Raw genomic sequence first — 230,686 nt, 5'->3', positions numbered from 1 at the left:
ACGTTGCTTACACTCTTTAATAAAAAAACGAATCGCCTTACATCTAAGGCGATCCGCTTTCGAAATATACGTTCGCTATTAACCTTCATCTTCCACGACGACTGAGCGTCCTTTGAGTTTCAGTAACATTGGAACAAGAAGCCATAATGCAGCTACTATGATGAAAACAAGCGATAGCGGCTTTGTGAAGAAAATGCTGAATTCACCGTTCGAAATGGTGAGTGCTCGTCTCATGTTGTTTTCAATCATTGGACCTAATACGAGTGCCAAAACTAATGGAGCTACTGGATAATCATTTTTTGATAGTAAATAACCCGCTACACCACAACCAAGCAACAAGTATAAATCGAAAGTCGTGTACTGTACGGCATAAACTCCGAAAAATGAAATAGCGATAATAATAGGCAATAAGTACTTCTTAGGCGTTTGAATGATTTTTGCAAACACACGAACGAGCGGCATGTTCAGTACTAACAGCATCAAGTTGCCGATAAACATACTTGCAATGAGCCCCCATGCGATATCCGGGTGTTCGTCAAAGAGAAGGGGGCCTGGCTGAATGTTATACATGATAAGTGCACCCATTAATATGGCTGTTGTACCGGAACCAGGGATTCCTAATGTAAGTAAAGGAATCATTGCGCCCCCTGAAGCAGCATTATTGGCAGATTCAGGACCCGCTACTCCGGCGATGTTCCCTTTTCCGAAGCTTTCGGGATTTTTACTGAACTTTTTCTCTGTTATATAGGAGAAGAAAGATGCGAGTGTTGCCCCGGCGCCTGGAAGTACCCCGATGAAAAATCCTAGTAGGGAACCGCGTACAATGGGAACTGCGCTGTCTTTCATATCTTGTTTTGTCGGGAGGATGCGATTGATTTTTGCAATGGCCCCGTCTTCTTCATCGCGTTCCAATACCGTCTTGAATACTTCACCAAGCGCAAACAATCCAACAGCAATTGTTAAAAATTCCAATCCGGAAAAAAGAATAGGCTGGTTGTATGTAAAGCGGGCAATTCCTGAAACTGCGTCAATGCCGATTGTTCCAAGCATAAGTCCGAAAACAGTCATCATCAATGCTTTCGTCATCGACTTTCCAGCAAGTCCACTTACAGCAGCCAAACCCAATAGCATTAAGGAAAAGTATTCTGCAGGGCCGAACTTGATTGCGACATTGGAAAGAGGTTGCGCTAATAAGACCAGACCGATTAGCGAAATGATTCCGGCGCAAAATGAGCCGATTGCCGAGATAGCCAAAGCTGCTCCGGCACGCCCTTGCCTAGCCATTTGATAACCGTCGAGCGTCGTGACGACAGACGAAGATTCACCAGGGGTGTTCAGTAAAATCGATGTTGTAGAACCTCCATACATTGCTCCATAATAGACTCCGGCAAGTAAAATGATTGAACTGGCAGCGGCTGCTTCTGTCGGCATTCCAGAAGTGATGGTTGCAGTAACGGGGATGAGAAGGGCAACACCGCTCATTGGACCGATGCCGGGTAACACGCCGACAGCCGTGCCGATTATGACCCCGCCGAATGCAAATAATAGATTATGCCATTGAAAAGCAACACTGAAACCATCGGCTAAAAACTGTAAAGTGCTCATAGCTTAACTCCCTTCACGCTAAAACACAGGAAATCCTGGCAATGACCCGCCAAGAAGTTTCGCGAACAAATAATAAATTCCAAATGAAAATGCCGCTGCAATGATGAAGGAGGGCAATAATCGGCCACGTTCCATTGTTTGGAAAGAGATGAGTAAAAATAAGAACGTTGAGATGACATATCCGACCATTTCCAATAGAAATGCATACAAAACCGCGCTGCCAATAATAATAAGGAATTTTTTGTATTGAAGCTTCATTCCAGCTGTCGTTTCAGATTTGTATTTAAATGTTTCGAATAGTAATCTCAAACTTAAAAGAATTAAAATAATACCAAGCCACATTGGAAAGATTTTCGGTCCAACTGATGATCCGTAAGCACTGTCCGAAATTTTTTGGCTTTCGATTACAAATAAGAGACCGATTAGTAAAAAGACGATGCTGGCATATCGATCGAACGTTTTACTCATAGTCTTTGACACCTCCCTAAAAGAAAAGGCGGCGCTGAAGCCGCCCGAATAATGTTATTTCTGCATTCCAAGTGCCGTTAACAATTCCACGATCACTTTATCTTGTTCTTCCAAATAGGTAGTGAAGTCGTCAGCATTACGGTACTCGCTTTCCCACCCATTTTTCTCTAATTCTGCGTTCCACTCGTCTGATTCCACCATTCTCTCTAGCTTCTCGGACCAATAGTCATAAGCCGTTTCCGACATTTCCTTTGGACCGAAGATGCCGCGCCAAATGGTGAATTCGGCGTCAATTCCTTCTTCTTTAAATGTAGGGACTTCTGTCAATTCACCGCTAAGCCGTTCTGAAGAACTGACAGCGAGGACACGGACATCACCGGACTTCAGATACGCTCCAATAGTGGAGGCATCTGTAGCGATAACGTCTGCATTTCCACCGAGCAATGCTGCGACTGCCTCTCCGCCGCCATCATACGATACATACTTTACTGTTTTTGGATCAATTCCATATTCAAATGCGGGCAAGACACCGACAAGATGGTCCATCGATCCCGGAGCCGATCCGCCGGCAAGTGTCACCGATTTCGCGTCTTTCTTAATTGCTTCTAGTACATCTTTCAATGAATTAAACTTTGAATCCGCCTTGACGACAATAGCTCCGTAGTCACGCGTCAGCTGAGCCAATGGTGTTGTGTCTTTATAGCCGTAAGCACTGTTTCCTTCCGCTTTGTTATTGTTGATTAAGATTGGCGGAGATTTTACAAGAAGGACATGATCATTTTTTAGTTCCTTTGTTGCAAATTCTGCCATGTAAACAGCACCACCGCCACCGGGTTTGTTTTCAACTACGATTGACTTATCGATTAGCTTTGTTTCACTCATCGTTTTTGCAATAGCTCTGGCAGTTAAATCCCATCCACCGCCTGCGCCGGATGGAGCGACAATTGTTATGTTACTCTCCGGATATTTCGAGGTAGCGCCTTCCACTCTTCCTTCAGATTCATCCGCAGAACATGCTGTGAGGCCGAGTGCCAGGATACTTGCTAGGGCAACCGTCGTAAGTTTCTTCCACATCTTCATGTAATCCCCCTTATAATTAAAAATGATGACAGCGTTTTCATTCGCTGTCATCAATTTATCAGAATATTTATTCAATTAAAAGTTATCGTTTATAAGTTCGATAATGAGAGTAAACATCATTTTGTTCATACTGTTCAGCGTTTTTTTATGAAGTATCTTCTTTCGGGACGCCCGACTGAGCCGTATAGAAGTTCTGTAAATGCACGTTTTTCTGAGACGAGGTATTCTAGATAACGTCTTGCGGTCGAACGGCTAACGCCGATTTCCAAACCAAGAGTTTCTGCAGTAATTCCGCCTTCTATGTTTTTTATATGGCTGACCACTTTCTCTTTCGTCATGGGGTCAATCCCTTTTGGTGGAATGAAATCAGGGTTTGGTGAAGCGGGTAGCGTTTTATTCCAAAGAGATTTGATGGAATCTTCCTGTATGAGTCCTTCACCTGAAAGTGTTTCCCTTTTAACTTTATAAGAAAGGAGGCTTTCCTTAAATCGGTCGAATGTGAGCGGTTTTAGGATGTAGTCGATGACTCCGTGGCGAAATGCCTTTTTTACAACTTCAATCTCTGCCGCAGCAGTGATGAAAATGATGTCTGTTTCAGGGCTGTTTTTGTGGATGAAATCCATCAGCTCTGTACCAAGTACATCGGGTAAATAGACATCGAGTAAAACGAGGTCTGGCAACAATGCTGAAATCCAATCTTTTGCTTCATCACCGGTATGAGCGGAACCTACGACTGTAAAGCCCTCTATTTTCTCGATGAACCGCTGATGGATGTCGGCAATTCGTAAATCATCTTCAATAATTAAGACTTCAATTAGAGTTGTCATCTGAAAACCCTCCTTTCGGTATGGAAATGATAAACAATGCACCGCCTAAATCTCCTTTTTCGAGTGTGATAGAACCACTGAGATTTTTCACATTCTCCGCTACTTTCATAAGTCCGTATCCACGGTGACCCTGTTTTTTTGTCGATACCTTTTCTTGAAAGAGTACATCCAGCACTTCATCAGCTATCCCATGTCCAGAATCTTCAACTTCAATCAAGATCTCTTCCCCGTTATCCAGAATGAAGATGCGGACCATTCGTTTTTCTTCCGGAAAAGAGTCAGTTGCTTCGAAAGCATTTGTAACTAAGTTTCCAATGATTGAAACGAAATGGTTTTTTTCTAAGTGTTTCGGGAGTTTTTTTAAGAGACTATCTTCATCAAGAAGGAAGCGGACCTTCAATTCCTTTGCCCGGTTGAAGAAACCGATAACAATTCCTCCTAGAAAGGGATCCTGCAACCGCTTTGTCACGAATTGGATGAGCGATTGATGTTCAGCTGTTTCCTCGTGAATCAAGCTTAGTGCCTCATCGTATGAATTGAGTTGAATGAGACCCGATATTGTATATAAAAAGTTATTGTATTCATGGGTTTGTGCACGAAGCGCCTCCGTATACCGTTTCACTTGTGATAATTCCATTGCGAGTTGGTCAATGTCTGATTGTAGCCGAAAAGTTGAAACCGCACCGACAATCTGTTCACCAACACGGATGGGGACGCGATTTACAATTACCTTTTTGCCGCGAATTTCCATGGGACGATCGAGATGCCGTTCTCCGGTTTCAAGTACCTTTGGAAGAAGCGTGTTTGGAAGCACTTCCTGAATCGTCCGACCGATTAGTTCCGATTGATTAGGGAGGGAAAGGGTTTCATATGCAGCCACATTCACAGTTGTAATGATACCGTTTGCGTCAACCATAATGATTCCTTCTCGCACAGACTCAATAAGAGCGTTTCGTCCGGTGAATAAGTTCGCTATTTCCGCAGGCTCTAAATTAAAAAGTTCTTTTTTAATATTGCGTGCCAGAATGCTAGAACCAATAATACCTAGAATGATTGCGATAAGTACGATGTAGGAAATGTTGTCGGCATACTGAAAAAAGATAGAGGACATATTCTTCTTTAAAAAACCAACGGAAATAATCCCGATAATCTTGCCATCCTCGTTAAATACTGGTGTTTTCCCGCGTAAGGCGGCCCCGAGTGTCCCAGTCGCCTCGGAAATATAGGATTCGCCTAGGAGAAGCGCACGTTCATTATCATCACCCACCATTTTTTGCCCAATCCGTTCTGGAACAGGATGAGCATACCGGATACCTTTGCTGTTTCCTATAACGACATATTCAGCACCAGTTTTGAGTCGTACCGCTTCAGCGATAGGCTGCAATATTTCCGTTGGATCAGCGTGTCCAAACCCTGCACGGACATCGGGGCGGTCTGCTGTTGTCCTGGCTATACTTAGCGCCTGGTCCCCAATCTGTTGCTCGATACCTTGCGACATTGTAAAGTAGAAGGAAACACCGATAATGATTGCTATTATGGAAACAAAGAGTGCGCCATATGAAAAAATGCGGGATTGTAAAGTAGCGGGTTTCATGGAAATCATCTCTCAATCTTGAAGTAACCGTATCTACTTGCATTAGTCTTGGGCAGGCTTTCTACACAGTTGACCGTCGACCAATTGGTTCACATTATATGCTACACTATTGTTAATTGTTAGAATAGGGGGATTTAAGTGAAGCCAAGAATTTTCATTACAAGAAAGCTGACAGAAGAGGCGGTTGCGCCGCTTCATGAAAAATTTGATGTACGGATGTGGGACGAAGAAAGTGTAGCAGTTCCGCGCACTGTTTTATTGAAAGAAGTGGCAGAAGCGGATGCACTATGGTCGGTTTTGGCGGATAGCATCAATCGCGAGGTTTTTGAAGCGGGTACGAAGCTTAAAATCGTTGCAAATATGGCCGTTGGTTATAATAATATTGACTTGGAATCGGCAAAGGAATATGACGTCATCGTAACAAATACACCGGGTGTGTTGACTGAAACAACTGCAGATCTTGCTTTTGCGCTTCTACTAGCGACGGCACGTAAATTGATCTCTGCAGAAAATGAAATTAGAAAAGGTAATTGGACTTCATGGGCTCCGATGAGATTTACAGGCATGGATGTTGGAGGAGCGACACTTGGCATCATTGGCATGGGACGAATCGGTGAAGCGGTTGCGCGCCGGGCAAAAGGCTTTGATATGCAAGTTCTTTATCATAATCGCAACCGCAAGCCAGACGCAGAAGCTGAGTACGGACTTGAATTCAGGGAGTTGGATACACTGCTGAAAGAGGCGGATTTCGTTATCATTCTAGCTCCCTTTACACCGGAAACCGCCGGGATGATTGGTGCACGGGAACTTGACCTTATGAAAAATACGGGCGTTCTTATTAATGTCGCTCGTGGTGGAATTGTTGATGAGGCTGCTCTTTATGATGCATTGAAAAACGGTACGATTTGGGCGGCGGGGCTCGACGTGTTTGAAAAAGAACCAATTCCACTCGATCATCCGCTTCTTACATTGCCGAACGTAACAGTCCTTCCGCATATCGGAAGTGCCAGCATTAAGACACGCCTTGCGATGATGAACTTGAACGCACAGGCAATTACTGATGTACTTGAAGGCCGCAAGCCAAAAGGTATCGTTCAGTAAAGAACAGCAGACGAATGAATTATGTCTAAATTGACTTGATGACTGTCGTCGAATAGGAGGAGGTAACAATATGAAAGGTACAATCATTCCATATTTAACGTTTTACGGAGAAGGAAAAGAAGCGGCTGAATTCTATGCGAATTTGCTAGGACTTGAGGAAGTCGGAATGCAGAAATATGCGGATGCTAATTTCCCGCATCCACCGGAAGCAGCAGATTATCTCCTCCATTGCCATCTGAAAAAAGGTGAATTTCAAATCATGCTTGCCGATTCTGCGGACAAGCCATCTGAATACAACAAAAACGGCGTTGCCCTTCTTATCGACTGTGAAAGCGTGGAAGAAGCGAACCAGCTCTACGACGGCCTGCGGGAAGAAGGCGAAGTACTGATGGCCCTGCAAGATACGTTCTGGGGAGCTAAGTATGGGAAAGTGAAAGATAAATTTGGCTTTACGTGGGATTTGAACTGCGAGAAAGAAGGATAGAAAAAGGAAGACTCTTCGTCGAAGGAGTCTTCCTTTTTTATTGCCAGTTCAATTTTTACCGATCTGCGAACAAGTTAAACACACCCAGTGCATCAAGGAAAACAATAATGATTGCGATAGGGGTCAGATATTTTAATAGGTAGAACCAAATGTTGAAGAAGGTCTTTCCGACTTTCGAACCTTGCTTCATCTCATTGAACAGATCAGTTTTAGCTATTTTCAAAGGGATGAATATCGAAATCAATAATGCGCCAAGAGGCATCAATACATTGCTTACTGCGAAATCGACTAAATCGAATACCGTTTTATCGAAAAACTTCACATCAGCCATTACTCCGTATGATAAACAAGATGGAATTCCAACAACGAAAATTGCCATTCCAATTATCCAAGTGAATCGTTTTCGTTTTGAAGGATCATTTTTCGTCATTGTTGCAACAATAATTTCAATCATAGAGAAAGCGGAAGTTAAAGCCGCGAATAGGAATAAAACCAAAAATGCAATGAAGAAAAACACCCCAAAGGGCATTTGGTTGAATACAGCTGGCAGTACTGAAAAAATCAATGTCGGTCCTGCATCCGGTGCCATTCCAAATGAAAACACACCCGGAAAAATCGCAAGGCCGGCTAACAGAACGATGACGATATTCATAGCGATAATGGACATCGCCGAGCTCGGCAGGTTTTGCGTTTTAGGAAGATAGGAAGCATACGTAACCATGACAGAAGCACCTAATGTGAGAGTGAAAAAGGCTTGTCCCAAAGCGAATAAAATCGTTTCAGACGTTAATTTAGTGAAATCCGGTACCAGCAGAAATTTTACGCCTTCCATTGCCCCATCCAAGCTAAGAGAACGGGCAACGATAATGATAAATAATATGAAGAGAGCAGGCATCATAATCTTGCTTGCTTTCTCAATCCCTTTTTGAACGCCTTGGGCTACAACAGCAATTGTTAGCACCATAAAGATCAGTTGACCGGCTAACGTAGCGAATGGATTTGCAATAATTTGGTCGAATAATGGTCCGAACTGGTCTTGCGAAAGTCCGGAAATACCACCGGTTAATGCTTTGAATAAGTAGAGGATAATCCATCCTCCGACAACACTATAAAATGATAGCACTAAGAAACTGGTTACGACGCCAATGATCCCTGTTATATGCCAACCTGAATTGGGCGCAAGCTTTTTGTAGGCAGTAATTGCGTCACTTTGACTTTTACGACCGAGAATGAATTCACCGATTAAGAGAGGGAATCCTAATAACAGCGTAAATAATAAAAAGACCAGTAGAAAAGCGCCGCCACCGCCAGTCCCGGCTACGTAAGGGAACTTCCAAATAGCGCCTAACCCGATTGCTGAACCGGCAGCAGCTAGTATAAAACCTATTTTTGATTTCCAGTGTTCTTGTTGAGGCATAAGGTCAGTCCTTTCGATGAAACGAATATGTATGTACTTATAAAACAAGTCGTTTAGTTTAAGGGTAGCGTATTTTAAGGAGGCTGTCATTAAAATAACAAGTTTCAGAACATTATAAGTATACGGCTTAGAGGAGCTATTAATGAATAAAGCCTGTGTATGAGTATCTGAACAAATGAAAAAGCTTCCCTCATTACATGGAAACGTAATGAGGGAAGCTTACTATTATCAATTGAACAGGTTTATCGTCGTTATAATAATTGGCATCGCAAATACATCGATGAGGAAAGCACCAACAATCGGAACAACGAGGTACGCTTTAGTCGAAGGGCCATATCTTTCAGTGACGGCCGCCATATTTGCCATAGCATTAGGGGTAGCGCCGAGACCATGTCCTGTAAAACCAGCTACCATAATGGCTGCATCGTAGTCTTTACCGAGTAGACGGAACAAGACGAAAACCCCAAACAGGACGATGAAGACAACTTGGACGAAGACGATAACAAGTAGTGGAAGGGCCAAATCGGCAACTTCCCACAATTTAATGCTCATTAATGCCATTGACAGGAAAATCCCCAGTGTAACGTCGCTGATTAAGCCGATACTCTTCATATCGATCGCTTTAGGATTAATTTTGTCAACGATATTCCGAACAAGAACAGCAACAAACATGGCTCCTACGTAACCCGGCAGAACGAACCCTGTTGCGGTTGAAAATAGTTCACCCAAATACGTACCAAGGGCCATACAGAGTGTGATGAGTAGAATTTGTGTGAAGAACGAATCTGTTTGAATCGGCTTTTCTTTCTTTTCAATAGGAATACCGAGATCAGTATCCGCTTCAGATGACTTGAGATTGTGTTTTGAAATAAGGTATTTTACGGTGGGACCACCAACGAGACCTCCTGCAACAAGTCCAAATGTAGCTGCTGCAACTCCAATCGATAGGGCTGAATTGATACCCATGTCTTCGAGCGTCTGTCCAAATGCAGTAGCGGCTCCGTGTCCGCCTTCCATTGAAACTGCTCCAGCCATCATTCCAATAAGTGGATGCAGGTCGAACAAATAAGCCATGGATACACCGATTGTATTTTGCGCGAGCGCTAAAAATCCACATGCCAGCCAGTAGATGACAAGAACCTTTCCGCCAAGTTTAATGAGTTTAAAGCTTGCTCCTAAACCGATTGTTGTAAAGAATGTAAGCATGAATAAACTTTGCAATGATGTATCAAGTGTAATTTCTAGCCATCCGAGAGACTTGAAAATGGTCGCAAAAACAGCGAATAATAATCCGCCGACAACGGGAGCAGGTATGCAGAATTTCCGTAAGAAACCAACTTTCTTAACTAAAACCATCCCTAAAGTTAGCAATGCAATGGAAAGGAAGATTGTGGTGACTTGATTAAGAACTAGCGTCATGAATTTCCCCTCCTAAAAAAGTTGTAATTGCTTCATTTGTTAAGTAAGCACCGAGTTTTACTGTACGGTTGTTTTCATCTAAAACGGGGTTCACTTCCGAAATATCGAACGACAGTGTTTTTTTATGTGTTGTAACTGTTCGAATGATTGAACGAACAATGGAAGGATCTAATCCGAATGGTGAAGGAGCACTGACACCGGGTGCGAAAGCAGAGTTCAGTACGTCCGTGCATAATGTTAGAAAAACATAATCATGTTGGTTGATGAATTGTTCGAGATCGGATGTTAGTTTGTCCATATTTCCGATATGCATATTCTCTTCGTATTCATATTTGACACCGAGCCTGTCGGCTGTATCGAACAATTCCTGCGTATTTCCATAGCGCTGGATTCCGACGACGAAATAGCTGCTCATGTTATCATGCTCCAGGATTTGTTTGAACATCGTGCCGGAAGACGGTTGTTCATCATATGAGCGTAAGTCGAAATGGGCATCTATGTTAATAATTCCAAGAGAAGCTTCCTTACCAATTGATTTTCTGACTCCGAGATAGTGACCGTAAGCGGTTTCATGGCCGCCACCAAGAATAATCGGTGTCATTTTTTTCTCTAATGCGTTTGCAATCGTATCGCCTAGCTGTTGTTGGGCTTTTTCCAGGTTGGTATCCATGTATTGAATATTTCCGACATCGACAAGCCTTTTATTTTCCGGGAATTTCCATGGCAATTTGGCAAGTTCACTGCGAAGTGCATCGGGAGCTTTTGCTGCACCCAATTGCCCTTTGTTGCGGCGGACGCCTTCCTCGCTTTCGAAACCGATAATTGCACATGTGTTGGGTGACTGGCAGATGACCTCGAGATTTACTAATTCAACCACTTGGTGATATCGGAAACTTGTTCTATTTTCAGTATGATCCGTACGTCCGGCCCATACATGTTCATTTACCTGATTAAGCAATTGCCTCACCCTTTCTGAACTTTCAGATACAACGTTACTCATTTATTATAAAGTACATGATTTATTAATTCTAATATATAATTACTATATACTTATAGCCCGCATCTATAATTGAGTGGAGGAGTGGTTAGTATGGATCTAAAGCAGTTAAGTTATTTTGTTTCAGTCGTGGATCATATGAGTTTTTCTAAAGCTGCAGAGAAGTTGCATATTTCTCAACCATCATTAAGCAACGCCATAAAAAACTTGGAACGAGACTTGGGGTTTCAAATCATTGAACGCAATACAAGGAATAGTAGATTGACAGAAGCTGGAGAGGTTTTATACGGCAGGGCGATTCATCTTTTATCAGAAATGGCGATTGTAAAAAAGGAAATGGAAGAAGTAAAGCTTATTGGTAAAGGTGAACTCCAAATCGGTATGATTGAATCGGTGAAGTATTGGATTCCAAAAGTGATTTCTCTATACAATAAAAAATTTCCCGAAATGCACATTCGATTGATGGAGGTGTTAAGTGGTGAAGATGTGAAGAATTCGTTGAGGAAATATGAAACGCATGCCATTATCACGAACCAGCAAATTAAAGAAGTGGATATAGAGACGGTCCCTTTGTATAAGGAAAAACTTGTGTTAGTCCTTCACGAAAACCACCCGATGGCTACAAGGGAATCAATTATGCTGAAAGAATTGGAACAGGAGCCGTTCATCATTAGCACCGAAGGGTTTCAGACAAGGGAAGACATATTGCGTGCTTTTGAATTGGAAGATACTGTCCCTACGATTAAATATGAAATTGAGCGTTTTGAAACAGCATTAAGTTTAGTCGGTGAAAATTTAGGTATTGCGCTTATTCCAGAAAATTACTTACAGGGGCCTTATAATCTTACGATTGTAAGTAAGATCATCGATTCCCGGGCACTTGAAAGAACTGTGTATTTGACGTACATGAAAAACAGGTATGTCTCTCCAGCTATACAGGCGTTCATAATGGAAGTGGAGGGTTTTTTCGAATACAAAGTTTCTGATTGATTCGTTGCAAATCAGTCTGTCTGTTATGATTAAGTAAGGAGTAAAACGGTTTTTTGTAACCGAAAGGGGAGAATTAAATGATTGGACGAAACGACCCATGTTCTTGTGGAAGTGGTAAAAAATATAAGAAATGTTGTGGAACGGAAGGAACAAATCTTGTCGATATGATTGTCAACGAAGAGCTTGATCGTGTGCTCGTCGGTTATTTTAATGACTATCCGAAAGATACAGACCGCCAGGAAATGATGCAGACGATGCGGGAGTGGGTAAACCGCCTTACAGGTAGCTGGGAAAAGGAACATATTGAAGAGGCGGCAAGTGAGTTTTATTTATTCATCCACAATAAAAAGATTTGGCATACATATTTAGCACAGCAGCTTGAACAGATGAAACGTGATTCAGTTATTTCAGTATTACAAAAGTGGGACGAACCGTTTATGCTCCTTGCAGAAATTACCGAAGTTGAGTCAGGCAGACTAAAAGTACGGGAGCTGTTTGGTGAGCGAGATTATTTTGTGACGCGCAATGAGGGAATGCCTGCAGATTTGGGGACGTTACTATTTGGTATAGTCCTCCACGATCCGCGAAAAGGGGACTTCGGGGTTGCACCTGTTTCTTCAATGATATTCTTGGCAAAGTGGAGCAAGCAGACGAAAAAGTCGCTCGTTGAATTAAGAGATGCGGTATCGGACAAGTCGACTGAGCAATTTCTAGATGATCACACGCTCGATATTTATGAGTTGTTCATCAAAAGGAGCATGGCTTCCATGAACGAGCTTGTTGAAGAAGTATTGGTACCCACACAATTGAGTGCGCTGACCGCACTTGACATCACACTTCGTGAACTGAATCAAAGTGCGGATGGACGTGAAATCATGCACAAACTGGCCGTCGCTTACTTTCTGAATGAGAATAAAGATGTTCCGATAGAAGGTGATTTTCTTGCTGCTGCAGTGAAAACGGGTATTCAACTTGGAGTGCTACAGGATACAGGGCTTATAGAAGATGACATTTTACGGAAGTACAGTGCATCAAAAGAAGGAATGCACTTGTATGAAATGGAACTTGCCTCCCTTTATGCAGACATGATGGATAGCGGGGATGAACCGGTGGCGGCACGACTTTACGATATTGGAACAGATCCTCGGCCGACAGAAAAAGCACTTTGGGAAACATCGATGACGACGGGCGGGGTTATTCAGCCTGAACGCAAGCCTGGCATTGCAGAAGGTCGTGCGCAACTTCTTGCATATGAGGCGTATCGCGCGGAATCTGAACAAGCACGTCGGAAACTTGCGAAGAGTGCAATGGAAATCGGACCAAATAATCCGGATGTCATCTTACTTCAAGCGGAAGTTGAACAGGATGCTGAGAAAGCGGCTAAATTGTATGAAAAAGCAATCCAGTCTGCAAGCAGGACATTTGAACCGGGGGAGAACCCTTGGCAAAACATACCGAATCGGCCATTCATGCGCTCGGCATTTGCGTATGGTGTTCACTTGTTCAGTCGCGAAGAGTATGGAGAGGCGGCGGAAATGTTCACGGATCTATTGAAGATGAACCGTACGGACAACCTTGGGGCCAGATATGAAGCGGTGGCTTCGCTCATTCACGCCGAACGGTTCACAGAAGCGGCGGAAATCATGGTGCGCTATGAAAAAGGTTCCGAGCATGATGCGGCTTATCTTTATCTTGACTGGAAGCTTGAACACATAGCATCCGAAGGGAAATCGTTAGATGCAGAAGAGATGTTGAATGCTGCAACGAAATTGAATGGCCATGTTAGGCATTTGATGACATTCAAAGCGAAAACGATTCCGTACCCGAGATTTAAAGCGATTGAACCGGGTAGTGAAGATGAAGCCAGGTATATATGGCTGTTGTTGAATGGTGTGAAGTAAACATATGTATTGTTACATTAAGTGAGATTCAATAATAAAAGGGTTAGATCATCGGTCGAAAATAGACCGATGATCTAACCCTTTTTTAGTTTGGAGAGTTTTGGATGAAGATAATGTTAATCCAACGTTATGTCTGATAATTAGTTATTTCCCGCCAAGCATATTGAACAAGCCGCCTGCAATACTTCCTTCATCCCGTGATCCTCCACCAGGTGTTTGCGGTGCAGCTGCAAAGACACGGCTTGCGAGTCTAGAGAATGGGAGTGATTGAATCCAAACAGTTCCAGGTCCCTTCAGTGTCGCGAAAAAGAGTCCTTCGCCGCCAAATAATGCTGTTTTTACGCCTTTTACCATTTCGATGTTGTAATTAACGTTGTGTGTCATTGCCACGAGGCATCCCGTGTCTACACGTAATATTTCGCCCGGTCGCAGCCTTTTCTCGATAATCGTACCTCCAGCGTGGATGAACGTCATACCATCACCTTCGAGTTTTTGCATGATGAACCCTTCACCACCGAAAAAGCCGGTGCCGAGTTTCCGTTGAAATTCAATTCCGACGGACACGCCTTTTGCGGCAGCAAGAAAGGCATCTTTCTGGCAGATAATTTTGCCGTTATGCTCACTTAAATCCATCGGAATTATTTTTCCAGGGTAAGGGGACGCGAAAGATACATGCTTTTTGCCTGCCCCCGTATTCGTGAATGTTGTCATGAATAAACTTTCTCCAGTTAACATTCGTTTTCCAGCGCCCATCAGTTTGCCCATAATTCCGCCGCCTGAAGAGCTGGAACCATCACCGAAGATTGTTTCCATGGCGATCCCGTCTTCCATCATCATTAGAGCCCCTGCTTCTGCCACTACCGTCTCTTTAGGATCAAGCTCGACTTCTACAAACTGCATGTCGTCGCCATGTATTTTATAATCAATTTCGTGATTGTTCATCTTGTTTCATTCCTCCCACAAAATAAGTTTTTTACTACTCAATTATACGAAATAGAGTGGGAAAAGTTTCAAGAAATAAAGGAGGGAAAGTTGAATTACTTTACCGTGTCCATATAGCGCCAAACTTTGTAAGCAAGCTCGTGAGCTTCAGGTTCATGGGAAAAACCTTTGAAAGCTTCTCGGAACGAGCGGACGACAGATTCCAGCACGAATACCCGCGGAGACTCGGCGCGTAGTTCATCCAAAAGAAATTGAACATATTGTTTGCCGGCAGGAAGCGTATCATCTCCAAGAAATTCCAAAAATCCTGTGAGACGTTCGAGTAATTGCTCCTTTGTTTCTGTTTGTTCTACTTCATCCCCGCTTAACTTGAAAAATACATCTTCAGTGAAGAAAGCGTCTTTTGTGCTGATCATACCTAGGATGATGGAATCGATTCTTCGGAGTAAGAATCTCACAAGTTTTGAAGTGTCCATTTCCTCTTTCGAAACAGCTGACCATACATGAAGTATTTGTTGCATCATTCCGAACAGCATCACTGCACAATCGGCTGCATAAGGCACAGCAGCTTTGCCGTACACATCCACCAGTCTTCTTGTTAACCAAGAAAATTCAGCTAAAAGCATGTTCTTGATGTAAGTTCTTAGGTCGCTATCACCAGAATGGAAAACTGCCTCAAAAATTGGCATCAAGTTTTGTTCGCGATTCACGTGCATACGAATTAAAATCTGCTCTACCAGAACGTTCTTATCTGATAAATCTTGTCCAATAAGCAATTCACGTCTTCTTACAGTTGCTTCATCACGTGCGTGTACAAGTATCGCGATGAGGCACTCATTTTTGGATGAAAAATAATTGTAGAATGTCCCTTTTGATATACAAGATTCATCTAAAATATCTTGGACAGACGTGGTGGAAAATCCTTTATCTATAAAAAGTCGCTGCGCTGTTAATAAAACCTGGCGTTTTCGATCATTCATACTAATCACCTTTATCCTAAAGTTAGTTGTCGAACCTATTCGGCTTATCTGACGGGTGTTAATAAACTTATATATGTCGAGTTTCCCTGGAAGTGAATTCAGGTTTATACTATCAGTACATTTATTATGGTATATCCAAAAGGTTGATATATCAACGGAAAAAGTTTTTATTGTGTGAAAGCGTTTTCTAAGGTTGCAAGTTTTGGACTATCGGTATAATATGTTTAACATGATGTACACGGGGTACAAATTTTATACGTTACGTATTAAATAGGAGGAAGTAATAATGGATATAAAAAAAATGCACGAAAAACCGCCTTACGGCATGATAGCAATTTTATTTATAGGTGCTTTTGTCGCTCTACTAAATAATACATTGTTGAACGTTGCATTGCCGACAATTATGGTTGAGTTCGATGTGAAACCGTCTGTTGTCCAATGGCTAACGACAGGATATATGCTTATCAATGGTATTTTAATACCAGCAAGTGCGTTCTTCATTCAGAAGTTCACAAATAGAAGGTTGTTCTTAACAGCAATGGTGCTGTTTACTCTAGGGACGATTTTAGCGATGATTGCACCATCATTTGGTGTACTCGTTGCTGCTCGAATGATTCAAGCGTGTGGATCTGCAATGATGATGCCGCTCCTTATGAACGTTATGCTTACGGCATTTCCGATTGAGCGCCGGGGAACGGCAATGGGGATTTTTGGGCTAGTAATGATTACAGCGCCAGCAATTGGTCCAACTCTGTCGGGATGGGTAATTGAACATTATACATGGCGTACACTTTTTGGTATCGTTTTGCCGTTTTCAATTCTGACACTTGTTTATGCGTTCTTTAAATTGCGCAACATTACACCGAACCGTGACATGAAATTAGATGTATTTTCACTTATTTTGTCAAGTATCGGTTTCGGCGGTCTTCTTTACGGCTTTAGTTCAGCGGGTGATAAGGGATGGGATTCACCGCTTGTCTATGGAACAATCGTTATTGGTGCAATCGCACTTATCGCGTTCATTGTGCGTCAACTACGTATGGATGACCCGATGTTGGATTTCAAGATTTACAAACATCCGATGTTTGCTTTATCATCGGCCATCTCGATTGTACTATCGGTTGCAATGTTTTCGGGCATGATTCTTACGCCGCTCTATGTCCAAACCATACGGGGCATTTCACCGTTCCATTCAGGTTTGCTGATGTTACCAGGGGCAATTGTGATGGGGCTTATGTCGCCGGTTACAGGTCGTTTATTCGATAAGTACGGCGCAAGAATTTTGGCGGTTATTGGTCTTACCATCACTGTCATTTCAACATTCTATTTAAGTAGACTAGGTATGGAGTCTGGTTATTATTACATTATGTGGATTTATACGATTCGGATGTTAGGGATTTCAATGGTAATGATGCCGGTTATGACAAACGGGTTGAATCAATTGCCAATGATCTCGAATCCACATGGTACGGCTATGAACAACACGTTACAGCAAGTGTCCGGTGCTATCGGATCCGCAATTCTGTTAACGATTATGACAAAACGGATGGAATCGACAGGTGCAGGACTATTTGCGGAAGTCCAAGCATCTGGCAATGCTCCATCGACCGCTGAGGGGCTAGCGAAGTTAAAGGAACAACTTGAAGCACAAGCAATGTTGGACGGAATTAGTTTCTCATTTTTCATATCGACAATCGTTGCAATTGTAGCCTTGGCTCTATCGTTCTTCATGAAACGTGTAGCACTACCAACTAATGAAAAATCATTTACTAATTTAGAGGAAAGTAAAAAATAAGCGATGGATTAAAGAGTGCTCCGCATGGGTATATATATATACCACTGCGGAGTTTTTTTGTTTCTGTTACTATTGAATGTGAGGTAAATATTATTAACGTATAATTGTTAGGACGTGGGAAAATGGTTGGACGAAACGATCCGTGTCCATGTGGGAGCGGAAAGAAATATAAAAAGTGTTGTGCGGAGAAAAATGAATCACCTTTAGAGACGCTTATTGATGAGGAACTTGAGCGTATCATCTTTGGTGCTTATGAACAGGCTACAAGCCCAGCTGATATATCAGAGTTCGAAAGCCATAGAAGACACTGGAAAAGTAAACTTGAAAAACTGATGGGACCGGATGATGTTGAGGAGGCTGTTAGTGAATATTTCTTATTCGTTGCACGCCGTGATTTGTGGAAGCGTCACCTCCTAAGAGTGTTGAATAGCCCGATAAGAGAGACAGTTCGATCCGTTCTGGAATTATGGAAAGAGCCTGTTGTACTGTTTGCTAAGGTGAAAGAAGTGAAGGAAGGATATGTTATTGTCCAAGAAATACTTGGCGAGGGCATATTCAATCTTGAAAAGAAAGAAGGAATGCTACTGGAAGAGCATTCATTCATATTCGGCATTGTTTTACCTGATAATCGGGACCAGAACAATGATATCTATGTAATTTCTTCGCTTATGTTCATTAATGATTGGAATGGTGCACTCGAAAAACAGATAGTTGAACTTGCGGAGTCAAGCGGATTCGATAAGAGTCTTGCGTTCTATAAAGAGCATATGACGGATGTCTACGAAATTTTGCTTGCCAGGGATTCACGAACAGTAGATGAACTCATAGAGCATGATTTTACACCGGTTCAGCAGGAAGTAATCGAGAGTCTGGATGAAGTACTTGAGTTAAGAAATACGCCTAAAGAAGCGCGTGAATTACTGAGAAATATTGTGGTAACGTACTTTTTGAAAGAGCGCCCCAATTTCCGTAAACCTGGCGTTATTGCCGCTGCCGTATTTTTTGTAGCAGTTGATTTAGGAATTATGGAGGATGAAGAATTGACGAACGCTGAAATTGCGAAATTGTTCGTTGTATCGACAAGTTCGATGATGAAACATGCAGATAACATCCGTGAATTTGTCATTGAAATGTACGAACGGAGCCGTCAGCAAGAAAAAGAATAATCCGTGGTATTAGCAATAGTGCAGAAATGGATATACACCAAATGGGTATTACATAACCTGAAACCAAAATAACGTACAAATTAAATATTTTTTCATTATGAAAACTCCGCATGGGATCGATATATCCAGTGCGGAGTTTTTCTGCATTTTGTCACATGTGTTGATCACCCAAAAACAACCAGTAAATAACTAAATCCAACACTAGGCGCTTCGTGTACAATTACTTTTGGATTGCTTTGGATTGAACGACCTCTATACGATTACCGAGATGTCTTGATGTGTAGGAATGCGACTTCATCGCATTCCTACACATTTTTTCGGTAATCGTATGGTGCTTATTCATCCGTCGCTCTCCAAATGGATACGTAAACAAAGTGCTAAAACTTTTCGGGACGAAAGAATAGCGACGCTTCTTATCTGGATAATAGCCGCCAAAGATACAATTTTGGCGGCTGATGTTTTCTCCATAGTCTTGTCTTTTTTAGTTAAGGAAGAGTCACTTTCTTATAGTCCATCGCATGATAATATGCAGACTCTATACTAAAAGTAAGCAAGGAACACATTATACAAAGTGCTAGAGTGTCCGAAATTGTATCTTCGGGCACTTACAACCTTTATAAAAGTCATCTATTCTTTTTTGGAAAATAGCTGTATTTTTCACTTGAACGTTGTAGGAATGCGACAGGCAACTATTCGCAACAGGATGATCGAAACAAGTATGGCTAGGAATGACGTAGTCATTTCTAGCCATACTTGCCACTCGGTAAAGATGTCATGAATAGTTCGCCGAAAGCAGACCGGAAATGATTGAGTGAAAATAGAGTTTTTCAAGCCTTTCTTACCTGCTCTTTATGCAAGAAAATGGTTAATCAACGGACGTGGTATTTTGTATATGAACTTTAAACAGGGATGAAGGTGAAGAGAAATTATCTCACGTTCGGTGTGGTGCTGACAAAGAGAAAAATTCGAGGAAATGGGGTTCATAGTATGAATAATAATCTCATCCCTCGAATAGCTTGGTTATTGGGGGTTTTTCATAGCTTATTGTGTTTAAGTAGGAGGGAAGTAAAATTATAGTTGTCGGAAGATTAAAGGAATTGCGTAGGAAATGTCGAAATTAGTTAAATAGATGTGAGCGCTTTCAAAATGCTGTGTTATAGAAAGGGGAATGTTGCAATGCAACTGAACAATTATATCGGAGGTACATGGCAGGAGGCAGGGGGAGCAGATTATACTGCAGTCTTGAATCCAGCAAATGGTAAGGAGTTGGCACAAGTAAGATTATCGACTAAAGAAGATGTGAGTCTTGCAGTAAAGTCGGCGAAAGAGGCTCAGAAAAAATGGGCACTCGTTCCCGCACCGAAACGTGCAGACTTTTTATATGAAATTGGACGACTTATGAAAGAAAAGAAAGAACACTTATCGCAAGTGTTGACGAAAGAAATGGGGAAGGTCATCGAAGAGGCGCGCGGTGAAGTGCAGGAAGGCATTGATATGGCGTTCTACATGGCTGGTGAGGGACGCCGCATGTTCGGGGAAACAGTACCTTCAGAGCTTCAAGACAAGTTCGCAATGAGTGTCCGTGCACCAATCGGTGTTGTCGGACTTATTACACCTTGGAACTTTCCGGTGGCAATTGCGACATGGAAATCGTTCCCAGCAATTGTCGCGGGCAATACTTTCATTTGGAAACCGGCGACGGAAACACCTATGATGGCGTATGAAATGGCGCTTATATTTGAAGAAGCAGGACTCCCGGCAGGCGTTGCGAATATCGTTTTCGGGTCGGGAGCAGAAGTTGGGACGGCAATGATTGAACACCCTGATGTTCGCGTTATATCATTCACAGGGTCGACTGAAACAGGTCGTCATGTTGCGGAAACAGGTGGACGTCATTTGAAAAAAGTATCACTTGAAATGGGTGGTAAAAATGCGGTCATCGTTATGGATGATGCGGATATCGAACTGGCAGTGGAAGGGATTCTTTGGAGTGCATTCGGAACAGCGGGTCAGCGTTGTACGGCATGTAGCCGTGTCATCGTGCATACAGATGTAAAGGAAGAACTCGAGCAAAAACTCGTGGAAGCGATGAAAGTGTTATCGATTGGCGATGGAATGGACGAATCAGTAAAAATTGGCCCAGTAATCAATCAAAAAGCGCTTGATAAAATTCATGGCTACGTCGGAATTGGTAAGGATGAAGGTGCGAAACTTCTTGCAGGTGGACATATATTAACAGATGGAAAGCTTGCAGATGGTCATTATTACGAACCAACTTTATTCACAGATGTGAAATGGGATAGCCGCCTTGCGCAAGAAGAGATTTTCGGACCTGTTGTTTCGCTGATTGAAGTTTCAAGTCTAGATGAAGCCATTGAGGTTAATAACAGTGTGAAATTTGGACTTTCAAGTTCGATTTTCTCACGCGATGTCAATAAAGTATTCCGAGCACAACGTGATCTAGATACAGGTATTGTCTACGTGAATGCGGGAACGACGGGTGCCGAAATCCATCTGCCATTCGGCGGAACAAAGGGGACGGGCAACGGACACCGCGATTCTGGCGTTGCTGCACTTGATGTCTTCACTGAATGGAAGAGTATTTATATAGACTTCAGCGGGAAATTGCAACGGGCGCAGATTGACACGGATTAATACCTAACGTAAGGGGATGGGGAAATGAAGGTTGTCATACTTGGAGCAGGTTTAATGGGGAAAGAGGCGGCACGCGATCTAGTGAAGGGTGATGATGTCGAAAAAGTTTATTTAGCGGATCTGAACGTCAAGCAAGCGGAAGACTTTGCGGAGGAACTCATGTCCGACAAGCTTGATATCCTATTACTGGATGCGAAAAACGATAAGCAATTAAGCGAAGTGATGGCACTAGGAGATGTGGTTATCAATGCGCTATTCTATACGTTTAATGAAAAAGTTGCCCGAATCGCAGTAGATATCGGTGTTCATTCCATTGATCTTGGCGGTCATATCGGTGGCGCTACGGATGCGGTGCTCGGTCTGGCGGATCAGGCGATTGCGAAAGGCGTGACAATCATTCCGGATCTAGGGGTAGCTCCTGGAATGATTAATATTCTTACTGGTTACGGGGCGGGAAAACTCGAAAAGGTTAATTCCATCAAACTATATGTTGGAGGAATTCCGATAAAGCCGGAGCCGCCACTTAATTATAATGTCGTCTTTTCACTGGAAGGCGTGTTTGATCATTACACTGACCCTTCCCACGTTATTCGAAACGGGCAACTGTTGGAAGTTCCATCATTGTCCGAAATCGAAACAATCCATTTTGATAAATACGGCGAGCTTGAAGCATTTCATACATCAGGCGGCACGTCGACTCTAACGAAGTCGTTCCCTGACGTGGAGACACTAGAATACAAAACGATTCGTTACAAAGGGCACGCGGAGAAGTTCCAGCTGCTTGTCGATCTAGGTTTGTTATCTCGGGACAACGAAGTGACTGTTGACGGTCAAAAAGTGAAGGTACGCGACGTCATGAGAGAACATCTGTCGCCGCAACTTCGCCTCGGTAATAAATCAGATGCAGTGTTGCTACGCGTTATTGTGAGCGGTGAAAAAAGTGCTATGCCAGTAACATACGAATATGACCTTATTACGGAGAAAGACACTGCAGTAAACGAGACTGCGATGGCTCGTGCGACGGCAAATACGATTTCCATCGTGGCACAAATGATTGGCAATGGCACTATTTCGAAACGTGGAGTCCATCCGCCAGAGAATATCGTACCCGGTGAATTGTATATTGAAGAGATGAAAAAGCGCGGTGTCGTTATCGAAGAAAGTATTGAGTCGAACAATGTTCCATGTTGAAAACGTATAGTTTCTAATCTCACTAACGACATAGTGGTTTATGAAAGGAGATGAAGAGGTGGACTTCGGATTTACGGAAGAACAGAAGATGCTGAGGAAAACGGCGCGTCAGTTTGTCGACGCAGAAATTATGCCCCATATCCAGAAATGGGATGCACAAGGTGGATTCGATCAGTCGATTTGGAAGAAGCTTGCGGATCTTGGCTTCATGGGCGTGTGTATACCCGAACAATATGGTGGCAGTGGAATGGATTATAATTCGCTCGCAATACTGTGTGAAGAATTGGAGCGTGGAGATACGGCGTTCCGGACAGCGGTATCGGTCCATATTGGCTTGAACTCGATGAGTATACTGCAGTGGGGCGATGAAGAACAGAAGCAGAAATACCTTGTGCCACAAGCGAAGGGTGAAAAAATAGGTGCATTCGGGTTGACAGAACCAGGTGCAGGTTCCGACGTTGCGGCAATGGCAACAACTGCCGTGCGTGACGGAGATGACTATGTATTAAACGGTCAAAAAACATGGATTTCCCTTTGTGATGTTGCGGATCATTTCCTCGTTTTCGCCTATACGGATAAAGCGAAAAAACACCATGGTATTAGCGCGTTCATCGTCGAACGAACGACACCAGGTTTTTCATCGAAAGCGATCAAAGGGAAATACGGTATTCGTGCAGGCAATACAGGCGAACTATTTTTCGAAGATATGCGTATCCCGGCTGCGAATTTATTAGGTGAAGAAGGCGATGGATTTAAAATTGCCATGGCGTCACTTGATAATGGTCGTTTCACTGTCGCTGCGGGAGCGGTTGGCTTAATAATGGGTTGCCTCGAAGAAAGCGTGAAATATTGTCATGCACGGGAAACGTTCGGTAAGGAAATTGGCAGACACCAACTCGTCCAACAAATGATTGCTAACATGGAAGCGGGCTATCAGATGAGCCGACTTCTTGTCTATCGAGCAGGTGACATGAAAAATAACGGCTTGCGCAATACGCGCGAGACGTCGCTGGCGAAATGGCAGGCATGCGATTTTGCCAATAAAGCAGCAGATGATGCATTCCAAATTCATGGGGCTTATGGTTATTCGGATGAATACCCTGTCGCCAGGTTCCTGCGAAACTCAAAGGCGCCTGTTATCTATGAAGGAACGCGTGAGATCCATACGGTTATGCAGGCAGAATATGTGCTTGGGTATCGTGAAGATAAGAAATTGAGTAATCGGCTACCTGAATGGCCGTTTGAGTGAAATTACAGTCCTGAAGGGGAAGACCTCTCAGGATTTTTTCTTGGTACAATGACAGTCGAAGATTAAGTTTCGATAATAAGTAATAGGCATTGTTACGAAAGGGGAGATATAGATGGGGAAATATACGATTAATGAATTCATTAAACAAACAAAGCAGGATGAGCGGGAAAGTGAATACTTTGAATTGGAAACACCGCGAATTCTGGAAGTGAATTTAACCGACTTTGTCTGGGCAAAGATGGGCTCCATGATCTCATATGCGGGTCAGATTAAATTCGAGCGGGAAAAGGTGCTTGAGCATGGTGTAGGCATGATGTTTAAAAAAGCGCTCACGGGTGAAGGTACTTCACTGATGAAAGCAACAGGGAATGGTCGGCTTTACTTAGCGGATCAAGGGAAGAAGATAACCATTTTCGATTTGAATAATGAATCGATTACGGTGAACGGCAATGATCTTCTTGCGTTTGAGCCAACTATTGAATGGGATATTAAGCTTATGAAGAAAGTGGCAGGCATGATGTCTGGTGGACTGTTCAACGTAACGTTGAAAGGGAAGGGGAAGGTTGCGATTACTACCCATTTCGAGCCGCTAACGCTACTTGTCCATCCTGGAGAACCCGTCATTACAGATCCTAATGCAACAGTCGCCTGGTCTGGCCATTTAACACCGGAGTTCCGAACAGATATTAGTATTAAGACCTTCTTTGGTCGCGGTAGTGGAGAATCGATTCAAATGGAGTTTAGCGGTGAAGGTTTCGTTATTATTCAACCGTTTGAAGAAGTTTATATGGCTGGGAATGGATCCTCGTGACTAACAAGCTTGTGCTGTTGAATTCAAAGATATGGAATGCCACGTCTGTTGATTAACCAACCAGTAAATTAATGATCATACACTGGGTGCTACGTGCATAGTTGCAATTGGATTTCTTGGATTGAACGACTACTCTACCATTATCTAGATGTCTGGATGTGTAGGGATGCAACACAGTCGCATCCCTACACAGTTTTTCCGATAATTGTATGGTGGTTCTTCATCCGTCGCACTCCGAATGCATAAGTACACGTAGGAAGGCACTGAAAAAGTACGATTACCTTAATCCCGTTGATTTCCGTTCCGAGCGGACGCTTACACACTATATAGAATGTCATAAATTATTTTCTTCCAAAATAACTGCATTTTTCACTTGAATAGTGTAGCCACACTAGTACCCCTCAGTAAATCTGTCATGAATAGGTAGTCGAAAGCGGGCCGAAAATAGTCCAGTGGAAATGGGGGTTATCAAGCCCTTCTCGCTAGTATTTTATGCGAATAAATGGTTAATCAAATTACCTTTTTACAACCTTATTTACACTAGTTACATGGTTTGTGATAAAATACTCCTTAAAAACAATTTCCCACAAACAAGGAGTGTTTCCCATTGAAGATTGAACCTTCGTTAAAAATGTCCATTTTTGCACCTGCCATTTTCGGCGATTTAAAAGTAGCAGCCGAAGCGAAAAAAGCAACGGGCGCTGAAGTCTTTGATTTAAGTCTTGGGAGTCCGGATCTTCCTCCTGACGAAAAAGTGAGACGTGTGTTATCAGAACAAAGCGCTCTAGCGAATACATATGGCTATACACTTGGCGGCACAAAACGTTTTAACGAAGCCGTCGCGAATTATTATGAACGACGTTCCGGTGTTACGCTCAATCCTGAAACGGAAATCATTCAAACAATGGGTTCTCAAGAAGGACTTGTCCATCTGCCACTCGCTTTTTGCAATGAAGGGGACTTTGTGTTGACAACGAATCCTGCTTACGTAGCTTATGAGGCTGGCATTAAGCTTGCTGGCGCTGTTCCATATGAGATGCCATTACGTGCAGAAAACGGGTTTCTACCTAATTTGGATGAAATTCCTGAAGACATTGCACAAAAAGCTAAATTGCTGATTTTGAATCTACCAGGAAACCCTGTTCCTGCTATGCCGAATTGTGCATTTTTCGAGAAAGTAGTAGCTTTCGCCAAGAAATACAATATTATTGTGCTTCATGACGCTGCTTATTCTGAATACTATTTTACAGGTGATTCTCCAATTAGTTTTCTATCGACTCCCGGTGCAATGGAGGTCGGAATGGAGATTAATTCATTATCTAAAAGCTTTAGCCTTGCCGGTGCACGTATCGCCTATATCGTAGGTAATGCTGAGATAGTACATATTTTAAGACAACTCAAATCAAATTTGGATTATGGAACGTTCGGTCCGATTCAGGAAGCGGCTGTCATGGCGCTCGATAATGCGGAAGAGATTACGGATCGCCTGCGGGCAGAATTTTCTGCGCGCCATAGGGTATTAATGAAAGGCATGGAGGAGATTGGTTGGTCTGCTACTCCTTCAAACGGCGGGATGTTTGTATGGGCAAAATATCCGTTTGAGATGGATGATAAGGAATTTGTATTTAAAGTAATCGACCAATGTGGTGTTGTCATGGTTCCGGGTAGTATCTTCGGTTCTGAAGGCGCTGGATACGTTCGGTTGGCGCTTGTTCAGAAAGTAGATGTGCTGCAGAAAGCGGTTGATCGATTACGGAATTTTAGTATTTAAGCGGTGTAAGGTTAGCGTGGGACGGAGATATCTGTCCCTGCTAACCTTTTTATTGGGAGTTTATTTAAGTACGGGTCAATCTTGTAAAGTGTATTTATAGATTGAATTGGGTTAAGATTTTACTATATACGATAATCAAGCAATCCTAATAGTCTGCACACATTATATGAATAGTGAACGCCCGGATTTGATTCCTGTTAATATAGTTTAAGTAGTCAAGTGAATCCTGTGCAACTTTTCTCGCGTATTCAACGTTATGATGATCCGATTTTATGGGTACATTTGTAATAATATCACGGGAATAATCCGTCCCGAGAACTTGAATGGACTTCTCGGTGATCCAATTTGTAAACCAGGGTATCTTACCAAGTTCCTTTGGATAGATGCATTCAAAATAAGTTGTTGGATTTATTTATTTCGAGTGACAAAATGTAGTTTGTTGATATTGAGTTTACATACATCTACTAAAATGAACTTATTAAAAGATTCAACGGAATGGAGTTAAAAACTATGGACAAGAAAAAAGTCGGCTTGAAGCCGTTTTTCTCTCTGATTTTATCAACAGGAATCCCGAAGCTAGCTTTGGCTGTAGGCTTGACGGCAGGTGTGTTGACAACACTTGCAGGTTTGGTTGTTCCTTTACTAACGAAAAACTTAGTGGATGGCTTTTCAGTTGCCTCGTTAAGCGTCCCGATAATGATTGCTATCGGGGTAGCATTTATTGTTCAAGCAGTAATTGATGGGGTATCCATTTATTTGCTAAGTTATGTAGGACAAAAAGTAGTTGCGAGATTACGTGAAAGAATGTGGACAAAACTGCTTCGTTTGCCTGTCAGTCATTTTGACAAGGAATCTAGCGGTGAAACGGTGAGCCGTGTCGTCAATGATACGGGAATCGTGAAAGAATTGATTACGCAACATTTCCCGCAATTCATTACGGGTATCATTTCGATTATAGGTGCGGTGACGATCCTGCTTATTATGGATTGGAAAATGACACTTATCATGTTGATTTCGGTTCCAATTACAGTGGGAATTATGATTCCATTAGGCACCAAAATGGCGAAAATTTCTCGTGGATTACAAGATGAAACAGCTATATTCACAGGCAATATTCAACAGACACTCGGCGAAATTCGCTTGATGAAAGCTTCTAATGCTGAACAGAACGAAGAGGCGAGTGGAAAAGCTGGAATCGGGAAATTACTCGGTTTTGGCTTGAAAGAAGCTCGAATCACTGCTCTGATTGCTCCCTTTATGTATCTAGTTGTTATGGTGGTCATTGTCATGATTATTGGGTACGGCGGTATGCGTGTTGCAAACGGTACAATGTCGACAGGTGCACTTGTTGCATTCCTATTGTATCTGTTCCAAATTATTTTTCCGATTACATCATTTGCGATGTTCTTCACGCAATTGCAGAAAGCGAAAGGCGCAACAGAGCGTATTATCGACATTTTGGAATTGCCATTGGAAGAAGGACAAGATGGCCTGGTGATGGATATTACGAACAAACCAATTCAAGTTGTAGACGTATCGTTTGCCTATGAAGACGACGAGCCGGTGATTGGAAATGTGTCCTTTGAGGCCCAGCCTGGTGAAATGATTGCGTTCGCCGGACCGAGTGGTGGAGGGAAAACGACGATGTTCGGATTACTTGAGCGTTTTTACGAACCGACATCCGGTGAAATTCAAATTGGCGGTGTGCCGATAAAAGAGTTGTCGATGGCGTCGTGGCGTAGTCAAATCGGTTACGTTTCACAAGAGAGTGCCATGATGGCGGGGACAATTCGTGAAAACTTATGTTACGGTTTAGAAAATGGGGCCAGCATTTCGGATCAAAGGCTTTGGGAAGTCGCTGAAATGGCGTATGCCGACGAATTTGTTAAAACATTTTCGAAAGGATTGGATACAGAAGTCGGCGAACGAGGTGTGAAACTTTCTGGAGGGCAAAGGCAACGTATCGCCATCGCTCGTGCTTTTTTACGGGATCCAAAGATCTTGATGATGGACGAAGCAACTGCGAGCCTGGATAGCCAATCGGAAGGCGTCGTTCAAGATGCACTGACGCGATTGATGGAAGGGCGTACAACATTCGTCATTGCCCACAGGTTATCAACTATTGTCGATGCAGATAAAATCATTTTCATCGAAAATGGGCAAGTGACGGGCAGTGGAACTCATAAAGAATTGATACAATCACATGCGTTGTATCGTGAATTTGCTGAACAACAATTGGCGTAAGAGAGAAAATAGGGAAGAGCTGTTCGATTTGCTTTATATTGTACATGAAAAACAGAGGTCGTCTGGAACTAGACACTGTACCTAGTTGAAAACGTATACTTATCTTTTAAAAAAGGTGTTGCCCACAAGTCGGAAATTTAGCGACTCATAGGGCAACACCTTTTTGTATGTTAACGAGGTTTACTCCTCTTTTTTTCCGACTATCCCATAAAAGAAAAGCGTTATAAGATCTTCAGTCATCGGGAGTACAGTTAAGGAGACATCTTTTTGCTGTAAATAGTCTTTAAACATTTGCATATAAACTAAAATTGCTTCATTCGACATGTTTTGATCAATAAACCCTTGCTCTTTTCCCTCGTCAAACAAAGCAATCATGCGAGGAATTGCTTCTCTTGTATATATTTCTTCAACATAACTTTTTCCGGTTGAATAATCATTCATAAAGTATTGGAAAAATTGGCTGTTAAATTGATTTGCATAGTCACTTTTGCTGAAAGTAATTTGCTTTATTTTATCCAAAAAAGGAAGATCACTATTTAATTGCTTTTTTTGTTCTTCCCATATTTGGTCTACATAGAATTTGAGAACGAGCTGGGTTAAATTTTCTTTACTTTCAAAGTATTTATAAATCGTAACCTGAGATACATTCGCTTTCGCAGCGATTTCAGCAATCGAAACTTTTTGGACACCAGCATCCATAAATAATGTCAATGCGGCTTGTAGAATCGCATTTTCTTTTTGTTCTCTACGTCGTTGAAATCCATCCACCTCTTTCACCTCATTGCTAGTTTAGCGGAAGATATGTAATAAAACAATATAAATAGTGCATAAACTATTGCTAAGGAGTTTGTTTTCTTATATTATGAACTATAAAGACTATAATATTTCAAAACTAATACGTTTTTTATGAATGGGGGATTAATAATGACTGTATTAAAAACGACCAATTTAACGAAAAAGTTCGGTGGTTTTACAGCTTTAGATGGAATAGACCTTGAATTGAACAAAGGAGAAGTTTTTGGTTTCATCGGTCCGAATGGTGCTGGAAAGTCTACCACTATCCGCGTATTACTCGGAATTTTAAAGGCAACAGAGGGAACTGTTGAGATTTTTGGTAAGGATGCGTGGGAAGACGCAGTTGAAATACATAAGCGTATTGCTTATGTGCCTGGAGATGTGAATCTGTGGCCAAATTTAACCGGTGGTGAGGTAATTGATTTATTCGTGAAATTGCGAGGGGCAAATCATGAAAGTCGGCGTGAGGAACTCATTCGCAAATTCGATTTAGATCCAACTAAAAAATGTAGAACGTATTCAAAAGGAAACCGGCAAAAGGTGGCATTGATTGCTGCCTTCTCGTCAGAAGCAGATCTTTATATATTGGATGAACCGACGTCAGGCCTTGATCCGTTAATGGAACAAGTTTTCCAACAGTGTGTGATGGATGTGAAAAGAGCAGGGAAGAGTGTCCTGCTTTCCAGTCATATTTTATCTGAAGTAGAAAAGTTGTGTGACAGGGTTGGTATTATTAGGCAAGGGAAGATTATCGAAACAGGAACTTTACGTGAATTACGACATTTAACACGTACAAATCTTTTGGTAGAGACAAAACAACCGATTACGTTGTTACAAGAAATAACAGGTGTCTATGATATTAAAGAGAAAAATCAAGCACTGTCATTCCAAGTAGAAACTGAAGCATTGGACACTGTTATGAAACATATTAGTCAATTCGGTATTGTGAAATTGGAAAGTGCACCACCAACTTTAGAGGATTTATTTATGGGGTACTATGAAGGAAACTCTGAGGGAACTGAAGAAACGGGAGTGGGAGGTGCGTCTTAATGGCGAAGCATTTGTACAAAAACACTGGAACTTTATCTCGTTTAATCATAAGAAGAGATCGTATCCGACTTCCGATTTGGTTGCTATCTTTAGCGATTCTTACATTTTCTATCGCCCTCTCATTTACAGATCTTTACGCGACGGAGCAAGACAGACAGGCAATTGCTGAAACGATGAAGAACCCTGCCATGACTGCGATGGTCGGTAAAGGATATGGCTTAGAAAATTACACGTCAGGTGCTATGATGGCTCACCAAATGTTGCTCTTCACAGCTGTGGCAGTTGCAATTATGAGTATCTTACTTGTTGTACGTCATACAAGAGCGGATGAAGAGGACGGACGTATTGAAATGATCCGTTCGCTTCCTACTGGACGATTATCAAATTTACATGCAACCATTCTTGTTATATGCGGAGTGAATGTCATCATGGCGCTCATTATCGGTATTGGTTTGTCCGTTCTGAATATAGAAGGTATGGGTATGGAAGGTTCGCTCTTATATGGAGCGGCTTTAGCGGCAACAGGTATTTTTTTCACAGCGCTAACTGCAGTGTTTGCACAGATTTCGGAAAGTTCTCGAGGCACGACCGGATTATCCTTTACAGCGTTGGGTATTGCTTATTTCATCCGTGCAATAGGGGATGTAGGCAATGAGGGACTTTCTTGGTTTTCGCCGTTTGGTTGGGTATTGGGTGCGCAAGTATATGTGAATAATTACTGGTGGCCAATTTTACTGACGATTGGTGCCGCACTTATCTTGGTCATTGTCGCACTCTATCTGAATGCTATCCGTGATCTAGGATCGGGATTTTTATCCTCCAAACCTGGGAAAAAACATGCATCAGCCTTTTTACAAAGCCCGCTTGGGTTGACGTTAAGGCTTCAGCGTACATCGTTAATAGCCTGGGCAATTGGAATGTACGTGCTAGGCGCCTCTTATGGCTCGGTTTTAGGGGACTTGGATTCCTTCTTTGAAGATATCGACATAATGAAGGATCTTATAGCACCTGTTGAAGGGCTTTCATTAACAGAACAATTCATCCCAATGCTTATGTCCATTATGGCGATGATCTGCACAATTCCGGCTCTAATGGCCATGCTCAAGTTGATAGGGGAAGAGAGGAAGGAGCGTACGGAGCATTTACTAAGTCGGGCGGTATCCCGTTTGCGGCTGATGGGCAGCACGTTTAGCGTTGCCATTGCCGTCAGCTTTGTAATGTTGTCTCTTACAGCAATCGGTCTTTGGTCAGCAGGTGTAGTCGTTATAGACGGGGGTATCTCTTTTGGAATGATTTACGGGGCGGCAATGGTTTATCTCCCTGCGATATGGATTATGATTGGGTTTGCGGTACTTCTCATTGGGATTGCACCGAGAGTGACGAGTTTAACTTGGGTATACTTGCTCTATTCATTCATTGTTGTTTACTTAGGTGGGTTGCTTAAATTTCCGGAATGGATGGGTAATCTATCTCCATATGGTCATATTCCTCAACTTCCTGTTGAAGGTATGAATTTTATGATGTTCTTCATACTGACAGTTTTTGCGGGTGTGTTAGTGATTGTCGGCTTTATCGGGTATTCGAAACGGGATATTGAAGGCTGAGCTATATTTGTACTCTGATAAAACCAAAAGTACACCTCAAGAATATCTAAGTGATGTACTCTTGTTAATAATATGTGAAATATTATTAACAAAACATGATTTTAAGTAACCTCGTGTACATTCACTTGTCCTAAATGTTGTATAGAAGTCATCTATACAATTCTTGCCATAAAAACCTATCCGTGTTAAACTATTCTTACTATTAGTGAGCGGGGGTGAGGAATGATGTTAGACACTGTGTATGCACGTGGAAGTCTATTGGAATATTTAGCCACTTCATGTGCGATTACTCATGAAATTGCAGTCGACGGGACGAGTCTGTCCTTTTCTAGACAATTTCAGTAATCACACAGCTGTTTAGCATGCATTCCTTGCGAAAATTTTTAAGGGGAAGATCGCTTACACGCGGTCTTTTTTGTTGTCTAGACTCCAGTGCTTTTTGGGTCTACCAAGGCGCTAGCTCTTTTCGTGAGATGCTTCCAGTTGTGAAAACAGGACGAGGGGAAGCGGAAAATGATGATATGTACAGTTCAACAAATAAGCAAAATGCTCGGTGGGAATATGATTTTTGAGAATCTTTCTTTGGACATTAAAACAGGTGATAAATTAGGTGTTGTCGGACGGAACGGTAGTGGGAAAACAACGTTATTTAAGTTGATTTCGGGAGCGGAGCAACCTGACAGTGGGGCAATTCATTTTAAAAAGGGTACAAAGATAGGCTATTTAGCGCAAATCCCTTTATATGAAAAAGAAACGACCGGTTATGATGTGCTCAACAGTGCATTTGTAGAACTAAAAGAAATGCAGGCAAAAATGTCGGAGTTAGAAGCAGAGCTAGCCAATGCCGGAAACGCGGACATGGATAAGTTGCTTCGGGTATACGGAGATTTACAGGAGGAATTCGCCAATCGTGAGGGCTATGCCGTAGATTCGGAAATTGAGAAAGTCATCAATGGATTGCAATTGAAACCGTTTGTTGGACGTTCTTTTGGGCAATTGAGCGGTGGCGAACAGACGAAGATTATGCTTGGGAAGCTATTATTAACGAAACCTGATTTGTTGTTATTGGATGAACCGACGAATCATTTGGACTTATTTGCAGTTGAATGGTTGGAAGCATATTTAACGGATTACTCAGGAACAGTAGTTATTATTTCACATGACCGTTACTTCTTGGATTGTGTCGTGACGAAGGTTGCTGATCTTGAAGAAGGGGAGATTCATCTTTATTACGGGAATTATTCTGCCTTTATTCTAGAAAAAGAAGCGCGTCTCATGAGGGAATTCCAAAATTACGAAGAGCAACAAAAGAAAATTAAAAAAATGAAAGAGGCCATTAAACGGCTCCACCAATGGGCAAATGAAGCCAATCCTCCAAACCCTGGATTGCACCGACAAGCGCGCAATATGGAACGGGCGCTAGAACGGATGGAAAAGGTAAGAAAGCCACTTATCGACCCGAAGAAAATGACTTTGTCGTTTGAAGCTGCGCCACGGAGTGGTAAGGAAGTCGTTGTAATGGAAGGAATCACGAAATCATTTGGTCAACAGGAGCTATTGAAGGGTGCGGACTTCCATGTGTATTGGAAGGATCGAACAGCGATTGTAGGGCGGAATGGATGCGGGAAATCGACCGTACTGAGAATTCTTTTAGGTGAGCTTCCGATTGACACTGGAATGAGTAAAGTGGGAAGTAATGTGAAAATCGGATTCTTGTCGCAGCACTTTGAAATTTCGGATCCGAAGGCGCGTTTGATAGATGTCTTTCGGGGTGAAGTAACTATTGCCGAAGGGGAAGCCCGACATATATTAGCGAAGTTTATGTTTTACGGTCCAGATGTATTCATGCGAGTTGGCGACCTAAGCGGTGGAGAGCGCATGCGGCTTCGATTGGCACAGCTGATGTACCAGGACGTTAATTTCCTTGTGCTTGACGAGCCAACAAACCATTTGGATATTGAGTCACGTGAAGTGCTTGAAGAGGCACTGGAAGACTTTACGGGTACAATCGTTGCCGTTTCACATGATCGTTATTTCTTGAATAAATTATTCTCTCGCACAGCATGGTTGGAAGATGGACTCATGACGACATTTGAAGGACCCTATAATTGGGCACGTGAAAAGTGGCAAGAGATTCAAAGTCGCATGGTAGTCGGAGTGCCTGAACCCATTGCAGTGAAAAAGCCGAAGATAGATAAAAAGGAAAAAGAAGTAACTATAAACGTGGAACAAGAAATAGCGAGACTTGAACAAAAAATCGATTCATTGGAAAAGGAAGCGGAAGACGAATCTGATTGGATGAAATATGAATCAATCATGGCGGAAGTTACCGTGATTAAACAAGAGCTAGAGTCTTATTATGAAATATGGATGAGAGAAGTAGAATAGGTACGGAGTGTATACAGTCTGGGAGGGAGTAATCCTTTCCCAGACTTTTTCGTTCTTAAAAAAAACTTGCATAATTCTTTCAGGCGGAGTAATATAGTGACTAGATGACTGAAATGGTTTTATGGTCAATAAAATAATCCATTCAAAGTGAGGTGGGAAAATGGACCGCAGGCAAGAAATTCTCGAGGGAGCCGCGAAATCATTTTCGCTGTTCGGCTATAAAGCAACAACGATGGACCAAGTTGCGAAAATTGCGAATGTCGGCAAAGGAACAATCTATACGTTCTTCTCCAATAAAGAAGAACTGTTCAATGCCATTGTATTGAAGATGATTAACGAAATGCGTGCGGAAGCAGATGCTGTTTCTGTTGAAGGTGCACCTTTTGAACAAAATGCCCATGCTAGACTGATGCAAATGCTCAAATTCCGTGGAACGCATCAATTGTATGTGAAGTTAATAGATGAAGAAAAAGAACTGCGTACACCTGCCGTAGGTGAAGTGCTACAGGCAATTGAAAAAGAAATCGTTTTTTATGTAAAAGAGAAGATCGAAAAGGGAATTGCCAAAGGTGAAGTAAAGCCTTGCGATACAGAACTTGTCGCATATATGTTATTTAAAGCATACCTCGCACTTGTCTCAGACTGGGATAAAACCCACGATGAAGAGCTATCGGAAGAGCGTATCGCTGCGTTATTAAATGGGACCATTTTTAAAAGTCTCTTAGTTTGAGACTTTATTTTTTATTCTGAAATGACTACTTGAGGAAAGTGGTCAACCAGTACAGGAGGAAGTAAATAGATGAAAAATTCAATGACATGGGCAGAGTGGAAACTGCTCTTACGTTCAAAAAAAATAATCGTTCCACTGATAGCTATATTGTTTATCCCTGTCCTTTATGCAGGCATGTTTTTATGGGCGTTTTGGAATCCATATGCCAATATGAGTGATTTGCCTGTTGCAATCGTCGACCTTGATAATGGGGCGGAAATGGACGGCAAACAACTGGCCCTTGGGAAGGAACTGACCGATAAATTAATTGACAGTAAGCAGTTTGATTTTAAGAAAGTATCAAAATCAGATGCAGAAAATGGGCTCGAAAATGAAGATTATTACGTCGTAATTGAAATACCGGAAAACTTCTCCGAACATGCAACAACACTTTTGGATGATGAACCGGAAAAACTGACAATTGTCTATAAGCCAAATGAAGGGTTCAACTTCCTATCTGCTCAGATCGGAGAAACGGCAATGGATCGGATCCGTGCAGAAGTGAATGAACAAGTCGCTTCAACGTACGCGGAAAAGCTCTTTGATTCCATTACGGAAATGGGCGATGGATTCGGTGAAGCGGCGGACGGCGCCGGTGAATTACATGATGGTGCCGCAAAACTATCATCAGGTGCAGATGAATTGAAAGGGTATCTTGAAACGTTGGCAAGTAGCACGATTACACTTGCGGATGGTTCACAGAAACTTGCACAAGGAGCGAACGATGCAGCTAAAGGTGCCAATGAGTTGAATAAAGGACTCGGTACTTTATCGCAAGGGTCAAAAGATCTTCTTGCAGGTGCACAAAAGGCGTCAGCAGGAGCTGGAGGACTTAAGGATGGCATCGCTGGCTATACAGAAGGTGTCGGCCAATTGACCGCAAGTTACGGTCAAATGGGTCAGAAGGAACAAGAATTTAACGCAGCTGTTGGGACATTGAAAGAGAAATCAGGGCAATTGAATGGTGCGGCAGGTCAGCTTTCTGGTGCGGCCGGAAATTTAACTGCTGGAATTGAGGGGTTGTCTACACAGCTCGCTCCTGTTCTTGCTGAACTTTCAGAGGAACAACAAACTGCAATCAAAGAAACACTCGGCCAATTGAAACAAGGAAGCGCTGAACTTTCTGGCGGAATGAAAGAATTATCTGCTGGTACAGCTTCAATGGCGGCAGGTACCACAGATTTAAATGGCGCTGCAGGTCAACTTTCCGGCGCACATAGTCAAGGACTTGCTGGGTTAGAGAAGTTGAACGGATCTTCCCCACAACTAATTGAAGGGGCGAACGCTCTTGCGTCAGGCAACGATACACTTGCAGCTGGATTGAAACAATTTTCTGAAGGCGTCACGGCTGCACAGAAAGGGTCATCCGATCTTGCAACAGGCCTCACTTCATTAACAGAAGGAACGGGTACACTACAAACAGGAACAGAAACACTTGCATCTAAATCGCAAGAACTTGCTAAAGGATCAGCGACAATTGCTGATGGTATAGTTGAACTTGATGAAGGAACATTGACGCTGCAAGAAAAACTTGCGGAAGCAAATGGAACTGCTAGTGAAGTGAATCCGACAGACAAAACATATGGAATGGTCGGGGCACCTGTAGATGTTGAGAAAGATGGCATTAACCAAGTACCGAACTATGGTACCGGTTTTGCACCATACTTCTTGTCACTTGGATTATTTGTTGGTGCGCTTCTTCTTTCCATCGTCTTCCCGCTAGTCGAACCGGCTATTAAACCGACAGGGGCATTCGGATGGTTCACAAGTAAAGTTTCTGTGCTGGCGATCGTCGGTCTATTGCAGGCACTTATCGCAGCAGGAGTTGTGAAATTTGCACTCGGCATGGAAACAGTGAATACACCGTTATTCGTCTTGACTGCGATCATCACGAGCTACACATTCATTGCGCTTGTACAGATGTGCGTGTCCATTCTTTCAGACGCGGGACGTTTTGTAGCAATCCTTGTCCTGATCTTGCAATTGACGACAAGCGCAGGGACATTCCCGCTCGAATTAATACCGGCACCACTGCAAATTTTCAACACATTATTGCCGATGACGTATTCCGTACAAGCATTCAAAGCCGCCATCTCAACAGGCAATATGTCATTCCTTTGGATGAATAACGGTATTCTCATCGGATTCATGGTCGCGTTCCTTGCGATTACATTCGGATACTTTGCACTTCTTTACAAAAAGAGGTATTCAAAAGAAACAGTAGAAGCGTAAATTAAGTTAAAGTAGCCCCTCTAGGCGGAAGGAATTCCGTGATAGAGGGGCTTTTTGTTAGTTGCTAAAAGTTCGTAACGTTTTGGCTGAACAAGACACCATTCTGCCAAAAGTAAACAACGCATTGCGTCGACTAGACAACGTTTGCCTAAAACTAAACAACATAATTCGGAGTTCGCAACGTAACCGAAGAACTAAGCAACGTATCGCATCAACTAGACGACGCTTTGCAGAAACTAAACAACGTGCAGTAATATACCTTATAGGAATTTCTACGAATGGTTATACAATCCGTTCAAGATCCTACAAAATCGCCACCATCAACATGTATTGTCTGGCCAGTCATATAACTGGAATCACTTGAAGCGAGAAACACATAAGCCGGCGCATTTTCAGCAGGTTGGCCTCGACGTTTAACCGGTGTGTTTGCTCCATGTTCTTTGACTTTCTTTGCGTCAAACGTGGCCGGAATGAGCGGTGTCCAAATTGGACCAGGCGCAACGGCGTTGACACGTATTCCTTTTTCGGCCAAGTTTAGTGCAATAGAACGTGTAAAGGAAGTAATCGCACCTTTTGTTGCGGAATAATCGAGCAATTCTTTTGACCCATTATACGCCGTAATAGATGAGGTATTGATGATGGTATCGCCGTCAGTCATATGATTCAAAGCCGCCTTCGTCATATAAAATAAACCGAAGAAATTCGTGTCGAACGTTTCCCGAAGCTGATCGGCTGAAATCAACGAGATATCTTTTTGTGGAAACTGTTTACCGGCATTGTTGACAAGAATATTCAAACCACCGAATTCATTAACAACCTCATCCACCAATTGCTCGCAATGCTCTTCCTCACTAATATCGATTCGGATTTTCAGTGCTTTTCCACCATAGCCTTCAATGAGCTTCACCGTTTTATCTGCGTCGATATCCTCCTGTTCACTCAAATATGCAATCGCTACATTCGCACCTTCTTTTGCAAAGGCGACGGCTACTGCCCGACCGATACCGCTATCGCCGCCTGTGATTAAAGCGCTTTTTCCTGTCAATTTGCCTGAACCTTTATAATTCTCATCGTCATAAATCGGCGCCGGATTCATTTCCTCCTCTACACCAGGTTGCTGGTCCTGAGTCTGCCCTGAAACCTGATTATCAATTTTTTCGTATTTATCTTTTGGCATAATAATTCCTCCTCTGCTGATTGTCGTATAGAGGGATTATTCCCTGAATCGATTTCTATAAACACATTGTTTAACTATAAAAGAAGTGTTTCACCGGTTTTTTTACCATTGAAAGAGGGAATAGGAAAATAAGAAAGAAGGTGATTTCATTGAGGAATCAAACAGTTTGGGACCGAATTAAACTGCCGGTTGCCTCAATCAGTTGGCTCTTGTCGATACTAGCCATATTGATCATTACATACAATGCGGTACCGCTTTATTCCTATTTGGCATTCGGTTTTCTAGCATTATTATTCTTCAGTGTGTCGGATAGAGCTGCATTTTTCTTTTATATCACATTAATGCTTGTGACAGTATTCTATATTCTCTTCCTAGCATTTAAAGAAGGTTGGCAACCGGGTGAACAGGCGTTGGCAATCGGTCTGCATTTCATTTTCTTAATTCATTTATTTTCGCTTTATAGCTTATCAAAATATGTCTATCAGATTGGTACGGAAAATAGGTTATTGAAAAGCCGCATTGCTCAGTTAGAAGAATATATTTTGGAAGAGGGTGTTATGACGAAGCATGAATTTGAGAAACAAGCGATACTTTTATTATCTAATATGAGCCGTCGTCAGGAAACGGGCTTCTATTTAAAAGCAGATTTAAATGATATGAATCGGACGGTTCAGAAAAAAGTCATGCATACCCTAGCAAGTATGATGTATGCGGCGTTTCGGAAAAACTATGATATTGTCGGTCAATATGACAATACAACGCTTATAGTTCTAGTTCAGAATACTGATGAAGAGGGCCTTGATATTGTAAGGGGACGGCTTGAAAAACTCATGATAGAACGTCTAGAAGAGGGTACCATCGAGAAGATTAGGTGGACCGTAATAAAAATAGACGGAGATAAGACCTTGCGTGAATCGGCGGTGGTCACATGAAAGGTCGACTTTGGGTTTTAATTCTGAGTTTTTCTCTGTTTCTTACTCTGCTTGTAGTCGCGGTGATATTCAATGTTAGATTATTACTGTTTTTTACTACAGCACTTTTTTTAGTATTGCTCCTTTATTATTCTGTTTTAACGATTGCTGGGTTGTACAGCCGGCTTACAAACAAAAAAATCCCAGTATTGGACTATTATCCGGGTGTAGATATTTTAATCCCAGCTCACAATGAAGGAGTTGTTATTAAGGACACAATAGAAGCGATGGTGGCAATCGATTATCCAGGTATTCTGCAAATTTATATATTGAATGATAACTCATCTGATAATACAGCCGAAATCGCGGAGGCGTTTGCAAATGCCTTTAAAAATGTCCACCATATAAAAGTACCTCCAGGTGAGCCACGTGGGAAATCTAGGGTACTTAATTATGGTCTAAGTATTTCGGATAACAAATATTATTGTGTGTATGATGCGGACAATCAACCGGAACGGCACGCGCTTGTAAAGTTGGTCGCAATTGCAGAGACCCAGGAACGGGTAGGCGGAGCTGTTGGATATGTACGAACGATGAATGAATCAGCAACTTGGCTTACAAGAATGATTTCTATTGAGTTTCAAGTATTTCAACTGCTTATGCAATCGGGAAGGTGGCAATTGTTCAAAACGGGATCACTTACTGGCACGAACATGCTTGTAAAGCGATCGGTCATAGAAGAACTTGGAGGATACGATCCATACGCTATTGCGGAAGATGCAGAATTGACACTGCGTATTACACAAAAAGGGTATTATTTGCCGATTGTCCCAGAGTCAATCACATGGGAGCAAGAGCCTGAAACGCTTGGCGTCTACTTGAAACAACGGACAAGATGGCTGCAAGGGAACTTGTATATTGTAGAAAAAACACTAACAGAACCAGGTTATTTCAAAGGCAAGCTGCTCGTCCATTCCATTCATCAGCTGCTTGTTTACGTCATTTTTTGGTTTTTTCTTGTGTTTTCCTATATATGGTTTGTGCTGGGAATCCTTGATGTCTTTTTTATCGAATACACCTATCCGCTCTTATTCATCTGGTATCTTGCCTATATTGTGTATACAGCGCAGTTATTTGCAGCACAGGCGAGTCAAAGAACCTTTTCACCAGTTAATATTTTTGTCAGTGTCATTATGTACTTTACGTACGCACAGCTATTTTCTTATTTGTTCGTGCGCAGTTTAATCTTTTATATAAAGGCTAAGAAAAACCGCCAAACAATTGGCTGGGACAAAACAGAGAGATTTAAGTCAAAATAAAACGAGTTACTTGGGCAGTCGATGTCCAAGTAACTCGTTTTATATTATAAAAGTCCAATCCATTTCCAATACGTAGCACTAAACAGCAGGATGAGTAAATACCCGATAACCGTTAGCGCTATACCTGATTTCAAGAAATCCTTTACCGTGAATGAACCGGTACCGTAAGCGAGCATGTTTTGCGGTGCGCTGACTGGAAGAAGGAACCCAAAACTGATAACGAATTGTTGGATCAAGACAAATCCGACACTGTTCGCATCCAAGGAAATCGTCGTGGTAAGCGCGATGAAAATCGGGATAAGTGCCGATGATAAGCTCGTCGCACTGGCGAATCCGAGGTGAATGAGAATGTTGAATAACGACAGCAAGGCAATCGTTGCAAGAAGCGGCATATTTTCAAGACCCATTGCACCGAACACTCTATTGGACAGCCACTGAGCGCCTCCTGTATCTAAGAGGACGGTACCAAGTGCAATCCCCACAGCGAAGACGATGATCGTGCCCCATGGAATAAGTTTTTCAACCGTTTTCCAGTCAAATACGCCGATTCTTGGGGCGAGCAGAATCGCAATCGCGACAAGAGTCACTGTCGTCGTATCAAACGGGTGGAGTACTTCTTCTGTTGACCAGAAGAACAGCAGTGCTAGTGCGACAACAATTAATCTTTTTTCTGACGATTTCATCGGACCAAGTTCTTTTAGCTGACCTTGGATCAATTCTTTCCCGCCTTCGACAACCTGTGTTTCCGGCTTAATCAGCTTAATCATTATGAAATACAAAGCAATAGACATAAGGATTGCCCACGGAGCTGCATACAAGAACCAAGCTCCCCAAGAGACGGATACACCCATTTCCTTTTCAATGAAACCGAGCGCAACCATATTTTGTGCGGCTCCGGTTTTGATTCCTATATTCCAGATTGAGACGGATTGAACAGCAGTGATGACCAGAAGTGCACCAAGCCGACTATTATGAGGTAGTCCGAACGCTGCAACCATTCCGAGTAGAATCGGAACAACTGCGCCCGCACGTGCTGTTGCACTTGGTACGAAGAACGCAAGTACAATGGATACAATTATGGCGCCGAAAACGATAGCCCCTGTTTTAACCCCGACTTTTGATAGGATATAGAGCGCCAACCGTTTGTGAAGATTTGTCGCTTGCATTGCTGCGGCTAAAAATAGAGCGGCAGCAACAAGAGCAACTGCCGAATTGGAGAATCCGCCAAGGGCCATTTGAAGAGCGGATTTTGTGCCTAGCATGACATCGGGATTTGCCATATCCGGCGCAAGGCCGAGCGTAACCGCAAGTAGACTGATAATCATTGCTGAACTTACCGGATATGCCACTGCTTCCGTCATCCAAAGAATGACGGCAAATGCCAAAATAGCGAGTGCACGTTGCCCCATTACAGGCAAGTCGCCAGAATTAGGAAGAAGCATGATGACAATCATGACGGTGAATGCAAGGGCAATCCAATACGGTTTTAAATTTCGTTTTGGCTTAGTAATATTTTCTGTGCTTTCCAAATGTATTCGACCCTTTCTTATTTAAATATAGCTACACTTTTAGGTTACCCAACAAACGCAGGCATTGAAACTAATAGACTTAATAATCTAAAGCAATTCGATGGAACTTGTGAACTTAAGCTGTAAAACGTAAATATATGAGTTTTTGTAAGGGTTTTTTCATTTTCGACTTGCATTATTGAATCTCTCTGTGTAATATTTAAAACGTAATCATTACGATTTATGAAAAGAGGACAGTCCATTATGAATGAAATAAAAAAAGTTCCAGTCACGGTGTTGAGTGGTTATTTAGGAGCGGGTAAAACAACCGTTTTAAATCATCTTCTTGCAAATCGCGAAGGACTACGAATTGCAGTTATCGTCAATGACATGAGTGAAATCAATATTGATTCGGCTTTAATACAAAACAACGGTTTTTCACGTACGGAAGAAAAACTTATTGAACTGTCGAATGGCTGTATATGCTGCACATTACGTGAAGATTTAATGATAGAAGTGGAAAAACTTGTGGCTGAAGGTAATATTGACTATATCATCATTGAATCGACGGGTATTTCCGAACCAATTCCCGTGGCACAAACGTTTACGTACATTGATGAGGAAGTTGGAATCGATTTATCCAAAGTATGTCTACTCGACAGTATGGTGACAGTTGTGGATGCGTTCCGTTTTTGGAAGGACTATGAAAGCGGGGAAACGTTGCTCGATCGCAAGCAAACCGATGATGAAAACGATCATCGAGATATAGCAGATCTATTGGTAGATCAACTTGAATTCGCTAATATATTATTGGTAAATAAATTGGATCTTATTAATGAAGATTATAAAGAGCCATTTTTTGCTTTTCTTAAGAAGGTGAACCCAGACGCAGAGATCATACCGATTGAATTCGGTCGTGTGGATCCTGTGAAGATTTTGAACCGTCAGTTGTTTGATTTCGACAAGTCGAGTCAAGGGGCGGGGTGGATAAAGGAATTAAACGAGGAACATGTACCGGAAACCGATGAATACGGCATTACATCTTTTGTGTACAGGAGAAGACGTCCATTCCATCCGGAGAGATGGCATGAATGGCTGACAGGGTTCCCACAAGAAATTGTTCGTTCGAAAGGTTTTTTCTGGTTAGCAACGCGCCCGGATATGGCAGGATTGCTATCGCAGGCTGGTTCTTCAATTATATTCCAAGGGGCAGGTCAGTGGATTGCAGCACTTCCGAAGGCACAACAAAAGTTAGTTTTCGCCAACGACCCGGAATTGTTGGAACGTTGGGATGACAAGCATGGTGATCGTCAGACGGAACTGGTTTTCATCGGACTTGATATGGACAGAGAAGAGATTGAAGAGGATCTAGATGATTGCTTGTTGACAGAAGAGGAAATGGCAATGAATTGGTCAGGATTTGCAGATCCGCTACCGAAGTTCGTGGCGGCTGAATAAGGGGAATAATCCGTTCATGGGGTTATATGATCGGTCGAGCGAAGGTTATGATTGGTCCGTGAGGTTATATGATCGGTCGAGCGAAGGTTATGATCGGTTCGTGAGATTATATGATTGGTCGAGCGAAGGTTATGATCGGTTCGTGGGGTTATATGATCGGTCCGCAAGTTTTTAACGCTAACCAACTAGCTTTTACTACAAAACAAGAAAGAGCTATCCTGTAAGTCGGAAAATATCGACTTACGGGATAGCTCTTTTCAATTAGCTTAGAAGAAAAATAATCCGATACTAATAATGATACCGCTCAATATCAGGACAAATAAACAATAGCCCATAATATCCTTTGCACGAAGTCCAGCGATTGCGAGAGCAGGTAATGCCCAGAACGGCTGGATCATATTTGTCCATGCGTCGCCCCATGCGATAGCCATTGCTGTTTTCGAATAGCTGACGCCGAGAGTTTGTGCTGCATCCAACATGATTGGCGCTTGTACAGCCCACTGTCCTCCGCCCGATGGAACGAAGAAGTTTACAAGTCCCGCCGCGTAAAATGTGAAGAGTGGGAATGTGTGCTCATTTGAAATGCTGACGAACCATTCGGACATAACGCCTGCAAGACCAGAGGCAACCATCATTCCCATGATCCCCGCATAGAATGGGAATTGAATAATGATACCACCCGCAGTCTTGACTGCATTCGCCACTGCTGCAAGGAATCGTCTCGGAGTACCGTGAAAAATGATTCCAAGAGTGAAGAATATCAGGTTGACAATATTCAAATTTAAATCAAAGCCTTTTAAGGCGAAATGCTGGATCAGATAGACGAGGCCGAGCGCACCAATAAGCATAGAAAGTGTAATACTGTTTTCGAGCTTGCTTGCAGGTGTACGATCTGTATCTTCTTTAATTTCAATAGGCTCTTCCAGTAGCTTCGGGTCGACGACAACCGTATCTTCTGGTTTCGGCATCATAAAGCGGTTCAAAATAGGAACTGAGATAATAAGTGCAACAACAATAATTATGTTATAACTTGAAAAGATTGTTTCTGACGTCGGCACAACACCCATAATTCCTGCAAATGGGTGATCTGCTGTTGCAATTGAAAGTGGAATAGATCCACCAAGTCCACCGTGCCAAATGATAAAACCTGAGTAAGCGCTTGCAATTAAGAGCCGGTAGTCGACCGTTGTGACTTTGCGTGCAATCTCTTTTGCAAAAAGTGCACCGATAACGAGACCGAAGCCCCAGTTAATCCAACAAGCAATCAGTGATACAACTGAAACTAGAAGTATTGCAGAACCTGGAGTTTTCGCGAAACCTGCCAGTGTACTCAATAGTTTCTTGAATACTGGACTGCTTGCTAACACATGTCCAGCAACAAGAACAATAACCATTTGCATCGTAAATGCGAGAAGCCCCCAGAAACCATCTCCCCAATGCGTAACCATATCGAGCGGCCCGGAATCAGTTAATCCGAGACCTAGCAAGAACACGACCAACGTCAGAATTGCGACGAAGATATATGGATCCGGTAAATACCGCTCCATTAGTGTGTTCGACCACCTTGTTAATACTTTCACAAAACATCCCCCTTTTCTCTTGTCCGTCATAAGCTTATACTACGCCAGCTATTCAATCGATATGTTTTTAGCATAATGTAACGAAAAACGACAACTAATAAAAATTTTCAGTTTAGTGAAACGAAATCGCCCCTATCAGAGTCTAATGGTATAACAAACCAAAAGGAAAGGGTTGGTCAAATTGAGAAAAAAGGTTAGTTGGCTTTTTATTACGGCATTCATTACAGTAGTTGCAATATCTTTCGCGTTTTTCATCGACAAAGTGACTGTTACGGCATCCAATATTGCGCTTTCCAATCAAGGATGGCACGCAAGCTTCTCCACGCCGTTGAAAAAGGAGGCAATAGGATCAGATGATTTGTATATAACTGATCGAAATGGAAAGCATGTAACTGCCGAAGTTACGCTTGAAAACGCTGGTAAGACCCTATATGTAAAGGGCCTTGCACCAGGGGCATATACACTTCACGTCCAGAAAAATGCGTTTAACGGCAAGGTCTTAAAATCGTTGCCAATCGATGAAATCAAATTTACTATCCACGAAACGATAGAATCCATCGCATCAGTAAAAGAGTTGGAAGCCTATTTTGAACGGGCGAAGTCCATACAACAATCAAATCCTACCGTAACAGAAGAAAGAGAAGATTCAGCAACGTCAAATACTGCAACATTAGAATCTGCTAAAAGTAGTAGTTCAGATCATTCGACAACGAACAATCAAGTAGAAGGAGTCGATGAAGCTGATAGCGTAAAGACAGACGGTAACTATATATATACTGTAATGGGCAACAACAAAGTCACCATTACTGATATCCGTGACCCGAAGAAAATTCGAAAAGCTTCGGAGATTAAAATGGAAGAAGAATTTTATCCGTCCCAGTTATTTCTCCACGGCGATACGCTCATTGTCCTTGGTGAGAAATATGAACCTTACAACAACGATGAGGACACGAACGAGGCAAGGATCAGCAGGCCAATGAATGGAATGACTACGGTTCGAATGTATAATGTGTTGAATCCAAAAACGCCTAAACTTATTCGAGAAATCGGAGCGGAAGGCTATCTAAACGGCGCACGGAAAACAGGAGATATGCTGTATTTTGTAACGAATGTACAGCCGAACTTCTGGATCATGAATGAAATCGACGGAGACACGCTTCGTCCCCGCGTATATGATTCCATAGTAGGCGATGATCCCGAACTGATTGACTACAAGGACATCGCGATTCTACCGGGTGCGATGGAACCGACGTATTCCGTCATTACAGCCATCGACCTTTCATCGCTAGTAGAAGGTAAAGTTGTGACAAAAGGCTATCTCGGTGGAAGTGAGCAGCTTTACATGTCCGAAGACAATTTATATCTCACAGCGACAATTTACGAAACGAACACCTCCACATCGAATAAAATGATCTGGAACCCTGGCACTGCAAACAGTGAGTTATTCAAGTTTACATTGAACAAGACAACTGTCACATTCCAAAATTCAGCCACACTGAAAGGGCATTTACTTAACCAGTTTTCAATGGATGAACATAATGGTTATTTCCGTGCCGTCACGACGGAAGGGAATATGTGGGATGATAAAAAACCATCTAAAAACCATCTCTTCATTTTGGATGAAAACCTTAATGCCACAGGATCCGTCGAGGGTCTTGCGAAAGGCGAACGCATCTACTCTGCACGATTCATGGGGGATAAGGCTTATATGGTAACATTCCGGGAAACGGATCCACTGTTTGTCATTGATGTGGCCGATCCGACTGCCCCAAAAGTGCTTGGCGAGCTGAAGATTCCTGGCTTTAGCAATTACTTGCATCCGCTTGACGAAAACCATCTCATTGGCTTTGGTTATGAAACGGTTGCTGAGAAAAATCCACAAGGGGGAGAGCCACTTATTTTGACGATGGGTATGAAAGTTTCCCTATTTGATGTGACTGATTTCAATAACCCAAAAGAGAAGGACACTGAAATCATTGGTGGTCGTGGAACATACTCGCAAATTCAATATGATCACAAGGCATTGTTCCAACATGAAGGACGAAATTTATACGGTTTCCCGGTATCGATTTACGATGAAATCGGGAAAGACCATAACATTGACTTTCAAAGTTCCGGCGCACTTGTTTACGAAATTACTCCGGAACATGGTATCGTCCTAAAAGGGGATTTACTGAAAGTGAAAAGCCGCGGAGAGCAATATGGGGATTGGGAGAAAGAAATCCAACGTATGCTGTACAGCAAAGACATCTTGTATACAGTTTCAATGAAGGAAATCAATAATTACTCGCTTGATACGTACGCACCAATCAGTAGCTTGCAAATTGACTGAATAGGATTCAAAGTTGAAAGATCCGGACTTCACGCCGGATCTTTTTCTTATGAAGAAAGTTAGGAAATCGCTTTGTTCATTGTCATTTGCCTTCAGCTTCGATAAGATTATTTAATGGAGAGGAATTGGGCTATATTTCTCATATATGTTGAAGTATTGAATACGGTATATTTACTAGCTCAGGCGCCTTACAGGGGTAGCCGAAGCGTTATTCAATGGAATTTATGCCACTTGAGTTAGGAGGATTGAATATGTCAATAGTGGACAAAGAGACAGCAATCGATTGTTGTCTGCTCGCGGGACGTCTTATGATGGAAGCTGGAGCTGAGACGTACCGTGTAGAAGATACAATGGCACGAATGGCTGAAACACAGCAGTTGTCAGCCACTCATAGTTTCGTTACGCCGACAGGTATTATTTTTTCACCAGGTAGTCCGCATCATACGAAGCTGATTCGGATAAAGGACCGGACGACGGACCTTGAAAAAGTTGCACTCGTTAATGACGTTTCACGTAAGCTATCTGCAAATGAATATACACTTGAAGAAGCGTATACTAAGCTCCAAGAAATCGAAAAAACAAATGTCATGTTTCCGCTTTGGCTACAAATTATCGCAGCAGCTGTCGCTAGTGGATCCTTTCTAATCTTGTACGGCGGTCTTTGGACAGATGTCCCCGCCGCTATCTTTGCGGGAGGTGTTGGATACGTCATAGTGACAAAAATACATGAGTTGACAAGGGTGAAGTTTTTTGCGGAATTCGTTGGCTCATTATTTATAGGGCTTATCGGATTTGCAGCGGTGCAAACTGGACTAGGATTGGAACTCGATAAAATTATCGTTGGATCGGTCATGCCGCTCGTTCCAGGCTTACTCATTACGAATGCAGTGCGCGATTTGATGGCGGGTCATTTTATGTCGGGATTGTCAAAAGGGGCGGAAGCATTTCTGACGGCATTTGCAATCGGAGCTGGCGTAGCACTTGTTTTATCTTTCTGAATGGAAAAGGGGTTTGAGTTTTGACGTGGATTGTACAAGCAATTCTTAGTTTCCTTGCTGCAACAGGGTTTGGAATTATATTTAATGCCCCACGTAGAATGTTGTTTTATTGCGGTTTTGTAGGGATGACGGGTTGGCTTATTTATAGCCTGTTTAATGGAATATCGGGAGATCCTATGCAGGCTTCATTCCTGGGCGCGTTCATGGTTGCACTCGTTGCCCATATTTTTGCTAAGCGTTTTCGTACGCCAATGATCATATTCAGTGTCGCTGGAATCATTCCGCTCGTGCCGGGGGGAATGGCTTATAATGCGATGCGGCATATCGTTGAAAAAGATTATTTAACGGCAATCTCATTTGCATCGGGTGCATTTATGGTATCGGGTGCGATTGCCATGGGACTAGTTTTTGCGGAAGTAATTATTCAGCTTATTTTCCGGTCCGGTATCGGAAGGAAAAGAGTGAAAAAAATATGAAAAACGGAGTATTCTCCTTATGAGAGATACTCCGTTATATTATTTTATATCCTTAAATTGGATGTCGTTAGAGGGTATCGGCATGCCGATATAATGACCTTGTACGGCATCTGCGCCCATTTTTTCGAGAAGCTTGTACTGCTCCTTTGTTTCAACGCCTTCTGCAATGATGTATAATCCCATCGATTTGCAGAAACGTATCATCCCTTCGACGAGTTTCTGCGTTTTTGGCTGTGTCGTCAAGGAGTCAATAAATACCTTATCAATTTTTACTTTCGTAATCGGTAGATGCTGCATATACCTGAATGATGCATAACCAGTACCGAAATCATCTAGTGCGAACTCGACCCCGGCGTCTTGAAGTTCTTTCATCTGAAGGACGATTGAGTTTTCCTCTTCAGCTTGAAAAGCGAATTTCTCAGTTATTTCAAATTGAATGCAACTTGGGGGGCACTTCGTCTTATTAAGGATGTCTATCACTTTGTTTTTCATTTGTGCATTACTGAACTCGCGAACGGAAGTGTTTACTGAAATATCTACATGACGGCCTTGTTCATTCCACCGTGCGGCGAGGGTCGCAGCTTCCTCAAGTACGAAAGCTCCAATATCGTGAATGAGACCGTTCTCTTCCGCGATTGGGATAAGCTCGTCAGGCGTAATAGTGCCAAGATCTTCATCCTCCCACCGAACGAGGGCTTCGTAAAGTGTCACTTCTCCAGACGCAAGATCGAATTGTGGTTGGTAGACTACTTTAAAACTTTGGTGATTTAGGGCAGATAACATTTTTTGGTCGATAATTGCCCGCCGATTTAGCACTTTATGTGAAGCTGCTGAAAGTGAAGAAATCTTACCGCCACCATTATTGATAACATCTTTTGTAGCGGCCAATGCGGCTTTCATAAGATGGTTATAGGTTTTTTGGTCTTCAGGATAGCGGACGACGCCACCGCTAATGGATAACGGAATGGCAATATTATTGATATAAATCGGTTGCTGTTCAAGGAATAGTAGAAAGCCTCGCACATACCAATCACCGAAGGCGGTAAGAACGATAAATTCATTTGCACCGACTCTGGCTATTGGATTATCTTGGAAGTATCGCTTAAGTCTATTTGAAAATGATTTAATAAGTTCTATCTTTGACTCGGATGATTGAAGGTCTTTCAATGTATAATAGTGATCAATGGTTATGAAGACAAATGAGAAACTTTTTGCCTCTTCAATAATTTCTGTCACGGTCGTTTCAAGTTTATAACGACTCATTAGCCCGGTCTCGTAGTCAATGAATGCAATTTGTTGTAGCTGGTCCCGTAACTGTACGTCTTCAGTGATATCCAATTCAAGAAAAGTAACGGAAAACGGTTTATCATGTGACGGCATGCTGGGAATAGCAATCATATTCACGAAATATGGCTTACCCAAACGTGTTATTTTTTCAATCATACCGAACCATGTTTTCCCGGCCGTTATACTTTTCCAGATGGCATGTGCCTGACTTTGACCTTCAACAGTTTCCGGGAACATTTGCCACAAAGTTATTCCGAGCACCCGCCTTGGTGTCCATTTACTTGTTTCCAAAAAGTTTTTGTTTGCGTAAATAATTGAACCTTCACTATTTGCTCGGGTTACCATATAAAATTGTTCAAGACTATTCATTATGTCCGGCAGTTCCGGCACGAATTGTCCATAATCTGGCTTCATATAAATGTCCCCTTCCGGATATGGATGATACTACTATTATAGGGAAGTTCTCGTGTCTGTACATCATGAAAGTGATAAATCATTAATTAATTAGCCATATTAGCAGTTTAATAGTCAAATTAGGAGGTGGAAAGACATGGATAGATTAAAAGGCATTGCCCTAATTGTTTCAGGTGCGGTACTTTGGGGGGCAACGGGTCCTATGATGGAATGGATGTTGCTACACAGTGAGATGTCAGTTTCCTTCATGCTGACAGTTCGCCTCCTACTCGCAGGCTCATTTTTACTAGCTATGCTGAAGATGCAGGGGAAGCGCATCACTCTTCCATGGAGACAAAAAGTATGGGCACGCCAACTTCTTCTTTTCGGAGTATTTGGCATGCTCGGGGTCCAATACACATTTGCCGCGTCCATTAATACGAGTAATGCAGTAATTGCGACATTATTTCAGTTCTTGGCACCGATTTTTATTATCATATTTGTAACAGCGTCACAAAAGACCTGGCCACCGATCGTGCAGGTGCTTGGAATGTTCGTGACATTAGTAGGATTACTCCTCCTATTGACTGACGGATCGTTTGCTGGTTTTGCAATGAGTAAAGTTGCTGTTTTTTGGGGACTTGCGCTTGGTTTTGCCTTCTCGTTTTACACGTTATATCCCGTCCGGCTGATGCAGGAATGGGGGGTTTTGCTATCCATTGGCTGGGGGATGATTATAGGGGGGATAACGCTTTTCGTTTTGAATCCATTGACAGTTGTGACCCACTTGGACTATTTAGCAGATTGGACTATAGCGGGCATGCTCCTCCTCGTCATTATCGTAGGAACCGTTGCCTTTATTTTATTCATGAGTAGCATGAAATACATATCACCAGTGGAAGTAAGCATATTGTCGAGCTTTGAACCGCTGACAGCAATGGTTATTTCCGTTATCTGGTTCGGTCAGGTACTTGGCATGTGGCAATTGACAGGGGCGATAATTATGCTTATCGGGGTGACTTGGCTGTCGGTTGCGGGTAGTAGGGCAAAAACATAGAATAGTAGAAGGACCGGTTCCCGTTGGGGGGCCGGTCTATTGTTATTGGTTTCTTAGATATATGCAAAGACCGCGGACTCTTCGTTGTCCGAGTTTGCAATTAGATTTCGAAGGTTGCAATTAGAGCATCCAAGTTGCAATTAGAAAATTGGAGTTGCAGTTAGGGTGTCCAGGTTGCAATTACAGTTATTAAGGAGAATTCCCTGCTTAGATTGAAGCAAGGACCTTTGAAAAACTGTTAATCATACTTATGAGGAGATCAATTTTAAGATAACCTACAATTCAGTCGAATTGGCTATACACAATTGGGTCGCTGTGTCATAATAAGTTCTATCGAGAAGTAATTCGTGAAACGAAAGAGTTTTTGGGGGTCAAAAAGATGAAAACAGTTTTTTCATATGCCTGGCCATATAAATGGCCAATCGTTATTGCGTTATTTCTTATGTTACTGGAATTATCTGTAGAGCTAATTCAGCCGTTGCTCATCGCTAAAATTATCGACGATGGCATTATGGCTGGAAATGAGGCTGTTATTTGGACGTGGGGAAGCGTGATGATGGCGCTGGCGTTTGTGGCTTTTTTTTCGGGGGTCATTAATTCATTCTTTGCTGCACATGCGGCGCAAAGTTTTGGATTTGATCTACGACAGGCATTGTTTCGTCAAGTACAAGCGTTTACCATGGCGACATTTCTTCGGTTCCCGACATCGGGACTCATCACACGGTTGACGAGTGACGTCACGATGGCTCAAAACGTCCTATTTATGGGACTTCGGATTATGATGCGTGCACCATTACTCGTAATTGGAAGTTTAATTATGGCTTTTTTCGTCAATGTGAAACTAGCATTATTTCTTGTAGTTGGGGCTCCGTTTCTGCTGATCTTTCTTTATTTCATGGCGAAAAAAGGGGTCAGTTATTTTTCGCATGTCCAGCACAGGCTTGACCGAGTAAACCGTGTTATCCAAGAAAATTTACAGGCTGTACGACTTATTAAAGCGTTTTTACGTGGGGCTTATGAAGCGAGTCGCTTCTCAAAAGTATCTGATCTGTTAAGAAAAGATACGGTAAAAGCGATGCGGATGATGGAACTAATCTTGCCAATCCTGTTGTTTGTTATGAACGCAAGTTTGATGGCTGTACTATGGTTCGGAGCTATTGAAGTGCGTGATGGCGGCGCGCAGGTGGGGGAACTAGTAGCGATTGTTAACTATGCAATGCGCATGACAGGTGCGTTCTCGATGTTCTCATTCATCATTGTGGCATTCTCGCGTGCAAAAGCATCTTCTGAACGGATGGAAGAAGTTCTGCTTGCGAATGAAGACTTGGAACTCCATAGTTCGGAAAGTACAGGACTGTTACGCAATGAAGGTGATTTGAAATTCGACAACGTGTCGTTCATATATCCAGGTAAGCTGGAACCGATTTTAGATAACGTGTCATTCCATGTTTCACCGGGAGAAAAGCTCGCCATTATGGGGGCAACAGGGTCTGGAAAATCTACATTACTCAATCTTATTCCACGTATTTTTGAAAAAACACAAGGGAAGATCTATGTTAGTGGAACAGAAGTAGAGGATTGGCCGTTGAAAGATTTGAGGGATACGATTGGACTCGTACCGCAGCAATCGATTTTATTTACAGGGTCGATTTTGGATAACTTATCGTGGGGCGATATGGAGGCGGATGTCGACGAACTGGAAGAGGCGGCTAAAAAAGCACAAATCCATGAATCGATTGATCTGTTCCCGTTAAAGTATGGCACAAGGGTCGGACAGAAAGGCGTCAACTTATCGGGTGGTCAGAAACAACGATTATCCATTGCAAGGGCGCTCGTTCGGAAACCATCTATCTTGATTCTCGATGACAGCACAAGTGCACTTGACGTGAAAACGGAAACGGCGCTATGGGATGCGCTTGAAGGGGAAGAAGCGACGATGCTCGTTGTCACACAGAAAATCCGAACCGCACAAGGGGCTGATAAAATCCTCCTTTTAGATGAAGGACAAGTCGTCGGCTATGGAACACATGACGACTTGATGGAGCAGTCCGCACTGTATCAGAAAATTGCGGAATCCCAATCCGATGAGGAGGTGGCAGCCGATGTTACGCGCAATTCGTAAACCGCTCGGCTACGAGCCGATTCTATCGAAGGAAGATATTAATGGTACTGGGAAGAAGAAAAAAGAACGTGCGAGTAACTGGAAATCAGTTCTTTTCCGGATTTGGCAACTTGTCGATGAACAGCGGGGGCTACTCATTGCTGTGCTCACGCTTGTTTTTGTCAGTTCAGTCCTGGCGCTGCTTGGGCCATTGATGATTGGTAAAATTATTGACCATTATATTATTCCGATGAAGTTCGCGGGTTTAGGCGGCAGTATCGGGTGGCTTATCACTATCTATGTAGGCTTATCACTAGCGATGTATTTTCAAAACTATTGGATGGTTGGCGTCGCACAACAAACCGTTTTTCGTTTACGGACGAGTTTGTTTGCTCATCTTCAAAAGCTGCCAGTCACATTTTTTGATAAACGGCAGCACGGTGAACTGATGAGCCGAATTACCAATGATATTGAAAACGTTAGCCAAACACTGAACTCGTCTTTCATCCAAGTATTTTCGAGCATCTTGACACTAACCGGGACGCTTGGGGTCATGCTTTACTTAAGCCCGTTATTGACACTACTCACGATGATCATTGTTCCAGTGATGTTCGTAGCGATTCGGTGGATTACGCGCCGTACGGGACCTTTATTTAAAGAACAGCAGCAAGCAGTGGGCGAGTTAAACGGCATGATTGAAGAAACGATTTCTGGCCAGCGCATTGTCAAAGCATTCTCGCAGGAAGAACGTGTAATGGAAGAGTTTGCGCAGAAGAGTGAGCGACTTCGACGAACGGGTTTTTGGGCGTTGACCTACTCAGGTTTTATCCCCAAAGTAATGAATCTGTTGAACAACGCGAGTTTTGCGGTTATTGCAGGGGTGGGTGGATTGCTTGCGTTAAGAGGGGACGGTGTTATAACGGTGGGGACAATCGTCATTTTCTCTGAATTTGCACGGCAGTTCACACGTCCACTTAATGATCTTGCAAACCAATTTAACACAGTGCTATCGGCAATAGCTGGAGCAGAGCGAGTCTTTAAGATTATGGATGAACCAGTCGAGAAGGATGAAGCGACGGAATATACGGATATGATTCTCAAGGGGGACGTTGAGTTCCGAGATGTTTCCTTTGGTTATGCAGTCGAAACCGATGGCTATACAATTGACAATTTATCATTTCGTGTGAAGGAGGGGGAAACAGCAGCATTTGTCGGGGCAACGGGCGCTGGGAAGACCACGATTATGCAGTTGCTTGCTAGGTTCTATGAAGTTGGTAAAGGAGTAATCTATATCGACGGTATCCCAATTAGCAAGTTGCCACGGAAAACGCTTCGTAGCCAAATGGCATTTGTTTTGCAAGATCCATTTCTTTTCGAAGCAACAGTCCTTGAAAATATTCGTTATGGAAAACTTGATGCGACAGATGAAGAAGTCATGCAGGCGGCAAAACAGGCCAATGCGCATAGTTTCATTAGTCGGCTGGAAGATGGCTATGAGACTATATTGACGGCAGATGGCGGCGAGATCTCACAAGGGCAGAAGCAGTTGCTGTCAATTGCAAGAGCACTCGTTGCAGATCCAGTACTACTCCTTCTTGATGAAGCCACAAGTAGTATCGATACAGTTACAGAGCTAGAAATCCAAGAAGCACTCGATCGCCTTATGGAAGGCAGAACTAGTTTTGTTATTGCGCATAGACTGAATACCGTACGGAAAGCCGATACCGTTTATGTCATGGAGCAAGGGAAACTGATAGAATCCGGAAGCCAAGAAGAATTGATTGAACAACAAGGTGTATTTTACAACATGTTGCTAGAATCGAAAGTATAGAAAAGCGCAAGCGGCCTGCATAAGGCGTGCCGGCGGAGCGGCGTACTTTGCCGCATATCTGGAACGACTTATGACCCGAGCGTTTGGCCGCTGTAGTCTGGACAGTATAGAAAAGCGCAAGCGCCTGTGTAGCTCGTGAAGGAAAAAGGGAAAGACCCGGAAGCCGCCCTTTGTCTTATGGGTCTTTCATCTTTTCCACAGCGAGCTAGGCGCTGTAGTCTGGACAGTCTAGAAAAGCGGAAGCGGCACAATAAAAGGCTACAAGGACATTAAATCCTTGTAGCCTTATTTTTATTATTTTACGTCTTCAATATCGAGCAACGTACCATCGTCAAAATCAACATCAAGGTCAAACTTTGAGTAAGTATCCAAACCATACCATTGGAGAATCTTATCAATCACTTCTTGTTGGGGTGTATCTTTTGTGATACGAATTTCTATAAACATTTTACTAAGCTCATCCATAGCTTTATTATCTTTTAGTTTGATATTCTTCAGTTTATTTTCATAATCTGCATCTGCTTTTTCGGTCACATCGTAATCAGCATCAATTGCATCTTTACCATCGACATCGATTTCAAGATCGAATGACGAAAAACCGAATCCATTACCGGTTTCGATGGATCCGCCAGCTTTCTCATCTTCATTAATAATAATTGCTTCTTCACGGTTTGGCTTATCGGCATTTTTCCCGAAGTTGCCGCATCCGCCCATCAGCAATGCACCTGTAATTACGATTGTACCTACAGCATTCAATTTTCTCAAAATACTCACTGCCTTTCGGATTCATTGTCTTATCTATTATTTTGCCTTAAAATCCACTTTCTAAACAAAATACTTGTACAAATAAGAAAAGCGTAAGCGCTGGAGGGCGTTAAACTAAAGGAAGGTAGTTTAAATTAGTGTTTCCCTGTTGCAGAGAGTGGGGATGTAGTTCAATCCCTACCCACTGCTCCAGGTGAAATACAATTTTACTTTTTTATCGTATAAAAAAACCGGCATTTAAGCCGGCTAGTAAAAGTAATGTATAATGTGCGAATATAATTGTGTTAGTTACCATTTCGCGATATGTTCTTCCGAAGTGCCAAGCATGTTGCGGATTTGTAGGGTGGAGCCGTCATGTAAGCGTACTGTTCCGTTGAAGTAACCGACAACTTGATGGACCTCCGTGCGTACTAACCGGACATTCGTCATGGAAACACGTTCAAAAAAAGGTGTAAATGTTATGTTGACTGTATCTGAAAACTTCGTTCGAATTTTCCAAGGCATCATGAAGTTTTTATTATCATATGTAAATAGAACATCCTCATGAATTTTAGTCATCAAACCATCAACAAACACCGCGTTTTCAGTCATGCCTGTCCCATCCGTCCATTTACCACCGAAATTAAGTCCAATGCGACGACCACCAAGACGCTGAGATGCCATCGCCCAGTTCCATTCTGCTTTTCGCGGCCAGATTCCTCTGCCGTAATCGAGAACAGCAAAACTATAATCTGGATTGAAATCGTACCGTTTGTCCCCGATTTTAACGAACCCGGATGTTGGTAATGAATGATGCTTAGCTGTGAACTGGAAAACGTCCCTGCTCCTAGGTATAACAACATTCAATGATTCATCGTTAATTGGATGACCAATATGGAAATCTGCATGTAGTACTTCATTATCAAAGTCTGGGATTGTCACGGACAGATGGGTTTCGCCTTGAATATGTATGATCTGGACAGTTAGATTATCATTCACGAATTTAACGCCATCCAACACGTTTTCAGGCATCTTCACATTGCGCCCAATTGGAATCGTTATTTGCTTTTCATAAAATCGCTGCGTTTCATAATTTAAAATATAGACAAAGCAGACAGCTGCATAATCAAGATGGCTAATCGTTGCGGAAAATAACAAATCTTCCCCGTACACACACCAATAATTCCACTTCTTCTTCCGCATGAAGTGGTTCTTGAGATTGCTCTGGATGAAAGGCTGACGTGCGAAGCCGATTGCTTCTGGATTCAATAACCCTTTGTTGTCACATAACGCAACGGGTTCGGTAATTTCTCTTTCTGCATGCTGCATATAGACTTCCCCCTGCCTATTGTCTTTTTCAAATCATCTTGCTATACTTCTTATTGTATCAAAGATACGGGGCATTAGCTCAGCTGGGAGAGTGTCACGCTGGCAGTGTGAAGGTCAGGGGTTCGAGCCCCCTATGCTCCATATAGGTTTAGAAGGGTGTCCAGTATAACTGGGCCCTTTTTTTGTTCGAAAATAGTCTTTCGTGCTGCGAGTAGTAAAATGGGAATCCATACATAATTAATCCAACGATAAATACTGTTAGCTCCAAATCTTGTTCTGAGAGAACGAGGTTAGGAGCTAACAGTATTTTTAAAATTCATGATAAAATAAAAATAAACGCACGATTATATCATATTTGCTAACTTTATATATTGAACCACGTCTGTTGATTATCCACTTTCTTACATGAGCTACCTGTAAGAAAAGCATACAGCCTACACTTGTACATTTTCGGCGCGTTTTGGACGAAATAATCACTTTGTTCTTGATTATTGGAACAGAAAAAGTGAAGAGGAGAAAAACGGATGGAATTATTAACGATTATCTTAATGTTGCTAGTCTTATTGCTTGTTACAAACGTTATTGGGAATTACGTGACACTATTACCAACTGCATTAATCCAAATTATTGTGGGGCTTATTTTTGCATTAGCTGTTAAAGATTTTACAATTGAAGTGGAGACAGAATGGTTTCTTCTACTGTTTATAGCACCACTTTTATACAATGAAGGCGCTCATTTTCCGCGAGAGGAATTATGGAAAATGCGTGCGTCAATTTTTGGGAATGCTATTATTTTAGTACTTCTAACTACGATACTTGGTGGAATATTTGTCCATTGGATGATTCCAGCAATTCCTTTAGCAGCTGCATTTGCGCTCGCAGCAATTCTATCACCGACGGATCCAGTTGCTGTAAATGGCATTGCGAAACGTATTCAAATTCCAACTCATATTATGAATTTAGTGCGTGGGGAATCTTTAATCAATGATGCTTCAGGACTTGTTGCATTTAATTATGCTGTTTTAGCGGTGGTAACCGGTTATTTTTCAGTTCAAAAGGCTACAGGAGACTTCTTATATATGTTTATCGTTGGGGCATTGCTTGGTATCGGGCTTGGACTTTCGATTAATTTGCTTCGCTACGTTCTACGTAGAGGGGGATTTGTCGACGTAGTATTCCATTCGCTATTACAAGTTTTAACGCCATTTATTATTTTCTTTATAGCAGAGGAAATGTTCCATGCATCAGGTGTTATAGCGGTTGTAGCAGCGGGGATTATCCATGCGCTTGTAAGAGAGCGTACAGAAAACTTTAGAGCGCAGGAGCAAGTGTTGACGGATAACCTGTGGTCAATTATCGCATTTGTATTAAACGGTTTAATTTTCTTACTGTTAGGTTTAACACTCCCATCTGCAATGCGTTCATTACTGGAAAATGAACAGATGAGTAATTGGCTGTTGTTAGGGTATGTTCTTGCATTAGGTTTCGTCGTACTCGGTATACGATTTTTGTGGTCGCACACCATTAATCATTTCGATTATTACATTTTGAAAAATGTGACAGAAAAACCATCTCTGAAAACAAGTCTAATTACGAGTTTGGTAGGTGTCCGTGGAACGATTACAATGGTCGGTGTGCTATCGATTCCATTTTTTACATCAACGAACGATTTGTTCCCAGAGCGTTCACTTATTATCTTTTTGGCGGCAGGCGTTATTCTATTGACACTTATTATGGCAACAATATTTCTACCTATCCTAAGTAAGGGGGAAGCGAGCACGCATACGACCAGTTCAGATTTAACGAATGAAAAGCAGCGTATGATCATGGGAGCTATTCAGAAAATCAATTCGGAAAAAACAGAAGAGAATGCTTCGATTGTCTATGAATTATTAAACGACTATACACTCATGTTGCATATGTTGCGGTCGAAAAATAAAAACGAAGAAGAGCTACGAGAATATAACGAGCAGCTGAAGATGGAAAGATTGCATTCTTTAATGTTGGAGCGTCAATATACGGAGGAATATATGAGTGTGCACCAAGTGAAGATGGTTACGTTAAAAAGTATCGAAAAGTCGGTTTCGATTCGTGAAAAGGCGGCAACAAGCGGTGCGAATCACTTTATCCGTCAGCGGTTCTATCAAGTACTGAGAGATTGGAAACGCGGGCGCTTAAGTGACCGAGAATTAGAGCAGGTTCAGGAAATGGAAGATGCGGTGCAAATATTTACGTTTGAGAAAGTACTAGCGGGTTTGGAAGAACGAGCTTCTATTAGTGAACAACCAGAAGTTCTACACAATATGATTTATTATTATAAACGCCTTCTGAATAAAAAGGAATTGCCCCATAAAGTAGAGATGGATCAATCCATTTTAGACGAACAAAAGGAGATTCTATGTTTGAATGCTATTGAAGTGCAGAGAAAAGAGATTTCAGAAATGTTCAAGGACGGTGCAATCAGCACGGTAGAAGCAAAAGAGCTTCGACGTTTTGTAAACTATATGGAAAGTGTAGTTTTATACGAATATGTCGAATAATGTTAGCCGAAGAGTGGTCGTTCAGAATATCCGGATATTACTTCAGGGGATTATTGAAGAGCGTTCATAAGCTGAACTTCACGCTATTAGTATGAAGGTCAGGGGTTCATATATCACTACACTTCATAGGATTACGAAAGCGTTCGGTTTATCCGAACGCTTTTTGTTGAATTAAAGGAGTAAATATACATTAATATAAGTATTAATTAATAGAGTAGTGCTATATAACTTAGTCCCTTACAGATAAAGCTTGTAGTCTTGCATATTTTAACAAATACATTAATTTATTGTATATAAATGGTTAGAATAATTTAATTATTCTTGTAGACAGATTAATAGCGTTACTTTATACTTTACATAATTCATCAGAATGGGTGAATGTTATTTACATAATACTAAAGGGGGATGAAAAACAATGAAAAAGTGGTTAACAGCGACATTAATGATTGCAGTTCTACTTGTTGCAGGGTGTAGTAAAGATGCTGGGGGCGTCACTACAGAAAACTCGACTCTGCAAAACGTGGCGAAAAACAAGAAGCTAGTAATTGGGATGTCGCCAGGGTACTTCCCGTTTGACATGAAAGATCCAAATGGTGATTTTGTAGGCTATGACGTTGATACTGCAAATGCTATTGGTGAATGGTTAAAAGTAGATGTGGAGTATAAACAATTCACATTTGACGGGCTTGTTCCGGCACTTCAAACGGGAGAAATCGACATGATTCTTGCAGGTATGACAATCCGAGGAGACCGAGCACTTGTTGTCAGTTTTTCCAACCCATATTATAAAACTGGCCAAGCACTTATGGTTCCTGCCAAAGATACTTCGACGAAGTCTTGGGAAGAACTTGATGTGAAAGGGAAAAAAATTGCAGTTGGTATTGGAACAACTGGGGCACTCTTAGCGAAAGATCTTTTCAAAAATGCTGAAATAATGGATTTTGAAGAATTCCCATCTGCTGCAACAGCAATGGCGCAAGGGCAAGCAGATGCTGTTCTTTATGACGAACCTGCCATCGCTGTATGGAAACTTCGCAATGGCGATCAAGTCAGAGCTGTCGAAGGCCTAATTTCTTCAGAAAATTTAGGAATTGCAGTAAAGAAAAATGACATTGAAACAATTTTGTGGCTTAACTCATTTTTAGCGAACTATATTGATAGCCCAGCTGAATTGGCTTCAAGAAATAAGTGGTTTGAAACAAGCGATTGGTTGAATGAAGTCGTAGAAGAATAACCACTTCTTCAATTTCAGAGGGGGAAATTAAATGGGCGGCTATAATTATGACTGGAGTATTATAACAAACAATATGGATATATTTATTGATGGAGCGTTGAAAACGTTGGAAATTTCAGCGATAGCGCTTCTGATTGCTATACCCATAGGAATCATTTTTGGACTAGGACGTATTTCAAGAAACAAATTCTTTCGACTTATTTCCTCTATCTATGTGGAAGTGATGCGCGGTGTACCATTACTTGTTCTTCTATTTTGGATATTTTTTGTACTTGGTCAATTCGTTAGACTTGGATCTTATTGGTCTGCCATTTTAGGCCTTGCTATTTTTTCGGGGGCGTTTATCGCAGAAATTGTTCGTTCGGGAATTCAAGCAGTACCAAAAGGACAAATGGAGGCTGCGCGTTCATCAGGCATGTCCCACACGAATGCAATGCGATATATCGTTTTACCACAAGCGTTTCGACGAGTGTTACCTCCTTTGGCATCACAGTTTATCATTTTAGTTAAAGACTCTTCTCTTGTGTCTGTTATTGCAGCGACGGATTTAACGTTGAATGCAAAAAATCTTGTCGCAACATCGTTCCGCTCGCTAGAAGTATGGACATTTGTCGCGATAGTTTATTTAATTATGACGTTCAGTATGTCGATGATTATACGATATTTTGAGAAACGACTTTTATCGCGCGAGAACTGAGTGTAAGCTTGTTATGAAGGAGTGTTTTTTATGATTACCATTAAAAATGTTAATAAATCCTTTGGTGCTCATCAAGTACTAACGGATATATCACTTGAAGTACCGAAATCCAATGTAATCGCACTTATTGGACCGAGTGGTGCCGGGAAATCAACGCTCATTCGGACATTGAATGCGCTAGAACCTATTGATAATGGCGAAATCATTGTGGATGGCGTTTCTATTCACGATAAAAAAACGAATATTAACAAAGCGCGCATTAATATCGGATTTGTATTTCAGAATTTCAACTTGTATCCATTTTTGACAGCGCTTCAAAACGTGACAATAGCACTCTTGAAGGTAAAAGGGATGAATAAAGAGGCAGCGGACAAGAAAGGGAAAGAATTGCTTATCTCTTTAGGCCTTGGCGACAAATTCGATGCATATCCTGGTCGGCTTTCTGGTGGACAACAGCAACGTGTAGCTATTGCACGGTCGCTCGCCATGGATCCACAAGTAATGCTATTCGACGAACCGACATCCGCACTCGATCCGGAAATGGTGACAGAAGTGCTTGATGCGATTCGTAAATTGGCACACGATGGCATGACGATGGTCGTCGTTACACATGAAATGGGCTTCGCCAAAGAAATTTGCGACGAAATTGTCTTTATGGCGGAGGGGAAAATTGTAGAAAAGGCTCCACCATCAAAATTCTTTACGAACCCAGACTCCGAACGCGCGAAGAATTTCTTATCCAAAGTACTGAACCACTAATTTTTTTGTGCTTCAACTTTATTGGATAGTTAAAAGGCGTCAAACTCATGCAATTAACTTGCATAAGTTTGGCGCTTTTTTTAATATAAATGAACTTTTTCCATCTTTGTGTGTCTAATGAGTAGGAACGGTGGAAATGGGGTGGCATTGTGAATGAAGTTGACCTTGCTAAACGAGCGATTAAACGCGATGAGCAAGCATTTTTGGAAATCATCCATCTATATAAAGAACCGCTTTATCGAACGGCTATTGCTTTCTTGAAAAATGAGCATGACTCCGTTGAAGCGCTACAGGAAGTGACGGTTCGCGCGTATAAAAAAATTCACACTATGAAAGAACCGAGGTATGTAAAAACGTGGCTAATACGGATTATGATGAACTATTGTCAGGATCAGTTGAGGAAGAAAAAACAAAATGTTCAAAGCGATAAATTAGATGAATTTGGAAGTGAAATGGATTATACATATCTTGAAATTGAGGAGGCAATTGCAACATTATCAGAGGTCGAGCAACGATTAATTCACCTCATGTATTTTCAAGATATCAAGATTAAGGATATTGCCGTAATTGAAAGTATTCCTGAAGGGACCGTCAAGTCTAGGCTTCATAAAACATTGCGGACATTACGAAGTTTTCTTTCTGAAAAAGGGGATGTGGACCATGTTTGAAAACGAAGAAAAGCAATTGCGGGAAGTTAGGTCGAAATTAGAAGAATTTCCAATTCCAAATGAGCAGTTGAATGACGCGATTCAGAGTGGATTCTTAATTGCCAATTCAGAGTGGCGGGCGAAACGCCAAAAACGTCGAAAATCACTTTGGACGGTTGCTATCGCTGCAGTATTTTTACTCGCATTCATAACGTCCATCCGGGTGTCACCGGCCTTTGCGAATGCGATCGCTTCGATTCCTGGAATGGGAAAACTTGTAGAATACATTCAATACGACAAAGGGTTACAGGCGATTATGGACAACGATTATTATCAGACTGTCCATGCCAGTCAGATGAAGGATGGTTTAACGCTTACCATCAACGGCGTCATACTGGATGAAAGTGGAATCGTCATTACTTATACACTTGAAGCGCCTTATTCCATCGAAGTACTCGATTATAAAAAAATCGAACTTTATCATAATGGCAAGGTAGTTCCACCTGGCACAGTATCATACAATAATCCAAATCAACGGCATGAAAATAGAAAAGAAGACATAATAGAAGTATTATTCTTAGCAAAACAATCCTTTGATACGCAGGACTTTGTACTGGAACTTCAATTGGATAATGAAAAGGAAACGGCTTTTTCCCTTCCTTTTACGCTGCCGAAAGAAGTGAAGAAAGGAAAAGTTTTTGCGCTCGACAAAGTGGTCGAAGTTGAAGGTCAAAAAATGACGATTCAAGAGATTACAATCTATCCATTACGTGTGGAAGTGAAAGTGTTTTTTGATGAACCGAACTCCATGAAGATATTGAACTTTATGGATATGCGGATTGAAGATGAAAAAGGGGAAGTGTGGAGTAGCATTCAAAATGGTACGACTGGACTTGGTTTTAGTGACAATGAGCAAACTTTCTATTTGCAGAGCAATTACTTTGAACAACCTAATAAGCTATATTTTAAATTTAATAAGATGCAGGCATTGCCGAAAGACGAGTCCTATCTTCTTGTTGATCTTCAAAAACAGGAGGTCATCATGCAACCTTCTGATGGGAAAATTGAAATGACAAAAATGACTCAGAACACGATAGAAGCAAGATTCCCGCTAGCAGAAGAATTTGGCTACTTCTTGTTTTTTACAGCTGAAAATGGGGATGGGCAAAAGGTTGAGTCTAATAGTTCAAGTAGTTGGAGAGATGAAGAATATCAATATTCATCGATCAATTTCACAAAGAATTATAATGAAAGTCTATTAAAAGTATACTTTCAAGCGTATCCGAACTACATCAATGGAGATATTTCCGTGGAGCTTAAATGAACTTTTTAGATGAAATAAAGGCGCTACAATTTGTCAGAAAGGCATTCCTACTTTGTTCTATTCATACGATGGAATAAGGAGGGGTTTGATCATGTACAACAGGGAAGCGGCTGTTCGCTATGCAAACCAGTGGTGGAATGGCCGCAATCCGGCATTTCCATCATTCGATGTAGATTGTACTAATTTCATTTCACAATGTTTGCTTGCGGGGGGAGCACCAATGCATGGTTACCCGAATCGCGAAAGAGGCTGGTGGCTGCGTGGAGGAACGTGGAGTTTCAGTTGGTCGACGTCGCATTCGTTGCGTTGGTATTTAGCGGGTTCGAAAAAAGGATTAACTGCAACACAAGTTTCATCAGCTGAAGAATTAGGGCTAGGGGATGTCATTGTCTACGATTTTGAAGGTGATGGCAGATTCGATCATTCGACCATCGTCACCGCAAAAGATGGCTCAGCACCACTCGTTAATGCACATACGTTCGACGCACAGCATCGTTTCTGGGCATACAAAGATTCATATATGTTTTCGCCAAATGCAAAGTACATCTTTTTTAAAATTAATGACCAGTTTTCATGATGACTATAGTTGCGAATGTAATCGTAAAAAAGCAGTCCGTCAACTTAAGACGGACTGCTTTTCTTACGATTAGTCAAGTATCTTAGATAACTTATCTCATTTCCTCTGAAGAAATTTTTTCATGAACATTCATGCATTATGAGGATTTTGATTGTTGATCCACACCAAATAAGCCTAATGACTTTTCGTTTTTTCACAAGGCTTGAATATGTTAAAATGATGCTACGGCTATACTAGGGGGCTAACCTGTAGTCGTAGTTTTGATTATGTGTTACAAGAAAGAAAATCGTCTTTAACAACTTGTTCACGCATGCGATGGAGGCAACCTTATGACATTTATTGTAGGGTTGCGCTTTTAATTTATCGTAATACTCCACGATATGATTTCCACCGAATCGTCGCTGTTTAATCATGTTCTGAACGTTTAGATACATGATTTTACGCAAGTGCTTATTCCCACGTTTATTGATTTTATCTCTCGCTAAAAATTTCCCTGATTGGTATCGTCTAATATCGATACCTGCATATGCGTTTAGCTGTCTGTTGTTGTCAAACCTACGAATGTCGCCAATTTCCGCTATGATTCGGACGGCCGTGTTCGCTCCAATAGCAGGGAGACTACGTAAAATTTCATATTCTTTAAGTTCCTCGGCAAGGGACTCCATTTTGTCGATGCATTGATTCTTCTGAAGAAGGAGCTCTTGATATCGTTTTGCATATACACGTACTTGATCACACAGTACATCAGTTGAAGAGGCGGCTGGGTAAGATTGTTTTGCTGCCTTGAGTAGTTCAACTGCCTTTTCCTCCGCTTTTTTAACGGACAATCGTTTATTTGTATTGGCAAGTATCCGATTTTTAATGACCGTCTTTGATTGATTTATGACAAGATCTGGATGCGGATATAATTGTACTACGTTCAGGAATAGCTCGGATTTGGTTGTGAATATCTTCTCGAGCTCAGGAAAGGTTTCCTGAATGACCTTATGCATTCGGCTCCGGGCGACGCTCAATTCATCGTCCAATTCACTGTAATGCCTAGACATTCGTTTCAGTTGTCTGTAAACATCATCCGACACTGTTTCAATCCGTCTTTCGGTCGTAAAGTGTGTGAGTGCCAATTGATGTGCATCACTTCGATCCGTTTTGTGCATACGCAAAGAATCGCATTGGAGTTTTGCTTCCAAGGGATTTAAAAGACAATACCTGTATTTGTTCTCTATCATAAAACGTTCCAGAGGCCTTGAGTAGACACCTGACGCTTCAAATACGATGTGAGGATGCTCTCCATATCCGTCAATTAAGTCATCGATCAAAACTTTGAGTTCGATGAACTCGGGACGATTGTGCTCGATTTCTTTCTCCAACTCACACTTCTTCAGCGCGTTATAAACGACCATATAGCTCTTTCCCATACTGACATCAAATGCGATGACGTGTTTCATATTCACCCTCCTTGTGTGTTTTAAAGACCTCACCTTCACCTTATCGATTCCCATTTCTTATACACGATCTCGATGGATCCAACATACTTAAACCTGATTCAAATAAGGGGAGTGAAGTAGGTCGGTTTTTTATACGGATTCAAGACCCCAAAGCTGCCACGACCTATTCTTCACCTCTACTATATAAAAAAATAGTAGTGCTAACCAATGCCTTGGTCTGCACTACTGATCTTAGTATGTTTTTTACTGTCTAGACTCTAGCGCTTTTGTTTGTTCAGTCAAACCATAGAACAGCGAGCGTTCCCTCGCCGGCATGAACCGCAAGGACGGAGCTAATATCTCCAATATTCACTTCGAGATCAGGTATTTGTTCCGTGATGAGAGTTTTCAAATGCTCTGCCTGTTCTAAGACATTGCCTTGCATTAAATGAATTTTCGTTCGGCCTGGATGGTGGCCAGCGACTACTTTGTCGACCAAGTATTGAAGTGCTTTTTTCTCGGAACGCACTTTGTCTACTGGTTGTAATTCACCTTCGGGCGTAATGTGGACAATTGGTTTTACTTTCAACAAGCTCCCAATGAAAAATTGTGCAGCGCTCATTCTGCCGCCTTTGTACAATTGTTCAAGCTGTCCCATTAGGATATAGTTATGCATTGTGCCAGCCATTTTCTTAAGCTGCGCTTCAATTTCTGGAACAGTTGCACCTTCGTCTTGCATTTCTATGCCCCGTTCGATTAATCCTGTGACCCCATAGGATAAGGAAAGTGAATCGATGAATGTAACAGGGAATCCCGAAATTTCTGAGCCTGCTATAGAAGAAGCAAGTGTCCCACTCATTTTACCGGACACATGAACAGCAATTGCTTGCTCGTACTGTTCCGCAATAACCTTGTAACGTTCAGCAAATGCGCCCGCAGAAGGTTGTGATGATTTTGGGAATTCTTTAGCGTTCTTGATTTTCTCGTAAAGTTGCTGAGGATTCAAGTCTACACCATCAACAAATTGTTTTTCACCGAAATGTATATTTAAAGGTACTGAAAAGAAGTCTGGGTGTTGACGAAGTTCCTCTGAAATGTATGCTGTGCTGTCTACAATCCACGCAATTGGCTTTTTTATCATGATTAAAATCATCCTTTATCACTATAATATACGCTACTATTACTATACCATGAAAAGTAATAAGAACATATTTAGAAAACACTAAATATGTCGAAATTTAGGCAGCTTCGCTAAAAATCAATGGTTAAGGTATAATAGAAGAAGTATGTGTAAAGGGGAAATGAGTTATGAATGAGCAAGCTTTATCTGTCAGAGATGCGATTATTACGCGTCGTTCAATAAAGAACTTTAACGGTCAGCCGGTTGATCCGGAAAATATTGCCGAAATACTTGAAGATGCGGCATGGGCACCAAATCATGGCAATCGAAATCCGTGGCGCTTTGTTGTAGCTGCTGATAAGGGATATGTGAAATTCCTCGATATTTTACGTGAATATGGTGTGCCGAAATGGAAAGAACTTTCGGAAGAAGAGCTTGAGAAACAAATGAAGAAATTCACAGGACCGGGTGCAGTTGCATTTGTTATTGTCCCTGAGGACCCTCGTCAGAAAGAACGTCTAGAAGATTATGCAGCGGCAAGCATGTTTGTTCAGAACACCATGCTGCTCGCATGGGATAAAGGAATCGGAACATGCTGGAAAACACCAGGCTTCCTGGATAACCCGAAATTCAGAGAAGAACTTGGCGTTAAACCAGGTGAACGTATTATCAGTATGCTTCAATTTGGTTATTATGACGAAAGACCAAAGGCTCGACCACGTAAACCGCTTGAAGAATTTGTCACGTATTACGGTGAGGAAATCGAAGAAGCATAATGGTATTGAAGTAATTTTTGCTCGGATTGCATTTGATAATGCGATTCGGGCTTTTTTGCAGTTCTATATCGGTGGTGTTGAGCGACCCGTGCGTTGTGAAGTTGCGTTTAGACGTTGTTAACTTTATTTAAAGTGTTGTCTAGTTCTTCAAAAGCGTTGTTTAGTGACCCGTGCGTTGTTAAGTTAGACAGAAGCGTTGTTAAGTTGCATTTAGGCGTTGTTAACTTAATTGAAAGTGTTGTTAAGTTCTAAAAAACCGGACCCTCACAAGAAGGATCCGGCACACGTATCACTTTTTCAATTCATCTTTCTCAAAGCCTGCAATTTCATAATAATAATCGCCGATGACACGTAGTCCTTGGTCGAAGTTTTCCAAATGGAAGTGTTCGTTCGGTGCGTGGAAGTTTTCTGACGCAAGTCCGAAGCCCATCAAGACGACGGGTAATTCTAGTATTTCATCAAATGCTGCAACGATTGGAATTGATCCGCCACCACGTGTATAGGCAGTTGGTACATTGTAAACCTTTTCGTACGAACGTCCTGCAGCTTGGATTGCAGGATGATCGAACGGTGTGATGAACGGTTTCCCTTTATCGAATTCGGTGACTGTTACAGTTACGCCTACTGGTTTATGTTTTTCGATATGCGCATTCAATTTCTCAATGATTTCGTCTGGATCTTGGTCAGGAACTAAACGGCATGTAATTTTCGCGCCTGCTTCAGCTGGCAGTACGGTTTTAATGCCTTCGCCTGAAAATCCGCCAAATACGCCGTTCACTTCAAGCGTAGGACGAGTCCATGTACGCTCAAGGTGTGAATATCCTCTTTCTCCGAACAGTTCTGTCACGCCAATTTCTTCTTTCAGTTCATCTTCATTGAAGCCAAGTGCTTGGTAGGCTTCGCGCTCTTCATCCAATAGAGGACGGACATTGTCGTAAAACCCTTCAATTGCAATCGTTCCTTCTTTGTCACGGAACGAGGCGAGAACTTCTGCAAGCGCATGAATCGGGTTTTGGACGCCTCCACCATATAAGCCGGAGTGAAGATCGCTTTTCGCACCTTGCACGTCGATTTGTACGCCGCACAGACCTCGAAGTCCGTAGCAAACTGCAGGTTGTCCAGGTCCTTGCATGCCTGTATCAGAAATGACGATGACGTCAGCCGCGAGCTTGTCTTTGTTGGCCTCAATGTATTTTTCGAGATTTGGACTGCCAATCTCTTCTTCACCTTCAATGATGAACTTCACATTGACTGGTAAACCGCCTGTCTTTTGCATAAGTGCTTCAACGGCTTTCACATGCATGAATACTTGTCCTTTATCATCACTGGCGCCGCGCGCATATAATTTGTTATCACGAACTTCGGGTTCGAATGGTCCAGTTTCCCATAAATTCAGCGGGTCAACCGGCTGGACGTCGTAATGACCATAGACTAGAATTGTCGGTTTTCCTTCTGCGTGGAGCCAATCGCCGTAAACAACAGGCTGTCCGTCTGTTTCGTCGATTGAAAGGTTTTCAAGTCCTGCTTCTTTGAATGAATTCAGCAACCACTCAGCAGCCTGTTGCATATCGTTTTTATGTTCGGATAAAGCACTAATACTTGGAATACGGAGGAAGTCTTTTAATTGTCCAAGATGTTCGTCCCGTTGTTCTTTAAAATACTCGTCAAGCGTCTCTAAATGATTCAACACAATCCCTCATTTCAAATAATTTCGTGAATAGAAATAGTATAGCAGATGATGTAGATAGTGAGTAAGAAAGACGAACGCAAATATGAATAATATGGTATGCTGTTTGAAAGTTATTAATTGGCTGAATATATAAATATGAAATTATTTCCGGGAGGAATCGCTTTTGTTTATCGCACTTGGATTATCTTTATTCCTGTCTTTTTACTTGTCAGGAAGTGAAACAGCACTTACAGCAGTAAACAGGAGAAAGGTCCAGTTTCGAGCAGATCAGGGAGACAGGCATGCGATTAAGCTGCAGAAACTGATTTCGAAACCGGACCGTATGATTACAGCAATACTTATCGGGAATAATACTGCGAATATTCTAATGCCAACTTTAGTTACAATGATAGCAATCGACAAGGGGCTAAGCGTCGGAATCTGGACCGGAATTCTGACAGTTATTATCATTGTCTTCGGCGAAGTATTGCCAAAAACGATTGCAGCGACTTTTTCCGAGCGAGTCGCTTATATGGTTACACCGTCAATTACACTGCTTGTGAAGTTACTAACACCTTTGACGGCTTTACTTGGTCTTTTCACAAATATATTCATCCGCATCATCTCGAAAGGGGCTGTAACGAAAGCTACGCTCACAAAAGATGACCTCCGTTCGATGGTTGACATTGCTTCTATAGAAGGAACGTTTGAGATGGACGAATCGAATCGGTTGAAGGAAGTACTCGACTTTGCGGAAAAAGATGTGTCCGACGTCCTTGAAACTCATCGTATGGATATCATCGGATTACCGATTGAAGCGACGTATGAAGAAGTTCGCGACACAATTTTGGAGCATTCTTACACGCGTTATCCTGTCTACGAAGAAAGTATGGATACGATTTTAGGTGTATTTTATTCGAAAATGTTAATCAAATGGTCGATTGATCCTGAACAGACTCTTGGTGATTTAATTGACCGCAATACGTTTTACGTAGTGCAGTCTGCTAGCGTTGAAAAAGTATTCAAAATGATGCTGTCGAAAAAGAAACATATGGCAATCGTTCTGGATGAATACGGTGGAACGCTAGGTATGATAACGCATGAAGATATTATCGAAGAAATGATTGGCCAGGACATTGAGGATGAGACAGATGATGACGAAGAAGAACTTGTCTATGAAAAGACGGATACTAGGTTAATCTGTCATGGCAGGCTTGAAATCGTGGATGCGATGGAGTTACTCGATATTGAATTGCCAATGGATCATGAGACGCTTGGAGGATTTGTACTGCAAGAGCTTGGTCACGTTCCAGAAGAAGGCGAACGCTTTACATACGATCATCTGCGTTTTGAAATCGAGGAGATGGAACGCAACCGGATTATCCGTATGACAATTACAATCAGTGAAGGTATAAACTGATTAACATGCATATCCCTGTAATCGAGTAAAACGGTTACGTTACGGGGATATTTTTTGTCTAGTGTCCGGCGTTCGATACATGGTGGTTCACAGGATGCATTCCTTCGAAAGATGCCTTGCGCTTTTCAATGTCTAGCTCCAGGCGCCAGCCGCTTGAGTCATAAGCAACCCAGCTGTGTGGCAAAGAGCGCCACGTCGCTGGGTCGACTTATGCCTGTCGCGTCTAGAAGGCGCCTTTCGCTTTTCAAGCTTACACGTTTGTAAGTATACTGAAAGAGAATACGATGGTTTGAAAGGTCCCGATTGCCGATAATGAGAACAACAGGTAGAAGACGGGGGCGTTATGTTATGAACAAAAATCTAAATGGGTTGTATGAAGAATATGGCCGTTACATATATCATTTATGTCTTAAATTAACACGTAATAAAGAGGAAGCAGAAGATCTTATGCAAGATGTATGGGTGAAAGTCGTTCGCTACAACGATCGGATGGATAGTGTCGACCATATGAAAGCATGGCTTACAACAATCTGTATGAACACATTCCGAGATCGTTACCGCAAAGACGTCAGAAGAAGCAAGCATGTGATGAACCAGCCGGAAACGCTCGATGTGCCGATTCTTGATCTTGTTCCGAGTGATAGTTTGACACCTGCGGAATTGCTAGAGCAAAATGACATTCAATCAATTGTTCAGCAAAAAATTGGTGAACTTGATGTTATTTACAGAAAAACAATTGAGTATTTCTATGTACATCAATATTCTTTGATTGAGATTGCAGAAGTAATGAAGGTCTCAATTGGTACGGTTAAATCACGGCTATTCCGCGCGAAAAAGTATTTGAAAGAACTGATGATTGCAGATACAGCAGTGCACGAATACGTCACTGCATAAGAGCGCAGCCAAAGGAGGCTGTGTTTTTTGTTTGTAAAAAAGTAATAGAGGGAAATTAGATAAATAGATTGGCATGTTTGAATGGGGATGGTTGTGTGTTGAAAAAGAACAAAAAGAAAGGCTGGAGCAAACGTAAGCGAATTATAGTGATAGTGCTGTCAGTGTATGCTCTTTTTTATATAGGTGTTGTTTTACTGAATACATTTAAAAAACTCCCCGAAGGAATTTCATACGAAGGTGATTTGCACTGGACTGACGAAGTTGATATGTTTACGGACTTGACCTATGCACAAAACAAAGACGGGGACAACATGGTGCATGAGTTGGAGATTTTCGATGAAGTCTACGCGATGATCGACCGGGCTGAGCAATTTATCGTGCTCGATTATTTCCTATTCGATCATTATTACGATGAAGACATAGAATTCCCGAAAATCGCACAAACAATGACAAAGAAACTGGTGGAGAAAAAACAGCAACATCCTGATATGCCGATTATTTTTATTACAGATCCGTTGAATACAGGATACGGTTCTTATGAAACAAAATGGTTCACAAAGATGGAAGATGCGGGAATCGAAGTCATCTACACTGATTTGGATCCGCTCCGCGATTCAATTCCAGTTTATTCTGGTTTATACAGGACGATATTCCGCTGGTTGGATATTGAGAAAACGAGCTGGATTGCAAACGCTATGTCAAGCGAAGCACCTAAAATGACGTTGGCTTCTTACATTACGTTACTGAATGTCAAGGCGAACCACCGCAAGACCGTTGTAACAGATAAAGAAGCACTGGTATCATCAGGAAATCCGCATAACGCTAGCGGTTTTCACGGTAATGTGGCATTGAAGGTGAAAGGCAGTGTACTGAACGATATTTTAGAGGCGGAAGAAGCGGTCGTCAACTATACGAATGGTGGAAAATTACCACGCGTAGAAGTGCCGGAACAAAACGGGGGAAACTATGCCGTCCAATATTTGACGGAGAAGAAAATCTTGGATGGGCTTCTTGGAGATATTGCGAAAGCGCAAGAAGGGGAAACAATTCGAATTGGGATGTTCTTCATTGCAAAACGTGATCTTGTCAATGCACTTATCGATGCTGCGAACCGCGGCGTCGATGTGAAAATGATTTTAGACCCGAATGAAAACTCCTTCGGTAAAGAAAAGTCTGGATTGCCGAACAGGCCGGTTGTACAGGAGATGCTGGAAGAAACGGATGGGAAAATTGATGTTCGCTGGTACAATACGGTTATTGGTCAATACCATACAAAACTCGTGGTTGTTCAGACAGCTAAAGAAACCTACATTGCGAACGGCTCTGCTAATTTAACTGAGCGCACGCTCGATAATTATAATCTAGAAGCCAATCTGCGGATCATTGCTCCGAATGACAGCGAGTTAACTAAAGAGATAGATACATACTTTAGTAGACTATGGAACAATGAGGATGCGCTGTACACGCTTGACGTGGAAGAATTTCAAGATGGATTCACTTTCTTCCAACGAGGTATTTATGGTTTACAGAAATTGTTGAAAATGACGACTTATTGAAGTGGGCAATAATTTTATGGCTGGTTTTTGAGTTGATATAGTTGGTTAGATAGGATATATAGTCGGTTTGCCAGCAGTTATAGTCGAATGGAAAAATGCCACACTTGTTGAATACCAAAAAGTAACCAGTGAATAACATGAACACTAACTGGTCGCTACGTGTATAGTCGATTTTGGATTGCTTTGGATTGGATGACTTCTATACGATTACCGAGATGTCTGGATATGTAGGGATGCGACTTTGTCGCATCCCTACATATTTTTGTCGTTAATCGTAGGGTGTTCCTTCATCCGTTGCGCACCAAATGGATCAGTACACGAAGTGCTAAAGCTTTTTGGGACGAAAGAATAGAGGGGCATCTACCTGGATAAAAGCCGCCAAAGATGCAATTTTGGCGGCTGAAATATTCTTTAGGGTTTGCTCATTTTTACTAGTAAAGAAGTGTTACTTTCTATAAAATAACACATGATTACATGCATACTCTTTGCTAATAGTAAGCAAGGAACGCATTGTTAACGTGCAAGAGTGCCCGAAATTGTATCTTCGGGCATTTACAATCCCTATAGAAAGTTATCTATTCGCTTCTTTCAAACATAACTGCATTTTTCACTTGAACATTGTAGGTACACGACAGGCAACTATTCGCAACAGGGTTACCGAAAAAAGTGTGGCTAGAAATGACTGAGTCACTTCTAGCCACACATGACTCACGGTAAATATGTCGTGATTAGTTCGCCGAAAGCGAACCGGAAATGATCCAGTGAAAATGGATTCTTCCAAGCCCTACTCACCAGTATTTTATGCAAATAGATGGTTAATCAACAGACGTGGAAAAATGCATAACAAAAAGGCTATCCTTTGTCCCGGATAGCCTTTTTGTTCATTCAAATTCAGCAAGTTGCTTGTTCAGTTCCGCGAGGCTTTCTTCCAACGTTGCAAGACGCAGTTCCGCTTTCTTGACGAAGCTGTCATTACCGGTCGATTCTAGCTTCTCGATATCACCTTGCAAACTGATATAGTCCATTTTGAGTTCCATGATTGCTGTTTCTACTTGACGTTTGTTCATCAGAAAAACACCTCAGCTTTTTTAAAAGTTAGAAAGTATAAGTTTTTTAACCTAGTGTCTAGACTCCAGCGCCTAGCCCCTGGGCCCACAGGACGTGGGTCATGCAGCTTTTGCGACAGGATGTCGCGATTCTAAGCTGCCTTCCTCTGTCGCTTCAGTCCTTAAGTTAAAGGCAAAGAGCGCCTTTATCTTAAGGCCCTCCAGCGCTTTTCGGGTCTACCAAGGCGCTTGCGCTTTTCCTTAGTGTAGCATATCGGACGTTTTTTTTCCTGCGCCGCCACTAGTATTGCGCTTCGGATACTCGAGGTAATAGCGTATCGCTTCGCATACAGCATCTTTTCCGTCCCCGAGCCCGAGTGCGGTTTGTCGTGCAATCGCTTTTTTGCGTAGCGGTTCGTGCAAGAGGGGTTCCATGATGGCGTTCAACAAACTCGATTGTTTTACTTTTCGACCGAGACCAAGATGAATGAAACCGTGCTGTTCTTTCGGAAAAGCAAGCCCCACTTCGAAATCATTCTGTGCGAGCACGACGCAAGGGATACCCATTACAGCGACTTCATAAGGCATGTAGCCAGAAGCGCATAAAATAATATCTGCTGCGGCGTAAATTTCGGCGTAGTTATACGGAGGCACCAATACGGTTGTATTCCGCCTTTCGAGTGCCATCATACGGATTGTACTTGTATCATGGGCATACTGTTCACCGATGAGAACGGTCACTTTGAGTGGGATTTGAAGTTGCATAATATGACGCAACGCCCGGTAGGTCAAGTTACCTTCATCCTCTTCGCCAAATGAAATCACTAAATGGGGAAGAGGTCCCAGTTGGGCTTTGCGAAGTCCAATGTGCTTAACTGAAGCCATTTGTTCGTCAGCAATGAAACTCTCTCGTCCAAGTACGTAATGATCTGGCGCACTATCATTCGATTCGACATACAATGTCTGGAATACGAGGTCAGCACATTTACCACCGTCGCCGAAATCATCGAAATGGATGATGGAGGGGACGAGTTCAGTTATTTTTTCAATCTCCTCTTGAATAGTAGAGCCGCTATCGCGGAGAAGTAGATCAGGTTTAATCGACGCGAGTGCCTGTAAAAATAGCGCATTGCTTGGGGTTGAAATTGCTTTAAATCCCTCGGGCACTGGCGGAGAATCCACTCCGCATAAGTATACGATATCTATTTCGTCAGCCAAGGCGTTTGTAATCATGGCTGCTCTGCGTGCGGGGTATGTCCCTTTTCCGTCCGACCTGGAAATATGGATGGCGACTGTTTTCTTTTGTTGTCCGTCTATTGGAATCACCCTTTCTTGCTAGATTGTTCAATTCATCCCTATAACCTTATGTATTGACCGATTGGGATATGTCTATTTCTAGTGGACTGAAACTGCCAGTATGGTAAACTAACATTATTTCCATTTGGGGAACGGAGTGATTCCATTGTTCGATTCACTATTATTCGAGTTAATGCTTGTTGTCTTAATCGGGATTTTATCGCAATGGACTGCTTGGAAATTTCGGATGCCAGCAATTGTTGTCATGTCTGTTGCAGGACTTCTCGTTGGCCCCATTTTCGGTCTTATTAACCCTAAGGAGAGTATGGGAGATCTATTCGGTCCAATTATTACGTTTGCCGTGGCAATTATTTTGTTTGAAGGCAGTTTGAATCTTGATTTTAAAGAAATTAAAGGCTTTAGTAAGCCGATAGCTCGTATTGTAACCGTTGGGGCATTCATTGCATGGATTGCTGGGGCGCTTGCAGCACACTATTTGGCGGGACTTTCTTGGGCAGTTGCCTTTGTTATCGGTGGTCTGTTCATTGTTACGGGACCTACCGTTATCTTACCGCTATTGAGGCAGGCGAAGCTGAAACCGCGCCCAGCCGCAATCTTGAAATGGGAATCGATTGTTGTTGATCCGTTTGGTGCATTGCTTGCGGTATTCGCTTTTGAGTTCATCAAATTTTTGAATAGCCAAGTGACATTGAATGCGTTGCTGTTGTTCTTTGCAGCATCTATTTTTGCGGTACTCCTAGGCTGGGGGGCTGCCCGGGTCATTGGAAGTGCTTTCGAGCGCGGCGGTATTCCAGAATTTCTGAAAGCGCCGGTACTCTTTGCGGTCGTCTTATTCACATTTGTTTTCGCGGATGAAATCATGCATGAGACAGGGTTGCTTGCGGTAACTGCAATGGGGATGACGATGGCGAATATGCGCATGACGTCGATGCATGACATACGGCAATTCAAAGAGAATATTTCCGTCCTTCTTATTTCGGGTATATTTGTCATGTTGACGGCGTCACTTAATCCGCAAATTCTCATCGAAATTTTTAATTTGAATATTATCTTGTATGTCTTGGCGATGCTAGTTATCGTCAGGCCGTTATCGATTTGGCTTGCAACAATCAATACGGAGTTAAACATCCGTGAAAAGATTCTAATAGGATGGATTGCACCAAGGGGAATTGTGGCTCTAACTGTTTCAGGCTATTTCGCGACGATTCTACTCGACAATGGCTACAAGGACGCAGAACTATTGACGGCGCTGACATTCGCACTGGTATTCTCCACAGTGGTCTTACATGGATTTTCGATTGGCTTCTTGGCTAAGAAGCTGAATCTAACAACAACGGACGAATCAGGTGTACTTCTCGTTGGGGGCAACCGATTCGCCGCAGAGCTTGCCCAATCGGTGAAAGAAACCGGCAATGATGTGCTGCTCATCGATCAGTCTTGGGCGGGTCTATCACATGCCCGAAAGCTTGGACTCAATAGTTACGTTGGGGATATCCTATCGGAGCAAATCGACTATCATCTCGACTTGACGCCATATCGGTATATCCTCGCAATGACGAAGACCGATACGTACAATGCACATATTTGTTCAGACTTTGCACCACATCTCGGAAGTAATAACTTGTATCAGACGGTATTCCACGTCGGGAACGAAGCTAATGAATTCACGATAACGGGAGGACAGTCGTTGTTCTCACCTGCCATTTCAATCTATGATTTGGAAGAGCGGATGAACGCTGGGCATGGTATTCGTAAAACGGTAATTACAAAACAATATAGTTACACACAATATTTACGTGAGCGGGATGACAAATTGATTTTGCTTTACATTTTACGTGCTGACGGCACAATTGAATTCTTCACACCAAGAATTGAACCACAGGCCTTCGCGGGTGATGCAATTATCGCGCTCACATCACCTGTGAAAACAATTGAACGGGTGAAAGAGCGTCTGGATGGAGTGAACGGTGAAACGTCGATATCCTATGAAAAAGTAGAAGATTTATTTACGAGGGAAGAAAAGCAGGTAAAGCCGGTTATTCCGGGAGATGCACCACTTTCTGCGAAATGAATGGAGTACCAAGTGGCTGACTAAGATCTGTAACAGGCAGATGGCCATTGCTTTTGATACATTGAACACCAATCGTAAAATATGAAATTGATGCAATTCCCTTAATCGGATTTTCCGGTTAGGGGGATTTTTTACGCCAAGGGCTGTATTCATTCGCCCGACATGCATCCAATCGCGTTCTCCCGTATAATCGATGTATGAAGAAGGGGGATTTACCTATGTCTAAATCACTTGTATTAGCTGAAAAGCCATCCGTAGCTCGCGATATCGCGCGGGTACTCGGCTGCAATAAAAAAGGAAATGGATTTCTTGAAGGAACCAATTATATCGTGACGTGGGCGCTGGGCCATCTAGTGACACATGCGGATCCAGAAGGCTATGGCAATGAATTCAAGGAATGGAAACTTGAACATTTACCGATTATTCCTGCACCGTTCAAACTGGTACCCATCCGCCAGACGATGAAACAGTTTAATGCAGTTAAAGCACAGCTTCTGCGCAACGATGTAAAAGATATTATCATCGCGACGGATGCGGGGCGCGAAGGAGAACTTGTTGCACGCTGGATTCTAGAACAGGCAAAAGTTCGCAAGCCCGTTAAACGGTTGTGGATTTCATCGGTCACCGATAAAGCAATCAAAGATGGTTTCAACAACTTAAAAGACGGCCGCGCTTATGAAAACTTATATCAGGCAGCAGTAGCCCGTGCGGAAGCAGACTGGGTTGTCGGCATTAATGCAACGCGTGCGCTGACCGTTAAATACAATGCCCAACTTTCAACGGGACGTGTTCAAACTCCGACACTTGCTATGATTGCAGAACGTGAGCATCAAATCCGTGATTTTAAGCCGAGATCATTCTACGGTATGCAAGCATTGACGGAAACCGCGAAGTTTACATGGCACGATAAAGCGGGTCAAACGCAGTCGTTCGATAAAGAACAGGTTGAAAAGTTACTCGAGAAAATTGACGGGGTTCATGCTGGAAAAGTGATAGAAGTAAAAACGACACCGAAGTCACAGCCAGCACCGCATTTATTTGATTTAACAGAGCTCCAGAAAGAAGCGCACCGTCGTTGGTCGTGGTCAGCGAAAGAGACGCTGTCGACATTGCAAAATTTATATGAGCGCCATAAAGCGGTGACGTACCCGCGTACCGATTCGAAACATCTGACATCAGATATGGAAAGCACGTTGAAAGAGCGCATTAAAGCTGTGGATATTGGTCCATATCGTAAAGCGACCAACTCACTTCTGCGTGCTGGCACTGTTAAACCGCAGAAAGGCGTCATTGATGACAAACGTGTATCAGATCATCATGCCATCATTCCTACCGAGGAAACGCCAATTCTTCAAAACTTATCTGATAAGGAACAACGTTTATATGATTTAATCGTCAAACGTTTTTTAGCTGTCTTCTTCGGTCCGTTCCGTTATGACCAAGTAACCGCTGAACTCGCAGTTGGCGGGGAGACATTCAAAGCAAAAGGGCGTACTGTTACGGATGAAGGCTGGAAAAAAGTTTATTCGACAGAGGAAGAAGAGCTAGACACGGATACACTTCCACCATTTACAAAAGGTGAAGAAGTGAAAATTCAAGCCATCGTTATGACGAACGGTCAAACAAAACCGCCTGCTCGATTCAATGAAGGAACTTTGCTTGCAGCGATGGAAAATCCTTCGCAGTTCATGCAGGGGGAATCAAAAGAACTTATCAAAACGATTGGTGAAACAGGCGGACTCGGAACAGTTGCAACACGTGCAGATGTCATTGAGCGGCTATTCAACTCGTTTGTTATGGAGAAAAAAGGTAACGATATTTACACGACATCTAAAGGACGCCAGTTGCTTGAGCTCGTTCCAGAAGATTTGAAATCACCAGCACTAACAGCGGAATGGGAACAAGGTCTAACAAAAATCGCGAATGGCCAGATGAAAAAAGAAGAATTTATGAAAAATATGATTGGCTTTTCGAAGCAAACCGTTACTGAAATTAAAACAGATGATAAAAAATATAAACATGATAATGTCACGGGGAAAGCGTGTCCAGATTGCGGTAAACTACTGTTAGAAGTGAACGGCAAACGTGGAAAAATGCTAGTTTGTCAGGACCGTGAGTGCGGTCATCGTAAAAACGTCTCAATGCTGACGAATGCTAGATGCCCAGTTTGTAAAAAGAAATTGGAGATGCGCGGAGAAGGCGACGGGCGAATTTTCGTTTGTAAATGTGGTCACCGTGAGAAGTTATCGGCATTTGAGAAGCGGAAAGAAAACTCGGGTGGTAAGAAAGCTGATAAACGCGATGTTCAGAAGTACATGAAAAAACAAGGAGCACCGGAAGAGTTGGAGAATACGGCGATGGCAGATGCGCTAAAGAAACTATTTGATAAGTGATTCCTTTATAGCGCTTTCGTAGGGTTTATTCTTCAAAATGAATTGGGTATACTTGAGTTAATAGATTTATGCAAATACGACAGTGTGGAGGTGAAGTAAGATGAATGCCGTTATGACCCAGGCTATAGCAAGCGATCCTATACAACGATATGATGCAAGCAGGCGCAGGAATGCTGAAAGTGCTTATAATCGTAATGTGCAATACAATGGGCAGAATCAGAAAACGGTTGAAAATCTAGAGGCTTTGTTGATAGGTAAGAAAGAACCTGAAATCGATCAATCGAAGAGGCCTGAACCTCGGCAGCTTGGCGCAGGACAAATGAAGCAGATTGCGCTGCCGATTGGAACGACGCTTGAAGAGACGATTGCTAGTTGGAAAGATGTGCGGGCTGAAGCAATATCAGAACCGGAACCGACAACGGCGGATTATAATCTTGCAGCAACTGCATCAGCAAAAATTATGCGGACAGAAGCGCAGATCATATTGCACAACAGGGCTCAATCCGAAATTGACATTACCTCAGCACGTGAAGAAGCCGATACTGCAAAAATGGCATCCAAAGAACTTCCCTCCGATCTCGAGCGCGAAATACTCATTACGCAAAGACGGTACGAAAAGGCGATTTCATCTTATTCTTTTCAAGTTTTAATGAAACAGAAGGGATTTGAAATCGATCGGCCGAGCTTTTATAAAATTGCATGAATGGATACGGAAGGTCGCCTAGTAAATGGCGACCTTTTGTTGTTGGAAAGGTGAGATGAACGAATGGCAAAGCAAGGTAAGCAAGTAAAAACGAATGCAGTGCGGATTTTGGATGGGGAAAATGTAATCTACGAACTAATGGAATACGACGTAAATGACGGTCTGGTGGATGGGATTTCCGTCGCAGAAAAAACAGGGCAAGCAGTGGACGTCGTTTATAAGACGCTTGTCACGATTGCGGGACCACGTGAACTATTCATTTTTTTAGTACCAGTAGCTGCCGAACTTGATTTGAAAAAAGCGGCAAAGGCTGCCGAAGTGAAAAAACTTGATATGCTACCGTTGAAAGAGCTGACGAAAGAAACGGGCTATGTGCGCGGAGGCTGTTCAGCTGTCGGGATGAAAAAGAAATACCCGACATTCATTGACAAATCAGCCGAAAGTCTCGACTCGATGATTGTTAGTGCGGGTAAACCAGGATTACAAATGAAACTGATTCCCGGAGAGTTGGCTAGGGTGACTGAGGCACTTTTTATCGACATAGTGAAAAGTTGACGGTCTGTATATAGGATAGAAGCCATGTTACAATGAATAGATTACAAGTAAGACATTCACGTTAGCTACGTGGGTGTCTTTTATTATTGCTAGCTACTTACACTATCATTAGGGAGAAGGACTTATATGAGAAAGATATTAATATGGAGATGGACATTCTTTTTGGTGGGTATGATGGTTCTGTCGCTAGGCATTTCAATGACGATTAAAGGTCAAAAACTTGGAATCGCTCCGTGGGATGTATTGCATGTCGGATTGTACAAAAACTTCGGCTTGACGATTGGAACATGGGGGATTATTTCAGGATTCATTATTATCATTTCAACTGCTGCTGTTTTGAAAGAATGGCCGCAGATTGGCACATGGCTGAATATGATTTTAATTGGACTCTTTATCGATTTATTCAACTGGCTGCTACCAGATATCACTTCGATGGGTGCGCAAATACTGATGTTCTCAGTGGGTGTAATTGTTATGGGGTATGGCGTTGGAATCTATATTTCACCAAATATCGGAGCGGGTCCGCGGGATAGTCTTATGCTCGTCTTTGTTAAAAAAACGGGAGCCAGCGTAAAAAAAGTTCGTACTACACTTGAAGTCATTGTCGCACTTATAGGCTGGTTATTCGGCGGTCCAATTGGAATTGGGACTGTGTTAATTGCTTTATTCTTGGGGCAAATTGCTCATTATACATTGCCACAATGCCGCAAGTTCTTGTTGAAAGTTATCGGCGAAGAGGAAGAAGACGCTTTATTTTAAATCGAAACTCATTAATTATTTTTAAGCATGTGCCTCGAAGCCGTGCTTTTTTTTATTGTCTGAGCATACGTTAATCGTATGTACAGAAAGGATGATCGGTATGTATGGAACGATAACCCAATATATGGGGACAGCCTATACAGGTGCTGGTATCTCCCATAAATATGACAAACTAATTGCATCGGCTTCACAAACGTTTTTTCTAAAATGTCCACCGACAAACGCCATCTCAAACGTGTTGAATGAAGCTACTACGCATTACTTAAAGCGTGGCTATGACGTCGATCGATTCATGGATCCTGTGCAACCCGACAAAACGGATGCAATTTATGTTAAAGGACCGAACTTGCTTATTCTACAAGCGTCACATCCAGTTGCACTCGAACCAGCGGATATCGGCGGTAAGCATAAAGTGATCAGCTTTTACGATGTCTATGATGAAGTCAAGTTGGTAGGGCAAAATGGAATAATTGTTGAAAAATTAGCTGAGTCTGGAATTGCACTCGGCAAAGCATTGCAATCGCTAGCGGAAGCAAAAGATATTCATGACGATTGGGAAAAAGTGAATATCAGAAGGATGATGTGGGAGGTTCATGAAAACAAAATAGCATCATTAAAAGAAGAATTATTTGGAACAATCAAGCTGAATAAGGAAGCGGCTGTCTCGCACAGGCTAATCGGTTCATTGACATCTGGAGGGGCGCAAGATTTCATCCCATCCATTACGAAGCGTTTGGAACGGAGAATTCTTATTAAAGGCCTTCCGGGAACCGGGAAATCGACACTTATGAAAGCGCTAGGCTCCGAAGCGGAAAAGCGTGGATTTGACGTTCAATATGGCTGGTGTGGGCTGGATCCAGCGGGAGTCGATTTAGTTATTTTCCCTGAACTGTCGGTATGTCTTCTTGACGCAACGAATCCACATGTTTACGATGTGGAATATCCGGGGGATGAATTGCTGGACCTCGTGCATATGTGTGAGGAAGATGCAGAGGCGGAAAAGGAAATCAGTGTAATTCACGAAGCCTACACGGAGAAAATGCTTGACGCGGCTGGCTATATGCAGGCCTATGCACAAGCGGAAAATAGCATGAAAGCTACGATGGATACTGCGATTATGCCATCCGTTTTTGAAAAAAAATCGAAAATTCTTTCGGAACTAACTTAACAAGTATGCGCTTTATACTACGATTGGGCCGGTCGTATGCTAAAATGGGGGTATCATTTGTTTGAAAGGAAGATTACATTGTCAAAAAAACTCACTGCATTTTTACAGGAGAATCTAAAAGAACTTCGCGATCAAGGACTTTACAACGAAATTGACCCTATTGAAGGACCAAACGGCCCAATCATTAAAATTAAAGGAAAAGATCTTATTAACTTGTCTTCAAATAACTATCTGGGACTTGCAACAGACGAAGATTTGAAAAAATTGGCGATTGCCGCAACTGAAAAATACGGTGTCGGTGCAGGTGCAGTCCGTACAATCAATGGTACGCTCGATATCCACGTTCAGTTGGAAAAGAAGCTTGCTGAGTTCAAAGGAACGGAAGCTGCAATTTCTTATCAATCGGGCTTCAACTGTAATATGGCGGCAATTTCCGCTGTCATGACTAAAAAAGACGCGATTCTTTCGGATGAATTAAATCACGCATCTATTATCGACGGCTGCCGCCTTTCCGGTGCGAAAGTCATTCGTGTTAATCACCAAGATATGGACGACCTCCGTGCAAAAGCAAAAGAAGCAACGGAATCCGGCCTGTATGAAAAAGTGATGTACATTACGGATGGCGTGTTCTCGATGGACGGCAATATCGCCAACCTTCCTGAAGTTGTGAAAATCGCGAAGGAATTCGACTTGATCACTTATGTCGATGACGCGCACGGTTCAGGCGTTACTGGTAAAGGAAAAGGGACCGTCAAACATTTCGGTCTTGAAAAAGAGATTGACCTCCAAATGGGTACCCTATCGAAAGCAATCGGTGTTGTCGGCGGCTATGTTGCAGGAACGCAGGAATTGATTGACTGGCTGAAAGTTCGTTCACGTCCATTCTTATTCTCGACGGCACTTCCTGCAGGGGATGTCGCTGCGATTATGGGCGCATTGGACAAGATATCGGAATCCACAGAGCTGCATGATAAACTTTGGGAAAACGGTAATTACTTAAAAGCGGGACTTAAGAAATTAGGTTTCAATATCGGTGCTTCTGAAACACCAATCACACCATGCATCATCGGCGAAGAGAAGCTGACACAACAATTTTCTAAACGTCTTGCGGAAGAAGGCGTCTATGCTAAATCAATCGTCTTCCCAACAGTCGCTAAAGGAAAAGGTCGCGTCCGCAACATGCCAACTGCAGCGCATACCAAAGAAATGATTGACGAAGCACTCGTCATTTACGAAAAAGTTGGTAAAGAACTGAATGTAATTTCATAATAAATGAGGAATCCCGGATGGCTTGTATGCTGTCCGGGATTTTTTAGGGGTTAGAAGGATCGCTGTGGAGTCATGGCAAGCAATCACTTAATCAATCGACTGGACCTAAACTTGCATCCTTCAAGACAAATAGGAGAAAATGAAAAGAAAAAGGGGGAACCCTGATGACGTTTGAAGAAGTGATGAAGCAGTTTGAAGAATTCGGCAATGAACAAACGAAGACAACATTCTTGAATCATGGAGCATCCGAACCGTTTTTCGGTGTTCGTGTAGGCGATTTGAAGAAAATCTTAAAGTATATTAAGAAAGATCATGAGCTAGCGCTTCGACTTTATGACACTGGAAATTCGGATGCGATGTATCTCGCAGCGCTTGCAGTGGATCCAAAACTGATGACAGAGGATGATCTTCAGCGGTGGGTAGACGCGGCGAATTGGTATATGAATGCAGAATATGCAGTGGGATGGGTTGCAGCGGAGAGTCCAAATGCGCTTAAACTAGCAAGGGAATGGATTAGGTCTGACCGTGAAATGACGGCGGTTGCCGGTTGGAGCACTTATTCGAATTATATTACGTACGCAGGAGCGGATGAGCTGGACTTGAAAGAAATAAGTTCATTTTTACAAGAAATCTGTAACACCATTCATGAAGCGCCTAACCGAGTGCGCTATAATATGAATCAGTTCATCATTTGTGTAGGAGCCTATGTGCCTGAAATCCGTGATGAAGCAAAAAAAGTTGCAGAAGCAGTTGGGAAAGTACATGTCGATGTCGGAAATACTGCGTGTAAAGTTCCGCTTGCAACAGATTATATTGAGAAAGTACTAACACGCGGTGAACCGAAGAAAAAGAAAACGGTTCGCTGTTAATGAAAATTTGAGTAATATCAACGAACAAGCACATACTTATACAAACAAAAAGCCCTTAACTAGGGGCTTTTTTCATTCGTTAAATTTAAAAATCACCTAATTATGAAGTAACACATATCGTTGCATGTTGAATTTATTTATCTCACCACCGTGAATCTTACATTTTTCTTTAATTATACTGGAGAAGTTTGGTAGTAATTTGTAGAGGTTTAAAACAATGTTGTCTTTTCTAGGAGAACGTTTTATAATGAATTAAAGCTATAGAATCAGTGAAGTTATAAAAATATAATTTTCGTGTACTCTCCATAAATACAAACGTTTGAAAGCGGGGAATAATTTATAATGAAAAAAATCATGGTTACGGGTGCTTTAGGTCAAATCGGTTCAGAATTAATTACAAAGTTACGTTCAGAATATGGTACAGAGAATGTCTTGGCGACAGATATACGTCGCATGGATTCGGCAACAGATGGCCCATTTGAAATACTTGACGTTACAGATGCGAACAATATGCATGCGCTTGCAAAGGATTTCGGTGCAGATACGATGATGCACATGGCTGCATTATTATCTGCTAAAGCGGAAGATGAGCCATTATTTGCATGGAATCTCAATATGGGCGGTCTTATGAACGCACTTGAAGTATCACGCGAACTGGAAATGCAGTTTTTCACACCAAGTTCAATCGGTGCATTCGGTCCTTCAACACCGAAAAAAGATACACCGCAAGACACATTGCAACGACCGACGACAATGTACGGTGTCAATAAAGTTGCAGGTGAATTACTATGCGATTACTATTTCCACAAATTCGGAATGGATACGCGCGGCGTTCGTTTCCCAGGGCTCATCTCATATGTAGCTCAACCGGGCGGCGGAACGACGGATTACGCGGTCGATATTTACTACAAAGCACTTGAAGAAGGGAAATACACTTCTTATATTGCAGAAGGAACACGCATGGATATGATGTATATGCCGGATGCGTTACAGGCGATTGTTGATTTAATGGAAGCAGATCCAACGAAACTGATTCACCGCAATGCATTTAATGTAACGGCTATGAGTTTTGAACCGTCTGAAATCGCAGCTTCTATAAAAAAACAAAATCCCACTTTTGAAATGGCATACGATGTAGATCCAGTACGCCAGGCGATTGCTGATAGCTGGCCAGATTCGATTGATCCAACAGCTGCTATAAATGAATGGGGCTTCAAAGCGAACTATGATTTGGATAAAATGACAGTGGACATGTTGTCGAAACTGAAAATTAAATTGAATGTGTAAAATAAAAGCCGCGGAAAATTTTCCGCGGCTTTTATTTTGGAATGAAAGATGGCACTTCCTTATCGAGCCGATCATAAGCTAAGTCAACCGATCACATCCCACACGACCCGATCATATCTCACGTCGCCCGATCATAAGCTACGCGACCCGATCATATCCCACGTCGCCCGATCATAAGCTACGCGACCCGATCATATCCCACGTCGACCGATCATAAGCTACGCGAACCGATCATATCTCACGTCGACCGATCATAAGCTACGCGACCCGATCATATCTCACGTCGACCGATCATAAGCTACGCGAACCGATCATATCCACGTCGACCGATCATAAGCTACGCGAACCGATCATATCCCACGTCGACCGATCATAAGCTACGCGAACCGATCATATCCCATGCTAACCGATCACATCCCACGTAGAACCAATCATAACCACCCACAAAAAAGACCTTGCACTAATCTGCAAGGTCTTCATGTTTCATTAAAATAAAAGATGTGCCACTCCTGCGATAATCGGTAATGAAATGATTGTGCGCAAAAGGAAAATGGCAACAAGTTCGAAAAAGTTTACCGGAATTTTTGAGCCTAGCAGAAGTCCCCCAACTTCCGCCATGAAAATGAGTTGTGTTACTGAAACAGTGGCAACAACAAACAATGTCAACTCAGATGTAATCAGCCCATTCGCAAGAATTACAGGCAGGAACATGTCCGTGAATCCGACGACCATAAGTTGCGCCGCCTCTGCCGCCTCAGGGATACCTAGTATGGACAGAATCGGTTCGAACGGTTTCCCTAAAATCGTGAAGACACTTGTATACTCTGCAAGAATTAATGCAATTGTTCCGAAAGCCATAACGACTGGAATAACACCAATCCACATATCGAGGACGTTTTTTAGGCCCTCTGAAAAAGTTTTAACCATTGAACGACTGTTATTCGCTTTTGTTAATGCGTTTTCAAGTCCATGTGAAAAAGCACTGTATCCTTCTGGTAATTTTTCTTCATCGCCAGTAAATGGTCTACCGTCTATGTATTCTTCTTTCTTTTTTGAAAGAGGATAAATCCGCGGCATAATAAATGCAAGGATCAGACCAGTTAAAACGACCGTACCGTAAAATGGTAAGAAGTAAGCGCCAAGTCCAACTTCTTCAATGATAACGATAGAAAATGTAATCGATACAACAGAGAAAGTCGTTCCAATAATGGCTGCTTCTTTCTTCGTATAAAAACCTTCTTCATATTGTTTACTTGTTAGCAAAACACCAATTGTTCCATCCCCAATCCATGATGTCAGTGCATCGATGGAAGAACGACCCGGTATTTTGAAAAGAGGGCGCATGACTTTTACCATCATTGTTCCAAAAAACTCAAGTAAACCGAAATTTAGAAGAAGTGGTAAGAGAATTCCTGCGAATAAAAAGATTGTAAACAGGAATGTAACGAGACCGGTTTCACTTAGCAGAAGTCCCCCAGTATTTTCATTCCAAATAGCTTCTGGGCCAACTTGAAGCAAGGTAAGTACCGCTAAAGTAGCACCTATAATTCGGACGATTGTCCAAAAGAGCGATACTTTGAATAAATTTGTTATAAAGGATGGCTTGGCTTTGTCCCCTCGAATAGCCAAAAATACAACCGAACCAAGTGCCGCGATAATTAGAGTAATTGTAGCGACCCATGGCATAACCGGAGCAATCGCCCCTGATAGTAAATCGGCAAATATGGCAATTGGTATTTTCCAGTCCCCGGCATACTTCATCGGGATCATGAACAAAAGAATACCGAGAATTGATGGAACTAGAAAATAGAACCATGTGGATAAAGCAAATTTTTTCATTTTATATTCCCCTTTTTGTAACAGTATAACATGTATATGGTGAATAATTATACACATTATATTGTTTTATATCTTAATGAATAAAGTATATACTATTATAACTTTTCAGTCTATTGATTTCGGAAAACCTTGTAGCTATCATATAGTAACGAATTTTGTTCTACGGTATAAATAGTTTGATTAGTTAATAAAAATACATGAAAAAAGAGACTATAAAATCAAGGTGATTTCGTAGTCTCTTTCTATATGAATATTCCTGAAGAGAAGCATTTATAATCCTCTTATTCGAAGTCTTTATCCCACTGATAGGTATAAAAACGCTCAAAGTTAAGCCATTTAAGTGCATCTGGGTCCTGCGCTTTCCATTTTATCTCCATGTCTTTCATCATCCAAACGGTTTGGGATGCATGAGCTTTGAGTGTTGCGATTTTTTTATCTGCATTTGCTGAAATATCGTGAATGACATCGGGCTCGCCGAGGACTTCAACGGTATTATTCGCAAAGGCGAGTGTATGAAGTGTAGGACGTTCTGTTTCTGGCATTCTTCGGACTGCACGCACAACTGCACGCGCAGTAGCGTCGTGATCGGGATGAACGGCAAGTCCGGGATAGAATGTGATGACGAGTGAAGGATTCGTTTCTTCGATTAAATCTGCAATTAGTTTAACCATTTTTTCATCATCTTCGAATTCAATTGTTTTATCACGGAATCCCATCATACGTAAATCATCGAGTCCCATTGCTTCACACGCTTTTTTCAATTCTTCTTTGCGAATTTGAGGCAATGTTTCGCGATTTGCAAATGGTGGATTGCCAAGGTTACGTCCCATTTCACCTAATGTTAAGCAAGCGTAGGTAACAGGCACGCCGATATCTCTGTAAGAAGAAATGGTACCGGATACACCGAATGCTTCATCGTCTGGGTGGGGGAATACGACAAGTACATGACGTTCTTTTTTAATCATTAAAAAATTGCCTCCTTAATTAATAAGTGAATGGTGTTTCGCTGATTTCAAGTGCGACTGCAAGTTTTCCTTCTGCATCGAGTCCCGCCATAAGCAAACGCCCGTGTTCGTCGAGTTTATAATGAGTGATGCCTTGCGCATAAATCCAGCCAGATGGCAGTTTTAATCCGATGCGGTGAGGCGAATCGCCAGCCACTTTACCGAGTTCGAATTTGATAACGATATTGCGAATGAATGCTCCAGCGTTGAAAACACTTTCATTGAAGTGGGTAGCATATGAGCCGTTCGTTGTTTCAAGATGAATGTACACATCTTTATTAACAAAAGAAGTTATGAGTTCCTGTAAATGATCTGGTTTTACTAATTCCATGAATAGCCCTCCTTAAAACTGTAAACGTTCTTCTCTTTAGTATATAGAAAGGGGCTGTTGAATGCGATTCATGGGTCTTGACGTAGAGAGTGTTCGACGAATCGAGGAGTTTCCGACGAAATTGAAGAAGTGTCCAACCATTCTCGTAAAGAGTCCAACAAACCGTAAAGCTTCCAACGAAGTTCGTGAAGTGTCTAACAAACTCCTCAAGATGTCCAACAGATTTGTAGAAGTGTCCAACCATTCACGGGAAGTGTCCAACAAATCGTAAAGCTTCCAACGAAATTCGTGAAGTGTCTAACAAACTCCTCGAGGTGTCCAACAGATTTGTAGAAGTGTTCAACCATTCGTGGAAAGAGTCCAACAAACCGTAAAGCTTCCAACGAAATTGGTGAAGCGTCCAACGAACAGAACAAAAAAAGGCCAAGAGACAACAGCTCTTGGCCTTTTAATTGAAATAATGTTATTAAATTTCAGTTGTTGTGATTTCAGGTGCGCCGAAACGGTTTTTCGCTCCGTGCATAACAGGTCCGACGTATTCGTTCAGTTTCCAGCCGTTTGCAATGGCTGCTGTGACGAATTTTTTTGCCTCAAATACAGATTCCTTTACATCTAGACCATTTGCTAGGTTTGCTGTGATTGCTGCGGCAAACGTACAGCCTGCGCCGTGATTGTAAGTTGTCGCTGTTTTTTCCGCTTCAAGAAGAGTGAACGTTTGGCCGTCAAAGAACAGATCCACGGCTTTATCGTGGTCAAGCTGTTTGCCGCCTTTGATGACAACATTGCGAGCGCCTAGTGAATGGATTTTTTCTGCAACTGCTTTCATATCTTCAATCGTTTTCGGTGTTTTTGTGCCAGCAAGTTGTCCTGCTTCGAACAAGTTCGGTGTTACAATTTCTGCTTTTGGAAGAAGGAACTCAACCATTGCGTCTACTGTTCCAGGATTCAATACTTCGTCTTCACCCTTACAAACCATAACTGGGTCGATGACTACATGACTGAGGCCTGATTCTGAAATCGCGTTTCCTGCAATTTTGATGATTTCTTCTGTGCTAAGCATGCCAGTTTTAATTGCATCGATTCCTGTTGAAAGTGCAGTTTTGATTTGCGATTTCAAAACGTTGACTGGCAATGAGTAAACGCCGTGTGACCAATTATTGTCTGGATCCATTGTCACGATGACCGTAATTGCCGTCATTCCATATGTACCGTGCTCTTGGAATGTTTTTAAGTCCGCAGCAATCCCTGCGCCGCCTGATGTATCGGATCCTGCGATTGTTAAAGTCTTTTTAAGCGTCATAATTGGTCTGTCTCCTTTTTTGGATAAATTCTAACTTAATCTTATCAAAAAAATCGGAAATTACAATTGTCCGATGTTATCAGCTTTCATCATTTTGAAAACGGAGTATGTGAGCAGTGCCGCAATACTACAAATCACAGCAGCACCGATAAAGTGTTTGCTTATCATAAGCCCGATTGCAAGAGCAAACATGACGATAATTCCACACCCTATAAAAATAAGGAAAACGACGAGTCCAGCGTTTTTAGAACGTTCTGGCACGCGATTACCATGTTTCGCGGCTTCAGAAACTTTTTTCATTTTGTCGCGTAATTGCATATCAGCCATGTCGCATCCCTCCCATACAATCGTACCATGTCTTTCTAGTTGTTTGAAAGGGAACTTTCCTATAATGTTAACGTATATGATAGTGTCGGAAAAAGAGGAAAAGAGGGATGAAGTGGCGGATGACAAGAAAATCGAACAACTAATGAAAGAATTAAAAGCTTCCAAAGAACAAACTGCAGTGACGGTAGAAGAAGTAGAAGACCGTCCGCACGGATTTTGGCGTGTCGGGAAAGTGTTTTTTTCGGTATGGAAAAAGTCGTTCATCGCAATTGCCCTTCTAATTTTACTGTTGATTGTCGCTTTGCCGTTTGCAACATTCTTCATTTTAAAACAAGGGAGCACATTTACAGAACAAAAAGGCGCATTCCTTGAACAAATCCAAGACTTGAACGAACTCGCAACTGCTGAAGCTTATACCAAGGTTATCATTGAACGACAAGATAATACATTGTTTGGACAAAGCATCGGACTCAATTTACCAGGAACGAAACGGCAGTTGTTGGTTGTTATTCCGGGATCAGTGAAAGCTGGTGTCGACATGTCCGGCCTTACGGAAAAAGATGTCGTTGTCGATGAAAAGAAAAAAACAGCAAAACTTACTTTGCCGCCTGCTACCTTTTTAGGAGGAGCAGAAATTTATTTTGATAAGGTTGAAGTGTATTCCTACGAAGGAGTCTTCCGAGAAAAAGCAAATATTGAAGAGGCCTATGAACTTGCCGCTGAAGCAAAAGTGCTTATATTGGAAGATGCCACGGGACAAGGTGTCTTGCTAACGGCGCAGCAGAATGCCGAGAAAACACTAAAAGAAATGTTTTCATTTGCGGGCTACGATGTGACGATTGAATTCAAGGAGCAGTGATGGGTTGTGCATAAGGAACTTTTCGGTAACGATTGGGATGAAGTCTTGGATGATGAATTCGAGAAACCCTACTATAGTAAGCTGCGTGAATTCCTAAAGAAGGAATATGAGGAAGAAATGATTCATCCACAGATGGATGATTTGTGGACTGCATTTAAGTTGACTCCTTTTAATGAGGTAAAGGTCGTTATATTGGGACAAGATCCGTATCATGGACCTGGGCAAGCACATGGATTAAGCTTTTCCGTAAAGCCCGGCGTCAAAATACCGCCTAGTCTTCGCAATATGTTCAAGGAACTCGCAACTGATATCAATTGTCTAATTCCAGAGGGCGGGACATTGACGGGATGGGCGCAACAAGGCGTACTCATGTTAAATACGGTACTTACTGTAAGGGATGGACAAGCGCATTCGCATCGCAAACAAGGGTGGGAGACGTTTACGGATGAAGTAATCCGGCGTTTGTCGGAGCGAGAAAATCCAATCGTCTTCGTCTTATGGGGCCGTCCTGCGCAAGAAAAGAAGAAACTCATTGATGTATCGCGACACGCAATCATCGAATCGGTTCATCCAAGCCCGTTAAGCGCGAGTCGCGGTTTCATCGGTAGCCGTCCGTATTCGAAGACCAATCAGTTGCTTGAATCGTGGAATGAGACGCCGATTGACTGGTGCCGAATAGGCGGCGTGCTGTAAGTAGAACGGTGATAGTACTAAAGTTGAGAGAGAAAAGAGGTGGAGCATTGTGGCAGTGAATTGTTTTCAATGCCAACATTTCTTCATAACATGGGATCAGCGAAATCCACGTGGCTGCAAAGCATATGGTTTTAAAACGCGAGAAATGCCATCGGTCGTCGTGAGGAGATCGTCTGGCATGGACTGTTTGCAATTTGAACATAAGAAAGGGGACACTAAACAGTGATACCATACGACCGGATTATCTCTGAAATGGAGCGGCAACTAAGTGTTGCGAGGCGCGCCAATGATGAAAGTACGATGCGGGAAGCGTTTTCCGCCGTCAGATCACTTTGCGAAGTTGCACTCGGTGGGCAAAGTAAGCGTGAAGAGAAAATTGTTCCTAAAATGCTTACAACCACTAGCGCTGTGCAGTCAACCACATCATTGGAAGGTAAACTGCTTGAAGAAGAGGATGCAAACGGCGGCTCGCTATTTGATTTTTGATAGACGATTCGCAAATGCTGATATATTGAAATCATAATAAGAAAGTAGGAGCTTATATGCCATTTTTCATTATTGCAGGGGCTGTTAACGCAGCCATCGCCGTCGCCTTTGGTGCATTCGGCGCTCACGCTTTAAAAGAGAAACTATCCGAACATTATTTAGCAATTTGGGAAACCGCTGTACAGTATCAAATGTTTCACGCACTCGCTTTGCTTGCAATCGGAATTCTTATGAGTCCATCGCTTTTTGGACCAGTCACACAGCTAAGCTGGGCAGGTTATTTGATCCTCGCGGGTATCATCATTTTCTCTGGTAGTCTGTATGTACTGAGCCTCACGGGAATCGGCATACTCGGTGCTATCACACCAATCGGTGGCGTTGCATTCATCGCAGGCTGGATCATGCTGATTGTTGCAGCTATTAAATTTTCAAACTAAAAAAATCTTCCGCGAGGCCCTATACGAGGCTCGCGGAAGATTTTTTAAATTCAGGGCTGTTGTGGAAAATACTTCACTTCATTATCAAATTCAGCATAATCAAAATAAATCATTGGAAATAGAAAACGATGTCCTGTTGTCGAATCACTTAAGATAACATGGTCACGTCCAGCAGCCTCTACGGTACCACGTACGGTTTTCGTATTTTTACCAGAGTCCAGTGCATGTTCGAATGAAAAATGGAAAGTTCCAGGTTCGCCTCTGTTTAATCGTAAAATATTTTCGATGTATGACTGTTCACGTCCGGGTGGTCCGGGTGGCCTACCTCCAGCTGGAAGCGTTACTTGCGGCGGTGTGACATGCTGATTTTGATAGGGCGGATTCCAATAGTATTGGACCATTTCTTCATCCTTTCTTCTTTTGAGTTACAGGTTAGGGCAGTCTTGAACCGTTGGGGAAAAGAAACAGTGTGACTTGAATCTACCTGTGTTCCATTGGTTATACCACTGTGCCGGGCAATCTCCTGTTGGCATGAAAAACCATAATGATCGTTCTCCCGGAGTGAAACGTTCGCCGTTGACAACGCGCCTTGCTAGATTTCGATCCAGTTCGCGAGCACGCTGATAAAAATACGGTTTCGTCGTAGCCTCGAAGCCTCCTGGACTTTGGAAAACCATATCTTGCAAACTTCGTATATCATTGAAATCGAGACATCCGGAACGTACGCGATTCACTCCGACATTACCGACTAAAAGCATGCCTAATTGGCCATCGCCTTCTGCTTCAGCGCGCATTAACCGTGCAAGTAGATCCAGTTCAGCATCCGTGTACTTTATTACTGCCACGGCACAACCCCCTTGGGGAATCATATGCGCAGCTGGAATGAAACATGCCTACCAAATACAAAAAAGCCTAACTGCAAAGTCACAGTCAGGCGATATAACTTACGATTTAGATGTTGAAAAATGCTGCTTTTTTGTCGCCTTCTAAAATCGTACCCACAAAGAATGAGCCGAATTCAGCGTAGCGTGCGCTTACTTCGTCAAAACGCATTTCATAAATCAACTTTTTGAACTGAAGAACGTCGTCCGCGAACAGTGTAACGCCCCATTCGTAGTCGTCGAAACCGACAGAACCGGAAATGATTTGTTTCACTTTTCCAGCGTAGCTGCGGCCAATCAAACCGTGTGCGCGCATCAATTCTTTGCGTTTATCCATATCGAGCATGTACCAGTTGACATCGCCATCGCGCTTCTTGTCCATCGGGTAGAAGCAGATGTATTGGCTGCGTTGAAGTTCAGGGTACAGACGTCCGCGTACATATGGGTTTTGATAAGGATCATCAGTGGACTCGCCTGCAAGGTAGTTCGATAGTTCAACGACTGACAGGTACGAATACGCTGGAATCGTGAAATCAGCGATTGCGAGTTTATTGAATTCCGTTTCAAGCTCTTGCAGTTCGTCCATTGTCGGACGCAAAGTCATAAGCATGAAATCAGCTTTTTGGCCAATTACTGTATAGAAAGCATGTGCTCCTGTTTTATCGTCATCTGTTTTTTGAAGTTTTTCAAGGTAAACAAGAAATTCCTCTACTGCTGCTTGGCGTTCTTCTTTTGAAACTAATTTCCAAGATGCCCAGTCCATCGAGCGTAAATCATGTAAAACGTACCAACCATCAAGTGTTTTTGCTGCTTCGATCATATGAAATCAAACTCCTTCATTATGAATTAACTTCTTAAATGAGTGTAGCATAGAAGGCTGTAAAACGTCCTTTGCTAGCGCTGTTGTCACGAATTTGACATGAAGTGAAACGCTTTTACCACCCGCATCATTGGTGTATGCTTAGAGCATGAGAGTATGTGAAAGGTGGCTGTCTAATGGCTGATTTATTTAAAGGAATTAAAGAAAGTTTGAGTGGCAAAAGAAAGACGATTATCCTACCGGAAGGAACGGATATCCGCGTACTAGAAGCGGCTTCACGCTTGCAAGGGGAAGGGCTAGTGAAGCCAGTTCTTCTTGGCAATGAAACCGAAGTGCAAGAAGTCGCAACTGAAGCAGGAATTGATATTTCGGAAGTAGATATCATTGATCCCGAGAGTGTTTCTTACTTTGAAGAACTAGCCGGAAAGTTCGTGGAACGTCGGGGTGGCAAAGCGACATTGGAGCAAGCACGTAAACAATTGACAGATGTAAATTATTTTGGAACGATGCTCGTTTATACAGGGCGTGCGGACGGATTGGTGAGTGGGGCAGCGCATTCAACTGCAGACACCGTACGACCGGCGCTTCAAATTATTAAAACAAAACCAGGTATCTCAAGGACTAGCGGGGCCTTTATTATGATGAAAGGCGATGAACGGCTCGTCTTTGCAGATTGTGCGATTACGGTTGCACCAACAGCGCAAGAACTGGCTGAAATCGCGATTGAAAGCGCCAAAACAGCGCAGGCATTCGGTGTGGATCCACGTGTTGCGATGCTGAGTTTCTCTACAAAAGGATCTGCCGTAACGGAAGAAACAGAAAAAGTTGCGAACGCGGTGAAAATCGCTCAATCGCTTGCACCTGATTTGCTACTCGACGGTGAGTTCCAATTTGATGCGGCCTATGTTCCGGAAATTGCTGCGAAAAAGGCACCTGAATCAGTCATTAAAGGTAACGCGAACGTCTTCGTTTTCCCATCACTTGAAGCGGGTAATATTGGTTATAAAATAGCGGAGCGTCTTGGCGGCTACGAAGCAATTGGCCCCATTCTTCAAGGATTGAATGCTCCCGTAAATGATTTGTCACGCGGTTGTTCCGCTGCAGATGTCTACAAGCTTGCCTTGTTAACCGCGGCACAAAGTCTATGAGCAGGAGAAATTGGAATGATATCATATGAGTCTTTTTTAACTATTCCCACATGGCGTTTTGTGGATGAATCCATGACAACACGTACGCGTTCCGCACTAGAATCATTCGCCGCCGACGATACGCTTTGTCATCTCGTCGGCCAGCAGATAAGCGTCCCGACAGTTCGTACATGGGTACACAATCAAACGGTCGTGCTCGGTATCCAGGATCATCGGCTACCGCATGTTACAGAAGCAGTTTCGACACTTGAAAATGCTGGTTATAACGCGATTGTCCGCAATTCAGGTGGACTTGCAGTAGTGCTTGACGAAGGTGTATTAAACATATCAATTGTTCTATCTGAACTCGACTCTTCAATCGATATTCCAGCAGGTTATGAAGTAATGCTCGCATTTGTTCGTATGCTTTTTCCGGAAGCAGGAGACCGTATTGAAGCCTATGAAATTGTAGGATCATATTGTCCGGGCTCGTATGATTTGAGTATTGATGGCCGCAAATTTGCCGGTATTTCACAGCGTAGATTGCGTCAAGGTATCGCAGTCCAAGTCTACCTTTGCGTTGAAGGAAGTGGGGCGGAACGTGCTGAGCTAATCCGTGATTTTTACGAAACGGGCTTGCAGGGAGAAGAAACGAAGTTCACTTATCCGGTCATTAAACCGGAAGTGATGGCATCCCTGTCAGAACTTCTGGACATGCCGCTCACGGTGAACGATGTTGTTATTCGTATCCAGCTTATGTTGCGCGAGCTTGCGGATCATGTGGAGATAGGCGGCTTGAAACCGGAAGAAATGGAGTTATACACCTTTTATTTGAACCGAGTCTTCGAACGCAATCAAAAAATGCTGGCGCGCGGATGAACAATCGGTTTAGTAGTGGGAGAAAGCGTTATTTTGGCGAGTAGACAACGTTTTCGCCAAACTAAACAACGTTCCGTCGAAAGTAAACAACATCTTCCTAAAACTAAACAACACCCCAGCAAAACCAAAGAAAAACCGCCTATCAATGATGATTGATAGGCGGTTCTTTTGAAACTAGGTTTCCATTTTGCTCCATTTTGAAAACCGGTGCTGTGCGATCAGCATCATCATCTAGCGTGACGAGACGGCGTGCGCGGTTCATAATTTGAACAAATTGTTCGTAATCGGCGCGCAGGGTTTTATTTTCCTGCTGCAGTTTTTCGATTTCTTTTTGGAGTTGCTCCGACTTTTCATTCGCGATTTTAGCAGTTTGCCTCCAGCGAAGTGACTCGTTATCTCCCACGCCTGTGTGATGCATGCGGACAAGAAATGCGATAACCGTATCGAGTGAGAGTGCTGATAACGGAACGGAAATCTTTTGTTCTTCCTCTAGTCCTTGCGAAGGGCTATATAATTGTTGTCCCCGTCGTTTAAAGTCTTTTCCAAGTACACGTATTGCTTGTTTGCGTTCTTTCTTCGCGTCCGAAAGCTCTTTTTCATAATCACGTCTTACAACTGCGTTCCATCTGAACCCGCAAGCTGCTGCCGTTCTGTTGAGCGCGTCCCCAACTTCTTCGAAAGCGCTAAGTTGTGTACTACCTTCGCGAACATGTCGTAGTACTGTGTCGGCTAATAAAGTATCGTTTTCTTCAATCCAAGCATCCTGTCTAACTTTCACCATCTCCGTGCCTCCAGTCATATGTTCATAGTCTCTTTCTACGGTCAGTGTGGACAGGATTTCGTTACTTTATTCATAATGAAAAAAGCATTCTATCTTTTTTTCACTCAAATGAACCTTTTTCCATCTTCCTACGAACCATTTTTACGATTATACTAAAGGGAATGAGTTGACGGAGGTGCACTATGGAATACAAAGATGAAAAACTGGTCGAAGAAAAAGTTTTCAAAGATCCTGTGCATCGATATATTCACGTGCGCGATAAAGTGATTTGGGACGTTATTGGCACAAGTGAATTTCAGCGCCTTCGCCGGATCAAACAACTAGGCACAACGTATCTCGTATTTCATGGGGCGGAGCATAGTAGGTTTCACCATTCGCTCGGTGTCTATGAAATCGTCAGACGCATCATTGACGACGGTTTCAGCGGCAGGCCTGAATGGAACAATGAGGAACGTCTAGTAACGATGTGTGCGGCGTTGTTGCATGATCTAGGACATGGCCCGTTTTCGCACGCCTTTGAAAAAGTGTTCGATCTCGATCATGAACAATTTACGCAAGCGATTTTGTTAGGGGACACAGAAGTAAATGCAGTGCTTCGTCGTGTGGCACCTGATTTCCCACAAAAAGTGGCTGATATAATTGGGAAAACCTATCCGGATAAGCTTGTTGTCAGTCTGATTTCAAGTCAAATTGATGCCGATCGGATGGATTATCTACAGCGTGACGCTTATTTTACAGGGGTGTCGTACGGTCATTTCGATATGGAACGTATTCTGCGTGTCATGCGGCCTACAGAAGAACAGGCGGTTATCAAATATAGCGGTATGCACGCAGTGGAAGATTATATAATGAGCCGTTACCAGATGTACTGGCAAGTCTATTTCCATCCAGTGTCACGTAGCGCTGAAGTTATTTTGATCAAAATTTTACATCGTGCAAAGCAATTACATGAAAGCGGGTATATCTTTAAACAAGAACCTGTCCACTTCCGCTCTTTTTTTGATAAGACATTTCTGCTTGAAGACTATATTGCGCTTGATGAAAGTATTTTATTAACCTATTTCCAAATGTGGATGAAGGAAGACGACGCAATCTTGTCGGACCTTTGCTATCGGTTTATCAATAGAAGATTGTTCCAGTACGCAGAATTTGATCCGGCAACAGAATACCGGAAAATCGGTGAACTCGAGCAGTTATTCAAGGAAGCAGGAATTGATCCGGCTTATTACCTGGTTACAGATTCGTCGTCAGATTTACCTTACGACTTTTACGGTCCAGGTGAAGAAAACGAACGCTTACCGATATACTTACAAATGCGAAATGGGGACTTAAGCGAATTATCGCGTTCATCGGATGTCGTAGATGCGATTTCAGGTAAAAGACGAACAGACCATAAAATCTATTTCCCGGAAGATGTTTTGGAAGCAGGAAAAGAACAAAATCCGCTGTATGGCCGAATTTTAGATATGCTGAAAGGGTAGGTGTGAGGGAAGGTGTTATCAGAACACGCTAAAATTGTGCAATTCATCTCAATGGCGAATGAAGTCACTGGACGAAAAAAGTTACAAAAAATGATTTATATTGCGAAAAAGATGAATTTCCCATTCGCTGAAAAATATGAGCTTCACATGTACGGACCCTACTCGGAAGAATTAACGTTGCGTATTGAGGAACTATGCGAAATGGGATTTCTGGCGGAGCGTTGTACGGACAAAGGATCGTACGTCCAATATAGCTATCAAGTGACAGGCGAGGGGGCGGGTTTCCTCGAAATGGCAGACGCTGCCCACGCAATGCTTGGAACCTGCATCGACAGCATGAACGTCAAGAGCTCCCGTTTCCTTGAACTCGTTTCGACGTTGCTGTACTTTGATCATCTTGACAAGGACGAGCAAATCGCTAAAGTCCTTATCGTGAAAAATAAACTGAACTTCTCTGCGGAGGAGATGACGGCTGCATTTGACTTCATAAGTGAAATTCAAACGTATGCGGTTCAGTGAATGAACGCAGCCTAAGTTCGCCGCGTCCTGCGGCAAAGGCTGCATGACCTGCATCCTGCAGGCCCAAGCGGAAAGCGTCGTTAAGCCCCGACAAGCGCTGAATGGCCTAAAATAAAGACGCTCTTTGTCTTTATCTTTAGGACAGAAGCGACTCGAGGGGCTGACGCTTGGAGTCTGGACAGTAAATGAACGTAGCCTAAGTTCGCCGCGTCCTGCGGCAAAGGCTGCATGACCTGCATCCTGCAGGCCCAAGCGGAAAGCGTCGTTAAGCCCCGACAAGTAGGAGGGATGCAGTTCAATCCCTCCCTACTGAATGGCCTAAAATAAAGACGCTCTTTGTTTTTATCTTTAGGACAGAAGCGACTCGAGGGGCTGACGCTTGGAGTCTGGACAGTAATAAAAGGCTGCCCCATGTCGGAAACTTTCCGTTATGAGGCAGCCTTTTTGGAAATTAATTATTGATCGCTTGGACGTTTTCCAGCGATGGAATAATGGTTTTTCGACATTTCTTCAATGATGACAGAAACATTTTGAGCAGGTGCACCTGTTGTTTCAGCAACAGCTTCTGTTACTCTTTCGCATAGCGCACGTTTTTGTTCATCTGTACGACCTTCCAACATTTTCACAGTTACGATTGGCATTACATTTCCCCCTCTCTGTATATATTGGGTATAGTATACATAGTATCAGATTTGGAGGGGACGAATAAATGACAAATGAAAATAAACCGAAACAGAAATTGGGTTTCACAATTATAAAGGACGATCCGACTGACGGTCATGGCGGGTACGGGATTGGTTCGTTGTCACTTGAAAACGTGTCACCTGTCATTATCGATGTCAATGAAGGCGTTGCGCGTATTGAGATAGGTGCGATGCATGCTAGAAGCGATACAGAACGCGGTGTCAAATTTACGCTGAACCGCGAAGATTCAGAAGGTGGCAAACCATATTGGCTTGTCTGGGTAACAATCGATTTCCGCGAACAAGGGCCATATTATGCGGGCGTTACAGCGTGTGAAATGGTCGTTAATCGTGAAAAACGCCGAGGGTATAAAGTGCTTGCCGATCACGTTAATCGGATGGATAAATCGATGAAACGGAATATCATTGTTGAGCATATGGATGATAAATCAAAGCAGATTTTAGCTGAATTCCTTGCTACTCATAACAAGGAAATGTGGGACAGAAGCGAACCAAAACTGCATGTTGATTTGAGTGTGGATTCGCCGGAGTTGTGAACAAAAAGTGACAAATTCCGCATACTTCTCAATCCGAGGTTGAATGTCAGCTTGAAAGGCAGTACACTGAAATCACAGCTTGCAATTGTAAGCTAGGACAACCGGAATCGTGCACTCCCTGATGAATAACGTATCAAACAAACCCAAGCGCGATACACCATTTAGCAGGACGCCTTGAACGGTAAAAAAGCTTTCCTTCCCCGATTTAATTCGGGAGAGGAAAGCTTTTTTGATTTTGATGAATTAGGGAGTGCCGCCCGATCATATCCCGCGCGAACCGATCATAACCAGTGCCGCCCGATCATATCCCGCGCGAACCGATCATAACCAGTGCCGCCCGATCAAATCCCGCGCAAACCGATCATAACCCAGCGCCATCCGATCATATCCCGCTCGACCCGATCATAACCAGTGCCGCCCGATCAAATCCCGCGCAAACCGATCATAACCCAGCGCCACCCGATCATATCCCACGCGAACCGATCATAACCAGTGCCGCCCGATCATATCCCGCGCAAACCGATCATAACCCAGCGCTGACCGATCATATCCCACGCGAACCGATCATAACCAGTGCCGCCCGATCATATCCCGCGCAAACCGATCATAACCCAGCGCCACCCGATCATATCCCGCGCAAACCGATCATAACCAGTGCCGCCCGATCATATCCCGCGCAAACCGATCATATCCCACACCAACCAATCATATCCCCTAAATCCAAATCACTCAAAAAATGAAAACGGAAATAGTTCAAACTTCTTCCCGTCAGTTTCGCCTACTGTGCGCTGTTCTCGTAGCACTTTATCCGTACATAGCTTTTGTGGCATATCCTTTTCTTTTACATAAACAAGCCGTTGTTTCTCGCATTCATTTACAGCGATACCACCTGTGTCAACGTCAATAATGACGCCATTGACTCCATTCGGAGGGATGAACGGTTCGGGTGGAAGACCGCGATTTACGGTCTCCATGAAGTCGATCCATATTTTTTTCGATGCCGCTTTATCCGTCGTGTCGGTCAGTTGCTTTCCGACATCATATCCGGTCCAAATCCCCGCCGTTAGTGAAGGGGTGTAGCCAATTAAGTATTGATCCGAAATCGTCGTTCCAGATTTTGCTGCATAGGGCCGCGTCTGTTTTGAGCGCATAGATAAACCAGTGGCAGTAGAATAATCGTTGAACACTGGATCGAACATACCAGTCATCAGATGAGTGAGAACAAATGCATCCTGTTCGCTGATGACATGTTTCTTGCTCTTCTTCGGATGTTCATAGACCGTTTTTCCGTCTGCATCTGATATGGATAGAATCGTCGTTGGGACTGTTTCGATACCGCCTGACGCAACTCGGTTATAGGCATTTGTCATGTCAGAAAGTGTGACAAGTGAAGTGCCAAGTGCGGTTGCAGGAGATTCTTCGAATTCACCGTCAACGCCAAGACGTTCAGCCATTTTGCTGAATTTCTTATAACCGATATCTTCAAGCGTTTTCACTGCGTAAATATTATCAGAAATAGCCAGTGCCTGCGCAAGCGAGATAGGGTGGCCAGCAAATTTACCGTTCACATTGTTTGGTTCATACGTTGAACGGCCTTCATCATAAGTGAAAATGGTTTTTTCCGTCGATAAAAATGTCAGTGGACTGAACCCATCTTCGAGTGCAGCTGCATACAAAATAGGTTTCATCGCCGAGCCGGGCTGACGCTTTGCTTGGGTCGCCCGGTTGAACGGACTTTCGGTATAATTTATCCCACCTATGAGCGATGTGATTGCACCCGTTCCTGTTTCTATCGACATGAACCCAACTTGTAAACCGCTATCCGGCATCCATTTAGCGATCGTTTCTTCGGCGGCTTGTTGGTGAAGTGGATCCAGCGTTGTCCGGATTGTCCAACCACCTTCAGCCGGATAGCGTCCTTTCGCCACAAGTACTTTTTCAGCCTCGCGCCAAACTTCATCCAGAAAATAAGGGGCAACGCGCTTAGAGTCAGCCCATTCGCGGTTTTTTAACGTAATTTGTTCGTTCGTCGCCCGTTCTTCTTGGCGCGCAGTAATGTACCCTTGCGCCTCCATAAGTGACAATACCAGCAATGTTCGTTCCCTCGATTTCTCGGGATTTTCAATAGGCGAATAAACCGAAGGACCTTTCGCGATGGCAGTAATAACGGCGGATTCCTCTAACGTCAGATCTTTTGCTGACTTTCCGAAATAAAACTTACTTGCCGCCTCGACACCATACATGCCATGTCCGAAGTAAACAGTATTCAAATAACCTTCTAAGATGACATCTTTTTCGTAAAATATTTCCATTCGGTAAGCATAAAGTGCTTCAGTGATTTTCCGTTTCCATGTCTTTTCAAACGTCAAATACAAGTTTTTCGCATATTGCATGGTAATTGTGCTGGCTCCTTCGACTTTGCGCCCGGATTTCGCATCTTTCAAAAGAGCGCCTGCAATCCGTCTATAATCAAAACCGTTGTGGCTATAAAAATTCTTGTCTTCTGTCGCAACGACTGCATCGATTAGAAACGGTGACATGTCATCGAGGTCTACCCAGTACCGTCGTTCTGCGGAAAACCGGTCGCCAATTTGCTTGCCATCTTTATCAAGAAAGACAGAAGCTTTTGGCACGCTTAAAGAAGGTGCGCCTGTAATTTGAGCATAGAGCCTGAGCGATAGGAAGATGGTCAGCACCGCCATTATCATCGTGACGGATAGCAGCAACAGCCTTCGTAATGCCGAGCGTCTTTTTTTCTGTTTCACATATACTGTCCGTTGCATACGATCCCGTCCCGTCCATATCTTTGCATCTAGTATGGGACGCATGGAAACAGATTAAACGGAACATGCGTAAAAACATGCATTGCTCGGATAGATTGAAATGTAGACCGTAAAAAGGATATAATAAGAAGATGTTTTCATGAAAAGGACAGTGAGTATATGGAATCGCGGGAAAAAGGGCGATATGTAACGATTAAGCTCCATTCGTCAATTCGCCATCCAGGCCAAGACGAGGAGAAGCATGAATTGAATGCAAAAGGTTTGCTGATTGAAAAAGCAGGTAAATCTTATTTGAAATATGAAGAACAACAAAGTGGAAAGTCGATTCAAACAATTGTTAAATTGGATTCTACAGACGCACTTATTATGCGTCGCGGTGCAGTTACGATGCGATTGCCATTTGTTGCAGCTGGTGAACGTCCAGGAACGTACGGCAGTGGACCGGCGACGTTTGACTTAGTTGTCAAAACGGACAAGCTCGATTTCAAGGAGCAAGAAGACAATTCCGGAGGACGCTTCAATGTGCATTACGATTTGCATGCAGAAGGATCGCTTCTTGGAACATACGAACTGACTATTACATACACGGAGGGAACAATATGAACGCGGTAGAACAGATTCAACAAGAGGTAAAAGTGGCACTTCGTCAAGCTGTAATTGATGCGGGTTTGGCAGAAGAAACGGCAATACCGGACATTATGCTTGAAACGCCTAATAACAAAGACAACGGCGATTATGCAACGAACATTGCTATGCAACTGACAAAGTTAGCGAAAAAGCCGCCGCGTGCAATTGCGGAAGCGATACTTGAAAAACTAAATACGGATGGCACTTCGATCGAATCGATTGAAATTGCAGGTCCTGGTTTCATCAATATAAAATTAAAAACGGATTACTTAGGCGGCATCGTCAAGACCGTTCTTGAACAAGGCGAGAACTACGGCCGTTCAAACTTTGGCAATAAACAAAAAGTCCAAGTTGAATTTGTTTCTGCTAATCCGACAGGTGACCTTCACCTTGGACATGCACGCGGAGCTTCTCTTGGTGATTCTCTATCCAACGTTCTCGATTTCGCTGGCTACGATGTGGCACGTGAATACTACATTAACGATGCAGGAAATCAAGTGCACAACCTTGCCAATTCTGTTGAAGCACGTTATTTCCAAGCACTCGGCTTGGATAAAGAAATGCCTGAAGACGGCTACCAAGGACCGGACATTATTAATATCGGTAAAATGCTGGCAGCTGAATATGGCGACAAATACGTCAACACGCCAGATGAAGAGCGTTATGCATTCTTCCGCCAATATGGCCTGGAGCATGAATTAGAGAAGCTAAAAACAGACCTTGCGAATTTCCGTGTGTCGTTTGATGTCTGGTTCTCTGAAACTTCATTGTATGAAAACGGCAAAATCGATGTTGCTCTTGATAAATTACGTGCCAATGGCCATGTCTTTGAAGAAGATGGCGCAACATGGTTCCGTTCAACAACTTTCGGTGATGACAAAGATCGTGTGTTAATTAAAAACGACGGTACTTACACGTATTTAACGCCGGATATCGCGTACCATGAGGATAAATTGTTCCGCGGATTCGATAAACTTATCAATATTTGGGGCGCAGATCACCATGGTTATATTCCACGGATGAAAGCGGCAATCGAAGCGCTTGGTTACGGCAATGACACGCTCGAAGTCAGTGTCGTACAAATGGTTCAGTTATATAAAGACGGTGAAAAGTTCAAGATGAGTAAACGTACGGGGAAAGCTGTAACCTTGCGTGAGCTAGTTGAGGAAGTTGGTCTGGACGCAGTCCGTTACTTCTTCGCAATGCGTTCAGGTGACTCGCAGATGGACTTCGACCTAGATCTAGCGATTTCTCAGTCGAATGAAAACCCTGTGTACTACGCACAATATGCGCATGCACGGATTTCATCAATCTTGCGCCAAGCTGATGAAAATGGCATGGCTGTATCTGTGGATAATGTTTCTTTACTGCAAGCTGAAAAAGAGTTGGAATTACTGAAGAAAATCGGTGACTTCCCGCAAGTAATCAGTGATGCAGCGAGAATTCGTTCACCACACCGCGTTGCAACATATATCCAAGAACTAGCGGCTACATTCCATAGCTTCTATAACGCAGAAAAAGTATTAGATCCAGACAACCGCGAATTATCGGAAGCACGTCTGGCACTAATTACAATCACACGCACAACAATTGCAAATGCATTGAAACTTATTGGTGTTTCTGCTCCAGAAAAGATGTAATAAAATTGAACGCCATACTTGAGAGATTGTTATCTCTCAAGTATGGCGTTTTTCACATGCAGATATTCTCTCTATATATGTTGAACAAATGAATACGATGCATGCTCTTTTACAAGGGCTTTTGGAAGGCCGCTGAATAAGTCCAACTACCTGGAATGAATTAGAAATCCTGCTAATATCGCTTCGACGCTTTGTGGATGCCTCCCGCGATAAGCCAGAAAGAAGACCGCTTTCAGTCTTATCGCTCCGGCTACCACGAAGGCGTGCCTTCGCTGGATTGTCTATATAATAGAATGCACATTGCATTGTCGGGGAAAAGACCTGTAGCTCGTAGTATGTCTTTCTTCAATGAAATTAGTATAAAATAGTACTCACATTATAATCTCAGTCCAAACTCATGGCGAGAGGCATCCCCAAAGCGCCAAGCGATCTGTAATCCACACGCCGAACTACAACTCTTCCGATTAATGTACACTCTAGCGCCAAGCGATCTACAATCCACATTCCGAATTAATACTCTCTCATCATCGAGCGACACAACAGATTCAACGGGATTCTTTAATTCAACATATCTAAATCTACAAATCTCCCTCACTATCGACACAATAAAAATTTGTAGTATACTGAAAGTTGTACAAAATACATACCAAACATAAAGGTGCCCCGCATTAAAAACGGGGTTAAAAGGGAAGTCGGTTCAATGCCGGCGCGGTCCCGCCACTGTAAGTGTGAGTTAGTCGCAATGTGTCACTGGAAAAAGTTCCGGGAAGACGCGGCAAGCCTTGAACACGAGCCAGGAGACCTGCCTTTATGGATCACACGTACCCTACGAGGATAGGATTAGTGAAAATCGACGTCACTGTGCGTCCAGATTTTTACTCAGCTTATTCCTCCGTAGCAATTACGGGGGATTTTTATTTGGAACAAACAGGAGGAAAACAACATGAAAAAGATTTGGCAATTAGGATTAACGGCATTTTTGGCAGTATTCTTGCTCGCAGCATGTGGAACAGCTGCTACACCAGATAAGCCGAAAGTAGATGGAACACCGGAAGCGGAAGTGGTCAAAGCTGACTTCCCGCTTACGCTAACGGACTCGGTTGGCAATGAAATTACCCTGGAAACTGCACCGGCAACAATCGTTTCTATGGTGCCAAGCAACACGGAAATATTGTTTGAACTAGGTCTTGCGGATGCGATTGTCGGCGTCAATGACTACGATGATTATCCAGCAGAAGCACTTAAAAAAGAGAAAATCGGCGGCCAGGATTTCAACGTCGAAAAAATCGTTTCCATGAACCCTGAAATTGTTTTTGCACATGAATCAGGACTTGGAAAAGGCAAAGAAGGACTGCAACAAATTCGCGATGCAGGAATCCCAGTCTTTGTTGTGAAAAATGCAGCGAGTTTCGAAGAAACGTACACAACGATTGAAACAATCGGTCAAGCGACTGGTAAAACAGTAGAAGCAGAAAAAATCATTACGGATATGAAAGCAAAAGTAGAAGAAGTATTGGCGAAAATAGCAACAGTCGACAATAAAAAAACAGTTTTCGTTGAAACATCACCTGAGCCAAACATTTACACACCAGGAAAAAATACATTTATGGATCAAATGCTAGAAATGATTGGTGCTGAAAATATTGCTGCTGATCAGGAAGACTGGTTTATGATAGCTCCGGAAGAAATTATTAACCGTAATCCAGATGTAATTATCGTGTTGTATGATATCGAAACGGCAGTTGCAGACGTTTATGCACGCCCAGGTTTCGATACGATTACGGCAATTAAAGAAAAAGCTGTTGTTCAAGTTAAAGAGAATATCACTAGCCGTACAGGCCCCCGTCTTGCTGAAGGGCTTGAAGAAATAGCAAAAGCCATCTACCCTGAGGCTTTCGGTGAGTAAATCCAGCGTTGCCTACATCGTTTCCGCCGCCGCACTTCTTGTGGCGGTGTGGCTCGGTGTGTCAATCGGGTCTGTGAAAATACCGATTAGTACGTTATGGAATGCAGGGGCGGATGCAACAGCTACCAATATTTTGTGGAAGATTCGTATGCCGCGTGTCGTGCTCGCGGGACTTGTCGGCGCTTCGCTCGCGATTTCGGGCGCTGCTTTCCAGGGGTTGCTGAAAAATCCGCTCGCTGATCCATACACCCTCGGAGTGTCATCCGGCGCCTCGGTCGGTGCTGTTATGACGCTCTTTTTTGGTATTTCTATCCCGTTTTTAGGCACTTATACGCTTCCTATATTCAGTATGGTTGGTGCTGCATTAACAATGTTCCTCGTTCTTGGATTTGCACGCCTCGTTGACCGAGCGATGAGAATGGAAACAATTATTTTGACCGGAATCATTTTCGGTTCGTTCCTCGGTTCTGTGCTATCACTTATGATAGCGCTCACAGGGGAAGAGTTGCGCCAAATTATTGGTTGGCTACTCGGCAGTGTTTCGATGCGAGGATGGAATTATATTACGATGATTTTGCCATTCGTCGTCGTAGGTTCATTCATGCTGTGGCTGAATCGCCGCGAATTAAATGCGATGTTATTTGGAGAAGAACGAGCGCATCATTTAGGTGTCAACGTCAAACGCCGTAAGTTTGCCATTTTGATTGGTGGATCCATCCTGACAGGTTCGGCAGTCGCGGTGTCCGGCACAATTGGCTTTGTTGGTCTAGTCGTTCCGCATATGACGCGACTTCTTTGGGGATCTGATCATCGTCATCTGCTGACATTATCGTTCATGAACGGTGCGACGTTGCTCATCATTTGCGACTTAATTGCACGGACAATCATTTCGCCGACAGAACTTCCGGTCGGTGTCATCACAGCGTTTATCGGTGCACCCGTATTTGCATTTATCTTCTATAAACAACGGAGGAAAGGAGGCATGTGAAATGTTAAAAGTCGAAAATATTTCCGGTGGTTATGGCAAAGAATCCATCGTGAAAGCTGTGACATTCACTGTCAATAAAGGCGAAGTACTCGGCATACTTGGACCCAATGGCAGTGGTAAATCCACACTTTTGAAAATTATTTCAGGCATTCTCCCGAAGGAAACGGGTTCCGTCACAATTGACGGGCAAGACGCTTCTACTTATTCACAAAAAGAATTTGCCAAAAAAGTAGCCGTCTTGCCACAACTCCATGCACATGCATTTTCCCACACTGTTCGAGAAACGGTTGAACTCGGTCGCTATCCGCACCAATCAGGACTATTTTCCTCATGGTCAGATGAAGACGAGCGCGCCGTGACCGATGCCATAACCAGTATGTCCATCACACGTTATGCTGAAAACTCGATAGAACTCCTATCCGGCGGTGAACAGCAACGTGTTTTCGTCGCACAGGCACTCGCACAGGAGGCGCCTATTTTATTACTCGATGAGCCAACGAATCACTTGGACATCGCTCACCAACAACAATTACTCGATACGATTCGTCAACAGGCAATTGACAAAGGACTCACAGTTATTTCGGTGTTTCACGATATCAATTTGGCTTCTTTATATTGCGACCGACTTCTCTTGATGGATAAAGGGCGGATTGCCAGAATAGGTGTGCCACAAGACGTAGTGATGGAAGAGGCAATCGAATCTGTTTACGGTGCGCGAATAAAATCACAGCCCCATCCTGAATTGCCAAAACCTCAAATTACACTGCTGCCGGAAACCAAAGAGGAAATTAAGCCTTTCGCCGTTGTAAAAGAGGACTTTTCGATAGCATCGGACTTTGTTGCATTACGAACAAAATATCCGTTGAAAACCATTTCCTCCGCCGTTCATAATGCTGGAACAGGCTGGTATCGGTCGTTTGTCAATCGTCATGTTGATGCTGATTACAATGTAGACGACGTCAAAGCTGAAAATACTTCCTATCTTGAACAGCAAGGTTTTCATCTGACGGATACGGTCGGTATGATGACCGCGGTCATGACGGATCATGCCGAAGTCGAGGAATACACAGGGGATTTCGGAACGATTCTGATTGCGGTAACAGCTGGCGTTGGTAATGCTGTCGATGTCTCGCAAGCACTCACGCGTGATCAGAAACCTCGTGTCGGTACAATCAATACATGGATTATCGTCAATGGCCAGCTACCTGATGAAGCATTTATCCAAGCAATGATAACGGCAACAGAAGCGAAAACGAAAGCGCTTCAAATGGAATCCATAACAGATCCGCTCACAGGCACAATTGCGACAGGTACATCGACGGACAGCCTGCTAGTCGCGGCAACACAACAAGGAGAATTCCTGCCGTATGCAGGTCCGATTACGCCGCTTGGAAAACTGATTGGCCACGGAGTTTATGACTGCACTGTACGGGCAATCCGTGCCTACAAAAAGGCGAAAGGGTGGACAACTTGATTCCTGCACATTTTATCGCCATTGCAATTGGTTTTCTGCTCGACAGAATTATTGGGGATCCACCGAAATGGCCGCATCCAGTCCGCTTAATTGGGACGTTCATTGCCAAATTGACTAGTGTTATGAATAAAGGTCGGTTCCGCACATTAAAAGGGGCGTCTACACTCTTCATCACAGTCGGGATTGTGTTAGGTATCGTTTTTGCTTTAGTAGGTTTTGCCTATCAATTCAATATCTATGTAGGTATTGGCGTGGAATCAATTCTGATCGCCGTCGGGCTGGCACAAAAAAGTTTGCGTGACGCTGCACTTGACGTTTACCGTCCGCTTGCTGCACAGGATTTACCTGCAGCACGAACGAAGTTGTCATGGATTGTCGGTCGCGATACCGATAAACTAAAAGAAAGTGGCATCGTACGTGGAACAGTTGAAACTGTGTCAGAAAATATTGCGGACGGCATTACATCGCCATTATTTTGGGCATTCCTTCTGGGAGCACCCGGTCTTTGGATGTACAAAGCAGTGAATACACTAGATTCGATGATTGGTTATAAAGACGAACGATATGAGAAGTTCGGTAAATTTTCTGCACGCGCGGACGACATTTTGAATTTCATACCAGCACGTGTGACGGGTTTTCTAATCATTTTATATGCGCCGAATAAAAGTCAGTTGTCCTTTTGGAAACGCTTTGCTGGCTGGAGTAAAGACGCAAGGAAACATCCAAGTCCAAACAGCGGATTTTTGGAGGCAGCGACGGCTTGGCAACTTGGCGTTACGCTTGGCGGAACAAGTACATACCGCGGAATCGTATCGAAGCGACCTGAGCTTGGTCCAGGCAACACCCCGCTAACCGCAATACATATTAAACAAACCATTACACAGATGCATATCATAGTGTTTATTTTCTGGCTAGTAATGACGGTGATTGGAGTGGCTTTATATGCAGTTGCCTGAACATGGCGCAAATCCGCAAAACCTTTACGCAACACTGGGCATTGAACAGCCTATACGGTTATTGGATTTCAGTGAAAATGTCAATCCGGCGGGTCCTCCTGATTCAATTACCAAGATGTGGCCAAGTTTACGAGATTTGCTTACGGCTTATCCAAATCCAGAAGGGGAGCCGTTTCTGTCAGCGGCTGCCGATTACCATGGCATTTCGACCGATTATTTATTCGCGGGGAACGGGGCGGCAGAACTGCTGGCACTTTTGGCAGAGCGTTATCGCGCAAAGCGAGCGATTGTCGTGCACCCGACATTTTCCGAATACGAAGCGACTCTCTTGGCGAAGGATGTGGAGATTGTTCGCGTTATTGCATCGGAAAGTGACGGCTTTAAATTGCCGTTGGAAGCTATCCTTGAGGCCATGACTTCAGCATCAGTTCTGTACCTTTGCACACCAAATAATCCAACTGGAATCATGCCTGAACGCACGGATTTGAACGTAATTATCAGGCATGGTGCTGAAGTAGGTTGTGAAGTCGTATTAGACGAGGCTTTTATCGATTTTGTTGATGAATCACTGTCTTTCATCGCAGAATTAAAAAATAATCCGCACGTCATCGTCGTTCGCTCTATGACGAAAATGTACGCCATTCCGGGAATACGACTCGGGTATATCGCGGCAAATCCGTCGATAATTAGGGGGATAAAAGCACTCGCGCCGCATTGGAATGTGAATGGTTTAGCCGCACAAATCGGAGCGGTGTGCTTACAGGAAGAGCAATATCGCGAACAGGCAATTCAGTATAGTAATCGTGAACGGGAAAAAATGACTCGGTTTTTAACAGACAATGCGTGCAACGTTACGAATTCAGTGACGAATTTTATTTCATTCACACTTAGTTCTGGCCGTGATTCGAATAAGTTGTATAGAGATATGCTCACCCGTGGAATCGTCCTTCGCCATTCACAAAATTTCCGCGGCATGGATGGCAGATGGTTGCGGATTGGCATGAAAAACGATGCGTCAATGAACATCTTGAAGGAGGAGCTGTTGCAATGGTTCGCGGAAAACTGACGTTCATAAGTGGCGGCGTTAGAAGCGGGAAAAGTTCCTATGCAGAAAAGCTGCTTGTTCATGAAGCGCAGAAAAATGCGGCCCGGCTAGTTTACATTGCCTCCGGCGTCGCAACGGACTCAGAAATGCGGGCGCGTATTGAACATCACAAATCGGATCGTTCCACTCATAGTTGGACAACTCTTGAACAACCAGTCGAGCTGGAAAAGGTATTGCACTCCATTCAACCGGGGGATTACGTGTTATGGGATTGCCTGACGACATGGTTAGCAAATGAGTTATACACAGGTTGGGAGTCAGGAAAACCTTGTATTGGACAATCGGGTTGTATGGAGCGCAAGGAAACACAGTTGTACACAACGATTGACACACTAGTGTCGCAAGCCGCCCATCTCGTTATTGTTTCGAATGAAGTCCTAGACGAACTGCCATCAGAATACGCTGAAACGGAAATCTACAGTAAATGGATTGGCCGCATTCACCAAGCGCTTGTCTCAAAAGCAGATACAGCAATTGAAATGGATTACGGAATCCCACTCATATGGAAAAATGATCGGCAGGAGGTGACGCAATGAATGGGCTAATTGTTTTAGGAACAGCATCAGACTCTGGAAAAACGATGATTTGTACAGCGTTGTGCCGCATTTTATCGGACGAAGGCGTGCGGGTAACACCCTTCAAATCGCAAAACATGTCTCGTTTTTCAGCGATAACGGAAAATGGCGAAGAAATGAGCCGTGCACAATTCATTCAAGCGCAAGCTGCTAGAACGAAGCCGTCGATTTATATGAATCCAATTTTGCTGAAACCAGTTGCGGACATGAAATCGGAAGTGCTTTTTTTCGGAGAGAAATTTGGTCCAATTGTTGGAATGGCGTATCGCGAACAGTTCTTCACGCGTGGAATTGAGGCCATTAACACGTCGCTTACCAAGCTGGCAGAAACGTACGAAACGGTCATTATTGAAGGTGCGGGCAGTCCTGCAGAAGTGAATCTCAACGACAGGGAAATTGTGAATATGCGCGTGGCGGAAATTGCGGATGTACCTGCTGTTTTGGTGGCAGATATTGATCGCGGAGGTGCTATCGCATCAATCGTCGGGACGCTACAACTATTACCAACTGAGCATCGAAAACGTGTCAAAGCTATTATTATCAATAAATTCCATGGTGACGTTTCTTTATTCCAAGAAGGGATTGAATTTATAGAATCCTACACTGGAGTTCCAGTGGCAGGTGTTATTCCTTATAAAATCGATCATGGCATCGAAGAGGAAGATATGGGTCGACCGGTAATGAAAGCACCTGCGGGAATCGACGTCTATGATGCATGGGCAAAACATGTTAAAGCGCATCTCAACTGGCCGCTAATCAAAGAAATTTTGTCACAACCTGGTGAGATGGAATGAACGGATTGCTGCTAGCCATGCAATTTTTCACGGCAATCCCCGTTCGAAAAGAATTGCCACTCGGCCGAAGAGAAGTGACAGCAATGTATGTGGCTCTACCTTTCGTTGGAGCGGCAATTGGGCTCGCGATGTACGGAGTGTCGGAACTTCTAGTGAATTATTTACATGTTGGAACATTTCTTGCATCGGTTTTTATCGTATTGACGGCTATCATACTGACCGGCGGTTTGCACCTGGATGGCTGGGCGGATACGGGCGATGCATTCTTTTCATACAAAGATCGCGAAAAACGACTCGAAATTCTAGAGGACCCGCGACTTGGTGCATTTGGAACGATGGCGCTTGTTTTATTGATCATCGTGAAAATCGCTGTGTTCAATGAAATACTGATGCGTGGTTCAGGGAATATTGCGCTGTTTATAGCGATTCCTTTCCTAGCAAGAGCCTCTATGAACCTATATTTCTCCACTGTACGTCTTGCAAAAGATAAAGGAATCGCACACTTTTTCAAAGAAAAGATTTCAATAAGTATACTAATTAGCGGGACGCTAGTAAGTAGTGTAGTGACTTTATTCGCGCTAGGATTTATGTTGGCAAGTGCACTAATTCCAATTGTGATAGCGGTTGTAATTGGAATCGCATTCTTCACGTTTCGTAACTGGTCATTGAAGCATTTTGGAGGCGTCACCGGCGACCTATGTGGTGCATTCATTGAAGGAATGGAGGTATTGTTATGGCTAGCCGTTTTGTGCTTTATCTAATCCGACATCTTCCTACTTTGGGCAATAAAGAACGGAAATATATTGGCTGGACAGATGAACCGATTTTAGATTCGGCTAATTTGAATTGGCGTCTACCCGAAGCCCCGATACACGTTTACAGCAGTGATCTTCGTCGTGCAAAACAAAGTGCCGTTCGCTATTTCCCAGATGCGTCTATTGAAACAGCTGCCAGTTGGCGCGAATGTAATTTTGGTGAGTTTGAAGGGAAAACATATGCGGAACTTGAAAAGAATAAGGACTATCGCAAATGGATTGATGATCCATATGAATTCGCACCATTAAATGGTGAAAGTTTAACAGATCTAGAAAGGCGTGTAGTGGCTGCAGTGAAACAATTGCCGAACAAGGCGGTTGTCGTGACACATGGGGGACCTATTCGCGTAGTCTTGACGAAGTTTTCATCTGAAGATAAAGGTTTTTGGTCGTGGGACATCCCGCACGGAACGGGTTACCGATTTGAATGGGAAAGCGACAAAGCATTCGAGGAGGGGGAGTCATGCACGTCTATATCGGCGGTGCCCATAACGGCAAACGAGAATACGTAAGAAAATGGCTGACCGAGCAAGGGCAAGAAAACGTACACTGGGTAGAAGGAAATTGTCTGGGAGATAGTTTCATAGTGGATAGGGAAACCATTCAGACGACTGTCATAGCTGGAGTCGAGAAGTGGCTTGCGGAAACGAATTTATCGGAACAAGCGGCCATTGAATATGTAATGAGTTGCATCGCCAAGGACCGTCAGACAGTTTTTATATTAACCGATATTGGACGGGGAATCGTTCCTATCGATGCAGACCAGCGAAAATTACGCGATGCTTGCGGCCGGCTTTATCAGCAATTATTGGCGGAAGCGGATGAAGTGACAAGAATTTGGTATGGCTTGGCAAAAACTTTAAAGAAAAGGGGAGAACAACAATGAAAATTTACACACGCACAGGGGATAAAGGGAAAACAAGTTTAATAGGGGGCCGCGTCGACAAAGACAGCCTGCGTGTTGAAGCATATGGCACGATGGATGAATTGAATTCATTTGTCGGTAAAGCAATGACGGAACTCGATCCTGCAATTTTTGCGGATATGCTGACAGATTTGGAAGCCATTCAAAACGAATTATTTGATGGTGGGGGCGACCTTGCAAACGTTATGAAAGAACGTCATTACAAATTGTCTGAGGAACCTGTTGATGTGCTTGAGCAACGCATTGATGTGCTAATGGAAGAAGCGCCGCCATTAGAGAAATTCATCTTACCAGGTGGATCGCCTGCTGCTGCAACACTTCATATTGCACGAACTGTTGCGAGACGCGCAGAACGCCAGACGGTTACACTTTTAAAAGCAGAAGAAGATGTACCGGCAGTAGTACAACGTTATTTGAACAGGCTTTCCGATTATCTTTTCGTTGCAGCGCGCATTGCCAATTCTCGGGTTAACGTACCTGATAATGAATATGTGAGAAGTGCGAAAGTGTTCAGAACGGATAAGAAGAAGGAGGATTAATCAATGCAATTGAAAAGGCTTACATTGGCGGCTTTTTTTGTAGCCCTTTGTGTTATCGGTGGATTAATCAAAATCCCATCCGGCATTGGTTCATTGGCACTTGATACTGTACCGGCACTCATTTCCGTGGCCTTTCTCCCGCCGGTATTTTCGGGGGTAGTCGGGATGCTTGGGCACATGGCCTCAGCTATGAATTCGGGGTTTATGTTAGGTCCATTTCATGTGCTCGTTGCACTTGAAATGTTCGTCATCGTTATCGTCTTTGCACGCCTACACAAAGCGGGACGCAATCTAACGAAGTGGATTTTTTTCATAGTGGCAAATGGTTTAATCGCACCACTGCCGTTTTATTTTCTAATTTCACCGGCATTTTTCTTGGGGGCAGTTCCATTTCTCTTGCTCGCGACAATCGTTAACGCAATTGTTGCGGCAGTTGTCATGCCGGCACTTCAGCATGTGGTGGATGGTCGCATGGGGGCACTTCGATGAGGAATGCCATTGATATCGGCAACGGTTTCATCGTGACAACGGATAATTCAGGCGGTATCGGTGAAAAGTTGCAGGATATTGTTAACGTACCGGACCGCGTCACAGCGTATTTTGCGGCCCGCGTTGCATTGCTTGAACAATTGGCGACGCATGCAGAACCTGTTTCGATCCTCATTCACAATTTTAGTGGCAGCGCGAGTTGGGAAAGTTACGTGGCAGGTGTGACGGATTTATTCCACGAGTCGGGGCTTGAGGTTCCGCCTATCAATGGCAGTTCAGAAACCAATATGGAACTTGTTCAGTCAGCGATGGCAGTAACAATCATCGGCAAAAAGATGGAAGCACCAGCTCCGAAAAAGAGTGTATGGTTTACTTACGGTACACCGCTCGTTGGAGATGAAGTACGAAATCGCGTAGATGAAATTGCGTCCGTCCAGCTTATTCACGAGGCAATGAAAAGTGGAATCGTCCATCAAATCTGGCCAGTTGGCTCAAGCGGGATTTTACAAGAGGTCCGTTTGCTGACTGGAATTAAGGAAGCGCGCGTCGAAACCGCGCTGGATTCGATGAAATCAGCGGGACCGTCGACAGTGGTTCTCCTAGCCATTCCTGAAATGAATATCGAGGAAGCTAAAGCACTTTTCGGTGTCCATTTGAATAAACTAATGATGATTACTTAAAACCTGCATTGTCTTTGCAGGTTTTTTCTAACTTTTAATAGTGAGACCGATCATATAATCGACGCGCCGATTATGTCTGCTGGCTAACCGATCATATAACCGTCCTGTCGATCATAACTGCTGGCTGGCCGATCATATAATCGACTTGCCGAACAAATCTGCTGGCACCCGATCATATAACCGTCGCGCCGATCAAATCTGCTGGCCACCGATCATATAACCGTCCTGCCGATCATATCCGCTGGCTAACCGATCATATAATTGTCTTGTCGATCATATCCGCCAGCCACCGATCATATAACCGTCGCGCCGATCAAATCTGCCAGCCACCCAATCATATTATCGCCGCGCCGATCATATCCACCAGCCACCCGATCATATAACCCTCCTACCAATCATATCTTCCACCAACCCTCCCACTAATTTCACCAATATCTCAAAACTATCAAAACTTTTAGTTGACTGAACGCTCATTCATAATTAAACTAGAAAATAGACATCGACACGATACTTATTTTCGACTACACTATCTGTACTATTCAAACAACAAGGGAAGGGGAGATAATAAATGCATCCATTGATCATTGCCAACTGGATTTTGTTTCTCGCGGTCGTGGCCTACGCGCTTGCGTTGTTCACATATCTAATCAAAACACGCATTCAATTTATCAAACTGGGGAGAAAAGAAGAGTTTGATAATAACATTTCGGAACGTCTCCGCAAAATATGGATTTACGTCTTCGGACAAAAGAAATTATTAAAAGATAAAAAGAGTGGAGCTATCCACGTTATGTTTTTCTACGGGTTTTTACTCGTACAGTTTGGAGCTATCGATCTTGTCTGGAAAGGGTTAAAACCGGGATCACACTTACCATTTGGTTCAGTATATCCTGTCTTTACAATCTTCCAGGAAATCGTTGCTGTGACAATACTTGTCGCGGTAGTGTGGGCATTCCACCGCCGTTATGTTGAGAAGCTTGTGCGTTTAAAACGTGGGTGGAAATCCGGACTTGTCCTTATTTTCATCGGGGGACTCATGCTTTCAACATTACTTGCAAACGGTATGAACATGATTTGGCAAGGACATGAAACGACATGGATGGAACCAATCGCATCGACGATTGCTACAGTATTCAGTTTCATGCCGGAAACTGGGGCGGCCGTCATATTCTTCATTGCTTGGTGGATCCATCTGCTAATCTTACTGACGTTCCTCGTCTATGTGCCACAATCGAAACATGCGCACTTGATCGCAGGACCTGCTAACGTTTATTTCCACCGTCTTGATCATGCAGGCCGTTTAAAGCCAATCGACTTCGAAGCATTGGAAGATGTAGAAGAAGGAGAAGAGATGCCGCCGCTTGGAGTAGGTAAAATAACTGACTTCACGCAGCTCCAAATGATCGATTTATACGCTTGTGTTGAATGTGGACGTTGTACGAATATGTGTCCAGCATCTGGAACAGGTAAAATGCTGTCTCCGATGGATCTCATAACGAAACTACGTGATAACCTGACAAATACAGGCGCACTTGTGACAAAGCAGAAACCGTGGGTACCAACACTCGCGTTCAATAAAACAAAAGGCAACCAGATTGCATTTGCAGCTGGACTTGAAGGCGCTACAATGGATGACATTTACAACCCGTCCCTCATCGGCGATATCATCACGGAAGAGGAAATCTGGGCTTGTACAACATGTCGTAACTGTGAAGACCAATGTCCGGTTATGAATGAACATGTTGACAAAATCATTGACCTTCGCCGTTATCTTGTTATGACAGAAGGAAAAATGGATCCGGATGCACAGCGCGCGATGACAAACATCGAACGTCAAGGGAATCCATGGGGGCTTAACCGTAAAGAGAAAGAAAACTGGAGAGATGCACGTCCAGATCTTCATATTCCAACGGTCAAAGAATTGAAAAAAGCGGGCGAAGAATTTGACTACCTGTTCTGGGTGGGTTCAATGGGGTCATTCGACAACCGTTCACAAAAAATCGCCTTATCATTTGTCCATCTGATGAATGAAGCGGGCATCAAGTTCGCCATTCTTGGCAATAAAGAGAAGAACTCTGGAGATACGCCGCGTCGTTTGGGGAATGAGTTTTTATTCCAAGAGTTGGCTACCGCCAATATTGAAGAATTCGAAAAAGCGGGCGTCACAAAACTTGTCACGATTGATCCGCATGCCTACAATATTTTCAAAAATGAATACCCTGACTTCGGATTTAAAGCAGAAGTAGTTCATCATACGGAAATGCTTTACGAACTTGTTGTCCAAGGGAAGTTGAAACCGGAGCATGCAATCGACGAAACAATTACGTTCCATGATTCATGTTATCTAGGTAGATACAACGACGTTTATGATCCGCCACGTGAAATTCTTAAAGCAATTCCTGGTGTTAATCTCGTCGAAATGAAACGTAATCATGAAGACGGCATGTGCTGTGGAGCGGGTGGAGGACTTATGTGGATGGAAGAAGACACGGGCCACCGTATCAACGTCGCTCGTACAGAACAAGCACTTGAAGTCAGCCCGGGAATCATATCATCCGGCTGTCCATACTGCTTGACGATGTTGTCAGACGGCACGAAAGCGAAAGAAGTAGAAGAGTCTGTTGGCACATATGATATCGCCGAACTACTAGAACGTTCGATTTTCGGTGAGGATTGGCAGCCAGCTGAAGAGGTTGTAGTAGAATCGATTTTGCAATAAGCCATTGCGGAACAATCAGTATTGTCGTACAATTAATAGAATAGTGAACTATGATTTGTGAAATCAAAAGGAGTGGAAACACTCCTTTTTTCTTAAACTCTTATCGAGCGAGCGTTCAGTCGCTCGATTCAAATGAGAATGAAAGCGTTACCAACAATCATCAAAGGGGCGATAGATATGGGAAGAACGGTCATAGTAAATGGGGCAAGAACACCATTCGCAAAATTAGGCGGAGCGTTAAAGTCACTGACGGCAAGCGATCTTGGGGGGATTGCTATCAAAGATGCATTAAATCGTGCGGGCGTGAAAGCAGATGAAGTCGGTGAAGTCATCATCGGAACGGTATTGCAAGCAGGCCAAGGTCAAATTCCTTCTAGGCAAGCAGCGACGAAAGGTGGACTTCCTTGGTCGGTGAAAACGGAGACCATCAACAAAGTATGTGCATCAGGCATGCGCAGCGTAACTCTTGGCGACCAGTTGATCCGTCTTGGCGATGAAGAAGTCATTGTTGCGGGCGGTATGGAGTCTATGTCCAATGCCCCTTATTACGTACCAAAAGCACGATTTGGGTTGAAAATGGGTGATGCAGAACTGATCGACGGTATGATCTACGATGGACTTTCTTGTTCATTCTCACCCGACCGCGTTCATATGGGCACATACGGTAACTCGACAGCTGAAGAATTTGCACTGACGCGCGTTGCACAGGACGCATGGTCGCTCCGAAGTCATGAACGTGCATTGCAAGCGATCGACGCAGGATTGTTCGCGGAAGAAATCGTTCCGGTTGAAATTCAACAGCGTAAAGGAGATCCGATTTTAGTTGATACGGATGAAGCACCACGCCGCAACACATCGCTCGAATCACTGGCGAAATTGCGACCGGCATTCGGCAAGGACGGCACAATTACGGCAGGAAACGCACCAGGCGTTAATGACGGAGCATGTGCACTTGTGTTGATGAATGAAGAGCGTGCGCTAAAAGAAGGAAAAACACCATTAGCAGTCATTATTGGTCATGCAGAAGTGGCTATAGAACCTGCAAACTTCCCGCAAACACCTGGGCTTGTCATTAATGCATTACTTAAAAAGACGGGTAAGAAACTAGAAGATATAAAACTCTTTGAAATAAACGAAGCATTTGCAGCTGTTGCTCTCGCAAGTTCACAAATTGCAGAACTGGATCCTGAAAAAGTGAACGTCAATGGCGGTGCAGTTGCACTCGGTCACCCGATTGGCGCAAGCGGAGCGCGTATTATCTTGACACTTGCGCATGAACTGAAACGCCAAGGTGGCGGTATCGGTATTGCAGCAATTTGTTCAGGCGGAGGCCAAGGCGACGCAATTATGATCGAAGTAGCAAAATCGGAATAATGTGGAGGCGTTAATCAATGGATATTAAAAAAATAATGGTGATCGGTGCAGGACAAATGGGCGGAGGAATTGCTCAAGTCTGTGCACAAGCCGGCTTCGACGTAAAACTGAATGATATAAAAGAAGAATCATATGCTAAAGGGCTTGCAGTTATTACAAAGAATCTGTCTCGCAATGTCGAAAAAGGTCGCATGACAGAAGATGAAAAATCCGCAGTCCTTGGTCGCATAACGAAATCACTCGATCTGCAAGATGCATCGGACGTTGACATTGTCATCGAAGCAGCAGTTGAAAATATGGATATCAAAAAGTCCATATTCGCGAAGTTGGACGAAATCGCTCCGCAACATGCAATTCTTGCATCCAATACATCTTCACTTCCAATCACGGAAATCGCGGCGGCAACAAAGCGTCCTGAACAAGTGATTGGCATGCATTTTATGAACCCGGTTCCAGTGATGAAACTAGTTGAAATTATCCGCGGTCTTGCAACTGCTGACGAAGTGTACAAAGCGGTGGAAGACATGACAGTGAAATTGTCTAAAACACCGGTAGAAGTAAATGACTTTCCAGGATTCGTCGCAAACCGAATTCTTATGCCGATGATTAACGAAGCAATTTACACGCTCTATGAAGGCGTTGCAACCGAACAAGCGATTGACGAAGTCATGAAACTCGGCATGAATCACCCAATGGGGCCGCTTCAGCTTGCAGACTTTATTGGACTCGATACATGTCTATATATTATGGAAACGCTACACGAAGGATTTGGCGATTCGAAATATCGCCCATGTCCCCTCCTGAGAAAATATGTAAAAGCAGGATGGTTAGGGAAGAAGTCAGGCCGAGGATTTTACGTTTACGAATAACTAATGCTTACATTTAAAGGGGAAATCATAATGGATTTAACATTCACCGAAGAACAGCAGATGATGCGCGACATGGTACAAAGTTTTGCGAAGACTGAAATCGAACCGTTCATTCCACGTATGGAAGCTGGGGAATTCCCACGTGAAATTTTAAAGAAAATGGGCGGACTCGGCTTGATGGGCATTACTGTCCCAGAAGAATATGGTGGGGCAGGTATGGATTTCATCTCATATATTAGCGCCATCCATGAACTGTCGAAAGTAAGCGCCGTCGTCGGTGTCATTCTTTCCGTTCATACATCGGTTGGAACTAACCCGATTATGTATTTCGGTAACGACGAACAGAAAAACCGTTACCTCCCAAAATTGGCAAGCGGCGAATACCTTGGTGCTTTCTGCCTGACAGAAGCATCATCTGGTTCTGACGCAGGATCTCTTAAAACACGTGCGGTCAAAAAAGACGATCATTATGTGCTTAACGGTTCTAAAATGTTTATTACCAACGGTGGGGAAGCAGATGTCTACATCGTCTTTGCATCGACAGATCCATCTAAAGGGACTTACGGTATCTCAGCATTCATCGTCGATAAAGATACACCTGGCCTCGTCATTGGAAAAGATGAACGGAAAATGGGACTTCACGGTTCGAGAACAGTAGAGCTGTCGTTTGATCAAATGAAAGTTCCACTAGAAAACTTACTCGGTGAAGAAGGGGGCGGCTTCAAAATTGCGATGGCAAATCTTGATGTCGGTCGTATCGGCATCGCGGCGCAAGCACTCGGTATCGCAGAAGCAGCACTTGAAGCGGCAACAGGTTACGCGAAAGATCGTGTTCAGTTCGGCAAGCCGATTGCTGCTCAGCAAGGCGTAGGATTTAAACTTGCGGACATGGCAACTGCAGTCGAAGCAGCAAAACTACTCGTCTACCGCGCTGCACAACTGCGTGCAGAAGGACTCCCGTGTGGAAAAGAAGCCTCGATGGCTAAGCTATTTGCTTCAAAAGCGGCAGTCGAAGGATCAATTGAAGCAGTTCAAGTATTCGGCGGTTATGGCTATACAGAAGATTACCCAGTCGAGCGCTATTTCCGTGACGCAAAAGTAACTGAAATCTACGAAGGCACAAGTGAAATTCAACGTATTGTTATTTCGAAACATCTGATGAAGTGATGTACGCGTTCTTAGTGTAATTGCAACTATGAAGTTTTAATTGTAACTACCTACGTGTAATTGCAACTATGGGATTCTAACTGCAACTTTCCAATCGTAATTGCAAACCGAACAACGAAGAGTTCGGTTTGTATAATTCCTGTGCCCTTTACAGGAATTATACAATAAATACCAATGATGAATACCAACCAAATACCAAATAAGGTGGGAAACCCAATGAACTTTAAATTATCCGAAGAACACGAAATGATCCGTAAAATGGTCCGCGACTTTGCGGAAAATGAAGTCGCACCAACAGCAGCAGAACGTGATGAAGAAGAACGTTTCGACATGGATATCTTCAAGAAAATGGCGGACCTTGGCCTAACAGGTATTCCTTGGCCTGAAGAGTATGGCGGCATCGGCAGTGACTTTCTCGCATATTGTATCGCTGTAGAAGAACTGTCACGCGTTTGTGCGTCAACAGGCGTCACGCTTTCTGCGCACACATCTCTAGCGGGATGGCCGGTATTTAATTACGGAACGGAAGAACAAAAACAACAATACCTTCGTCCAATGGCAGAAGGTACGAAAATGGGGGCATACGGTCTAACGGAGCCAAGTTCTGGTTCTGATGCAGGCGGCATGCGCACAACGGCGAAACGTGACGGCGACGACTACGTAATAAATGGTTCTAAGATTTTCATTACAAACGGCGGCATTGCGGACATCTACATCGTCTTCGCAGTTACTGATCCAGATTCAAAACATAAAGGAACAAGCGCATTTATCGTAGAAAAAGATTTCCCTGGTTTCTCAGTTGGGAAAAAAGAGCGTAAACTCGGCATTCGTTCATCGCCTACAACTGAAATCATGTTCGACAACTGTCGTGTACCAAAAGAAAATCTTCTTGGTGAAGAAGGGCAAGGCTTCATCATCGCTATGAAAACACTTGACGGCGGCCGTAACGGAATTGCTGCACAAGCAGTCGGGATTGCACAAGGGGCACTTGACGCAGCTGTTGACTATGCGAAAGAGCGCGTTCAATTCGGTAAACCTATCGCTGCAAACCAAGGCATCGGCTTTAAATTGGCAGATATGGCGACAGCAACGGAAGCTTCAAGATTGTTAACATACCAAGCTGCATGGCTCGAGTCGAATAATTTACCATATGGTCAAGCATCTGCAATGGCAAAACTAATGGCTGGAGATACAGCTATGAAAGTTACAACAGACGCTGTTCAGGTTTTCGGCGGTTACGGGTATACAAAAGATTATCCTGTTGAGCGTTATATGCGTGATGCGAAAATTACGCAGATCTACGAAGGAACGCAAGAAATTCAGCGTCTCGTTATCTCCCGAATGCTGACGAAATAAGCGGGGAGGTGTAGGAAAGTGAATAAACGAGAAGTGAAATCGTCTGTCAAAGATGAAAGTCTGATTGAAAAACGGCGTGAACAGATGATTCGTGGTGCGGTGAAACTTTTTAAAGAAAAGGGATTCCATCGCGCAACAACCCGCGAAATCGCGAAAGAAGCGGGATTTAGCATCGGAACGCTTTATGAATATATACGCACCAAGGAAGATGTACTCTATCTCGTTTGTGACAGTATTTATAACGAAGTGCATGACCGCCTTTCTGCCCTGCCTACCCAAGAAGGGACAGTGGATGGACTGCGAGTGGCCATTAATCAGTATTATCATTTGATTGACGATATGTCGGACGAATTTCTGGTCATGTACCAAGAATCAAAATCACTACCGAAAGATGCACTGCAATATGTTCTGAAAAAAGAAATGGAAATGGTCGCTTTGTTCGAGAATCTTTTAGAAATGTGTGCAAAGTCGGGGGAACTGCGCATTTCAGAAGAAGAAGTCGGCATCGCGGCACATCATATCGTCGTACAAGGACAGATGTGGGCATTTCGCAGATGGGCATTGCATAGAAGTTATACGATAGAAACCTATATACGTGTTCAAACAGACCAACTTTTTAAAGGGTTAATTGGGTAAAACGTTCATTAATGCAAAGGGGTGTTCCACATATGGCAACAGTTGAGATTTATAAACCGAAACACCATATCCGGTTCGTTACAGCGTCGAGTCTTTTCGACGGGCATGACGCATCCATCAATATCATGCGTCGTATTATGCAAGCGAGCGGCGCAGAAGTAATTCACTTGGGGCATAATCGTTCAGTCGAGGAAGTTGTCAACGCGGCCATTCAAGAAGACGTTCAAGCAATTGCGATGTCTTCGTACCAAGGCGGGCATGTTGAGTACTTTAAATATATGTATGACCTTCTTCAGGAAAAAGGGGCACCGCATATTCGCATTTACGCAGGTGGCGGCGGAGTTATCATCCCGAAGGAAATCAAAGAACTGCATGACTACGGTATTACATGGATTTTCTCTCCTGAAGATGGGCGCAAAATGGGTCTTCAAGGGATGATTAATCGGATGTTGGAGCAATGTGATTACCTCACAGCGACTGACAATGAAATGGAAAACCTTGAAAAAATAACTGTCGACCAACCCGAAATCCTCGCGAATGTCATTACGTACGTGGAAGAAATGTACGGTCAGGACGACGCGCAAGCAGCTGCAGTTGTTGAAAAAGCACGTACACTTTCTAAAAATACACCGGTTCTTGGGATTACTGGAACAGGTGGGGCGGGGAAAAGTTCGCTCACTGACGAATTAATTCGTAGATTCCTCCACGAACTACCGGAAAAAAGAGTCGCAATCCTATCAATTGACCCAACGAAACAGAAAACAGGTGGGGCTCTACTTGGTGACCGTATTCGTATGAATGCCATCTTCAATAAGCGCGTATTCATGCGAAGTCTCGCAACACGTGGTTCCCGTACAGAGCTTTCTGGAGCGATTCGGGATGTGTTAGACATTGTAAAAACAGTCGGTTTCGACCTAATCGTTGTTGAAACAAGTGGAATCGGGCAAGGGGATGCTGAAATTACGGAAGTTTCCGATGCTTCGATGTATGTCATGACAAGCGAATTCGGTGCGCCGACACAACTTGAGAAGATTGACATGATTGATTTCGCAGACCTGATTGTCATCAATAAATTCGAACGTAAAGGCTCTGAAGATGCATTGCGCCAAGTGCAAAAACAGTATCAACGCAGTCATCTTCTGTGGGATAAAGATCTCGATACAATGCCAGTGTACGGCACAATCGCAAGCCAATTCAACGACAAAGGGACGAATTCACTCTTTGCAGCACTTGTTTCCGTATTGAACGACAAATGCGGCCTCGACTGGGAAACGTCTTACGGACAATTCGTCAAAACACAAAAACAAAACGTCATCATCCCGAACGACCGTCAGCAATATTTACGTGAAATCTCTGATACGGTCCGTGGGTACCATAAAAAATCTGAAGTGCAGGAAACGCTTGCACGCAAATTATTCCAGCTCGAAGGAGCCATTCAAACGGTCAACGAACAAGCGCCAGACGATGCGCTCGTGACTTCACTGCAATCACTTGCGGAAGGCATTAAAGAAGAATTGACGTCAGAGTCAAAACGTATCCTCGCAAACTGGGATAAATTGAAAGAAGCCTACGCGGGCGATGAATTCATCACAAAAGTTCGCGGTAAAGAACTGCGCACTGCTTTGACAACCACAAGTCTTTCAGGATTAAAAATCCCGAAAGTCGCGTTGCCGAAATTCAAAGATTACGGTGAAATTCTTCGCTGGGTTTATAAAGAAAACGTCCCGGGGTCCTATCCATATACAGCTGGCGTATTCCCATTCAAACGTGAAGGCGAAGATCCAAAACGTCAATTTGCCGGAGAAGGAACGCCGGAACGGACGAATCGTCGTTTCCACTATTTATCGAAAGATGACGATGCGAAACGACTGTCAACGGCGTTCGACTCTGTGACATTATACGGAGAAGACCCGGATGAACGTCCAGATATTTACGGAAAAGTTGGGGAGTCTGGCGTCAGTATCTGTACGTTAGAAGATATGAAGAAACTGTACGAAGGTTTCGATCTGTGTGCACCGGCAACGTCTGTTTCCATGACTATTAACGGTCCAGCACCGATTATTCTTGCCATGTTTATGAATACAGCAATCGATCAACAAGTGCGCATCAACGAGGAAAAACTTGGGCGGGCACTAACGGTTGAAGAATTCATTGAAGTCAAAGAAGGAACGCTTCAAGCAGTTCGTGGAACAGTGCAAGCAGATATTCTGAAAGAAGACCAAGGACAGAATACATGTATCTTCTCGACGGAATTCGCGCTGCGCATGATGGGGGATATCCAGCAGTACTTCATCGATGAAAAAGTACGTAATTATTACTCTGTATCGATTTCTGGCTACCATATCGCAGAAGCAGGCGCAAACCCGATTTCACAATTGGCATTCACACTGTCAAATGGCTTCACATATGTAGAGTATTACTTGAGCCGCGGCATGAATATCGATGATTTCGCCCCGAATTTATCGTTCTTCTTCTCGAATGGCCTTGATCCGGAATATACGGTTATCGGACGCGTTGCTCGCCGCATTTGGGCAGTCGCGATGCGTCAGAAATACGGCGCCAACGAACGTAGCCAAAAATTGAAGTACCATGTCCAAACATCAGGCCGCAGCTTGCACGCGCAGGAAATTGATTTTAACGATATCCGCACAACGCTGCAGGCGCTTATGGCATTGCAGGATAACTGTAACTCGCTCCATACGAATGCGTATGACGAAGCCATTACAACGCCAACGGAAGAATCAGTTCGTCGTGCGATGGCAATCCAAATGATTATTACAAATGAGCACGGCCTGTCGAAAAATGAAAATCCGCTTCAAGGCGCATTTATTGTCGATGAATTAACGGATCTCGTTGAAGAAATGGTCTTGCGCGAATTTGAAAGCTTAAATGACCGCGGCGGCGTGCTCGGTTCGATGGAAACACAATACCAACGCGGTAAAATCCAAGAAGAATCGATGCATTATGAAATGAAAAAGCATTCAGGTGAGTTGCCAATTATTGGCGTTAACACATACTTGAACCCGAATCCACCGTCGTCTGATGACGTCGATAACATGGAAATCGCGCGTGCCACACAAGACGAGAAAGAAACACAAATCCTCAACTTACGTGCATTCAAAAGCTTGCATGCCGATCAAACCGAAGAAGCCTTGAAGAAGTTGAAAGAAGTAGCTGTTTCAGGCGGCAACATCTTCCAAGAACTAATGGAAACGGTAAGAGTAGCAAGCTTAGGGCAAATTACCAACGCGTTATATGAAGTAGGCGGGCAGTATAGACGGAATATGTAATACGAAATGCGGAAGGCGTCTGGGCGCTGGAGCTGGACAATTAGGGATGGCAGTCTAAAAGCGCAACTGCATAACCGACTTCCTGTAGGCATCGAATCCGTGCAAACTTCGGTTTAGCACGGATTTTCCTTTTTTAGTGTGTAGTACCGTCCGCTGTCATAATGCGTTTTACTCCATGCTGCCGGGGATTGCCCCATCTATGTAAATCGGGCGAGAGGCATCCCCAAGCGCCATAGCGGTATTGAATGAAATCACTATGTCCATTATTCCCCTGGAAAGTGTTTGGTATGTACTTTTCTTTTATATGGATATTGCTTGTAATTTTCACGTATAATAGAGAGAATGACTGGAAGGGGTGCGGGCGTGAAACTATATATACATATATTGATCATAGCCACCCTTGCCACCCTCTTTTTTCTGCTATATGATAAAGGATTAGGTGCTATCCCTTTTTTACTTTCTGGGGCTTATTTGGGGTTTATTTGTGTGACAGAACTTCGACACTCCAAAAAGAATAAAAGAATGTAGCATATTTTGGACTGTATTGTTTATAATGATAAGTATGTTTGTGTTTATAGAAAGGACGTGCGTTAATTGAACATCCGTGAAATGACGAAAGAACAACTGATAGAAGAATCGATGATTGATATCGCATATGCGGTTTTGGCGGAAAGAAAAGAACCGCTAACATTGCTTCAGCTGATGGACGCAATCCGTAAACTGAATGGCATAACTGAACGAGTTATGAGAACAAAATTACAACAATTCTATACAGACATGAACATTGACGGGAGATTCCTTGCTATCAACGACAACCGTTGGGGATTGCGCGAATGGTATCCGGTCGATCAAATCGAAGTAGAAACAGCTCCAGTCGTAAAAGTACGCAAGAAGAAAAAGAAAAAAGCGTTGCTTGAAGACGATGACATCATTGAAGACGAGGATGACGAGGATGAGTTGTTCGATGAAGAATTCGATGAACTAATCGATGACGATGAAGACGACGATGACGACGACGAGGAAGAAGAAGACGTTGTCGAGATCGAAGTAGATCTTATTGATCCAGACGACGAGCTTGAAATCATCCCTGATGATGCAGAGCTTGAGCTTGATGAAGAAGACGAAGAAGAGGAAGATGAAGACGAGGATGAAATCAAGGAATAATTACTTGACTTCACACGTCCGACACTATAACATTTTGACTGGGCTCCTTAAATGGACATGAATCAGTGTATATGCGCTCCTCCTGTAGATACTGTCTACAGACGGGGCGCTTTTTATTGTTTTAACATTATTCCGCAGAACTCCAAACCCCTGCTGAATAATGTTAAAGCCTCCGGCGGATGTCACAGATTTTGATGGGAATGAATTGAGTAGACTCACGGCCTGCGTGATGCAGGTTGGTTAGCTGTTGTCGCAAGGAAGCGACGCATTTACGCTAACTTCCTTACTTGATCTGTACGCAATTACGCCAAGGCGAATTTGATTTAACTAGAACGAACCAGACGAATGGAGGAGTAAAACATGACAAAGTATATTTTCGTAACCGGTGGCGTTGTCTCATCACTAGGTAAAGGTATCAACGCAGCATCACTTGGACGACTATTAAAATCTCGAGGACTTCAGGTGACAATCCAAAAATTCGATCCATACATTAACCTTGACCCAAGAATGATGAGTCCTTTACAGCATGGTGAGGTCTTCGTTACAGAAGATGGAGCAGAAACGGATCTAGACCTAGGTCATTATGAACGTTTTATTGACATCAAATTGAACAAGTATTCGAATGTTACGATGGGGAAAGTATATTCATCTGTCCTACAAAAAGAACGTCGCGGTGAATACAATGGAGCAACTGTCCAAGTCATCCCTCATATTACAAATGAAATCAAAAGCCTGATCAAACGTGCTGGAAAAGAAACGAACGCAGACGTCGTCATTACAGAAATTGGTGGCAGTGTCGGCGATATCGAATCCCTTCCTTATCTAGAAGCACTTCGTCAGATGAAAACGGATCTTGGGAAAAGTGACGTTATGTATATTCATAACACCCTTATTCCTTACTTGCATGCAGCCGGTGAAATGAAGACAAAACCTACACAGCATAGTGTTAAGGAACTTCGGAGTCTCGGAATTCAGCCAAATATGATTGTTGTACGAAGCGAATATCCAGTACCGCAAGAAATGAAAGATAAGATTGCTTTGTTCTGTAATATCAAACCAGAAGAAGTCATCGAAGCACTTGACGCGGAAACGCTATACGAAGTACCACTTAGATTGCATGAACAGAATATGGATCAAATCGTAGTAGATTTCCTTGAACTTGAGACGAAACAACCTGATATGACAGAAATAAAAGAACTAGTAACACTTGTGAAATCCCTTTCGAAAAAAGTTCGTATCGGACTTGTCGGGAAGTATGTTGAAATGCAGGATGCATATATTTCAGCGGTTGAAGCACTTCGTCACGCAGGTTACGGTTTCGACACAGAAATTGAAATAAAATGGATCAATTCGGAAGATGTAACAGCACAGAGTGCAGCTGAATTATTATCGGATGTCGACGGAATCCTCGTTCCAGCTGGTTTTGGAAAACGTGGTATAGATGGTAAAATTGAAGCAATTACTTATGCCCGTATAAATGGCATCCCGTTTTTCGGAATCGGCTTAGGCATGCAATTAGCTGCAGTCGAATACGCACGCAATGTTATGGGAATCGAAAACGCTCATTCAGTTGAATTTGATAAAGACACGGAAAATCAAATTATTGAGAGTCCTCCTGAAAGTAATGGTAATCCAGAAAGTTACTTCAGACTTGGCGCTTACCCATGTAAATTAAAAGAAGGAACGAAAGCGCGTGCTGCTTACGGCGAAGAGTTGATTTACGAACGTCACCGTAATCGCTATGAATTTAATAATGAATACCGCGAGCAATTCGAAGCTGCAGGTATGAGGATTTCTGGTATAAGCCCGAATGAACAACTCGTGGAAATCATAGAATTAGAAGGTCACCCATTCTTTGTCGGTGTCTCGTTCCACCCAGAATTCGCATCACGCCCAACACGCCCACAACCGCTATTCCGCGAGTTCTTAGGAGCGATAATCGCTGGAAAAGAATAACGTTTCGGTTGCAACCTGTTGGACTAGCCGTATATAGAGCGCGCGACCGATTATATATGCCGCTCAACCAAGCATATCGGGCATCTAACTGATCGTATATACCATGAACCGAGCATATCCATCGTCTATCCAATCATATGTATTGGTCAACCGAGCATATCCGCCGTCTACCCGATCATATATGCTGGTCAACCGAGCATAACTGCCGTCTACCCGACCATATATATCAGGTACCCGAGCATATCCGGCATCTACCCGATCATATGTATTGGCCAACCGAGCATATCCGTCGCTCGACCAATCATAACCGTCACTCAACCAATCATATCCACCAATCACCAACTAAAAAAGCTGCACATAAACGGGGAATTCCCGCTTATGTGCAGCTTTTACTTATTTTTAATCCATGTCTAAAATCATTTCATCATAGGCAATCTTCACAGCTTCATAAACAAACAACGCACTGAGCGCATGCGGCTGAACAATCCGTTCACCGTCGTCACCTGGTAATAAACCACGTGTAAGCCCAGTCGATATATATGTATAGGATAATTCTGCAAGTTCATTGCTGCTGCCCGGTTTTTCAGCGGCGAGCGCGGCAAAAGGAATGAATCGTCCAGCAAGTTGCTGTGCAAGTTCCAATGCAGGCCTATCCGTCGCAGCCCGAGTTAATAGCCAAATCCGGTCGGCTGCTGTAATGTCCATCCCGAACTCATAACGAACGGCACCGCTAAGTGGTTCGATACTGTGAAAGGCGGTTGCAGTAACTGCCTCCATTTCACCGAATCCCGCAATAATAACACGACCTTCCCCAATTGTTGCCTGTGCGAGAAGACGGGCTGTTTCTTCAATAGACTCTTCACCATTTCCGGCGATACGCTGAAGAAGTCCGCTGATTTGTGTCGTCAACATTTTCAAAATTACCACCTCCACCTAATTATAGGAAAAGGAGCATGGAAAGCAAAGGACAAAGTTTTGTCAAAAAAAGAAGGGTATCTGTGACATTTGTCAAATAAGTAGGTATAACAACATGGGATTGCAGAAAGAGGGAATGGAGATTGAAAAGTCTTTTAATTGTGGATGATCAAAAGGGGATACGACTTTTGTTGGATGAAGTATTCCGCCGGGAAGGGTTTAAAACAACCCTCGCAGCAAATGGATTAGAAGCGCTCCAAGCGGTGGAACAAGAAGTACCAGGCTGTGTCCTGCTTGATATGAAAATGCCAGGCATAGATGGATTAGAGGTTTTAAAAAGATTAAAAATTGGCTGGCCAGAGATACCAGTCATCATGATGACTGCGTACGGTGAAATTGAATTAACAGAAGATGCATTGAAAACTGGGGCTATGAAATATTTTACTAAGCCGTTTGATATTTATGAAGTCCGTGATGCGGTGAACGCAATGTTTGAAAACTGACAAAGCAGGCAGTGGTAAACACTGGCTGTTTTTGTTATGATATTGGTGGTATACAATAATCACACTATTCTTTTCAAGATCCTAAGGAGGAATTCGCATGGCACTTGTCTCCATGAAAGAAATGATGATCAAAGGGAAAAAAGAAGGGTACGCAATAGGTCAGTTTAATATAAACAACCTTGAATATACGCAAGCGATTTTACTAGCGGCACAAGAAGAACAATCTCCTGTTATCCTTGGGGTATCCGAAGGTGCAGCACGTTATATGGGCGGTTTCACAACGGTTGTCCACATGGTGAAAGGTCTTATGCACGATTATAAAATTACAGTTCCTGTTGCAATTCATTTGGATCACGGTTCAAGCTTCGAAAAATGTAAAGAAGCGATTGAAGCAGGTTTCACTTCCGTTATGATCGACGCTTCATCAAAACCACTTGCAGAAAATATTGAAATTACGAAAAGTGTAGTTGATTATGCGCATGAACGGGGAGTTTCTGTAGAAGCAGAACTTGGGGTCGTTGGAGGCCAGGAAGACGATATTATTGCTGAAGGCGTCATTTATGCGAACCCTGCAGAATGTAAAGAGCTTGTGGACAAAACAGGAATCGACTGTCTTGCACCTGCATTAGGATCAGTCCACGGACCATATAAAGGCGAGCCAAACCTTGGTTTCAAGGAAATGGAAGAAATCTCAAGTCAATCTGACCTACCGCTTGTCCTTCATGGCGGAACAGGTATTCCGATAAAAGATATCCAAAAATCTATTTCATTCGGAACGGCTAAAATTAACGTCAATACAGAAAACCAAATACAAGGAACAAAAGCTGTACGCGAAACACTTGCGGCAGACGCTGAAGCCTATGATCCACGTAAATTCTTGACGCCAATGCGCGATGCCATCAAAGTAACGGTTATTGGTAAAATGCGCGAATTCGGTAGTTCACAAAAAGCTTAATTATATTTAGTTAACAGAAAGAGGAGAAACATCAATGGTGATGTATTCTCCTTCTTTTAAGAGTTTTTCGGAGCTCTTCATAAAGTTTTTACTATAGAGTATTCATTCATTATAAGGGGGATTTTATTCATGAAGTTTTTCATTGATACAGCTAATTTTGAAGAAATCAAAGAAGCGCATACTTGGGGCATACTATCAGGAGTTACAACAAATCCTTCACTTGTTGCGAAAGAAGATGTACCTTTTCATGATAGGTTGCGAGAAATTGCAGCACTTGTCCCTGGTTCAGTCAGTGCAGAAGTCATCGCACTTGATGCTGAAGGCATGATCAAAGAAGGACGAGTATTGGCGGAAATTGCTCCAAATATTACGGTGAAATTGCCAATGACACCTGAAGGATTGAAAGCTTGTGCGGTCTTTTCACAGGAAGGCATCAAAACAAACGTAACACTTATCTTCAGTGCAAATCAGGCACTTCTTGCAGCACGTGCAGGAGCGACATATGTTTCCCCATTCCTCGGCAGACTCGATGACATTGGACAAGATGGCATGGCGTTGGTCTCTACAATTGCAGATATCTTCTCAATCCACAATATCAAAACAGAAATTATTGCTGCATCCATCCGCAGCCCACAGCATATTACAGACGCAGCGCTTAGTGGTGCAGATATTGCAACGACACCTTTCAACGTGTTGACGCAGCTATTCAAGCACCCACTTACGGATAAAGGAATCGAAGCATTTCTTGCGGACTGGGAAACAAGAAAGAACAAGTAAGGCATCAAAGGAGAGTCATATGGACGTTTATAAAATAACAGGCGGCAAACCATTACGAGGTTCAATTAAAGTGAGTGGCGCTAAAAACAGTGCAGTTGCACTTATCCCTGCTTCTATTCTGGCTGATTCCCTAGTTACAATCGAAGGACTGCCAGAAATTTCGGATGTCGTTACCCTTCAGGCGCTACTGGAAGATATCGGTGGGAAAGTTGAATTTAATAAAGGAACGATGACGATTGATCCAACAGAAATGATGTCGATGCCACTTCCGAACGGTAACGTGAAGAAGCTTCGTGCATCCTACTATATGATGGGCGCGATGCTTGGAAGATTCAAGCACGCGGTCATCGGCTTGCCAGGTGGTTGTCATCTGGGGCCACGACCAATAGATCAGCATATCAAAGGTTTCGAAGCGCTCGGCGCGAAAGTAACCAACGAACACGGTGCCATCTATTTGCGTGCGGAAGAATTACGCGGTGCAAAAATCTATTTGGACGTCATCAGTGTTGGTGCAACAATTAATATCATGCTCGCAGCAGTTCTCGCAAAGGGTCGTACGACAATTGAGAATGCAGCGAAGGAACCTGAAATCATTGACGTCGCTACACTGTTGTCCAATATGGGTGCGAAAATTAAGGGCGCAGGAACGAATGTCATTCGTATAGATGGCGTGGAAAAACTTCACGGCACAAAACATACAATTATACCTGATCGAATTGAGGCAGGTACTTTTATGATTATGGCCGCAGCAGCGGGCGATGGCGTTACAATTGACAATGTCATACCGTTCCATGTTGAGGCGCTCACGGCGAAGCTTCGTGAAATGGGTGTGGATATTGTTGAAGGAGAAGAACAAATCTTCATTCCAAAGTCGAGAAATCTGCAAGCCGTCGATGTGAAAACACTTGTATATCCAGGTTTTCCAACGGATCTCCAACAGCCATTTTCTGTGTTACTATCGCAAGCAGCTGGACCTTCCGTCATTACGGATACAGTTTACTCGGCTAGATTTAAGCATATCGACGAGCTCACAAGAATGAATGCTGATGCGCGAGTTGAAGGACGGTCGGCGATTCTAGCTGGACCGACGCCGCTTCAGGCGGCAACAGTACGCGCATCCGACCTTCGCGCAGGGGCCGCGCTCGTTATTGCGGGACTCATTGCCGACGGAGTGACGGAAGTACAAGAAATTCAGCACATCGAGCGCGGGTATAGTTCCCTTATCGAAAAACTTCAGGGAATTGGAGCGGATATCCGCAAAGTATCGATTTCGAAAGAAGCAATCGTGGGCGAATGAACGACCCAGCACCAGAAAAAATTATGCTATAATTAGTCAGAGTGGCAAAACTTACGGGATTTAACCGTATACCAGGAGGCACACAAATGGAACGCAGTTTATCGATGGAATTAGTTCGTGTTACAGAAGCAGCAGCAGTATCAGCTTCACGCTGGATGGGACGCGGCTTGAAAAATGAGGCGGATGACGCTGCAACAACAGCAATGCGTACAGTATTCGATACTATTCCGATGCAAGGGATTGTCGTAATTGGTGAAGGGGAAATGGACGAAGCACCGATGCTTTATATTGGTGAAAAGCTAGGGACTGGAATTGGTCCTGAAGTGGACGTAGCTGTTGACCCGCTTGAAGGAACAAATATTGTCGCAGCAGGCGGCTGGAATGCACTTGCAGTTCTTGCTATTGCGGATAAAGGCAATCTTCTGAATGCACCAGATATGTATATGAACAAAATCGCTGTTGGCCCTGAAGCGGTTGGTAAAATCGATATCGATGCATCCGTAACTGAAAACCTTATGGCTGTTGCTAAGGCTAAAAATAAAAACATTGGTGACATTGTTGCAACTGTCCTTAACAGGGAACGTCACGCTGCTATCATCGAAGAAATTCGGGCTTCAGGCGCACGCATTAAGCTTATCAATGATGGTGATGTTGCAGCAGCCATCAATACTGCTTTTGATGAAACCGGAGTAGACATTTTATTTGGACTTGGCGGAGCACCAGAAGGTGTTATTGCTGCAGTTGGATTGAAATGCCTTGGCGGCGAAATTCAGGGTAGACTGGTTCCGTCAAATGATGCAGAACGTGAACGTTGTATCAAGATGGGAATCGACGTCGACAAAGTGCTTTACATGGACGACCTTGTCAAAGGGGACGACGCCATATTCGCTGCAACTGGCGTAACAGATGGAGAACTTCTTCGTGGCGTGCAATTTAAAGGCGGTTACTGTGAAACACATTCATTAGTCATGCGTTCGAAATCCGGCACAATTCGTTTTGTTGAAGGCCGTCACAGCATGGAGAAAAAACCTCTGCTTGTCATGCAAGACTGATATAGCTCATCGCCCGGTCATAAACCGGGCATCTTCGCTTGTATAGGAAGTACCTGTATATATCCAGAAGGTCCTCGTCTGAAGTGGATCTTCAGGATATATTCATTATGATATACCTTCCTAGATTAACCTCAAAAATTCAACCCATTAACCTAAAGAGTGGTGCCAAAAGATGACAGTGCTAACAATATCAGCGTTGGAGAATATGATCTTAAAAGAGTTATATGCCCATGCAAAAGAATATAAAATTGCTTATTACAGCAAGTTGACGAAAAGGGAACTTATTTTTGCTATATTGAAATCGAGGGCGGAACAGGAAGGCTTCTTCTTCATGGAAGGTGTTCTTGAAATTATTCAATCCGAGGGCTACGGCTTCCTTCGTCCAATCAACTACTCACCAAGTTCGGAAGATATTTATATATCCGCTTCACAAATCCGACGTTTCGATCTTCGAAACGGTGATAAAGTAAGTGGGAAAGTTCGGCCACCAAAAGAATCAGAACGCTATTACGGTCTTCTACAAGTGGAAGCTGTCAATGGAGAAGATCCAGAAGTAGCACGTGAACGCGTGCATTTCCCGGCTCTAACTCCTCTTTATCCAGACCGTCATATCAAACTTGAAACGGATCCATTAAAGCTATCGACACGTATTATGGATCTTATCTCACCGGTTGGTTTCGGTCAGCGTGGACTCATTGCAGCTCCGCCAAAAGCAGGGAAAACATTGTTATTGAAGGAAATTGCGAATTCAATTACACTGAATCATCCTGACGCGGAACTGATTGTTCTTCTGATTGATGAAAGACCAGAAGAAGTGACTGATATCGAACGCTCCGTTAAGGCCGATGTCGTCAGCTCAACATTCGATGAGTTACCAGAAAATCACGTCAAAGTGGCGGAACTTGTATTAGAACGGGCGATGCGACTTGTAGAGCATAAGCGGGATGTTATCATTCTTATGGATTCCATCACACGGCTTGCGCGCGCGTATAACCTTGTTATTCCATCAAGTGGACGCACACTGTCAGGTGGTATCGATCCAGCTGCATTCCATCGTCCAAAACGATTTTTCGGGGCAGCACGTAATCTTGAAGAAGGCGGTAGCTTGACCATTCTTGCGACGGCTTTGATCGACACAGGTTCACGCATGGATGAAGTCATCTATGAAGAATTCAAAGGGACAGGCAATATGGAATTGCATCTTGACCGCAATCTTGCGGAACGACGGATCTTCCCAGCGCTCGACATACGCCGCTCAGGTACACGGAAAGAAGAATTGCTTATTCCAGCTGACCAGCTTGAAAAGCTATGGGCGATTCGTAAAACATTTTCCGATTCGCATGACTTTACAGAACGTTTCATGAAGAAATTGCGTCTCACAAAAACAAATGAAGAGTTCTTCGATAAATTAAATGACGAAATGAAAGCCCACCGTAATGGTAAAGGGTTGCTATAATCAAAAGCCCATGGTGACTGCTTTGCCTAAGTAAACTAAGCGAAGGCGCCTTACAAGGGGGAGCCGAAGCCCTAAGACTGGCGGCGAAGCTGCTTGACTTAGGGCGGGAGGCATCCCCGAGCGCCGTAGCGAATTTAGTGGAATTCTTTAGTACAGCATATGTCGTAGCAAATAAAATAGTTGCATCTACAAAAAAAACTTGTTATAATATTTTAGGTAACTTAAATAATATCTGCGTGCATATACGGTTGACGAATACGGACCGTGTAAGGCATCAGTCTTATAATACAACTCTGTTCCAGATGGTTCAGGGCGAAAGGAGAGAGATTGATGAAAGCAGCAATTCACCCAGCTTATAAAGTAGCAACTGTTACTTGTTCATGTGGTAACACATTTGAAACAGGTTCTGTAAGAGAGGACATCCGAATTGAAGTTTGTTCGGAATGCCACCCATTCTACACTGGACGCCAGAAATTTGCTCAAGCGGACGGACGTGTCGACCGCTTCAACAAAAAATATGGTCTCAAAGAAGAAGGCCGCGAAGAAGAAGGCCAAGAGTAAGATTTTCACAATACCCGTCAGGTGCACATGCGCCGGGCGGGTATTTCTTTTTGGAGAAAAATGTGACTAACACATTTAGGTCTGAAATAAAAGACGTTAAATGCAACTGATTTTAGGGTATGATAGATAATCTAATGATATGAAAATAAATAATTATATAGAGGCAACTGGAAGGAGATTCACCATGTACGTAACAATGCAAGGCGGTTGGATTGAGGTCATTTGCGGTAGTATGTTTTCAGGGAAATCCGAGGAATTGATTCGACGAATAAGAAGATCGCAGTTCGCTAAACAAAAAATTGCGGTATTCAAACCGGAAATCGATGATCGTTTTAGCGAAGAAGCCGTCGTCAGCCATAATGGGACAACTGTTATCGCGAATCCGATTGCTAGCTCAAACCATATTGAGCAGTTTGTCACCGAAGATTATGACGTAATCGCAATCGATGAAGCTCAATTCTTCGACGAAGGTATCGTCGACGTCGTGATGGAATTGGCCAATCGTGGATTCCGAGTAATCGTTGCTGGACTTGACCAGGATTTCCGAGGCGAACCATTCGGGCCGATGCCACGTCTAATGGCTGTGGCTGAACACGTTACCAAATTACAGGCTGTCTGCACAGTGTGTGGCTCGCCCTCTAGCCGAACGCAGCGCCTCATTAACGGCACGCCTGCGGGCTATGATGATCCCATTATTCTAGTCGGCGCTTCAGAAGCGTACGAACCAAGATGTCGCAAGCACCACGAAGTACCAAAAGGCGTAACAGCTACAGCAACTGTAAAAGGATAACAGCAATCAAGCCCGTCCGGCAGAAGAGGGCGGGTTTTTTAGTGTGAAAGGGTGCGGGTGTTGATGTTGCCATGTTTCTTTGGAGTGTTGTCTAGTCTTTCTGTAACGTTACGAACTTCGCGAAACGTTGTTAACTTCCGCAAGAATGTTGCGAACATCGAACGAAGCGTAGCTTACTTCAGCGTCGACGTTGTCTACATTCACCAAAACGTTGTTAACTTCCGCAAGAACGTTGCGAACTTCGTGCGAAGCGTTGCTTACATTCGCCGAAATGTTGTCTACATTCACCGAAACGTTGCGAACCTATCGAAACGTTGTTAAGTTCCGTAAGAACGTTGCCAACTTCGTGCGAAACGTTTCTTACTTCCGCTACGACGTTGTCTACATTCACCAAAACGTTGCGAACTTCACGCACAACGTCAGCATCAGTGAAATAATTGTATTTACCAAGAGATTTCCCGTACAATAAACGTACAAAACAGTCCTGAAAATGAGGTGTCCACAATGTTTGAAAGGTTACAAGCAGTAGAAGACCGATATGATCATTTGAATGAAATGCTCAGTGATCCCGCGGTAGTAAGTGACATGACGAAACTCCGGGAGTACTCGATAGAACAATCCGGCTTACAGGAAAAAGTTGAAGTCTATCGTGACTATAAACATGCAAAAGCTGAACTTAAAAGCGCTAAAGAAATGTTGAACGAATCTCTCGACGATGAAATGAAAGAACTTGTCAAAATGGAAGTTTCCGAACTGGAAGACCAAATCGAATCATTCGAAGGAAAGTTAAAGTTATTGCTCGTGCCAAAAGATCCGAATGATAACAAGAACGTTATTATGGAAATCCGGGGCGCAGCAGGTGGCGATGAAGCAGCATTATTTGCCGGTAGCTTATTCCGCATGTACAGCCGTTTCGCGGAAATGAACCACTGGAAAGTCGAAGTGTTGGATTCGTCTCCGACAGAACTCGGTGGCTTTAAAGAAATTATTTTCTTGATTAATGGAACGGGTGCTTATTCAAAATTGAAATATGAAAACGGAGCGCACCGTGTACAGCGGGTTCCGGAAACTGAATCCGGTGGGCGTACACATACATCGACAGCAACTGTCGCATGCCTTCCTGAAGCAGAAGAAGTTGAAATTGTTATTCATGAAAAAGATATTCGGACGGATACATTTGCATCATCCGGTCCTGGAGGTCAGTCGGTCAACACAACGATGTCCGCCGTTCGATTGACGCATCTTCCAACTGGCATCACGGTGTCGATTCAAGATGAGAAATCGCAAATCAAAAATAAAGAAAAAGCGATGAAAGTATTACGGGCACGCGTTTCTGATAAATTCACACGTGAAATCCAAGATGAGTACGATGAAAAAAGGAAATCAGCAGTCGGTACAGGCGACCGTTCTGAGCGGATTCGCACATACAACTTCCCACAAAATCGGGTAACTGATCACCGTATCGGCCTGACGATCCAGAAACTTGATCAGATTATTGAAGGTAAACTCGATGAAGTTATCGACGCACTTATTATGGAAGAACAGGCATATCGTCTAGAAAGTTTGGATCGCAATGACTGAAAAAATCTATGAAGCTCTTCAACGGGCTTCTTCTTTATTGGAACAACAAGGCATTGAACCACATGCTGCACAGCTCCTTATGGAATTTGTCACACAAAAGTCTAGGGCTTCTTTATTTGCAGATGTACAGGAACAACTTACAGGCGAACAACACAAGGACTTTTGGGATAAAACCGACGAACTGCTCGAAGGAAGACCCGTACAATATGTAATTGGTGAAGAAGGTTTCTACGGCTACACCTTCAAAGTGGATGAAAATGTTCTTATCCCGCGTCCAGAAACAGAAGAGCTCGTTTACGGCGCGCTTGAACGAAGCCAGAAACTCTTCGCCACTAAAAAAATTACCGTTGCAGATATCGGAACAGGTAGCGGTGCAATCGCAGTTTCATTCAAAAAAGAATGGTCCGAAGCTCTCGTTACTGCAACGGACATCAGTGAAGGTGCGCTTGCAATCGCGAAGCATAACGCAAAAGCAAATGACGCCGACGTGACTTTCCTGCAAGGCGATCTTACTGCACCGATTGCGAAGGACAAATGGGATGTCGTGTTATCCAACCCGCCCTATATCGCACATGATGAAGCGACTTTAATGTCAGGTACAGTCCTCGATCACGAACCGCATAATGCATTATTTGCGGATGAAGATGGACTTTACTTTTATCGAAAACTTGCTGAAACATTGCCGCCACTTATGAACAAGCCCTCCCTCGTCGCAGTCGAAATCGGTTACCTTCAGGGACCAGATGTGCATAAGTTATTCACAGAGGCATTTCCGGAGGCTTTAGTTGAAATAGTAAAAGATATTAACGGCAAAGATCGAATGATATTTTGCGAGACTCGTGAATAAATCCCCCTTACTCTGGCAACAATGCAGAGTAGGAGGGGATAAAGATGTTAACAGACTACGAGATTATCAGAAAGAAAACTATAGTTCAAAAATTGGTGCCTTATATTGAATTTATTATCCTGCTTATCATTATTCAGGCCTTCATAGCGGTATTCTTAACGGCGACGGAAGAGGATGATGCTATCCGTTTCAGATTGCTTGCCCATTCAGATACGCCCGCAGATCAGCAGATTAAAATAGGGATTCAACGTGAAATTCAGCCGCTAATCGAAAATGCAGTTAATAAGTCATATTCGAAACGAGAGCTTGGGGATAACTTGGCGGCGCTCGAAAGCGAAATCCTTGAAATTGCTAACGCCATGTCAAACGGTGCTACTATTTCACTTGAACGAAAAGAAGCATTATTTCCACCGAAGCGGTCAGGTCTATTTATTAGCCCGCAAGCAACATATGATGCCTATATTTTGACAATTGGTAGTGGACGTGGGGATAACTGGTGGTGTGCAATGTTCCCGAAAATCTGTTTTCCGGATAAGAAAGAGGAAGAAGAGGAAAAAGTCACTTTTTTCGTCTGGGAGTGGATAAAAGGGCTATTCGCATAAAGTTACCAACAAAGTTTGTGGATAAAGTGATTAAAATGTGTATAAGTGGGGGATTAGCTCATGGAAACAAAAGTTTTTTCAGTGGATAACTTTATGGATAACGAAAGAAACTATAAACAGGCTGTGGATATTTTAAAAAGTGGGGGTGTCGTCGCGTTTCCTACGGAGACAGTATACGGTTTAGGCGCACTTGCAACTGATGAGTTAGCGGTACAAAAAATATTCGAAGCAAAAGGCAGACCTTCCGACAACCCACTCATCGTACATATTGGTAATAAAGGACAAGTCTTCAATTATGCGACGGATATTTCCGCAGATGCAGAAAAGCTGATGGATACGTTTTGGCCTGGTCCATTGACGCTTGTCTTTCACAAAATACCAGGCGTCATCGCCCCGAACGTAACACCCGGCGTTGAGACCGTGGGCGTACGGATGCCGGATCATCCGGTTGCATTAGGACTTCTACGCGCACTCGGTGAACCGCTTGCAGCACCGAGTGCTAATCAAAGCGGTAAACCGAGCCCAACTGAAGCGGCTCATGTACATAAAGATCTTGATGGGCTCATTCCACTCATTCTTGACGGGGGACAAACTGGTGTTGGCGTGGAGTCAACCGTATTGGATATGACGACCATTCCGCCCACTATTTTACGGCCAGGGGGGACAACGCAAGAAATGATTGAGAGCATCGTTGGTCCTGTAAATTCTGAAACAAAGTCGCCTGGTGAACAAGCACCACGTTCCCCAGGTATGAAGTATTTGCACTATGCACCGGAAGCTCCTCTTTATGTCATTAATTACGACGTGGATAAAATTTATGCAGCTATTGATAAGCTTCATGCTGAAGGCAAGAAGGTCGCGCTGATTGGGCCAGATGAATTGGGCGTTTCAGGCGCTGATTGGTACTTTGCAATTGGTGTGGCAGGTAATAATGAAGCAATGGCGACAAATTTATACGGAGCGCTCCGTAAGTGTGATTTGACGGAAGCGGATCTTATTCTAGCTGTTGAAACGGACTTGGCTGGAGTTGGCGCCGCTGTCATGAACAGATTAATGAAAGCGGCCGAAGGAAAACACTTTATGAACTGAAGCTAATACGAATGACCTCCTCAAATGCCGCATAAGATGAACCGATGCGGTATTCGGGGAGGTTTTATTTTGGCGGAATTATTTGCGGCTGGCATTACGACCTTAGATGTTTTAGTCATTTATTCATTCCTGCAAGTAAATAAAGGGAAACTTACGTTAGCGCTTTGGACGTCATTTCTTAATATGGCTTTCCCGTTCCTTGGATTCGTTACTGGGGAGTTATCCGCACATATATTTACAGTGTGGAGCAGTATATTATCAGGCGTAATGCTTGGGTTGATAGGTATACATATGTTGTTACAAAGTGATACACCGAGCTCTTCATCGAAACAAGTTTCTCCTTTTATCATTGCATTCGCCGTAAGTATCGACGCTTTTTCAGTGAGTGTTTCATTTGGTATGCTCCAAATGGATAAAGTTCTATTTATCGTGGCATCGGGAGCGTTTACTTTTATTTTTTCCTGTGCAGCGCTCTTATTAAAAGGACGTCTTGGCCTTAAAAATGGGAAAGCACTAAGACTAATTGCAGGATTCGCTTTAATAATAATAGGAGTATTGTCATGTTTTCGTTGAAATTTGATGTTTCTTTATTCGCAAAACTCGGCTATTCTAAAGAGAGAGGGTGAAAATAATGAATATATATTTGATTTGCACCGGAAACACGTGTAGAAGCCCGATGGCAGAGGCAATTCTTCGTTCCAGAGGGATTGAGAATGTGTCAGTTCGTTCAGCGGGTGTTCACGCACAAGATGGCTGGCCGATTTCTCTGAACGCGAAAACGCTTATCGAAGAAGCGGACATGCTTTACACGCCCGTTTCAAGAGCTGTTTCAAGTGAGGATTTGAAGTGGGCTGATGTTGTTTTAACAATGACAGAAGGGCACAAAGCAAATCTCATTTACTCTCACCCAGAAGTAAAATACAAAACATTTACACTAAAAGGATTTGTGAAACCGGATTCAACTGGAGATGTGTATGACCCGTACGGAGGCGATATCGATACATATCGGCATGTGTTCAATGAGTTGTCGGGAATTATCGATGTGCTTGAACAGAAATTGATGGAGGAATCGTGATGAGAGAAAAAAGGGGAAAAAAGTTTGGATTAAAGAGAAAGCTTATTCTATTTATAACAATACTTGCGATTGTCACTTACACAACGAGTGCCTTATTTATTAATGTCGTACAACCACAATTTTTTCCGAAATTTGAACCGTTCTGGTTTGCAGTGATGACATATGGAATGGGAATATTTTGGTCGGGCGTGTTAGCGGCACTCTTCAGTACGATTTTAACGAAACCATTACAAAATCTTGAGAAAGCGGCTAACAAAGTCGCAGATGGTGAAATCGGAACGGATATTGTACTGCCGAACTCGTCTGATGAAATCCGCTCAGTGGCAGAAGCGTTTCAGCATATGGTCCTTAATTTGCGTACGATAGTTGGGCAAATTGAGACGAATTATGAAAAGACGGCCACTACAGTTGATAGCTTATCTGCTGAAACCGGAGCCGCTGCGAGACAGGCGGATGCAGTAGCATCTACGATCAAGGAAATAGCCTCGGGCGCAGAGGAATCGGCGATCGCCATCCAAGAAACAGCGGAAGCGATTGAAGATGTTCGGTTATTGGCTGTTGAAGTGAGCAGCAGGGCTGAAGATTCGTCTGAACGCTCAAAAGAGATGCTTGAGGAACTTGTACGAACGACAGAGGTATTCCGTATGCTTGTCGATGGCATCCGAAATATGTCTTCACAAAGTGAACTATCACTTGGCACAATTAGGCAACTGGATCATAATGCACAAAAAATCGGTGAAATCGTCCAGCTTGTCGGTAACATTGCGGCACAGACAAATTTATTGGCGCTGAATGCATCCATCGAGGCGGCGCGTGCAGGTGAACATGGTAAAGGATTTGCGGTAGTTGCAGAAGAAGTGCGTGTACTCGCCGATGAAAGCGCCAAAGCAGTACAGGGAATTTCTAATCTTGTAGTAACTATTCAAACCGATGTTACAAAAGTCGTGAAGGAAATGGAAGAACAAGTGAAGACGGCGGCGACCGAAGCAGACCGTGCCAATGAAACGAGTGAAAATGTCGAAGCAATGGCGTCTAAAGTGAACGGCATGGCAGATTCCGTCGTAGAAATCACGAAATTTGTCGAACTTCAGCTGACAAATATAGAGACAACCGCACGCCAATCACAGGAAGTCGCAGCAATTGCGGAACAAACATCCGCTGGTGCGCTTGAAGTCGGAGCGGCAACAGAGGAACAAGTTCAATCAATTGAACAGGCAGATGCGATGGCGAGTGAACTGAAGAGCCAATCCGAAGATCTATATAATGTCATTAGCAAGTTCGACATAACGAAAAGCGGAAGCAGCCGTTAAGACGCGACAGGCATAAGGCGGAAAGGATGGCAGTCTAAGGTCGCGACGTCCAGTCGCATTATGGGGGATGAAGTTCAATCCCTCCCCACTGAATCCTGTAGGTTAAGGAGCTAGACAATAAGAAAATTCGATTTACAGCCCAATTTTCATTAGGGCTGTGTTTTTTTTGCCGAAAAATGATAGAATGAGTTGTGAGTATATTATGAAAAGAGGGATCCTGTGAAAATCGCGATTTCTTCAGACCATGGCGGAAACAATCTTCGTCAGGAAATTATCAAGTTATTAGCAGAGTTAGGATTGGAATTTGTAGATCTTGGTCCGGATTCGAATGAGGCAGTTGACTTTCCGGACTATGCGACACCCGTCGCAAATGGAGTAGCATCGGGAGATTTCGACCGAGGTATTCTTATTTGCGGAACAGGGATTGGCATGTCTATTGCAGCAAATAAAGTAAAAGGTATCCGCTGTGCGCTTGTTCATGACGTCTTCAGTGCGAAAGCCACAAGGCAGCATAACGACTCAAACATCCTTGCGATGGGAGAACGTGTCATCGGACCAGGTCATGCAAGGGAAGTAGTTGCAGCTTGGTTAAACACGCAATTCGAAGGCGGACGCCATGAGCGCCGCATCGGCAAGCTCATGGAACTGGAAAACTAAATTTAAAGGAAGGCAGTCTAAGTTCGCGACATCGTGTCGCAACGACTGCATGACCCACTTCGTGTGGGCCCAAGCGCCTGATTAGCCCCGAAAAGCGCTGGAAGTCTTGACGACAAAGGCGTCCTTTGCCTTTTCGGCAAGACTGAAGCGACCCGAGGGGCTAGGCGCTGGAGCTAGACACCATAAGAAGGCAGGTGGTATAAAGTGGACGCTTTGAATTTATGGAAGCTTCAACTCGAGCAACTTTTAGCGGAAATGGCTGAACAGACAGACCTTATACCGGGCACAATTTTCGTCATCGGCTGCTCGACCTCTGAAATTGCCGGTAAACGAATCGGCACTGGAGGGGCGCTTGAAATTGGAAAAGCGCTATACGACCCCTTAAAAGACTTTGCCAAAAAACATAAACTATTTCTTGCATTCCAAGGATGTGAACATATTAACAGGGCGCTGACAATTGAACGTCACGCGGCTGAAAAGTTCATGCTAGAGCCAGTTTCAGTCATTCCAATGATAGATGCGGGTGGTTCAATGTCGGCCTACGCCTATCAGCATATGAATGACCCTGTAGTTGTAGAGGAAATTCGCGCAAGTGCAGGCATCGATATTGGACAAACATTAATCGGCATGCATTTGAAACGGGTTGCTGTCCCTTTACGCACATCAATTGGGCAAATCGGCAATGCAGTTGTCACGGTCGCAACAACCAGACCGAAGTTAATAGGTGGAATTAGAGCAACATATTTAGAATAGCGGAAGCGGCCCGCATAGACGCGACAGGCGCAAGACGGAAAAGGAACGCTGCCTAATATCGCCACTTCCTGTGGCAACAAAGAGGGATGCAGTTCAATCCCTCTCCGCCGCATGACCCACTTCGTGTGGGCCTCCGAGCGTCTGGCCGCTGTAGACTGGACAAAAAAATAGATGATGAAGGGGAATGATAATATGGAATTGAACAAATTGGGCAACGTACAACGTGAAGATGAGGCAGTATACGAAGCGATTATGGCGGAGAAAAAGCGTCAACAGTCAAATATTGAACTAATTGCATCTGAAAACTTCGTAACAGAAGCAGTTATGGAAGCACAAGGTTCTTATTTAACGAACAAATACGCTGAGGGCTACCCTGGCAAACGCTATTACGGCGGTTGCGAACATGTCGACGTCGTTGAAAATATTGCACGTGACCGAGTGAAAGAAATCTTCGGCGCGGAATATGCAAACGTTCAGCCGCACTCTGGTGCACAAGCAAATATGGCTGTTTATTTTGCAGTACTTGAGCCTGGAGATACAGTTCTTGGTATGAATCTTTCGCACGGCGGTCACTTGACACACGGAAGCCCAGTTAACTTCTCAGGTAAATTGTATAACTTTGTTGATTACGGAGTGAGCAAGGAAGATGAGCTAATTGACTACGAAGATGTCCGTCAAAAAGCGCTTGAGCATAAGCCGAAAATGATCGTAGCGGGTGCGAGTGCCTATCCACGTGAAATTGATTTTGCTAAGTTCCGTGAAATTGCGGATGAAGTGGGCGCGTACCTATTCGTCGACATGGCGCATATCGCAGGGCTTGTAGCAGTCGGCGAACATCAAAACCCAGTTCCGCATGCACACTTCGTCACTTCGACAACGCATAAAACATTACGCGGACCTCGTGGTGGACTTATTCTTTCTACAGAGGAATTTGGTCGTAAACTTGACAAGTCAATCTTCCCAGGAGTTCAAGGTGGACCATTGATGCACGTTATAGCTGCAAAAGCGGTGGCATTTGGCGAAGCACAGAAACCGGAATTCAAAACGTATATCCAACAAGTGAAGAGCAATGCGAAAGCATTAGCTGAAGCGCTAATAGCTGAAGGTGTAGACATCGTATCAGGCGGAACAGATAACCATTTGGTTTTGCTTAACCTGCGTTCACTTGAAATCACGGGTAAAATTGCAGAGCACGCACTAGATGAAGTCGGCATCACTACGAACAAAAACACGATTCCATATGACACTGAAAGCCCGTTTGTTACTTCGGGAGTACGACTTGGAACACCAGCTGTTACAACACGTGGTTTCAAGGAAGAAGAAATGCGAGTAATCGCATCGATCATGGCGAAGGTTCTGAAAAATCATGAAGACGAAGCTGTGAAAAAAGAAGCTCAGCAACGTGTTACCGCATTGACGGACAAATTTCCGCTATATGCATAATATCTAAAGAAATAAGCCGCTATCAATATGGATGGCGGCTTATTTTTTCTTTCATTTGAAGGGGGGTTGAATGATGGGTAATCCTAGAAAAACACAGACTGAAAAAGCTGAAAAAGCAATATTGTTTAATTGGCTTCAACGTTTTGGAAGTCGTTTTCGAACAGGTTTCATTTTGACGGATCCATCTGTTTCAGACGATCCAGTTGTTTTTATCAATGAAGCATTTACAGAAATTACGGGCTACCCGTCCGAAGAAGTAATTGGGCAAAATTTGCGATTCATGCAAGGCGAAGAAACCGACATGGAGCTTATTGAGGAAATTAATAAGAAACTTCGCAAGGGAATGCCTGCGAATGCCGAGATCCTTCATTATAAAAAAGACGGTACTCCATTTTGGAATGAGCTTGTCATCCAGCCGCTCGTCGACGAAAAAGGGGAAGTTTTATTTACCTCTTCTTTCATTTTAGATGTGACGGAACGGAAAAAAGACGAATCCCTACTTCGATTACAAGAGGAGATTTTTTTAGGGATAAATACGGGAGCAGAACTCTCTGATTTATTACAAAAGATAGGAACCGTTGTCGAATCTTTCTTTCCAAAAGGGTCTGTATGTTCGATTCTTTTCAAAGAGCAAAATGATGGGTGGTACATTGGAGCAGCGGATTCAGTACCTGATCAATTGCTTGGAGAAATATTGGATAATGAGGCACTTGAAACCAGTTATATATCAGAAGATGTGATAGTCATGGAAAATAATCAAGAGAAAGTTCTACAAGGAGAAAAACCGGTAATTGATTTCCATTCGAACTGGTCGGTTCCGACATTTGACAGTGAAGATGAAATGGACGGACTCGTAACGGTGTTCGTGAAGAAAAACGGAAATCCAACAGAAACTCAAATTCAGTTTCTCAAAAAGATGGTCCCGATTGTCCAAATGACGAGAAAGCATTATACACAGCAGGCAGAGTATCGCAGGCTTGCTTTTACTGACCCGCAAACAGGATTGCCGAACCGTCATGCGTTTTTGAACCAACTTAAACATAATCTCTTAGATGGTCAAGGCCATTTTGTTGCGGTCATAGAACCAGGTGAATACGCAAAAATAGTTGACCTATATGGAAGAAATGCAGCCGATGAATTGTTTATCCAGCTGGGCAAACGAATCGAAAAAGCAGGGAAAAGAAACTCGAACTTTATCGGGCGTTTTTCAAGTGCATCACTCGTTATAACGGGTGAAAGCGGTGAAGGGAACTATCTTTTCGAATTAGGTACGATTGTTACGGAACCGTTCATTGTTGCGGGACAGGAACTGTTTATCACACTGAAAATCGGAATTTCATTTTCCGAAGGTGACAAAAAAAGTGAAGAGGAACTGCTGCGCCGGGCGGATATAGCTATGTCAGACGCGAAAAAGAAGCCTGGCAATGCGATGTCATTTTACAGGGATCTTCAAAACGAAGAAACAATCAAAGAAATGAAGATTGTCAATGAACTATCGAAAGCACTCAATGCACAGGAAATCGATGTCTACCTTCAGCCCAAAGTCGATTTGAAAGATGGAGCAATCATTGGCTTCGAAGCGCTTGCTCGCTGGTTTTCACCGGTGCTAGGCCCAGTTCCGCCGAATCTTTTCATCCCAGCCGCTGAAAATATGGGTAAAATCATTGAACTGGAAATAATTATATTATCAAAAGTAATGGAATGGCTGCGGAAACGTCAAAAGACAGGTGAAAAGATGTATCAGGTGGCCGTCAATATTTCTGTCCACCATTTCTTTGACCGGACTTTCGTCGAGAAGTTAATAAGGCTAGCTGATAACCATGACCTTTCACCCGAGTATATTATGTTGGAAATGACGGAGAGTATCGGACTCGTTGACATACAAAAGGCGAAATCGATTTTTCGTGCACTAAATGCGGCAGGCTTTGAAATATCCGTCGATGATTTTGGTGTCGGCTATTCTTCGCTCAGCTATTTGCCTCAATTACCTCTTTGCGAATTGAAGATTGATCGAAGTTTCATTAGTGAGCTTGATGAACCGGGCACGCTCGCAGTCGTCAGAACAATCATTCAACTGGCTGAAAACCTTAATTTGACAACAGTTGCAGAAGGAATCGAAGAGGAAAGACATATTGAAATTTTACGTAATCTAGGCTGTAAAGTGGGGCAGGGTTTCTACTATTATAAGCCAATGCCTTTGCAAGAAATTCAGCGATTGCTTGCCGAATAGTTAGACATTAAGTAGTCAGATGTCTAGCGTACCTGAACTGGAATATATCTGTTATAATGAACAGGACATTCTAATAAAGGGGCGAATATTAATGCCGAAAATACATGTTTTTGACCATCCACTTATCCAACATAAACTTACGTACATACGTGATATCGAGACAGGAACGAAAGAATTCCGTGAGCTTGTCGATGAAGTAGCGACACTTATGGCTTACGAAATCACGCGCGAACTTCCACTTAAGGAAGTGGAAGTTCAAACGCCGGTCTGTAAAGCTAAATCGAGCGTACTTGCAGGCAAGAAACTTGGAATCGTTCCAATCTTACGTGCAGGTATTGGTATGGTAGATGGAATTCTAAAATTAATTCCAGCAGCAAAAGTAGGACATATCGGCCTGTACCGTGACCCTGAAACGTTGCAACCCATCGAATATTACGTAAAACTACCTTCCGATGTATCGGAACGTGACTTCATTCTCGTCGATCCGATGCTTGCAACGGGCGGATCTGCAATTGCAGCGGTCGAATCGTTGAAGAGCCGCGGTGCGAAAAACATTAAGTTCATGTGTCTAATTGCTGCTCCAGAAGGTGTGAAAGCATTGACAGATGCACATCCTGATGTGGATATTTATATCGCTGCGATGGATGAAAAATTGGATGAAAAAGGCTACATCGTACCAGGACTTGGTGATGCTGGCGACCGTCTATTCGGAACAAAATGATTTGGAAGGCGTGAAGATATTGACAAAGAAATGGAAAGTGATGACGATTTTCGGTACAAGGCCGGAAGCTATTAAAATGGCTCCGCTTGTGTTGGAATTGCAAAAGCATTCGGACGACATCGAATCGATTGTGACGGTTACAGCGCAACATCGTGAAATGCTGGACCAAGTGCTTCACACATTCGGTATCACACCAGATTTTGATCTTAATATCATGAAAGATCGGCAAACACTTGTTGATGTTGCAACACGCGGACTCGAAGGGCTTGACCGTATCATGAAAGAAGCGCAACCCGATATCGTACTGGTCCACGGAGATACGTCGACGACTTTCATCGGTGGACTTGCAGCGTTTTACAACCGAGTTTCGGTTGGACATGTTGAAGCAGGGCTTCGTACGTGGGATAAATATTCACCGTACCCGGAAGAAATGAATCGACAGCTAACAGGCGTCATTGCTGATCTTCATTTTTCACCGACAGAACAATCGGCTAACAATTTGATAGCCGAAGGAAAATCGAAAGATCGCATCTATATCACGGGAAATACTGCGATTGATGCGCTTCAAACGACAGTGCGTGAAGAGTACTCACACCCTGTTCTCGATAAAATCGGAACGGACAGGCTTATATTACTAACTGCACATCGTCGTGAAAACCTTGGCGAACCAATGCGCAACATGTTCCGTGCTATAAACCGGTTACTTGTGAAACATGATGATATCCAAGTCATCTATCCTGTTCACATGAATCCGGCAGTGCGCGAAGTAGCTGATGAACTTCTTGGAGGCAACAACCGTATTCATCTGATCGAACCGCTTGAAGTTGTTGACTTCCACAATTTTGCAGCACGATCACACATTATCTTGACGGACTCAGGTGGTATCCAAGAAGAAGCGCCTTCACTTGGCAAACCGGTTATCGTCTTGCGCGATACAACCGAACGCCCGGAAGGTATTAAAGCGGGGACACTAAAACTGGCCGGCACGGATGAAGAAACAATCTTCACATTGACGGATGAACTTTTAACCAATGAAGCAGAATACAGCAGAATGGCAAAAGCGTCCAATCCATATGGTGACGGACACGCTTCTGAACGAATCGTTGAAGCGTTGAAAGAGTACTTATCTTCTATAGAATAACAAGTAGCACGACGACCGGATAAATCCGGTCGTATTTTTTTGGAATAGGGTCATGGAATTTCAAGAAAATAGGGAAAGTCCTAATGGAAAACCCAAAACCATTAATATTCATCGAACAACCTTCCAATTTTGTCGAATGTTTGACAATGTGAAGTCTTTGTGAAAAATTTCACTGTAATCAATTGACATCAAAATATGCCTATTGTATGCTTACAAAGGGTAAGAATGATAGGGTTTTCATATATGAAACGGCGACATAATGTGAATGTTAAGGCTGTGTTAGCATCCTATCGTTTTTTGACGGATGTGCAGAGGCTTAAATAGCATCATGCATTTGATTAAACGCAGCATCTGCCGAATTGCCTTCCATTCGACAATACTCGCACAACTTACAGGTTCCATCCTTTTCAGAGTCTTGCCAAGAATAGTGTAAGCGGCCTGCTTAGACTGGACAAATAACTGGCTGGACAGCGAAACGGGACCACCCCGCTTTTTCTTGTGATTTGCTTGCTACTAAGCCTTATCTCAATCGAAGTTGCAAGGCTCCATACAATTTGGAAATACGAATCAGGAGAATCACCTACATGCAAACATTGCAAGAAATTCATAGAAAGCAAAAGAAGGCTCTCTTTTTTTTGCTCGCATTGTTCGTTCTAGGGTGGGCATTAACTGATTTGAAGCCGATTTTCGCAGGATTAATTCTCGGATCTCTGTTCGGATTGTATAATTTTTGGATTCTTGTCCGTAGAATGGAGAGATTCGACAAGATTTTTACGGAGGGTAAGAAAAGAGCATCACTTGGAACGCTGATGCGTTTCGCATCCGGTGTGGCTGCGGCGGCAGTCGCGATTTCGCTGCCGGAACATTTTAACCTGGTTAGTTCGGTTATCGGGCTTATGATTCCTTACATCCTGCTATTGGCTGATGGGATTATATTCCGTACAAAAAACCATTAAAGCTTTTTCGAAGAAAAGAGCTTACATCGATTTTTGCTTTTTCGAAGAAATGAGCTAACATCGAACTTTTCTGTTTCTCAGAAAATGCTTAAACCGATTGTGAAAGGGAGGTGAACGAAACGTGACCCACGAAAATCCGACGAGAGTGTGGCTCGGATTGACATTTAACTTGTCAAACGTCCTTATGCTTTTCATCACGTGCCTGATTGTATTCCTTATCGCATTCATTGCAACACGTAAAATGCAACTGAAACCTACGGGTATGCAGAACTTTATGGAATGGATCATGGATTTCGTAAAAGGTATTATTAAGAACAATATGGACTGGAAAACAGGCGGGCGCTTCCATGTACTTGGAATAACGCTATTAATGTTTGTTTTCGTAGCCAACGTAATCGGACTTCCATTCTCTATTCAAGTGAATCACGTGCTGTGGTGGAAATCACCAACGGCAGATCCAACAGTCACATTGACACTTGCTGCAATGGTCGTTGTTTTATCGCATTACTACGGTATCAAATTATTGGGCCTCAAAGAATATGGGAAAGGTTATTTAAAACCAATGCCATTTATGGCCCCATTGAAAGTAATTGAGGAGTTTGCAAACACGCTGACACTTGGTCTGCGTCTTTACGGTAACATCTATGCAGGTGAGGTCCTACTTGGTCTTCTTGCAACACTTGGAGCAGGAAGTGTCTACGGCTTTGTCGGCGCCCTGGTTCCAGCACTCGCTTGGCAAGGGTTCTCGATCTTTATCGGAGCAATCCAGGCATTCATCTTTGTTATGTTATCGATGGTCTATATGGCGCATAAAGTCAAAACAGACCATTAAACATATACTGCCCGTTTAACGGGTGAACAAACAAAAAAACTCGAAAATATTAGGAGGAAATTATACTATGGGTTTATTAGCAGCTGCAATCGCAATCGGTCTTGGTGCACTTGGTGCAGGTATCGGTAACGGTCTTATCGTTTCAAAAACAGTTGAAGGGATCGCTCGTCAACCAGAAGCACGTGGCGTTCTTCAATCAACAATGTTCATCGGTGTTGCACTAGTTGAGGCGATTCCTATTATCGCAGTAGTAGTAGCGTTCATCGTTATGAACAAATAATAATTACCAACAGTAACAAAATGGCGAAGAGCGCACTACAAAGTCCTTCGCCATTCCTTTATGGAGAAAAATGTGTAACACAACTTACGAAATAATGAACAACTAACTATATTCGATGAATTATAAGCTCTTGAAGGGAGTGAAACAATCGTGTTTTTGGATACCTTCGTCCTATTGGCAGCAGATGTAGCCGATCCAGGATTCTTAGCAAAACTGAACGACAGAATAAACCTTGGTGATATAATTGTCACACTTTCGTTTTTCACGATTCTCATGCTTCTTCTGAAGAAGTTTGCTTGGGGCCCACTTATGGGTGTCATGGATCAACGTGCTGAGTTGATTGCAAATGAAATCGAATCGGCTGAAAAGAGCCGTGCAGAATCACAAAAGATTCTTGAAGAACAGCGTAACCTTTTGAATGAAGCGCGTAATAACGCTCAGGCGATTGTTGAAAATGCCCGTAAGCAAGGCGAAACTCAACGTACAGAAATCATCACAGCTGCTCGTTCAGAAGTGGGTCGTATGAAAGAAGAAGCAACTCTTGAAATTGCATCTGAAAAAGACAAAGCGATCGCGGCAGTTCGCGGAGAATTCGTATCTCTTTCTATCCTTGCAGCATCTAAAGTGCTCGGTAAAGAAATTTCCGAGGAAGATAATCGTGCATTGATTGAAGAAACGATTGCGAAGGCAGGCGAAGGGCGATGAGCCAATCGGTTGTAGCAAAACGCTATGCACAAGCATTGTTTGAACTAGCACAAACAAACGGACAAACTGGCGCAATTCAAGAAGATCTTCTTGAATTGAAAAAAGTTTTCCAAACAAATCCAGAGCTCGGTCAATTACTTCAATCACCGAGATTAAAATCAGCAAAAAAGAAAGAGCTTATGGCAGATTCATTCAAAGGCGCGAATCAGCTCATTTTGAATACTTTGTTCCTAATGCTCGATAAAAAACGCATAGACGAGGTTGTAAACCTTGTTAACGAGTTTATCTCTTATGCGAATGATGCAGCAGGCATCGCTGACGCGAAAGTGTATTCTACACGTCTGCTTACAGTTGATGAAAGCCAAGCTATCTCTACTGCATTCGCCAAAAAGATTGGTAAAACAGCATTGCGAATTGAAAACATCATCGATCCGAGCTTACTTGGAGGCATCCGTCTTCAAATTGGTAACATTATCTACGACAGCAGCGTAAGCGCGAAGCTTGAGCGACTGGAACGGGATCTTATCGGTTCATAAATCTGAAATTTGAGGGGTGACATGCATGAGCATCAAAGCTGAGGAAATCAGTGTTCTCATAAAACAGCAGATTGAAAATTATCAATCTGAGATGAAAGTGAGCGAAGTCGGTACAGTTATCGCAATTGGTGACGGTATCGCACGTGCTCATGGCCTCGACAACGTCATGGCTGGGGAACTTTTAGAGTTCTCAACTGGCGTCATGGGTCTGGCTCAAAACTTGGAAGCGAACAACGTTGGTATCGTTATCCTAGGGCCTTACACAGACATCAAAGAAGGCGATGAAGTACGTCGAACAGGCCGTATTATGGAAGTTCCAGTTGGAAAAGAATTAATCGGACGCGTTGTAAATCCACTTGGGCAACCAGTTGATGGATTAGGTCCGATCAATACGACAAAAACACGTCCAATCGAAAGCCCAGCACAAGGGGTTATGGCGCGTAAATCCGTTCATGAACCACTACAAACGGGTATTAAAGCGATTGATGCACTTGTACCAATCGGCCGCGGACAGCGTGAATTGATCATCGGTGACCGTCAAACAGGTAAAACGACAGTTGCAATCGATACAATTCTGAACCAAGCTGACCAAGATATGATTTGTATTTATGTAGCAATTGGACAAAAGGAATCAACAGTTCGTGGTGTTGTTGAAACACTTCGTAAAAACGGCGCACTTGATTACACAATCGTTGTTACGGCGTCTGCTTCACAACCATCACCATTACTATACCTTGCACCATACACAGGAATAACAATGGCTGAAGAATTCATGTTCGATGGTAAGCACGTTCTAATCGTTTATGATGATCTATCTAAACAAGCAGCGGCATACCGTGAACTTTCTTTACTACTTCGTCGTCCTCCAGGCCGTGAAGCTTATCCTGGTGATGTTTTCTATCTTCACTCTCGTTTACTTGAACGCGCAGCGAAGTTGAATGACACACTTGGTGCAGGTTCTATCACGGCATTACCATTCGTTGAAACACAAGCTGGAGATATCTCTGCTTATATTCCAACGAACGTAATTTCTATCACTGATGGACAAATTTTCCTTCAATCTGACCTATTCTTCTCGGGTGTACGTCCAGCGATTAACGCCGGTCTTTCAGTTTCCCGTGTTGGTGGATCAGCGCAAATCAAAGCAATGAAAAAAGTTGCGGGTACACTACGTCTTGACCTTGCGGCATACCGTGAGCTTGAAGCGTTCTCACAATTCGGCTCAAACCTTGATTCTGCAACTCAAGCGAAACTGGATCGCGGAGCGCGTACAGTTGAAATCTTGAAGCAAGACTTGAATAAACCGTTTAAAGTTGAGCAACAAGTTATGGTTCTTTACGCATTGACACGTGGATTCCTTGACGATATCGCTGTCAAAGATATTCTTCGTTTCGAAAGCGAACTTTTAAGCTGGCTTGAAACTAACCACACTGACGTTTTAGATCATATTCGTACGACGAAAGACCTTCCAGCTGATGAATTGATGGCAACAGCACTCAACGCATTCAAGAAGATTTTCGCACGTTCTGAATAATTCTAGTTGGAATCAAATTTGACGTTCTTCGTCAAAGTGACCAAAAAAAACAAAAGGTGGTGAGAATTGCCAATGGCATCTTTACGCGACATAGAAAACCGTATTAAATCGACGAAAAAGACAAGTCAGATTACGAAAGCAATGCAAATGGTCTCTGCTTCTAAATTAAGCCGTGCCGAGCTGAATGCGAAAGCGTTCATCCCATACATGGAAAAAATTCAAGAAGTTGTAGGTTCAATCGCAGCTGGAACAAGTGACTTGAGTCACCCGATGATGATATCTAGACCTGTTAAAAAGACAGGTTATATCGTGATTACATCTGACCGTGGACTTGTAGGGGGTTACAATGCTAACATCCTACGTATAGCAAAACGTGCGATTGAAACACGCCACACTTCGAAAGAAGAAGTGAGCATCATTTCAATCGGACAAAAAGGCCACGACTATTTCGAAAGACTAGGTTTCAACATAGCTGAAAGTAAGATCGGTCTATCTGACCATCCTTCTTTCGACGAAATAAAAGATATCGCGAAGCGTGCTGTTGGCATGTTCACAGAAGGCGAGTATGACGAAGTGTACTTGTATTACAACCACTTCGTTTCCGCCATCGCAAGTGAAGTGACGGAAAAGAAATTGCTTCCGCTCACTGACATCACATCGACTGCCGCTACTACTTCATATGAGTTTGAGCCTTCAGGCGAAGCAATTCTTGAAGTGCTTCTGCCGCAATACGCGGAAAGCCTTATTTATGGAGCTGTAATTGACGGAAAAGCGAGTGAACATGCTTCCAGTATGACAGCGATGAAAACTGCTACTGATAATGCAGCTGATTTGATAGATTCTTTAACACTTTCATTCAACCGTGCACGACAAGCTGCGATCACGCAACAAATTACGGAGATCGTTGGCGGCGTCGCAGCTCTTGAATAAGAGTGGGCACTGTACGGCAAAGAGTAAGACAGGAGGGAAAAAGTATGAATAAAGGACATGTTCTTCAAGTAATGGGTCCGGTTGTTGACGTTAAGTTTGAAGACGGACAACTTCCATCTATTTATAACGCATTGAAGGTCCAAATTGAACGTCCAAACGCTGAGCCTGAAACGTTGACACTTGAAGTCGCGCTACACCTCGGGGATGATTCTGTACGTACTATTGCGATGTCTTCAACAGATGGTCTACAACGTGGTACTGTAGTTGATGATATGGGTTCTTCGATTACTGTCCCAGTTGGTGACATTACACTAGGACGCGTATTTAACGTACTTGGAGAGATTATTGACCTTGGTGAGGAAATCCCGGCTTCAGAACGCCGCGACCCGATTCACCGTTTAGCTCCAGTATTCGAAGAACTTTCAACTGAAGTTGAAATTCTTGAAACAGGTATTAAAGTTGTTGACATGCTTGCTCCATACATTAAAGGCGGTAAAATCGGCCTCTTCGGTGGTGCTGGTGTAGGTAAAACAGTTCTAATACAAGAATTGATCAATAACATCGCTCAAGAACACGGTGGTATTTCCGTATTCGCAGGCGTTGGAGAACGTACTCGTGAAGGTAATGACTTGTTCTACGAAATGACAGATTCCGGCGTTATTAAGAAAACGGCAATGGTATTCGGTCAAATGAATGAGCCACCTGGTGCACGTATGCGTGTTGCATTAACTGGTCTTACAATGGCAGAACATTTCCGTGACGTACAAGGCGCGAACGTGCTTCTGTTCATCGATAATATTTTCCGCTTCACACAAGCGGGTTCTGAAGTTTCAGCACTACTTGGCCGTATGCCATCAGCAGTTGGTTACCAACCGACACTGGCAACGGAAATGGGTATGCTTCAAGAACGTATTACATCGACAAACTTAGGTTCTGTTACGTCTATCCAAGCAATTTATGTACCAGCGGATGACTATACTGACCCGGCTCCTGCTACGACGTTTGCTCACCTTGACGCAACGACGAACCTTGAGCGTAAACTTTCTGAAATGGGTATTTACCCTGCGGTTGACCCACTTGCTTCGACTTCACGTGCATTAAGCCCGGAAATCGTTGGCGAAGAGCATTACAACATTGCACGTCAAGTTCAACAAACGCTTCAGCGTTACCGTGAACTTCAAGATATCATCGCAATACTAGGTATGGATGAACTTGGAGAAGAAGATAAGCAGTTAGTTGGACGCGCACGTCGTGTTCAAAACTTCCTGTCACAAAACTTCCACGTTGCTGAGCAGTTCACAGGACAAAAAGGATCTTACGTACAGGTTTCCGAAACAATTAAAGGCTTCAGCGAAATTCTTGCAGGTAAGTACGATCACCTTCCAGAAGACGCATTCCGACTTGTTGGAACGATTGAAGACGTAATTGCTAAAGCTAAAGGTATGGGTGTTGAAGTTTAATTCAATTCAGCAGGATTCTAACCCCTTCTGAATTGAATTATAGCCTCAGGCGGATGTCACAGATTTTTATTGGGCTTACTCGATAAAAAACTGGGTGTAAATACACCGAGGCGTACTTGATTAGAAGGGACCAGGAGGGAAAAAAATGAAGACAATTAAAGTCAATATCGTCACTCCCGACGGCCCTGTTGTTGAAACTGAAGCGAACATGATCATCGCAGTTACCGAAACAGGTGAAATCGGGATCCTTCCCGGCCACATCGCGATGGTCGCACCGCTTCAAATCGGTGGGCTTCGCCTGCAGAAGGATGATTCGACGGAACAAATTGCCGTTCATGGCGGTTTCATCGAAGTCCGTCCGGATGTTGTCACTGTTTTAGCACAAAGTGCAGAACTGGCTTCTTCTATTGATATCGACCGTGCTAAAAAAGCGGCGAAACTAGCAGAAGAGACACTTCAGGCAAAAAAAGAAGGCAGAGAACACGAATTAGCGGCACTGGATTTAGAACGTGCCCTCAATCGTATCAATGTCTACGAAACAAGAAAAAAATGAGTTGTTGATGTGGGCGGACAGGGGAAAAAATTCTTCTGTTCGCCTTTTCAATGTAGTCATACCAAATCTTCAATTCTAGCTTAATGAACAAGGGAGGGCTTCAAATGGGCGACATAATTGCATTTCAACCACTTTTGGCCATCGTATCGCATACTTTTTTTATAGCCATCTCATTTTATGCACTACAGGCAATCATGCCAGAAAAAATTATTAAAAAGAACCGTGTCTTCCAAGCACAATTATTGTTCATTTTACTCAGTATTTTAATGGGTTGGGCAGTATCGAATTTCTTTTTAGAGCTATCCTATTGGTCAGGAAGACTTCCATTTATGTTTGGCTAAAGTTTCAATTTCGATTCAATATATGTACTTTTTATACGATGAGTTGATAAGATACATGTAGTCGCCGCGTATACGAAAAAGCCGTAGATGTCTCCGTAAGAATACTACTATGACTTGATAAAGAAATTCGTATTCGGGGCGATGACATGAAATTCATCACTTTGTGTTAATGTAAGGTTTGTTATTACTTAATACGGGGAACTTAAGTGACAAGCGGAGAGCTATTATGACACAAAACGGCAAAAGTGCACATAGTATAAACTACTTGGCGCTTAGACCGAAAAATAGACCAGACGTTACTTGTTTAATAAGCAAGGGCACTGTAGAATAGTATATGTTTTGATGATGAATTTTTTGCGAAAATAATATATAACTACAACATGTTTGGCTACAACTTAGGAGTCGGAGGGACTTGTTTTGGATAAAATAATTATCAACGGTGGACGTGTACTTAAAGGAAACGTTCGAGTCGAGGGCGCTAAAAACGCAGTATTACCGATACTTGCGGCTGCACTTCTTGCATCAGAGGGTGTAAACGTAATACGTGACGTCCCAAATCTATCAGACGTTGGGACAATAAATCAAGTACTGAAAAGTTTAAATGCGAATGTGGATTATACACCTGAATTAAATGAAGTCATTATCGATTCTTCGGGTACGCTTTCAAGTGAAGCACAGTTCGAATATGTACGGAAAATGCGTGCATCTATTCTTGTCATGGGCCCACTACTTGCGCGTAATGGCTTTGCACGCGTTGCAATGCCTGGTGGTTGTGCAATTGGATCTCGACCAATTGACCAACATTTAAAAGGCTTTGAAGCGATGGGAGCAGAAATTACATTTGGCCACGGGCACGTTGAAGCGAAAGCGGAAAACGGTTTGAAAGGCGCTAAAATTTATCTCGATTTCCCAAGTGTCGGTGCAACTGAAAATATCATGACTGCAGCGGCATTGGCTAAAGGAACGACAATCATTGAAAACGCGGCGAAGGAACCTGAAATTGTAGACCTTGCCAACTTTATTAATGAAATGGGCGGTAAAGTTGTTGGAGCTGGTACGGATAATATCCGAATCGAAGGCGTCAATAAATTACATGGCACAATTCATCATATTATACCTGATCGTATCGAAACAGGTACATTCATGGTAGCAGCTGCAATTACAGGTGGCGATGTCATCATTGAAAATGCCGTACCTGAGCATAATGCTGCACTTATTTCGAAAATGGGCGAAATGGGCGTCGTAATTACGGAATTAGATGAAGGAGTTCGCGTTACTGCACAACTGCCTTTGAAATCCGTAGATTTGAAAACAATGCCACATCCAGGTTTCCCAACAGATATGCAGTCCCAAATGATGGCGCTTATGCTAACGTCGACGGGTACTGGTATCATAACTGAAACAGTTTTTGAAAATCGTTTCATGCATGTTGAAGAATTCCGCCGCATGAATGCTTCTATTAAAATCGAAGGCAGATCGGTTATTATTACAGGACCATCTGAACTTCAAGGCGCTGAAGTGGCGGCTACGGATCTTCGTGCAGCTGCAGCCCTTATTCTTGGAGGACTTGTAGCAGAAGGCGTTACTCGTGTTACTGAACTGGAGCATCTTGACCGCGGATATGTGAATTTCCATGGTAAACTTGCTGCACTTGGAGCGGATATCGTCCGTGTTTCACCGGAAATGCAAACGGAAAAATCAGCACAACTCGTTTAATCAAATTCAATACGTATTTGGAAAAGGCTGTAGAGCATTGACTGCGGCCTTTTTCGCATTTCATTTTATGTAATTATACGGGCAGGATGTTCTGCACGTAGACTGCCTACGTTTGTAATGATACTCTGCACTTTCGCTCACCTCTAGACTACGCTCGAGGCATAAGTCAACCCAGCTAGAAAGGATTGAACTGCATCCTTCCCGGACAAAGAACGTCGCTTGGGTCTGTGCAGGATGCAGGCATTGCGACACGACGTCGCGAACTTAGACTGCCTTCCTTTACCCATCTTATGCTTGTCGCATCTAGACGGAGTCCTGCACTTTCGCTAGTATGCCCAAAAAAGCAGGAATAAAACCCAATATGATTCATATAATTAATCATGGACAAACTACTAACAGCGTTATTCATTATACTTCTATTTTTCATCCCTCTATTATTGAGGCAGACGCCCGAAAAAGTCACTGAGCCCGGAGAACAGAAAGTGGAACTTTGCCCTGTAGACATTATGATTGCCGGTGCGGACAAGCCAATCTCGCTTGAGGAATATGTAGTGGGGGTCGTCGCAGCTGAAATGCCTGCAACGTTCCAGGAAGAGGCGCTAAAAGCTCAAGCGATTGCGGCCCGTACATATGCACTCCAGACAACAGATAACGGCAAAAAGGCAATTGCTCCTGACGTTTCCGCACAAGTTTATTCGTCAGAGGAGAAACGGAAAGAGCGATGGGGAAAAGAATTTAAGCGCAATGAAAAGAAAGTGCGTGCAGCGGTGGAAGCGACTGCGGGAGATACCATTGTTTATCAAGACAAAATGATATCGGCAATGTTTTTTTCCACATCTAATGGGAAGACTGAGACAGCACAAAACTTTAGCGGCAATGATATTCCCTATCTACAAAGTGTGGAAAGTCCCGGGGAGGGGGACGTTGAGGCAAAGGTAGAACGAACAGCCGAAATTCCGCTGGCTAAATGGAATAAAACAATCGGGGGCAAGTGGAATGCCGATAGTTTCAGGTCGTTACAACTTGTACGCAATCCAACGGGCCGTGTCCAAAAAGTCGTAACTTCTGAATTTCAAGCGAGTGGTAGGGAAGTGCGTGAATTATTGGGACTAGCATCCACGGACTTTGATATCGCATTTGATGTGACAAATAAAATAGTGCATGTAACAACGACAGGATATGGTCACGGAGTTGGGATGAGTCAATATGGAGCAGAAGCATATGCTCAGAAAGGATGGGCAGCCGAGAAAATTCTTTTACACTATTACACAGGCACGCAAATAAAAAAATTCACATTACTTGATTCCCAATGTTTAAAAACTCCTTCACTTGCAAATAATAGCGAGTGAGGTGATGACAATGCGAGAAGAAAAACCGAAAGCCCCTTCTCAGAAGAACAAAAGTGCAAAGACAAAAAGCTGGTTTTGGCCTGTAGTCTATTCGGGTATCGCAATCGTCTTCGTCGGCATGATCTGGGGTTATAATGCATTCATGAAAGATGATGCCCCAGGATTTGCGGACGTTGCAGGGAAGGACCCTAAAGACGGATTGACGGTCGAGACGAACGCTGTAAAGGAAATGCCTAAATATCCATTTCCTGAAGCGCTCATTGATGATGTGGCCATTCTGCAAGATTATTATGATGTAGATGCAGAGGAAGCCATGCGTGAAAGTGCTATGCTCGTATTCGATCAGCAATATGTGATGAACACTGGCGTAACCATTTCAGTACAAGGCAAGCCATTCGAAGTCGTCGCTTCACTAAGCGGCACCGTGGAGGATGTCGTGCTAGACCCATTTAAAGGTGATGAAATCATACTTTCTCATGCAGATGGGTTGAAAACAATCTATCGATCCGTCTCAGGTATTCTCGTTAAAAAAGGTGAAGAGGTGGATCAGGGCCAAGCGCTCGGCACCGCTGCAGAAAACGATTGGAATAGTACAGTCGGTATTCACATTAATTTCGAAGTCCAAAAAGATGGAGTAGTCGTCAATCCGCGCTCATATCTTGCATTTTAAAACAGCACGTTCCCAGCCATTCCCGAATCAATCCGGAGTGGCTTTTTTTTTGGTGAAATCAGACATATCCAACGCTGAACCGGTCATATCCGCCGCCGAATCGATCATATCCCACGCCGTCCGATTATAACCACCGCCGAATCGATCATAACCGTCGCCGAATCGATCATATCCCACGCTGTCCGATCGTAACCACCGCCGAATCGATCATATCCCACGCGACCCGATCATAACCGTCGCCGATCCGATCATATCCCGCGCCACCCGATCATAACCACCGCCGAAGCGATCATACCCCGCGCCTCCCGATCATAACCACCGCCGAAGCGATCATATCCCACGCTACCCGATCATAACCGCCGCCGAATCGATCATATCCCGCGCCACACGATCATAACCACCACCGAATCGATCATATCCCACGCCACCCGATAATATCCGCACGCCAACTAATCTACTGTCCCTCAACGACCGCCCGCATATCAAGCCCATTAATTGCATAAGATAAAGGAAGAATCGGACCTGACACGAAAGGAAGAGGGCGTGCACGAGCAAATACGGAGGCGATGCGTGCGCCTCGGAAAAATGTTGCTGGAAACTGGACTTACCGTACGGGCGTTAGCAAAAGCGACAGGCTATTCGAAAAGCACGGTCCACAAAGATTTGACGGAACGTTTGCCTAACGTCGATGTGGCACTGTCTGAAGAAGTCGCAAAAATACTTGCCTATCATAAGTCTGTCAGACATTTACGGGGCGGCGAGGCGACGAGAGTTAAATGGATGAACGAAACGAAAAAAGTAGGAAGCAGTTAGGATGAAAGGCGGATCGCAGACTCATTGCGATCCGCCTTTCCTATTGTCTAGGCTCCTGCCGCTAAACTCTCTCGTGATATGTCTTTCGCGTCTGAACGGCGCCTTCCACTTTTCGATTGTCTAGACTTCAGCGCCTAGCTCCTCGGGTCACTTCAGACTTTAAGATAAAGGCAAAGACCGCTTTTTTCTTAAAGCCTTTCAGTGCCTGTCGGAGCTGATCAGGCTCTTCCACTTTTCCTTTAATCTTTCAATCAAATAGTACTAAAGTATATTCATTGCCAGTTAACTATGGTAAAATTGTTAGTTAGAAGCGTATACATACACGGGAATATCCGATGATGCAGGTGGAAGGGGAAACAGAAACAATGTTTGCAAAAGATATTGGAATTGACCTCGGTACGGCCAACGTCTTAATACACGTTAAAGGAAAAGGGATTGTTCTAAACGAACCCTCAGTCGTGGCAATTGATAAAAACACGAATAAAGTACTGGCAGTCGGAGAAGAAGCAAGACAAATGGTTGGTAGGACGCCTGCCAATATTATTGCGATTAGACCTATGAAAGACGGGGTTATCGCTGATTTTGATGTAACAGAAGCTATGCTTAGCCACTTCATTAATAAATTGGACGTTAAAGGATTTTTATCAAAACCTAGAATTCTTATCTGTTGTCCTACAAACATTACGAGTGTTGAACAGAAAGCCATTCGGCAAGCCGCTGAAAAATCGGGCGGTAAGAAAATTTATCTTGAAGAAGAACCAAAAGTTGCAGCAATTGGAGCTGGAATGGATATTTTCCAACCGAGCGGCAACATGGTTGTCGATATTGGTGGAGGTACAACGGATGTCGCTGTTTTATCAATGGGAGATATCGTTACATCACGCTCGATCACTGTAGCTGGAGATACTTTTGACAACGATATTACACAATATATTAAACAACATTATAAGTTGCTTATCGGAGAACGAACTGCAGAAAATATCAAATTCAATGTTGGTACGGTTTTCCCAGGCAGTCGAAAAGAACAGATAGACATAAGAGGACGCGACATGGTTTCGGGACTTCCCCGCACTGTGACAATCCATTCAGATGAAATCGCTGTAGCACTAAAAGAATCAATCTATATGATTGTCCATGCAGCGAAAAATGTCTTGGAAAAAACACCACCTGAATTGTCTGCTGACATTATCGATCGTGGCGTATTTCTTACTGGGGGCGGTGCGTTATTGCACGGCATCGACCAATTACTCGCTGATGAATTGAAAGTACCTGTATTCATTTCAGATAATCCGCTCGATTGCGTTGCAATTGGGACAGGCATTTTATTGGAGAATATGGATAAAATCTCTAACCGTTAGAAATTGTTAACAACTCTAATTTTGAAGTAAGAGGAGGTGGACATATGTTCCGTGGATTTTACACAGTTGGATCAGGGATGATTGCACAGCAACGCAGAACAGAAATGCTGGCGAATAATATGGCGAATGCCAACACGCCAGGCTTCAAGGCGGAGCAATCGGTGATTCGCTCGTTTCCTGAAATGTATATGTCGAGTATTAACACGGCAAAAATCCCAACAGAAAATGGCTTTCAAATGAAGGGCTTATCTCCGGTAGGTTCAGTTTCAACGGGTGTTTACATGCAGGAGACGTTGCCATTATTCACGCAGGGACAATTGCGCGAAACTGAGCTGACGACCGATATCGCTCTGATTGACGGTCGCTTACCGATTGATGCAGAAACAGGAACTCAGGGTGCCATCTTCTTCAGACTTGAAAATGAAGGTGGAAGTGAGCAATATACAAAGAACGGTAGTTTCACACTTGATCCAAGCGGGTTTTTGACAAGTGCAGGTGGCGCCTATGTTCTTGATAATAACGGGCAACGGATTGCCTTGCAAAACGATGATTTTCGTGTAACGGATGAAGGCATAATTATGGACGGCGACACGGCTGTCGCAACACTTGGTATTTCATTTGCACAGCGCCCTGACATGCTTCTGAAACAAGGAAATGGCATGTTCGTAACAGAAGGCGGCGAAAACCTTGCAGCCGCAAACGGCACGGCAGGCGTCACCTATTCGATGCAGCAAGGTTATCTCGAAGGTTCCAATGTTGATGCAGCACGAACGATGACGGACATGCTTACTGCATACCGTGCATTCGAGGCCAATCAAAAAATTCTTCAAGCCTATGACCGCAGCATGGAAAAGGCAGTAACGGAAGTGGGACGTGTCAACTAATGACACGCGATTTGAAAGGGAGCGGGATGCATGATACGCACAATGACGACAGCAACAAATACGTTGAGTCAATTGCAAAGTCAAATGGATATAATCGGAAATAACCTTGCGAACATTTCAACGAATGGTTATAAAGCAAGCGATGCTAAATTCCAAGAGATGTTATACCAACAATTCAACAATGACAAAGCAGATACTGCGCCGCGTCAATCACCTACCGGCATCCGCTACGGATCAGGTGCTGTACTTGGTCAATCACAGATGAACTGGAAAGCGGGTTCATTGCAAATGACGGGCCGCGAACTCGACTTTGCACTGACTACACCAAAACAGTATTTCAATGTCCTAATGCCTGACGGAGGCGGGGAACAAACTGTCTATACACGTCAAGGGAATTTTTACGTTTCTCCAGTTGCTAATGGACAAGTGATGCTTGTAAATGGTGACGGATATCCGGTTGCAAACAGTGCGGGATTGCCAATTACGTTTTCCGATAATGTTACAAATTATACAGTTAACCCAGGTGGAAATTTGCAACTGACAAATGCAGACGGGACGACGCAAACAATCGAGCTGGCCGTGACAGTGATGGAACGTCCAAATTTAATGCAGCGTTTATCAGGAACGAATTTCGCGTTGCCTGAAAATTTGGCGGATCTTGGTGTCACACAACAGCAAGTTCTAATTGAATTACAAGGTGCAGCGCGAAACGTAATTGGATTGGAAGGTCAGGCACTCGAAGCATCGAACGTTAACTCTCAGAAAGAGATGACGGATCTCATTAGTGTGCAACGTAATTATCAATTTAATGCGCGGGCAGTGACGCTTGCAGATCAAATGCTCGGTCTGATTAACGGCATCCGATAAGTTCTTGATAAAAATAGTATCGTTCGGCTCTGAAGTGTATGAGACAGACGAAAAGGGTAGTCTACCTGCATCCGGTAGCTATCTGATGACCGGACAATTAGGGAGTACTGAATATGACAGATGAAAAAAGAAACAACTTGAATTCGAATGATTCAAGGAAAAAGGAGAGTGCACCGCCTTTAATTCGGTCTACTCGTAAAGAACGCGGAAGACAAAATAAGCCGGTGGAGGAAACTCCACCGAAAAAGCAATTTTGGGTCCAAATTCGCATCCTTCCAATTTGGCTTCGTGTGATACTTGTTCTCTTGCTTCTAGCCGGTGCAGCCTATCTTGGTGCCTTGGTAGGATACAGCAGTATCGGTGATGGGGATTCGAGTGATGTCTTTAAGAAAGAAACTTGGATTCACATTATGGATATCATTAATGGGAAAGAGTCGTAAAAGACTCTTTCGTTTTGAATAGAAAAGTACTGAAATGTCAGGAGGATGACTATGCTAACAGCAGAACAGATACAAGCGATTTTGCCGCATCGTTACCCGTTTCTTATGGTAGACCGGATTCTTGAGGTCGAAGAAGGAAAACGAGCAGTAGGCATAAAAAATGTGACAATCAATGAAGATTTCTTCAATGGACATTTCCCAGGTTATCCGGTTATGCCAGGCGTTCTTATTGTGGAAGCGCTCGCACAAGTTGGTGCCGTCGCTTTATTGCAAAAAGAAGAAAATAAAGGACGTCTTGCCTTTTTTGCCGGGATTGACAATTGTCGCTTCAAACGGCAAGTAACGCCAGGTGATACGTTAAAACTCGAAGTGGAAATCACACGACTTCGCGGTACGATTGGTAAAGGTAAAGCAATCGCAACGGTTAACGGAGAAATCGCATGCGAAACAGAAATTACGTTTGCATTAGGTCCTATAGTTTCAAAAAATGGGAACTAAATTTGCGAACACCTTGAAATTTGGTTACAATGGTCATTACGGTGCGGTTACAATGCACTTCTAAAGTGGGAGGTAACAAATCAGTATGTTTAAAGATCTTTCTCCAAATTTAAAAAGTAGCATTACTAGGTCCATCACACAGACATTCGAACAATACATGAGCGATATCGAGTGGTCCGGTGAAAAATTCAGTATCGATGATTATATCGCCAGCTGGCGTGAATATATTACCGTAAAAGCACTCTGGTATTCAAAAATTCCAGAAGAAATGAAAATTGATCCGGAATTCCATGAAGACCTCGCGCAGCGTATCAATGAAATCATCGCCCGCATCCTCAGTGAGCCGCCATCTGAAGAACAGATTGTGGAGATCCAAAGCATGCAGGAAGAGCTTGATACTCATTACGAGTATCACTGTAAAGCCGAAGCGGTATACATTGACACATTGCTAAAAAAATATTTAGAAGCTTAAAAAAGAAACATGGATAGTTCCCTCATTTCGGGCAAAGCTACGAAGTATCATACAGGTTTGTGTGATAGACGGCTTGTGGAGAGGAGGGAATCTTTTCATGTTCAAAAAAGCGATACCACTTGTTCTTATGTCGGGACTAGTCCTTACAGCTTGTGCAAACAACGATGCAGTTCCGAATAACAATGAAACTCCAATGGAAAAAGTGGAGGATCGAACGAAGGACATAACACCCGAAGTGAACGATGAGCAAACAGGACCGAATATGGATGGTCTCGAGAACGAGAACGGCACCGGTGTGGATAACGGAGTCATTAATAACAACAATGGAGTACGAAACGATGTCATCGAAAATGATAACAACGCGACTCCGAATGAAGGCGTTATTAATGATGGAGAAACGAACACGAATACACCAACTGGTACAACTAGCGACAAAAATCTAGATCGGAACAAAACGAATGGAAACAATCGTTAACCGCAAGCCGTGCGGGAACCGCCTCGTAACACTAGAGGCGGTTTTTTTATGCAAAAGCGCAGGGCGCCGCCCAGACGCGACAGGCATAAGGCAGGTAAAAGGAAGGCAGTCTAAGTTCGCGACGTCGTGTCGCAACGACTGCATGACCTGCATCCCACAGGCCCAAGCGGCGTCTTTTGCCGCACAGTCGGGCTGCCTTATGACCCGAGCGTTTGGCGCCCGGAGTCTAGCCGTATACAAAAGTGGAAGCGTCTGTTCAGCCCCGACAGGCACTGAAAGACTTGAAGAAAAAGGCGTTCTTTGCCTTTATCTTCAAGTCCGAAGTGTCCCGAGGGGCTAGGCGCTGAAGTCTAGCCGTATACAAAAGCGCAGTGTGTCTTACAGTTTTTCTCAACAAAAAAACTGCCCGTATTCCAGGCAGCACGAAGTCATTCATTCTCTTTTTCTTGATCCTTTTTTAAACGTGGTCGAGAGCGCATATCGGATTCGAATCGCTGTAGCAATTCGGCGCCGCCCATTCCCTCACCAATCAATTCTTCCAGCAACTGTTCTGCATACTGTGCACGTGCTCGTTTCAAGCGGCCTTTCATTAACACAGAGACATTATCCCCAATCAACTTAACCCCTTTGACAGCAACGCGAAAAGCAGCTGGTTCATTTTCAGGATAAGAAATAACGACTTTCACTTCAAGTAATTCTTCATCAGCCATCCACTTTTCAAAAATGGGTTGATGTTCCTTATCAATGAACATCTCCAATATCCACATACGGTGACTGTTCTCCTGATTGATTATAATTCCGTCTATGAGAGGGAAATCCAGCATACGCTCTTCGTGTAATATTCCGACAGACAACATTTTGAATGTTTTCATCGGTATCCACCTCAATCTTTTTCCTTTTATTATACCATAGGCACAAATTTCATCGACAAACTTAAAACATGGCAAACTTAAATTATTGACGAATCGGATAAATTCAAGTCTGGCATAAGGTTATGCCGTTTATGTAGATAAATGTAACTTCGTAGTTAAGCAAATAGGGTTTTTATAGCGAATAATAGACTGAAAATTGGGATATCGTGTATTGCACAAATTAGACTAAACCAAGTAAGATGAAATTAATAAACGAGAGAGGAGGAAATCGATTGAATCAAGTTGCACTGGTTGGACGTATTACAAAAGATCCAATTCTGAGAAGAGTATCAGAAGGAAGGGTACAATCAAGTTTTGTACTTGCTGTGAACCGCAATTTTAAAAACCAAAAAGGAGAAGTGGAGACAGATTTCGTACTTTGTACGCTGTGGGGAAAGGCGGCGGAGAATACTGCTAAACATTGCGGTAAAGGATCTCTAATCGGGGTAGGCGGGCGCATTCAGTCTAGGTCCTACGAACGCGAAGACAAGAGTAGAATCTATGTAACAGAGGTGATTGCTGAGGATATCCGGTTCATTTTAACGAAAAAACGCACCAATGACAACTTGTATAGTGAACAGGTAGGTAGAATGACACTTCCGACGGAGGAGAAAAGTGATGCTGAGCATTTCAATCTCCCCAGCCGTGAAACAGAAGGATTACCGATTTTTTGACCAGGCACAATGATACATAAAAAGCCGGGGAATGGTCGTGAAAAGGAGGGGATAGACTAGCCGGACGACAAACCGGGGCGGTACCGACAACTGAAAATGGATAGGTAGTAAGCAAAGCTCTTGTTAGTGGAACGCAGCCCAAGAGGAAGGTAGTCTAAAGTCGCCGCGTATTGCGACAACGACTGCATGATCAGCATCCTGCTGGCCTTGACAACTAAGGGGGATGGGGCTCAATCCCTCTAGGCTGAATGACCTGTATTCTGTAGGCGCTAATAGGCTATATGTGAGGAAAAGAAATAACCGTACATGTCAACAGAAGGGGTTCTGCCCATGTTCGGTCAGAGTGAGAGTAAAGTATCGCGAACAGATGCTCAGTGGCGTCTGTTCGCGGTAAATAAGGGGAATGTAACGCTAATATCCGATGGGGTCGGATATCTTACGTCGAAAAACGCTAATGGGGATCCCGAGGACGGAGGCTGTTCCCGTCAATGGGATCCACACAAGCGGATTATGAAGAGAAAGGAGTGTGGAACATGACTACAATTAAAAAGGACATGAAACGGATGGAAATGCAAATTGAACAATTAATCAGCATTGTAGCCAATCAGAACAATCGCCTGAATCGAATTGAAGACCTAGAAAGGAAGAAAAAATTCGGAACTGTACATATTATTCCACTTGCGGAACGTGTGTAAGAGGATTCGACAACGGTAAGTAAAAAGACCCCAGTGCCACTGGTGGCTCAGGAGTCTTCTTACATAGCATAATTTTAGTTGTCAAACGATAATAGATCGTCCAGTTCCGTTTCGGACAAATCAGACAGCCATTGACTTGATTGGATGAGATCCGCGGACAATGCAGCTTTCTCGACAAGCATCTTGTCGATTTTTTCTTCAATAGTTCCAATCGTCACAAACTTATGGACATGGACAAATTTTGTCTGGCCTATGCGATAAGCACGGTCGGTAGCTTGATTTTCGACGGCTGGATTCCACCATCTATCTGCATGCAATACGTGGTTTGCACCAGTCAAGTTCAGTCCAGTTCCACCAGCTTTTAACGATAAGATGAAAATAGGGAATTCGCCTTCTTGGAAAGCCTCGACAAGACGGTCACGCTGACCTTTCGGCATACTGCCTGTCAAGAATGGTACATCGATTCCATGAAGTTCAGACAAGCATTGACGAATAAGTTGCCCCATGCCAATGTATTGCGTGAAGATAAGGCATTGTTCCTTATTAGCAGCGATTTCAGCTGCCATTGACACAATTAAGTCTAGCTTATTGGATCTAGAAAGTAATTGTGTTGCTGGAGCGTGCGGTTCTTTCAAGAATAAGGCCGGATGGTTACAGAGCTGTTTTAATCGGCTAAGCATTTTTAAAATAAGGCCTTTCTTTTCAAAACCGGTAAGTGTCTGCAACTTGAATTTCGTTTCTTCAAGGAAACTTTCATATAAGGCAGCCTGTTCAGTCGTTAAAGGACAATATTCATTTTGCTCAAGTTTTTGTGGAAGATTCAGCTGTAAATCGGGATCACTCTTCGTTCTGCGTAGAAGGAACGGACGGATTTTTGCTCGTAGCTTCCGCTTATCCGCTTCAGAATCATCACGTTCAATCGGGATGATGAAGTTATCCGTGAACTTGCGGAAACTGCCGAAGTATCCTTTGTGAATAAAGTCGAAAATCGCCCATAGCTCTGATAAACGGTTCTCAATCGGTGTACCGGTTAGTGCGATATGATGCTTGCCGCGAAGTTTTCGGATGACACGGGACTGTTTTGTCTGCATGTTCTTTATGTTTTGTGCTTCATCCAGTGTAATGCTGGCAAATTCCGTTTCTGCTAGCATCTCGCCATCCTGTGAAGCAGTACCGTATGTTGTAAGAACGACGTCGGGCTTCAGTTGAGCCATTAGTTCTTTAAAGCTTTCGTCTTTTGCACGTAATGGGCCATAGTGTGTATGGACAGAAAGCGTTGGTGCAAACCGTTCAATCTCTTTCTGCCAGTTGCCGAGAACACTCGTCGGACAAACGATGAGTGACGGTGAATCTGTATCAGGTCTTGCATGGATATTCAGTAAATAGGTGATAAGCTGAACTGTCTTACCCAGTCCCATATCGTCGGCAAGACATGCACCAAAACTATTATCACGCATAAAGGTAAGCCAGTTATAGCCGTCTTCTTGGTATGGTCGAAGTTCAGCAAGTAAATCCTTTGAAATACCGGCTGCTGGAAGCCCCTTTTTATCGGCTAGCATTTCCATATAGCCTCGAAGCGATTGGTGCATAGTGAAAGCAAAAAGTGGGTCATCGATATCTTCGTCCTCTTCAAGCGGAACAATCTCTTCCGGTACGTCTTGGAACAGCAGGTCTTTAACAGTCCACTCCCCAGCATCCGCACGATCCATTAAATCACGAATTTTTCTGAGCCAAAGGGGATCGATATGGAACCATTCATCACCAGAGCGGATGTATTCACGGTTTTCATCGACAAGCTTACGGAATGAATCCTGATCAATTGGATTACCAGCAAGAGAGAAATTCCAATCGAAAGATAGCACTTCGTCCAAGCCTGTAGCCGATTTATACGATTGTATGCCCGCGTTCGTTCGAATACGCAATTTTGATTCTGTCACCGATTTCAACCATGCAGGCAGGATGACAGGATAGCCGAACGATTGAAGTAGCGGAAGGTCTTCTTTAATGAATGTCCGTACTTCCGGATCAGACATCGGTGTGGACAAAAAGCTTCCGCTTGAAGCAAGCTCTACAGAGCCAAGGAATGATGTCATTTCGGATTGCTTTTTCACAACTTCATCTGCGAATGGTTTCCATTTAGCAGGAAGCGCATCAGCCGCAGGTGCATTCACTTTCCGGGCGGCAGGTGTCCAGTGCGCACCGCGTTCGCCGATAATAACTGTTTCAAGAAGCCATTCCGTATCTGTCTCGGCTTCTGGTTCAGTTAAGCGGAAGGCAACACTGATTGGAATTGTGGAAACGGATTCGCCCGGCCAGCCGTACATCCGTAAATGGGGTAGCAGGGAAGCTAGTAGATCGGGATTGATAGCAGATGCAGCAAGTTTGCTGCTGACTGCTTGGCTGATAACGGCCGCAGCCCCTTCTGATATGCCCGCTTTGCTACCGTCAAAACGAATAGTGTTACCGTCTACTTCTGCATAATTCCATAGATTAGGGTCGGTCCAGGCGCTAGTTGCCTCACGAATTGAAGAAAGCTGAGTATCGTCTGCATCCGTCAGTCCAACGAATGTAACATAGGGGTGCATAACAGAAAAAACTTGAAGCAGTTGGTCTGCTTGTAAATAAGCAACTTCATCATCCATATTTGCAAGAAGCCCGTAAAGTGCACGCTCATTGTTGAAGAATAGGAAGGAAACAAGATCATCTGGGGCGACTGGCAACCCTCTGCCATCTTCAGCGGCAATGGAATATAGTTCGTCTTCCATCAAACGGATGCTCAGACGAAAAAGGCGGTTCAATGTGAATGTTCCTGTCATAAGTTCAAATTCCCTTTCTCCATTTCTTCCATCAATGCGCGTAGTCTGCGGTTTTTTTCACGCACTGTATCGATATATTGATTCCAAAAGTCAGCTTTTCCGCTTTTCTTCGAACCAGTTTTCATTTGTTTAAACAATTTGACGGCGCGCCGATAACTGTGACGGTTCTTTTCTTTGATGAAACCCATAGCAAATGTATGGAGTAGGGGCAAGACGGCTGATGGATCCGAAGCCAGTGCGACTTTTAAGCCACCCGCTTCTGCGCCGTCATATGAAACGCCGTATCTATGCATGAGAGCCGCCCATTCGCCGAATCGTTCACGTTCAACCAAAAAGTCAGCGTAAACATCGATGCCGGGTTCACCATATTGAGCAAACATGCTTTCACGTAATTCTTCCGAGAAATCTGCCGCTTCGAATAAACCATCGATGTCCCGCACGAAAGCAGGACGAGATGAAAGTGAAACAGAATCACTTACGTAATCGCCGATGAAGGGCAACAAAGCGTGCATAATTATAGATAGGGCCTTGGTTTCATCATTATTTTCCGCTAGTTTTGCAAGCGGTAGCCATGTAGCAACATTAGTAGCTGTTACATGTGTAACGAGTTTCGCTAACTCATCATGTTCTCCTTGAATCAAGTGGAAAAAGGCGATGAAAATTCGAGCTTCCTCTGATTCTTCATTCGTGAGAATCGTTAGTTCAGTGTCTCGGGCAGCTCGAAAAGGAAATAGTTGCTGCCAAAAAAGACGATAGACTTGGAATCGCTCATGGAAGAGCCCGGAATTTCCTAGGGCGAATGTTCGAACGAGACTTTTCACCCGTTCATGAAAAGCATCTGCTTCAAACAGTTTCGGTTTTGCACCGATTGCATTGACGCTATCATTCAGCTTTCCGAGCTGTTCCGTCAACCAGTTTTGCACATACCACTTCCCGTAGAAAAAGGAAGTTGGTTCACCGCCGAGATGGCCTTTTACATACGTCCATCCAGCATCCAGTACATGTAATCGATAATAAAGTTCAAAAAGAGGTTTCCATTCATATTCAAACGGAATAAGCGGAGTAGCTTTTTGATCAATTATAGAAGATTCGTGGATGAATACACCCGGATTTTCCGCAACTTCAATTGCACGAAGCGGCTGAGTTAAGCGTGTCAGGACGTCGATCCATGCATCTGGGGTACGTTCTGAAATGGACAGTGCCATCTGTTGTGATTCAGTTCTGCGCCATTCGTGTAGCCATTCGCTCAAAGAATTGTGTTGTGAATAAAGATGAAATACGACTGCAATTCGGTGCGAACACCAGCCAGCGTATCCGCATGTACAATTCGCATCTACTTTGTTGAAAGAAAGGCGCACGTTTTCTGAGTCTACGCCAAGGAGAGTAGCTATTACTGCGCCTTCAGATGGCGCATACCTATAGGAATTGGTGGCACCATTTCTGACAAGAGCCACAGCACGTCTGATTTCGAGTGCATTGCGTTCTATATCTGGCCGTAGGGCATGTTTAATTGTATTCATAAATTCATTTATTTCATTTTCGTGCAAGTAGGATACACGTTCGACAGTCATATTCATCGGACCACTCCCTAAGAAAAGCATTCCTTCTATTATACCGCTTTTCTCCAGTGAGCGGAAATGAAGTTATTCCATATCTTGTTCTTTTGTTTGTTTATCTATAAAAGTAAAGAGCATATTCGTTAAAAAGCCGAAGAAGGAGTGAGGAATTGGAGAAGATTGTTCTATACGTACCTGATTTGGAGTCTCAGTTTCATCATAATAAAGAGTTTCAAGAAAGTATTACTCCATTATCATGCACGATTTCGCCCATCATTAATCATATCATCTACGAATCTGTGGAACGTAAATTATATTTTCGCTCGGTGGCATTTGGAACGATGGAATTTCAGTTTGTGCTGCTCGACTTTAGGCGTAACAATATTGTGTTCGTGAGAAAGAGGGATTCTCCCGGAGATGTAAACTGTGGCGTATATGAATGGTTATCATCATTGAAATTTCAATTCGAGCCAAGAAAGATGTCATTTGTAATGGAAAGGCCAAACGATAATTATGTGTTGCGGCAACATATATAGATGAATAGCATACTATAATAATAAACTGTTCACAAACTAGCCACAGTTGTGATAAACTAATAACAATCAGAATATTCTATATTGGAGGGGAGAAAGATGCTATCAGTTCAACGAATGACACCATTTTACACGAGTCAAGAAGATTTTCAACTCAGACTAGTGTTTGCTTATCAATACTTTTCCATTCTTAAAGGGGGGGACGTATTTCAATTCATCCCGTCAGAGGGAAAAGAAATTGTCATTAATACCAAGAGTTTGCAAGTCGAAAACCTCGGAGAAGTATTCGTTTTCCAACGAGGGAACCGTTTTATTCGATTACCGCTCTACCAATTGCTCCTTATTTCAGATCTTCATATCCATTTGACCACTATTCTTGAAGGAACGATGGGGCTGGAAATGGAAGTAGAGACGCTAGAAGTCGTAACATTAGAAGCGGTGGGTATCATTGAACAACTGGAAGCCGATAACAGGTTGCGCATGATTGATTATGCACTCGAAACAGACAACATACAAATGTTCAATGAACTGACGGAAGGACTGCAGCAAAATTGAAAAGTGAAACTTAACAAACACCTGTCGTTAGCGGTTAACGGTAGGTGTTTTTTTATTGCCCTGGCACCTTATATAGTTCAACCTGTAATGAAGTAAAGAGCCACAATGAAAATGGTGGAACCTGTCAAACCAAAAAGAATGTCTTGCCATGTGAATGCAGAAATTCCCTCTTTATTCATAGCTATCCGCCCCTTTGTCGATTTCCCGGGAAATAAGCCGGTATTTATTCCCCAATAAATCATTCAGTTTTAGTAGAAAGTATAATTTTTTGACTTAGAATAGTGTCTAGCTCTAGCTCTAGCTCCAGCGCCTAGCCCCTCGAGTCGCTTCAGTCCTGAAGTTAAAGGCAAATTGCGCCTTTATCTTCAGACCCTCAGCGCTTGTCGCGTCTACCAGGCGCCTTCCACTTTTCTTATTGTCTAGACTCCAGGCGCCAGCCGCTCGGGTCATAAGCAATCCAGCTATGTAGCAAAGAGCGCTACGTCGCTGGATCGACTTATGCCCGTCACGTCTACCAGGCGCTTCCACTTTTCTTAGAAGAATGGACAAAAAGTGCGCTTCTTAAACATGTTTTATATGTTTCTGCAACCCATTAAAGAAGGATAATAGTAAAAAAACATTGCTTACTAGCATCCAAACATTGCAAATCTCTCAATTTTTGCTAAAGTAATCATAGTAGATCAATTACGTCTCGGCGTAAATTCGCTTGGATTTTGGATTGCGCTTGAGCACGTCCAGTATCCGTGCTTAGGAGTTCGGGTCATAAGTCAAAGCTACTCTGTGGCAAAATCCGTCACGATGCATCTTCATCTTATGCTTGTCGACCCTAAGCTTTTGAGAGATTATCTCGTTTTAAAATTTGTACTATCCGCCGTGGGCTTAGGTCGACGGGGAGGAATTGTAGTTTATTCTTCTTTGTTAAGGTAACTTCATCAAATTCAGCAATAGTGAGCAGAAAGGGATTACCGTAATGTTTTTTGACTTTAAGTTTTGGCATTTCTTGACGAATCCACATCAGCTGGCAAACCAACTTGAAAATTCTTCAATGCGCGGCTTCAAAAAACGTGTGTTATTCATAGCTTTTTTCGGTGTTCTTTTATTCGCCGTTCGTGATATATGGGGAATGAATACAGAGTCAATCACAGCACTCCTTTCCACAATGACCACAACAGACTATACAATTGCACGATATGTATCAGTACTTGGTGCACTCATGTGGGCCCTTATGTATATGGCGTTTCATTTCTTTGGTTTTGCATACATATTAAGTCGATTGACGGCAATTCCGTTTAAAAAGTTATTACCTTTACAACTACTTGTGACGGGTATTCTATTACTCGAGAAAGCAGTTTTGCTTCTTGTCTTTACGATGAAGGGAGCAACAACAAGTGTTTCATTCCTATCATTTGGTCCACTTGCGCTAACATTTCTCGATTCCTGGTATATCATTCTATTCCTCAATCAATTGACAGTGACAACTGCACTTATCATTGCACTTCAATCACGGTTTATCGGTGCGTATACGGGTCATACCGAACGCAAAGGGTTTATCTGGATACTTATAGGAATCCACGTAGCAATGGCCCTTATAGTTGCGGCTATTGGATTTATTCCACTAGAAAGCTTGTTCCATTCCTTTGTAGAAGGGGGTGTTGGTAGTGAATAAAGTGACGAATATTGCTATTGCTGTCGCAATCAGTGCATTTCTAGCAGTGAATTTTTATCTGCTATTTTCCGATAAAAGCGTCATCACCAAATCAGTATATGTCGAACGCTATGAACGTATGACAAGCAGTGATCACAGAGAAGAGCTCGCTAAAGAAGGCTTTGTTGCTCCCGAAGAAACCTATACAGTATACGTCGGTAATGACGATACGGTAGATTCGTGGCTAGTTAAAGAAGGCGATCCCGTTACAGTGGGGGAAGAAATTGCTATTCTACAAACAGAACGTGCAGAAGGACAGCGCGCTGTATGGGAAGCCGAACGCGAGGCTCTTCAACAACAGACATCATCTGTTCGAAGCATGATATCAGGTCTTGAGTCTGAGCGGGAGGAAGCTCAATCGGATAGTTCTTCGAATGTGAATCGTAAAGATAACGTGTCGGAAAATACAACCGACAAAAAAGTGGAAGTAGGACTGAATGTTGATGTCCAGGTAGATGTGAAGCAGGACGGATCATTTGCACAGGCAATCGCAGCGGCTGAACAGGATCTTGCAGAAATTGAACGCCAGCAAACAGTTGTTGAGGCGCAATTATCACAAAATCCAGGGAGACCTGCTCTAATTAGCCCTGTTGACGGTATAGTTTCTAAAGTAACGCGTACCGGTTCCACGCTGTCAGTTGATATTTTCAGCTCACAAAAAGTGATTGTCACATATGCAAAAAATGACGAGTGGCAAAAAATTCGAAATGGTGATCAGGTCTTAATCCAAGGGGATAGCATCGAAAATGCAGTAGAAGGAACGGTTCTTTCTGTTTCCGAGGCACCTGCAATCGACAACGAATGGCTCCAAGCCTACAAAGAACTCGACGAAACCAAAGTGAAGAATCCACTTGCTTATTATGAAGTACGAATTTTGACGGATGCTACTGATCAATCGGTGCCATTTGGAACAAATGTCAATGCAATCGTTATTGTCAATGAAGCGCTGGATGTCACTTCAGTGAAAGAAAAGTGGCTTCATGACTTGTACAAAGAAACGGCGTATGCATGGATAATTGATAATGAAGGTCGTGCTAAACAAGTGGCCATTGCGACACCGTTCACATGGGAAACTCGGGCGGTCGTGTCGCAAGGTCTCAATCTTGGAGATGTAGTTGTTTATGAACCTGAACTTGCTACGTATGGATATTCACCTACGGTATTCATGTCATTGCCTACAGAGTTGCCTTCAAAAAAACAATGGAGAGCATTCGGGTGGAAAAATTACGTGAAATATATACTTATAAGATGACATCAGAACCCCGAATCTTCGGGGTTTTTTGATGCTCTACTATTCTTTCGTTACGAAACTGTAATAGGAATGTAGCAATTGAAAGGTTTTAGAAGAACTAGAAAGGGTATTTTCAATACTAGCTAGCCAAATAGCTTATTGAAAAATACTAGGAGGCGTTATGAGATGGTAACACGACATGTAGTTGGCTATTATGATACAGAAACTGAAGCAATCGCGGCAATTGAAGATTTAAAAAGACAAGGATATGTGTCAGATGACATATCTGTTATGAGTAAACATACAGCAAATGCGGATGTTATTGCAGAAGAAACAGGAACATATGCAGCAGATGGTGCAGCCACAGGGGCAGCAACTGGCGGAATTCTAGGAGGACTTGGCGGCGTGCTCGCGGGAATCGGTGCACTCGCAATACCAGGAATTGGCCCAATCATCGCAGCTGGCCCAATTGTAGCAGGCATTACTGGCGCAGCTGCCGGAGCGGGAGTTGGCGGACTAGCCGGAGCACTTATCGGCATGGGTATCCCTGAAGAAGAAGCGAACCGCTACAACGATTACTTCAATGAAGGAAAAATCCTGGTCCTTCTTGATGGTGACTATTCAAGACCGAATGATCGATTTCCCCCAATCGTCTAATGTCATATAAATGCAGACAGCCACCCAATTTTAGTTGGGTGGCTGTCTGTTTGTGGTTCGGAGGCTGACAGGGGGAAGTTGTACATATGATTGGTTGGCAAGGAGATATGATTGGTCATGCAGCGATTATGATTGGTCGTGTAGATATATGATTGTTCTTGCAAAAGATATGATCGGTTTACAAGTTATATAGTCGGTTGGTCGTGATATATGATCGTTTTCCCACTTTGTAGTGCGTTAAATTTATTGATTTTCATTGAAAATTTTATGATCTGTCGCCCGTCGTTTCAGAAAAGCAGAAATTAGAGTGCTAGGACCATTGAATTGTTTCCACTATTATCCATAAATCGTATGGACTACTATTCTTTGATTCTTACGAAGTCCCTTTGAACGATTTTTTCAATTACGCATGATTTTCCCCGAAATACACGTTTTGTATCATATTAAATCTATTTTTATTATGATAGATTCTTTATGTCGCACTATTTTGTTAAGTGCGAATAAATGGGTAAAGGGGAGATGGGATTTGAAGAGGAATAATTTTACTAAATTTTTCAGTGCATTTTTAGCTCTTGCAATGGTGCTTTCACTACTAACGCCATTCACAGCATCGGCAAATGCAGAAAAGGCAAAACCATTCAAGCCGAATAATCACAGCGAAAGTATTATGCAACAGAAAGCAGCTATCGCCGAACAATTAAATCTGTTGGATGGTGGTTCCAAGTTACACAAAGACTTACAAGGGTTAACTGGAAATGGACAAGTCGCAGTTATTGTTCATTTATCCGAAAAGCCAGTTGCACTTGAACAGGGGATTAAAGAGTTAGCGGGGAAAACATTCACTTCTGCAGAAGCAACGGCAGTGAAAAAGAAAGTGAAAACGCAACAGACAGCTATGAAAAAAGAGATGCAAGTGAAGAACATTAATTTTACTGAGAAATTCGCGTACGATACTGTACTAAATGGTTTTTCTGCGACTGTACAAGCAGGAGATCTTGAAAAGTTACTGGCTATTAAAGGTGTTACATTAATTGAACCGGATACTGAAGTGCATGCATTTGAAGCTCCAGTTTCATCTGGAACGGTAGATGCAAATATGAACACCAGCATTTCATTCCTAGGAATTGAAAGGCTTTGGGCTGAAGGAATTGAAGGACAAGGGATTAAAGTCGCTGTACTTGATACAGGAATTGATAAAGATCACCCTGACTTTGCTGGTATTTATAAAGGCGGAAAGAACTTCATTCCAAATTCTGCTACTTATACAAGAACCCGTGCAGATAATGATGCATCGGAAACGTCACCTGTTGAACGACCAGCAGGAACGCCTGAATTTAGCGCAACTGGAAGCGCTTTCTATACATCACATGGTACGCACGTGGCAGGAACAATTGCTGCAATCGGGGCGAATCCGTACGGAGTTAAAGGGATTGCACCGAAAGTAGATCTTTACGCATACCGCGTTCTGGGAGCTTACGGTAGCGGATCTACTTCGGGAATCATCGCGGCAATTGAAGAGTCAGTTAAACAAAAGATGGATGTTATCAATCTTTCCCTTGGTGGGGGAGCAAATTCTGAAACTGACGGAGGTTCATTTGCCATCAATAATGCGATGATGGCCGGAACGATTTCCGTAATCGCAACAGGAAACTCGGGTCCGAAACGTGGAACGATGGGTACACCGTCGACAGCACGTCTTGGAATTGCAGTTGGCAACACAACGAATCCTGAAGCGAATTTTGACAGCAACGTACATGTAACAGTCGGAGACTACCAATTATCTAAAACCATCAACTTAATGGGAACTACATTTGGAGCAGATTTAACAACACAATTGTCGGGTGAATATGAAGTCCTAGCAGTGCCTGGAATGGGTACTAAAGCTGACTATAACGGACTCGACGCTAACGGGAAAGTAGCACTTGTCTCACGAGGAGATATCGCATTCGTCGACAAAATTGCCGTCGCAAAAGAAGCAGGCGCAATTGCAATTCTTATCCATAACTTTGCAGGCGGTTCAAATGCACCGAACGCTTCTGGAACATTCTTAGGAGATGCATTTGAATTCATCCCAGCTTATGATTTGTCACAAACAGACGGAGATGCAATTCGTGCAGCTCTTAAAGGCGGTCAAGGAACTGTAACGTTCAGTAATTTCAATAAAACAATGACAATTGGAGACAATGTCAACGATTCCAGTTCACGTGGACCGTCGACTCCAAACTTTGATATCAAACCAGACGTTAGTGCGCCTGGAACGAATATCATGTCAACAATTCCAATGTACAAAGCAGATTTTCCAGCTGCAAGTTATGAAGAAGCTTTCACACGTAAAACAGGTACATCAATGGCAACACCGCATATTGCAGGAATTGCAGCACTTGTTAAGCAAGCAAATCCAGGTTGGAGTGCTTTTGACGTGAAAGTCGCGCTATCCAACAGTGCAAAAATTTTAGATACGACCAAATACGATGTCATGTCTCAAGGTGCAGGACGTGTGCAAGCTTATGCAGCAGCACATCCGACTATCCTTGCATATGCAATGGATGAGGCAGTGTTGGATACAAGCGGTGAAATTGTCGACAATATTAAAGGGACAGTCACTTTCGGTCCTCAATCAATCAAAGAAAAAAACATTTCCGTTACAAAAGACATTCTTGTAAAAGATATGAAAGGTAACGGAGGAAATTATAATGTAACCGTCGATGTTACGAAATCATTCGAAGATGCAAAAGTGACCGTCGACAAATCAGCATTCACATTGAATGGTGAGCAATTGTTAACAGTTACATTAACGGCTTCGAAAAAAGCAAACGCACCACCAGGTTCCGAAATTCTGGGCTATATTCACATTAACGGTGAAGGCACTGAAGTTTCATTACCATTCGCAGCGGAGTTTGGCGGAGCACCGGCATCTGCATTTGAAAACTTCGCAATCACGGAAACAGATCTTTCATTCAACAATGACGGTATAAAAGACTCGGCTGTTCTGTCATTTAAACTGACAGGCGATGTCACAACAAATTACATCGAACTATGGGATATCATGGATCCTGAAGGCGGAGAATATGGAGACGGCTATATCGGCTACTTACATGCAGGTACTTCGCTCGCAGCCGGTTCTTACACGCTCAACGTGGCAGGAAATTACAAACCTTGGACTGAAGGTGCAGCTCAAACAACAATTCCTGATGGACTCTACACAATTGACTTCACTGGACAAATAGTTTCAGGCGAACCAGCAATTCTTAGTGGCTACGTTGGTCCGGTCGTCGTGAAATCTGAAGCCGGTACAATTGAAGGAGCACTTAAAGGTACAGCTGCAACAGGTAAAATCATTGACAAGTATATTGACTACCAAGCTGAACTTGTAAACTATGATTTAGGCTATGACGTAAATACGAAACTCAAAGCAAGTTACGAAGTGATGGAAAACGACACGGTGAAATCGTCCGGTCCTGTTAAATTAGCACAAGACGGATCATTTACAATCGACGTTGGTACGTTAACAAAAGATAACAGTGTCAAAGTGAAATATGTTGACGCTGCAGGCAATGCCGCAGAAAAAGTACTAGTCGATGATGGAACAGGCGTCAAGTATTCTGTGGATAAAGAAGAACTAGCACTGCAAGTAGGCGGTACAGAAAACCTAACAGTAACTGAAACAACAACAAAAGCGGACGGAACAAAAGAAGACAAAAATGTCACAGCAGAAGCAACATTCGTGTCTGCTGATGAAAAAATTGTAACAGTTAAAAATGGTGCAGTAACAGCAGTCGCCGCAGGTAAAACAGCAATCACAGTAAGCTACAAAGAATTCACAGCAACAATCGCAGTCGAAGTGGCAGCGAAAGATGGTCAAGACCAAGTTACGTATTCTGTAAGCAAAACGAATCTTACAATAGGCGTTGGTCAACAAGAACAACTCTTCGTCACACAAAAAACGACAAAGGCTGATGGTTCAGTCGTTGAAAAAGACGTAACAGGAACAGTGAATTATGATGTCGTCAACAGCGATATTGCAAAATTTGAGAAAGGTCTCATCACAGCACTTGCGGCAGGTAAAACGCAAGCACGCGTCATGGTTCCAGGACAAGAAGATATGTACGTTTACCTTGAAGTGACAGCAGCACCGCAAGATCAGGTTACTTATTCAGTTAGTAAAAAGAACCTAACAATCGGTGTTGGCCAATCAGAACAATTTTACGTCACCCAAACGACGACAAAAGCGGATGGCACAGTCACTGAAAAAGACGTCACAGGAAATGGCAGCTACAACGCAGTCAACAATAAAGTTGCTACAGTCAAAAAAGGACTCGTAACAGCACTTGCAGAAGGCCAAACACAAGTCCGTGTTATGATTCCAAACGAGGAAGCCATCTACGTTTACGTTGAGGTAGTGAAACTTCCTCAGGATATCATTACGTACAAAGTGAATAAAACAAATGTGAAAATGAATGTCGGCGACCAATTACAGTTGAAAGTGACAGAAACAACGCTGACTCCGAAAGGACAAACGAGCAAAAAAGACGTCACAGCAACAACTTCATTCAAAGTCGTCAACAATAAAATTGCAAAAGTTCAAAAAGGTCTAGTCACAGCGATTACAGGAGGTCAAACACAAGTACTTGTCACAATCCCAGATCAGGATCCAATCCTTGTCTACCTGAACGTGAAAGGCGACGTAATCACCTATTCAGTCGATAAAAACAGCGTCGCACTTAAAGCAGGCGCAACTGAACATTTAACAGTAATAGAAAAAACAACAAAAGCTGACGGCTCTGTCACAAAGAAAAACGTGACAGCAGATTCTAAATTTAAATCTGCGAATTCTAAAGTCGTCACATTAAGTAAAGGGTTAGTCACAGCAGTCGGACCAGGCGAAACGGCCATCTCAATTTCACACCCGAACTTCACGACGACTGTCACGGCGATTGTTGAAAAAGACGTACTAACCTATTCAGTCGATAAAAACAGCGTCGCACTTAAAGCAGGCGCAACTGAACAATTAACTGTAATAGAAAAAACAACAAAAGCTGACGGCTCTGTCAATGAGAAAAACGTGACAGCAGATTCTAAATTTAAATCTGCGAACTCTAAAGTCGTCACATTAAGTAAAGGGTTAGTCACAGCAGTCGGACCAGGAGAAACGGTCATTACAGTTGCACACCCGAACTTCACAACGACAGTCACAGCGATTGTCGAACAAGACGTAATAATCACAACAGAATTGATCACAAACCCAGCAGCACTTGAATTGGTAGTCGGGGAATCTTCTCGCATTTCAGTTCAATCGATTGAAACGAAAAATGGTGAGGCGACATCGACAGACGTGACAGAAATTGCTGCATATAGCGGGTTCGATTCAACGGTCATCGATGTTCAGCAAGGCCAAATCATTGCAGTCGGCGCTGGTGAAACAACAATCACAGCTTCTTACGGCAGTGACGTTGCAACCATTTTCGTCAAAGTCGATATGGTTTCAGTACCAGAAGTACCGGAAGCGCCTGAGGTACCTCAGTCACCAGGAGCTCAGAAATATAGTGTTTCTGAAGCAGAAATTGCAGCTTATGTGAACGATAAACAGGCAAAAGAAATCTTCATTGCACTACCTGAAAATGGAGAGGAAATTGCAATCGAATTCAACTCAACAATCCTAAATACAATCGTTAATGCTAAGAAAGGCTTAGTCGTCACTAGAGGCGAAACGTCATTCTTCTTCTCGAAAAAAGCAGTCGAGAAACTTATGCAACAAGCAGGCGGTGATGCTACAATCACGTTAAGCGAAGCAAATGCATCTTCTATAGCAGATGCAATTTCAGAAAACTTTATCGTTAATCTTGAGGGCGGTACTGGCGATAATCGATTTGCGTTGAATCAATTCAATGAAAAAATCGAAATCGTTCTCCCGATAGACACGTCTAAAGTGATCAAGAACAACAAAATAGCGGTACGAGATCTACATTCAACTAACACAATAAAAGCGAAATACAACAATGGAGTACTTGAATTCACAGCGACTGGTCCAGGTAGTTTCGTTGTGATCAATACTTCCACAGCGAACCGCGCAGGTAACTTTGTCGCTATCAGCTATTAATTTAAAAAAGGAGCACATTGAGTTTGATATGCTTCCCCATTAGGTAGATAGATTAAAAATAAAAGCTGGACTAAAGATTTTTTTAGTTCAGCTTTTATTTCACTTAATAAAAAACAAATTAACTTCTTCCTATTACAATCTAAAAACTCTATCATGAGACGAGTTTTAGACCTATTGCAGCACCTAAGACCATGCCTATAAAAATAAGTCTTCTCCAATCTTTTGATTCACCATATAAAAGCATACCTAAAATTGCTCCACCAGACGCACCAATTCCTGTCCAAATTGCATAAGCCGTACCCATAGGAAGTGTTTTCATTGAATAAGCAAGAAACACAAAGCTTGCTCCAAACGCGAGAGTTAGAAATAGCACCGATTGCCAATTACGGTCTTTATGCAATTTACTTATCATTACAACACCAAACATTTCAAATAAACCTGCAACAATCAAAGAAACCCACGCCATTAAGATTCAGCTCCTTCTTTATCGCTATCTTGAGTCACTAATTTCAAACCAACGACTCCACCTAATAAAACCAAAATTAAAAGCACTTTTGCTATTTTAAATGGTTCATCAAAAAATATGATGTCGGAAAAAACTGTTCCGGCTGTACCTAGTCCAACAAAAACCGCATAGACAGTTCCAACAGGTAGTTTTTTTCCAGCCATAATCATTAAATAAAAACTAACGATAATAGCAATAACTGTTCCAGTCCAAGTCCAAAAGTCATTTGCATGTTTTAATCCAATAACCCAAAAAACTTCGAAAAAAGCAGCGATTATTACTTTAACCCAATCTGTATTCATTTAACTAACACCTCCGTTTATATTCGTGTCCATCAAAAACAAAAAAAGCCCAAGAGATAACTGTTAAAAAACAGTTCCTCCCAGGCTTTTATCCTTCCGTGACACAGCATAGCTGTGAGTTTTCTCTCGGACCAGACCAACATTGACAGTTGCGGAACCCTAGAAAACATTCAAAGTATGTAATTACCTTGTATTATACACACTTTTAAATCGTAGTCAAATGTACAACATTATAAACAAGACATGATTTTAATTTACCTCGTGTACAATCACGTGTCCTTAATGGTCCAAAGTAGGCTGCTTTTTTTATCCATTTTATTTGAAGATTAAGCGCTATAAAAAAGGGTATTAAATAGTATAAGGAGAATTACTACTAAACAAAGGACAATAACCGAAAAAAAGGAAGTGCACCCATGACAAGCTGGAATACAGAAGCGATCGAATTACTTGAAAGGAAACCGAAGCAACAAAATTGGGGAGCAAGAAGAGCCGCAAAAGATAAGAAATATAAATCATCCTCCCAATTAGTGGATGATTATATCGTACTCGATTTTGAAACGACGGGTTTGCGTGCTGGCGCTGATAAAATCATTCAAATTGGTGCCATTAGGTATGTAAATCATGAAGTGAAAGACATGTTTAATACGTTCATCAACCCCTTCCGTCATATCCCAGAGACAGTTACACGACTTACAGGCATTTCAAACGAAACAGTTGAATTGGCACCGAGTATCAATCAAAAAATTGAAGAACTACTCGAATTCATCGGAGATTTACCAATCATTGCTCACAATGCATCGTTTGATATGGGTTTCCTTTATGCACTCGACAACATCGATGGCATAAGCATTCCCGAGTATATCGTCATCGATACCGTCAAACTAGCTAGAAAAAAAATCACCGAAGCCCCCAACCATAAACTAACCACATTGACAGAATTTCTACAGGTCGAACACGATGCCCATGATGCCATCGGCGATTGTGTGGCAACAGCAGCCATTTATCAATATTGCGTGAAAAAGCATTTTTAAAATAAACTCGCATAATCTACTAAGTCGGCTCTAACTGGCGGCGGATTTTTGTTAAGGTAAGAACAGGAAATTAAATGAATGGAAAGGGGGAAATTAAAGTGAGGAAAAATGTGTGGGCCATCTGTACAGCATTAGTTATAAGTTTAGTTTACGGCACAATTGTAGGCGAGGCAGAGGTGAAAAAGCCGACACATTACATAGGACTTCATGATCGATTATTGGACTTTAAAGACGTCCAGGTCATCGATAACGATATGAAGATCCCACTTAGCGAAATCACAAAAGTACTCTACATCCCAGTAGAAAAAGAAGAAGGCATCACTTATCTTCGAAAAAGAGGCACCGTTATCAGCTATGATGCTTCAACAAAATTGACATCGAAAGACGGTGTGGAACTCAGTTGGACTCCAATCGTCGACGTCAACGGCACACTCTACATTAGCGCAAAATACATCGCAAAAGTGACGGGATTCAAAGTAGAATACATCCAAAAAATGAAAACGTTGCGTATTTATCGTGATGACTACGAGCATATGAGCCATGCAGATTACGAAAAACATGTTAAACAATTGTTGGATAAAAAACAGCCGGCCAAACCACCAGTTAAGCCAGAAAAGCCTGGAGCGAAATCCGAAACAACAATCTACTTGACCTTTGATGACGGCCCCAATAAATTCACAACAATCAACAACGCAACACTGAAAAAATATAACGTCCACGGTACATTCTTCTTCCTAGGAAAACACATGAAAAAAAACGAGGACATCGTTAAAACAGTGGCTGGCGATGGTAACTACATCGGCACGCACAGCATGACACACGACAAAGACAAAGTATATAAATCCACCAAATCATTCATCGATGAAATGACCGAAGGAACCAAACTAATCAACAAAATGATCGGCATCGATGCTAAACTACTCCGTGTTCCATACGGCAGTAAACCGCACGTCACACCGGCCATGAAAAAAGAGCTCAACCAATACAACTACAAAATGTGGGACTGGGACGTCGACTCCAATGACTGGAAATACACCGACAAAGAAGCTGATAAAATCGTTAAAAACGTCCGTGACGGTGTCGATAAAGCCAATAAATCCGGCGACCGTAACATCATCGTCCTGCTACACGACCGCAGTCAAACAGCAAAAGCCCTACCAGAAATCATCGAATGGCTACAAAAAGAAGGCTATACCATCAAAACATACGAACCCGAGCACCACATCATCCAAAACTTCTTAAGCGACACCACATTATAACCAAAAAACCGCCTCTTGCAGGCGGTTTTTGTGTGTGGGAAAACGGGGAGCGAGCATATCTCCAGGTAATCGATCATATCTCTCGCAGAACCGAGCATATCCTTAGGCAAACGATCATATCTCGCACGCAACCGAGCATATCCTCATGCAATCGATCATATCTCTCGCGTAACCGAGCATATCCTCAGGCAATCGATCATATCTCTCGCGTAACCGAGCATATCCTCATGCAATCGATCATATCTCTCGCGTAACCGAGCATATCCCAAGGCAAGCGATCATATCTCTTGCATAACCAAGCATATCGCCAGGCAAGCGATCATATCCTCGGGCAAGTGATCATATCTCCCATTCAACCGAGCATATCCTCGGGCAAACGATCATATCTCCCGCAGAACCGAGCATATCTCGGCGCGAGCAATCCAAAAATAATTAGAAAGGAAGCTTTTGGCCACGGCCAAAAGCAGATTTAAGTCAAATGCATAGATCTAAAATCATACCACCCGCCAAAGCGGGAAACCGATCATATAGGATGTTGAACCAATCATATAACCTGTTCAACCAAGCATATACCTATGCTACCGATCATATCTCCAATTGAACCGAGCATAACCCTGAGCAACCAATCATAAACCCCACAGAACCGAGCATATCCTAAGCCCAACCAATCATATCCAGCACCCGACCAGCCAACGGTAAATCAATACACCGCCCACCAAAAAGAGCAAGTGCTCAAATCTCAAATATATACCCAAAAACCCTATCAAATATCAATCATGCCACTGTTTAACAAATACATAATTCGGCTTTGGCGAAAAGTATATAAAAACACTGAAAATTCTGATATCATTTTTAAGAGGTGATAAAAAATTGATTTATAAACAAAGATCAATGCCGAAAATACTAATTGGATTAAGTGCATTAATGCCCCGATTACAGCCGTCACATGCCGAAATGCTAAGAGTCAGAGAGGACTTTCGAATTCGAAAAGCAGGCTATGGTGGGGAGCAACACTTTGACAAGCATCTATTAGAATTCAAACCCCATTATCCACATGCTATCTTGCACGACGTCTGCTTGAAACAGAACGGCGTTTATTTTCAGATGGATTCGGTACTTATTACGCCAGCTTTCATTCTTATTATCGAAGTGAAAAACATTGCTGGGAAAATTATCGTGAAATCAAACCCCACACAGTTCATCCAAGAATCCCCGACAGGTGAACGAAAAGTGTTGAGCAACCCCATCGCTGAGCTCAATCGCAAGCAATTATTTCTCAATGAATGGCTCAAGCAAAGGAAGATCGATATCCCGATTAGCGGACTTGTTACTTTCGCATTCACCAATGAGTTAATCTTCGAAAACGTTCCCGAAACTAAAATCACATTCACCAATGAAACTCCGACTTATTTGTATTCCTTATCCGTCGATAAAGAAATCATAAGCAAAGATACCATACGGAAATTGGCATTCGAATTAAGAAATAACCATCAAGAATATGATCCTTTCCCATTAGCCAAATTGATGAATATATCCCCAATTGATATTTTACCCGGAGTCATTTGTCCGGCATGAAACACTAGAGGAATGAAGTGGAAGCCTAGAAAATGGGCATGTCCGACGTGTAATCATACTGGACCTGAATATCATATTGCGGCGCTTGCAGATTGGAGATGTCTCATGGGCAACCGAATAACCAACAGGGAATTCAGGAGTTTCATGTTGCTAAATGACAGACAAGTAACAACGAGATTCCTTGCCCGATCCGGACTATCACACGAAGGAAAGGGGAAAGGTAGTTTTTATATCATGAATGAAAATACAAATAAGCATGAGTCGGCGCTTCATGAACTTTGAAGCGCTTTTCTACGAATAAAACTAGTAATCCGTCCAATGAAAACAGCCTTTAAAATAGTATTCAATCAAAACTAGCACCAAACCAATCATATCCCGCATGCATCCAAGCATATCCCCGGCCAAGCGATCATATTCCGAATACAACTGAGCATATCCCAAGGCTAGCGATCATATCTTGTACGTAACTAATCATATCCCAAGCCAAGCGATCATATCTCCCATACAACCGAGCATATCCCAATCCAAGCAATCAAATCTCCCATCCAACCGAGCATATCCCAAGGCTAGCGATCATATCTTGTACGTAACTAATCATATCCCAAGCCAAGCGATCATATCTCCCCTACAACCGAGCATATCCCAATTCAAGCAATCAAATCTCCCATCCAACCGAGCATATCCCAAACCAAGCAATCAAATCTCCCATCCAACCGAGCATATCCCAAACCAAGCAATCAAATCTCCCATCCAACCGAGCATATCCCAAGCCAAGCGATCAAATCTCCCAAGCAACCGAGCATATCCCAAGCCAAGCGATCATATCTCCCAAGCAACCGAGCATATCCCAAACCAAGCAATCATATCTCCCAAGCAACCGAGCATATCCCAAACCAAGCAATCAAATCTCCCAAGCAACCGAGCATATCCCAAGTCAACCGATCATATCTCCCAATCAACCAATCATTTCCCCACATCCACATCCCCCTAAAAAAACTTCGCCTCCCTAAACACCTCCATCTCCAGTATAATAAACTCACAGAACTATCCAACATCAAAGGGGGAACCACCAATGGACTACCTTTACAACCCAAATCCATCCATACGCCATACCGCCTTCGCGAAAAACGGCATGGTCGCAACCTCACAGCCACTCGCTGCACAAGCTGGCATTGAAATTATGCGTAGGGGAGGCAACGCAATCGATGCGGCAATCGCGACCGCGGCTGCACTTACCGTCGTCGAACCAACATCAAACGGTATCGGCGGCGACGCATTAGCACTCGTTTGGGTCAACAATAAATTGCACGGCCTCAACGCTTCCGGCCCGGCACCGCAATCTCTCACAATCGACGCCGTAAAAGCGCAAGGCCACGACAAAATGCCAGTCTACGGCTTGACGCCAATCACCGTTCCAGGCGTACCCGCAGCATGGGCGGAACTCGCGCGCAAATTTGGCAATCTACCATTGAAAGAATCACTCGAACCAGCCATCCGCTATGCCGAAGAAGGCTATCCGCTCACACCGATTCTCGGCAAATACTGGAACGCTGCCTACAAAAAATACAGCACTTCATTTACAACAGAAGAATTCGATGCATGGTTCACCACATTCGCGCCCGACGGTAGAGCACCAGAAATCGGTGAACTTTGGAAATCACCAGATCACGCCGCCACACTACAATCCATTGGGGAGTCAAATGGAGAATCCTTCTACACGGGGGAACTAGCCGACAAAATCGACACCTTCATGCAACAACACGGTGGCTTTCTCACAAAATCTGATCTGGCAAACTACCAGCCAGAATGGGTAGAACCCGTCTCTACAAACTACCGCGGCTACGACGTTCACGAAATTCCGCCAAATGGCCAAGGCATGATCGCACTCATGGCACTCAACATCCTCACGGAAATGAACAGCCCAGTGCCGCACGACACGCAATCGCTTCACGAACAAATCGAAGCTATGAAGCTCGCATTCACAGACGGCCAAGCATTCATTACCGAACCAACTGATATGCCAATCAAACCCGAACACCTTCTATCAAATTCGTATGCACAACAACGCGCCGCCAAAATCACAGCAACCGCAACATGTCCAGAACCGTATGAACTACCAAAAGGCGGCACAGTTTACCTTGCAACGGCAGATAGGGAAGGCAACATGGTATCCTTCATCCAGTCGAATTACATGGGCTTTGGCTCCGGTATCGTCATTCCCGGCACAGGAATCGCACTCCAAAACCGTGGCGCCGACTTCTCGCTAAATCCGAATCACCCAAATGCACTAAAACCGGGCAAACGAACATTTCACACCATCATCCCAGGTTTCCTCACAAAAAACGGACAAGCCATCGGACCATTTGGTGTCATGGGTGGATACATGCAACCGCAAGGCCATTTCCAAGTAGCCATCAATACAATCGATTACAAATTAAATCCACAAGCAGCCCTCGACGCACCGCGCTGGCAGTGGATAAAAGACAATCTAGTCCACGTCGAACCGGGCTTCCCGAACCATCTCGCCCAAGCACTGACAAGACTTGGTCACCAAATCCAGCCAACCCTCGACTCAGGCTCATTTGGTCGTGGCCAAATCATCTGGCGAAATCCTAAAACCGGCGTCCTATCAGGCGGCACCGAATCCCGAACCGACGGAGCAATCGCCGTCTGGTAAAATATTTCATCGAACCCGCATAAGAATTACTTAGGCGGCTACTACCAAGCTTTAAAAGGTGTATACTTAAGCATCATCAAACCCGACACATAAGAAATAACGTTGCGAAGTACCCAATAAACGTTGTTTACTTCTAGTAAAAAGTTGCCATCTTACCCTACAGTATTTCCAACAACCAATCATCACCAAATCACCAACTAAAGGAGGGGACTGCCCCATGTGGAGAATCTACGCACTCCTCACTACCGCAATGCTTATCTGGGGATTTAACCTGCCACTCCTCAAATATCTGCTCATATATGTCGGTCCAGTTACCATGACAACATTCCGTATCCTGCTCGCAGGCATAACGGTATTCATCATCCTGGCGGCGTTCAAAATGCTTCGTCTGCCGACAAAAAATGAATGGAAATACATCATAGGAGGCGCGATGCTCAATGTTGTCCTCCATCATTATTTCCTGAACATGGGACTTGTTCGCACGACCGGCACAAACGCGGGACTGATACTCGGAACAGGCCCCGTCCTAACGGCGATCTCCGTCGCACTTATCATGCGGAATTACCCGTCTAAAGTGCAATGGCTTGGTTTCTTAGTCGGCCTAGGCGGCGTCAGCTCCGTCGTTTTAGCAGGCGGAGGAATTGGCGGTCTCGCGCTCGGTGATAGCTTCATTTTCATTTCAATCGCCGCTCAAGTATTATCATTCCTAGTCATCGCAAAAGCAGCAAAAACACTGGATCCACGTATCATGACCGCTTATATGATGGTAGTCGGCAGCGCGGTACTACTCATCATTAGCCTGATTCAAGAACCCGGTGAAATCAAAGCATTTGCCACCGTACCACCCATGTTTTGGCTCGGTTTCGCAGCAAGCGCCATCATCGGCACAGCTGTCGGACACATGCTCTACAACTACGCAGTCGGAAAAGTCGGCCCAGCCAAAGCCGCCATCTTCATCAACTTCAACACCATGTTCTCCCTAATCGGCTCAGCACTATTCCTTGGCGAAATCATCACCTATCGCCATCTCATCGGCCTAGCCCTCATCATTGCCGGCGTTATACTAGGATCCGGCGCCGCAGAAGATCTATGGAAAAAACGTCGTGCACACAAAGTTGAGCAGATTGATAAAAACGTTGTCTAGTCTACTAAACCCGCCGTTTACATTCTAGATTAAGAGACATTTCTTTTGAATAAACAATCACCACCCAATCAGCCATCCGGACCACCGGATGGCTTCCTTTATGCCCTTCAACTCTAAAAGTAGAAGTCAAAAGCTAATTAGAAAAGGGCAGTCCCGAATAAAATAAAGAAGTTCACAACGTATCCGAAAAACTAAGCAACGTATCAAAGAAACTAAACAACGCATTCCTGGAACTAAACACCGTATCAATCAAACAAAACAACATACCGATCAAACTAAACAACACATCCCAAAAAGTAAGCAACATAACAACTAAACCAAACAAACCCTCCTGCCCAACCCCTTGCCACCTCACTCAAAACCTGCTAATCTACCACTGAACAAAGAATATTCAGACCACCGAAAGGAGTGAATCCCTATCTACACAACACGCCAACCGCCGGACGATCTCATACCCCTGAAACGATTGCTCGCCCGGCTCCCTGACAACCACCAGCAGTACAAAACAATCAGTAACAAATTATACCAGGCGAAATCCGGCCATTCCGGCGAACTTAAAGTCGACCGTATTCTCAACGAAATCGACTTCCCCAAAGGTACCGCCATCATGAAAAACATAACCGTGGATATCAACCCCAATTTCCGCGTCCAGCTAGACACTCTAATCCTAACCCCAAAACGCGCAATCCTATTGGAAATCAAAAATTACGCTGGCACCGTCCTATTCGACGAAGCATCCGGAAAAACTACCAAAATCTCTGGCGACGGCGCAATCGAAAAATTCGACTGCATCATCCATCAGCTAGACCGCGCTACGTACGCCGTCGAAAAATGGCTCAACCAAAAACAAATCGATTTACCCGTAGAACCAATCCTAGTAATGGCAAATCAGCGGACGGAAATCCCCAAAATGCCCTTATCCACACCGCTCAAATTCGCGAAACAGCTACCCAGATATATCCGAGGACTCCCGGACATTCCAGACGAACTCACGCCGCGCCAAATCGCAACAATTGCCAACCAACTTTATAGTAACCAAGTCAAATGGAAATGATTTCCCGCTAGCGAAAAACACAGCATCTCACCAGTCGAGTTAAAAAAAGGCGTCCTTTGTCCCGACTGTAACGCCATCATGCCAAGAACCCAAGGCCGCACATGGATTTGCAACTCTTGCGGAAAACCCAACAAAGGTGCACTCGAACAAGCCGTCGCCGACTGGTACCTGCTCATCAGCCCAACACTCACAAACAAACAGCTCCGCCAATTTCTCGAATTAAACTCAAATTCCATTGCCAGCATCATATTCCGCCAGCTGCGACTCAACCGAAAAGGCACACCACCAAGAACCATCTACACCTGGGACTACAAATTCCCCTTGCATAAATAACAACACAAAAAGCCGCCCTCTCCACCGGGCGGCTACATTTATATACAAATCAAACCCAAAACTCCACAACGTAACCAAGAAAGTAAACAACGCCCCCGCCAAACTAAACAACATTCCCATCCAACAAGACAACATCAAACGAAAACTAAACAACGCTATCGAAAAACTAAGAAACATCCTCCAAATATAGAAAGGGAAGTTCAATAAAAGATAAAATACAATAGCGATTCAAGAACATACGTATGGTACAATGAAAGAACAATAGAATAGGTAACTCAAGGGTGGTCAGCCCACTCCCGTATGAAAGGGGGTGGTGCCAATGTCAGTATTCGAGGCGCTAATGTTCGCAGTAGCTTTTGCAACATTAATCGTGTTAATACTCTCATTTGACCATAAAAATAAAAAATAACCCATCCTTGAGTTAGAGGCTCAGATGGGTTACTGCTCCAGATGGGCTGATCCCCTTATAGGGAACCTAGCTATTGCTGACCGTTTGACGCTCGACACGTCAAGCGGTCCTTTTTATTCTTTACTAGATCTACTCTCAATATACAGTATGCTGCAGAAGACTTCAAGAACCAGAACCAATAACTTAACAAGCAGAAGAAAGGGAAGTCTTTAGCTGGCAAAAAGACGGTTGAAAAAGTCTTTGCCAATCAAATCCAAGAGTTCACAACGAATCAAACAAACTACACAACACTCCAACTCAACTACATCCCGCCGAAACATCACAACACTCCGATCCAACTAAACAACATCCCGTCGAAACCAAACAACATTCCCAACCAACTAAACAACACTCCTATCCAACCAAATAACATCCCCGCCGAACTAAACAACACCCCCTCAACACCACACCCAAAAATCATCCCCCCACATCCCGCATATACTACTACCCACCAATCAAAAAGGGGGAACCACCATTTCACTCACCATCAACCCGCGCGTCCAACAAATAGAACCATCCGGCATCCGCAAAATCTCCAACCAGCTCATAAATTACCCCGATGCCATCAACTTAACCATCGGACAACCCGACTTTACAACACCCGAACCCATCAAAAAAGCCGCCCACAAAGCAATCGACGACAACAAAACTGCCTACTCACACAACGCCGGTCTCCTAGAACTCCGGCAAGCCGTATCCACCTTTTTCACCGATAAATACAGCTTCACCTACAACCCACAAACCGAAATCATCATTACAACCGGCGCAAGCCAAGCAATGGACACCGTATTCCGCACGATTCTCGAACCAGGAGACGAAGTCATCGTCCCCGCACCCATCTACACCGGCTACGAACCGCTCATCACACTCGCCGGCGCCACACCCATCTATCTCGACACAACAACAACCAACTTCATCCCGGATCCAACCCAACTAGAAAAGCTCATCACACCCAAAACAAAAGCAATCGTCTTCAACTATCCATCCAATCCAACCGGCGTCACCATCCCACACAAAACGATGGACGAACTAGCCGCAACACTCACCACTCACGACATCTTCATCATCTCGGACGAAATCTACAGTGAAAACACCTACCAAGGGGAACACCGCTCATTCGCTGAGTACCCCGAACTCAAAGACAAACTATTCCTCATCCACGGCCTGTCCAAATCCCATTCCATGACAGGCTGGCGCATCGGTTTCCTGCTCGCCGCCGCCCAGTGGATGCAACAAGCCGTCAAAGTGCACGCCTATAACACCATCTGCGCAGGCGTCCCATCCCAGCACGCAGCGATCTGCGCACTAACCGAATGCCAAGACACGCCTGCGGCAATGAACCCGGACTATATCCTACGCCGCGACTACATCTACACCCGGCTCTCTAACATGGGCCTTCCGACAGTTAAACCGGGTGGCGCATTCTACATCTTTCCTTCTATTAAAGAGTTCAACCTAACATCCGAACAATTCGCCCATACTTTGCTCGATGAAGCCCGAATCGCCGTCGTACCAGGCACTGCCTTCACACCATTCGGCGAAGGCCACATACGAATTTCCTACGCCTACGCATTCGACCAACTCGAAATCGCCATGGACCGACTCGAAACCTGGATAACCAACTGGCGCAACAAAGAACGCCACATAGTTCCAAATCCACCGTTATTGTAGTCAATAAAAAGTACCATTCTTGAAACAATCACCGAATAAAGGTATAATGTCTTTAGAAACGCATAACATAAAAAAAGACCGAGTGCGCTAACACTCGGCCTAGCAACTGCAAACCGCAAGAAGAGCGGTTGATCCGGTTTTAGACAGAAATAACCGTCATACCTTATCAGCGGGGGACGGTTATTTCTTTTTTACGAAGAAAATGATCAATGTGACTACAATTGTAAAGGCTGCTAACATTACAGTGCAAAGCTGAATTAGCAAATTTATCGATTCGTAAGTCGACATTGGCATCACCTCCATTCTCATGGAAGTGACCAACCGCCCACACTTCATATGCAATTACCAACTCTATTATAACACAAAAGGAACGTTTGTTCTATATTGCAGCAACAAAAATCCATCAATCGATTACTAAGAAATCAATAAAAACAAGCCCCTCGCCACCAGCAAGGGGCTTTAAACTTTTTCAACCAAACAACAAACCTCTCAATACCCCCGCAAAACATAGTATAATCATAGAAAAAGGAGGCACTACCATGAAAAAACACATCCCAACCCTACTACTCTCAGCAACTCTACTAATCGCATTCCAACCAGCCGCACAAGCTGCCACATTTACAGACGTGCCAACCGCACACTGGGCACACAAAGCCATCGACGCAATCTCCACCCGAGGCCTCATCAACGGCTACCCGGACAGAACTTATCGCCTCAACGAACCTGTCACCCGAGCCCAAGCCGCAAAAGTCGTCGCACTCGCCATCAACGCCAAACCGACAGCTGCATTCAAACCGAGTTTCCAAGACGTCAGCCCAGCCCATGGCGCATACGACCACATCCGCGCACTCACCGAAAGTGGCATCTTCACCGACGGGGACAAATTCCGCCCGAACGAGCCACTCACCCGTGCGCAAATGGCGAAGATACTAACACTGGGCTATAAAATAATCGTCGACGACAATGACCTTATCAAATTCCAAGACGTCATTAAGCTCAACCAAAACTACGGCTACATCACGACACTCGCCGAACTCGACATCACAACAACACCGCCAGGCGGCATGTACAAGCCAAACGATATCGTCACCCGCGCACATATGGCGGCATTCATCGACCGCACCACCAAATTCGAACTTGAGCGCGAAAAAGGCGTCATCTACTATGACAAAGCTCGCAGCATGTATATGGACAAATCCAAGCCTGATCCAATACCGCCAGTCATTGACACCCAAGACAATGCTCTCAAAACAGTTGAACTTGTCAATAAACAGCGCAAACAGCTAGGCGTAAAAGAACTCATTCTCGACGCTGATCTCTCAGCAATCGCTAAAGCCAAAGCACAGGACATGGCGAAAAATAACTACTTCGACCACAAATCACCAACATATGGCAATGTCGATGAAATGCTGAAGAAATTCAACTATAAATGGATCGCATACGGTGAAAATATCGCAAGAGGCTACATCGCACCTGAATCCGTCGTCAAAGAATGGATGATCTCGCCAACTCACCGCGCCAATATCGCAAACAACAACTTCACACACGTCGGTACTGGCTACGCAACCGACGCCAAAGGAAAACCGTATTGGGTCCAACTCTATACGCAAAAATAAAAACACACATAACCAAACAATATTTTCACCAAACTAAACAACAAAATACCAAATCCAACCATCTTACGAACTTCAAAACTGGGTATAGGTTATAATATAAAAGAACATACCCGTGAAAGGGGACTCACCAAATTGAAAAAAATCCAAACAGCATTCATCGCCATCATAACCCTGTTCCTATTTACACCAATCGCCCAAGCAAGTACACTCGACGACGTCAAATTCTTCGTCGAGACCTACTACTATGGTGACGTCCCAAAAAACCTCAACACCATGAAAAACGTAGACGATATCGTCAACTCACTCGACGAATACTCGCGCTACATGTCCGCTGGGGAATACCGTACCTATCTATCGGCCGTTGCTGTGGATGAACACCAACCATCGTCAATCCAAAACGTAGCAGCAACAACACCGACTAAATCACCAGCAAAACCAGAGCACCCAATCACATCATCCATGCTCTACGGCAACATCGGTTACATAAAAATCGCCACGTTTTCCGCCGACCTGGGCAAGCAAGTGGAAGCACACTGGACGAAGCTCAAAAAAAATGGAGCAACCGGACTCATCGTCGACCTGCGCTATAACGGCGGTGGCTACGTCGACAGTGCCGAGCAGCTTCTCGGCTTTTACCAAGGCGTCACCAACGCTTACTACTTATCCACACGCGAAGGTAACAAAATGATTAAACCGATACCAACCAAAACGAAATTCCCGAAACAATCATATGTGCTCGTCAATCGCTATTCCGCATCTGCATCTGAAATCGTCGCAGCGTCCCTCATCGATCAGCAATCCGCTACTATAGTAGGTGAGACGACGAAAGGGAAGGGCAGTGTCCAATCCTTCTTCGAATTCAACGACGGCAGTGCACTCAAACTGACAATTGGGCACTTCAAAGGACCGGGAGGAACACTAGTCCACAAAAAGGGTATCCAACCTAGCATCAAAACCGAATCGAACAAAGAACTGTTAGACATCCATCAGCGGCTCCTCAACGAGTCATTCAGCAACAAGCACTACAAAAAAATCGACAATCTCGACAATGTACCAACGACTAAAAAAATGACTATCCAATTTACCCAGCCAATGAACTTTAACAACGTACAAACGTCCAATAATATAGAACTCGTTAAAGTAGGCGGCGTAGCTGTCCCAATCACCATCAACCAAAAGGCCAATAACACAATTGAAATTGTTCCTAACAAAAACCTGCAACCCGGCGCTTCCTATGAACTCATCATCCACCCGGGCTTAAAAAACACCAACGGTCGCACGGTTAAACAAGGCACATACGTCCCAATCACTGTCAAAAGCGCCAGCTGACGCCATTGGGTACTTGGAAAAACTGGTGTATGGCCCCGGGGATATGTACACGAACACCAATTGTGCTATAATCAACAAATGTATATTGGTGCATCTGACCAATTAGTATTAATAATAGAACAAGCAATATCCGGAAGAGAGGATAATCATAATGAATACAAACCAACCTAAAAATATATGCGTCATCGGACTAGGCTACATAGGCCTACCAACAGCAGTAATGTTCGCCAACAGTGGCGTCCGCGTACACGGCATGGACGTCAACGAAAAAGCAGTTAACATGATCGCTAACAAACAACTTCATATAGAAGAGAACGGACTTCAAGAGCGTCTAGAAGAAGCAATCGACAAAGGGTACTTCACGGTTTCAACACAACCTGTCGAAGCAGACGTCTATATCGTGGCCGTCCCATCGCCAATCAACCCGGACAACACAGCAAACTTGGAGTACATCCGTAAAGCAACAGCTTCAATCGTTCCTTATCTAAAAAAAGGGGCATTGGTCATTCTCGAATCAACTGTGCCACCAAAAACAGTAGAAAATGTTATGTTGCCTGAGCTTCGCAAGTCAAACCTAGAACTAGGCGTAGAACTATTCGTCTCACACTCACCAGAGCGCGTTATTCCAGGCAAGATCTTCGAAGAACTCATTAACAACGACCGCATCGTCGGCGGCATCACGCCTGAATCCGCTGAGATGACAAAAGAGCTATACCAAACATTCGTTCAAGGGGAAATCCACCTAACTGACGCAACAACAGCGGAGCTCGTCAAAGTAATGGAAAACACGTACCGCGACGTTAACATTGCATTTGCCAATGAACTCGCAAAAATCGCTGAAACAATTGACGTCGACATATGGGAAGCTATCCGCTTTGCCAACTTCCACCCGCGCGTTAACATTCACACGCCAGGACCTGGTGTAGGCGGACATTGTATCGCAGTCGATCCATGGTTCTTGGTGGAATTAAGCCCGGAAAACTCGGACATCATTAAGAAGTCACGCCTGACGAACAACGGCATGCCGAAATTCACAGCGCAAAAAGCCAAAGCTCTTCTGGAACAGCATGGTATTCAGGGTGGTAACGTCGCAGTACTAGGTCTTGCATTCAAAGCCGACGTTGACGATTTACGAGAAAGCCCTTCGACGGAAGTTATTAAAGAACTTCAAAACTTGAATCTACAAGTAACTTCATTCGATCCACATATCAAAGAACTGCAACACCCGACACAACGCGCATCACTAGGCGAAGCACTTCAGGACGTCGACCTAATTATCCTGACGACGGATCATACGGAATTTAAAAACCTTAATCCGGAAACAGTCAACACTGGCGACACAAAACCACTCGTACTCGATACGAAAAACGCACTCAACCGAGACAAGTGGGAACAAGCCGGATTCCGTTTCTTTAAGCTCGGCGATGGCAAGAACAAAGGACTTTCTTCTATATGAAAGAGACCATTCTTGGCGTTCAAGTAAACACCGAAAACTACGACGAGTTAATACCGAAAGTCTTCCGCAACATCGAAGACAAGAAGAAATCTCTCGTCGTAGCCATCAACCCGGAAAAGCTTATGAAAGCAAAAGAAGACCCGGGACTCAAAGCGCTCCTTAATAGAGCCGAGTTCCAAATCCCGGATGGCATTGGCGTTATCATTGCGTCCAAACTAAAAAAGGGCAGTATCTCGTCACGCATTACTGGAATTGACATGATGGATCGCATTGTTAGGGAAGCAGCACGTACTGGGCGTACAGTTTTCCTGTACGGGGCGAAACCAGGTGTTGCTGATAAGGCGGCTCAACAACTAAAACAAACTTATCCAGATCTCATCGTGGCAGGAACACAGGACGGCTATGAATCAGACACTAGTAAAGTCTTAGAAACTATCAATAAGGCCAAGCCCGATATCCTATTCGTTGCGATGGGCTCTCCAAAACAAGAGCAATGGATTGAACAACATCGGGACAACCTATACCCAACGTTGTACCAAGGCGTTGGTGGTTCATTCGACGTCCTTGCAGGTAACGTCAAGCGAGCACCCGCCGCATTTCAAAAAATGGGTGCGGAGTGGTTGTATCGTCTACTAAAAGAACCAAGTCGACTTAAAAGGCAAATGAATCTGCCAAAATTCTTATTTGAAGTTTTCACACAAAAATAAGGTTGACACTCTTGTATTCCGGTAAAAGTGGTGCTAGAATACTAAAGTGTAAGGATAATTTCCTCTATAAAATATATAACAAACGCCATGCAGATCGAAATTTGGTTGGTTGACCACACAAAAAGACTCGAACAGTTCCCATCTGTTCGAGTTTTTTTGTGTCCGAAAAGCGGAAGGCGTCGTCTTAGATGCGGCAGGCATAAGACGAATTGGCGAAGCGGCGTTCTTTGCCGCACAGCCGAGTCGACTTATGACCCGAGCATCTGACGCCTAAAGCCTAGACATACCGAAAAGCGGAAGAGCCTGCTCAGCCCCGACAAGCGCTGAAGGCTTGCTGATGGCGCCCTTTGCCATTATCAGTAAGCTGAAGCGACTCGAGGGGCTAGGCACTGGAGTCTAGACAACCCCGAAAAGCGAAAGGCGCCGCACAGCCGAGTCGGCTTATGACCCGAGCATCTGGCCCCTGAAGCTTAGACAATAAGAAAAGTGAAAGGCCACGACAAGCAAGCCCCGGGTGCCAGTTACTGACACAACTCACAATCTTCGAATTGTGGCAGCAGCTGGCACCCAAAGTAATGAATAACAATCCTCCCAATTTGGAAAGAAAACCATTTTCCGCCATAAATTCAAAACAGATGAAAATAAAAGAATTCGATGTTTATGTGGACCAAGAAAACCATATAATTCCCACTTAAACACGCATAGGTAAGGCGAAAAGACTGGAGACCGTGCAAGGAATTCCAAATACATAATCAGCAGTAACTAGACACTAACAATTGAAATCGTTCTGTAACTTTAAACCAAAAGTCGTAAAATACTTGATATATATCAGATATGCGATAGAATGGTAGAAGCGGCTCAGGAATCTAGTAATGTTTCCAAAGGGATTTACTATATTACTAACTTGTAATTGACATCCTTGTCGTAATTATCTATACTTTAATCTGTAATGACTTCTATCTTTCATTTTGCCGTGGAAGTAGTTGACACAAATTTATTTTCTATCTAAGAGGAGGAAATTATTCAATGGCTAACCAACCATCTAAGTACAGCAAATTTTTAGTAGGGGCTGCATCAGCAGCACTAGTAGCATCCGCAGTAGCACCAGTAGCAAGCGCGGCAGATTTCAAAGATACGAAAGGTAACACGCACGAAGAAGCTATCAACGCTCTTTCTGATTCAGGTGTTATCAAAGGCTATTCAGACGGTACATTCCTACCAAACAAAACGTTGACTCGTTCTGACGTTGTTAAAATGATGGGTAAATGGCTTGTAACTGAAGGACACGCAATTCCTGCAGATGCAAGAACTAACCCACGCTTCACTGACTTGTCAACAAAGTCTAACGCAGAACTTCTTGACTATGCTGCAGTTGTTAAAGACGCAGGCGTATTCATCGGATCTAACGGTAAACTTCTAGCAGTTGATAACATCACTCGTGAAAACATGGCATTAGTGCTTGTTCGCGCATTTGATACTGTTGAAAAAATCGACTTGGCTACATACGTAGCTGGACAAGATTTCAAGCGTGATGTAAAAGATCTTACATCTGCAAAATCTGAAGCACGTGCTGCTATCGACGTTCTTGATTTCTTCGACATCACGAACCCAACAGTTGCTAGCTTTAATCCAAAAGGCAACACAACTCGTGGACACTTTGCTACATTCCTACACAAAACAATTAACGCAGACTTCTCTAAAGTAGCTGGCGAAGCAGCAGAAGGCGTTGTATCAGTTAAGGCTGTTAACGCTACTACTGTTGAAGTAGCTTTCAAAGAAGAACTTAAAGACGTTAGCGCTCTTAAATTCTCTATTGAAGGTCTAGCAATCTCTAATGCTGCTGTTAAACAAACAGATAGCAAAGTATTGGTACTTACAACTGCTGCTCAAACAGGAGACAAAGAGTACACACTTAAATCAGGTGAATCTACACTTGGTAAATTCAAAGGGATCTCTGGAGTTATTCCAACTAAGATCACTATGAATACAACTTCAACACAAGGTGTTGTTGGTAAAGAAGTTACACTTAAAGCTGACATCGGCGTTAAAGAAGCAGGAGTTCCTGTAACATTCAACGTATCAGCTGGTTCTAAATTGAACAAAGACCACATTGAAGAAGTAACAACGAATGCTGAAGGTATTGCAACTTATTCTTACACGCAATATGTTTCAGGCGAAAGCGATGACGTTGTTGCATATCCAACAGGCGCACCAGCAGTACGTAGCCTAGCTACAGTATACTGGGGAGTTGACACTATCCTTGCAATTACACCAACTGATGACAAGCAAGGTAACAGCGTAGCTAACGGAGCAAACAAAGTATACAAAGTTACATCTAAAGATCCTAAAACTGGTAAAGCTGTAGCTAACCAGAAATTGCATGTAACATTCGTTGAAAACGTTGGCGTTACAATTGACAAGACATCTAAAGCAACTGTAAACGGTACTAACCCTATGCAATTGTCTAACGGAACTGCAGCAGTTACTGCTGAAGTTGTAACTGACAGCAAAGGTGAAGCTACATTTACAGTGTCTGGTCATAACACAACAGTTACACCAGTTGTATTCCCTAACCAAGTAGTGAATAAAGAAGATGTTAACGCATGGGAAGCTACTAAACTACAAGCACAAGCGGCTGAAAAAGTAGTATTTGGAGCAACTCAAGCAGATTACGTAATCGATGTTACTCGTAGCGGCGAAGAAGCAGCGCGTTATGAAGCAAACGGTCGCGAATACAAAGTCGTTTTGAAAACTAAAGACGGTAAAGTAGCTGCGAACGAACTTGTTAACATTGCATTCAATGAAGACATTGACAGAAACATCAACACGAATACAGAAGCATACTTTACTGATGATGATAAGAAGATTCTTGTCGATAGTAAAACTGTTTCTCAACATACTGTGAAAACAGATGCAAAAGGTGAAGCTACTTTCACAATTAGCAGTGACAAAGAAAAAGACTATGCGACACCAATCGCTTGGATCGATATCAATACAAGCAATGCAAAAGAAGGTAAATTTGATGATGGCGAGCCATTCAAAATTGCACCAATTACTTACTTTGCAGAAGCTAAACTTACTGACGGTACAGTAAAAGCATACAAAACTGACGGTAAAGATTATAAAGAATTCACTGGTCTAGAAACAGCTACATTCAAATTTACTGCTGCAAACCAAAGCGGTAAAGCAATGGGTCTACCTACTGGATACAGCCATATCGAAGCTTCATTCACAGTATTCAATACTGGAGCTAACGATGTTACAGTAGACGGTCATGTTGTATCACCGAACCGTAGCTATACAACAACTAAGGTTGTTGGTACTAGTACTAGCGTTCCATCGATTGAAGTTAAATCTGATAAAGATAAAACAACATCTGTACGTGTAGTAGCGAGCGGGACAGCTATTTCAAACAACACTACGGACCGTGCAATCAATCTTGGAAACCACGAAGCAGTAGCTAACTTTACATCTACATCTGCAATCGGTGTTATCCACACTGGTATTGTTGAATCAATCGACACTATCAAGAAAGATATCAAGTTTGTTGGTAAAGACAAAATGAGCTATAAAGATGCTTCATTCAAAAACGTTAATGCAGTTTCACTTACACAAGCTGAGTTCGAAACTCTTGTGAAAGCTAACGAAGGAACAGCTAAAGTAACAGTTAAGAAAGACGGAGACAAGTTCATCTTTGAAATCGTTTCATTGAATCCGAATCTTTCTTCAACACTTGAAGCTATTAATGAAGCAGTAACAGATGCAGCAGTAGTAACTGCTCTTGATAATTCAGGGTTCGTACCTGCATTCAGTGCATTAAATGCTGCTCAAAAATTAACTGTAGCAAATGCTGTTCGTACACAACGTGCTGTAGGTGGTGTAACGGTATATACTGAAACTCGCTTGAAAACAGTTTACACGGCACAATATGCTGCAGTAGTAGCTACAGCAATTGGTAATGTTAACACTGCTGCAACTGCTGCTAATCTTGCTGCAGTACCTGGTCTAAACTTAACTGCATATAATGCACTTTCAGCAGCTGACAAAACTCTTGTAGAAGCAATCCTTGATGCTGGTACATTTGCTGATGTAGCTGCTCTACAAGCTGCTATTCCTGCAGCAATTGCAAAAAATGAAGTTGATAAAGGTCAAGTTGGAGTTAATACTGCACTTGGGTTAATTAATACAGCTCTAAACAAAGCAAGTGCAACGGCTACGACAGCAGAACTTGCTAATGCTAAAACTGTATTAACTACAAATGCTAGTATTGTAGGCCTTGATTTAACTGCATTTAACGCGGCTACTGCTCATCAAGATGCAGTATTAGGTTCTATTATGACTATTGCTGGTCCATCAACTTACACAGCAGCAGGACTACAAACTGCACTTAATAATGCAGTTGCAGTAGCTACTGATTTAACTGCACCAACTGTTACTAAAGCAGAATTTAATGCAACAACAGGCGATTTAGTATTAACATTCAGTGAAAATGTTAATGTTTCTGCAACAGCAGCAGGTACTATTGATTTCAAAACTTCTGCAAATCTAGGTGGAACTGTTGCAACACCTGCAACATCTGCTACTACTGCTACTAAGATAACAATAGCATTAACAAAAGTAGTTGCAGACGCACAATCATTTGGAGTAGATTCTAAAATTAATGGATTTACAAATCTAACAATTGCGGACGCAGCAGGAAATCCTTTAGCAATTACTGGATTAAATGTTACAGTAACACCTGTAACTACTCCTTAATAAAACTAAACGAAACGTTACTCTATAAGCTGACTTGTTCAGTGAAATGAGTGGAAACGAATACCCCGTGTCTTGCCTTTTGGTAGTACACGGGGTTTCTTTCTAACTACTACTTCCAATTGGTGGGTGAAACTCCTGCCCTTGTAAACAGTCAATCTACAAGTACCTAATCCTCCTGCATCCAGTGATGTGCTGAAATACACAAAAGGGATGAAGTCAGGTGAAGTCGTACTCGGTGGTCCCGAGGCGGGGTTCTTTAAAAGATTTTTATGGTTAGGCAGACGAATCCATGTAGGCAGGGTAAGCTAGTGTACGGTGCGAAATTAAGCTAGGAGTTCACTGTACATCCCTATAGATGCAATGCTATAGCGGCGATTGACGAATTGACTGTTAAACCGGTCGTTCTTACACCTGGATAGTGGGAACCTAATGAAATCAAAAAGAGGGATGGAAGTTGTGGAACGTTTGAAGTCTTGTTAGAAGAGGTGTATCAGCACCAGCGAGACTAGCAAGATGGCAGCAGGTTCATAGTAGTGTTGATAGCTAGCCGTTTGGACTTGTATGGTAACATACGAGAAGGGTAAAACTAGCAGGAGCGAAGGAACCTAGTCAGTAGTAATTATTCTATGATATGCTTATTTCCCCAGATTTAAGCTATCTACATTAATAGGGATCAATCATGAATTTGTGATTGGTTCCTATTTTTAGTTATTATATAGGTATATTTGTAGGAGTCATATTGCTTATTTAGTGGGATGATTTACTGTTGAGGGCGCTTGTACGGTGTAGGAATGAACTGAAAGTCACGTGAATGTGGTATAAGACGGGAATAGCGACAAAGAAAAATTACTTCAAGAGGCAGTAAAAGCGGCAAAAGCACAAGTAGTTGTAGATATAGCACAAGAAAAAGTGAAAGCTGTTACTGATCTTAAAGTCGACTATGACACAGCTGCTTGGGATGGAGTAATCTCTGCACAACAAAAAGTAGTGGATCAAATGAAGGAAGACGAATTGAAAGCAAGTGCAGTAATAAAATTGATTGAAGCACTTCCATCAGCGGATAAAGTAACAGTGGCTAACAAAGGACAGATTGAAGCAGCTCGTGAAGCATACAAACTGTTAACTGATACTCAAAAAGAACTTGTAGATGTAACTATCTTAGAAAAAGCAGAAGAAGCGCTTAAACAAGCAATTGAAGCCACTCCTCCTTTTTATACTGGAAAAGTTGCATTTAAAGCCACTAAAAACGGATCTACTTTCACTACAACAAACAAGGAAATTGATTTTTTTGTAAATGATGAAGGGTTTAAGGAAATCAAAATCTCCATGGGAGATGTGACTGAAGATTTCAAAACCAAGGTTGGTAATTTTACTATTACTGAGGAAATTGTCAATGGAACAACTTATTTTAGAGTTATTACAGATAAAGAATACTATGCAAGTAAAACACAAACTTGGAGAGCTAATGCTGATTCTGTAGATACATCAATAAAGGGAACAGTTAAGTTCCAAGCGACACTTACTCCATACCTGTCCATAGAGTCCCAACAATTTTATGACTGGTTCACGAAAAAATAATAACTACGGTGTTGTCGAACCAATGAATTTAGCGTTGAGTGGCTGTGTACCGCAATTATGACTGGAAACTACATTTGCATAAAGTAAAACAAAAAATCAGACAAAGTAACACTTGGCTGATTTTTTGTTTTTTTGTATTCCAATCAACGGCGTAAGGAATCCATAATTACACTTTGCAATACACAATTTAACTTTGATAAAGCAATTAACAATATATTAACGATATTTACAGTTAATTTACATAAAACACACACTAATCTGAAACTACGAATGCTACACTGTTTGTGGGGAAATAAGTTAAGAAATTACTACTGATGGCACGCCGTATGCGATGAAAGTCGCCTGTACGGTGTAGGCCCGAACCGAAAGCCGTAGTTAATGCGGTATAAGACGGGAATAGCTTGACAACTGTAACAAATGTAGCTGATTTTAATACTGCTATTGTACAAGGAGTAGATGCACTTACGATTTCTGGAGATGTTGCTACAGGTTCAACATTTAACCTTCAAGGAAAAACTATTACTAATTTAACTATTGATTTAACGGGTATGACTAATGCTGAAACGATTACTTTAACAAATGGATCTGTAAAGAACCTTACAATTAAAGATAAAACAGATGTTACATTAAATGTTAATAATGTAGTAGTCGAAAACCGTACAATCCTTAACTAAGTTTGATAGGTGGAGAAACGGGAGAAGTCAAAACTTCTCCTACTTCTTCCGTTTTGATTTCCAGGTTCGGAAGAAATACTTTGTAAAATATTTTTTTATGAGTTCTTTATCTTTAAATAGCATAGACATTGAAGGAGCGAGAATAGATGAAAAGTAAAAAACGATATTCTATTAATAAATCTGCAGGATATGCCGTTTTATCTACAGCAGCCTTTGCATCACTAGTATTGGTTCCGTCCGCAGTAGCTCATGCAGATGTAAATTTTTCTGGGACAACTAGTCTTAAAGGTGAAGTGGTTATTACAACACAAGTTCAACTTACAGATGCAACTGCAAATGGTTCATTAAAAGATGCAAAAGTAATTATTGATCCAGTTACTCCAGGAATGAAAATTAACTTAGGATCCGTAAAAGTGAATAATATTGAAATTAAGAAATCAGTAAAGTTAAAAGGCAACAATCTTAGCGATGCAAAGATTGTATTGAATCCTGTCAACGGTAATAGCGTCATTGATTTAAGTGGTGTTAATGCAACGAATATCATTATTGCCAACAACAATGTAAAACAAATTACGGTTGCGGATAATATAACTAGTATCTCAAAAGCAGATGGAGTAACAGCTGCTGACCCAATTATTCTTGATAAAGACGGTAAAGCTAAAGAAGATGTAACAGTTATTCCAGAAAAATCAGTAGTAGATACAAAGGTACTGAAAACAGCAATTACAAATGCTGAAATAGCTCTTGAAGGTGCGGAAGAAGGAACTAAAGTTGGACAATATCCAAAAGGTTCTATCAAAACACTTCAAGATGCAATTAAAGTAGCACAAGCAGTAGTAGCTGATAAAGAAGCTGATCAAAAAGCAGTTGACGCAGCAAGTGAGAAGTTGAATGCTGCTGTAGAAGTATTCAAATCAGGTAAAGTTAGCGATGGGAAATTTAATCTATCAATCATGCACGTAAATGATATACATGCTAGTACAGACAAAGCCCCAAAACTTGTTACAGCGGTAAATGAAGTACGCGCAGCTAAACCAGATGCATTGTTGCTAAATGCAGGAGATGTATTCTCTGGTACGTTATATTTCAATGAATTCAAAGGAATGGCAGACTTAGCGTTTATGAATTTAATGAAAGTCGACGCTATGACGTTTGGTAACCATGAGTTTGACCTTGGTTCATCAGCGGAAGGTCACAAAGCATTGGCCGACTTCATTAAAGCGGCAAACTTCCCGTTTGTATCCGCAAACGTAGATTTCTCAAAAGATCCATTGTTTGATGGATTGTTCAATACAAAAATTTCAACAACTCCTAAAAACAGCAATATCTACGCAGGAATTGTAAAAGAAATAGACGGAGAAAAAGTCGGTATCTTTGGTCTAACAACTGCTGAAACGAAGGACATTGCAAGTCCAGGAGAAATTACATTCTCTAACTATATTGAAGACGCAGAAAGAATGGTTGCTGAATTTGAAGCAATGGGTGTTAACAAAATCGTAGCAATAACACATATTGGTTTTGATGATAATGCCGCGATGGACAATGACCAAGAACTAGCAAAACATGTCGATGGGATTGACGTAATTGTAGGTGGACATAGCCATACGCAATTAGACAAACCTGTAGTTGTAGACAAAGATGAAAAGGGTGCAGCGAAAGATCAAACGATTATTGTACAAGCCTATCAATATTCAGATTACCTTGGGACTTTAGATGTTGAATTTGATGAAAAAGGTGTGGTAATAGGACATGCAGGTAAGTTAATTGCGACTAAAGATAAAAAAGAGAATGCTGAGGCAGTCGAGCTCTTAAAACCTTATAAGGATAAAATCGCTGCTGTAAATGAAGAGGAAATTGGAGTAACACTTGAAACTACGTTGGAAACCCCTCGTACAGGTGAAGATAATTCGAAACCAAGTGTACGAAAAAATGAAACGATTTTAGGGAACTTAATTACCGACGGCATGCTTGCAAAAGCGCAAGATTATGCAAAAGACAAAAAAGTAATTATGGCATTCCAAAATGGTGGTGGAATTCGCGCTGGTATTGGAGCAGGTCCAATCACAGTAGGCGAAGTAATCACAGTACTTCCATTCGGTAACACATTAGCGACTATGGATGTTACAGGTGCAGAATTAAAAGAAACATTTGAAATTAGTTTTAAAGAGTATCCAAAAGAAAATGGCGGTTTCCTCCATGTATCAGGTGCGAAAGTCGAATTCGATTCTTCGAAACCTGCTGGACAACGTGTAGTTTCAATTTCCTATAAAAACGCAAACGGTTCTTACACTGAAATAGAAGACGCTAAGACCTATACAGTAGCAACAAACGCATTCACTGCAAAAGGTGGAGACGGCTATGATGTTCTAAAAAAAGCTTATGAAGCAGGTCGTGTAACTGATCTTGGCCTTTCAGATTGGGAGAATTTAAGAGAACATTTAGTATCGCTGGGCAACAAAATTCCAACCGAGATTGAAGGTCGTATTATAGACGTTGCAGCCGTTGTCGAAGAACCGGATACTGAAGACGTAGCAGGTGAAGATTTCTCAGGTACAGTTGACAAACCGAAAGTTTACAACGGTAACGTTACGGTATCGGTTACAGACGTAGTTTCCTTTGAAAATGTAACTGTAAAAGGAAATTTGATCCTGACAGGTACGCCAACTGAAAACGTATCATTCGCGAATATTACGGTTGAAGGCGATCTAGATCTTACAGGCCTGGATTCAGATGTCTTTGGATTTGATGGTATTACTGTAGCTGGAGAAACAAGGCTTTAATACTTCTCGCAAAGCCTTCTGCTTGTAGGCTGAAGGTTTTGCGTTTTTCAATGTCATATTAGCTTTACTCAAATTTGTATATAAAAGGGAGAATCGTTTAGATGAGTAAAAGTAATTGGAAGAAACCTGTAAATACTATGCTAGCAGCAAGTCTAGTAGCGGGCCTAGTAGTACCGGCAATACCTGCTACAGTAAGTGCTGCAACGAATGCGACAGACCTAATTATTTCTGAATATATTGAGGGAAGCAGCTTTAACAAGGCTATTGAACTCTATAATGGGACAGGTGCAGCTGTCGATTTAAGTGCATACTCACTTGAGCTATATGACAATGGAAAAACAATTTCTCAAAAACCAGTGACGTTATCAGGAACGTTGGAGAACGGTAAAACATATGTAATTTATCACAAAGATGCAGTTGAAGAGATTAAAAGTGTAGGAGATTTAGAGAATAGCGCTATTGCAAACTTTAGCGGAGATGATGTAATTGTTCTAAAGAAATCGGGTGAAGTCATTGATTCCTTTGGTCAAGTTGGAGCAAGAGTTGACTGGGGGAAAGATGTTACACTAGTACGCAACAGCAATATTACAACCGGTGATACAGCAATCGATGATGCATTCAATCCATCAATCGAGTGGACAGCATTTCCTAAAGATGATTCCAGCAATTTAGGTATGCACGTAATGGACAGTTCAGGACCGACTGATCCAACAGAACCAATTGAAGTGACGACAGCAACAATTAATGGAACGGCAAAAGTTGGTGAAACGTTAACGGCCTCAGTAAATGAAGGGGCGACAAATGTAACTTACCAATGGCAAGTAGCTGATACCGCAGATGGTGTTTACGCAACTATTGATGGAGCTACAAATAAGACACTAACATTAGTTGAGGGACAAGTAGGTAAATTTATTAAAGTGATCGTTAATGGTGATAATGGTTCATCGATAGCAAGTGATGCGACGACAGCAGTTGCGGCAGCAGATGCAACAGATCCTGAAACACCTGTTGAAGGGATGTCAATCGCAGATGCTCGTGCCCAAGGAACTGGTAAAGTAACAGTAAAAGGTATCGTAACAGCAAAATTAAAAAATACGATTCATATCCAAGATGGAACGGCAGCAATTGCAGTTCGTCCAGCATCTCTGAATGTTCAACTGGGTGATGAAATTACAGTTGATGGTGCATTAGAGGAATATAATGGTTTATTACAATTAACGGGAACACTTGTAGGTGAACCAGTATCTAAAGCAGTACCTAGTCCAGAAGTACTTGCAGGTGCACAACTGAACGAAGCGAGCGAATCGAAACTAGTAACAGTAAATAAAGTAACGATATCTGGAGCTTCTCAAAACTATAAAGGAACGGATGCGGCTGGAACAGAATTTATTGTTCGCGATGAAAATAGCAACTTAGGATTAGTAGCTGGTACAACATACGAGTCAATTACAGGTATTGTTCAAGAATTTAGCGGCGCCTATCAAATTATTCCACGCTCACAACAAGACATTGTCGCAGATAGCTCAATTATCCAACCAGTCTTCGCGAACCCAGGAAGTGGAACATTTGTTGGAAAGAAAACAGTAGAATTATCAACGACTACAGCAAATGCAGAAATTTATTACACGTTAGAAGATAAAGATCCAACAGTTGATGGTCAAAAATACGAAAATCCGATTGAAATCACTAAAGATTCAACACTAAAAGCAGTTGTAAAAGCAGAAAACGGTGACTTTAGTGAAGTGAAGACGTTTGAATATAAAATTACAGACAGCCTACAAATTCACGATGTCCAAGGAGAAGGTCATACAACTCCCTTCAATAATCAAACCGTGGAAGGAATTGAAGGCGTAGTCACCTATGCTTTCACATTGAATGGTGCATTTTATTATCACATTCAAACGCCTGACGCATTAGCGGATGACAATCCAAATACGTCAGAAGCAATTTTGCTTTACAGCGGTAACAAATCGTTGCCAATCAAGGTTGGTAATCTAGTATCAGTTAGCGGTAAAGTAAGTGAATATGCATATGATGGTTATTCTGATGCGAATACAACTGATTTGAAAACTACACAAATTAATGTCCGTGATGACGCAGGTGGAAAAGTTCAAGTTATCAATAATGAAGTAACGTTACCAGATCCAATCATCATCGATGAAAAAAAGATGGCGACTACAGCGATTGATAGCGATAATTTATCCGTTTTCAACCCTAAAGTGGATGCCATTGATTTCTGGGAAAGCATAGAAGGTATGCGCGTAGAAGTTGTTGATGTGAAAGCAGTAGCACCACAAGAGCATGGGGATCTCGTAACTGTTCTTGAAACTGCACCAACAAATTCACTTCATGGCGGAGTACTATATGAAGAAGGAAAACAAAATCCAAATCGTGTCCAATTCCGTTTGGAGCCAAATGGACCTGGTCGTGATTTCGAAGTAGCAACTGGTGATAAATTCAAAGGTCCTATCTCAGGGGTAGTAGGCTATTCATTCCAAAATTATAAGATCTATGTTGATTTGGAAAAAATGGAGAGCGCCCATAAAAAAGGTGCTGCAACACCGGAAAAAACGGCGATTGTAAAAGCGGATGACAAGTTAACGATTGCTTCGTATAACTTGGAAAATTTCTCGAATAACACAACGTCTTCTCCGAACGCTAAAGCACAGAAATTAGCACGTGCATTTGCTACTGATATGCAAAATCCAGATATTATTGGCGTAACGGAAGTTCAAGATAATAACGGGGAAAGTTCAGGGGATTCAAAGGCAAATCAAAGCTATGAAAGATTGATTTCTGAAATTGAAAAAGCTGGTGGTGTTAAATATAAATATGCCAACATCGACCCTGAAAACAACAAAGACGGCGGTGCACCAAATGCGAATATTCGCGTCGGATTCCTCTACAATCCGGACCGTGTTGCATTAACAGAAGGTGCTACTCCAGGAACTGCTACAACTACTGTAGGGTATCAAGATGGCAAGTTAACACATAATCCAGGTCGTATCGATCCAACAAATAGTGCGTTTAACAGTAGCCGTAAACCATTAGCAGCACAATTTGATTTCCAAGGCGAAAGTGTCGTGGTTATTGCGAACCACTGGAATTCAAAAACGGGGGATACGCCATTATTCGGATCTATCCAACCACCAAAATACGATAGCGAAATCCAACGCCATAAAATTGCAACTATCGTAAACAACTTTGTGAAAGATATTAAAACGGATAATCCTAAAGCGAATGTTGTATCATTAGGCGACTTTAATGATTATCAATTCTCTGAGACTCTTAAAATTCATGAGGGTAGCATAATGACAAATATGATCAATAAAGTTGAAACTTCTGATCGTTACACATATCTATACCAAGGTAACTCACAAGTGCTAGATCATATTTTAGTGACTAACAATCTAGTGGAAAATACAGTAATCGATATTCTTCACATTAACGCAGACTTCACTGATATGGCTGGTCGTGCATCTGACCATGACCCAGTAATGGTTCAAATCGATCTAAAAGGTGAAGGTGAAGACGAAGAAATAGATGTAACACCAATCACACCTGAAAAACTATATGATTTCAAAAATCTTACAACGAAGAAATTAACAATTACGAAACCGAGTATCTCACTTACACTAGGTGAAAATACAACGATTACAGATGGCGTTTTATTCACAGGAGATTATGCAGAATTCCACGGTAAAGGATTCGCTGACAAAACAATAACAATCAAACCATTAAAAGCTGATGCAATAATTGATTTCAAAGGAACAAATATTCAAAAAATAATTATTGACGGAACTAACGTAAAACAAATTCGTGAACTTCCTGAAAATGTTGAAATTGAATACACTAATGGAGCATCTGCAGCTAACATTCAGTTCATAGACAAAGAAGGGAACCTCGAAAATGAGGTTCCTTCTTTACCTACTGAAAACAAAGCGCCAATTGTAAAAACAGCAATTCCTAATTCAACTGTTGCAACTGGAAAAGCGTTAACCTTCTTGTTATCAGATTACTTCTCTGATCCCGACAAAGATGAACTAACATTTACTTCAACAAAGGGAACGATTGAAGGAGCTACATTAACGTTAAAACTTGAAGCGGGAAGCCATATCGTTGGTGTTACTGCAAGTGATGGTGAAAAAACGGCGACTACCAGCTTTACAGTTACAGTTAAAGCGGATTCTGGAGAAGAGTCACCACTAGATACGTATTACAAAGACGCGATTGGTAAGAACGGACAAGCGTTAAAAAATGCACTTCACGAGATCATCGATGACCATACCCAACTCTCCTACGCTCAAGCATGGGAAGCACTCCGTGAAACAGATGAGGATCCAAATAACATCAACAATGTCATACTGTTTTATTCCGGAGAGTCCCGCTCTAAAAGTCGCAACGGTGGTAATGTAGGTGACTGGAACCGTGAACACACATGGGCGAAATCACACGGGGACTTTGGCACAAGTAATGGACCAGGAACAGATATCCATCATTTACGTCCGACAGATGTACAGGTCAATAGCTCTAGAGGTAACTTAGATTTTGATAACGGTGGAAGCGCAGTTAAAGGATGTAATGGATGCTTAAAAACTGCAAGTTCATTTGAGCCACCAGATCGCGTAAAAGGAGACGTAGCAAGAATTCTCTTCTATATGGCAACTCGCTATGAAAAAGGCGATCGTGTAGACCTCGAATTAAATGAAAAACTCAATAACGGAAGTGCACCATACCATGGTAAACTTTCAGTCCTACTAGAATGGCATAAACAAGATCCAGTCGATGAATTTGAACGGAATCGCAACAATGTCATCCAAGAATGGCAAGGAAACCGTAATCCGTTTATTGATCACCCCGAATGGGCGGAACTAATATGGAAACAGGTTGGTCTAGCTGATATGCAAATTGCATCTTGAGTCAAGATTAGTTAAGAGCTAGGAATAAATGAAAATCATGATGTCCAACGTAATTCAGCAAACCCACTATAGAATGATTTATATGGATGGATAAAGGCTGGTTGAAGAATAAACTGTACCCCGAATTTCGGACTTCAATAAAGAAATTGATGTAAGACTAAGATAAGAACCCTGTAATATCGATTGAAGACGCCTTCCAGCTGATCACAGTAAATGGTCATGTGGAAGGCATCTTTTTCTGTCTATGATTGTGTGGGTACTAGTAGACTTGAGCAATTAGAATCAGTGGGGGCTTCGGGAATTGCCTCGAAGTGTCCAACGAAATCAGTGAAGCCTCTAACGAACCGCCGAAAGTGTCCAACCATTCCTGGGAACTGTCCAACCAACAAAGGAGTGTCCAACAAACCCCTCGAAGTGTCCAACGAACGCAGAAAAGCCCCCAACCAACTGCCGAAGGTGTGCAACCATTCCCGGAAACTGTCCAACCAACAAGGGAGTGTCCAACGAAACCCTCGTAGTGTCCAACGAAATCGGAAAAGCCTCCAACGAATCGGGGAAAGTGTCCAACCAACAAGGGAGTGTTCAACGAAACCTCCGAAGTGTCCAACCATTCCTGAAAACTGTCCAACAAATTAAAATTTCAAGTACTTGTACACGACACTATTCAGTCAATCCACTCCGATTATATATTTATTAGTTGAGGAGTAAAGAAATAACTAATCATCTAAACTTCTTTAAGTTTTATATAATTGTGTGAGTCGTGAATTGTTTTTTGTTACACAGGCATCCATACAATTAATGTCAGACCTATTCTTTCATTAATCCAAATGATATAATAGTGCTATATAAATAGAAAAGATTTACTGCGAATATAGTATAATACAATAAATCATAAATATGGAAAGTCGGAAAAACTGCGAACCGCTAATTTAAGAATACATATTATTATAGACTCTTAAACTGGAAACATTAATGGGAGTGTTTATTTGTTTTGTTTTAACTGCGGGGAAAAAGCTCGTTTGCAGGCGGAGTTCTGCTCTTTTTGTGGTACTCGACTTGATAGGCAACCAGAAAAAAGTAGTTATTCAAATCAAAAGTGTGAAGATTCATCAGCGATGGTGGAGCCAATAGCCAAAAGCGTTCCAGAACATGTAACAGGAACTTTTTTGCAAGCTACTGAAAAAATAAATGCACTGGTTGGAGAAAAAGGTGCCATTGATGTGGATTTACGGGATGTTTTTTCCGCTGTCTTAAAAATACATGTGAAGGACCGCTATAGCAGGTGCAGCGCTTGTGTATGTGAAGAAAGGAAATCTATTTAACCAACATCATCTATTGAATGCAAAATTCATTAAATTATTTTCAGTGCCTGTTATTTTGCATTCCATTTGGGATATGCCGCTCTACTATTTGCAGAATTTTAATTTTTTATATATTTTGCTGATTAGTATCGCATGGATTTTTATATTTACTTTAATAAACGCGGGACTTCAACAGATTGTACGACTAAATATAGAGCAAGTTGATGAAATTGATTTGCCAGTAGGATAGGGGATTGTATATGCATTGCACTCATTGTGGGGGTACGATTTTTGAAAAAGATCAATTTTGTGGGGCTTGTGGAAATAACCTTTTGGACAGTAATGTGGAAACACCTAGTGAGACAGAAGCACCGGACTTGTTGAAAGCTTTTGTTGGCGAGTATAAAGAGTCGTATTACTTTGGGAAATGGGCAAAAAACGAACGACGATCATGGAACTGGGCCGCTTTCTTTGCTACGCTTTTCTGGCTCGGTTATCGGAAAATGTATAAGCATGTACTAGTGATACTGCTGTTTTTGCTCATAGCTGACGTAGTACACTATTTAGTAGGAGCCTCCACCGCTCAGTTTGACTTATATATCAACATCGGTATTGCGGCAGTACTTGGTATTTGGGGTAATTTTGAATATAAAAAGTTTGCACAAAAGGAAATCAACAAATTAGAAAAGCGCTTTTCAGGTGACGAGCTTCTTGAGAAAGTACGAAAACGTGGTGATAGTAGTTGGAAAGGCTTTTGGTTAACGCTTTTGTTGATATTCGGGTATGCAGGCATTTCAGTCGTTTTCGAATCGGTCGTACATTCTTTTACCGAGGTAGAGAGTAACACAGAATTGACAACTTATACAGATCAAGACTACGGGATCTCATTTGATTATCCAGTCATTTGGAACAATTCGGTAGAGATTAGTTATGGAACCTGGGAAAGTAATTCGGAGGAAACAATCGATTTTTATTATTTAAACCACTCGAAAGAAATTGAACAATACGTATTTAGCATCATTATTTATGATGAAGTTTTAGAGGAAAGTTACTGGGGAAATAGCGATGAAATATACTTAACCAATGATGGTAATAAAACCTACACGTTGGCGATTGCTGGTGAGGCAAATGAAGAAATGCATAACCCTTTAAACCAAGAGGACGTGGATATTGTGTCAAATATGATACGTGAGTTGGAGTTTGTAATAGATTCATTTCGGTTGGAATAAGGAAGTAAGGTGAGGATTTGTGCCAAATAAAAGATCAGCTGTTTTCGATTTAACGCATAAAACGGAAAGTTCGAGCTGTAAACAATTATGTCTTCCGTGAGGGGACTTAGTGTCAGATACTCACTAGCGTTACGTAGAAACCATAATAAATAAAAAATCCAATACTTTTACATTTGTGGTCAGACTAAAAATTAAAAAAGGAATCGAGTCTGTGTAAATTGACTCAGTTCCCTTTTTTTGTAATTTATTTTTGGTCGTTCTCTTGCATATTTAAAAAATGTTCTTTGGTTATTGGGCTAACAATGACGAAATCCTCTCCATATCGTATGGGCTTCGGTACTTTCTGTCTACCTTTACTCTTCTTCTTTTTTCGCTAGAACTCTTGCAGAAGCCTATAGCATTGCTCTGTAATAACCAATAATGACTGGCGAAATGACCAAGTAATTCTGCTAAATCTCTTGTATCTAAATCAATAAGCCACCGACTGATTTGCGAATGACTAATGGACTTTAAATTAATCCCATTCCCGAAATTTTTACTAGAACGAATACCAGTTTCAATTTGTCTAAGAGATTCCCACTTACAAAGATTTGCCATAATAAACGTTTTATCATAGAAAAGACGGTTGGCTTTTTTGCGTTGTAATTCAGACTGGACAGGTGCTCACACATTTTAGCTTTGTTACAAGGACAGGCCTCCTTCAATTAATAATCATTTCTATTAATTAGGGGTTGTATTATTCGGAATACATTGTATACTGGGTATAGTTACATAACTAGGCAGAGACTATGAGATGAATGCCTAAATGAAAGCCCTTACATGGATAGGGGTTTCATTTAGCATTCATCTTTTTTGTTGCCTAGATTACAAAATATTACTATAGGGGGATAATCATGAAAAGAGCTGGCTTAATGGCTGCTAGTATTCTATTAGCGGCAAGTGTACTAGGTGGATGTGCGGGTGGATCTTCAGATGGTGGGAGCGGTAAAGGTAGTCGAATTACACTTTATTCACCTGAGACTCCAGACTTTACGAAAGAGCTTGCTCAAAAGTATCAGGAAACGCATGATGAAAAAGTGGATGTCCATTATGCCGGTACGAACGTCCTTGTCAATCAGATGTTAGCAGAGAAAGATAATCCGAAAGCTGACGTTTGGTATGGCGGTGGGGGGATCCTTCCCTTCGAAGCAGCAGTAGAAAAAGGGATTCTTGGTAAGTATATTCCTGATTTTGCAGCAGATTGGGACATAGTTGAAAATGGTATTAAAATGAAACATGGAGATGGCAACTACGTCGGAGTCGAAATCTTCGTATTAGGTTTCGCATACAATACGGAGCTCGTTACAGAAGAAGAAGCCCCGAAAACGTGGGAAGATTTGCTTGATCCTAAATGGGAAGGGAAAATTCAGTTCCCTAACCCGGCAGCTTCCGGAACAGCAACATTAATGGTCATGGATCAAATGATGCGCAATGGAGAAGACGAAGCATGGGCTTATTTTGAGAAACTTGTTAAACAAGCAAACTCTATGCCAGATTCAGGGTCAACGCCTACAAAATCAGTATCTATGGGTGAAGCGCATATTGCTGTCGGTTTTGACTTCATGGCATATGAACAAAAAGCCAAAGGTGAAAGTGTGGACTTCGTAGTGCCTGATAAAACGCCAGTTCTCGTAAACCCAGTATCCATCATTGAAGGTGGTCCAAACGAAGAAGGCGGAAAGAAATTCATCGATTTCCTTCTATCTAAAGACGCTCAACAAATAATGGCAAACTGGTACCATATTCCGATAAACCCTGAAGTGGAATCGAAAACACCACTAACACTTGATAACATTAAAGAGCATGCGGTTGAGCTCGATATCGATTGGGTTAACGCAAACTATGACCGTGTACGAAGCGAATGGCAAGCTAAATTTCAATAAATAAGGGGGTGTAGTGATGGGCTCAGTAAGAATAAGCAATCTCATAAAAACATTTGGTGACTTTACTGCACTGAATGATATTAACCTAGATATAGAGGAAGGCGAGTTTTTTGCCCTCCTCGGCCCTTCTGGGTGTGGAAAGACGACGACTATGCGTTGCATAGCCGGTTTTGAGGATCCTACCTCTGGAAGCATTTACATAGGCGATCGTGAAGTGGAAAATATTCCGGCAAACAAACGAAATTGTGGAATGGTATTTCAAAGCTATGCATTATTCCCTCATATGAATGTATTCGACAATGTTGCCTACAGCCTGGATATCAAACAATTAAATTCTAGTAACCCCATTAAGCAAATGGGTATCTATGCACGACTTTTGAACAAGAGATTTGGAAAACATCCGAAAGAGACAATAGAGAAAGTAATGAAAATACTTAAATATGTGGAATTGGATAATCATGCGGAACGGATGACTAGTGAACTGTCGGGTGGGCAGCAGCAACGGGTCGCTCTTGCTCGGGCACTTGTCATGGAACCGGCAGTACTTCTGATGGATGAACCACTTTCGAACTTGGACCAGGCACTTAGGCATTCAATGAGAAATACGATAAGAACAATTCAACAGGATTTAGGGATAACTGCTATTTTCGTTACTCATGATCAGGAAGAAGCCATGAGTATGGCTGATCGTATTGCAGTTATGGATAAAGGAAATATAGTTCAAATCGGTACGCCGACAGACTTATACAGTAATCCTGCATCTCCATTTATAGCAAACTTTGTTGGGACGTCTAACATACTAAAGGGGACAGTCTTAGGCGAAGAAAACGGATTAACAATTGTAAAAGGCGAAGGTTTCTTAATTAAGTCAGCTAACAAGACATCAAAAAAAGAAGTAGATGCAATCATACGTCCTGAACACGTGAAAGTCGAAGCTGCTGATAGTGTCATCGATGAAACGAAAACAAATGTTATTGAAGGAACAGTTGTTATGTCCACATATTTGGGCTCAGTGGTTCGCTATGATGTACAAGTCGGTGGTTATCAACTTATCGTTGATACAACATATACTTCCGGAGTAAGCATTTTTAAAGAAGGAAGGAAGGTTAAACTGACGGTGGAACATGGAAGGGTGCTGTTGATATGAAGAAATTCAAAGACAGATTTAGTGGATTAACGCTCATTAAGATATTGATTTATGCGTTTTTCGGTCTGTTTATGCTCCTTCCCTTGTTTTCAGTATTTCTAGTCAGTTTTACTGGCCAACCCATCAATCTGCTAGGCTCATTAACGGATCCAGCTATATTCAGTTCAACAATAGAAAAATTGAAAGGTATGTCTTTAGAAAACTATAAAAAGATATTTACGAATGCGGGCTATTTATCTGCATTGAAAAATAGTCTACTTTTAGGATTCACTGTTACCATTATTGTCATTTTGGTATGTATCCCGCTTGCATATGGGATTGCTAGAACGAAGATGCCTTTCAAAAAAACGATTTCCGCACTATGTATGGTACCACTAATCGTACCGACATTCATATCTTCATATGCGTTTATCATTATGTTTGGACGCGCAGGATGGGTAACACAGATTTACAACGCACTAGGCGGGGAGGGAATGTTTGTAAACCCGTACTCGATGACGGGTGTTGTTTTAGTACAAGTATTCTTCTTCTTCCCTTATGCTTTATGGCCACTTGTTGCTGCATTTAAAGTAAGTGATGTCAGTTTGGAGGAAGCATCACAGAACTTGGGAGCCAAAAGTTGGTTTACATTTGCATTCGTGACATTTCCACTTGCACTACCGGGTGTCATTTCTAGTGCACTCCTAATTTTCACTGTTAGCTTCTCGGATTTTGGGACACCAATCGTTCTTGCTCCTAAGGAATTGAACTTGCTTGTCGTTGAGGCGTATCGTGAAATTTCCGGTTTCTTTAACTGGGGTGGTGCTGCAATTTTGACCGTTGTCATGGTGATTGTTGCCGCATTCTTCTTTTGGCTTCAACACTTGTTTACAAAAGGAAAGAATTATGGTTCTGTGTCCGGAAAGCCAAAACAGCAGAAATTAATTGAAAATAAATTATTGACTAGAATTCTATCAGGCTATTCTTTCTTCATCGTATTAGTGCCGCTTCTAGCAATGCTTTCAATTGCATTACAATCAGTTGCAACGACCTGGGGAAAAAATCTATTACCGAACGGTTATACATTAGATCATTATAAGACTATTTTCTCTACCTCAATGGGGAATATTCAAAATAGTATTATGCTTGCCACTGGAGCGCTCGTTCTGAGTGTAATTATTGCTACTTTTGTTTCTTACTTTGTTGTAAGACAAAACTCTGCGAAACTCGATTTCATGGCATCTATTCCACTCGTTGTTCCTGGAATTGCGTTTGGGATTGCAATGATCCAAACATTTAATACTGCACCGTTACAATTGACGGGTACAGCGTTTCTCCTCATCATTGCATATACAATTCGTCGGCTCCCTTACATGGTTCGTTCGACAATGGGGGCGATGCGCGCTATAAAGCAAGACATTGAAGAAGCTGCTATTAATCTTGGTGCAACTCCACTTACTGCAGCCATTACGATTATCGGACCACTTATGCTTCCGGGAATAGCAGCAGGATCGGTTTTGGTATTCATTACAGTCATAAAAGAAGCAAGTGTATCTATTTTGTTAGCTCCACCAGAATGGGCGCCAATGAGTTTGGCGATTTTCCAAAATATTTTACGTGGAGAATATTACTCTGCGGCTGCAATGTCGATTATTTTAGTAGTACTCGTTCTTGTACTGCAGGCAATTGCTACTGGAATAGGTAGAAAACAAAAGCTATGAATTTATGGGAGTGAAGTGTCTTGAAAGGATTCATATTTGATCTTGATGGAACAATATATGTGGATGATGGAATCATTAGTGGTGTTGCAGAAGCAATAAAAGAATTGAAGGAACGCGGCGATAAGGTCGTGTTTCTTACGAATAAATCAATTGCAAGTAGAAATGATTACGTTGAAAAGTTAAATAAGCTTGGTATTGAGGTAAAGATTGATGAAGTGATCAATTCGAATTACATCACTGCACATTATCTGAAGTCAGCAATGGATGAAGGGGATACTGTATATGTAATTGGAGAAGAGCCTTTATTCAAAGAGCTTTCAGATGAAAAAATAAAGTTGGCAGATGTACCTGAAAAAGCATCCTATGTTGTTCTCGGGTGGGACCGTGAGTTCACTTATGATAAGTTAAATATCGCTTTTCAAGCATGGCGGAATGGAGCGAAAATTATTGCGACTAATCCTGATCGGACATGCCCAGTACAAGGTGGGGAAATTCCAGATTGTGGGGCTATGATTGGGGCAATTGAGGGGGCCACCGGTGAACCCATAACAACAATTACCGGAAAGCCATCTTCGATGATGGCGGAATACGTTTTGAATAACGTTTTAGACATGCAAGCGAGTGATTGTTACATGGTCGGAGACAGACTGGAAACGGATATTAAAATGGCTAAAGAAGCCGGTATTCAATCCGTACTTGTCATGACAGGCATCACAACACCTGAAATGTTAAGGAAGACTGACTACCAACCTGATTTTGTACTTGAGAGTGTAAAAGATATTAGTACGT

198 protein-coding genes, 1 tRNA gene and 2 riboswitches (2 of these 201 cut by a window edge) are annotated in these 230,686 nt (G+C 42.9%); of the genes, 155 read left to right on the top strand and 44 right to left on the bottom strand.

Features of this window, described 5'->3' with window-relative positions; translation table 11 throughout:
- Positions 1-78: 78 nt before the first annotated feature.
- From MKY15_RS05570 to MKY15_RS05550, 5 genes are all read right to left on the bottom strand, one after another.
- Complete coding sequence (locus MKY15_RS05570; RefSeq protein ID WP_342539223.1) at positions 79-1,605, bottom strand: tripartite tricarboxylate transporter permease; 1,527 nt, start codon at positions 1,603-1,605, stop codon at positions 79-81.
- A gap of 18 nt (positions 1,606-1,623) precedes the next feature.
- On the bottom strand, positions 1,624-2,073 hold the full coding sequence (locus MKY15_RS05565) for a tripartite tricarboxylate transporter TctB family protein (protein ID WP_338654845.1): 450 nt from the start codon (positions 2,071-2,073) through the stop codon (positions 1,624-1,626).
- Between the two features lie 54 nt (positions 2,074-2,127).
- Positions 2,128-3,153, bottom strand: coding sequence for a tripartite tricarboxylate transporter substrate binding protein (locus tag MKY15_RS05560; RefSeq protein WP_342539222.1), 1,026 nt, complete (start codon positions 3,151-3,153; stop codon positions 2,128-2,130).
- Between the two features lie 134 nt (positions 3,154-3,287).
- The gene (locus MKY15_RS05555) at positions 3,288-3,980 is read right to left on the bottom strand and encodes a response regulator (RefSeq protein WP_340741020.1); all 693 of its coding nucleotides are present in this window, start codon (positions 3,978-3,980) and stop codon (positions 3,288-3,290) included.
- Complete coding sequence (locus MKY15_RS05550; RefSeq protein WP_342539221.1) at positions 3,964-5,574, bottom strand: sensor histidine kinase; 1,611 nt, start codon at positions 5,572-5,574, stop codon at positions 3,964-3,966. Before MKY15_RS05550 ends, MKY15_RS05555 begins: the two co-directional genes overlap by 17 nt.
- A gap of 138 nt (positions 5,575-5,712) precedes the next feature.
- Here MKY15_RS05550 and MKY15_RS05545 point away from each other — a divergent pair, with 138 nt between their 5' ends.
- Positions 5,713-6,675 (top strand): D-glycerate dehydrogenase, encoded by a 963-nt coding sequence (locus MKY15_RS05545; protein ID WP_342539220.1) that lies wholly within the window; start codon positions 5,713-5,715, stop codon positions 6,673-6,675.
- A 70-nt stretch (positions 6,676-6,745) separates the two neighbouring features.
- On the top strand, positions 6,746-7,159 hold the full coding sequence (locus MKY15_RS05540) for a VOC family protein (protein WP_067213415.1): 414 nt from the start codon (positions 6,746-6,748) through the stop codon (positions 7,157-7,159).
- 55 nt (positions 7,160-7,214) lie between these two features.
- On the opposite strand, the gene MKY15_RS05535 is transcribed toward MKY15_RS05540, so the two are convergent.
- The 3 genes from MKY15_RS05535 to hutG form a co-directional block, all read right to left on the bottom strand.
- Positions 7,215-8,576 carry a sodium-dependent transporter gene (locus tag MKY15_RS05535; RefSeq protein ID WP_067213412.1) on the bottom strand — a complete coding sequence of 454 codons (1,362 nt, stop codon included), beginning with the start codon at positions 8,574-8,576 and terminating at the stop codon, positions 7,215-7,217.
- A 228-nt stretch (positions 8,577-8,804) separates the two neighbouring features.
- Complete coding sequence (gltS, locus tag MKY15_RS05530) at positions 8,805-9,995, bottom strand: sodium/glutamate symporter (protein ID WP_067213410.1); 1,191 nt, start codon at positions 9,993-9,995, stop codon at positions 8,805-8,807.
- The gene (gene hutG / locus MKY15_RS05525; protein ID WP_342539219.1) at positions 9,979-10,995 is read right to left on the bottom strand and encodes a formimidoylglutamase; all 1,017 of its coding nucleotides are present in this window, start codon (positions 10,993-10,995) and stop codon (positions 9,979-9,981) included. Before hutG ends, gltS begins: the two co-directional genes overlap by 17 nt.
- A 90-nt stretch (positions 10,996-11,085) precedes the next feature.
- On the opposite strand from hutG, the gene MKY15_RS05520 reads away from it, so the two are divergent.
- On the top strand, positions 11,086-11,982 hold the full coding sequence (locus MKY15_RS05520; protein WP_342539218.1) for a LysR family transcriptional regulator: 897 nt from the start codon (positions 11,086-11,088) through the stop codon (positions 11,980-11,982).
- Between the two features lie 77 nt (positions 11,983-12,059).
- Positions 12,060-13,883 carry an SEC-C metal-binding domain-containing protein gene (locus tag MKY15_RS05515; protein ID WP_342539217.1) on the top strand — a complete coding sequence of 608 codons (1,824 nt, stop codon included), beginning with the start codon at positions 12,060-12,062 and terminating at the stop codon, positions 13,881-13,883.
- A gap of 144 nt (positions 13,884-14,027) precedes the next feature.
- Here the strand turns inward: MKY15_RS05515 and MKY15_RS05510 are convergent, their stop codons facing one another.
- On the bottom strand, positions 14,028-14,825 hold the full coding sequence (locus tag MKY15_RS05510) for a TIGR00266 family protein (RefSeq protein ID WP_187046070.1): 798 nt from the start codon (positions 14,823-14,825) through the stop codon (positions 14,028-14,030).
- 95 nt (positions 14,826-14,920) lie between these two features.
- Positions 14,921-15,805 carry a TetR/AcrR family transcriptional regulator gene (locus tag MKY15_RS05505; protein ID WP_187046069.1) on the bottom strand — a complete coding sequence of 295 codons (885 nt, stop codon included), beginning with the start codon at positions 15,803-15,805 and terminating at the stop codon, positions 14,921-14,923.
- Positions 15,806-16,091: 286 nt separating this feature from the next.
- Between MKY15_RS05505 and MKY15_RS05500 the strand changes: the two genes are divergently transcribed.
- The 8 genes from MKY15_RS05500 (at position 16,092) to MKY15_RS05465 (ending at position 28,687) form a co-directional block, all read left to right on the top strand.
- Entirely contained in the window at positions 16,092-17,600 is a 1,509-nt protein-coding gene (locus tag MKY15_RS05500; RefSeq protein ID WP_067213394.1) for a DHA2 family efflux MFS transporter permease subunit, read from the top strand.
- A 122-nt stretch (positions 17,601-17,722) separates the two neighbouring features.
- Positions 17,723-18,766: an SEC-C metal-binding domain-containing protein gene (locus MKY15_RS05495; protein WP_067213392.1), complete on the top strand. Its 1,044-nt coding sequence runs from the start codon at positions 17,723-17,725 to the stop codon at positions 18,764-18,766.
- A 1,176-nt stretch (positions 18,767-19,942) separates the two neighbouring features.
- Positions 19,943-21,421 carry an aldehyde dehydrogenase family protein gene (locus tag MKY15_RS05490; RefSeq protein ID WP_067213389.1) on the top strand — a complete coding sequence of 493 codons (1,479 nt, stop codon included), beginning with the start codon at positions 19,943-19,945 and terminating at the stop codon, positions 21,419-21,421.
- Positions 21,422-21,445: 24 nt separating this feature from the next.
- The gene (locus MKY15_RS05485; protein ID WP_338654865.1) at positions 21,446-22,612 is read left to right on the top strand and encodes a saccharopine dehydrogenase C-terminal domain-containing protein; all 1,167 of its coding nucleotides are present in this window, start codon (positions 21,446-21,448) and stop codon (positions 22,610-22,612) included.
- A gap of 58 nt (positions 22,613-22,670) precedes the next feature.
- Positions 22,671-23,861, top strand: coding sequence for an acyl-CoA dehydrogenase family protein (locus MKY15_RS05480; protein WP_338654867.1), 1,191 nt, complete (start codon positions 22,671-22,673; stop codon positions 23,859-23,861).
- 112 nt (positions 23,862-23,973) lie between these two features.
- Positions 23,974-24,672 carry an AIM24 family protein gene (locus MKY15_RS05475; protein ID WP_342539216.1) on the top strand — a complete coding sequence of 233 codons (699 nt, stop codon included), beginning with the start codon at positions 23,974-23,976 and terminating at the stop codon, positions 24,670-24,672.
- A gap of 607 nt (positions 24,673-25,279) precedes the next feature.
- Positions 25,280-26,443, top strand: coding sequence for an aminotransferase class I/II-fold pyridoxal phosphate-dependent enzyme (locus MKY15_RS05470; protein ID WP_342539215.1), 1,164 nt, complete (start codon positions 25,280-25,282; stop codon positions 26,441-26,443).
- A gap of 510 nt (positions 26,444-26,953) precedes the next feature.
- Positions 26,954-28,687 (top strand): ABC transporter ATP-binding protein, encoded by a 1,734-nt coding sequence (locus MKY15_RS05465; protein ID WP_067213376.1) that lies wholly within the window; start codon positions 26,954-26,956, stop codon positions 28,685-28,687.
- 180 nt (positions 28,688-28,867) lie between these two features.
- On the opposite strand, the gene MKY15_RS05460 is transcribed toward MKY15_RS05465, so the two are convergent.
- On the bottom strand, positions 28,868-29,455 hold the full coding sequence (locus MKY15_RS05460; RefSeq protein ID WP_067213374.1) for a TetR/AcrR family transcriptional regulator: 588 nt from the start codon (positions 29,453-29,455) through the stop codon (positions 28,868-28,870).
- 156 nt (positions 29,456-29,611) lie between these two features.
- Between MKY15_RS05460 and MKY15_RS05455 the strand changes: the two genes are divergently transcribed.
- From MKY15_RS05455 to MKY15_RS05430, 6 genes are all read left to right on the top strand, one after another.
- Positions 29,612-30,532: an ABC transporter ATP-binding protein gene (locus tag MKY15_RS05455; protein ID WP_067213371.1), complete on the top strand. Its 921-nt coding sequence runs from the start codon at positions 29,612-29,614 to the stop codon at positions 30,530-30,532.
- Positions 30,532-32,136: an ABC transporter permease gene (locus MKY15_RS05450; protein ID WP_342539213.1), complete on the top strand. Its 1,605-nt coding sequence runs from the start codon at positions 30,532-30,534 to the stop codon at positions 32,134-32,136. The genes MKY15_RS05455 and MKY15_RS05450 overlap by 1 nt, the downstream gene beginning before the upstream one ends.
- A 222-nt stretch (positions 32,137-32,358) precedes the next feature.
- The gene (locus tag MKY15_RS05445) at positions 32,359-32,481 is read left to right on the top strand and encodes an RAxF-45 family protein (RefSeq protein WP_257722493.1); all 123 of its coding nucleotides are present in this window, start codon (positions 32,359-32,361) and stop codon (positions 32,479-32,481) included.
- 168 nt (positions 32,482-32,649) lie between these two features.
- Entirely contained in the window at positions 32,650-34,524 is a 1,875-nt protein-coding gene (gene abc-f, locus MKY15_RS05440) for an ABC-F type ribosomal protection protein (RefSeq protein ID WP_342539212.1), read from the top strand.
- Between the two features lie 160 nt (positions 34,525-34,684).
- Complete coding sequence (locus MKY15_RS05435; protein WP_067213367.1) at positions 34,685-35,254, top strand: TetR/AcrR family transcriptional regulator; 570 nt, start codon at positions 34,685-34,687, stop codon at positions 35,252-35,254.
- Between the two features lie 69 nt (positions 35,255-35,323).
- Entirely contained in the window at positions 35,324-37,525 is a 2,202-nt protein-coding gene (locus MKY15_RS05430) for a YhgE/Pip domain-containing protein (RefSeq protein WP_231885731.1), read from the top strand.
- Between the two features lie 295 nt (positions 37,526-37,820).
- Here the strand turns inward: MKY15_RS05430 and MKY15_RS05425 are convergent, their stop codons facing one another.
- Complete coding sequence (locus MKY15_RS05425) at positions 37,821-38,702, bottom strand: SDR family oxidoreductase (RefSeq protein ID WP_067213364.1); 882 nt, start codon at positions 38,700-38,702, stop codon at positions 37,821-37,823.
- Positions 38,703-38,851: 149 nt separating this feature from the next.
- Here MKY15_RS05425 and MKY15_RS05420 point away from each other — a divergent pair, with 149 nt between their 5' ends.
- Both MKY15_RS05420 and MKY15_RS05415 read left to right on the top strand, forming a co-directional pair.
- Positions 38,852-39,634 carry a hypothetical protein gene (locus MKY15_RS05420; RefSeq protein ID WP_342539211.1) on the top strand — a complete coding sequence of 261 codons (783 nt, stop codon included), beginning with the start codon at positions 38,852-38,854 and terminating at the stop codon, positions 39,632-39,634.
- Positions 39,631-40,932 carry a glycosyltransferase gene (locus tag MKY15_RS05415; protein WP_342539210.1) on the top strand — a complete coding sequence of 434 codons (1,302 nt, stop codon included), beginning with the start codon at positions 39,631-39,633 and terminating at the stop codon, positions 40,930-40,932. The genes MKY15_RS05420 and MKY15_RS05415 overlap by 4 nt, the downstream gene beginning before the upstream one ends.
- Before the next feature lie 44 nt (positions 40,933-40,976).
- Here MKY15_RS05415 and MKY15_RS05410 read toward each other — a convergent pair whose 3' ends face one another.
- Positions 40,977-42,386, bottom strand: coding sequence for a DASS family sodium-coupled anion symporter (locus tag MKY15_RS05410; protein ID WP_342539712.1), 1,410 nt, complete (start codon positions 42,384-42,386; stop codon positions 40,977-40,979).
- Between the two features lie 318 nt (positions 42,387-42,704).
- Between MKY15_RS05410 and MKY15_RS05405 the strand changes: the two genes are divergently transcribed.
- Positions 42,705-43,898 carry a GTP-binding protein gene (locus MKY15_RS05405; protein WP_342539209.1) on the top strand — a complete coding sequence of 398 codons (1,194 nt, stop codon included), beginning with the start codon at positions 42,705-42,707 and terminating at the stop codon, positions 43,896-43,898.
- 266 nt (positions 43,899-44,164) lie between these two features.
- Here MKY15_RS05405 and MKY15_RS05400 read toward each other — a convergent pair whose 3' ends face one another.
- Positions 44,165-45,478 carry a short-chain fatty acid transporter gene (locus MKY15_RS05400; RefSeq protein ID WP_342539208.1) on the bottom strand — a complete coding sequence of 438 codons (1,314 nt, stop codon included), beginning with the start codon at positions 45,476-45,478 and terminating at the stop codon, positions 44,165-44,167.
- A gap of 181 nt (positions 45,479-45,659) precedes the next feature.
- Between MKY15_RS05400 and MKY15_RS05395 the strand changes: the two genes are divergently transcribed.
- From MKY15_RS05395 to MKY15_RS05385, 3 genes are all read left to right on the top strand, one after another.
- On the top strand, positions 45,660-47,810 hold the full coding sequence (locus MKY15_RS05395; RefSeq protein WP_342539207.1) for a beta-propeller domain-containing protein: 2,151 nt from the start codon (positions 45,660-45,662) through the stop codon (positions 47,808-47,810).
- Positions 47,811-48,061: 251 nt separating this feature from the next.
- Complete coding sequence (locus MKY15_RS05390) at positions 48,062-48,808, top strand: threonine/serine exporter family protein (RefSeq protein WP_067213355.1); 747 nt, start codon at positions 48,062-48,064, stop codon at positions 48,806-48,808.
- Positions 48,809-48,828: 20 nt separating this feature from the next.
- A complete protein-coding gene (locus MKY15_RS05385) occupies positions 48,829-49,284 on the top strand; it encodes a threonine/serine exporter family protein (protein ID WP_067213354.1) in 456 nt (151 codons plus the stop codon).
- 39 nt (positions 49,285-49,323) lie between these two features.
- On the opposite strand, the gene MKY15_RS05380 is transcribed toward MKY15_RS05385, so the two are convergent.
- Positions 49,324-50,985, bottom strand: coding sequence for an EAL domain-containing protein (locus tag MKY15_RS05380; RefSeq protein ID WP_067213351.1), 1,662 nt, complete (start codon positions 50,983-50,985; stop codon positions 49,324-49,326).
- 136 nt (positions 50,986-51,121) lie between these two features.
- Here MKY15_RS05380 and MKY15_RS05375 point away from each other — a divergent pair, with 136 nt between their 5' ends.
- The 3 genes from MKY15_RS05375 (at position 51,122) to MKY15_RS05365 (ending at position 55,953) form a co-directional block, all read left to right on the top strand.
- The gene (locus MKY15_RS05375; protein ID WP_187046057.1) at positions 51,122-52,021 is read left to right on the top strand and encodes a DMT family transporter; all 900 of its coding nucleotides are present in this window, start codon (positions 51,122-51,124) and stop codon (positions 52,019-52,021) included.
- 379 nt (positions 52,022-52,400) lie between these two features.
- Positions 52,401-54,143, top strand: a complete 1,743-nt coding sequence (locus tag MKY15_RS05370; protein ID WP_067213339.1) for an ABC transporter ATP-binding protein — start codon at positions 52,401-52,403, stop codon at positions 54,141-54,143.
- Positions 54,124-55,953, top strand: coding sequence for an ABC transporter ATP-binding protein (locus MKY15_RS05365; protein ID WP_342539205.1), 1,830 nt, complete (start codon positions 54,124-54,126; stop codon positions 55,951-55,953). Before MKY15_RS05370 ends, MKY15_RS05365 begins: the two co-directional genes overlap by 20 nt.
- A gap of 294 nt (positions 55,954-56,247) precedes the next feature.
- Here the strand turns inward: MKY15_RS05365 and MKY15_RS05360 are convergent, their stop codons facing one another.
- On the bottom strand, positions 56,248-56,718 hold the full coding sequence (locus tag MKY15_RS05360) for a YusW family protein (RefSeq protein ID WP_067213334.1): 471 nt from the start codon (positions 56,716-56,718) through the stop codon (positions 56,248-56,250).
- A 288-nt stretch (positions 56,719-57,006) separates the two neighbouring features.
- Entirely contained in the window at positions 57,007-58,026 is a 1,020-nt protein-coding gene (locus tag MKY15_RS05355) for a DUF2804 domain-containing protein (RefSeq protein WP_067213330.1), read from the bottom strand.
- A gap of 68 nt (positions 58,027-58,094) precedes the next feature.
- On the opposite strand from MKY15_RS05355, the gene MKY15_RS05350 reads away from it, so the two are divergent.
- From MKY15_RS05350 to MKY15_RS05315, 8 genes are all read left to right on the top strand, one after another.
- Positions 58,095-58,167 (top strand) — tRNA-Ala (locus tag MKY15_RS05350).
- 383 nt (positions 58,168-58,550) lie between these two features.
- Positions 58,551-60,566: a Na+/H+ antiporter gene (locus MKY15_RS05345; RefSeq protein ID WP_187046038.1), complete on the top strand. Its 2,016-nt coding sequence runs from the start codon at positions 58,551-58,553 to the stop codon at positions 60,564-60,566.
- Positions 60,567-60,981: 415 nt separating this feature from the next.
- Entirely contained in the window at positions 60,982-61,800 is an 819-nt protein-coding gene (locus MKY15_RS05340) for a transporter substrate-binding domain-containing protein (RefSeq protein WP_082786746.1), read from the top strand.
- A gap of 31 nt (positions 61,801-61,831) precedes the next feature.
- Positions 61,832-62,497, top strand: coding sequence for an amino acid ABC transporter permease (locus MKY15_RS05335; RefSeq protein ID WP_187046037.1), 666 nt, complete (start codon positions 61,832-61,834; stop codon positions 62,495-62,497).
- A gap of 30 nt (positions 62,498-62,527) precedes the next feature.
- Positions 62,528-63,256: an amino acid ABC transporter ATP-binding protein gene (locus MKY15_RS05330; protein WP_067213323.1), complete on the top strand. Its 729-nt coding sequence runs from the start codon at positions 62,528-62,530 to the stop codon at positions 63,254-63,256.
- 149 nt (positions 63,257-63,405) lie between these two features.
- Positions 63,406-63,924 carry a sigma-70 family RNA polymerase sigma factor gene (locus MKY15_RS05325; RefSeq protein ID WP_067213322.1) on the top strand — a complete coding sequence of 173 codons (519 nt, stop codon included), beginning with the start codon at positions 63,406-63,408 and terminating at the stop codon, positions 63,922-63,924.
- Positions 63,917-65,227 (top strand): DUF4179 domain-containing protein, encoded by a 1,311-nt coding sequence (locus MKY15_RS05320; RefSeq protein WP_342539204.1) that lies wholly within the window; start codon positions 63,917-63,919, stop codon positions 65,225-65,227. Before MKY15_RS05325 ends, MKY15_RS05320 begins: the two co-directional genes overlap by 8 nt.
- A gap of 91 nt (positions 65,228-65,318) precedes the next feature.
- Entirely contained in the window at positions 65,319-65,804 is a 486-nt protein-coding gene (locus MKY15_RS05315; RefSeq protein ID WP_187046034.1) for an amidase domain-containing protein, read from the top strand.
- A gap of 233 nt (positions 65,805-66,037) precedes the next feature.
- Here the strand turns inward: MKY15_RS05315 and MKY15_RS05310 are convergent, their stop codons facing one another.
- Both MKY15_RS05310 and MKY15_RS05305 read right to left on the bottom strand, forming a co-directional pair.
- Entirely contained in the window at positions 66,038-67,249 is a 1,212-nt protein-coding gene (locus MKY15_RS05310; protein WP_342537653.1) for an IS110 family transposase, read from the bottom strand.
- A gap of 274 nt (positions 67,250-67,523) precedes the next feature.
- Positions 67,524-68,369, bottom strand: a complete 846-nt coding sequence (locus MKY15_RS05305) for a DegV family protein (protein WP_187046033.1) — start codon at positions 68,367-68,369, stop codon at positions 67,524-67,526.
- A gap of 167 nt (positions 68,370-68,536) precedes the next feature.
- Here MKY15_RS05305 and MKY15_RS05300 point away from each other — a divergent pair, with 167 nt between their 5' ends.
- Positions 68,537-69,124, top strand: coding sequence for a nitroreductase (locus MKY15_RS05300; RefSeq protein ID WP_067213314.1), 588 nt, complete (start codon positions 68,537-68,539; stop codon positions 69,122-69,124).
- Positions 69,125-69,413: 289 nt separating this feature from the next.
- On the opposite strand, the gene MKY15_RS05295 is transcribed toward MKY15_RS05300, so the two are convergent.
- Positions 69,414-70,811: a dipeptidase gene (locus MKY15_RS05295; protein ID WP_067213311.1), complete on the bottom strand. Its 1,398-nt coding sequence runs from the start codon at positions 70,809-70,811 to the stop codon at positions 69,414-69,416.
- Between the two features lie 166 nt (positions 70,812-70,977).
- Here MKY15_RS05295 and MKY15_RS05290 point away from each other — a divergent pair, with 166 nt between their 5' ends.
- The 3 genes from MKY15_RS05290 to MKY15_RS05280 all read left to right on the top strand — a co-directional run bounded on the left by MKY15_RS05290 (position 70,978) and on the right by MKY15_RS05280 (position 74,663).
- Complete coding sequence (locus tag MKY15_RS05290) at positions 70,978-72,213, top strand: CNNM domain-containing protein (RefSeq protein WP_067213309.1); 1,236 nt, start codon at positions 70,978-70,980, stop codon at positions 72,211-72,213.
- Positions 72,214-72,561: 348 nt separating this feature from the next.
- Positions 72,562-73,107, top strand: coding sequence for an RNA polymerase sigma factor (locus tag MKY15_RS05285; RefSeq protein ID WP_067213306.1), 546 nt, complete (start codon positions 72,562-72,564; stop codon positions 73,105-73,107).
- 98 nt (positions 73,108-73,205) lie between these two features.
- A complete protein-coding gene (locus tag MKY15_RS05280; protein ID WP_342539202.1) occupies positions 73,206-74,663 on the top strand; it encodes a phospholipase D family protein in 1,458 nt (485 codons plus the stop codon).
- Positions 74,664-75,544: 881 nt separating this feature from the next.
- Here MKY15_RS05280 and MKY15_RS05275 read toward each other — a convergent pair.
- Positions 75,545-75,730, bottom strand: coding sequence for an SE1832 family protein (locus tag MKY15_RS05275; protein ID WP_067213302.1), 186 nt, complete (start codon positions 75,728-75,730; stop codon positions 75,545-75,547).
- A 240-nt stretch (positions 75,731-75,970) separates the two neighbouring features.
- Positions 75,971-77,035 (bottom strand): hypothetical protein, encoded by a 1,065-nt coding sequence (locus MKY15_RS05270; RefSeq protein ID WP_067213300.1) that lies wholly within the window; start codon positions 77,033-77,035, stop codon positions 75,971-75,973.
- A 136-nt stretch (positions 77,036-77,171) separates the two neighbouring features.
- On the opposite strand from MKY15_RS05270, the gene MKY15_RS05265 reads away from it, so the two are divergent.
- The 9 genes from MKY15_RS05265 (at position 77,172) to MKY15_RS05225 (ending at position 88,100) form a co-directional block, all read left to right on the top strand.
- On the top strand, positions 77,172-79,097 hold the full coding sequence (locus MKY15_RS05265) for a sodium:proton antiporter (RefSeq protein WP_342539201.1): 1,926 nt from the start codon (positions 77,172-77,174) through the stop codon (positions 79,095-79,097).
- Positions 79,098-79,315: 218 nt separating this feature from the next.
- A complete protein-coding gene (locus MKY15_RS05260; RefSeq protein ID WP_340766887.1) occupies positions 79,316-81,490 on the top strand; it encodes a DNA topoisomerase III in 2,175 nt (724 codons plus the stop codon).
- A 100-nt stretch (positions 81,491-81,590) separates the two neighbouring features.
- Positions 81,591-82,193, top strand: coding sequence for a hypothetical protein (locus MKY15_RS05255; RefSeq protein WP_067213296.1), 603 nt, complete (start codon positions 81,591-81,593; stop codon positions 82,191-82,193).
- A 63-nt stretch (positions 82,194-82,256) separates the two neighbouring features.
- Positions 82,257-82,748 (top strand): Cys-tRNA(Pro) deacylase, encoded by a 492-nt coding sequence (gene ybaK, locus MKY15_RS05250; protein WP_340740914.1) that lies wholly within the window; start codon positions 82,257-82,259, stop codon positions 82,746-82,748.
- Between the two features lie 126 nt (positions 82,749-82,874).
- On the top strand, positions 82,875-83,507 hold the full coding sequence (locus tag MKY15_RS05245) for a YitT family protein (RefSeq protein WP_067213292.1): 633 nt from the start codon (positions 82,875-82,877) through the stop codon (positions 83,505-83,507).
- A 100-nt stretch (positions 83,508-83,607) separates the two neighbouring features.
- The gene (locus MKY15_RS05240; RefSeq protein ID WP_067213289.1) at positions 83,608-84,675 is read left to right on the top strand and encodes a hypothetical protein; all 1,068 of its coding nucleotides are present in this window, start codon (positions 83,608-83,610) and stop codon (positions 84,673-84,675) included.
- 78 nt (positions 84,676-84,753) lie between these two features.
- On the top strand, positions 84,754-85,944 hold the full coding sequence (locus MKY15_RS05235; protein WP_067214080.1) for a glycine C-acetyltransferase: 1,191 nt from the start codon (positions 84,754-84,756) through the stop codon (positions 85,942-85,944).
- A 164-nt stretch (positions 85,945-86,108) separates the two neighbouring features.
- Positions 86,109-86,813 carry a DNA alkylation repair protein gene (locus MKY15_RS05230; protein WP_342539199.1) on the top strand — a complete coding sequence of 235 codons (705 nt, stop codon included), beginning with the start codon at positions 86,109-86,111 and terminating at the stop codon, positions 86,811-86,813.
- 342 nt (positions 86,814-87,155) lie between these two features.
- Complete coding sequence (locus MKY15_RS05225) at positions 87,156-88,100, top strand: L-threonine 3-dehydrogenase (protein ID WP_342539198.1); 945 nt, start codon at positions 87,156-87,158, stop codon at positions 88,098-88,100.
- 486 nt (positions 88,101-88,586) lie between these two features.
- On the opposite strand, the gene MKY15_RS05220 is transcribed toward MKY15_RS05225, so the two are convergent.
- From MKY15_RS05220 to MKY15_RS05200, 5 genes are all read right to left on the bottom strand, one after another.
- A complete protein-coding gene (locus MKY15_RS05220; protein ID WP_187045954.1) occupies positions 88,587-89,939 on the bottom strand; it encodes a YjiH family protein in 1,353 nt (450 codons plus the stop codon).
- Between the two features lie 281 nt (positions 89,940-90,220).
- Positions 90,221-90,904, bottom strand: coding sequence for a bacillithiol biosynthesis deacetylase BshB2 (bshB2, locus tag MKY15_RS05215; protein ID WP_067213280.1), 684 nt, complete (start codon positions 90,902-90,904; stop codon positions 90,221-90,223).
- A 19-nt stretch (positions 90,905-90,923) separates the two neighbouring features.
- The gene (locus tag MKY15_RS05210; protein WP_067213278.1) at positions 90,924-91,274 is read right to left on the bottom strand and encodes a YojF family protein; all 351 of its coding nucleotides are present in this window, start codon (positions 91,272-91,274) and stop codon (positions 90,924-90,926) included.
- Positions 91,275-91,740: 466 nt separating this feature from the next.
- Positions 91,741-92,574 carry a bifunctional hydroxymethylpyrimidine kinase/phosphomethylpyrimidine kinase gene (gene thiD, locus MKY15_RS05205; protein WP_067213275.1) on the bottom strand — a complete coding sequence of 278 codons (834 nt, stop codon included), beginning with the start codon at positions 92,572-92,574 and terminating at the stop codon, positions 91,741-91,743.
- A gap of 60 nt (positions 92,575-92,634) precedes the next feature.
- On the bottom strand, positions 92,635-92,901 hold the full coding sequence (locus tag MKY15_RS05200) for a hypothetical protein (RefSeq protein ID WP_067213274.1): 267 nt from the start codon (positions 92,899-92,901) through the stop codon (positions 92,635-92,637).
- Positions 92,902-92,965: 64 nt separating this feature from the next.
- Between MKY15_RS05200 and MKY15_RS05195 the strand changes: the two genes are divergently transcribed.
- Genes MKY15_RS05195 through MKY15_RS05175 form a run of 5 tightly spaced genes read left to right on the top strand, consistent with a single transcriptional unit; the run spans position 92,966 to position 95,376 of the window.
- Positions 92,966-93,760, top strand: coding sequence for a DUF4230 domain-containing protein (locus MKY15_RS05195; RefSeq protein ID WP_342539196.1), 795 nt, complete (start codon positions 92,966-92,968; stop codon positions 93,758-93,760).
- A gap of 6 nt (positions 93,761-93,766) precedes the next feature.
- Entirely contained in the window at positions 93,767-94,453 is a 687-nt protein-coding gene (locus tag MKY15_RS05190; RefSeq protein WP_342539195.1) for a uracil-DNA glycosylase, read from the top strand.
- 49 nt (positions 94,454-94,502) lie between these two features.
- Complete coding sequence (locus MKY15_RS05185; protein ID WP_342539194.1) at positions 94,503-94,679, top strand: uracil-DNA glycosylase; 177 nt, start codon at positions 94,503-94,505, stop codon at positions 94,677-94,679.
- Positions 94,676-94,939 carry a YwdI family protein gene (locus MKY15_RS05180; RefSeq protein ID WP_067213267.1) on the top strand — a complete coding sequence of 88 codons (264 nt, stop codon included), beginning with the start codon at positions 94,676-94,678 and terminating at the stop codon, positions 94,937-94,939. Before MKY15_RS05185 ends, MKY15_RS05180 begins: the two co-directional genes overlap by 4 nt.
- A 56-nt stretch (positions 94,940-94,995) precedes the next feature.
- A complete protein-coding gene (locus MKY15_RS05175) occupies positions 94,996-95,376 on the top strand; it encodes a DUF423 domain-containing protein (protein ID WP_067213264.1) in 381 nt (126 codons plus the stop codon).
- Between the two features lie 50 nt (positions 95,377-95,426).
- Here MKY15_RS05175 and gerQ read toward each other — a convergent pair whose 3' ends face one another.
- From gerQ to hemQ, 3 genes are all read right to left on the bottom strand, one after another.
- Positions 95,427-95,777, bottom strand: coding sequence for a spore coat protein GerQ (gerQ, locus tag MKY15_RS05170; RefSeq protein ID WP_067213261.1), 351 nt, complete (start codon positions 95,775-95,777; stop codon positions 95,427-95,429).
- 24 nt (positions 95,778-95,801) lie between these two features.
- Positions 95,802-96,221 (bottom strand): cell wall hydrolase, encoded by a 420-nt coding sequence (locus tag MKY15_RS05165; RefSeq protein WP_067213257.1) that lies wholly within the window; start codon positions 96,219-96,221, stop codon positions 95,802-95,804.
- 106 nt (positions 96,222-96,327) lie between these two features.
- Positions 96,328-97,077 carry a hydrogen peroxide-dependent heme synthase gene (gene hemQ, locus MKY15_RS05160; RefSeq protein ID WP_067213253.1) on the bottom strand — a complete coding sequence of 250 codons (750 nt, stop codon included), beginning with the start codon at positions 97,075-97,077 and terminating at the stop codon, positions 96,328-96,330.
- Between the two features lie 176 nt (positions 97,078-97,253).
- Between hemQ and pta the strand changes: the two genes are divergently transcribed.
- Positions 97,254-98,225 (top strand): phosphate acetyltransferase, encoded by a 972-nt coding sequence (gene pta / locus MKY15_RS05155; protein ID WP_067213250.1) that lies wholly within the window; start codon positions 97,254-97,256, stop codon positions 98,223-98,225.
- Between the two features lie 15 nt (positions 98,226-98,240).
- On the top strand, positions 98,241-99,083 hold the full coding sequence (locus MKY15_RS05150) for a lipoate--protein ligase family protein (RefSeq protein WP_187045952.1): 843 nt from the start codon (positions 98,241-98,243) through the stop codon (positions 99,081-99,083).
- A gap of 142 nt (positions 99,084-99,225) precedes the next feature.
- Here MKY15_RS05150 and MKY15_RS05145 read toward each other — a convergent pair whose 3' ends face one another.
- Positions 99,226-99,864: an RsfA family transcriptional regulator gene (locus MKY15_RS05145; RefSeq protein WP_067213244.1), complete on the bottom strand. Its 639-nt coding sequence runs from the start codon at positions 99,862-99,864 to the stop codon at positions 99,226-99,228.
- A 182-nt stretch (positions 99,865-100,046) separates the two neighbouring features.
- Here MKY15_RS05145 and MKY15_RS05140 point away from each other — a divergent pair, with 182 nt between their 5' ends.
- Together MKY15_RS05140 and MKY15_RS05135 are read left to right on the top strand one after the other, a co-directional pair.
- Positions 100,047-101,345, top strand: a complete 1,299-nt coding sequence (locus tag MKY15_RS05140) for an HD domain-containing protein (RefSeq protein ID WP_067213241.1) — start codon at positions 100,047-100,049, stop codon at positions 101,343-101,345.
- A 12-nt stretch (positions 101,346-101,357) separates the two neighbouring features.
- Positions 101,358-101,864, top strand: a complete 507-nt coding sequence (locus MKY15_RS05135; protein ID WP_342539191.1) for a YwgA family protein — start codon at positions 101,358-101,360, stop codon at positions 101,862-101,864.
- A gap of 455 nt (positions 101,865-102,319) precedes the next feature.
- Here the strand turns inward: MKY15_RS05135 and MKY15_RS05130 are convergent, their stop codons facing one another.
- On the bottom strand, positions 102,320-102,505 hold the full coding sequence (locus tag MKY15_RS05130; protein ID WP_067213235.1) for a 2-hydroxymuconate tautomerase: 186 nt from the start codon (positions 102,503-102,505) through the stop codon (positions 102,320-102,322).
- A gap of 68 nt (positions 102,506-102,573) precedes the next feature.
- Between MKY15_RS05130 and MKY15_RS05125 the strand changes: the two genes are divergently transcribed.
- Entirely contained in the window at positions 102,574-103,104 is a 531-nt protein-coding gene (locus MKY15_RS05125) for a YwhD family protein (RefSeq protein WP_187045949.1), read from the top strand.
- Positions 103,105-103,829: 725 nt separating this feature from the next.
- On the opposite strand, the gene MKY15_RS05120 is transcribed toward MKY15_RS05125, so the two are convergent.
- Positions 103,830-105,887: a PBP1A family penicillin-binding protein gene (locus MKY15_RS05120; RefSeq protein WP_187045948.1), complete on the bottom strand. Its 2,058-nt coding sequence runs from the start codon at positions 105,885-105,887 to the stop codon at positions 103,830-103,832.
- Between the two features lie 159 nt (positions 105,888-106,046).
- Here MKY15_RS05120 and MKY15_RS05115 point away from each other — a divergent pair, with 159 nt between their 5' ends.
- The 24 genes from MKY15_RS05115 (at position 106,047) to MKY15_RS05000 (ending at position 133,931) form a co-directional block, all read left to right on the top strand.
- Positions 106,047-106,490, top strand: a complete 444-nt coding sequence (locus MKY15_RS05115; protein ID WP_067213229.1) for a DUF1934 domain-containing protein — start codon at positions 106,047-106,049, stop codon at positions 106,488-106,490.
- On the top strand, positions 106,487-108,154 hold the full coding sequence (gene argS, locus MKY15_RS05110; protein ID WP_067213227.1) for an arginine--tRNA ligase: 1,668 nt from the start codon (positions 106,487-106,489) through the stop codon (positions 108,152-108,154). The genes MKY15_RS05115 and argS overlap by 4 nt, the downstream gene beginning before the upstream one ends.
- 639 nt (positions 108,155-108,793) lie before the next feature.
- Positions 108,794-108,979: riboswitch (cobalamin riboswitch) on the top strand.
- A 118-nt stretch (positions 108,980-109,097) separates the two neighbouring features.
- A complete protein-coding gene (locus MKY15_RS05105; protein ID WP_187045946.1) occupies positions 109,098-110,060 on the top strand; it encodes an ABC transporter substrate-binding protein in 963 nt (320 codons plus the stop codon).
- Positions 110,053-111,048 carry an iron ABC transporter permease gene (locus MKY15_RS05100; RefSeq protein WP_342539189.1) on the top strand — a complete coding sequence of 332 codons (996 nt, stop codon included), beginning with the start codon at positions 110,053-110,055 and terminating at the stop codon, positions 111,046-111,048. The genes MKY15_RS05105 and MKY15_RS05100 overlap by 8 nt, the downstream gene beginning before the upstream one ends.
- A 1-nt stretch (position 111,049) precedes the next feature.
- Positions 111,050-112,522: an adenosylcobinamide amidohydrolase gene (locus MKY15_RS05095; protein ID WP_342539187.1), complete on the top strand. Its 1,473-nt coding sequence runs from the start codon at positions 111,050-111,052 to the stop codon at positions 112,520-112,522.
- Positions 112,522-113,478 carry an adenosylcobinamide-phosphate synthase CbiB gene (gene cbiB, locus MKY15_RS05090; protein ID WP_067214078.1) on the top strand — a complete coding sequence of 319 codons (957 nt, stop codon included), beginning with the start codon at positions 112,522-112,524 and terminating at the stop codon, positions 113,476-113,478. The genes MKY15_RS05095 and cbiB overlap by 1 nt, the downstream gene beginning before the upstream one ends.
- Positions 113,465-114,544: an aminotransferase class I/II-fold pyridoxal phosphate-dependent enzyme gene (locus MKY15_RS05085; protein WP_342539186.1), complete on the top strand. Its 1,080-nt coding sequence runs from the start codon at positions 113,465-113,467 to the stop codon at positions 114,542-114,544. Before cbiB ends, MKY15_RS05085 begins: the two co-directional genes overlap by 14 nt.
- Positions 114,526-115,119 carry a bifunctional adenosylcobinamide kinase/adenosylcobinamide-phosphate guanylyltransferase gene (locus MKY15_RS05080; protein ID WP_342539185.1) on the top strand — a complete coding sequence of 198 codons (594 nt, stop codon included), beginning with the start codon at positions 114,526-114,528 and terminating at the stop codon, positions 115,117-115,119. The genes MKY15_RS05085 and MKY15_RS05080 overlap by 19 nt, the downstream gene beginning before the upstream one ends.
- Positions 115,116-115,952: a cobyric acid synthase gene (locus tag MKY15_RS05075; protein ID WP_342539184.1), complete on the top strand. Its 837-nt coding sequence runs from the start codon at positions 115,116-115,118 to the stop codon at positions 115,950-115,952. Before MKY15_RS05080 ends, MKY15_RS05075 begins: the two co-directional genes overlap by 4 nt.
- Complete coding sequence (cobS, locus tag MKY15_RS05070) at positions 115,949-116,713, top strand: adenosylcobinamide-GDP ribazoletransferase (protein WP_187045940.1); 765 nt, start codon at positions 115,949-115,951, stop codon at positions 116,711-116,713. Before MKY15_RS05075 ends, cobS begins: the two co-directional genes overlap by 4 nt.
- A complete protein-coding gene (locus MKY15_RS05065; protein WP_187045939.1) occupies positions 116,686-117,279 on the top strand; it encodes a histidine phosphatase family protein in 594 nt (197 codons plus the stop codon). The genes cobS and MKY15_RS05065 overlap by 28 nt, the downstream gene beginning before the upstream one ends.
- Complete coding sequence (locus tag MKY15_RS05060; RefSeq protein WP_338654934.1) at positions 117,231-117,653, top strand: bifunctional adenosylcobinamide kinase/adenosylcobinamide-phosphate guanylyltransferase; 423 nt, start codon at positions 117,231-117,233, stop codon at positions 117,651-117,653. The genes MKY15_RS05065 and MKY15_RS05060 overlap by 49 nt, the downstream gene beginning before the upstream one ends.
- Positions 117,650-118,231 (top strand): cob(I)yrinic acid a,c-diamide adenosyltransferase, encoded by a 582-nt coding sequence (locus MKY15_RS05055; protein WP_067213203.1) that lies wholly within the window; start codon positions 117,650-117,652, stop codon positions 118,229-118,231. Before MKY15_RS05060 ends, MKY15_RS05055 begins: the two co-directional genes overlap by 4 nt.
- Positions 118,232-118,234: 3 nt before the next feature.
- Positions 118,235-118,720, top strand: a complete 486-nt coding sequence (locus MKY15_RS05050; protein ID WP_187045936.1) for an ECF transporter S component — start codon at positions 118,235-118,237, stop codon at positions 118,718-118,720.
- Positions 118,717-119,400 (top strand): hypothetical protein, encoded by a 684-nt coding sequence (locus tag MKY15_RS05045; RefSeq protein WP_342539182.1) that lies wholly within the window; start codon positions 118,717-118,719, stop codon positions 119,398-119,400. Before MKY15_RS05050 ends, MKY15_RS05045 begins: the two co-directional genes overlap by 4 nt.
- Positions 119,401-119,968: 568 nt before the next feature.
- Positions 119,969-122,119 (top strand): (Fe-S)-binding protein, encoded by a 2,151-nt coding sequence (locus tag MKY15_RS05040; protein WP_342539181.1) that lies wholly within the window; start codon positions 119,969-119,971, stop codon positions 122,117-122,119.
- A gap of 177 nt (positions 122,120-122,296) precedes the next feature.
- Positions 122,297-123,493 carry an acetyl-CoA C-acetyltransferase gene (locus MKY15_RS05035; protein WP_342539179.1) on the top strand — a complete coding sequence of 399 codons (1,197 nt, stop codon included), beginning with the start codon at positions 122,297-122,299 and terminating at the stop codon, positions 123,491-123,493.
- 17 nt (positions 123,494-123,510) lie between these two features.
- Positions 123,511-124,362 carry a 3-hydroxybutyryl-CoA dehydrogenase gene (locus MKY15_RS05030; protein ID WP_342539177.1) on the top strand — a complete coding sequence of 284 codons (852 nt, stop codon included), beginning with the start codon at positions 123,511-123,513 and terminating at the stop codon, positions 124,360-124,362.
- Between the two features lie 30 nt (positions 124,363-124,392).
- Positions 124,393-125,529, top strand: a complete 1,137-nt coding sequence (locus MKY15_RS05025) for an acyl-CoA dehydrogenase (protein WP_187045931.1) — start codon at positions 124,393-124,395, stop codon at positions 125,527-125,529.
- A gap of 216 nt (positions 125,530-125,745) precedes the next feature.
- On the top strand, positions 125,746-126,885 hold the full coding sequence (locus MKY15_RS05020; RefSeq protein WP_067213186.1) for an acyl-CoA dehydrogenase: 1,140 nt from the start codon (positions 125,746-125,748) through the stop codon (positions 126,883-126,885).
- A gap of 18 nt (positions 126,886-126,903) precedes the next feature.
- On the top strand, positions 126,904-127,521 hold the full coding sequence (locus MKY15_RS05015) for a TetR/AcrR family transcriptional regulator (RefSeq protein WP_067213183.1): 618 nt from the start codon (positions 126,904-126,906) through the stop codon (positions 127,519-127,521).
- A gap of 32 nt (positions 127,522-127,553) precedes the next feature.
- Entirely contained in the window at positions 127,554-130,811 is a 3,258-nt protein-coding gene (gene icmF, locus MKY15_RS05010) for a fused isobutyryl-CoA mutase/GTPase IcmF (RefSeq protein WP_340740897.1), read from the top strand.
- 594 nt (positions 130,812-131,405) lie between these two features.
- Entirely contained in the window at positions 131,406-131,975 is a 570-nt protein-coding gene (rpoE, locus tag MKY15_RS05005) for a DNA-directed RNA polymerase subunit delta (RefSeq protein ID WP_187045929.1), read from the top strand.
- 360 nt (positions 131,976-132,335) lie between these two features.
- Entirely contained in the window at positions 132,336-133,931 is a 1,596-nt protein-coding gene (locus MKY15_RS05000) for a CTP synthase (protein ID WP_067213177.1), read from the top strand.
- A gap of 84 nt (positions 133,932-134,015) precedes the next feature.
- Here the strand turns inward: MKY15_RS05000 and MKY15_RS04995 are convergent, their stop codons facing one another.
- Positions 134,016-134,249 (bottom strand): hypothetical protein, encoded by a 234-nt coding sequence (locus MKY15_RS04995; protein WP_342539175.1) that lies wholly within the window; start codon positions 134,247-134,249, stop codon positions 134,016-134,018.
- An 81-nt stretch (positions 134,250-134,330) separates the two neighbouring features.
- Positions 134,331-134,843, bottom strand: a complete 513-nt coding sequence (locus tag MKY15_RS04990; RefSeq protein ID WP_342539711.1) for a DUF2529 family protein — start codon at positions 134,841-134,843, stop codon at positions 134,331-134,333.
- Between the two features lie 146 nt (positions 134,844-134,989).
- Here MKY15_RS04990 and MKY15_RS04985 point away from each other — a divergent pair, with 146 nt between their 5' ends.
- From MKY15_RS04985 to MKY15_RS04820, 34 genes are all read left to right on the top strand, one after another.
- Entirely contained in the window at positions 134,990-135,349 is a 360-nt protein-coding gene (locus MKY15_RS04985) for a response regulator (RefSeq protein WP_187045928.1), read from the top strand.
- Positions 135,350-135,446: 97 nt separating this feature from the next.
- Complete coding sequence (locus MKY15_RS04980; RefSeq protein WP_067213174.1) at positions 135,447-136,304, top strand: class II fructose-bisphosphate aldolase; 858 nt, start codon at positions 135,447-135,449, stop codon at positions 136,302-136,304.
- Positions 136,305-136,433: 129 nt separating this feature from the next.
- Positions 136,434-137,081, top strand: coding sequence for a fructose-6-phosphate aldolase (gene fsa, locus MKY15_RS04975; protein ID WP_067213173.1), 648 nt, complete (start codon positions 136,434-136,436; stop codon positions 137,079-137,081).
- A gap of 19 nt (positions 137,082-137,100) precedes the next feature.
- The gene (locus MKY15_RS04970; RefSeq protein WP_067213170.1) at positions 137,101-138,378 is read left to right on the top strand and encodes a UDP-N-acetylglucosamine 1-carboxyvinyltransferase; all 1,278 of its coding nucleotides are present in this window, start codon (positions 137,101-137,103) and stop codon (positions 138,376-138,378) included.
- 86 nt (positions 138,379-138,464) lie between these two features.
- Positions 138,465-139,430, top strand: a complete 966-nt coding sequence (gene glpX, locus MKY15_RS04965) for a class II fructose-bisphosphatase (RefSeq protein ID WP_067213167.1) — start codon at positions 138,465-138,467, stop codon at positions 139,428-139,430.
- Positions 139,431-139,602: 172 nt separating this feature from the next.
- Positions 139,603-140,886 (top strand): transcription termination factor Rho, encoded by a 1,284-nt coding sequence (rho, locus tag MKY15_RS04960; protein ID WP_187045927.1) that lies wholly within the window; start codon positions 139,603-139,605, stop codon positions 140,884-140,886.
- 330 nt (positions 140,887-141,216) lie between these two features.
- Complete coding sequence (rpmE, locus tag MKY15_RS04955) at positions 141,217-141,447, top strand: 50S ribosomal protein L31 (RefSeq protein WP_187045926.1); 231 nt, start codon at positions 141,217-141,219, stop codon at positions 141,445-141,447.
- A gap of 184 nt (positions 141,448-141,631) precedes the next feature.
- The gene (locus MKY15_RS04950) at positions 141,632-142,237 is read left to right on the top strand and encodes a thymidine kinase (protein ID WP_187045925.1); all 606 of its coding nucleotides are present in this window, start codon (positions 141,632-141,634) and stop codon (positions 142,235-142,237) included.
- Between the two features lie 504 nt (positions 142,238-142,741).
- The gene (prfA, locus tag MKY15_RS04945) at positions 142,742-143,818 is read left to right on the top strand and encodes a peptide chain release factor 1 (RefSeq protein ID WP_067213157.1); all 1,077 of its coding nucleotides are present in this window, start codon (positions 142,742-142,744) and stop codon (positions 143,816-143,818) included.
- Positions 143,811-144,665 carry a peptide chain release factor N(5)-glutamine methyltransferase gene (gene prmC / locus MKY15_RS04940; protein WP_187045923.1) on the top strand — a complete coding sequence of 285 codons (855 nt, stop codon included), beginning with the start codon at positions 143,811-143,813 and terminating at the stop codon, positions 144,663-144,665. The genes prfA and prmC overlap by 8 nt, the downstream gene beginning before the upstream one ends.
- Before the next feature lie 44 nt (positions 144,666-144,709).
- The gene (locus MKY15_RS04935) at positions 144,710-145,267 is read left to right on the top strand and encodes a stage II sporulation protein R (protein ID WP_187045922.1); all 558 of its coding nucleotides are present in this window, start codon (positions 144,710-144,712) and stop codon (positions 145,265-145,267) included.
- Between the two features lie 60 nt (positions 145,268-145,327).
- On the top strand, positions 145,328-146,356 hold the full coding sequence (locus tag MKY15_RS04930) for an L-threonylcarbamoyladenylate synthase (protein ID WP_340740894.1): 1,029 nt from the start codon (positions 145,328-145,330) through the stop codon (positions 146,354-146,356).
- 69 nt (positions 146,357-146,425) lie between these two features.
- Positions 146,426-146,929, top strand: coding sequence for a manganese efflux pump (locus tag MKY15_RS04925; RefSeq protein ID WP_338654949.1), 504 nt, complete (start codon positions 146,426-146,428; stop codon positions 146,927-146,929).
- A 58-nt stretch (positions 146,930-146,987) separates the two neighbouring features.
- Positions 146,988-147,431, top strand: coding sequence for a low molecular weight protein arginine phosphatase (locus tag MKY15_RS04920; RefSeq protein WP_187045919.1), 444 nt, complete (start codon positions 146,988-146,990; stop codon positions 147,429-147,431).
- Complete coding sequence (locus tag MKY15_RS04915) at positions 147,431-148,741, top strand: methyl-accepting chemotaxis protein (protein WP_342539174.1); 1,311 nt, start codon at positions 147,431-147,433, stop codon at positions 148,739-148,741. Before MKY15_RS04920 ends, MKY15_RS04915 begins: the two co-directional genes overlap by 1 nt.
- Positions 148,742-148,960: 219 nt before the next feature.
- Positions 148,961-149,398 carry a ribose 5-phosphate isomerase B gene (gene rpiB / locus MKY15_RS04910; protein ID WP_067213140.1) on the top strand — a complete coding sequence of 146 codons (438 nt, stop codon included), beginning with the start codon at positions 148,961-148,963 and terminating at the stop codon, positions 149,396-149,398.
- Between the two features lie 255 nt (positions 149,399-149,653).
- Positions 149,654-150,151 carry a TIGR01440 family protein gene (locus MKY15_RS04905; protein WP_255428720.1) on the top strand — a complete coding sequence of 166 codons (498 nt, stop codon included), beginning with the start codon at positions 149,654-149,656 and terminating at the stop codon, positions 150,149-150,151.
- Positions 150,152-150,343: 192 nt separating this feature from the next.
- Positions 150,344-151,594 carry a serine hydroxymethyltransferase gene (gene glyA / locus MKY15_RS04900; RefSeq protein ID WP_342539173.1) on the top strand — a complete coding sequence of 417 codons (1,251 nt, stop codon included), beginning with the start codon at positions 150,344-150,346 and terminating at the stop codon, positions 151,592-151,594.
- Between the two features lie 73 nt (positions 151,595-151,667).
- Positions 151,668-153,824: an EAL domain-containing protein gene (locus tag MKY15_RS04895; protein ID WP_342539172.1), complete on the top strand. Its 2,157-nt coding sequence runs from the start codon at positions 151,668-151,670 to the stop codon at positions 153,822-153,824.
- A gap of 91 nt (positions 153,825-153,915) precedes the next feature.
- A complete protein-coding gene (gene upp / locus MKY15_RS04890) occupies positions 153,916-154,545 on the top strand; it encodes a uracil phosphoribosyltransferase (protein WP_067213129.1) in 630 nt (209 codons plus the stop codon).
- 19 nt (positions 154,546-154,564) lie between these two features.
- Entirely contained in the window at positions 154,565-155,686 is a 1,122-nt protein-coding gene (wecB, locus tag MKY15_RS04885; RefSeq protein ID WP_067214075.1) for a UDP-N-acetylglucosamine 2-epimerase (non-hydrolyzing), read from the top strand.
- A gap of 584 nt (positions 155,687-156,270) precedes the next feature.
- Positions 156,271-156,642 (top strand): ATP synthase subunit I, encoded by a 372-nt coding sequence (locus MKY15_RS04880; protein WP_067213126.1) that lies wholly within the window; start codon positions 156,271-156,273, stop codon positions 156,640-156,642.
- 121 nt (positions 156,643-156,763) lie between these two features.
- Positions 156,764-157,474: a F0F1 ATP synthase subunit A gene (atpB, locus tag MKY15_RS04875; protein WP_067213124.1), complete on the top strand. Its 711-nt coding sequence runs from the start codon at positions 156,764-156,766 to the stop codon at positions 157,472-157,474.
- A 67-nt stretch (positions 157,475-157,541) separates the two neighbouring features.
- A complete protein-coding gene (gene atpE, locus MKY15_RS04870; RefSeq protein ID WP_067213121.1) occupies positions 157,542-157,754 on the top strand; it encodes a F0F1 ATP synthase subunit C in 213 nt (70 codons plus the stop codon).
- A gap of 174 nt (positions 157,755-157,928) precedes the next feature.
- Entirely contained in the window at positions 157,929-158,459 is a 531-nt protein-coding gene (atpF, locus tag MKY15_RS04865; protein WP_231885853.1) for a F0F1 ATP synthase subunit B, read from the top strand.
- Positions 158,456-158,995 carry a F0F1 ATP synthase subunit delta gene (locus MKY15_RS04860; RefSeq protein WP_067213118.1) on the top strand — a complete coding sequence of 180 codons (540 nt, stop codon included), beginning with the start codon at positions 158,456-158,458 and terminating at the stop codon, positions 158,993-158,995. The genes atpF and MKY15_RS04860 overlap by 4 nt, the downstream gene beginning before the upstream one ends.
- Positions 158,996-159,020: 25 nt before the next feature.
- Positions 159,021-160,529, top strand: coding sequence for a F0F1 ATP synthase subunit alpha (atpA, locus tag MKY15_RS04855; protein ID WP_067213115.1), 1,509 nt, complete (start codon positions 159,021-159,023; stop codon positions 160,527-160,529).
- Positions 160,530-160,601: 72 nt separating this feature from the next.
- Positions 160,602-161,459, top strand: coding sequence for an ATP synthase F1 subunit gamma (gene atpG, locus MKY15_RS04850; RefSeq protein WP_067213113.1), 858 nt, complete (start codon positions 160,602-160,604; stop codon positions 161,457-161,459).
- A 44-nt stretch (positions 161,460-161,503) separates the two neighbouring features.
- Positions 161,504-162,919 carry a F0F1 ATP synthase subunit beta gene (gene atpD, locus MKY15_RS04845; RefSeq protein WP_067213110.1) on the top strand — a complete coding sequence of 472 codons (1,416 nt, stop codon included), beginning with the start codon at positions 161,504-161,506 and terminating at the stop codon, positions 162,917-162,919.
- 145 nt (positions 162,920-163,064) lie between these two features.
- Positions 163,065-163,472 carry a F0F1 ATP synthase subunit epsilon gene (locus MKY15_RS04840; RefSeq protein ID WP_067213107.1) on the top strand — a complete coding sequence of 136 codons (408 nt, stop codon included), beginning with the start codon at positions 163,065-163,067 and terminating at the stop codon, positions 163,470-163,472.
- A gap of 104 nt (positions 163,473-163,576) precedes the next feature.
- Positions 163,577-163,813 carry a DUF1146 family protein gene (locus MKY15_RS04835; RefSeq protein ID WP_067213105.1) on the top strand — a complete coding sequence of 79 codons (237 nt, stop codon included), beginning with the start codon at positions 163,577-163,579 and terminating at the stop codon, positions 163,811-163,813.
- A 417-nt stretch (positions 163,814-164,230) separates the two neighbouring features.
- Positions 164,231-165,529 carry a UDP-N-acetylglucosamine 1-carboxyvinyltransferase gene (murA, locus tag MKY15_RS04830; RefSeq protein ID WP_067213102.1) on the top strand — a complete coding sequence of 433 codons (1,299 nt, stop codon included), beginning with the start codon at positions 164,231-164,233 and terminating at the stop codon, positions 165,527-165,529.
- Between the two features lie 380 nt (positions 165,530-165,909).
- The gene (gene spoIID / locus MKY15_RS04825) at positions 165,910-166,878 is read left to right on the top strand and encodes a stage II sporulation protein D (RefSeq protein ID WP_067213100.1); all 969 of its coding nucleotides are present in this window, start codon (positions 165,910-165,912) and stop codon (positions 166,876-166,878) included.
- 10 nt (positions 166,879-166,888) lie between these two features.
- The gene (locus MKY15_RS04820; RefSeq protein WP_067213098.1) at positions 166,889-167,548 is read left to right on the top strand and encodes a M23 family metallopeptidase; all 660 of its coding nucleotides are present in this window, start codon (positions 166,889-166,891) and stop codon (positions 167,546-167,548) included.
- Between the two features lie 342 nt (positions 167,549-167,890).
- Here MKY15_RS04820 and MKY15_RS04815 read toward each other — a convergent pair whose 3' ends face one another.
- Positions 167,891-168,016: a hypothetical protein gene (locus MKY15_RS04815; protein ID WP_342539171.1), complete on the bottom strand. Its 126-nt coding sequence runs from the start codon at positions 168,014-168,016 to the stop codon at positions 167,891-167,893.
- Between the two features lie 75 nt (positions 168,017-168,091).
- Between MKY15_RS04815 and MKY15_RS04810 the strand changes: the two genes are divergently transcribed.
- The 8 genes from MKY15_RS04810 to MKY15_RS04775 all read left to right on the top strand — a co-directional run bounded on the left by MKY15_RS04810 (position 168,092) and on the right by MKY15_RS04775 (position 173,355).
- Positions 168,092-168,361, top strand: a complete 270-nt coding sequence (locus MKY15_RS04810; protein ID WP_067213089.1) for a sporulation transcriptional regulator SpoIIID — start codon at positions 168,092-168,094, stop codon at positions 168,359-168,361.
- Positions 168,362-168,726: 365 nt separating this feature from the next.
- Positions 168,727-169,719, top strand: coding sequence for a rod shape-determining protein (locus MKY15_RS04805; RefSeq protein ID WP_067214073.1), 993 nt, complete (start codon positions 168,727-168,729; stop codon positions 169,717-169,719).
- A gap of 44 nt (positions 169,720-169,763) precedes the next feature.
- Positions 169,764-170,603, top strand: a complete 840-nt coding sequence (locus MKY15_RS04800; protein WP_067213085.1) for a flagellar hook-basal body protein — start codon at positions 169,764-169,766, stop codon at positions 170,601-170,603.
- Between the two features lie 30 nt (positions 170,604-170,633).
- A complete protein-coding gene (locus MKY15_RS04795; RefSeq protein WP_342539170.1) occupies positions 170,634-171,470 on the top strand; it encodes a flagellar hook-basal body protein in 837 nt (278 codons plus the stop codon).
- A 113-nt stretch (positions 171,471-171,583) separates the two neighbouring features.
- The gene (locus MKY15_RS04790; protein WP_082786736.1) at positions 171,584-171,910 is read left to right on the top strand and encodes a DNA-directed RNA polymerase subunit beta; all 327 of its coding nucleotides are present in this window, start codon (positions 171,584-171,586) and stop codon (positions 171,908-171,910) included.
- A 51-nt stretch (positions 171,911-171,961) separates the two neighbouring features.
- Positions 171,962-172,408, top strand: a complete 447-nt coding sequence (gene fabZ / locus MKY15_RS04785) for a 3-hydroxyacyl-ACP dehydratase FabZ (protein ID WP_067213080.1) — start codon at positions 171,962-171,964, stop codon at positions 172,406-172,408.
- Between the two features lie 85 nt (positions 172,409-172,493).
- Positions 172,494-172,880: a hypothetical protein gene (locus tag MKY15_RS04780; RefSeq protein ID WP_067213076.1), complete on the top strand. Its 387-nt coding sequence runs from the start codon at positions 172,494-172,496 to the stop codon at positions 172,878-172,880.
- A gap of 97 nt (positions 172,881-172,977) precedes the next feature.
- Complete coding sequence (locus tag MKY15_RS04775) at positions 172,978-173,355, top strand: hypothetical protein (protein ID WP_067213073.1); 378 nt, start codon at positions 172,978-172,980, stop codon at positions 173,353-173,355.
- Positions 173,356-173,783: 428 nt separating this feature from the next.
- Here the strand turns inward: MKY15_RS04775 and MKY15_RS04770 are convergent, their stop codons facing one another.
- Entirely contained in the window at positions 173,784-174,227 is a 444-nt protein-coding gene (locus MKY15_RS04770) for a YwpF family protein (protein WP_067213070.1), read from the bottom strand.
- A 272-nt stretch (positions 174,228-174,499) separates the two neighbouring features.
- Between MKY15_RS04770 and ssb the strand changes: the two genes are divergently transcribed.
- Both ssb and MKY15_RS04760 read left to right on the top strand, forming a co-directional pair.
- Positions 174,500-174,940, top strand: a complete 441-nt coding sequence (ssb, locus tag MKY15_RS04765; protein ID WP_342539169.1) for a single-stranded DNA-binding protein — start codon at positions 174,500-174,502, stop codon at positions 174,938-174,940.
- 533 nt (positions 174,941-175,473) lie between these two features.
- Complete coding sequence (locus tag MKY15_RS04760; RefSeq protein ID WP_156476111.1) at positions 175,474-175,635, top strand: hypothetical protein; 162 nt, start codon at positions 175,474-175,476, stop codon at positions 175,633-175,635.
- 74 nt (positions 175,636-175,709) lie between these two features.
- Here the strand turns inward: MKY15_RS04760 and MKY15_RS04755 are convergent, their stop codons facing one another.
- Positions 175,710-178,451: a DEAD/DEAH box helicase gene (locus MKY15_RS04755; RefSeq protein ID WP_067213061.1), complete on the bottom strand. Its 2,742-nt coding sequence runs from the start codon at positions 178,449-178,451 to the stop codon at positions 175,710-175,712.
- Positions 178,448-180,028 (bottom strand): SWIM zinc finger family protein, encoded by a 1,581-nt coding sequence (locus MKY15_RS04750; protein WP_187045911.1) that lies wholly within the window; start codon positions 180,026-180,028, stop codon positions 178,448-178,450. Before MKY15_RS04750 ends, MKY15_RS04755 begins: the two co-directional genes overlap by 4 nt.
- 149 nt (positions 180,029-180,177) lie before the next feature.
- On the opposite strand from MKY15_RS04750, the gene MKY15_RS04745 reads away from it, so the two are divergent.
- The 6 genes from MKY15_RS04745 (at position 180,178) to MKY15_RS04720 (ending at position 190,785) form a co-directional block, all read left to right on the top strand.
- On the top strand, positions 180,178-180,543 hold the full coding sequence (locus tag MKY15_RS04745; protein ID WP_067213056.1) for a hypothetical protein: 366 nt from the start codon (positions 180,178-180,180) through the stop codon (positions 180,541-180,543).
- Between the two features lie 96 nt (positions 180,544-180,639).
- Complete coding sequence (locus MKY15_RS04740) at positions 180,640-181,095, top strand: transcriptional regulator (RefSeq protein WP_067213053.1); 456 nt, start codon at positions 180,640-180,642, stop codon at positions 181,093-181,095.
- A gap of 970 nt (positions 181,096-182,065) precedes the next feature.
- Positions 182,066-182,761: a hypothetical protein gene (locus MKY15_RS04735; protein WP_338654979.1), complete on the top strand. Its 696-nt coding sequence runs from the start codon at positions 182,066-182,068 to the stop codon at positions 182,759-182,761.
- Positions 182,754-184,052 (top strand): efflux RND transporter periplasmic adaptor subunit, encoded by a 1,299-nt coding sequence (locus MKY15_RS04730; protein ID WP_340766937.1) that lies wholly within the window; start codon positions 182,754-182,756, stop codon positions 184,050-184,052. Before MKY15_RS04735 ends, MKY15_RS04730 begins: the two co-directional genes overlap by 8 nt.
- A 165-nt stretch (positions 184,053-184,217) precedes the next feature.
- Complete coding sequence (locus tag MKY15_RS04725; RefSeq protein WP_067213042.1) at positions 184,218-184,688, top strand: general stress protein; 471 nt, start codon at positions 184,218-184,220, stop codon at positions 184,686-184,688.
- Positions 184,689-185,214: 526 nt separating this feature from the next.
- The gene (locus MKY15_RS04720) at positions 185,215-190,785 is read left to right on the top strand and encodes a S8 family serine peptidase (RefSeq protein WP_342539168.1); all 5,571 of its coding nucleotides are present in this window, start codon (positions 185,215-185,217) and stop codon (positions 190,783-190,785) included.
- A 151-nt stretch (positions 190,786-190,936) separates the two neighbouring features.
- On the opposite strand, the gene MKY15_RS04715 is transcribed toward MKY15_RS04720, so the two are convergent.
- Both MKY15_RS04715 and MKY15_RS04710 read right to left on the bottom strand, forming a co-directional pair.
- Positions 190,937-191,251, bottom strand: a complete 315-nt coding sequence (locus MKY15_RS04715) for a multidrug efflux SMR transporter (protein ID WP_067213040.1) — start codon at positions 191,249-191,251, stop codon at positions 190,937-190,939.
- Positions 191,251-191,592 carry a multidrug efflux SMR transporter gene (locus MKY15_RS04710; protein WP_342539167.1) on the bottom strand — a complete coding sequence of 114 codons (342 nt, stop codon included), beginning with the start codon at positions 191,590-191,592 and terminating at the stop codon, positions 191,251-191,253. The genes MKY15_RS04715 and MKY15_RS04710 overlap by 1 nt, the downstream gene beginning before the upstream one ends.
- 75 nt (positions 191,593-191,667) lie before the next feature.
- Positions 191,668-191,766: riboswitch (guanidine-I (ykkC/yxkD leader) on the bottom strand.
- Positions 191,767-192,005: 239 nt separating this feature from the next.
- On the opposite strand from MKY15_RS04710, the gene MKY15_RS04705 reads away from it, so the two are divergent.
- The 5 genes from MKY15_RS04705 to MKY15_RS04685 all read left to right on the top strand — a co-directional run bounded on the left by MKY15_RS04705 (position 192,006) and on the right by MKY15_RS04685 (position 199,278).
- A complete protein-coding gene (locus MKY15_RS04705) occupies positions 192,006-192,623 on the top strand; it encodes an exonuclease domain-containing protein (protein ID WP_338654988.1) in 618 nt (205 codons plus the stop codon).
- 98 nt (positions 192,624-192,721) lie between these two features.
- A complete protein-coding gene (locus MKY15_RS04700) occupies positions 192,722-193,882 on the top strand; it encodes a polysaccharide deacetylase family protein (RefSeq protein WP_342539166.1) in 1,161 nt (386 codons plus the stop codon).
- Positions 193,883-194,752: 870 nt separating this feature from the next.
- A complete protein-coding gene (locus tag MKY15_RS04695) occupies positions 194,753-195,457 on the top strand; it encodes a nuclease-related domain-containing protein (RefSeq protein ID WP_342539165.1) in 705 nt (234 codons plus the stop codon).
- A 1,072-nt stretch (positions 195,458-196,529) separates the two neighbouring features.
- On the top strand, positions 196,530-198,134 hold the full coding sequence (locus MKY15_RS04690; RefSeq protein WP_342539164.1) for a gamma-glutamyltransferase family protein: 1,605 nt from the start codon (positions 196,530-196,532) through the stop codon (positions 198,132-198,134).
- 217 nt (positions 198,135-198,351) lie between these two features.
- On the top strand, positions 198,352-199,278 hold the full coding sequence (locus MKY15_RS04685) for a DMT family transporter (RefSeq protein ID WP_187045904.1): 927 nt from the start codon (positions 198,352-198,354) through the stop codon (positions 199,276-199,278).
- Between the two features lie 172 nt (positions 199,279-199,450).
- On the opposite strand, the gene MKY15_RS04680 is transcribed toward MKY15_RS04685, so the two are convergent.
- The gene (locus MKY15_RS04680) at positions 199,451-199,633 is read right to left on the bottom strand and encodes a hypothetical protein (protein ID WP_342539163.1); all 183 of its coding nucleotides are present in this window, start codon (positions 199,631-199,633) and stop codon (positions 199,451-199,453) included.
- Between the two features lie 111 nt (positions 199,634-199,744).
- Between MKY15_RS04680 and MKY15_RS04675 the strand changes: the two genes are divergently transcribed.
- The 3 genes from MKY15_RS04675 to MKY15_RS04665 all read left to right on the top strand — a co-directional run bounded on the left by MKY15_RS04675 (position 199,745) and on the right by MKY15_RS04665 (position 202,784).
- The gene (locus tag MKY15_RS04675; RefSeq protein WP_342539162.1) at positions 199,745-200,332 is read left to right on the top strand and encodes a nuclease-related domain-containing protein; all 588 of its coding nucleotides are present in this window, start codon (positions 199,745-199,747) and stop codon (positions 200,330-200,332) included.
- Positions 200,333-200,984: 652 nt separating this feature from the next.
- Positions 200,985-201,074, top strand: coding sequence for a putative holin-like toxin (locus MKY15_RS04670; RefSeq protein ID WP_222617995.1), 90 nt, complete (start codon positions 200,985-200,987; stop codon positions 201,072-201,074).
- 468 nt (positions 201,075-201,542) lie between these two features.
- Positions 201,543-202,784 (top strand): aminotransferase class I/II-fold pyridoxal phosphate-dependent enzyme, encoded by a 1,242-nt coding sequence (locus MKY15_RS04665; RefSeq protein ID WP_342539710.1) that lies wholly within the window; start codon positions 201,543-201,545, stop codon positions 202,782-202,784.
- A gap of 180 nt (positions 202,785-202,964) precedes the next feature.
- On the opposite strand, the gene MKY15_RS04660 is transcribed toward MKY15_RS04665, so the two are convergent.
- The gene (locus tag MKY15_RS04660) at positions 202,965-203,072 is read right to left on the bottom strand and encodes a putative holin-like toxin (protein WP_222617994.1); all 108 of its coding nucleotides are present in this window, start codon (positions 203,070-203,072) and stop codon (positions 202,965-202,967) included.
- 251 nt (positions 203,073-203,323) lie between these two features.
- On the opposite strand from MKY15_RS04660, the gene MKY15_RS04655 reads away from it, so the two are divergent.
- From MKY15_RS04655 to MKY15_RS04585, 15 genes are all read left to right on the top strand, one after another.
- Positions 203,324-204,400 carry an S-layer homology domain-containing protein gene (locus MKY15_RS04655; RefSeq protein WP_342539160.1) on the top strand — a complete coding sequence of 359 codons (1,077 nt, stop codon included), beginning with the start codon at positions 203,324-203,326 and terminating at the stop codon, positions 204,398-204,400.
- Between the two features lie 132 nt (positions 204,401-204,532).
- Positions 204,533-205,729 carry a S41 family peptidase gene (locus MKY15_RS04650; protein ID WP_342539159.1) on the top strand — a complete coding sequence of 399 codons (1,197 nt, stop codon included), beginning with the start codon at positions 204,533-204,535 and terminating at the stop codon, positions 205,727-205,729.
- A 151-nt stretch (positions 205,730-205,880) separates the two neighbouring features.
- Positions 205,881-207,185, top strand: a complete 1,305-nt coding sequence (locus MKY15_RS04645) for a nucleotide sugar dehydrogenase (RefSeq protein WP_342539158.1) — start codon at positions 205,881-205,883, stop codon at positions 207,183-207,185.
- Positions 207,182-207,892: a WecB/TagA/CpsF family glycosyltransferase gene (locus tag MKY15_RS04640; RefSeq protein WP_342539157.1), complete on the top strand. Its 711-nt coding sequence runs from the start codon at positions 207,182-207,184 to the stop codon at positions 207,890-207,892. The genes MKY15_RS04645 and MKY15_RS04640 overlap by 4 nt, the downstream gene beginning before the upstream one ends.
- 1,026 nt (positions 207,893-208,918) lie before the next feature.
- Positions 208,919-212,647 (top strand): S-layer homology domain-containing protein, encoded by a 3,729-nt coding sequence (locus MKY15_RS04635; RefSeq protein ID WP_342539156.1) that lies wholly within the window; start codon positions 208,919-208,921, stop codon positions 212,645-212,647.
- A 909-nt stretch (positions 212,648-213,556) separates the two neighbouring features.
- Positions 213,557-214,225, top strand: a complete 669-nt coding sequence (locus tag MKY15_RS04630; protein WP_342539155.1) for a hypothetical protein — start codon at positions 213,557-213,559, stop codon at positions 214,223-214,225.
- A 401-nt stretch (positions 214,226-214,626) separates the two neighbouring features.
- Positions 214,627-214,899, top strand: a complete 273-nt coding sequence (locus MKY15_RS04625; RefSeq protein ID WP_342539154.1) for a hypothetical protein — start codon at positions 214,627-214,629, stop codon at positions 214,897-214,899.
- A gap of 146 nt (positions 214,900-215,045) precedes the next feature.
- Positions 215,046-217,679 carry a 5'-nucleotidase C-terminal domain-containing protein gene (locus MKY15_RS04620; RefSeq protein ID WP_342539153.1) on the top strand — a complete coding sequence of 878 codons (2,634 nt, stop codon included), beginning with the start codon at positions 215,046-215,048 and terminating at the stop codon, positions 217,677-217,679.
- A 101-nt stretch (positions 217,680-217,780) separates the two neighbouring features.
- On the top strand, positions 217,781-222,598 hold the full coding sequence (locus MKY15_RS04615) for an endonuclease (RefSeq protein WP_342539152.1): 4,818 nt from the start codon (positions 217,781-217,783) through the stop codon (positions 222,596-222,598).
- A gap of 986 nt (positions 222,599-223,584) precedes the next feature.
- Entirely contained in the window at positions 223,585-223,920 is a 336-nt protein-coding gene (locus MKY15_RS04610) for a hypothetical protein (protein ID WP_342539151.1), read from the top strand.
- Positions 223,921-224,159: 239 nt separating this feature from the next.
- Entirely contained in the window at positions 224,160-225,128 is a 969-nt protein-coding gene (locus MKY15_RS04605; protein ID WP_342539150.1) for a DUF2628 domain-containing protein, read from the top strand.
- Between the two features lie 893 nt (positions 225,129-226,021).
- Positions 226,022-227,050, top strand: a complete 1,029-nt coding sequence (locus tag MKY15_RS04600) for an extracellular solute-binding protein (RefSeq protein ID WP_342539149.1) — start codon at positions 226,022-226,024, stop codon at positions 227,048-227,050.
- A 16-nt stretch (positions 227,051-227,066) separates the two neighbouring features.
- On the top strand, positions 227,067-228,197 hold the full coding sequence (locus MKY15_RS04595; RefSeq protein WP_187045882.1) for an ABC transporter ATP-binding protein: 1,131 nt from the start codon (positions 227,067-227,069) through the stop codon (positions 228,195-228,197).
- A complete protein-coding gene (locus MKY15_RS04590) occupies positions 228,194-229,897 on the top strand; it encodes an iron ABC transporter permease (RefSeq protein ID WP_187045881.1) in 1,704 nt (567 codons plus the stop codon). The genes MKY15_RS04595 and MKY15_RS04590 overlap by 4 nt, the downstream gene beginning before the upstream one ends.
- 20 nt (positions 229,898-229,917) lie before the next feature.
- Positions 229,918-230,686, top strand: partial view of an HAD-IIA family hydrolase gene (locus MKY15_RS04585; protein WP_187045880.1) — the 5' portion only. Its footprint extends 5 nt past the window's final position; 769 of the gene's 774 nt are visible here — the first part of the coding sequence; its start codon is at positions 229,918-229,920; its stop codon lies off the right edge, out of view.
- Position 230,686, bottom strand: partial view of a glycerol-3-phosphate responsive antiterminator gene (locus MKY15_RS04580; protein WP_187045879.1) — a 1-nt sliver only. 563 nt of this gene lie beyond the right edge of the window; only 1 of the gene's 564 nt is visible here; its start codon lies off the right edge, out of view; only part of the stop codon is in view: it crosses the right edge, with 1 base visible at position 230,686. The two genes, MKY15_RS04585 and MKY15_RS04580, sit on opposite strands and share 6 nt — an antisense overlap.

Origin of the sequence: Sporosarcina sp. FSL K6-1540 (genome assembly GCF_038620285.1) — a bacterium.
In the GTDB taxonomy this organism is placed as follows: Bacteria; Bacillota; Bacilli; order Bacillales_A; family Planococcaceae; genus Sporosarcina; species Sporosarcina psychrophila.
This window is presented reverse-complemented; position numbering and strand designations above follow the sequence as displayed.

Coding starts and splice junctions, on each gene's coding strand:
- MKY15_RS05570 (WP_342539223.1), bottom strand. CDS start 1,605: ATGAGCACTTTACAGTTTTTAGCCGATGGTTTCAGTGTTGCTTTTCAA.
- MKY15_RS05565 (WP_338654845.1), bottom strand. CDS start 2,073: ATGAGTAAAACGTTCGATCGATATGCCAGCATCGTCTTTTTACTAATC.
- MKY15_RS05560 (WP_342539222.1), bottom strand. CDS start 3,153: ATGAAGATGTGGAAGAAACTTACGACGGTTGCCCTAGCAAGTATCCTG.
- MKY15_RS05555 (WP_340741020.1), bottom strand. CDS start 3,980: ATGACAACTCTAATTGAAGTCTTAATTATTGAAGATGATTTACGAATT.
- MKY15_RS05550 (WP_342539221.1), bottom strand. CDS start 5,574: ATGAAACCCGCTACTTTACAATCCCGCATTTTTTCATATGGCGCACTC.
- MKY15_RS05540 (WP_067213415.1), top strand. CDS start 6,746: ATGAAAGGTACAATCATTCCATATTTAACGTTTTACGGAGAAGGAAAA.
- MKY15_RS05535 (WP_067213412.1), bottom strand. CDS start 8,576: ATGCCTCAACAAGAACACTGGAAATCAAAAATAGGTTTTATACTAGCT.
- gltS (WP_067213410.1), bottom strand. CDS start 9,995: ATGACGCTAGTTCTTAATCAAGTCACCACAATCTTCCTTTCCATTGCA.
- hutG (WP_342539219.1), bottom strand. CDS start 10,995: ATGAGTAACGTTGTATCTGAAAGTTCAGAAAGGGTGAGGCAATTGCTT.
- MKY15_RS05520 (WP_342539218.1), top strand. CDS start 11,086: ATGGATCTAAAGCAGTTAAGTTATTTTGTTTCAGTCGTGGATCATATG.
- MKY15_RS05515 (WP_342539217.1), top strand. CDS start 12,060: ATGATTGGACGAAACGACCCATGTTCTTGTGGAAGTGGTAAAAAATAT.
- MKY15_RS05510 (WP_187046070.1), bottom strand. CDS start 14,825: ATGAACAATCACGAAATTGATTATAAAATACATGGCGACGACATGCAG.
- MKY15_RS05505 (WP_187046069.1), bottom strand. CDS start 15,805: ATGAATGATCGAAAACGCCAGGTTTTATTAACAGCGCAGCGACTTTTT.
- MKY15_RS05500 (WP_067213394.1), top strand. CDS start 16,092: ATGGATATAAAAAAAATGCACGAAAAACCGCCTTACGGCATGATAGCA.
- MKY15_RS05495 (WP_067213392.1), top strand. CDS start 17,723: ATGGTTGGACGAAACGATCCGTGTCCATGTGGGAGCGGAAAGAAATAT.
- MKY15_RS05490 (WP_067213389.1), top strand. CDS start 19,943: ATGCAACTGAACAATTATATCGGAGGTACATGGCAGGAGGCAGGGGGA.
- MKY15_RS05485 (WP_338654865.1), top strand. CDS start 21,446: ATGAAGGTTGTCATACTTGGAGCAGGTTTAATGGGGAAAGAGGCGGCA.
- MKY15_RS05475 (WP_342539216.1), top strand. CDS start 23,974: ATGGGGAAATATACGATTAATGAATTCATTAAACAAACAAAGCAGGAT.
- MKY15_RS05465 (WP_067213376.1), top strand. CDS start 26,954: ATGGACAAGAAAAAAGTCGGCTTGAAGCCGTTTTTCTCTCTGATTTTA.
- MKY15_RS05455 (WP_067213371.1), top strand. CDS start 29,612: ATGACTGTATTAAAAACGACCAATTTAACGAAAAAGTTCGGTGGTTTT.
- MKY15_RS05450 (WP_342539213.1), top strand. CDS start 30,532: ATGGCGAAGCATTTGTACAAAAACACTGGAACTTTATCTCGTTTAATC.
- MKY15_RS05445 (WP_257722493.1), top strand. CDS start 32,359: ATGATGTTAGACACTGTGTATGCACGTGGAAGTCTATTGGAATATTTA.
- abc-f (WP_342539212.1), top strand. CDS start 32,650: ATGATGATATGTACAGTTCAACAAATAAGCAAAATGCTCGGTGGGAAT.
- MKY15_RS05435 (WP_067213367.1), top strand. CDS start 34,685: ATGGACCGCAGGCAAGAAATTCTCGAGGGAGCCGCGAAATCATTTTCG.
- MKY15_RS05430 (WP_231885731.1), top strand. CDS start 35,324: ATGAAAAATTCAATGACATGGGCAGAGTGGAAACTGCTCTTACGTTCA.
- MKY15_RS05425 (WP_067213364.1), bottom strand. CDS start 38,702: ATGCCAAAAGATAAATACGAAAAAATTGATAATCAGGTTTCAGGGCAG.
- MKY15_RS05415 (WP_342539210.1), top strand. CDS start 39,631: ATGAAAGGTCGACTTTGGGTTTTAATTCTGAGTTTTTCTCTGTTTCTT.
- MKY15_RS05410 (WP_342539712.1), bottom strand. CDS start 42,386: ATGATTGTCATCATGCTTCTTCCTAATTCTGGCGACTTGCCTGTAATG.
- MKY15_RS05405 (WP_342539209.1), top strand. CDS start 42,705: ATGAATGAAATAAAAAAAGTTCCAGTCACGGTGTTGAGTGGTTATTTA.
- MKY15_RS05390 (WP_067213355.1), top strand. CDS start 48,062: ATGTCAATAGTGGACAAAGAGACAGCAATCGATTGTTGTCTGCTCGCG.
- MKY15_RS05380 (WP_067213351.1), bottom strand. CDS start 50,985: ATGAAGCCAGATTATGGACAATTCGTGCCGGAACTGCCGGACATAATG.
- MKY15_RS05375 (WP_187046057.1), top strand. CDS start 51,122: ATGGATAGATTAAAAGGCATTGCCCTAATTGTTTCAGGTGCGGTACTT.
- MKY15_RS05370 (WP_067213339.1), top strand. CDS start 52,401: ATGAAAACAGTTTTTTCATATGCCTGGCCATATAAATGGCCAATCGTT.
- MKY15_RS05365 (WP_342539205.1), top strand. CDS start 54,124: ATGTTACGCGCAATTCGTAAACCGCTCGGCTACGAGCCGATTCTATCG.
- MKY15_RS05355 (WP_067213330.1), bottom strand. CDS start 58,026: ATGCAGCATGCAGAAAGAGAAATTACCGAACCCGTTGCGTTATGTGAC.
- MKY15_RS05345 (WP_187046038.1), top strand. CDS start 58,551: ATGGAATTATTAACGATTATCTTAATGTTGCTAGTCTTATTGCTTGTT.
- MKY15_RS05340 (WP_082786746.1), top strand. CDS start 60,982: ATGAAAAAGTGGTTAACAGCGACATTAATGATTGCAGTTCTACTTGTT.
- MKY15_RS05335 (WP_187046037.1), top strand. CDS start 61,832: ATGGGCGGCTATAATTATGACTGGAGTATTATAACAAACAATATGGAT.
- MKY15_RS05330 (WP_067213323.1), top strand. CDS start 62,528: ATGATTACCATTAAAAATGTTAATAAATCCTTTGGTGCTCATCAAGTA.
- MKY15_RS05320 (WP_342539204.1), top strand. CDS start 63,917: ATGTTTGAAAACGAAGAAAAGCAATTGCGGGAAGTTAGGTCGAAATTA.
- MKY15_RS05315 (WP_187046034.1), top strand. CDS start 65,319: ATGTACAACAGGGAAGCGGCTGTTCGCTATGCAAACCAGTGGTGGAAT.
- MKY15_RS05310 (WP_342537653.1), bottom strand. CDS start 67,249: ATGAAACACGTCATCGCATTTGATGTCAGTATGGGAAAGAGCTATATG.
- MKY15_RS05305 (WP_187046033.1), bottom strand. CDS start 68,369: ATGATAAAAAAGCCAATTGCGTGGATTGTAGACAGCACAGCATACATT.
- MKY15_RS05300 (WP_067213314.1), top strand. CDS start 68,537: ATGAATGAGCAAGCTTTATCTGTCAGAGATGCGATTATTACGCGTCGT.
- MKY15_RS05285 (WP_067213306.1), top strand. CDS start 72,562: ATGAACAAAAATCTAAATGGGTTGTATGAAGAATATGGCCGTTACATA.
- MKY15_RS05275 (WP_067213302.1), bottom strand. CDS start 75,730: ATGAACAAACGTCAAGTAGAAACAGCAATCATGGAACTCAAAATGGAC.
- MKY15_RS05260 (WP_340766887.1), top strand. CDS start 79,316: ATGTCTAAATCACTTGTATTAGCTGAAAAGCCATCCGTAGCTCGCGAT.
- MKY15_RS05255 (WP_067213296.1), top strand. CDS start 81,591: ATGAATGCCGTTATGACCCAGGCTATAGCAAGCGATCCTATACAACGA.
- ybaK (WP_340740914.1), top strand. CDS start 82,257: ATGGCAAAGCAAGGTAAGCAAGTAAAAACGAATGCAGTGCGGATTTTG.
- MKY15_RS05245 (WP_067213292.1), top strand. CDS start 82,875: ATGAGAAAGATATTAATATGGAGATGGACATTCTTTTTGGTGGGTATG.
- MKY15_RS05240 (WP_067213289.1), top strand. CDS start 83,608: ATGTATGGAACGATAACCCAATATATGGGGACAGCCTATACAGGTGCT.
- MKY15_RS05230 (WP_342539199.1), top strand. CDS start 86,109: ATGACGTTTGAAGAAGTGATGAAGCAGTTTGAAGAATTCGGCAATGAA.
- MKY15_RS05225 (WP_342539198.1), top strand. CDS start 87,156: ATGAAAAAAATCATGGTTACGGGTGCTTTAGGTCAAATCGGTTCAGAA.
- MKY15_RS05220 (WP_187045954.1), bottom strand. CDS start 89,939: ATGAAAAAATTTGCTTTATCCACATGGTTCTATTTTCTAGTTCCATCA.
- bshB2 (WP_067213280.1), bottom strand. CDS start 90,904: ATGATTAAAAAAGAACGTCATGTACTTGTCGTATTCCCCCACCCAGAC.
- MKY15_RS05210 (WP_067213278.1), bottom strand. CDS start 91,274: ATGGAATTAGTAAAACCAGATCATTTACAGGAACTCATAACTTCTTTT.
- thiD (WP_067213275.1), bottom strand. CDS start 92,574: ATGACGCTTAAAAAGACTTTAACAATCGCAGGATCCGATACATCAGGC.
- MKY15_RS05200 (WP_067213274.1), bottom strand. CDS start 92,901: ATGGCTGATATGCAATTACGCGACAAAATGAAAAAAGTTTCTGAAGCC.
- MKY15_RS05195 (WP_342539196.1), top strand. CDS start 92,966: ATGTTAACGTATATGATAGTGTCGGAAAAAGAGGAAAAGAGGGATGAA.
- MKY15_RS05175 (WP_067213264.1), top strand. CDS start 94,996: ATGCCATTTTTCATTATTGCAGGGGCTGTTAACGCAGCCATCGCCGTC.
- gerQ (WP_067213261.1), bottom strand. CDS start 95,777: ATGGTCCAATACTATTGGAATCCGCCCTATCAAAATCAGCATGTCACA.
- hemQ (WP_067213253.1), bottom strand. CDS start 97,077: ATGATCGAAGCAGCAAAAACACTTGATGGTTGGTACGTTTTACATGAT.
- pta (WP_067213250.1), top strand. CDS start 97,254: ATGGCTGATTTATTTAAAGGAATTAAAGAAAGTTTGAGTGGCAAAAGA.
- MKY15_RS05150 (WP_187045952.1), top strand. CDS start 98,241: ATGATATCATATGAGTCTTTTTTAACTATTCCCACATGGCGTTTTGTG.
- MKY15_RS05145 (WP_067213244.1), bottom strand. CDS start 99,864: ATGGTGAAAGTTAGACAGGATGCTTGGATTGAAGAAAACGATACTTTA.
- MKY15_RS05140 (WP_067213241.1), top strand. CDS start 100,047: ATGGAATACAAAGATGAAAAACTGGTCGAAGAAAAAGTTTTCAAAGAT.
- MKY15_RS05130 (WP_067213235.1), bottom strand. CDS start 102,505: ATGCCAATCGTAACTGTGAAAATGTTGGAAGGTCGTACAGATGAACAA.
- MKY15_RS05125 (WP_187045949.1), top strand. CDS start 102,574: ATGACAAATGAAAATAAACCGAAACAGAAATTGGGTTTCACAATTATA.
- MKY15_RS05120 (WP_187045948.1), bottom strand. CDS start 105,887: ATGCAACGGACAGTATATGTGAAACAGAAAAAAAGACGCTCGGCATTA.
- MKY15_RS05115 (WP_067213229.1), top strand. CDS start 106,047: ATGGAATCGCGGGAAAAAGGGCGATATGTAACGATTAAGCTCCATTCG.
- argS (WP_067213227.1), top strand. CDS start 106,487: ATGAACGCGGTAGAACAGATTCAACAAGAGGTAAAAGTGGCACTTCGT.
- MKY15_RS05105 (WP_187045946.1), top strand. CDS start 109,098: ATGAAAAAGATTTGGCAATTAGGATTAACGGCATTTTTGGCAGTATTC.
- MKY15_RS05095 (WP_342539187.1), top strand. CDS start 111,050: ATGTTAAAAGTCGAAAATATTTCCGGTGGTTATGGCAAAGAATCCATC.
- MKY15_RS05085 (WP_342539186.1), top strand. CDS start 113,465: ATGCAGTTGCCTGAACATGGCGCAAATCCGCAAAACCTTTACGCAACA.
- MKY15_RS05080 (WP_342539185.1), top strand. CDS start 114,526: ATGGTTCGCGGAAAACTGACGTTCATAAGTGGCGGCGTTAGAAGCGGG.
- MKY15_RS05075 (WP_342539184.1), top strand. CDS start 115,116: ATGAATGGGCTAATTGTTTTAGGAACAGCATCAGACTCTGGAAAAACG.
- cobS (WP_187045940.1), top strand. CDS start 115,949: ATGAACGGATTGCTGCTAGCCATGCAATTTTTCACGGCAATCCCCGTT.
- MKY15_RS05065 (WP_187045939.1), top strand. CDS start 116,686: ATGGCTAGCCGTTTTGTGCTTTATCTAATCCGACATCTTCCTACTTTG.
- MKY15_RS05060 (WP_338654934.1), top strand. CDS start 117,231: ATGCACGTCTATATCGGCGGTGCCCATAACGGCAAACGAGAATACGTA.
- MKY15_RS05055 (WP_067213203.1), top strand. CDS start 117,650: ATGAAAATTTACACACGCACAGGGGATAAAGGGAAAACAAGTTTAATA.
- MKY15_RS05050 (WP_187045936.1), top strand. CDS start 118,235: ATGCAATTGAAAAGGCTTACATTGGCGGCTTTTTTTGTAGCCCTTTGT.
- MKY15_RS05045 (WP_342539182.1), top strand. CDS start 118,717: ATGAGGAATGCCATTGATATCGGCAACGGTTTCATCGTGACAACGGAT.
- MKY15_RS05040 (WP_342539181.1), top strand. CDS start 119,969: ATGCATCCATTGATCATTGCCAACTGGATTTTGTTTCTCGCGGTCGTG.
- MKY15_RS05035 (WP_342539179.1), top strand. CDS start 122,297: ATGGGAAGAACGGTCATAGTAAATGGGGCAAGAACACCATTCGCAAAA.
- MKY15_RS05030 (WP_342539177.1), top strand. CDS start 123,511: ATGGATATTAAAAAAATAATGGTGATCGGTGCAGGACAAATGGGCGGA.
- MKY15_RS05025 (WP_187045931.1), top strand. CDS start 124,393: ATGGATTTAACATTCACCGAAGAACAGCAGATGATGCGCGACATGGTA.
- MKY15_RS05020 (WP_067213186.1), top strand. CDS start 125,746: ATGAACTTTAAATTATCCGAAGAACACGAAATGATCCGTAAAATGGTC.
- icmF (WP_340740897.1), top strand. CDS start 127,554: ATGGCAACAGTTGAGATTTATAAACCGAAACACCATATCCGGTTCGTT.
- MKY15_RS05000 (WP_067213177.1), top strand. CDS start 132,336: ATGACAAAGTATATTTTCGTAACCGGTGGCGTTGTCTCATCACTAGGT.
- MKY15_RS04990 (WP_342539711.1), bottom strand. CDS start 134,843: ATGTTGACGACACAAATCAGCGGACTTCTTCAGCGTATCGCCGGAAAT.
- MKY15_RS04980 (WP_067213174.1), top strand. CDS start 135,447: ATGGCACTTGTCTCCATGAAAGAAATGATGATCAAAGGGAAAAAAGAA.
- fsa (WP_067213173.1), top strand. CDS start 136,434: ATGAAGTTTTTCATTGATACAGCTAATTTTGAAGAAATCAAAGAAGCG.
- MKY15_RS04970 (WP_067213170.1), top strand. CDS start 137,101: ATGGACGTTTATAAAATAACAGGCGGCAAACCATTACGAGGTTCAATT.
- glpX (WP_067213167.1), top strand. CDS start 138,465: ATGGAACGCAGTTTATCGATGGAATTAGTTCGTGTTACAGAAGCAGCA.
- rho (WP_187045927.1), top strand. CDS start 139,603: ATGACAGTGCTAACAATATCAGCGTTGGAGAATATGATCTTAAAAGAG.
- rpmE (WP_187045926.1), top strand. CDS start 141,217: ATGAAAGCAGCAATTCACCCAGCTTATAAAGTAGCAACTGTTACTTGT.
- MKY15_RS04950 (WP_187045925.1), top strand. CDS start 141,632: ATGTACGTAACAATGCAAGGCGGTTGGATTGAGGTCATTTGCGGTAGT.
- prfA (WP_067213157.1), top strand. CDS start 142,742: ATGTTTGAAAGGTTACAAGCAGTAGAAGACCGATATGATCATTTGAAT.
- prmC (WP_187045923.1), top strand. CDS start 143,811: ATGACTGAAAAAATCTATGAAGCTCTTCAACGGGCTTCTTCTTTATTG.
- MKY15_RS04935 (WP_187045922.1), top strand. CDS start 144,710: ATGTTAACAGACTACGAGATTATCAGAAAGAAAACTATAGTTCAAAAA.
- MKY15_RS04930 (WP_340740894.1), top strand. CDS start 145,328: ATGGAAACAAAAGTTTTTTCAGTGGATAACTTTATGGATAACGAAAGA.
- MKY15_RS04920 (WP_187045919.1), top strand. CDS start 146,988: ATGAATATATATTTGATTTGCACCGGAAACACGTGTAGAAGCCCGATG.
- MKY15_RS04915 (WP_342539174.1), top strand. CDS start 147,431: ATGAGAGAAAAAAGGGGAAAAAAGTTTGGATTAAAGAGAAAGCTTATT.
- MKY15_RS04905 (WP_255428720.1), top strand. CDS start 149,654: ATGGCTGAACAGACAGACCTTATACCGGGCACAATTTTCGTCATCGGC.
- glyA (WP_342539173.1), top strand. CDS start 150,344: ATGGAATTGAACAAATTGGGCAACGTACAACGTGAAGATGAGGCAGTA.
- MKY15_RS04895 (WP_342539172.1), top strand. CDS start 151,668: ATGGGTAATCCTAGAAAAACACAGACTGAAAAAGCTGAAAAAGCAATA.
- upp (WP_067213129.1), top strand. CDS start 153,916: ATGCCGAAAATACATGTTTTTGACCATCCACTTATCCAACATAAACTT.
- MKY15_RS04880 (WP_067213126.1), top strand. CDS start 156,271: ATGCAAACATTGCAAGAAATTCATAGAAAGCAAAAGAAGGCTCTCTTT.
- atpE (WP_067213121.1), top strand. CDS start 157,542: ATGGGTTTATTAGCAGCTGCAATCGCAATCGGTCTTGGTGCACTTGGT.
- MKY15_RS04860 (WP_067213118.1), top strand. CDS start 158,456: ATGAGCCAATCGGTTGTAGCAAAACGCTATGCACAAGCATTGTTTGAA.
- atpA (WP_067213115.1), top strand. CDS start 159,021: ATGAGCATCAAAGCTGAGGAAATCAGTGTTCTCATAAAACAGCAGATT.
- atpG (WP_067213113.1), top strand. CDS start 160,602: ATGGCATCTTTACGCGACATAGAAAACCGTATTAAATCGACGAAAAAG.
- atpD (WP_067213110.1), top strand. CDS start 161,504: ATGAATAAAGGACATGTTCTTCAAGTAATGGGTCCGGTTGTTGACGTT.
- MKY15_RS04840 (WP_067213107.1), top strand. CDS start 163,065: ATGAAGACAATTAAAGTCAATATCGTCACTCCCGACGGCCCTGTTGTT.
- MKY15_RS04835 (WP_067213105.1), top strand. CDS start 163,577: ATGGGCGACATAATTGCATTTCAACCACTTTTGGCCATCGTATCGCAT.
- spoIID (WP_067213100.1), top strand. CDS start 165,910: ATGGACAAACTACTAACAGCGTTATTCATTATACTTCTATTTTTCATC.
- MKY15_RS04820 (WP_067213098.1), top strand. CDS start 166,889: ATGCGAGAAGAAAAACCGAAAGCCCCTTCTCAGAAGAACAAAAGTGCA.
- MKY15_RS04805 (WP_067214073.1), top strand. CDS start 168,727: ATGTTTGCAAAAGATATTGGAATTGACCTCGGTACGGCCAACGTCTTA.
- MKY15_RS04800 (WP_067213085.1), top strand. CDS start 169,764: ATGTTCCGTGGATTTTACACAGTTGGATCAGGGATGATTGCACAGCAA.
- MKY15_RS04795 (WP_342539170.1), top strand. CDS start 170,634: ATGATACGCACAATGACGACAGCAACAAATACGTTGAGTCAATTGCAA.
- MKY15_RS04790 (WP_082786736.1), top strand. CDS start 171,584: ATGACAGATGAAAAAAGAAACAACTTGAATTCGAATGATTCAAGGAAA.
- fabZ (WP_067213080.1), top strand. CDS start 171,962: ATGCTAACAGCAGAACAGATACAAGCGATTTTGCCGCATCGTTACCCG.
- MKY15_RS04780 (WP_067213076.1), top strand. CDS start 172,494: ATGTTTAAAGATCTTTCTCCAAATTTAAAAAGTAGCATTACTAGGTCC.
- MKY15_RS04775 (WP_067213073.1), top strand. CDS start 172,978: ATGTTCAAAAAAGCGATACCACTTGTTCTTATGTCGGGACTAGTCCTT.
- MKY15_RS04770 (WP_067213070.1), bottom strand. CDS start 174,227: ATGAAAACATTCAAAATGTTGTCTGTCGGAATATTACACGAAGAGCGT.
- MKY15_RS04760 (WP_156476111.1), top strand. CDS start 175,474: ATGACTACAATTAAAAAGGACATGAAACGGATGGAAATGCAAATTGAA.
- MKY15_RS04755 (WP_067213061.1), bottom strand. CDS start 178,451: ATGACAGGAACATTCACATTGAACCGCCTTTTTCGTCTGAGCATCCGT.
- MKY15_RS04750 (WP_187045911.1), bottom strand. CDS start 180,028: ATGAATATGACTGTCGAACGTGTATCCTACTTGCACGAAAATGAAATA.
- MKY15_RS04740 (WP_067213053.1), top strand. CDS start 180,640: ATGCTATCAGTTCAACGAATGACACCATTTTACACGAGTCAAGAAGAT.
- MKY15_RS04735 (WP_338654979.1), top strand. CDS start 182,066: ATGTTTTTTGACTTTAAGTTTTGGCATTTCTTGACGAATCCACATCAG.
- MKY15_RS04725 (WP_067213042.1), top strand. CDS start 184,218: ATGGTAACACGACATGTAGTTGGCTATTATGATACAGAAACTGAAGCA.
- MKY15_RS04715 (WP_067213040.1), bottom strand. CDS start 191,251: ATGGCGTGGGTTTCTTTGATTGTTGCAGGTTTATTTGAAATGTTTGGT.
- MKY15_RS04710 (WP_342539167.1), bottom strand. CDS start 191,592: ATGAATACAGATTGGGTTAAAGTAATAATCGCTGCTTTTTTCGAAGTT.
- MKY15_RS04705 (WP_338654988.1), top strand. CDS start 192,006: ATGACAAGCTGGAATACAGAAGCGATCGAATTACTTGAAAGGAAACCG.
- MKY15_RS04690 (WP_342539164.1), top strand. CDS start 196,530: ATGGACTACCTTTACAACCCAAATCCATCCATACGCCATACCGCCTTC.
- MKY15_RS04685 (WP_187045904.1), top strand. CDS start 198,352: ATGTGGAGAATCTACGCACTCCTCACTACCGCAATGCTTATCTGGGGA.
- MKY15_RS04670 (WP_222617995.1), top strand. CDS start 200,985: ATGTCAGTATTCGAGGCGCTAATGTTCGCAGTAGCTTTTGCAACATTA.
- MKY15_RS04660 (WP_222617994.1), bottom strand. CDS start 203,072: ATGTCGACTTACGAATCGATAAATTTGCTAATTCAGCTTTGCACTGTA.
- MKY15_RS04655 (WP_342539160.1), top strand. CDS start 203,324: ATGAAAAAACACATCCCAACCCTACTACTCTCAGCAACTCTACTAATC.
- MKY15_RS04645 (WP_342539158.1), top strand. CDS start 205,881: ATGAATACAAACCAACCTAAAAATATATGCGTCATCGGACTAGGCTAC.
- MKY15_RS04640 (WP_342539157.1), top strand. CDS start 207,182: ATGAAAGAGACCATTCTTGGCGTTCAAGTAAACACCGAAAACTACGAC.
- MKY15_RS04635 (WP_342539156.1), top strand. CDS start 208,919: ATGGCTAACCAACCATCTAAGTACAGCAAATTTTTAGTAGGGGCTGCA.
- MKY15_RS04620 (WP_342539153.1), top strand. CDS start 215,046: ATGAAAAGTAAAAAACGATATTCTATTAATAAATCTGCAGGATATGCC.
- MKY15_RS04615 (WP_342539152.1), top strand. CDS start 217,781: ATGAGTAAAAGTAATTGGAAGAAACCTGTAAATACTATGCTAGCAGCA.
- MKY15_RS04605 (WP_342539150.1), top strand. CDS start 224,160: ATGCATTGCACTCATTGTGGGGGTACGATTTTTGAAAAAGATCAATTT.
- MKY15_RS04600 (WP_342539149.1), top strand. CDS start 226,022: ATGAAAAGAGCTGGCTTAATGGCTGCTAGTATTCTATTAGCGGCAAGT.
- MKY15_RS04595 (WP_187045882.1), top strand. CDS start 227,067: ATGGGCTCAGTAAGAATAAGCAATCTCATAAAAACATTTGGTGACTTT.
- MKY15_RS04590 (WP_187045881.1), top strand. CDS start 228,194: ATGAAGAAATTCAAAGACAGATTTAGTGGATTAACGCTCATTAAGATA.